Raw genomic sequence first — 230,686 nt, forward strand, 5'->3', positions numbered from 1 at the left:
TTTCCACAGACAAAACCAGACAACTTTACCAAACATTAAGCAACCAAACCAGCATGATTCCAAACCAAAAACACAAAGGGCGCTAAATGCGATATTTTTGAACGGCATCAAGCTCTGGTAAATTGACGAACAAGCTCTGGATCCTGCTCCAAACTATCTAGCCAGCCTGTATCGAGCTTAGGAACAGACGACAACAAGAGTCTTGAATAAGGATGGCTCGCCTCCCCGCCCATCATATCCGGGCGCAGCTGTTCCACCTTTCTGCCTCCATACATGACGATGACTTCATCACAAATTGCGCGCACGGTGGAGAGATCGTGGCTGATAAAGAGATATGAAAGGGACAGCTCCCGCTGCAACTCCTTCAAAAGTTCAATGATCGCCGCAGCAACGACCGTATCCAGAGCCGATGTGATTTCATCACATATTATCATCTTAGGATCGGCGGCCAAAGCTCGCGCCAGATTAATGCGTTGCTTCTGACCGCCTGATAACTCGCCGGGCCTTCGATAACGCATGTTGCGCGGAATACGCACCATATCGAGCAACTGGTCGATTCTGGTGTCCCGACTTTTGCTATCCATGCCGTGATAGAAAATCAGGGGGCGAGCCAGAATATCAGCGATAGATTTGGCTGGATTCAGTGCCGTATCTGCAAACTGAAAAACAATCTGCAATTCGCGTAATTGATCGCGACTGCGGCGGCGCAGATCGCTCGGCATTTCCGCGCCTTCAAACAGAATCTTACCTCGCGCGGCAGGCAGAATACCCGCGATGACACGAGCGAGCGTTGACTTACCGCAACCCGACTCGCCAATAATGCCTAGGTTTTGCCCACGCTGAAGTTCAAAACTGACATTTTCGACCGCGATCATCGCCGGTTCACCGGTCGAGCCCACGATACCATAGCCAGCAAGCACATTCTGTACCGTCAATAGTGGCGAGGGGTTCTCTTCTTCGGCAATTTTAGGGTTCGCGTGAGTGTTTGGCTCGAAAGCTGCAAGAAGCTCTTTTGTGTATGAGTGCTGCGGATTATGCAGAATCTCCTCAGTGGTGCCGACCTCCTGTATCTCGCCACCTTTCAGCACCACAATGCGATCCGCGATTTGGGCTACAACAGCAAGATCGTGAGAAACATAAACGCCTGCTATGCGATTCTTCTTCATTACCGATTTGAAAGCCCGCAAAACTTCAATCTGTGTCGTGACATCGAGTGCGGTCGTTGGCTCATCGAAGATTACCAGCTTCGGATCACTAATAAGGGCCATTGCAGCAGAAAGCCGCTGCAATTGCCCGCCCGACACCTGATGCGGATAACGATCTCCGATTGTTTCGGGATTTGGCAAGGCAAGCGCTTTGAACAGCTCTACAGCCTTTTTGCGCGCCTCCTCCTTCGACATCAGTTTGTGGATCTTGGTCACCTCTATGACCTGATCCATGATACGGTGCGCGGGATTAAAAGATGCCGCCGCACTTTGCGGTACGTAGGAAACGTCCGTACCGCGCTTCTTCGAACGTTTACGCTCCGATAGGGTGACAATATCCTGGCCGGCAACAGCAATGCTGCCATCCACGATCCGGCAGCCCGGACGCGTATAGCCCATCAAAGTTAGCGCTATCGTCGTCTTACCTGAACCACTCTCGCCGATAAGAGCGACTATCTCACCTTCTGCAATCTGAAAATTGACACCACGGATGATCTCAACGGTGCGACCAGAGTCGGTCTTTGCATTCACGCGAAGATTTTTGATCTCAACAAGATTGCTCATTCATTCGCTCCTGTCTCGGATCTTCTGCGGGAGATTATCAATCAGCAGATTAACGCTGATGGTCAGGCTGGCAATGGCAATCGAAGGAAACACCACTGCGGGAGCAGCAAACGAAAGTCCGCCGATGTTTTCTTTAACCAGCGCGCCCCAATCGGCGAATGGTGGCTGAACACCGAGGCCAAGAAAGGACATGCTCGACAAAAGCAAAACGATAAAGACAAAACGCAACCCGAAATCAGCGAGAACCGGTCCGATAATGCCCGGCAAAATCTCAGACCGAATGAGGTAGCCGATCTTTTCGCCCCGAGCTCGAGCAACAGTGACGTAATCCATAGTGTTGATGTTGATTGCCAGTGCACGCGCAAAACGATAGCTGCCCGGCGTGTAAATGACGGCCATGATGATGATCAGGATCGGGATAGAAGAGCCAACACCTGCAACGATAACCAGCGCAAGAATTTTGCTTGGAATAGATGTAAGCGCGTCAAGAAAGCGGCTCAGTGCGGAATCAAACCATCCGCCAATAACCGCAGCACTCATTCCCAGCGTGACACCAAAGAAACAAGCCAAAAAGACAGCTGCGAGTGAAATGCCGACTGTAAACCGTGCACCATACAATATCCGCGAGAGCATATCGCGACCCAGATAATCCGTACCGAGAGGAAACTGCGCACTCATCGGTCCGAAAAAATCGAAATCAACGATTTCTCCTACCGGATGCGGTGCAATCCAAGGTGCCAGAATGGCTATGAGCGCCCAGCAAAGAATAATCAGGAACGAAATCACGCCAAGCAGATTGAACCGATAACCGAAGCGTGGAGACTTTGTTTTTCGCTGACTTGGAACGGAAACGGTCATAATTATCGCAGCCTCGGGTTTGAAATGATCGCAATAAGGTCCGCTATCGTAATGAGCAGAAGATAGCCAAAACAGAAGATCATCGCGCAGGTCTGAATAAGCGGCAGATCACGCGTTGCCACTGCATCAAGCATGAGCTTGGCAACGCCGGGATAATTGAAGATGGTTTCAACTATGATCACACCGCCAAGTAAGTAAGATAGCGAGAGCGCGACTGCATTGACGATTGGGCCCAGCGCATTTGGCAAGGCGTGGACGACCACCATACGAGTACGAGATGCACCTTTCAGTAGTGCCATCTCGACATAAGAAGTGTTGAGCGTCTCAAGAACAGCGGCACGCGTCATACGGATCATTTGCGCCGAAATGACAAAACTGAGCGTTATCACGGGCATTGCAAAGACTTTGAGAAGGCCGACGAAGGAAGTGACTTCGTTTGCCATCGACAATGCTGGCAGCCAACCCAAATAAACCGCAAATATGATTACGGCGATTGTTGCGACCATGAATTCCGGTACAGAGATGACTGAGATCGTGATGATCGAAACAATACGATCATAAATCGTGCCACGCATAATCGCAGCAGTAATACCGAGAAAGAGTGCAACAGGTACAGAAATCGCGGCCGTGACACCGGCAAGCTTCAGCGAATTGACCAGTCTGTTGCCGATCAGATCGGCTATCGGCACATTGTTGACATATGAGACACCAAGATCACCACGCAAGAGGTTTCCCAACCAGTAGATAAAGCGCAGAAACGCGGGCTGGTCCAAATTCATGGCATGGCGAAGCCCTGCAACCGCCTCAGGCGTTGCAGCCTGGCCGAGAAGAATTTCTGCTACATCGCCTGGGAGCATTGCCGTCGCAAAAAAGATCGTAAACGCAACGATGAGAAGCGTGACGACTGCAACAACAAGACGTTTGGCAATCAGATTCAGCAAAGGCGACTTCATGGTCATGCGCGGCCCCATTCTCGGGTGAAACAGTCGGTTCGGACAAAATCAATGTTTTGCCCGAACCGAACAAGCGAAATAACCTGATAAGGTATCAGGCTTCCAGCCAAGCATGTTCGGCGAAGGTGTAACCCATCATGCCACCAAGCGGATTTGGCTCAAGGCCATTCAACTTCGGCGAAATCGCATCGACGTTAGACATGAAGACCGGAATGACTGTTCCGGCTTCGTTGGAAATCATGGCCTGCATCTGACCATAAATCTCCTTACGCTTGGCTTCATCAAGAAGGCCGCGCGCTTCGAGCAACATGGAATCGAACTTTTCCGATTTGTACTGGCTTTCGTTCCACGGTGCGTCCGACTTATAGAGCAGCGAAAACAGGATATCCGGCGTAGGTCGGGCATTGATATTGCCGTAATGGACAGCATCCTTGAGCCAATGGTTCGACCAGTAGCCGTCCGAAGGAACGCGATCGATTGTGATCTTCTGGCCGATTGTCGATGCCGCCTGCTGCAGAACCATCGCATAATCAAGAGATGATGATGCTGCCTCGGCTGCAGTAATATGAATTTCCTGACCGAGAACGCCAGCCTTCTCAAGCAATGACTTTGCGCGCTCAGGATCGAACTCACGCTGCTTGAGTTCGGCATTAAAGTATTTGCTGGTATCCGGCACGGGATGGTCGTTTGCAATTTCAGCCAGTCCACGCAGAACTGACTTCTGAATGACCTCACGATTGGTGAGATATTTGAAAGCTTCTGCGACACCGGCCTTATCGCCAGGCGTCATGTCAAGACGAACATTGAGGTTGGTGTAGGTTCCGAGCTTCGAGATAAACAGCTTTGCAGCCGGATTGTTCTCAAGCACACGCAACGAACGTGGGTTAAGATTGGCACCAAGATGAATGTCGCCTGACAGAACCGCATTCATGCGGGCGCTTTCATCGGAGATCGCAAAGAATTCGAATGAGTCGAGATGTGGACCGCTATTCTTCCAATAGCTCTCATTGCGAGCAGCGATTGAACGCACACCGGGCTGAAATTCTTTGCAGACAAATGGACCTGTACCGTTCCCCTTGGAAAAGTCGGTCGTGCCGTTTGCCACGATCATGAAATGATGCATAGCAAGAATTGTAGGCAAATCAGCATTTGCGCTTTCCAGCACTATCTCTGCCGTGGTGTCGTCAACCTTTTTCACGCTAGTAATCTGCTTGGCAAGCGCATTCACTTTTGAGCCAACAGCCGGATCAAGATGACGTTGAAGCGAGAAAACGACGTCATCAGCGGTCAGTGACTTGCCGTCATGGAAAGTCACGCCTTTGCGAAGCTTGACGGTCCAAACCTTGGCGTCCGCACTTTCAACACTCTCGGCAAGTTCCATCTGTGTCTGACCGCTGCCATCAAGGAAGGTCAAGCGATTATAGAATGCGCAGCAGCGAACATAATCCGTTGCATTGGAAGCCTTGGCAGGATCGAGTGTATCGGTGGTTGAAGCGCTGAAGCCTGCAGCTTTGATGAAACCTCCTTTTACAGGGGTAGCAGCTACTGCAGAGGTCGCGCGGCCCAGGATAGTCGTTCCAGCAACAGCTGCCACACCACCCATCAACATCATCTGCAACAATTCACGCCGGGTTGCCCCGCGACGAATAGCATTCTCAATCATCCGGTCGTCGGAAGAAGTCCAGTTGGTAATCTTCTCGCTCATGGCAGTTCCCCTTGTTAATCGTTGCATCTGGTGCGCCGGTTTGTTTTCACCGGGTTCACCGCGTTTTCAGAATGTCAGTCGTTTCAAAACCTCATTGCAGTCTCAGCCGAACAATTCGTGGGCTCGAAGAATGGCTCCATGCACACCCGGTATCGGTTCAAAAATTTCAACTCGCCCCGATAGTTCGGCTTTTCATCTAGCCTTTGGTAGCTATGCCAGTGTGTTATGAAGATGTGGATCGATTGCACTGAATTGACGAAGAGCGGCAGCATAAAATTGCGAATCTTGTGCATATACGAAATTCCAGCCCATTCACTCAGGCTGCCATCCACAAAACCTATCCCCTCATCGCAGCTCTGACTTCTTCGTCAGCCAGCGTCTGGTCCAGCGTTTTGCGGGTACGCTCGATGATCGCATCAATGTCGTCGTCCGTGCAGCAAAGCGGCGGTGCGTAGCCCAGCACGCCGTTGGCAAAGGCGCGGATGACCAACCCATTATCCCATGCCCGATCAAATATGCGACGTGCAGGATCAGCCGCGGCTGGAAGCGGGGTTTTGTTTTCCTTGTCCACCACGAGTTCGATGGCAGCCAACATCCCCCGGCCACGCACATCACCGACCAGCGGATGATCGGCCAAAGACTGCAGACCTGCCATCAGGCGTTTGCCTGCCTTACGGCCGTTTTCAAGCAATCCATTCTCATAAAGACGTAGGCATTCTAGCCCAACGGCAGCGCTGACCGGATGTGCAGAATAGGTATAGCCATGACCAACTGCTGATTTACCAGCACCATCGGCAATCGTGTTGTAGACATGCTCAGACATGAAGACCGCACCCATCGGCACATAGCCTGAGGTCAATCCTTTGGCTGTTGTGATGAAATCCGGCACAACGTCATCTTCTGAACAGGCAAAAAGCGGACCCGTGCGGCCAAAACCCGTAATGACCTCGTCCGCGATGAACAGAACATCATACTGCTTGCAAAGTGCGTGCATAGCTTTGAGCCAGCCATTCGGCGGCACCAGAACGCCGCCCGAACCCTGAATGGGTTCGACATAAAATGCTGCCACCCGCTCAGCTCCAAGTTCCTCGATTTTTGCTCGAAGCGCCGCAACAGATGCATCGATGATTGCCTGTGGATCTGCACCGACCGGATTGCGATAAGCATAATGCGAAGGAATTTTGTGCTGCCAATCATAAGGCACGCCAAAACCTGCATGAAATGCCGGCAAAGCAGTCAGGCCTGAACCGGCAGTCGATGAGCCGTGATACCCATATTCGACAGATATGAACTGATCTTTCTGCGGCGTACCTTTCGCATGATAGTAATAACGCACGAAGCGGATTGTACTGTCGATGGCGTCCGAACCACCCAGTGTAAAATAAACATGATTGAGATCGCCCGGCGCGCGGTCGGCCAGTTCAGCAGCAAGGCGGATCGCCGGTTCAGAGCCAAGCCCAAAATAGCCAGTCGCATAGGGCAACTCTCGCAGCTGCTTCGTAGCGGCTTCTACAATACTATCCTGCCCATAGCCAACATTCACACACCAGAGCCCGGCAAAGCCATCAAGCAAAGTATGGCCAGACGCATCGGTAACTGTCGCACCTTTGCCAGACTTCAGAACGCGCACGCCAGATGCTTCATGACTGCGGTAAGATGAAACCGGATGCACCAAATGGGCGCGATCAAGTTCGATCAAGGAATTGCTCAGCATGATATTCTCCAAATCAACCGAAAGCCTGGTTCACAAGCGCATAAGTGCGGTATTCAGAACCGCTGTTTTCTTTCAAAGCCCGCACAGAGCGGCGCATGGCTATTCCGCCGCCTACGTGGACCAGTCCGCGTTCAGTCAGCCAGCCGCCAAGATTGGTTGCGATATTGGTGTCGACACGGACGAACTGATCCGCGTGCTGCGACAGCAGGAACTCGATGAGCTTCTTGGCCTCGCCATCAGTTTTAGCGACAACAGGACCGATAACCTGCCCACGACCAAAAGGGCGAATTGCAGCAAAGGCTAATATCTCTCTATCGAGGCGAATGACTGCGAACTTCGCCTTGTCTCGCAAAAGCTGCATAAGTGCTGTGCGATCATGACCAAACGCCTGATGGTCCAAGGTCACAATATGTGGAAATTCATCGTTCTTAGCCCAGGAAACATCGCTCGGGGCATCCACCTGTCGGGCTGCGCCCTGATGCTGGATTATCTCGCCTCTCGCAACAAACCCCAGCTTTTCATAAAGGGGGAGTCCATCCTGCGTCGCGATGAGAAGACAGTTGCGCCCTTGAGTAGCGTCAAGTGCTGCCTCCATTAGCTTGCGACCAAGCCCACGCCCGCGCATCGTCTCATCAACTATCACCATGTTGATGGTTGCAATGTCTTCATTCAAAGGTGTGGCCATCGCAGTGCCGACTACATATTCGCCCTCAAGGGCGACCACGCCGTTGCTCAGTGCAAGCACCATCGCCCAATCTTCAAGACGATGTGGCCAACCTGCCTGTTGGGACAGGACAACGGCACCATCTAGATGATCTGGCGTCATCGTTTTGAGAGTGATTTGAGATGCTGTCATTGTCACTTCCAGATAAAGTTCTTGATTGACCAAAGTTAGAACGCTGCACGCAGCAGTTCATCCCGACGAACATCCCAATGCCACGCGTTTCGACTTTCCTTTCATGCTCTCACCGCATCTTATGCCGCGGTGGGAGTTAATGGGGGAGCAGAACGCATTCTCATGGCATGTCGGAAACCTATCCAGCACAACTCTCTGCCAAAGCGCACGTCACATACGAAACAATCTGCTTTGCATGAGTGCGAATGCAGTGATTAGTCCATGCGTCGCTCATTATTATGTATGAGAACGGCACAGCAGTGCCCGCGAGGCTCGGAAGGATCAAACATGGCCCAGTTTAGACCAAAATACATAACCTTCGATTGCTACGGAACACTGACCAATTTCCAGATGGCTGAAGCTGCGCACGATCTTTATGGCGAACAGCTGAAAACAGAGCAAATGCAGCAATTTATCAAAAACTTTGCAGCTTATCGGCTTGATGAAATACTTGGCGACTGGAAGCCTTATAACGAAGTCGTTCACAACGCTGTTGAGCGCACTTGCAAAAAGAACAATGTCACCTTCAAAGCGGAAGACGCGCGCAAGATCTACGAGCGTGTTCCAACCTGGGGCCCGCATCCAGACGTTCCAGCCGGTCTCTCCAAGGTCGCCAAGGAAATTCCACTCGTCATTCTTTCAAACGCTATGAACGAGCAGATCTATAACAATGTCGAAAAGTTGGGGGCGCCATTCCACGCCGTCTACACAGCCCAACAGGCGCAGGCTTACAAGCCTCGTTTCAAGGCGTTCGAATACATGCTCGATCAGCTTAATGCGAACCCGGAAGACATTCTGCATGTCTCGTCATCGTTCCGCTACGACCTGATGTCTGCACATGATCTCGGCATTAAAAACAAGGTCTGGGTCAATCGCGGTCATGAACCTGCAAATCCTTATTACGGCTATACCGAAATCAAGGATATTTCCGGCCTTGCTGGCGTCGTGGGGCTTTAATCAGGAAAAGCAAGATGCAATTCAAACCCTACTGGCACGACACGACGCCGCCTTTTACAGCTGCGGAAAAGACCCCACCGGAAGGGCACTTTGATGTTGTCATCATCGGCGGGGGCTTTACTGGACTGTCGGCTGCATTGCATCTTGCCAAAGCAGGCAGCCGCGTGGCTGTCTTCGAGACAGGCCTCGTTGGCTCCGGCGCATCGGGGCGCAATGGGGGACACCTCAATAACGGTCTTGCACACAGCTTCATCGCTGCAAAACAACACCTTGGCGCAGAACGTGCCAAAGCTCTCTATAAAGCCTTTGACGATTCCGTTGATACGATTGAACGGATAGTGACAGAGGAAAATATCGACTGCGCGTTCCGCCGTGCGGGCAAACTGAAACTGGCTTCAAAACCATCTCATTTCGATGGCCTTGCCCGCAATTTTGAAGCCATCCATGCAGAAATCGACACTGACACCGCCTTGCTGCATCGCGACCAGTTATCGGGAGAAGTCGGCTCTCATGATTTTCATGGTGCCATGCTCTCCAAGAAAAGCGCCATGATGCATATGGGACGTTACGTGACCGGTTTGGCGACGGCAGCAACGCGTCACGGTGCGGTTGTCTATGAAAACACTGCTGTTACCGAGCACAAAAAAATCGGTACGAAACACCAGATCGTTACATCGCGCGGCACGGTGACTACCGACAATATTATTCTGGCAACCGGAGCCTATACACCGAACAGCTTCTCCTATTTCCGCAAGCGTATAATCCCGGTAGGTAGCTTCATCATTGCAACCCGGCCGCTGACAGAGAGCGAAATTGCCGCGACCATGCCCGGCAACCGCACCTATGTGACTTCCATGAACATCGGCAATTATTTCCGTCTTGCACCGGACAATCGTATGATCTTTGGTGGTCGCGCACGCTTCTCAACTACTTCCGATCAGCGCTCAGACAGCAAAAGCGGTGCAATTTTGCGCGAAAGTCTCGTCAAGATTTTCCCGCATCTCGCCAGTGTGGAAATTGATTATTGCTGGGGCGGACTTGTCGATATGACACAGGATCGCTACCCGCGGGCAGGTTTTGCAGATGGTGTCTGGTATGCGATGGGCTATTCCGGCCACGGCGCACAGATGTCTACCCAGATGGGTATTTATTTGGCCGATGCAATCCTTGGACGGGGTGACAAGAACCCTATTTCCGACCTCGAATGGCCAACCATTCCAGGCTACTCCGGCAAGCCATGGTTTCTACCATTGGTCGGCTTTTATTATAAAATGCTCGATAAGTTTCAGTAACTTGAGGAGCAAAAAGGGCGGTTAAACCGCCCTTTTTGCTTGTTCAAAGTCCACCGACATGCAGCGTTTTAACTTCCAGATATTCCTCGATACCGAGCCTTGATCCTTCACGGCCCAGTCCAGATTGTTTAACACCGCCAAACGGCGCAACTTCAGTCGAAATCAGGCCCGTGTTCAAGCCAACCATGCCGAACTCCAGCGCTTCCGCGACACGCCATGAGCGTTTTAGGTTCTCTGTAAAGAAATAAGCTGCCAGCCCAAATGGCGTTCCATTGGCAATTTCAATCGCTTCGTCTTCCGTCTCAAAACGGAAAAGCGGCGCTACAGGCCCGAAGGTTTCTTCCGATGCAAGCAGCATATCTGTAGTCGCGTCACCCAGCACAATCGGACGTGCATATTGACGACCTTCCGGTATGCTTTCGCTTTGTCCAAGAATTTTTGCACCGCGTCCAAGAGCATCACTCACATGGCGTTCAATCTTTTCAATCGCCGCGTGATTGATCATCGGCCCAATCGCAACACCATCTTCCGTGCCAACACCAACTTTCATTTTGGCAACGCGAGCAGAGAGCTTGGCAGCGAACGCTTCATAAATGCCAGCCTGTACCAGAATACGGTTGGAACAGACGCATGTTTGACCTCCGTTGCGGAATTTGGAAGCAATCGCACCTTCTACTGCTTGGTCAAGATCAGCATCGTCAAACACAATGAACGGTGCATTGCCGCCCAGTTCAAGACTCAACCGCTTGATGCTGTCAGCAGCCCCCTTCATCAGCAGCGAACCAACACGCGTGGAACCGGTAAAAGAAATCTTGCGTACAGTTTCATTGGCCATCAGCTCATTGCCAATTTCTGTCGGCATACCAGTGACAATATTGATAACGCCAGCAGGTATCCCTGCCCTTTCGGCCAAGACGCCGAGTGCAAGGGCCGAAAACGGCGTAAACTCCGACGGCTTGATGACAACTGTGCAACCGGCAGCCAGTGCCGGAGCAACCTTGCGGGTGATCATTGCATTGGGGAAATTCCACGGTGTAATGATCGCGCAAACGCCGACAGCTTCTTTCAGCACCAGAATACGTCGGCCTGCCGTTGGTGAAGGAATGCTACCACCATCAATACGACGCGCTTCTTCGGCGAACCATTTGACGAAAGATGCGCCGTAGCGAATTTCGCCGAGTGCTTCGTTAAGCGGCTTGCCCTGCTCCAGTGTCAGCAAAAGAGCTAGATCCTGCTCGTGCTCGATCATCAGCGCAAACCAGCGTTCGAGCAGTGCTGCACGTTCGGCGTGAGTTTTCTTTTTCCAAAGTTTGAAAGCTTCCGCCGCAGCATCAATCGCCGCGCGGGTTTCCTTGCCGCTCATGTCGGGGATCGTGCCCAGGGTGCTGAGGCTTGCAGGATTGGTCACATCGACCGTCGCGCCAGAGGCTGCATCTTGCCAGACGCCACCAATAAGAGCTTGTTGGCGGAAAAGCGCCTGATCGTTCAACGTGTGCATGACTACCTCTTTATGCCAGAGCTGTGAGCACGGCCTGCGTGATCGCATCCGTCTTGTCTTTACCCGCAACGGTTCCGACACCCTGAGCCGTTGCCGTTTCAATTGCCGTCATCACATCCTTCGCAGCCTGATGCTCGCCAAGATGCTCCAGCATCATCGCTCCAGACCAGATGGCGGCAATCGGATTGGCAATGCCAAGATGTGCAATGTCAGGTGCAGAACCATGAACCGGCTCAAACATTGAAGGTGCGGTGCGATCAGGATTAATGTTTGCAGACGCCGCGTAACCAAGACCGCCTTGAATTGCAGCTCCCAGATCGGTCAGGATATCGCCGAAAAGATTTGAAGCCACGATCACATCGAGGCTTTCCGGCGCCATCACCATACGAGCAGCCATCGCGTCAATATGATAATGCGAGACTTCGACATCCGGATATTCTTTGGCAACATCCTTTGTCACTTCATCCCAGAAAACCATCGAATATTTCTGAGCATTGGACTTTGTCACTGACGCCAGCTTCTTGCGGCGGAGACGTGCCTGCTCAAAGCCAAAGCGGATAATGCGCTCAACGCCTGTGCGTGTGAAAATTGCAGTTTCGACTGCCACTTCATCTTTCGTACCCGAATGCACACGTCCACCAGCGCCCGAATATTCGCCTTCCGTGTTTTCACGAATGCAAAGAATGTCAAAGCCTTCAGAACGCAGTGGGCCTGTCACTCCCGGCAACAAGCGGTGTGGACGAATATTGGCATATTGCACAAATGCTTTACGGATCGGCAGCAGCAGTCCGTGCAGCGAAACAGAATCCGGCACTTCCGCAGGCCAGCCAACGGCACCGAGATAAATCGCATCAAACTTACGCAGCATCTCGATACCATCTGCTGGCATCATTACGCCGGTTTCACGATAATATTCGCAAGACCAAGGGAAACTTGTGCCTTCAAGCGTAAAATCATAGCGCTTGGCAGCAAGCTGTATGACCCGCCATGCAGCATCGGTCACGCTTTTGCCGATACCATCGCCAGGAATTAGCGCAATCGAATAAGTTTTCACTGATAGCTCCCTCAAAGATCAAAAGCCGGGCAGGCTCTGGGCTGCACTTTACTGCCCGACGCCTAAAGCGTCGGGCATGTATTCGGACCGGAACAACTTATTCGTAAACGCACAAGTAAATTTTGCGAACGGTTTCAATTGTGCGCCACACACCCACAAAGCCTGGTTTCATCACGAAGCTGTCGCCAGCGCGATAGGTTTTAGTCTCGCCGTCCTTTTCTTCAATTTCAACGAGACCAGACAGGATGTGGCAGAACTCTAACGTCGTGCCCTTGATCGAATGCGTTTCACCCGGCGTGGCTTCCCAAATGCCGGTCAGAACCTTGTCATCCTTTGATGCGTCCTGCGCCCAGGTTTTAAAAGAAGGATCGCCGGAAATCAGACGATCTGATGTAGGCAGTGCTTCTTTTGGTGCGAAATCTGGGTTTGGATCAATGGTTATCAGAAGCGACATGTCATTCCCTTTGAAGTTAATAGCCGAGAGTTTGATCGATCAGGCCGATCATGTTTTCTCCGGCACGATGACGCCGGATATTTTCGATTACGGATCTTGCGGCCGTCTCGGGTTGAGTAACTGAAGCGATATGCGGAGTGATAAGCACTTTGGGATGCGACCAGAGGGGGTGTCCGATCGGAAGAGGCTCAGGATCGGTCACGTCCATCATGGCGGCTGAGAGCTGCCCACTATCGAGCGCATCAATAAGCGCTTGCGAGTCCAGCTGTGGACCGCGACCAGTATGAAGCAGGCGAGCACCCTTGGGTAAAAGGGCGAAGAGATCGGCGTTCAGAATACCCTGCGTTTCATTGGTCAGTGGCAAAAGGCAAATCAGAATATCGGTCTGACGGAGAAAACGCGCAAACTGATCCTCGCCGTGAAAGCACTCGACACCCTCGATTTCCTTTCTGCTGCGGCTCCAGCCCGCGAGAGGAAATTGAAATGGCTTCAGACGCTCAATGGCTGCTTGTGCCAACATACCAAGCCCCAAGAACCCGACCCTGCGTTCCTGCACCTGCGGCACTGCGAGCGCACGCCATAGATGGCGTTCCTGTTGTTCGCGATATGCGATGATGTCCCGATGCAAGGTCAGCACACCAAGTGCAACATATTCCTGCATCATGCGAACAATGCCCTCCTCGACCATGCGGACAAGCTTCACATGGTCGGGGACGCTGCCGGGTTTGAATTGATCGACCCCAGCGCCAATTGAAAAGAGAACTTCAAGATTGGAATAACAAGCGATATCGTCCGGGGCCACCCAACTAATCAAGTACCTTACGGTGTCAGGGTCCACGTCATCGCCCGCCTGATAGAACGACACATCGGGTAAGGCGCGTGCAAAAGCCTCTCGAAACACGACACCGCGCGCAGCATCTGAATTAAAGAGAAATGCCATGAAACTCTGCCGCCAATTCGTGTTTAGATAGTTGGGACGCGCCGAGGGAGGTCATCGACAACACATCATGACCATCTCCCCGGCGCGCGTAGGTTCTACGCAGCCTTTGGGATTGCTATCAGCATAAATATCGCGGGCAGCGTTCCGTGCCGAATAAGCCCCAGCTTCAAACAAAGATTGCGAATTCGGATAGCCAGGAAGCAAATCATGCCGACCGCTCTGTGAGATCATGCGGCAAAATACGCCTGCCAAACCAATTGCTTTCATTGGCAGGATCAAAAACACTGCATGATTGCAGGCTTGGGTCGTAGGGTAGGAAGCGGATTAGCTGATATGCAGAACTCAGTGCAACTGAAATCATTCGAATTGAGCGCACGCGATATTCAAGAAGTCGACATCAGTCTGCTCCACGGCCTGTCGATGGGCGTTCGATGGCCCCATCGGCCAAATGACTGGGAACTGCTTTTGAAATCCGGTGAAGGTCTCGTGGCCGTCGATGGGATCGGACGTGTATTTGGTAGTGCCATGTGGTTTCCGTATGGCGATAATTTTGCCACGGTCGGCATGGTTATCACCTCTCCCCGTACTCAGGCTCAGGGCAACGGACGTTGGTTGATGGAGCAAATCTTAGAACGCTGCAGTGGCCGCAATCTGAGCCTTAATGCCACCCATGCGGCTTACAGTCTCTATATCTCTATGGGCTTTATGAACGAAGCGACTGTCTATCAATGTCAGGGTGAAGTCGCGCTGGTGCTTCCACCATTACCGCCCCTTGAAGGAGAGCTCCTTTCGCTTTCAGCTTCGGAGCTGCAAGCAATCGCCCGGCTGGATGCAAATGCATTTGGCACTGATCGCACTCACCTGCTTCAATTGATCTCTGAAAAAGCAGAAATCTATGGGTTGAAGCGCAATGGCCAACTCGTTGGTTATTCCTTCTGTCGGGAATTCGGACGCGGTAAAGTTATCGGACCTATCGTGGCAAGCAACGACCAGGATGCAATTCAACTGGCCGCGATCCACCTTCGAGAGCTTAAAGGTGAGTTTGCCCGCATCGACACTCGGGAGAAAGATGGCGCTTTTGCCGAGTATGTCGCCCAGTGTAGGCTTGGTGTATTCAGCACAGTCACGACAATGTCGAAGGGACAGCCATTCCTAAACAAGAAAGCTGATGCGCCTTGGATCTACGGCTTGTCTGCGCATGGATGGGGCTGAGCGGGTTCCCGATCAGCTTCAATAGACCCAAGATGCCAAGCGAGATCGGCAACATGGAACGCTCTGTCCGACTTCGAGCCTCCTGCGTTGGGTTTCCAAAACCTCTGAGGCGAGTACGGATAACACCAACAATAAATTTTCGCCTTTTACTCCAAATGAGATTATCGCCCAAATCCTCAGCAAAAAGCCGGTAAAGAACTCACTTGATTAAATACCAACTGGTTGGTATATTAACTCCGAGGAGAATGAGAATGGCGAGAACGCAGAACCCTTCAACGAAGCCGAGCCTGCTGGAAGCAGCACTCACCGTCATCCGGATGAAGGGCTATGCCGCTACGACAGTTGACGATATCTGCGCGGAGGCCGGTTTGTCGAAAGGTGCTTTCTTCCACCACTTTACCAGCAAGGAAGATTTGGCCGTCGCTGCAGCAAATTACTGGTCGGAGACGACCAGCGCTTTTTTTGCCGAAGCCCCCTATCACACGCCTACGGAACCATTGGACCGGGTTCTGGCTTATGTCGCGTTTCGCAAAGAACTGATCCAAGGCGAATTGCAAGAGTTTACCTGTCTTGTGGGCACAATGGCGCAAGAAACTTATGGTACAAACCCTGCCATCCAAAAAGCTTGCTGGGACAGCATCTCGGGTCATGCCGACACATTGATCGCAGATATAGAAGCCGCGATGACCCAACACGGTTTTAGTCACGGCTTCACTGCAGAAAGCCTGGCGCTTCATACACAGGGCGTCATTCAAGGTGCTTTCATTCTAGCGAAGGCGAGCGGCGATCCGCAGCGTGCCATCGAAAGCATCGACCACCTCTACCGATATCTGGAATTGTTGTTCAACCGAAAGACGGCCTGACAGGTCGTTCAGAAAAGGCCATGGGAGGAAACTATGCCTAGCACTATTCGTCTGCACCGCGTTATCGCCACCAAGCCCGAAAAGGTCTATCGCGCATTCGTCGAGCCGGACGCAATTGCGAGCTGGATACCGCCATACGGCTTTCTTTGCACCGTGCATGAAATGAACGCGAAGGTCGGTGGAGGCCATAAAATGTCGTTCCGCAACTTCACGACTGGCGAGTCGCATTCCTTCGGCGGAACTTATGTCGAGCTCGTACCGGGAGAACGCCTCGTCTACACCGACAGGTTCGACGATCCCAACCTGCCCGGTGAAATGAAGGTGACGATTGAGCTGAAAGCTGTGTCGGTCGGCACGGAAATCAATATTACGCAGGAAGGCGTTCCAGACATCATTCCGGCTGAGGCTTGCTATCTCGGCTGGCAGGATTCGCTCGATAAGCTGAGAAGACTGGTCGAACCCGAGATCAACCAGTAGCTCTTATTTTCAAGGGCCGAAAAGCACTGTGCCGCCGCATCCTTATCAAGATGCGACGGCACAGATATGTGAGCTAAGCTCCGATTATTCCCACTCGATCGTGCCTGGAGGCTTCGAGGTCACGTCATAGACCACGCGGTTGATGCCGCGTACTTCGTTGATGATGCGAGTTGCCGCATTGCCAAGGAAGTTCATGTCATAGTGGTAGAAATCGGCAGTCATGCCATCGACCGAAGTCACTGCGCGCAGCGCGCAGACGAATTCATAGGTGCGGCCATCGCCCATAACGCCTACGGTCTGGACCGGAAGCAGAACGGCGAATGCCTGCCAGATGGCATCGTAAAGACCAGCTTTGCGGATTTCATCAAGGTAAATCGCATCGGCTTCACGCAGGATTTCAAGTTTCTCGCGCGTGATGCCGCCTGGGCAGCGGATCGCGAGACCCGGACCCGGGAATGGATGACGGCCGATGAAGCTGTCCGGCAGGCCGAGTTCCTTGCCGAGCATACGCACTTCGTCCTTGAACAATTCGCGAAGCGGCTCGACCAGCTGCATTTTCATGCGCTCTGGAAGACCACCGACATTGTGGTGCGACTTGATCGTAACCGAAGGTCCGCCGGTAAAGGAAACGCTTTCGATGACGTCGGGATAGAGCGTACCCTGCACGAGGAAATCCGCGCCGCCGAGCTTCTTGGCTTCTTCTTCAAACACTTCAATGAAGAGACGGCCAATTGTCTTGCGCTTCTTTTCAGGATCGGTTTCGCCTTCCAGCTCGCCGATGAAACGATCAGCAGCATCAACGAGGATGAGCGGCAGATTGTAATGTTCGCGGAACATTTCAACGACCTGCGCAGCTTCGTTTTTGCGCATCAGACCGTGATCGACCAGAATACAGGTCAGCTGATCGCCAATGGCTTCATGCGCCAGAAGGGCCGCAACGGAGGAATCGACGCCGCCGGAAAGCGCGCAGATAACCTTGCCGCTACCAACCTGCTTGCGGATCGCTTCGACAGCCTGTTCGCGGTAAGCGCCCATCGTCCAGCCTGGCTTTACGCCGACAATGCGATGAACGAAGTTTTGAAGAAGCTTTGCGCCATCTGGTGTGTGTACGACTTCCGGATGGAACTGCACGCCGTAATATTTGCGCTTTTCATCAGCGATCGCTGCAAATGGTGCGTTTGGCGAGGTCCCAATGATAGTGAAACCATCTGGCAGCGACGTTACGCGGTCGCCGTGGCTCATCCAAACCTGATGGCGTGTGCCCTTGGCCCAGATACCGTCAAACAGTGGGCTGTCCGACTGCACGTCGAGGAACGCACGACCGAACTCGCGATCATGGCCGCTTTCGACCTTGCCACCCAGCTGGGCGCACATGGTCTGTTCGCCGTAGCAGATACCGAGAACAGGAATGCCTGCGTCAAATACAGACTGTGGAGCACGCGGCGATCCGATATCGGTCGTCGAGTGCGGGCTACCCGAAAGGATAACGCCCTTCGGTGCAAGCCTTTTGAAAGCCTCTTCCGCTGACTGGAAAGGGACGATTTCACAATAGACATTGGCTTCGCGCACGCGACGCGCAATCAGCTGCGTGACCTGGCTGCCAAAGTCGATGATAAGAATAGTGTCAGGATGTGCCGTGGTGCTCATGCGCAGCATCTAGATAAAAAGTGCCGGAAATGCAATGGACGAAGTGCCATGTTTCAACAATCGCGCATCGAAACAGCACCTATACTGACATATCCTTGTCAGGAAGTGTCAGCTCTCCTTCCAAAAGAGCCGCCTCCAATTGCTCAACGACACCAGCTATTTTTTCGTCAATGACATGGAGATACTCGGTCCAGTCACCGACATGGCGCAATTCGCGCGCACCATCGGATATGCCACGCAGGCCGATAAGCCCTACGCCGAATGTCTGGCAGACGCGCAAGCAGGCAAATGTTTCCATATCGACCATGTCAGCATCGATATCGTCATAGGCTTTGCCGGAAACGATATTCGCACCTGTTGAAAGCGTAGCTGTTGGCAAATTCGGCATCAGGCAAGGCAGCGCAATCGATTTTGGCAGATCAAGAAATGGCGTGCGACCTTTCTCAAATCCCAGTGGTGAAGCATCCATGTCACGATAGGCAACTGATGAGACCTGATAAACTTCTGTCTGTTCAAGCTTTGCTGATCCGGCAGAGCCGATAGAAATCACGAGATCAGGCAATTCGCCCTGCTGTTCCAGCACCGCCAGAACGCGCGTCAGATTGATCGAGGCTTCCACCGGCCCGACACCAATCATCAACGGCAAAAAAAGAGAACTTAAATACGGACCATATTCGGCTTCTGTAGCCATCACATACAGAAGACGTTTATCTGCAATCGTTCTGATCATCCCTGTAGCCCCTTGCGATCTTGAACAACCATCATTGTGCCTGTCATGGTCGCGATGAGACGCACTTCCGTGTCTGTGACAGCGAAAGCCTGTCCATCACTGACCATAATCGTTCGTCCGGGCTTGGTGACTTCGCCTCGGAACAGAAACCGATCACCTCTGCCTGGGGCGAGCAGATTGACCTTAAACTCGATTGTAAGCACCGCAGCCTCGGAAGGCATAAGGCTGAGTGCCGCATAACCGCAGGCCGAGTCCAGCGCTGCGGAAATGATACCTGCATGGAGAATGCCGTGCTGTTGTGTCAGCTCTTCCCGAAACGGCATCTCAACTTCTACAATACCGGGCTCGCAGCGGGTAAGCTCTGCACCGATCAACTTCATGGCTGCCTGTCGACCGAAACTTTCTTCGACACGCTCCTTAAAATCAGGCTCCGCAATTCTGTGCCCTGGCATAAAGCTCCCTGAAGTCAACCTCGTTTATGTAGAACACTCACATAAAACCCATCTGTGCCCGTTGACAATGGGGAAAATACACTACCTCGAGCCGGGAAAACAGGGGCAATGTCGCCAGCATCAGGAACAACGGCATTCCAGAGTTCGCGAGGTGAAGCTTCTTCGAAATTGCTGTTTTCAGCGAGGAAGCGCTCGACCTGCCTCGTATTCTCTTCCGCAAACAGTGAACAGGTTACATAGACCAGCCTTCCACCCGGCTTTACATAGTGTTTTGCGGCTTCCAGCACTTCATGCTGATCCTGCATACGACGTTCGAGCTGTTGATCGTTGAGACGCCATTTTGCGTCCGGCCTGCGCCGCCATGTACCTGAACCCGTGCACGGCGCATCGGTCAGCACGAGGTCCATGCGCTCGATCAGTGGTGCCAGCGCATCAAGATTGCCATGTATCTGCGTGTTGCGAACACCTGCACGCTGCAAGCGGTCGTTCATTGGCGAGAGGCGGACGCGCTCAGCATCGTAAGCATGGACCTGCCCGCTGTTCTGCATGGCTGCTGCCAGCGCCAGTGTCTTGCCACCAGCGCCCGCGCAATAATCCAGCACCTGTTCGCCGGGTTTCGCACCCGCAAACAAAGCAGCGAGCTGCGACCCCAGATCCTGCACTTCAAACCAGCCATCAAGGAATGACTGATCCGTCTGGACATTGGGATGACGGCCAAGCGCTTCGATGGGCGGAATACGCAACGCCTGATTAATCAGCGGAGCCTTCGCAACGCCTGCTTTTTCCAATGCTTCGATGACGGCTTCTGGTTTGGCCTTGAGCAGATTGACGCGCAGATCAACCGGCGGGCGTGTGGAAAGAGCCGCAGCTTCTTCCACCCAGCGCTCACCAAACAGCTCTTCAAACGAAGGCACGCACCATTCAGGCACATCTGCACGAACATAGGCAGGCGCATCTGCAACATCGCGGCTTTCCCAAGCCTCGCGGCGGGCTGCTTCAATCACTTCCGGCGCAAATTTATCGCCGTCAAGCGCAGCATCAATTGCAGCGAAATCCATGCCGCCTTCGGAGACCAGCGCGCCAAAGGCCAGCGCGCGTGCATCATCTGCATCCATGCGCCAGGCGATGGATAGTTTTCGACGCAACGCATCATAAACAATATTGCCTATGACGGCACGATCACCCGCACCGGCAAAGCGGTGCGATGCACCCCAATCCTTCAGTGCATCGGAAGCCGGGCGCTTGCCCGCTTCAATATCGTTCAAAATCTCGATTGCCGCCTGAAGGCGTCCGCCAAGCCGCATTGCTGCTCCTTCATATTTGTTAAGTCGGGCATAGCCTTCATTGATGGGAAAAGGCAATCGGCAATTAGACCGTGTAGCGTTTTAACTGACCTTTAAATCAGAATGTGATTCCTTAAACTGATCCAGTTTTAAGGATGATGTTCTGAATGCAAAAGCAAAAAGCCGGAACAACTGTCCCGGCTTTTTAGATTGAACACTCTAGCGCTTACTCGGCTGCGGCGGTTGACTCTTCTTCAAGAGCGATCGTATTGGCTTCATAGCCATGCGCCTTTTTGAGCGCCGCCCGTACACCCGCTTCATAATCCGGATGGATGAGCTTGAAGTGGCCCAGCTGACGTTCAACGATGAAGCCCGGAACACCCGTCATTGCAGCGGCAATGTTGGAGAACAGGCGCAGCTTCTGGCCATCATCGAACAGGTTGAACAAAGCACGCGGCTGCGAATAGTCATCATTACCAATGCGATGATTATAACGATCTGCATTGCCGGTAATGCGCAGCGGTGGTTCCTTGGCTGATGGCTGCTCAACCGGACCGTTGAACGAGTTCGGCTCGTAATACGCATCCGGGTTACCCGTTGCGATGCCGCCAAAAGTATTCATCTGACCATCGCGGTGATAGTGATGCACAGGGCATTTCGGCTGGTTTACCGGCATATTTTCATAATGCGTGCCGAGACGATGACGATGTGCATCAGCATAGGAGAACAGGCGAGCCTGCAACATCTTGTCCGGCGAATAGCTTATGCCCGGCACGATGTTCGACGGCGAGAATGCAGCGTTTTCGATCTCGGTGAAGTAGTTTTCCGCATTGCGGTTGAGTTCCATCACGCCAATATCGATTGGCGGATAGTCAGCATGTGGCCAGACCTTGGTGAGATCGAACGGATTGTAAGGCGTCTTGTCGGCGTCCAGTTCCGGCATAATTTGCACCTGAACCTTCCACTTCGGGAATTCGCCCTTATCGATGGACGTGAACAGATCTTCCTGCGTGGACTCACGCGTACGGCCGATCACATGCTCGGCTTCTTCATTCGTCCAATGCTTATGGCCCTGCAGGGTCTTGAAGTGGAACTTGACCCAGTAGCGCTCGCCCGCATCATTCCAGAAGGAATAGGTGTGCGAACCATAACCGTTGATGTGACGCACATCGGTTGGCAAACCGCGATCAGACATCAGGATTGTCACCTGATGCAGACTTTCTGGCGAAAGCGACCAGAAATCCCACATAGCCGTAGAAGAACGCAGATTAGTCTTGGGATGACGCTTCTGGGTGTGGATGAAATCCGGGAACTTCAGCGGATCTCGCACGAAGAAGACCGGCGTGTTGTTGCCGACCAGATCCCAGTTGCCTTCTTCGGTGTAGAATTTAAGCGCAAAGCCGCGAACATCGCGCTCGGCGTCAGCAGCACCCTGCTCACCAGCAACAGTTGAGAAGCGCGCCAGCATTGGCGTCTTCGCACCCGGCTGCAATGCCTTGGCTTTGGTATATTTCGAAATATCGCCAGTGATGGTCAGCGTGCCGAATGCACCCCAACCCTTGGCATGAACAACACGTTCCGGAATGCGTTCACGGTTCTGATGCGTCAGTTTTTCGATCAGCTGATAATCCTGCAGCAACACAGGACCGCGCTCACCGGCGGTAAGGGAATTCTGGTTATCCGGAATAGGCGCACCAGCGCTTGTGGTCAAAATCGGACGGTCTGCCATGGGAATTTCCCTCCTAAAATAAATTGGTCGATCCAGCATTCAGCCTGGCTTTTGGCATGAGCAGCCCCGCTGCATCACGCCCTAACTGGGTAACGAAGGCAGTTTAGACTTGTTCCAATAATAATCTCCAATTGCTTTTTGTGTTATTATTGATAGGATTTTCTTATCATGTTTACGATCAGACAAATGCGCTATTTCGATGCGCTCGCAAGCACCCTGCATTTTAGGAAAGCGGCTGAGCTGGCACATATTTCGCAACCTGCTCTCTCGGCACAGATTGCCGAAATGGAGGCTGTGGCGGGCGCGTCCCTATTTGAGCGCTCGCAACGTAAAGTCATTATGACGGAGCTTGGCCGCGAGTTGCTGCCCGGCATTCGGACCATTTTAAAAGAGCTTCATGCGCTTGAGGAAATTTCAGCGCAGAGCAAAGGGCTGCTGCAAACGCAATTGCGGCTGGGCATCATCCCGACAGTAGCGCCCTATCTGGTGCCGCATCTCATCCCACTATTGCGAGACCGCCACCCGTCATTTCGCCTGCAATTGCGTGAAAGCGTGACAGCCAAGCTTCTCGACGAGCTTCACGCGGGCGAGATTGACGCCATCGTCGCAGCCCTTCCGATCGTCGATGATCGCCTTGCACATCAGAAGCTTTTTGATGATCGCTTTCTGATTGCCACCTCCAGCAATGACCAGACGATCCTATCCTCGCCCATGACACAGGATAATGTGGCGCTCGACCGCTTGCTATTGCTTGAAGAAGGCCATTGTATGCGTGATCAGGCGCTGGCGGTTTGCTCGCTGCCACCACAGCGCCAGCTGGTCAAATACGGCGCGACCAGCATGACGACGCTTTTGCAAATGGTCAGCCATGGCATGGGTCTGACGCTGATCCCCGAAATTGCAGTGCGTGCTGAAGCGCGCAGCAACCATATGCGGATTGTGCCATTTGATGGTGAGCAGCCAAAACGCGAGATCGCCCTGTTCTGGCGTAGACAAAGCAAACGCCGCAAGGATTTTCAGGCGCTTGCTGATTGCATCATTGAAAGTGCGGACCATCTGCTCATTGACGATGCTGAACTTGCCACACTGGCATAAAAAGGCGGCCGTAAAGGCCGCCTTGATAAACCATTACATCCGGTATGATATTACATGCCGCCCGGATAGTTCGGGCTTTCACGTGTGATCGCTACACCATGCGAATGGCTTTCGCGCAGACCAGCATTGGAAATACGCACGAAGGTTGCCTTATCGCGGAATTCTTCCAGTGTCTTGGCACCAACATAGCCCATGGAAGCACGCAGGCCACCAGCGAGCTGGTGCAGAACTGCCGAGATCGGCCCCTTATAAGCGACCTGACCTTCGATGCCTTCAGGAACGAGCTTCAGCTCATCACGGACTTCAGCCTGGAAGTAACGGTCTGCCGAACCGCGTGCCATGGCGCCAACCGAGCCCATACCACGGTAGGATTTGAACGAACGACCCTGATGCAGATAAACTTCGCCCGGGCTTTCTTCCGTACCGGCCAGCAATGAGCCAGCCATTGCAGCAACTGCGCCAGCGGCCAGTGCCTTGGCGAAATCGCCGGAGAACTTGATACCACCATCTGCGATCACAGGAATGTTGTGCTTGTGTGCAGCTTCGACAGCCGACATGATCGCCGAGAGCTGTGGCACGCCAACGCCTGCAACAATGCGCGTCGTGCAGATCGAACCCGGTCCGATACCAACCTTGACCGCATCTGCACCGGCATCGATCAGCGCCTGCGTGCCGCCAGCGGTGGCAACATTGCCTGCCAGGATCGCGACATTTGGGTAAGCTTTCTTGATACGAGCAACGGCATCAAGAACACGCTGCGAATGACCATGAGCGGTATCGACCACGAGAAGATCAACGCCAGCATCGATCAGGCGTTCAGCACGTTCATAACCATCTTCGCCAACGCTCGTTGCAGCAGCAGCGCGCAAACGGCCCTGCGCGTCCTTCGCAGCATTTGGATTGAGCTGCGACTTTTCCATGTCCTTGACGGTAATCAGACCAACACAACGGCCCTTATCGTCAACGACCAGCAGCTTTTCGATGCGATGCGCATGAAGAAGACGCTTGGCTTCGTCCTGATTGACGTTTTCGCGAACCGTGATGAGATTCTCACGGGTCATCAATTCATAAATCTTCTGCGCCGGATCAGATGCGAAGCGCACATCGCGGTTGGTCAAAATACCAACGAGACGGCCCGGACCCTTGGTGGCGTTTTCAACGACAGGAATGCCGGAAATGCGATGCGCCTTCATAAGCGCCTGTGCATCGGCAAGCGTTGCGTCCGGTCCGATGGTGACAGGGTTCACAACCATACCGGATTCAAACTTCTTCACCTGACGGACTTCTTCAGCCTGACGTTCAGGGGTGAGATTGCGGTGAATAACACCAATACCGCCAGCCTGTGCCATTGCGATAGCAAGGCGCGATTCCGTGACCGTATCCATAGCGGCGGAAAGGAGTGGCAGGTTGAGTTCGATGTCTGCAGCAATGCGGGTGCGCAGATCAACCTGACCTGGCATCACTTCGGAATGGCCCGGCTGCAACAACACATCATCGAATGTGAGAGCGAGAGCGCCGGTGGGCGATTCCACGATTTTAGCCATTGCCAATTCCTTTGAATAAGAAAAGCCGCCTCTCCGGAATATGTTCGGGAGCAGCGACGTGTCTGGGTTACTAGGTTGAATTGGCACCGGCTGGTAACATGCTTATGACCAAATGGAAAGTCTTTTACTTACAAGTTTCAGTTACTGATAACGATTTCCATGATAAATCCTTCCCATAATTAAAGCGATTAGCCCGAAAGGGGCATTATGCGTAAATCGTATAGACGTGTTCCGCTCATTCGCCGGTCACGAGCCATGTGGTTGTCGTCACGCTTGTGGAAGCCAAGACTGGTATTCTGGTGCGGCGCAATTGCTATCGGATTGATCAGCGTTGGCTTTGCCCAGGCGGCAGATATTGCTCAGGACTGGTTCAAAGCAATCACCCACAGCAGCGAGAGTGGCTGGCGTAACTGGCTGCCACTCATCATCACGCCGCTTGGTTTCATGCTCTGTTCGTGGATCGCATTGCGTTATTTTCCCGGCTCCGGCGGCAGCGGTATTCCGCAAGCAATAGCGGCACGCCATCTGACCGACCCCGAAGACCGTTCATTATTGCTTTCCATCAAAGTGGCTTTTGGAAAAATCCTGCTGACAATTATGGGGCTTTTTTGCGGAGCATCTATCGGGCGTGAAGGCCCCACCGTCCAGATCGGCGCATCGATCATGTTACAATCCGCCCGCTTTGGCGGCATGGAACAAGCCCGCGGCCTGATCCTTGCGGGCTCAGCAGCAGGCATCGCGGCAGCTTTTAACACGCCGCTTGCGGGCATCGTCTTTGCCATTGAAGAAATGGGGCGTGCCTATGCTGCACGGACCAACGGGCTGGTTCTTTCAGCTGTGATCCTTGCTGGCCTCGCATCACTTGGACTGGTTGGAAACTATAATTATTTCGGCCTGACAACCGTCACCGTTACCACACACATTGAATGGGTCTTGGTGATCGCCTGTGGCGTTATTGGCGGTGCCTTGGGTGCAATTTTCAGTGCACTGGCGCTGAGTATTGCCAAGCAAACACGTCGGTTGATGCAGAAAGCACCATTGCGTAATAGCATCCTTTTTGCTGGCACATGCGGCTTTATCATTGCAATTATCGGCATAACATCAGGTGGAGCCACCTTTGGCACCGGCTATGATCAGGCTCGCAGTGCAGTTGAAGGCCTTTCACTGCCGCCCTTCTACTTTATAGAAAAGTTTCTTGCGGGACTGCTTTCCATGGCCTCCGGCATTCCCGGCGGCATCTTTGCGCCTTCGCTTTCAGTCGGCGCTGGCCTCGGTAGCACAATCGGTCTCGTGCTGGGAACGAGTGCCAGCCTTGCCGCGGTTTTAGGTATGGCCGGATACTTCGCCGGTGTCGTTCAAGCCCCGATGACAGCCTTTGTCATCATTCTGGAAATGACCGGTAACCATAATAATGTCATCCCGCTTATGTGCGCTTCCATGCTTGGCTATGGTACGGCACGGCTCATTTCGCATGAACCGCTATATCATGCATTGTCGCGCACTTTTGTGGCCGACGTGCTTCGTCAGCGTCGCGCAAAAGATAGAGCCTAGCGGCCTTTTTAATTCCAACATTTGCTCAGCACACGAACCGAGGGAAGCAAATGTTGGAATCAGGCCAGTAAATTTTTGAATCTGGTGAGGTTTGCGGATTTGAAGTTCTTAACCGTAAGTGCGACACAAATGATGGGAGCTTCAAATCTATAGTACTTGAGCGTCGAGCGCCCTCCTGGGCGCACAAAGGTCGCTCCAACACTCTATATTTACAGCATAATTTTACTTACGACTGATTCAATTTTAAGGAATTATGCTGTAATTATCGACTGATTATTCATTTCAGGGGGAGAAAAAATGGACAGACGTACATTCGCAAAAACGCTTGCAGGGCTTGGAACAATGCCCTTCATAGTCGGTCAGGCATCAGCGGCAGGTAGGGGAGACCAAGATATGCTGGAACTTATGGGCGGAAGCATCAGTGATGTACCGGGAATCAAACTCGGCCATCACACACTGACAAAGCGCCCGACCGGCTGCACGGTTCTGCTCTGCGAAGAAGGTGCAACTGCTGGCGTCGATGTGCGCGGCTCAGCCCCCGGAACCCGCGAAACCGACCTTCTTGACCCCATCAATTATGTTCAACAGGTACAGGCCATTCTGCTGTCTGGTGGCAGTGCCTATGGCTTGAGTGCCGCGACTGGCGTTATGCGCTATCTTGAAGAGAATAATCTCGGTTTCAAGATTGGCAAAGGCGTTGTGCCAATTGTACCAGCAGCGATCCTCATGGATCTCGGCGTCGGTGATTTTTCTATCCGCCCGGATGAAGAGGCGGGCTATCTTGCCTGTAAGGCCGCTAAAGCAGAAGCATCCGGCGAAGGCAATATCGGTGCAGGTGCAGGTGCCACCGTCGGCAAAATGTTCGGCATGGACTACGCCATGAAAGGCGGCCTCGGCACGGCAAGCTACAAGGTGCCGGGCACCGAAGTCGTGGTCGGTGCGATTGTTGCGGTCAATGCTGTTGGCGATGTCTATGCGCCCAATTCGCAGCAAATTCTGGCGGGCGCGCGTAATGAAGACGGCAAGGGCTTCCGCAATATCATGGATTCGATCATGCAGGGTCGCAATGTCGTCAAGTCTGGCGGCGCCAACACCACCATTGGTGCAATTGCAACCAACGTCCCTTTCAACAAGGCAGAACTTAAGAAAATCGCCGGTATGGCGCATGATGGCTTTGCGCGAACGATTAACCCGATCCACACAATGTGGGATGGCGATACCATCTTTGCGCTCTCGACAGGCAAGGCAACTGGTGTTGAAGCTGATGTAACGGCTATTGGTGCGATTGCCGCAACCGTGATGGCACAGGCCGTTGCCCGTGCGGTGACGCAGGCTGAAAGTCTGCCAGACCTAAACCTGCCCGCCCATCGGGATTATGTTTAGAGCGCATCCCGAAAAGTGCGAAGCGGTTTTCGGAAAAAGATGCGCGTAAAAATAAATGGATAGAGCATTTCCAATGACTCAATCAAAACAGGAAATGCTCTAGAGCGCCGATCTGATCCAATCAGATCAAAGCCCGCTCTCAAGCATAAGTACTATTGGATTGAAACGAGGATCGACCTGATGCAACGGGATCGATCCTCCAAACGGAAAGTTCTCGATAACCACATCAACACGCAGCAATTGAAACAGTCTGCAATATACGCGATAGGAGAAGTCGCAGTAGATTGATTTTCATCTGAAAAACGGGGTCGGGCACGGTATGACAGGTAATTCCCTCAAATTCGGCACAAGCGGCCTTCGAGGCCTAGCAACCGAGCTCAACGGATTGCCTGCCTATGCCTATTCGCTTGCCTTCGTTAACATGCTGGCAGCAAAAGGCAGCCTGCATCCGGGCGATAAGGTTTTCGTCGGCCAGGACTTGCGGCCCTCCAGCCCCGACATTGCAGCCCTCACAATGGGCGCCATCGAAGATGCCGGTTTCAAGCCTGTCGATTGCGGCGTGCTACCCACCCCTGCTCTCAGCTATTTCGCGATTTCGCAGAACGCGCCCTGCATTATGATCACTGGCAGTCATATTCCGGATGATCGCAACGGGCTTAAATTCTATCGTCGCGATGGCGAGATCGATAAGGATGATGAAGCCGCAATCAGCGTGGCCTACGCAAAGCTTCCGGCAGACCTTGCACCACGCAAAGCAACAAATCTTCCCGTAAGCGCAGAAGCGCTCGACGCGTATGCAAAACGCTATACCAAGCTTCTTGGAGCAAACAGCCTTTCCGGTTTGAAAGTCGGTGTTTATCAGCATTCGTCGGTTGCACGCGATCTTCTGATGAAAGTCCTCCGTGAGCTTGGCGCAGATGCAGTCGCTCTCGGCCGTTCGGATGTTTTTGTGCCTGTCGATACGGAAGCGCTGCGCCCTGAAGATATTCAGCTCCTTGCGAACTGGGCCAAGCAGGATCGTTTTGACGCTATTGTCTCGACTGACGGTGATGCGGATCGTCCACTGATCGCCGATGAGCACGGTGACTTTGTGCGAGGCGATCTTGTCGGCGCGATTACAGCTGCATGGGCTGGCGCTGATACAATCGTCACACCCGTAACGTCGAATGCAGCACTGGAAGAATGCGGAAAATTTGCCCGCGTGCTGCGTACCCGCGTCGGCTCGCCCTATGTCATTTCAGGCATGGAACAAGCTTTGAGCGAAAAAGCCAATGCAGTCGTCGGCTTTGAAGCCAATGGTGGCGTGCTTCTCGGCAGCACGGTTGAAAAATCAGGCCATGCACTTTCAGCGCTGCCGACACGCGATGCGCTTCTGCCTATTCTGGCCTGCCTTTGCACGATGAAAGAAACGCAGAAACCTCTTTCTGAAATCGCGAAAAGCTATGGGTTCCGTGTGGCCTTGAGCGATCGGCTGCAGGACGTACCGCAGGAAAAAAGCGCGGCCTTTCTTTCCGTCATTACGCAGGAAGACGCGCGCATTCATCTTTTCCCGACCAGCGATAACGTTATACGGCTTGAAACAATCGACGGCGTGAAGCTGTTTTTTGCGTCAGGCAATGCGGTGCATTATCGTGCATCAGGCAATGCGCCGGAACTTCGCTGTTATGTCGAAGCCTCTGATGCAGAACAGGCCGCAAAACTATTGACCATGGGACTTGAAATCGCCCGCAACGCAACGAAGGATGCAAACAGCAAATGAGCTTTATTCCGGTTATAATTAGCGGTGGCTCAGGCTCCAGACTTTGGCCGCTTTCGCGTGACGCACATCCCAAGCCATTTATCGAACTGCCTGATGGCGGTACGCTGATCGGCAAAACCTATGCTCGCGCGTCGCATCTTGATGATGTGGATCAGATTCTCACTGTCACCAACCGCGATTTTCTGTTCCTGACGCTCGACGCCTATGCTGCTGCGGGCGCACGCAAAATCGAAAATACGTTTCTGCTTGAACCGCTTGGGCGCGACACGGCACCGGCTGTGGCACTCGCTGCCCTTCAGGCCGCAGCTGCTTATGGCGAAAACACCGTCCTTCTGGTCATGCCTGCAGATCATCTGATCGAAGATGAAGCCGCATTTGCTGAAGCCGTCAGCAAGGCCCGCTCCATTGCCGAAACAGGCCGTATCGTCACCTTCGGCATCGTACCTGATCATCCGGAAACAGGCTTTGGCTATATCGAAGTTGACGGTACCGATGTTCTTCGTTTTGTCGAAAAGCCCGATGAAATAACCGCTCAGTCCTATGTGGACGGTGGTCGCCATTACTGGAACTCCGGCATGTTCTGCTTCCAGGCAGCCACAATGATTGCCGCCATGCAGGTTCATGCACCAGAAGTCCTTGCTGGTGCAAAGACAGCGCTTGAAGCAGCCCGTCGCGGAAGCAACGGCGAAACCAAGACACTTGAGATTGCCAAAGATCAGTTTGCAGCCACACCTGCTATTTCCATCGACTATGCCGTCATGGAAAAGGCGCAGAATATCGCCTGTATCCCGGTTTCCTGTGGCTGGTCAGACATTGGTTCATGGGCCGCAATGGCCGACCTCGTGACACCGGATGCTGAAGGCAACCGCCTGCGTGGCGAAACAGTGCTCGAAGATACAACCGGCAGCTTTGTTCTTTCGGAAACACGTCTCGTCAGCCTCGTCGGCGTTCACGACCTGTTGGTTGTTGATACGCCGGACGCGCTGCTGGTCGCCCATCGCGACAAAGCACAGGACGTCCGCAAAGTGTTCAACAAGCTTCGTGCGAAGGGCCATGAGGCTGCGAAACTGCATCGCACCGCGCATCGTCCTTGGGGAACCTATACCGTTCTCGAAGAAGGCGATGGCTTCAAGATCAAGCGCATCGAGGTGAAATCCGGCAGCCGCCTCAGCCTTCAGGCGCATCATCACCGTTCCGAACACTGGATCGTTGTTTCAGGCACAGCCAAAGTCACCAATGGCGACCGGGAAATCCTGCTGACGACCAACCAGTCAACCTATATTCCGTGCGGCTTCAAACACCGTCTGGAAAACCCCGGCATTCTGCCGCTGGTACTGATTGAAGTGCAGAGCGGAGAATATCTCGGCGAAGACGACATCGTTCGTTTTGACGATGTTTACGGCCGCACCTGATCCAAAAGCGTGTTACGCGAATTGTGATCTGGATCATTAGAGCGCCGTGCGCCCTTCCGGGCGCACAAATGGTGGTTCTTCGCGCTCGCGAATCCGCTATAGTCGCTGCATGACGATCCAGCATTTAAGCGAAACCATTATCAACCAGATTGCCGCTGGCGAGGTGATTGAACGCCCTGCCAGCGTAATCAAAGAGCTAGTCGAAAACGCCATCGATGCGGGAGCAACCCGTATTGAAGTCGTAACGGCTGGTGGCGGCAAGACACTGCTGCGTGTCACGGATAATGGTTCAGGCATTCCGTCAAATGAGTTGCCACTGGCGGTTTCACGGCATTGCACGTCGAAGCTGACCGATGATGTGCATGATATTCGCGCGCTCGGTTTCCGTGGCGAGGCCCTGCCCTCAATCGGCTCTGTGTCGAAACTGACACTGAAATCCCGCCCACAGGATGCGGAATCAGGATTTGAGGTTGCAGTCAATGGCGGGCATCTGGACGGCCCTCGCCCGTCAGCACTGAACCGCGGCACCATCGCAGAAGTGCGCGATCTCTTTTATGCGACGCCTGCACGTCTCAAATTCATGAAGACGGACCGCGCCGAAGCGACAGCCATTACCGATGTCGTAAAGCGCATTGCCATCGCTTTCCCGCATGTCCGGTTTTCGCTGGCCGGCACTGACCGGACGCCGCTTGAACTTCCGGCAACCGGCACCGGCGCTGAAGCCACGCTTGAGCGTATCGGGCAGATTCTCGGTAAGGAGTTTTCCGAGAATGCACTACATATCGATGCCGAACGCGATGGCATCCGACTGGCCGGATTTGCCGGTATTCCCTCATTCAATCGCGGCAATGCATTGCATCAGTTTGCCTATGTGAATGGCCGCCCTGTTCGCGATAAGCAGATTTTCGGGGCGCTGCGCGGTGCTTATTCCGATGTCATCGCACGCGACCGCCATCCGGTGGCAGTTCTCTTCCTCACCCTTGATCCTGCCCTTGTCGATGTCAATGTGCATCCCGCCAAAGCAGACGTGCGATTCCGCGATCCGGGTCTGGTGCGCGGCCTTATCGTAGGCGCGATCAAGCAGGCGCTTTCACAATCCGGCATCCGCCCGGCAACCAGCGGCGCAGAAGCCATGTTGCAGGCGTTCCGTGCAGAGGGGTTTCAACCGCGTCCTGCAACCAACAATTATGCAGCGCCAGCGTGGCGTCCAACGACAACGGCCACTCCGAGATCCGAGTGGTCGCCGCAGACGGCCCATCCGGCACATAAGCCGCTTGAATTTGACAGCCCGCTTGCGTTTCATGAGGACGAGCAGGCTACGATTGCAACGATAACAATGCCTGCTGCCGATGCACGCGCGACAATCGCTGAAGCACCGGTCGAGCAGATGCAGAAGCCACTGGGTGCAGCACGCGCTCAGATTCACGAAAATTATATCGTCTCTCAGACCGAAGACAGTCTTGTGATCGTTGATCAGCACGCGGCACACGAACGGCTTGTCTATGAAGCCTTGAAGAACGCGCTGCATTCGCGTCCGATCGCCGGGCAAATGCTGCTTATTCCCGAAATCGTTGATCTTCCTGAAGAGGATGCCGAACGGCTCGCCGCGCATTCCGAAACGCTGGCAAAATTCGGGCTTGGCATAGAACAATTTGGCCCCGGTGCTATCGCGGTCCGTGAAACGCCCGCCATGCTGGGCGAAATGAACGTGCAGCAGCTCATCCGCGATCTGGCCGATGAAGTTGCCGAACATGATACGTCCGATGGTCTCAAAGCTATGCTCAACCATGTTGCGGCGACTATGGCCTGCCATGGTTCCGTGCGCTCGGGTCGTCGTTTAAAGCCTGAAGAAATGAACGCGCTTCTGCGCGATATGGAGGCGACGCCCGGCTCCGGCACATGCAATCACGGACGCCCAACCTATATTGAGCTGAAGCTCACCGATATTGAACGATTGTTCGGAAGGCGCTAGAACATTTCTGAGATTAGAGCGCCTTTCGATCTGTCTCAATCAGATCGGCGCTCTAAAACCTATTTACATGAAGCATAATCTTATCGATCCTCATTTCACTCCGATAGGACACATGCTCTGAGGAACAACAAAATGAACAGATTTGAATCCCCGCGCTCGTCAGAAGCAGTGCTGCGTTATCTCGACGGCGATTTTGAAATCGTAAAGCACGGCTCTTATGTTGTCTGCGCGGTTACAAGCACACAAATTCCGCTCGACGAGCTGAAATATTGGAGCGTTGCTCGTCAGGAAGCCTATGCAACGGGGCTTATTTCGTATGAGCGTGAGCTTGAACTCAATCCCGAATTGCGCAGCCGCAAGAAAGCTTAGAGCATTTCCGGCTTTCATTGAATCGTTGAGAATGCGCTATCGAACTATTTTTGCGCACATTTTGTTCCGCAAACCGCTTCGCACTTTTCGGGATGCGCTCTAAATCGAGCGGACCTTGAAACGCTCGATTGCCGTATCAAGAATACGGCCAATTGCGTCTTTGCGTTCAAATGCCAGATCAACATCCAGCACGGCAAGATTTCGAATAAACGCATTCGGAACGTCGCTCATTGTTACAAGGCGCACATGATCCTTGGCTGTCGTGATCAGACCGACGCCAAGCTTTTCTGCCGTTTCAATCAGCTTGGCGATATCGTCCGGTTGATAGCTATAGTGATCAGGGAAGGTTTTCCCTTCCGCAACTTCGCCACCTGCCTGCTGCACACTTGCGAAAAACTTGGACGGATTGCCGATTCCCGCAAAAGCCAGCCAGCGATTGCCTGCAACGTCAGCCGATGATGAAGGCTGCAACTGCGCCTCATAGACGGCACGCCCGGCACGCGAAGCCTGTCGAACAACAAAATCGGCTTCTGCACCCTTGCCGATTCGCAGAACAGCGTCTGTCTTGCGCATCTGATCCGTCAAAGGAGCACGCAATGGACCAGCCGGAATGACTTTGCCATTTCCAATACCGCGTGTTGAATCCACCACCAGCAGAGAAAAATCGGTATGCAGGCGCGCGCTCTGAAACCCATCATCCATGATGATGAAATCGCAGCCGCGCTGATGCAACTCCAATGCCGATTTCAGCCGATCCGGGCAAAGCGCCACTGGAGCATGTCGTGCAAGCAGTAGCGGTTCGTCACCGACATGGCGCGCGCTATCCGCAGACGGGTCAACGATATGCAGGCCCTTGTAATTGCCTCCATAACCGCGCGAAACGATGCCGGGATGCAGACCGCGTTCCTTTGCAGCTTTTGCAAAGGCAATAGCGGTCGGTGTTTTACCAGCACCGCCGACCGTGAAATTACCGATACAAAGAACAGGTGCAGGGACTTTGGGTGGCTCGGCTTTAAGAAGCCTGCGAACCGCAACGGCTCCGTAAATCCAGGATAGCGGCGCCAGACCATAAGCACGCCAGTTAGGCTTATCCCACCAGAAGGGTGGTGCCTCGCTCGCCATGCTCAGATGCCGCCATTGATGAACGGCACTTCACTGCGATTGCCCGGTAACTGCGCCTGCAGGATCAGCGGCTGAATGAAGGGTTCTAGCGAGCTCAGAGTACGATCGAGCGCACCGCGCATATCCTTCACCGTATTCGCACCGGCGGTGATCATGCTGCGCAGATGCTGCGGATTGTTGAAAAGGAAATTGATCGCGCCAGCGAGCATGTTGCGATCCTTCACCACGCGCGCGCCACCGTTTTTGATGAGACGCTGGAAAGATTCGCGGAAGTTCTGAACATTCTTGCCTGTGAGTACGGCTGTCCCCATCATGGCGGGCTCTAGCGGATTGTGCCCACCTTCCTTGGTCAGCGAATTGCCGATAAAGGCGATTTCGGTGAGCTGCAGATAAAGGCCCATTTCACCAATCGTATCGCCGAGCAGAATATCCGTATCCGCTTCAATCACATCGCCACGGCTGCGTGCTGCAACTTTCAGCCCCTTTGCGCCAAGCATGGCTTCGATTTCCGGTGCCCGATTTGGATGGCGAGGGACAATGATTGTAACAAGACGCGGATAGCGCACTTTCAACATTTGATGCACTTCGGCAGCGATTTCTTCTTCACCATCGTGCGTGGAGATCGCAGCCCAGGTCCGCCGTCCGGCAATCTGGCGCTGCAATGTTGCGAGCGCTGCCGGATCAGCAGGTGCGGGCGCCGTATCAACCTTTAGATTACCCGAAACGCTTACGGGTCTTGCGCCAAGCGCGCGGAAGCGATCACCGTCAAGCTCGGACTGCGCAATCACATGCGCGAAATTTTCAAACAGTGCCTCGGCAAGTTCCGGTCGTTTCTGCCATGCGGCAAAGGATCGATCCGACAGGCGACCGTTAACGAGTACCTGTGGGATATGGCGCGCGCCAAGCGAAAGAACCGTTGCGGGCCAGATTTCCGACTCACAGCCGATTGCGAGATCTGGCTTCCAGTGATTGAGGAAATTGTTGACGGCGGGTTGCAGATCAAGCGGTGCATATTGATGGATGACCTGATTGCCCAGCTGATCGGCAACGAGCTTGGCGGACGTGACCGTCCCCGTCGTCATGACGATATGAATGCCGGTTGCAGCAATGCTTTCGATCAGCGGCGTCATCGCCACCGACTCACCCACACTTGCAGCATGAGCCCAAATGACCGGGCCTTGCGGTCTTGCAATGGAAGTCTTGCCGTAGCGCTCGCCGCGCCGCACACGCTCTTCCTTGCCCCGCGAGGCACGATAGGAAATGTAAGTTCCGATGAATGGATAGGCGGCAGAGCCGAGCATACGATAGGCCGACAGCATGTTTCGTGCCCAACGTTCACTCATTTGCTCGTCTCCAATGCGCCATAGGCCTTGGTCGTCGCGTCATTAAGCTGGCGCGTCAGTTCCATGCGCTTTTCTTCCAGTTCTGCCTCATCGGCATTTGCATCCACCCAGACCGGCTCTCCGTAGACTATTGTCGAACGTCCAAATGGCAATGGAATTGTGGTCTTGTCCCACGTCTTCTGAAGGACATGATTGCGAGAAAAAGCATAAGCGCAAGGCATAATTGGCCGACCTGACAATTTGGCCAGCAAAATAATTCCTTCGCCCGCTTCACGCGCTTTGCCATGGGCAATATCGGCAATCATCGAAACCGATTGCCCTTTTTTTAATGCGTTTTTAAGTGTGAGCAGTGCGCGCGCGCCACCCTTTTTGGCGGAGTTTCCTTCGCCACGGCCACCGGAACCGCGCACAGTGATGAATCCGAATTTTTCGGCAACACGCGCATTCAGCTCAGCATCCGCACTCCGCGAGAACATTGCTACAACTTCAAGATTGTGCGGGCGCACGGCAGCCGCCATAATGTGCTGGCCATGCCAAAAGGTAACGATTGAAGGGCTGTTCTCGATCAAAAAGACTTTGGGGTCAGCGGAACCCTTAATAAGTGGGTTCGTCAACTTCACGAATTTCATATAGCTGGAAATCAATTGTACCAATGCCGTGCGGACAAAGGCTGAGCGAGCGAGTGGGCCGCGAATGCGACGCCACAACCGCTTGCCAGCACTGTCTGAACGGGTACGTGCACCGGTCTTCACCGGGGCATCTTTTTCCTGTGCCATATGATCTTCGCGCGGTGCAGACAAAAGGCGCTTATTCCGCCTTCAGGTCTACGCCTTCCGGGTCCAGCAAGCGGTGCAGATGCACAATGAAATAACGCATATGAGCGTTGTCTACTGTCTGCTGCGCCTTGGACTTCCAGGCCGTCTTTGCAGATTCGTAATCTGGATAAATCCCAACGACATCGAGATTGTCGAGATCGCGGAACTGGACGGTTCCGAGCTTGGTCAGCTCACCGCCAAATACCAGATGAAGAAGCTGCTTTTTGTCGCCTTCGGCACTCATGACAATATCCCTTGAAACAAACTTATTCGCCGCATGATTAGCTCAATGGCCAGTCCGCGACAACACTCAACATTTCCTGCAAAAGGTTTCCGCTGGAGGCTACCAGCGCACCATGCTGCAGCGTCGGCCCACCATAGATGAGAGGCTCAGCACCATCGGTCAAGAGTGCCCCGCCCGACTCACTCAGAATGAGATCAGCTGCGGCCAAGTCCCAATCATGTGAATTTGGCCGAATGAAGGTACCGGCAATATCACCCCGTGCAACCATCGCAATGCGATATGCAAGAGAAGGCACATATGGGTGCAAAATCACGCGATCACGCCACGCTTCTGGCAGAATTTCCACCATTCTTTTTGCCGAAGCCATGGCAATTTTATGGCCATCTTGTGGCAAACGGGTACTTATCGGCAAACCGTTCTGCGATGCACCGAACCCTTTGCCCGCTTCAATGACCTCATTTAGCACCGGACATTGCAAGACACCGGCAATCGGCTTGCCGTCTTCCACAATCGCCACACTCACGCACCATTGGGACTGGCCACCGATATAAGCGCGCGTGCCGTCGATGGGATCGATCACAAATGCGCGTCGTCGTTTCGCAGCCACCCGGTCATCCGCGGTTTCTTCAGAAATCCAGCCATAATCGGGACGCGCTTCAAGCAGCACTTCCTTGAGATAGCGATCAACCGCGAGATCGGCTTCACTGACCGGCGACTGCCCGTCTTTCAGCCAGACCTCCGGCGATTGCCCGAAATAGCGCATGGCAATACGGCCTGCCTCTCGCGCCGCATGGCGCAGAAGTTCAAGCTCGTTCTGGATATCTTTTCGTTTCTCAATTTCCGGCAAGGGTCATGCCTTCGATCACAAGGGTGGGTGCAGTCATCCCGAAATTCCGGTCAATGTCGGATGCAGGCGTCATATTGAGGAACATATCCTTGAGATTAGAAGCAATTGTGACTTCACTCACAGGATAAGCAAGTTCGCCATTCTCAATCCAGAAGCCCGATGCACCGCGACTATATTGGCCGGTAATCATGTCGACGCCCTGCCCGAAAACTTCCGTCACATAGAAACCTGTTCTCAAAGACCGGATCAGGTCTTCCGGCGTTTCCGAGCCCGGCTCGATCGCAAAATTGGTTGAGGCAGGCGACACGCCGGAGCCCGAACGCACGCCACGACCATTGCCGACAAGGCCCAGCTCGCGGGCACTCGAACCGGAGAGCAGCCAATGATTAAGCACACCGTCCTCGACCATCGTAAGCGGCTGGCCTTCAATACCTTCGCCATCGAACGGACGCGACGAAGAACCACGAACCCGCAACGGGTTATCCGTAACGCTGATACCTGATTTCAAAATCTGCTTGCCTAAACTGTCACGCAGAAAACTGGTCTTGCGGGCAACCGATGCACCATTGATAGCGCTGGCAAGATGGGCTGCAATACCGCGCGCCAGACGTGGATCGAAAACCACATTGACCGGACCGGTTTTGGCCTGCCGTGCGCCCAGACGACGAACTGCGCGTTCACCCGCGCGTCGGCCAATATTTTCAGGCGTATCAAGATCAGCGAAATGAAGGCGGGAGCTGAAATCATAATCCCTCTCCATCTTGGTGCCTTCGCCTGCAATCGCGGATACCGAACGACCAAAACGCGTGGCAGCATATTCGCCTGCGAAACCCGAGGACGTGACCAGCACAAGGCCGCCCATGCTGCTCGAAGCGCCTGCACCGCCGGAATTGGTGACACCTGCAACCGCGCGCGCCGCCTCTTCTGTGGCAAGTGCATCAGCCGTCAGGCGTGCTGTGTCGATCTGTGTCGCGTCAAAAAGATCGAGATCGCGCGGCTGCGTAACCAGAAGCGAAGGATCGGCCAATTGCTCAAAGGGGTCTTCCGGCGCGACCTTCGCCATAGCAACGGCACGCTCAGCCAATCTGTCGGGATCGCTGCCCGCATTTGCAGAAACACTGGCAATTCGGCGACCGACGAAAACGCGCAATGAAAAATCGTCGCTTTCCGACGATTCGGTTCCCTCTACCTTGCCAAGACGAACCGACACGCTGACCGAACGGGCACGGATCACAACTGCGTCAGCATGATCGGCACCGGCACGCTTTGCAGCGGCAACAAGCTGCGCTGCACGGTCGACAAGTTTACCCGGCGAATTATCTGAAATCATTATATAATCCAAGACTGAGAGGCTAAGAAGGCGCCAGAATGGAGCCACGCTATGTAAACAGCCGTAATCGGAATTTGCAAAAACTTATGTCAAATTATTCGACATCGGACTGATTAGAGCCATATCGTACTCCTATATTGCCGAAATGCTGGGGCTTCAAGGCAAGCCCTCACATTCTTCGAATTCCAAAGCATAACCCAAGAGCATAAAATGGTCGCAACTGGCGGAAGTCTCTACTTACAGGCTCTGATGATTCTGGGTGGTGCAATTATTGCGGCGCCCCTCTTCAAGCGGCTTGGGCTCGGCACAGTTCTGGGCTACCTCGCAGCCGGCATCGTGATCGGTCCAGTTGCCCGCCTGATCTCAGACGGCGAAGAACTGCTGCATTTTTCGGAACTCGGCGTCGTCTTTCTTCTGTTCATCATCGGCCTTGAACTGAAGCCTTCGCGCCTATGGGCTTTGCGACATTCAATTTTTGGATTGGGCGCTGCACAGGTTCTGCTGACTGGATCAGCCCTTGCAGCCTTGGGCGTCTATCTGGCGGGATTAAGCACAGAAGCAGCCATCATCATCGGATTTGGCTTGGCGCTTTCTTCAACAGCCTTTGCCATGCAGGTGCTGGAAGATCGTGCAGAAACGAACCAGAAGCATGGACAGCGCGCTTTCGCGATCCTGTTGTTTCAGGATCTCGCAATCGTCCCGATTCTTGCGATCATTCCTGCATTGTCGCCCAACGAACCCTCGCAAATGACTGCAGGGTTTCATTTGGCAACAGCCATTGCAGCGATTGCAGCCCTTGTCATCGCGGGTCGCTATCTGATCAATCCGATGTTCCGGATCATTGCCAATACGGGTGCGCGCGAAGTCATGATCGCAGCAGCGCTGTTTGTTGTGCTTGGGTCGGCAAGCCTGCTGGAATCAGCAGGTCTCTCCATGGCCATGGGTGCATTCATTGCGGGCGTTCTGCTCGCAGAATCATCCTATCGTCATGAACTGGAAGCAGACATCGAACCATTTCGCGGTATTTTCCTCGGCCTGTTCTTTGTCGCTGTCGGCTTGTCGCTCAATCTGAGCGTTATCCTGCAATACTGGCAGACAATCCTGATCGCGGTTCCAATTTTCATGATTGTGAAAGCGGCGATTACCTATGTGCTGTGCCGCATCTTCCGTTCAAACCACAATGATGCGATCCGCGTGGCATTCCTGCTGCCGCAGGGCGGCGAGTTTGCCTTCGTGCTGTTTTCAGCCGCTGCCGCGGCTGCGGTGATTTCCAATGCACTGAGTTCAGAACTGGTTGCAGCTGTCACTGTTTCGATGGCGCTGACCCCGCTTTCAGTTGCCATTGGCTCAAAACTGCTGATTAAGGACAAGACGGAAGATGTTATCGAAGAGAACTTCGAAGGCGCTGGCTCTGACGTTCTGATGATCGGCTTTTCGCGTTACGGACAGATTTCCGCGCAGATATTGCTCGCTGGTGGCATCGACGTGACTGTTATCGACAACTCGCCCAATCGTGTGAGGGCTGCGGGCAAATTCGGCTTCCGCATTTATTTCGGCGACGGCACCCGCAAGGACGTGCTTGAAGCCGCCGGTATCCGCCATGCCAAGATTGTCGCTGTCTGCACGCATAAAAAGGAAATCACCAACCGGATCGTCAATCTGATCCAGTCGGAATATCCAGATGTACGTCTGTTTGTTCGCTCTTATGACCGCGAACATACGCTGCAGCTGCGTGCTCAGGGCGTGGAATATGAACTGCGTGAAACCTTTGAATCAGGTCTGCTTTTTGGTCAGCGCACGCTGGAAGGGCTTGGTCTGTCTGAGGCCAATGCCTATGCTATTCGCGAAGATGTGAGGCAGCGTGACGAAGACCGGCTGCATGTTCAGGCTTCGGAAGGCATCATGGCCGGCCGTCACCTGCTGTTCAACAAGCCGGTAACGCCTGAACCTCTGGTGAAGCCAACCCGCGAAGGCCAGCGCATCGATAAGGCTGGCGACAATATCGATGCGGTTGCAAATGTTGATGAGGGTACGCCGTCAGCGGCAGTTGCGGCTGAATAATGCACTTCCGGCAAAAGTGCGAAGCGGTTCCAATGATTCAGTATTCGCTGAAACCGCTCTGAGCTCAGGAAGCGGCGGCTTTAGGCTTGCCGCTTAAAACCGTATCGAGTGCGATCTTCAGTTCTTCGCGGATATCGACGCTTTGCGACAGAATCTGCTCGAATTTCAGGAAGTCGAGCAGGCCAATCCGTTCAACATTCGGACGCAGGAAAATATGCGGCGGACGATTGCGGAACTTGTTCTCGATTATCGAGCACATGGTTAGCTGGTTTGCACCCATCACCGCTTCAATCGTTGTCGGCATGTAGTCATCAGGGCCAACAGGCGCACCCACGACGTCGATGCCAATAACAATATCGGCTTTATCGAACAGGAGATCGAACGGAACCGGATTAAGCAATCCGCCATCAACCAGAATGCGTCCACCACGGCGCACGGGCCGGAAGACAGGCGGAATGGCGCAGGAAGCAGCAATCGCCGAGCGCAGATCACCCTGCTCGATATTCAGCTCAAGTGCTGCGTGAAAATCCGAGGCCGTGATGCTCATCGGGATTTTCAGCTCTTCCACGTTCTCCGGCAGAGAAGCAGGAAGGAAAACTTCCAGAATCTTTTCAATGTTGAACTGGCTAACGCGGAAACCGCCTTTCAGCAGCTCCACCCAGCGTTCAGGCCGCGCCTGCCACATGCGGCGCGCAACTTCCGAACGGCGATTAAAAATCGCCGCCATATATTCGTGAATTTCCTGGCCGCTCATTCCGTTTGCCATTCCGGCACCGACAATCGAGCCGATGGATGAACCGGCAATGGCCACCGGCTTGATGCCGAGTTCATCCAGCACTTCGATAATATGGATATGCGCGATACCGCGAGCACCGCCGCCGCCAAATGCGACCGCGATACGCGGAGATGTGGGTATGCTTATATCCATGAAGCTTTCCTCACGGCGTATTGGAGCGCTTCCATGGCGCGCTCCAATATTTGTTTTACCTAAGTGTTAGGACTGCGCAGGCCCGAAAATCAGAATTGCAGGTTCTGCTTCCAGAAGCTTTTTGGCAATAGCCTTCACCTGATCGAGCGTCACCGCATCGATCAATTCAGCGCGCTTGTCGATATATTCACGATCAAGACCAGCTTCCTGAAGACCAACAAGCGTGTCGGCAATCGACACAGAAGAATCGAGATTGTTCACCGCATAAGAGCCTTTGAGATAGCTCTTGGCAGCTTGAAGCTCCGCTTCAGTCGGGCCGTCATTTGCCATGGCTGCGACCTGTTCACGGATGATCTTCAGCGATTCCTGTGCCTTTTCAGGGCGGGTTGCTGTTGAAATCGTCAGCGCCGATACATGGTCGCGCAGCGCCATCGATGACGAGACCGAATAGGCCAGCCCGCGCTTTTCACGCACTTCCGCATAAAGACGCGAGGTGAAGCCGCCGCCAAGAATGTGGTTCATCAGGTAAGCTGCAAAGAACTCAGGATCTTTGCGCGGGATTGCCGGATAGACGAAGCTGATCGATGTCTGCGGCATATCAAAGCTTAGGCTCGTTGTCGTACCAAGCGCGAGTTTCGCATCCGGCACCGGCACCAGTTCTGCATTTGCAGGCAGATCGCCAAACACCTTGTCCAACATCTCACCCAGATCTTTGGCATTGATCGAACCCACAACACCGACGGTCAGGCGATCACGAGCGAAGTTCTTGCGATGGAATGTGGCGAGGTCTTCGCGGCTGATCGACTGCAGCGACTTGACCGTACCTTCATCCGGGCGACCATAAGGATGGTTGCCGTACAGAACTTCCGAGAATTTGCGCGAAGCAATGGTCGAAGGGTTGCGCTGCGAAGCCTCAAGGCTCGCAACAACCTGCTGGCGAATACGGTCAACGGCATCCTGATCAAAGCGCGGCTTATTGACAGCCAGCGCCAGAAGATCGCTGACCGCGTCGCGGTTCTCAGCCAGCATACGGATACTACCCGAAACGGAATCAGGAGAAGCTGTAAAGCTCATCTCGCCGCCGAGATTATCGATGCGTTCCTGAAAGCTGTCAGAATCGAGATCGCCTGCACCTTCGTCAAAAAGGCCGGTCATCAGATTGGCAAGACCTTCCTTGCCACCCGGGTCCTGCGATGTGCCGCCCTTGAACGAGAAGCGCATCGAAACGAGCGGGACAGAATTGTCCTCAACCAGCCAGGCTTTAATGCCCTTTGGTGAGACAACTTCCTGAATTTCGATAGCATTTGCAGGCAGGTTCAAAATAATGAGCAACATCATCGATGTTGCAAGTGCCATCATCGCGGTCTTTGCACGATTAACGTTCAACGCAATAGCTTTGCTCACTGGATTGCTCCTCCCGCGCCATTCTCGTCATTGCCAGCGGCAGCATTTGGATTTTCGCGTGCATTTTCAGGTTCGGTATCAGGCGGCAGCAAATAGCTCGTCACCGACTGGTCCTTGACCAGATAGCGGCTTGCCGCATCCTTGATCTGCTCGACGGTGACACCTTTGATCACATCCGGCCATTTCTGAATATCTTCGATACTCATGCCGATGGACAGCGTGGAACCATAAATTCGGGCCATGCCGGACTGGCTGTCACGCGCAAATGTCACGGCCTTGAGGAAGCGATTGCGTGCCTGATCAAGTTCGGTCTGTGTCACACCGTCCTTAATGATGCGGGCAACTTCGGCATCGACAGCCTTTTCAACATCGGCCAGTGTCTTGCCGTTTTGCGGAGAACCGTAAACCGAGAATGTACCGTCATCGAGCGGGTCGCCATCATAGCTGGCACCGGTATTGGATGCGATGCCCTGCTTGACGATCAGTTCTTGATAAAGACGCGAGCGGAGCGAGCCACCAAGAATTTCGCTCAGCAGATCAAGCGCCGGGGCGTCCCCTGCTTTCACATCAGGGAAGCGCTTCTCATTGGAGTAAGACGGCACCAGCCATGACATGCGGAACGACGGTGTGCTCACGCGATCATCATGCAACGTCACAACGCGCGCTGCGTGCTTTTCCGGCTCCTGCGGACGCTCACGCGGCAGAACATCGGCACGCTTCGGGATCTTGGCCCAGGTCTTCATGACGAGATCACGGACGCGTTCCGGCGTTACGTCACCGGCAATAACCAGTGTCGCATTATTCGGCGTGTAATATTGCTGGTAGAAATCAACCGCATCTTTCAGGCTGAGCTTCTCCATTTCCTGCCGCCAGCCGATAACCGGCACGCGGTAAGGATGGTTGTAGAACAGCACAGCGTCGGTGTTTTCCATCAACATCGCTGCGGGATTTGAATCCACCCGCATACGACGCTCTTCAAGGATCACCTCGCGCTCAGTCGTGACAGCTTCCTCATCAAGAACCAGATTGGCCATACGATCCGATTCATAGCCCATCACCATTTCGAGCGCATCCGGTGCAACGCGCTGGAAATAGGCCGTATAATCATACGAGGTGAACGCGTTTTCCTGACCGCCGATCGCTGCGATCTTCGCGGAGAACTCACCAGCCGGATAGGTCTTGGTGCCCTTGAACATCAGATGTTCAAGAAAATGCGCAATGCCGGATTCGCCGGGCGCCTCATCAGCTGAACCGACATGATACCAGATCATCTGCGTAACCACCGGCGCGCGGTGATCCGGAATAACGACGACCTTGAGGCCGTTTTCCAGCGTGAAGCTGCTGATATCTTCGGATTTCGTGATTTCTGGCAGATTTGCTTGTTCTGCAGGCTGAGCAGCCTCGGTTGCTACAGCCGGTGCAGGCGTCTGCGCCCGAACCGAACCTGTTGCAAGTGGCAGAGCCAGCGCCAAACCAAGGGCGGTGGACAACAAATAGTGCCGGAGTGAGGGGTTATGCACCAAACGACATCTCCAATCAGTTTCATTCCGCCCTGACAGCTTTGAGATGTCTGGCGAGCGGCAAGACCTGTATTTACAGCGGTTCCAGTGAAGAATGAATTGTTGGAGCCGTTGTAACTGTTTGTTTTTACGCATTATCCGACGCAAAATCGCTTCGCACTTTTGCTGAAAATGCTATCGAATTTAACGCAATTCCGAAACCGGTCGCCCGGGTCCGGATAAATCTTTAGCCCTATCAAAGCGCCTTTTGATCTCACTTCGTCAGATCAGCGCCCTGATTATCTGCTTCCGCGCACATCTTATCCGAAAACAGTTTCACACTTTTTCGGGATGCGCTTTCAACTGAATGAGACGAATAATGGTGCCACCATAATTCCGCTCTTCATGAACGACGAATCGTTCATCCAGTTCCAGCGATGCTTCTGCTTCCTCTTCAAGCACGATAAGTGCGTCAGGATTAAGCCAACTACCTTCCAATGCTGATAAAAGAGCCTTTTCCCCCATGCGGCGACCATAGGGTGGATCAGCAAATATCAGATCGAAGGGCTCCATCGTGCCCGCTTCACCAAGCTTGCAGGCATCGCGGCGCAGAACCTTGGTTTGACCCTGAAGACCGAAAGCTTCGATATTCTGGCGAAGAATGCCGCGACCTTCCGCAGATTCTTCAACGAAGACCGCATAGCGGGCACCGCGAGAAAGCGCTTCAAGCCCGAGCGCGCCGGTCCCCGCGAAGAGATCCAGCACGCGACCGCCATCCACCTTATCGGGAAAGCTGTGCGCAAGAATATTGAAAAGGCTTTCGCGCGTGCGATCCGTCGTTGGACGGATCGCATTTGTTGCAGGAGTTACGAGCGCGCGTCCGCGGAATTTACCGCCGACGATCCGCACCACTGCCCCCTGGCTTGCCACCGCGTGGCTTTCCATCGCCGGATCGACCGTTGCTCGGCTTACCGCCTGAACCGCCGCGATCCGGACCCTTGCCAAAGCCACCCGGACCCTTCGATGGGCCGCGACCTTCGCCAGAACGCGGTCCGCTGCTGCGTGGGCCACGATCAGCGTTTCCACCACCAAAACGGCCTTCACCGCGCGGAGCTGAAGGCTTGCCGAAGCTGCGACCTTCATAGCCACCCGATGATCTTTCACCGCCTTCAGCTTTCAACTCGGCGCGTTCGCGCTTGCCCGGACGGCGTTCCTGCTTCCGATCATCGCGACCTTCCGGACGTGGGCCGCGACCCTCTGGCCGGCCCTCGGAACGACCTTCATAACGGCGCGGACGATCCTCGCGACCTTCTTCGCGGCGCTGATCACCATCGCCGAAACGGCGTGGACGCGGCTGGAAATCACCTTCACCACGCGGGGAACGGTTTGCCGGACGTCCTTCCGAACGACCAGCTGGCCTGTCGGAACGTCCTTCTGAACGGCCCTCAAAGCGGCGCGGACGATCTTCACGGCCTTCATCACGACGCTGATCACCATCCTCGAACCGACGTGGACGAGACTTGAAATCGCCTTCAGACCGGCTTGCGCGTTCGCCGCGCGCCGTAGCACGCGCAGCTTTTTCTGCCGCAGCTTTTTCGCCTTGCGGACGTGCGCCGGATGCCATCCAGACATTCACACCACCACGACGACGCGGTTCAACCTTGTCTTCTTTCTTTTCCGGACGCTTGCGACGCTCCGGCTGGCTCGAAATCCATTCACGCTCGCGTGGCTGACGGCGATATTCGCCTTCCTGCTCACGCGGCTCGCGCTGCTCCATTTCGCGCGCAGTGCGGCCCTGAACAACGGTGTTGGAAAATTCATTCAGAACTGGCGCATCGAAATCTGCGCCGGATTCTTCCACAAGCTTTTCACCAAGCTGATCACGCAGAATGCGGCCGCGAATTTCACGCACACCACCTTCTTCAAGATCGCCAAGCTGGAAAGGACCAAATGAAACACGGATCAGGCGTCCAACGGTAAGGCCCAATGCGCCGAGAATGTTCTTAACTTCGCGGTTCTTGCCTTCGCGCAGACCAATCGAAATCCAGACATTCGCGCCCTGCTCACGCTCAAGCGTCGCTTCAATGCTGCCATAGAAGACGCCATCGACGGCGATGCCGTTTTTCAGCTCGTCAAGCTGCGCCTGCGTGACCTTGCCATGAGCGCGGACGCGATAGCGACGCAGCCAGCCGGTCGACGGCAGTTCCAGAACGCGCGACAGACCACCATCATTGGTGAGCAGAAGCAGACCTTCCGTATTGATATCGAGACGACCGACGGAAAGCACACGCGGCATTTCGGCAGGCAGCGCTTCAAATACGGTCGGGCGGCCTTCAGGGTCACGATTGGTGGTCACAAGGCCAGCAGGCTTGTGATAAAGCCACAGACGCGTCCGCTCGGCCTGCTTCAGCTGCTTGCCATCGACTGTGATGACATCCGTGCGCTTTACGTTGATCGCAGGCGTATCGAGAACCTTGCCGTTCACCGAGATACGGCCTGCCGCAATCATGGTTTCGGCTTCGCGGCGTGAAGCAATACCGGCACGCGCCAAGCGCTTGGCGATGCGCTCACCGCTATCTTCACCATCCTGCGTGTCGCGCGATCCAAATTTGCGCGGCGCACCGCGTTCATCGTCACGGCGAGGCCGATCATCGCGGGACTTGCCATCGCGAAAATTATCGTCGCGGGGGCCGGAGCGTCGCTCGCCGCGTTCGCCACGCGTACCGTTTGGGCGGTCACCGCGGGGGCGATCACCGCGGCCTTCGCCACGTCCATGCGGGGGACGTCGACCGCCCTTGTTGTCGTCTTCTGTGCTCATCTGGTATTGGCCTTTCAGCAGCGCCGCCGTGTCGTCTTTCGCCCCTTTGAAACTGGGAAAGAGCTGTCCGGTCAAAAACGCCGTATAAATCCGTTCGTAAATCGGTTTTGATTTCGTGACTTATGCAGTAACAAATCGCTCATAAGCTTGCGAGCGAAATTTCCCTGTCTTGGCCATGAAATGAGGTTGGCTTGAAAAAGGTTGCAGATATTTCACCCCCAATTATGGCAAATCCAATGCAGATCGCACTGGAAGAGGCCAAATCTGCAGCTCTGCGCGGAGAGGTGCCGATTGGCGCGGTCATCGTGCATGACGGAGAAATTATCGCCCGCGCGGGCAACCGAACCCGCGAATTGAACGACGTCACTGCCCATGCGGAAGTGCTTGCAATCCGACATGCGGGCGAATTTCTCAAATCCGAACGCCTGCCCGATTGCGATCTTTACGTAACGCTTGAGCCTTGCGCGATGTGCGCGGCAGCAATTTCCTTCGCTCGCATTCGACGGCTTTATTACGGTGCGGCCGATCCGAAGGGCGGCGGCGTTGAATATGGACCACGCTTTTACACGCAGCCCACATGCCATCATGTACCTGATGTTTATGCGGGATTTTCCGAAGAAGAATCCCAGAAACTGCTCAGGGCGTTTTTTCGCGAGAAGCGATAGCCCGGCTCAGTTATAGCATTTCCAGCAAAAGTGCGAAGCGGTTTTGCGTCGGATAATGCGTAAAAACAAACAGTTACAGTGGTTCCAACGATTCATTTCTAACTGGAACCGCTGTAACAGCCCGGTGGCCAGTCATATGACGCAGCGTATTATCGCGCAGCGCAAAATGATGCACCAGTGCCATGAACACATGGCCAACAATTACAGCGAGCAATACCCAACCCAAAAGACCGTGCGCCGCATTGCCCGGAGCGGTTAGTGCCGCATTCTGCACACCTGTCTGCTCGAATATCTGAATGCCGAATGCAGAAAAGCCGCGGCCACTTCCGTAACTGCGCAATAGTGCAAGCGCCGGAACGGCGAACATAAGCACATAGATCGCCAAATGCCCCAAACCCGCAAGCTTACCCATTACACCTGCTTTATGCGGGCGCCTTGAGAAATTCAGCAATCCCCATACACCGCGCAACAACACCAGTATCAGCAGTGAGAAGCCAATTGTGTAATGCGCAGACCAGAAGAAACTATAGGGCGCACTGTCCTTCACAAGAATACGCAGTATGGCAGATATGAACTGCCACAGGAAAAGGACGGCCATGAGCCAGTGAAACATACGACTGATGACGCCGTAACCATTGGGACCATCCCAAATCTGATTTGTGTTGTGCATTACTGTACCTTACATCCCGAAAAGTAGTAGGATACGCTCTGCCAGAATGGTTTCGTTGATTGAAATCAAATATTGTTTAGAATAGCCAACATTAAAAATATTTAATATTTGGAATTGAACATAACAAAACAAAGTCATTTTGATGACAAACCCCAAAGCAAACAACAAAAAGAAAGCCGGAAGATTTTCTCTTCCGGCTTTCTAATTTTTGAAAAATTATACTATAATATTAATTCCAAGGGAGCAGATCGCGCCAGCTTTTGCCACCACCACCAGCAGCTTTCTTACGCTCGCGTTCTTTCTGCGACTCATCCTGGCCCATTTCACCTACAGCTGCGGTCGAAGCTGGCTGGCGATAAGCAAGCGGCGGCTCGCTCAGATAGCGGCGTGTCGTTGACGAGCCTTGCGTCTGCGCTTCTCGCTGCTTCTTCAGCTCAGCAACCCTTGCTGGATCAAAAGTGGGCGTACGGGATTCATAATCTTCACGACGGCTGTTACCGCTTGGAAGCGAAGCGCGAAGATTATTGGCAACCGCTACGTCCTGCTCAACAGGCGAAACGAAGTTCGGGTTGTCACGATTTGCGGTGATTTCATCACGCAGACGCTTACGGCGCTGCTCTGGTGATTCTGGCCACGAAGGATCGCCTGCGCTTGCAACGCTTTCCTGCGGAGCAGGCAGTGCACCCTTTTCACCCTGTGCAGGACGCACAAGATCAGGACGCGGCTTGTAATCGATCCTATCTTTTTTCTTGCCCTGACCGAAGCTAGCCATGTTCGACACGTCGTCGAGAAGCTGCGCACTCGCCGTTTTGTCGGTTCCGTAGGTCGGCGACGATACACATCCAGACAGTGCGAGACCCGCAACCGCCGTCATCAATACCAGAACTCGTCCTTCAATCTTCATTAGCGCCACTTCTTTTACGCCTGTCGATTTTCTTTTCGTCAAAGGCTTCTATTTCACCCTTGCCGCAAGAAACCGGCAACTCCAAGGCAGATTGCAAGTTTATCTCAAGGACAGCCTTGTACATGAGAGCATCTCTACGGGCAATCGCGATATTAACCGCTATTTCACCATGCTCTCACTTATCAAGGCAAGCCCCGCAGTGAAAAAAGCCCGGGCGCGCGATGCGTCCGGGCTTTGATTATTATGCTGAAAGCCGTCCAAGCGCCTTCAATTCATGCAGTGCAGCCGCATCACGGGCCGAGACTTCCGGGAATTCCGCGTCCGAACCGACATCGGTGGTGTAACGCCAAGAACGAGCGCACTTCTCACCTTCCGCACGAACAGGAACAACCGCAACACCCTTCACATCATCAAGCGTGAAAGCTTCAGCGGGTGCTGCAGCATCCGTAAGCGCGATGCCGCTGGTGATGCAGATTTCAGCAAAATCCAGACCTTCAAGCGAATCGGCAAGGCTCTTGTCAGTGATGTGGACGACCGGCGCTGCTTCCAGCGAAGAACCGATGCGCTTGTCTGCGCGTTCCAGTTCCAGCGCGCCCGTAACAACGCGGCGAACGTTGCGAACCTTGCGCCACTTTTCAGCAAGCACATCATCGCGCCATTCAGCAGGCGTCTTGCGGAACTGCTCCAGATGCACCGAAGCCGATTCCGGATAGCGATCAAGCCAGGCTTCTTCCGTGGTGAAAGGTAGCATTGGCGCAAGCCAGGTGGTTACGCGAACGAAGATTTCACGCACTGTCTGAAGGGCGGCCTTGCGGCGAACACTCGACGGCGCATCACAGTAGAGCGCATCCTTGCGGATATCGAAGTAGAAGGCCGAGAGTTCGACATTCATGAAGTCGATCAATGCGCGGGCAATGCGCTTGAAGTCAAACGCGTCGTAACCCGAGCGCACAACCTCATCGAGTTCGGCCAGACGATGCAGCATCAGGCGTTCGAGTTCCGGCAGATCGGCATGAGGCAGCGTTTCGCCTTCATCATGGGCGAGCGTGCCAAGCATCCAGCGGATCGTGTTACGCAGCTTTCGATAAGCGTCGATATTAGTCTGGATGATGTTTTTGCCCAGACGCTGATCTTCCCAATAGTCCGTGGTCATGACCCAGAGACGCAGAATATCGGCGCCCGAATCTTTGATCACATCCTGTGGTGTGACAGTGTTGCCGAGCGATTTCGACATCTTCTTGCCGTTCTCATCCATGGTGAAACCATGAGTAACGACGGCATTATAAGGCGCGCGGCCACGCGTTCCGCAGCTTTCCAGCAGTGACGAGTGGAACCAGCCCCGATGCTGGTCAGAGCCTTCGAGATAAACATCGGCAGGCCACTTCATGTCCGGACGATCTTCCAGCGTGAAAGTATGCGTCGAACCAGAATCGAACCAGACGTCGAGAATGTCGCGAACCTGCGTCCAACCCTCGTTTGCGCGGCTACCGAGGAAGCGTTCACGCGCACCATCAGCAAACCATGCATCAGCGCCTTCTGCCTCGAAAGCTTCGAGAATGCGCTTGTTGACGGCATCGTCCTGCAGGATGTTGCCTTCTTCATCAGCAAACACGCAGATCGGCACGCCCCAGGCGCGCTGACGCGAAAGCACCCAGTCCGGGCGGCCTTCGATCATCGAACGCAGACGGGTCTGACCGGCAGCTGGGACGAAGCGGGTTTCCTCAATGGCCTTGAGCGAGCGCGAGCGCAGCGTGGTGCCATCGCCGAGGTTTTTGTCCATATAGACAAACCACTGCGGCGTGTTGCGGAAGATAACCGGCTTCTTCGAGCGCCATGAATGCGGATAGGAATGCTTCAGACGACCGCGTGCAAAAAGCTTGTCATGCGCGATGAGCTGCTTGATGACAGCCTCGTTTGCATCACCCTTCTTGCCGTTATCATCGATAACACGCGCTGCACCGCCGTCGCGATCCGGACCGAAGCCCGGCGCATCCTTGGTGTAGTAACCGTCATCGCCAACCGGGAAAGGAATGCTCGGATCAATTCCGCGCGCTTCCAGCTCGCGGGCATTGTCCATCCACGCTTCAAAGTCTTCGCGACCATGGCTAGGTGCTGTGTGCACAAAGCCCGTACCGGCATCGTCAGTGACGTGATCGCCGGAAACCAGCGGCACGACAAACTCATATCCGCCGCCGAAACCCTTGAGCGGGTGGGAAAGCACGTTCTTTGCAAGTTCTTCGCCCGACACGTCGCGCAGACGCTTGAACTCAAGCTTTGCCTTCTTGGCGCATTCTTCAGAAAGCTTGTCAGCAAAGACGAGCTTTTCGCCAGGCTGAGGACCAAAATCGTTCTCGGCAACGACAACTTCGTACAGACCATAAGAAACGCGCGAGGAATAAGCCACCGCACGGTTGCCCGGAATGGTCCAAGGGGTTGTCGTCCAGATAACAACAGAAGCACCGGCAAGATCGCCTGCACCAGCTACCGGGAATTTCACCCAGATCATATCCGACTCAATGTCGTGATATTCGACTTCGGCTTCAGCCAATGCCGTACGTTCGACAACCGACCACATGACCGGCTTCGAGCCGCGATAAAGCTGGCCGCTTGCAGCAAACTTCAGGAGTTCGCCCGCGATCCGCGCTTCCGCATGGAAGTTCATGGTCGTGTATGGGTTTTCAAAATCGCCGCAGATAGCAAGACGCTTGAACTCTTCCGACTGAACCTTGATCCAGCCAGCCGCAAACTCACGGCATTCCTTGCGGAATTCGTTGATTGCGACTTCGTCCTTGTTCTTGCCCTGTGCGCGGTATTTTTCTTCGATCTTCCACTCGATCGGCAGGCCGTGGCAATCCCAGCCCGGAACATAGTTCGAGTTGAAACCACGCATCTGGAACGAACGGGTGATGACGTCCTTGAGGATCTTGTTCAGCGCATGGCCGATATGGATATTGCCGTTTGCGTATGGCGGGCCGTCATGCAGCACGTAAAGCGGGCGGTCCTTTGCGTCTTCGCGCAGCTTTTTATAGAGGTTCATTTCCTCCCAGCGCTGCACAAAAAGCGGCTCGCGTTGCGGCAGGCCTGCGCGCATCGGGAATTCGGTCTGCGGTAGATTGAGGGTTTTGGAATAATCGATCTTGTCGGTCATTTTACGCTTGCCTGTCATTCCCGCATGTTTTGATACGAGGGGAATATGCTTTGAACGTTCAGGAGGCTGCCAAACGCAGCCGGGAAAACTCAGGAGGCTGCGAGGCACAGCCGGTCGCTCCCGGACCTTCCTGCCATGCGCCGCTTAAAAGCAGCGCCATCAAGGCTTAGAGGAAGGCCGGGCCAATAATTCGTATAGCCGTGCCGATGTGCCGAAAATCCGTCATCATGGGCACGCTTTTAGCAATGACCTTCACAGGAATAAAGAGGCAGGGCGCAATAAACTTGCAGCCCTGCCTCCGAAAACTTTACAGATTGACCGGATTTTATCAGTCGAGCGAGAAATCGAAACGATAGGTCGCGGATACGCCAACCATACCATAAACTGGTTCGGCGAACCGTGCTGCTTCACGATGCTCGAATCCTTTGCCGGACCCTGAAGACGGCTATATTCGCCAAACAGGCTTGTATCGATCTTGTCGGTTGCCTTCCAGGTGATGGCACCGCCAACACCGACCGATTCCCAACCGCCGCCCGGACGATATTCCTTCACACCCGATGCAACAGCTTCTTCAGCCGTTACGCCATAATAGGTCTTGAAGTAATCCTTGGAAGCGAAGGTCGCACGCGGACCAGCCGAAACGCGGACCACAGGCGTCACGTCATAGAACGCATCGGCAGCAACATCAGCCACAACGCCCTTATGTGCGCGGATACCATGGCGCACTTCACCACGGACACGCAGCCAGTCAGTCGGATAGACATCAACAAAACCACCGGCTTCACCGCCGAATTTGGTTTCATGAAGACCATCAATCTTGGTGTCGCGCTCAAACATCAGCTTGCCGACAGCACCAACGCGGAAGCGATCCTGATCTATGAATGCAAAAGAGACATTGTCATTGCGCGACGAAAAACGCTCTGCCTCGCCCTGACGGCCAAGCGAAATCAGCGGCTGTGCTGAAAACTTATACTTGTTGGAACCTTCGAACTTCGGAGCAACCAGACCAGCGGCACCCACCTTGAGATACCAGTCGCCGGACCAGAAATACTTGCGAGCCGGCTTGGCTGGTTCTGCAGCATAAACGTCTGTCTGCTGCATATCCGCAGCAACGGCCGAGAACGAACCCACGAACAATGCGGCGCCTGTAATAAAGGCAAGGGAGATACGCGTCACATGAAACTCCGATAAACAGCGCCCCGGAAACTTTGGGGGTATTTAACACTGTTTGAACGGAATATGTAAAATTAAACTTAAATCTTAAGTAGAAATCACTACAGGTTTTTCGCAACATGACTCTCAGAAGTGGAAATCCACTGTGAGGGAGCTCCGTCCGAATGGCTAAGCTGGAAAGGACAGAAGACGATCCAGTGCGGATATCGGTTGTGCTCCCACCAGAATCGCACGCGCTTCTTCTTCATCCCGTTTCATCTGAACGATCAGCGGATCGAGACCGTCGAACTTAATTTCACCGCGCAGATACCCAAAGAAAGAAACTTCAGCGACTTCGCCATAAAGGTCGCCGGAAAAATCAAAGACAAAGGTTTCAAGCAATGGCTTGCCATCACTGTCGACAGTGGGGCGACGGCCAAAACTTGCGACACCGTCATGCAAACTGCCATCCGCCCTGCGGAAGCGCACAGCATAAATGCCGTGTTTCATGCTCACATGGTCATCGATTGTCATATTGGCGGTTGGAAAGCCAAGTGTACGACCAAGCTTCTTGCCGTGAATGACCTCACCGCTGACACGATAGCGATAGCCGAGAAGACCTGCGGCTTCAGCAACTTCGCCCTCGCACAGCAGCGCTCGAATGCGCGTGGAGGAAACAACATTGCCTCCCTCGTCGCTGAATGCATCCACCAGAGAAACACTGAAGCCCGATGACTTTCCGGCCTCCACAAGGAATTCCGGTGTACCACGGCGGCCCTTGCCAAAATGGAAGTCATACCCCGTGACAACGCAATTGGCGTGCAATCGCTCGACCAGGATATTGCGCACGAAATCTTCAGCCGATTGCGCAGAAAAATCTGCCGTGAACGGCTGCTCGACCACAGCGTCGAAACCCATAAGCCGAAGAATCTCGGCCTTTTCTACGGCATCGGTCAGGCGCTCAACAGGCTCGTTCGGCTTGAAGAAGCTGCGCGGATGCGGCTCAAAAGTCAGAACAACCGCAGGCAACCCATCCCGCTCGGCAATTTCCAGCGCGCGCTCCAGCACGGCCTGATGGCCACGATGGACACCATCAAAATTGCCGATCGCTACAACGCAATTACGCAATGTGAGCGGCAATGCATCCGTTCCGGAAAGGCGCTGAAAAGCAGGTTTTGTCATGGTCGAAGCAGATTCTCGAAGCGGATGTTAGACGAGTGCGTAAAGCGAGGCGATTGGCGCATGGCCATGCTTTTGCAGGAATGCATTCATTCTGTCGAAGTCAACATTCCCGTCAGCAGCGTAATCCGCTGCATGGACACCACCGGAAATATAGAGCACATCGAGGCCGTAATCAGCGGCCCCCTTCACGTCGGTCAACACGCCGTCGCCGATACCGAGAATACGGGACTTTTCAACAGGTGCGCCACGAATTTCTTCAACCGCCTTTGAAGCAGCTTCATAGATCGGACGATGCGGTTTGCCTGCAATCAGCGTGCGACCGCCAAGCTGACCGTAATCACGCGCCAGCGCGCCAGCACACCAGATCAGGCGCGGACCGCGCTCAACCATGATATCCGGGTTTGCACAGATGAAAGGCAGATTGCGCGAACGAAGGCGTTGCAGCAGTTCAACGTAATTTTCTGGCGTCTCGGTTTCATCGTCATAAAGACCAGTACAGACAACACCCGAAGCTTCGAACTCTTCAACCAGCTCGACATCCAGACCTTCATAAATCGCCAGCTCACGTTCGCTGCCGATATGAAAGACCTTGCGCGGACCTTCAATAATGAGATCACGGGTCACATCACCCGAGGTGACAACACGGTCATAGGCATCTTCCGGAACACCGAGCAACGTCATCTGTGCAATAACGCTGCCGAACGGACGTGGCGCATTGGTTACGAGAATAACCGTTATGCCCTTGGCGCGTGCGCGCTTCAAAGCCTCGACGGCAGGCGCAAATGCAACTTCGCCATTGTGCAATACACCCCAGACATCACAGAAGATCGCATCATATCCGTCCGTCAGATCGTCTAGGCGCTCAGGCAGTTTCATCACTATCCTCTAGTATGCTGGTCCGGCCGATACCGGTAAAATAAGGAGCCCGACCGTGCCATTATCAAGCAAATGGTCGACTTTGGTGAAGATGCGTCTCAGGCATCCTGCGGTTTCCTCTACAAGAATGAGCCTGATCTGTCACCACGCTTGAGCCAGTCTGCGTCCAAATGGACGCCCGGATGAACGCATTGTGTTCCAACGATTAGGTCTTTCTGCCGATCAGACGCCGTTAACCAAGCCCGCCATTTCCTGAACATAACCAGCCTAAGGTGCTTATTTTCCTGCCCGCCTTGCCAGGCACCTGTATAGTCCCCACATTCCGGGCAACAGCACGCCCATGCCTTTGGCAGCCTTATATGCAGAATTTATTTTCTGCTCTGTCAAAAAACGGCAACGATCCTTGACAAAGAATAGGGCCAGTTCTATCTCTTTGGCACGTTAGCACTCGGACAGACGGAGTGCTAACAAGCGCGGATCGGCTCGATCCGTTAACAGGGTTCAACGTCTATAACACCAAGGGTTATACCATGGCTGATATCAAGTTCCGCCCGCTTCATGACCGCGTCGTCGTTCGTCGCGTTGAATCGGAAGCTAAGACCGCTGGCGGGATCATCATCCCTGACACCGCTAAAGAAAAGCCACAGGAAGGCGAAATCGTCGCTGTTGGCGCTGGCGCTCGTGACGAAGCAGGCAAGCTGATCGCTCTCGAAGTTAAGGCTGGCGACAAGGTTCTGTTCGGCAAGTGGTCGGGCACAGAAGTCAAGATCGGTGGCGAAGACCTGCTGATCATGAAAGAATCCGACATTCTGGGCATCGTTGGCTAATTTTTCGGGCTCGCGCCGGTATCGGCGAAGCCAGAGATTAGTTACCGCCTGAATTTCAATTCACCATAATCTGACCGGGACATTTCCCAGGAGAGTAAAATGGCTGCAAAAGACGTAAAGTTCGGTCGCACTGCGCGCGAAAAGATGCTGCGCGGCGTCGATATCCTCGCTGACGCTGTTAAGGTAACGCTCGGCCCAAAGGGTCGTAACGTCGTTATCGACAAGTCCTTCGGCGCTCCGCGCATCACCAAGGACGGCGTATCGGTCGCCAAGGAAATCGAACTCGAAGACAAGTTCGAAAACATGGGCGCACAGATGTTGCGCGAAGTTGCTTCCAAGACCAACGACACTGCTGGTGACGGCACGACCACTGCGACCGTTCTCGGTCAGGCTATCGTTCAGGAAGGCGCAAAAGCTGTTGCTGCCGGCATGAACCCGATGGACCTGAAGCGCGGTATCGACTTGGCTGTGACTGAAGTTGTTGCAAACCTTCTCGGCAAGGCCAAGAAGATCAACACTTCGGAAGAAGTTGCTCAGGTTGGCACCATCTCCGCTAACGGCGAAGCCGAAATCGGCAAGATGATCGCTGAAGCGATGCAGAAAGTCGGCAACGAAGGCGTGATCACGGTTGAAGAAGCCAAGACCGCTGAAACCGAACTCGAAGTCGTTGAAGGCATGCAGTTCGACCGCGGCTACCTGTCGCCATACTTCGTCACCAACCCAGACAAGATGGTTGCTGATCTCGAAGACGCATACATCCTTCTGCACGAAAAGAAGCTTTCGAACCTGCAGGCTCTTCTGCCAGTGCTCGAAGCTGTTGTTCAGACCTCAAAGCCACTCGTCATCATCGCTGAAGACGTTGAAGGCGAAGCTCTCGCAACGCTCGTTGTCAACAAGCTGCGTGGCGGTCTGAAGATTGCTGCTGTTAAGGCTCCTGGCTTCGGCGATCGCCGCAAGGCAATGCTCGAAGACATCGCGATCCTCACCGGCGGTCAGGTTATCTCCGAAGATCTCGGCATCAAGCTTGAAACCGTTACGCTCGACATGCTCGGCCGTGCGAAGAAAGTTTCGATCACCAAGGAAAACACCACGATCGTTGACGGTGCAGGCCAGAAGGCTGAAATCGACGCGCGCGTTTCGCAGATCAAGCAGCAGGTTGAAGAAACCACTTCTGACTACGACCGCGAAAAGCTTCAGGAACGCCTTGCCAAGCTCGCTGGCGGCGTTGCAGTTATCCGCGTTGGCGGTGCAACTGAAATCGAAGTTAAGGAAAAGAAGGACCGCGTTGACGACGCCCTGAACGCAACCCGCGCTGCGGTTGAAGAAGGTATCGTTGCTGGTGGTGGTACCGCTCTGCTCCGCGCTTCGTCGCAGATCGTTGCAAAGGGTGCAAACCCTGACCAGGAAGCTGGCATCAACATCGTTCGTCGCGCTCTGCAGGCTCCTGCTCGCCAGATCACGACCAATGCTGGTGAAGAAGCTTCGGTTATCGTTGGCAAGATCCTTGAAAACGGCTCGGACACCTATGGCTACAACACTGCCAATGGCGAATTCGGCGACCTGATCAAGGCTGGCGTTGTTGATCCGGTTAAGGTGGTTCGTACCGCTCTGCAGAACGCAGCATCGGTTGCTGGTCTCCTGATCACCACCGAAGCCATGATCGCTGAACTGCCTAAGAAGGATGCAGCTCCTGCTGGCATGCCTGGTGGTATGGGCGGCATGGGCGGCATGGATTTCTAAGAAATCCATCCGAGTATTGCGCAGCACAGGCGACTTCGCCTGTGCGACCGCGACAATACGGCTTGTAAAAGAAAAACCTCCGGTCTTGGCCGGAGGTTTTTTTATGCCTGTTTTAAAATTCAGCACTTCTTCACACAGCATGTGATGAACAAGATTTAAGGTATAAAATTGGGAGAAAAGCAGTATTCGATTGCTTTTCTTACATTGTGTAACTCTTTGTGATTTATAGAAAATTTACCTATCGCGGGCTTTACTAAGGAAGCTGCGGTTATTTTAGCATTTTCTGATTTACATTCTGCAGTTTTCATGGTCAATCGCTATCGATACGAGATGGACTTCCTGTTTGCCCCCGCACTTTGGAAGTCCTGTCTCAGGCAACAGGAAAGGCAGGCGCGAGCCTGCCTTTCCACTTTTGCACTATAGGCTTATCGACCGCTCATTCTGCAGCTTCAGCCTGACTATAGTCGCGGCCCGACGCACGCGCGTCATAACGCGCCCGCGCCATCATGACCTGCGTCTCATTGGCAATTGCCCACTCCCCCAAACCTCGGACCGGCTTGAGAAGATCGCGCCCCATTTCCGTCAGTTCATATTCCACCTTCGGCGGAATAGTCGGAAAAACAGTTCTGGATACAAACCCGTCGCGCTCGAGATTTCGTAGCGTTGTCGTCAGCATTTTCTGTGAAATACCATCAACTGTGCGGCGGATTTCATTAAATCGCATTGGACCATTGCCAAGATAACTCACAACCAAAACCGTCCACTTATCGCCAACGCGCGACAAAATATCGGTCACAGCCCTGCAAGCACTGGTTTCCTTGAAGTCACCGGGTTTCATAAAAGTGCCTCCTTGCGCCTTATCCAGTCACCGGTATAGCGTTAGTCTCCATTGGTTACCACTAAAAAGGATATATCTATGAGCAAGCTAAAAGTTGCAGTGATCGTCGGCAGCACCCGTGAACAGCGTTTCTCACCAGTATCGGCGGAATGGATTGCGAAGGTCGCAGCCGCACGCCCTGAATTCACTGTCGAAATCCTCGATCTGGCCGATTATCCAATGGGCTTTTATGGCGACACAGCAACCACCACCGCACAGGCGGAGACCGCCGACAAGTGGAAAACCAAGCTTCGCGAGTTTGACGCCTATATCCTGACTGCTGCCGAATATAACCATGCGCCAACAGCGGTTCTGAAAAACGCTATCGATTATGGTGACTGGATTCAGAAGCCAATCGGCTTCGTCGGCCATGGCGGCGTTGGCGGTGCTCGCGCTGTCGAACAGCTGCGGATGATCGCAGTTGAGATGTCATCCATGTCGGTCAAGACTGGCGTCCATATTCTGTTCCCGGACTACCTTGCAGTGGTCAAGAAAGAGAACACGCTGGATGATTTCCCGCATCTGGCGGAAGCCGCCAAGAACATGCTGGACCAGCTGGTATGGTGGGGCCATGCCTTGAAAGCCGCACGCCTCGGCTAATCGTTCGCGACGAGCCGCGGAACTTCGCAAACGCTGGGAACCGCGGCTTGTCGCACCGCTTTTCCGCCCTATGATTATCTGAACTGATAATGGGATGGATAATCATATGCGCAAAGAACTGCCGATAGCCACTGCGCCGAAAGACGGACGCAAAGTCACTGTGGTCTGGATCGATGATGACGATCAGCGCAATGAATCGGTTGGCCAATATCGTTCGCTCGATAAGCTGAAAGCCGGTGGTGGTGATTGGGATGAAACTGACACCGGCTGGTGGATATTCACCGACAGCAAAACCCAGCAAAAGGTTGAGCCGACCGGATGGATTTCAGAAACCGACGACGGCGATGACGACAACGAGGATAACTAAACCTGGAACGCTTATTGCGCTCGATAAAATTTGACTTTTATATTCATATTTTATCAAATGATTGAGAGCTAGGGCTTTGCTGTGCAAGCATTCCATAGCCAATAATCCAGCAATGCTGTTATTCTCGATTCTACGGGCGGGCATTTCTCCCGCCTGAAACAAGCCGGAGACTGAAGATGACTGCCACGCGTACCGAAACAGATACTTTCGGACCGATTGATGTTGCCGCCGACCGTTACTGGGGCGCGCAAACACAGCGTTCTTTGCAAAACTTCAAGATCGGCGGGGAGCGTATGCCCTTGCCTCTGGTTCATGCATTGGGCGTCGTCAAGCGCGCAGCAGCTGAAACCAATATTGCTCTCGGCAAGCTTGATCCGGTTCTGGGACAGGTCATCGCCGTTGCTGCATCCGAGGTGATTGAAGGCAAGCTCGACGATCATTTCCCGCTTGTTGTCTGGCAGACGGGCTCTGGTACGCAGTCAAACATGAATGCCAACGAGGTTATTTCCAACCGCGCGATTGAGCTTCTGGGCGGCGAACTTGGCTCGAAAAAGCCAGTGCATCCGAATGACCACGTCAATATGGCCCAGTCGTCGAATGACACTTTTCCGACTGCAATCCATATCGCAACGGCAGTTGAAACTGTTCAACGCCTCTATCCTGCTCTGGCACACCTCACCAAAGCGCTCAAGGATAAGGAAGTAGCGTTCGAGCACATTATCAAGATTGGCCGCACGCATACGCAGGATGCGACGCCGGTTACGCTTGGGCAGGAATTCTCCGGCTATCGCGCAGCGCTGGAATATGCGCGCCATCGCATTGAACAGTCGCTTGCTGACGTGTTCCTGCTGGCACAGGGCGGCACGGCGGTTGGTACGGGTCTCAACGCGCCAAAAGGCTTCGATACCGGCTTTGCCGATGCCGTGAGCGAAATCACTGGCCTCAGCTTCAAAACCGCGCCAAACAAGTTTGAGGCGCTTGCAAGTCACGGTGCGCTTGCAAACTTCCATGGCAGCCTCAACGCGCTCGCCGCTGATCTTTTCAAAATCGCCAACGACATTCGCTTCCTTGGCTCGGGTCCACGTTCTGGTCTTGGCGAGTTGTCGCTGCCGGAAAATGAACCCGGCTCGTCGATCATGCCGGGCAAGGTTAATCCGACGCAGGCTGAAGCTCTGACCATGGTGGCAACACAGGTCTTCGGCAATCAGACCACGGTAACCGTTGCTGCAAGCCAGGGACATTTTGAGCTTAATGTCTTCAAGCCGGTCATTGCCTATAATGTACTGCAGTCGATCCGCATCCTAAGCGATGCCATGGTCTCATTTGCAGACAATTGCGTGGAAGGCATTGAGGCCAATGAAGACCGCATCAAGGACCTTCTCGAGCGTTCACTGATGCTCGTAACCGCTTTGGCGCCCGCTATCGGCTACGACAATGCTGCCAAGATCGCAAAGACCGCACATAAGAACGGCACGACCTTGCGCGAAGAAGCATTGAAGAGCGGCCATGTCTCTGAGGAAGATTATGACCGGCTTGTGCGTGCAGAAAAAATGATCGCTCCAGATTGATTGTGCGCAATTAGTGAACAAACTGTCGAGCAATATCTATCTTTTCTTGACAGTGTAGAGTAGGTATTGGGTTGCTCAGTTTAATTGGAGATTCCCCTGATGTCGTCTATCACTCCTCAGAGCAACGGCCTGGCCACGCTCGTCGCACGCGTCTTTCTTTCGATCCTGTTCATTCTCGCTGGCTTCGCCAAGCTGACAGCAATTTCCGGTACTGCCGGCTACTTCGCTGGTCTCGGCCTCCCGGTTCCAACTGTAACCGCCGTTCTGGTTGGTCTGGTTGAGTTCGTCGGCGGCCTCGCCATTCTCGTTGGCTTCCAGACCCGTATTGCTGCTGCAATCGTGGCCCTGTTCACCATCGGCGCAACGCTTGTCGCGCACATGAACTTCGCTGAAGGCATGAACGCACTGATGGCACAGAAGAACCTCGCAATTGCTGGCGGTCTGATCCTTCTCGCCCTGCAGGGTGCAGGTTCGATCTCAATCGATGCAAAGCGCGGCTAATTCCCGCTCTAATGCCTGACTTTGAAAAGCCGTGCTTTATCAGCACGGCTTTTTTAGTATCCGCTTTATCCAGACACAGAACTGTTACTTAGAGCTCGCAAAGATTGCACCGCACGATCTTGTAAGATATTGCAACCGCCTATTTTAATTTTGGAAAGACATATCGTCCTCCCAGACGTGTCTCATAACTTAGCTTGTAGAGAAAAAATGGCCGTTTCACCCGCAACGAACAGTCAGCCTCGAGCTGATGCCCATACGGGCAACAATTACAGCTTTGCACTTGCCAGCCTCACCATGCTCTTCTTCATGTGGGGCTTCATCACTTGTCTCAACGACATCCTGATCCCGCATCTTAAAGGCGTCTTTCAGCTCAACTACTTCCAGTCGATGCTGATCCAGTTCTGCTTCTTTGGTGCTTACTTCATCGTCTCGCTACCTGCTGGCGCACTTGTCAAACGCATCTCCTATAAATGGGGCATCGTAACGGGTCTGGTGATTGCAGCCATCGGCTGTGCGCTGTTCATTCCGGCAGCATCCTATCGCGTTTACGAACTGTTTCTCGGTGCGCTTTTCGTGCTGGCTTCGGGCGTCACCATTCTTCAGGTGGCTGCAAATCCCTATGTCACCATTCTGGGCGCACCTGAAACAGCCGCCAGCCGTTTGACACTGACACAGGCTTTCAATTCACTCGGCACAACCGTCGCGCCGTCCTTTGGTGCACTCCTGATCCTGTCCGCAGCAACCAGTGATGCTGCAAGCTCTGCGCAAGCGGATGCGGTTCAGTTTCCTTATCTTCTTCTTGCGCTGGCTTTCGCGGTTCTCGCAATCGTTTTTGCAATCCTGAAACTCCCGGATGTTCAGGAAGAAGAAACCGCGGCTCTCACAAAGGAAGATGGTTCCGCCTGGCAGTATCGCCATCTGGTCTTGGGCTCTATCGGCCTGTTCGTTTATGTCGGCGCTGAGGTCAGTGTCGGCAGCTTCCTCGTCAACTTCCTCAACGATCCAAATGTTGCGGGTTTGGCGGAGTCTGAGGCTGCGCACTACGTTTCCTATTTCTGGGGCGGCGCCATGCTCGGACGCTTCATCGGTGCAGCTGCCATGCGTTATATCGATGACGGTAAGGCGCTGGCTTTCAATGCGCTCATGGCTATTATTTTACTGCTCATCACCGTTGCCACCACAGGCCATGTTGCCATGTGGTCGGTTCTGGCAATCGGTCTCTTCAACTCGATCATGTTCCCGACGATCTTCAGTCTGGCTCTGCATGGTCTTGGCAAGCATACCAGTCAGGGTTCGGGTATTCTGTGTCTGGCCATTGTGGGTGGTGCGATCATCCCGCTTATTCAGGGTGCTCTCGCAGATAAAGTGGGCATTCATCTGGCATTTCTGATGCCGATCATCTGCTACATCTACATCGCCTATTACGGCTTGATTGGCAGCAAGCCTAAAATCTAGAGCGCATCCCGAAAAGTGCGAAGCGGTTTTCGGGACAAGATGCGCGTAAAACAAATATTTAGAGCGTTTTCTACGATTCAATCAAAACTGAAACGCTCTAAACACAAAAAAGCCGGTCTGAAATTCAGACCGGCTTTTTAAATTCAATATTATATTGTTAGCCTGCAAGACCCTTACGGATACGGGCAATCACATCCTGAACGCGGTTATTCTGATCGCTGCGACGAGCTGAAACGAGACAAGCCTGCGAGCGCAGGATAATCCCATCTTCAAGCACTTTGAGCTGATTGGCTTTGAGCGTCGAACCGGTCGATGTAATATCAACGATCATATCTGCCGATCCCGCCGCAGGCGCGCCTTCGGTCGCGCCCAGACTTTCAACGATGCGATAGACTTGAATACCGTGCTTCTGCGAGAAGAACTGCTGCGTCAGACGCCAGTATTTCGTGGCAATACGCAGACGGCGACCATGACGCTGGCGGAAATCGGCAGCGACATCATCAAGGTCGGCCATGGTCGTCACATCGCGCCAGACTTCAGGCACAGCAACCACAACGTCAGCATGGCCAAAGCCAAGCTCTGCTTCAATCGCCACGCGCTCATCGGCATGAGCAAGCGTTTCACGGATCAGGTCTTCTCCGGTAACGCCCAGATCAACGCTACCATAGCCAAGTTCGCGCGCGATTTCGGACGCCGACAAAAACAGAATGTCGAGATCGTTCTCGCCTTCAACCCGCGCACGGTAATTGCGTGAGTCATCAGGCAGAATAACCTTGTATCCGGCCTTTTCCAGCACGGCGAGCGTCTGCTCTTTCAGCCGTCCTTTGGACGGAAGTGCGAGCGTTACAGTCATGATTGTTCTCCGCTCAGCGCCTCAAGCCGGTCGAGCCAGATTGAAAAACCAACGCCCGGAATGTTTTCGGATGCACCGAGCATAGTCAACAGCCGGTCGTAACGACCGCCACCGGCCAGCACCATATCCTTGTCGCCGCCTGCCTGCCGGATTTCATAAACGAGCCCCGTATAGTAATCGAGCGGACGTCCGAAAGACGCATCGTAGACAATATCTTCGGCATGAATACCGGCGGCGATAATCGCATCCGTGCGCGCTTCAAACTTTTGCAGAACAACGCTCAGATCAAGCGCATTGTCAGCCGCAAAAGCCCGCAGCGTAATGGTGGCAGCTTCAAGCGAAACGCGGGTAGAAAGAAAACGCTTCAACACATCAAGCGCAGATGAAGGGAAACGGGCCGCAGCCAGATCTTCTTTTTCAATGAGGCGACGGGCGATTTCCGCAGGCGTACGTCCCGCGCCCGGCGACATGCCAGCTTCGAGCATTTCTGCTTCCAGCATACGTGCCAGCCCTGCCTCGTCACCTTCGGCAACCAATCCAGCCAGATGTTCCGGCAACGGGTCAGTGCGCTGCTCGCCAGTCAGCTCGGCAAAAGCTGCTTCCATCGTATGGGCATCGCCAAAGGCACGCAGCAGCTTCTTGCGCCACCCTTGCGGAAGACCCAGGGCCTTCAACATACCTGCAAAAACGGACTGATCGCCCAGCACGATTTCAAGCTTGGCATTGGGAGCCGCGGCATGAACACAGCCCAGCGCATCGGCAATCGAACGCGCGTCCGATGCCGCTTCGTCGGTTGCACCCAAATCCTCGATGCCTGCCTGAAGAAACTCAGCCGCGCCATCGCGACGCTGGCGGAACACTTCACCGAGATAGGCATAACGCTTCGGTGTTGCAGCATTCAGCGCAATATGATTGCGGCAGACCGGAATGGTAAATTCCGGACGCAGGCAAAGGCTGTCGCCATTTTCATTTTCAGTGAGAAAGATACGGCGGCGCAAATCTTCGCCCGCCATATCCAGAAACGGATCGGCAGGTTGGATCAGCGGAATATCGACAAGCTCAGCCTCGCTGGCACCAAGCTGCCCGCGAAGCGTCGTGAAGACTAAAGATGTGCGTTGACCTGCCATGTTATCCGTCACTTCGCCTGCTGTGCGCGATCGCGAGCTTGCGCTTCAAGGATTTCGCGCACTGCCGCAACGATACCCTCTTCCTTGACCGTGACCTGCGCCGGGCGGCTTTCGCGCCAGGTCGCATTGTCTTCGATCTCGGCAGAAATGCGCTTGCCTTCAATCAGATCCTTGATCTGAACTTCGCCAGCCTCACGCTCCTGCGAACCCTGAATGATCACGCATGGCGCATCGCGACGGTCAGCATATTTCATCTGCGCTTTCATGCCGGAACCGCCGACATACATTTCAGCGCGGATGCCTGCCTGACGCAGCTGAGAAACCATCTTCTGATAGCCACCCAGGCTCTGCGCATCCTTGTCCATGACCAGCACGACGACCGGGCCAACCACGTCGGACACATCAAGCTTGCCGAGGTTTTTCAGCGCTGTCATCAGGCGCGAAACGCCGATGGAGAAGCCCGTTGCCGGAACCGGCTCGCCACGGAAGCGCGAAACCAGACCGTCATAACGACCGCCGCCGCCAACCGAACCGAACACAACCTTCTGGCCATCTTCATTAGTGACATCGAAAAGAAGCTCGGCTTCAAATACAGGGCCGGTGTAATATTCGAGACCACGCACGACCGAAGGATCGATCTTCACGCGACCTTCATAGCCACCAGCGTCAAACAGAGCTTCCATATCGGCAAGCTCTTTCACGCCTTCTTCGCCCTTGGCGTTGCCAGCAACAACGGCCTGCAGATTGGCAATGGTTTCAGCACCGGTTGCACCACCCGCAGCGGTGAAGGCCAGAACCTTTTCCACGGCCGCATCGGACAGTTCAGCGCCCTTGGTGAAATCACCGCTTTCGTCAAGACGGCCTTTGCCCAGCAGAAGACGAACGCCGTCAGCGCCAAACTTGTCGAGCTTGTCGATGGCACGAAGAACATTGAGCCGCTTGCCAGCATTCGCATCGCCTTCAAGGCCAATGGCTTCGAGCACGCCGTCGAGAACCTTGCGGTTGTTGACGCGGATCACATAATCGCCGCGCGCAATGCCAAGGCGTTCAACCGTGTCGGCCATCATCATGCACATTTCAGCATCAGCCGAGACATTTGGCGCGCCAACCGTATCGGCATCGAACTGCATAAACTGGCGGAAACGACCTGGACCCGGCTTTTCGTTACGGAAAACCCAACCGTTGCGATAGCTGCGATAAGGTTTTGGCAGGCTTTCGTAGTTTTCAGCCACGAACCGCGCCAGCGGCGCAGTCAGATCGTAGCGAAGCGACAGCCACTGCTCGTCGTCGTCCTGAAACGAGAACACACCTTCATTCGGGCGATCCTGATCCGGCAGGAACTTTCCGAGCGCATCGGTATATTCGATGAGCGGCGTTTCCACCGGCTCAAAACCATAGAGGTCGTAGACTTCGCGGATGGTCGCCGTCATCTTTTCGGTGGCGCGCAGATCATCCGGCACCCGATCGACAAATCCGCGCGGCAACCGCGCCTTCATCTTGTCCGCTTTATCGGCCATTTTTCCTGCCTGATCGCTGATTTTGTTCATGTTGCGCCGGAAAATCCGGCAAATCCGTTGCCGGTTTCCTAACGCATCAAACCGGGTGCGGCAAGTGCAGGAAGAGCTTTAAAAAGCGCGATCAGCGCGTGGCGATGGCAACGGCCACGCCAGCCATCATTCCGGCGCATGTGCGATTGGCGATCTTGACCATGCGCGGGGTGCGCAAAAAGCGGCGTGCCTGCACGGCCAGCAGCACCCAAGCATTATAGACAACGGCCAGAACCATGAACATAACCAGCAGCAATTCGCCCCAGCCAAGGATCGAAACGCCGGTGAGATCAATCACGGTCGGCAGGATGGCAACATAGAAAACCATGATCTTCGGATTGCCGAGCGTGATTGCCAGCGCGCTCAGGAAAAGACCACCAGCCTCATTGCGGCGCGGGATGATTTCTTCATTGATAAGATCGCTGACAGGCGCAAACCACATTTTCCAGGCGAGATAGGCCAGATAGACGAGGCCACCATATTTAAGCACGAGAAAGACCGTGTGGAAATTCTGCGCCAGGGTTGAAAGCCCCCAGACAGCGAGCGACAACCAGACGGCATCGCCAATCCAGAGACCGAGCATGAATGGAAAAACGCCCTTATGGCCGCGGCTGATCACACGGGCTACCAGCGCACCAATGTTTGGACCCGACGTGCCAGCTGCAACCATCAAAATTCCGGCAAAGACTGCAAGCGACGTCAGATCCATCTTCCTCACTCCTGAAACAAGGCTCAGAACGAAACCCGGTGGTTGTGACAGAAAACCGAATCCGGCGCAATCAGCGCGATAATTCTTAGTTTTATCGCGCATCTTATCCGAAAACCGATTCACACTTTTCGGAATGCACTGTTTATTGCGGCCGCTTCAAATCCTGACGAAGTTTTTCAATGTTCGGGCGGCAATGACAGCCTTCAATATGATCGTTGACCAGCCCCATGGCCTGCATGAAGGCATAAACAGTCGTTGGCCCGACAAAAGACCAGCCGCGTTTTTTGAGATCTTTGGAAATACGCGTTGAGGTCGCTGTGGTCGGATTAGCGGACAAGGTCGGATAATCCACAACCTGCGGACGATCCTCTGCACCCGGTTCAAACGACCAGAAATAAGCAGCCAGTGAACCTTTTTCTTTCACAAGCTCGATGGCACGTTTGGCATTGTTGATGGTGGAAACGATTTTGCCCCGGTGACGGACGATGCCCTTATCAGCGAGCAGACGTTCAATATCCTTGTCGTCATAAAGCGCGACACGATGAAAATCGAAACCGTCAAAAGCCGCACGGAAATTTTCACGCTTGCGCAAAATCGTCAGCCAGGACAGACCCGACTGGAAACCTTCAAGGCAAATTTTCTCAAACAGGCGATGATCGTTTGTAACCGGAACGCCCCATTCATTGTCGTGATAGGCAATATAATCCGGGAGTTCGCCCGGCCAGAAACAGCGCATTTTGCCGTCTGCATTGACGATCAAGCCAGTCTTTTCCTGCACCGTATCGCTCATTTCTGGTCTCCAGACTTTTATCGATTTTTAATCATGTCGCGCAACTTGCTGCTAACCACAACTTTAATTTGCGATGAGTCAGAGCCCGACACGCAGCAAAATTTACCTTTATGATTCCATTGCCCGGCACAATGGGCCCATGAAATTCGGGGCCGTTCTCCTGACAGGAGCTGTCAGGAGTGCGATGGGTAACAGCGTCAGCGTGAATGCAGGACGCAAAACAGACGGATTTGGCTTATGCAACCACGTCATCTGCTTTTGATCGGTTCACTTGCGGCAATCGCCGTTTCCATTGTGACCACCAGCATGGCTTTTGCCAATGATCGTTACGCGACTCAACCACCGGTTCGCGTCGACAATCAAACATCGCAGCGCTGGATCGCCCAGCTCAATGGACCGGCGGTCCGTGTCTTGCCAACACTTGATGCAGCACAACCGCAAAAGCGCACCATTGTCCGGCAAAAGCAGCCACCGAAGGCACGTTATCAGAGCGTGAGCCAGCAGCGCCCTGCTGACAATCCGGCAAAAGTGGTCCGCAAGAAGCAGCAGCTCGACCCAATGTTCCTGCCGCAAGTCGTATCGTATAGCGGCGGTGAAAAGCCGGGAACTCTGGTCATCGATACAAACAAGCGCTTTCTTTATCTCGTTGAAGGCAACGGTCAGGCCCGCCGCTATGGCATTGGCGTCGGCAAGCAGGGGTTTGGCTGGAAGGGCACACAGCGCGTGAGCCGCAAAGCGGAATGGCCGACCTGGACACCGCCAAAGGAAATGATCGCGCGCGAACGCAAAAAGGGCCGCATCCTGCCAGCGCAGATGAAGGGTGGCATCAACAATCCTCTTGGCGCTCGCGCACTTTATCTCGGTTCCACGCTGTACCGCATTCACGGCACCAATCAGCCCTGGACCATCGGTAAAGCCATGTCTTCCGGCTGTTTCCGTATGCGTAACGAAGATGTGACCGACCTCTATGGTCGTGTTCCTGTGGGCACCCACGTCGTCGTTCGCTGACGGGTGCCACCGCAAACCCTTCATTCGAGGTCAGTTCAGGCCGCCGTTGCAAACAAGCGACGGCGGCTTTTTGTCATCGAATTGAAACTTTTGACGTTTTTATAGGAAAAGCGTCCGCCTTAACGCACAAAGGCAGACGAAAGGTCTTTCACTTTTCATGCGAACACCCATATGCTGTGGAAGCAAAATGACGAGAATATATGTAAGAGGGAAGGACTTAACATGACCGTACCGGCGGTAAAACTGAACGACGGCAATCACATTCCGCAGCTCGGTTATGGTGTCTGGCAGGTGGGCAATGATGAAGCCATCTCAGCCGTCAGCGAAGCGCTGAAGGTGGGCTACCGGCATATCGATACGGCTGCCATTTATGGCAACGAAGAAGGCACCGGCAAGGCAATCAACGAGTCCGGCATCGCGCGTGGCGATATTTACCTGACGACCAAGCTCTGGAACAAAGAACAGGGTTATGAGTCAACTCTCAAAGCTTTTGACGAAAGCCTTAAGAAGCTCGGCACGGACTATGTTGATCTTTATCTGATCCATTGGCCGCTCCCATCCAAAGACCTTTTCATGGAAACATGGCGCGCTTTCATCAAGATCAAGGAAGAAGGACGTGCGAAATCGATCGGCGTGTCGAACTTCCGCACCGCTGATCTTGAACGCATTCTCAAGGAAAGCGACGTTGTTCCGGTTCTCAACCAGATCGAACTGCACCCGCAATTCCAGCAGGATGAACTGCGCCTGTTCCACAGCAAGCACAACATCGCAACCGAGGCCTGGAGTCCGCTTGGACAGGGCACTATTCTTGAAAACCCGACGCTGAAAACGATTGCTGAAAAGCACGGTAAGTCAGTCGCTCAGGTTATCCTGCGCTGGCATATCGAAACCGGCAATATCGTTATTCCAAAGTCGGTTACGCCAGCACGCATCAAGGAAAACTTCGAAGTATTCGACTTCAGCCTCAATGGCACCGACCATGATGCAATCACCAAGCTGGACAAGACAGACGGTCGCATCGGACCGAACCCTGCGACGTTCTCGGTGGTTTAATGGAATTGAAAAGCCCGGAGTTTTTCTCCGGGCTTTTTTTACAGCATGTCTCCCAAAAGTGGGAGCCGGTTTTGGGGCAAAGACATGCGCACAAACAAAAGATAGAGCATTTCGCATTAAAGCTGAAACGTTCGAAATGCTCTATCGCAGCAGTTTCAAGCTGCCCGTTAGCGAGCGCACCCATTTTGATGGGCCTGCAATTCCCAGCCCGTCAATCACCTCGGTAGCAAGTTCCCTTTCAGGAAACGCCGCTTCATATTCCGCATAAACATGCAGCGAACGCGCAAAGGAAGGGAAGGCCACAACAGCCTGCCGCTCTTCAAAGCCTGCTGCTTTTAATGCGATGGCCCGAATAGTTTCCGCATCAGCCTGAAGGATTGGCACCGGACGATCCGAGCTGATGTCGATTGCGACGCCCGTTTTATCGACCAGCTGTCGGGCGGCAATGAAGGGCAGCTTCGCACCCAGCCCAATCGAAATCGCGCCAACTGTATTGGCGAGCAGTCCCAGCGGCAGTTCTGGATTAACAATAATGGCGAGACGCAGATCTTCGTGCATGACGGCTCCTGAAACAGAAATCTCTTACCGAGAAATACACCGCATCACGAGGTTAATCCTGCCTATCTGTCCCGCCTTACATAGATTTATGGTAGATATTACCAGAAATAGTCGATTCTGAGGTAAATCTATATGAACACACTCGATACATCTGACATCAGGATTCTCGAAGCCTTGCAGGATGACGGTCGCCTCACAAATCAGGCTCTCGCGGATCAGGCCGGCATGTCCACTTCTCCAAGTTGGCGCAAAGTTCGCAAACTGGAGGAAGATGGCGTGATACAGGGTTATCGCGCCACGCTGGATCGCAAGGCAATTGGACTTGGCGTTCTGGCTTTCGTCCGCATCAAAATCGATAGTCACAGTGAAGCGGAAGCCGAGCAATTTGCGGCTGAACTGATGAGCCTTGATGAAGTCATCACCTGTTACAGCATCGCCGGTGACGCCGACTTTCTGCTGCAAGTCGTATCGCACGATCTCGATACCTATGCGGATTTTGCAATGTCCACGCTGCGCCGCCTGCCCCGCATCAAGGAAATGCAGACAACTTTCGTGCTGAAAGAAACGAAAAGCTTCAAGGGCTTTCCGCTCAAACATGCCCGGTCAGTGAAGGCTGGAACCTGAAAGCACAACGGGCTTTGGCCCGCCATAGGCCCAGTCCAGCAATTCAATCGTGTGCACAATCGGCAGCTTACTGCCTGTTGCGATCTGCGTCATACAACCAATATTGCCGGTCGCAATCAGATCGGCTCCGGTCGCCTCAATATTCCTGACCTTGCGATCGCGAAGTTTGGCCGCGATCTCCGGCTGCATAATATTATAGGTGCCCGCCGAACCGCAGCAGAGATGTCCTTCCAGTGGCTCTTTCACCGTGAAACCCGCTTTTGAAAGCAGGTCTTTCGGTTGACGCACAATCTTCTGGCCATGCTGCATGGAGCAAGCCGAATGATAGGCAACCGTCAGCACGTTCGGTTCTTCGGCTTGCGGCAGTTCGATGGTCGTCAGATATTCGGTAATATCCTTGGCAAGCGATGATACGAGCGCAGCTTTATCCTTATAGGCTGGGTCGAGCCGCAGCATGTAACCGTAATCCTTGATCGTCGTTCCGCAGCCCGACGCTGTCACGATAATCGCATCGAGACCGCCCGTCTCAATCTCCCGCGTCCAGACATCGACATTGTGCCGGGCCTGATCGAGCGCCTGCTCTTCGCGCCCCATGTGGTGAACCAGCGAACCACAGCAGCCTTCATCCTTTGGTGCCACCACTTCAATGCCAAACCGATTGAGCAATCTCAGTGTCGCGGCATTGATGCCGGGGTTAAGCACAGGTTGCGCGCAGCCATTCAGGATCGCAACACGCCCGCGCTTTTCGCCCTTGGCCACACTTATTGGTAGAGGATCAGCTTTGGCGGGAAGACTTTGCGGTGCGAGTTCCAGCATGGCTGCGATAGGCTTCAGGCTCGCGTTTTTCCGCATAAGCGGAGCAAATGGTCGCCCGAGTTTGGCGAGCTTGAGTGCCATCCGAAACCGGCCCGGATAGGGCAGAACCTGCGCCAGCACCCCGCGCAGTAAGCGGTTCATGAATGGACGCTTGTAGGTCTTTTCGATATGCGCGCGCGCATGATCGACCAGATGCATATAATTGACGCCCGATGGACAGGTCGTCATGCAGGAAAGGCACGATAGACAGCGATCAACGTGGCGCACGACTTCTTCATCCGCCGGACGTCCGTTTTCGAGCATATCCTTGATAAGATAAATGCGTCCGCGTGGACTATCGAGTTCATTACCAAGCGTCACATAGGTCGGGCAGGTCGCCGTGCAGAAACCGCAATGCACGCATTTACGCAGGATTTTATCTGCTTCGCTCACACCCGGATCGAGCAATTGTTCGGGGCTGAAATGGGTCTGCATGGCTCACGCTCCCGCCTGCTCAGGATACATACGTCCCGGATTAAGAATGTTATCCGGATCAAACTGATGTTTCAGCCTCTGTGAAAGTGCTGCAAGCGCTGTCGGTTGCGGCTCAAATACGTCCATGTTGGCTCGCACAAATTCCGGTGCGCGTATCAGCGTTGCATGACCGCCGCCATATTTAGCGATTAGCTTCCGCAGCGTGCCTGCTTCCGGCTCGGCTTCCATCCGCATCCAGATCAAACCACCTTGCCAATCATAATAGGCATCGACGCCTGCATGGCGGCGAAACTCATCAATCATACGCCAGCCTTGCAACGGTGCCATTGAAACACGCCAGACCACACGAGTATCACCAGCCTGCGCATAGGGCAGCACATCGCGAACTTCTGTCCAGAGCTGTGTCGATTGAGGCTCATCAATCACGTCGATTGCGCCTGCCCGGTTAAGTAGAGCCTGTAATTGCCCGCTTCGATGTGCGACAGACGGCGCAAAACCTTCCAGCCTCAGAATGGTTGCGGCTTCCCAGCCGAGCTTGCCGTCGAGAAAGCGATTGGCGACAGTGGGCGGCAAATGAGCGCTCGATGCCACTTCCTCGCGCGATCCCATCGCCATAGCCATGACGCGAGCAGCCTGCTCGTCATCCAGCCCGCGAACAGCAAGCGTCACAGAAGTCTCAGGCTTGGGCAGAACCTTGAATGTAACTTCGGTTGCCACACCCAGCGTACCCCAGGAGTTGGCCATGCCTTTGGAAAGATCGTAACCGGTGACATTCTTGACGACACGCCCACCGGATTTAAACAATTCACCCCGACCCGAAACCACCCGCACGCCCAGGGTATGATCGCGCGCAGCGCCCGCCTTCAACCGACGCGGCCCCGACAGATTGGCAGCCAACACACCCCCAATTGTGCCGCGACCTGCTTCACCGCCAAGCAGCGGACCATAATCCATCGGTTCAAAATGAAAGCATTGGTGGCTTGCCGCCAGCAGTTTTTCAATTTCAGAAACGGGTGTGCCAGCCTTCGCTGACAGCACCAGCTCATCTGGCTCATAGAGTGTTATGCCTGAAAGCTGCGACACATCCAGAACATGCCCAGCCTGCACTGGGCGACCTATTCCACGCTTTGACCCGTTGCCGATAATCTCCAGCGGCGTTGACGTGCCGAGTGCCCACTGGACCGCTTCGACGACGTCCGATTCATCCTGCGGTATTAAGGTTTTAGCATCAGTCATTTTCATAACCACAGATCAGAAACGCGGAAGGTCGGGGAAGGCCAGCTCGCCGCGATGCACATGCATACGACCAAGCTCGGCACAGCGGCGCAATTGCGGAAAGACCTTGCCGGGATTGAGCAGGTGCTTGGCATCAAACGCACATTTCACACGCATCTGCTGGTCGAGATCTATTTCGTTGAACATCTCCGGCATAAGATCGCGCTTTTCGATACCCACGCCATGCTCGCCCGTCAGCACGCCGCCAACCTTCACGCAAAGACGTAAGATATCGGCGCCGAAATCTTCAGCAGCCTCCAGCTCTCCGGGAATATTTGCATCATAGAGGATGAGCGGATGCAGATTGCCATCACCCGCATGAAACACATTGGCGACCCGAAGCCCGTATTTTTCGGATAACTCGCGCATTCCGGACAAAACACGCGGCAGTTCTTTGCGTGGAATGGTCCCATCCATACAGAGATAGTCCGGCGAAATACGCCCCACCGCCGGGAAAGCAGCTTTACGGCCCGCCCAGAAAGCCAGCCGCTGTTCTTCCGACTGCGAAAGAATGCAGGTGGTCGAACCATTCTTAAGCGCAATGCTCTCGACCGCTCCGATCAAATGGTCAACTTCAATCGGCGGCCCATCGAGTTCGACGATCAGCAGTGCCTCTACATCGAGCGGATAGCCAACACGAACAAAGTCTTCAGCTGCACGAATGGCAGGCCTATCCATCATTTCCATGCCACCCGGAATGATCCCAGCGCCGATAATATCGGCGACGCATTGCCCCGCCTGCTCACTCGATGGAAAGCCGACCATGACAGCACGCGCGGTTTCGGGCTTCTGCAGAATACGAACGGTGATTTCCGTCACCACTCCAAGCAGACCTTCCGAGCCGGTCATCAGCCCCAGCAGATCATAACCTTCGCTATCAAGATGCTTGCCGCCAAGGCGCAGGACTTCACCAGTTATCAGCACCATTTCGATGCCAAGCACGTTATTGGCGGTGAGCCCATATTTCAGGCAATGCACGCCACCAGCATTCTCCGCAACATTTCCGCCTATCGAGCAGGCAATCTGCGAGGATGGATCAGGCGCATAGTAAAAACCTTCATGCTCAACAGCCTTTGTAATGCCGAGATTCGTTACCCCCGGCTGTACGACTGCAACGCGATTGGGATAATCGATTTCGAGAATACGATTGAAGCGGGACATGCCGAGAAGCACAGCATCAGCCAGCGGCATCGAACCGCCGGACAGCGATGTGCCAGCTCCGCGCGGCACCACGCGAATACCATTGTCATGACAATAGCGCAGAACGTCTGAGACTTGATCGACGGTTTCGGGCAGGACAACGACCAGCGGCAGAGAACGATGTGCTGTCAGCCCATCGCTTTCAAACACACGCATCGCATTAACAGTATCGACAACGCCTTCACCCGGCACGATATTGCGCAAGTCGGCAACGATGCTAGCCCGTCTTTGCAAGACGCCCGCATCCGGCTCCGGCATGACCAATCCGCTCATATATTCCTCCGCCTCCCAGCGACTTCACATAACTGGTAAACTAATTTTACCAATCATGCCTATGGCGAAACAGTTTTGACACTGCGGCATAATCGCCTTGCGATCCCGACGAGGCCTCGGCTAGATGGGGTCAGCACATAAAGCTGTCGGGGAGGGTTTGAAACTATCATGATGAGCAGTCTGGCCGATATGGAGATTTTCGCACGCGTTGTCGCAACCGGCAGCATGTCTGCAGCAGCGCGCGATCTCGGCCTGTCGCCTGCTGTGGTTTCCAAGCGGCTCGGTCGGCTTGAAGAGCGGCTTGGCACCCGCTTGCTCCAGCGCACGACGCGTCAGATTGCACTCACCGAAGCAGGTCAAGGCTATCATGAGCGCGTTCTTGGCATTCTCGGCAATATCGAAGAGGCGGAAGCCTTTGTCGCCCGCCGGTCAGCGGATGCGCGCGGGACGCTGAAAATCTCCGCTCCCACCACTTTCGGACGTATGCATATCGCGCCTTATCTGGTGCCATTCATGCGCGCCAATTCCGACCTCACCGTCAATATGCAGCTTTCAGACGAAATGGTCGATATTGTCGGTGACGGTTATGATCTCGCTATTCGCATTGGCGAATTATCCGACTCAACGCTTGTGGCCCGCCGCCTCGCACCTGTGCGCAGAATTCTTGCGGCATCCCCGCATTATATTGCAGAACGTGGGACACCGCAGACGATCGAAGATCTCGCCGATCATATCTGCCTCGCACCGCACAATAACGATCCATGGCGGCTTGAAGGTCCAAAGGGACCAATAACAATCCGCCCCGTCGGTCCGCTCCAGACCAATTCAAGCGAAATGGTGCGCGAGGCAGTGCTGGCCGGTCTTGGAATTGCACAGCGTTCAACCTGGGACATTGGCCCTGAGCTCGCAGAAGGCAGGCTGGTGCAGGTTCTGCCGGAATACGCCGCATCGCGAAATGTCGCCATCCACGCGGTTTACCCCTCCAAACAGTTCCTGCCCGCTAAAGTGCGACTTTTCATAGACTATCTGGCAGATCTTTATGGACCAGTGCCTTACTGGGAGAGCGGCAGTTCTCCACAAGGCATGTCTAAATAATAGACGGGAACGGCATGATTGCGTAGTAAAGCGCCCGTCGCGTGATCGCGACAGCGTTTGCCGTTCGCCAAACAATATTAAGGAATAACAATGAACACAGTACCCCGCCTGATTTTCGCACTCGTCGTGGCCGTTATCGTCGGTTGCGGCTTCATGTATTATGACAAGTCGCGCGGCGCTGAATGGGTTGTTTCCCCGCAGCAGATCGAACAAGCAAAATCCGAAGGCAAAACTGGCTTTGAAAGCCGCCCCGGAACCGTCACGGTTCTTCCGATCCGTAGCGAAACCGCAGATGTCCTGCCCTTCAAATGGGCGATGTACGGCCTCGTTGCCGGTATTGTTGTTTTCGTTTCTGGCCGCAAGCGCAAGAAGACCTGATAACAGGTTCCAACCCTTTAAAACCCCCGGAAGTTAGTTTCCGGGGTTTTTACTTATCAGCTGTAGAGACCCGTTGCCCGTCTGACGGCTTAGGGCTAATTTGCAGCCATGACGGAGGCAGCAGACGGCATGGCCGAGACAATTTTTTCCCGCATTCATGCAAGCCGCACGGCAGATGATGTTGTGCACCAGATCGAGAGCCTGATTCTTGAAGGTGTGTTGCGCGGCGGCGACCGGCTTCCAGGCGAACGGGAGCTTGCACGCCAGTTCGATATTTCCCGTCCTATTCTACGCGATGCCCTGAAGCAGCTCGAAAATGCTGGCCTTCTCACATCGCGACACGGTGGCGGCACATTTGTGGCAGATGTCATTGGGCAGGTTTTCAGTGCGCCCGTGGTGAAGCTTTTTACTGACCATCGCAAAGCCAAAGCCGATTATCTGGAATACCGTCGCGAGATAGAAGGCATTGCAGCTGAATTTGCTGCGCTGCGCGCGACGCCTGCCGACAAGGCGCTCTTGAAGGAAATTATCTTAGCAATGGAAACGGCGCACGGTGCCGGTGATTTTGATACGGAAGCACGGCTTGATGTCGATTTTCACAATGCGATCGGCGAAGCCGCACACAATATTGTGCTACTGCACACATTGCGCTCCTGTTATCAGCTGCTGAAAGACGGGGTTTTTTACAATCGTAGCTTGATTTACAGTTACCCCGGTGTCGCTGACATGTTCCTGTCACAGCACCGCGCCATTTACGACGCTGTTGTTGCTGGTAACCCGCAAGCGGCGCGCGAAGCGGTGCAGAAGCATATCCGCTTTGTCGAACAAGCCACCAACGACCGTGAGCTCAATGATGAGCGCGAGCGCGTATCGCGACTGCGCTACCGTCAGCGAGCAGGAAAAGAAGTCAAAGAAGGCCGTGATCTATGAGTGGCGTTACACTAAAGGACGCGAAAGGGCCGGAAGGCATCCGGCTTTATGCCATTGGCGATGTGCATGGTCGCCTTGATCTCTTGCAGGATATACATGGTCTGATCCATGCAGATATTGATCGCAACCCAACGCATGACTGGCGCATCATTCACCTTGGCGACTATATCGACCGGGGACCGGGTTCCAAAGGCGTGCTGGATTTTCTGATCCATGCATCAACACACGATCCCCGCATTCTCTCGCTGATAGGCAATCATGACGACGGCTTTCTGCGCTATCTGGCGACCGGCGATACGAACGGCATTTTTGCGCTTCATGGCGGCAGCGATACCGCCCGATCATACGGCGTTGAAGTCGATTATATGGATCCGGCGTCGGCTGCGGCAGGATACAGGCAGCTCGTAGACAACGTTCCGCAAGCGCATGTCGACTACATACGCTCAATGCCATCTTCAGTGAGCTTTGGTGATTTCTTCTTCTGCCATGCTGGTGTGAACCCGGCAGTTTCTCTCGACACGCAGGATCGTGACGATCTGATGTGGATCAGGACACTGTTTCTGAAATGGACTGATCCGCTGGAAAAGGTCATCATCCACGGACATACGCCGCAGAGCGCAATCGATGTTCAACCCAACCGGGTCAACCTCGATACTTATGCCTGGAAAAGCGGAAAGCTGTCAGCCATCGTGATCGATGGCCTTGAAAAGCGCTTTCTGGAAGCGACTGGTCCCGCCGCTAAATCTGTAATTTAACGCGCGCTGGAAATGCCGTAGCCGTCGGTGGAGGTCATGCTGTTACCGGCATCGACGGTGAAAATGCCAACTGCCATGAACACGATCGCAGAAATCATCAGGACGGTGAGGAGTGCGGCATGCTTAGCGGTCATGGTCGAAAACTCTTTCGAGGTTATCGGGGGAAACGATGAACCGAGCTTTCCTAATAGCCAAGGCTTGCACCTTGCCTGATCACTGACCGCCCGGAAGTTGGCTTCAGTTACACCTGAAAAAAGTTACCCGCAACTGAACGAACGAACTACAATTGTCGCTTTCCGAGGGAAAAACCTAAATGGTTTTGCCCTGTGGCAAAGTCGCAACGCCTTATCAGCTCAGAGTGTTGTTTGCAGGCAACTTTTTAGCGATTGCTATCGATAAGATCGGTCCAGGCGCGCGCCAAAGCAGCCCCGGCCTTGTCTGCTACAACGCCCGATTGCCGGAGATTAACCGGAAGCTCTGTCGCCCACTTAGAATCAAATTCGGCGATCATATCGCTGAGCGTTTCACTCCATTCAACGACCAGTTTGGTGTCGGCCTCAAAATGAAACTGCGTGCCGTAAGTTGCACGCCCGATGCGATAGGCCTGATGAGCAGTCATGTCGCTGACCGCCATATGAATGGCACCCTCTGGCAAGGAAAACGTATCCCGGTGCCAGTGGAAAATAGGGAAAGCTGAACCTGCCGCAGACAGGACAGGATCGCTCTGCCCCTGCTCCGTCAGCCGTACCTCATGCCAGCCAAATTCCATCGGGCGGTCGAGGATATTTTCGCCACCATAGGCGCGTGCAACGAGCTGACTGCCAAGACAGATGCCAAGCACAGCCTTGTCTTTATCGCCAAAGGCCCGAATAAGATCGAGCAGATCAGGGAAATAAGGATAATCGCCATCGGCAAGCGCGTTCTGCTCGCCACCCAGCACGATCAGGGCCTCGTGCCCACTGTCATCCGCGGGAAGCGTATCGCCATTATAGGCGTGCCTGACATCGATTGTATGCCCCGCTTCAATCAGGATCGGCTCAATCTGCCCCAGTCCTGAATCGGGATAATTCTGAACGACCAACACGCTCATTTCTCAGACCCCAAGCTTTTGCTTATAGCATTTCCAGCAAAAGTGCGAAGCGGCTTTGCGTCGGATAATGCGTAAAAACAAACAGTTACAGCGGTTCCAACGATTCATTCTTAACTGGAACCGCTGTAAAAAGAGCTACCATGAAAAAAGCCCGGACAACAAGCCGGGCTTTCACTTGATTGGTTTGTTCGATTGATCAATTGACCACAGACACGCTGACGGTGCGGCCTGCAACAAGATGAACACCCTGCGGCACATCTTCGAGTTTCACGCGCACAGGAACGCGCTGCGCCAGGCGCACCCAGTTAAATGTCGGTGAAACATTGGCCAGGAGGCTTGTTGAATCGCTGCGTTCACGATCTTCGATACCGCCAGCGATACCCTCGACCTGTCCCTTAAGCTTCAGTTTGCTGCCCATCACGTCGATCACAACCGGATCGCCGATATTGATGCGTTCAAGCTTGTTTTCCTCAAAATAGCCCGAGACGTAGAACGAGTCCGTATCAACCAGCGCCGTGACTGCGGAACCGGTAGTTACATAATCGCCAGGCTGAAGCGAGAAGTTGGTGATGACACCATTTACAGGCGCCTTGACAGACGAACGTTCCAGATTGAGCGATGCGAGATCATGGTCGAGTTCGGCCTGACGATAGGTGGCCTCGGCCTGCATCGTCGTGGTCTCGATCTGCTCCATCTTCTGCTGCGTAACCGTGGTATCATTCAGCTTGCGATAGCGGGTAAGATCACGATTGGCCATATCGAGTGCAGCCTTGCTGCTGGCAAGCTTTGCTTCTGCCTGCTGCAATGCAAGCTTGTAGCGTGCCTGATCGATGCGGAAAATCACGTCACCCTGTTTGATGTCCTGATTGTCGTGCACCAGAACCTCGCTCACCAGACCCGAAACATCGGGAGCAAGACGCACCACATCGGCGCGGATCTTGCCATCGCGTGTCCACGGCGCGTTCATATAATAATCCCAGAGATGCCAGCCGAGAAGCCCTGCCATTGTGACCATGACGAGGGTTAGGAAGACCCGGCCCGAATGTGCAAAAAGCTTCTTCATAGTGGTATTCCATTTACGATGACGGCGCTTGCGCCAAGAATGCAGAAGTACATGGCGGCATCAAAAAGAGGCCTGTGCCATACAAAACGGTAAAAACGGGCGCGTGCGAGCAATCGCTGCATCAGTGAGTTCGCGAAATAGGCGCCCAGTGCCAGAACCGCGAGGCTCGGCAGATAGATTCCATAGATGTCGAATTCCGGTCTCATGACTCTAAAATTTCCATTCTCTGAACGTATCTCAGGCAGCCTGCGGCAGTTCCAGTTGCGGCTGTGGCGGCAACTGAAAAGGCGGCGCCTTCGGGAAGAGGTTGAAGCGCAGGGCGACCAGCGCCAGACGTGGTCTTTTGGCGATTGCTGGCGATCCATGATCAATGATCACCGCGATAGCGTGATCGATGGCCGCAAGAAGCCGCTCGTCAATATCGATACGCGTTTCAGCCTTCTTGTTGCGCAGAAGCGCGCGATAGTGAGCACCAATGCCGTCGAGCACCCTATCGACCGCTTCACGGCAAGGTTCAGGCAGCTTCGTCCGATATTGCTGAAGATCGATCGTATTCATGCCGTTGCGCAGATCACGCAGCAGATCTACCTTGGCGATATCCGCTGACGGGATCAGAGCCAGTCGCGGCGTCATCATGCCGATGCGATCAATCATTCTGAGCAGCAAGCGGTTCATGCGCTGACGACGATGGCGACCCGGCTTGCGTTCAGTTGCAAGAGCAAGATCATTCCAGCCTGCTTTAACCAGACGCTGCACTGTCCATTCAGCACCCACCGAACGAACAATCGACGTTACGACCGCTGCAATCACAATACCCAGAACAGTCGCCAGATTGGCATTGGCAAAGCTTACAAAATCATGCGTGAGATGGCCTTGCAGCATCAGCATGTTTGGCAAGTTCACGCAAAGCACCATGCCAAGCAGGAATTGCGATGGGATTGCCAAGAGCAATCCTGCGGGGACGAGAAACAGGCCCAGGACCAGCACCAGCGGGAAGAAGCCATCAACCAGCGGCAGAAGTGCAAACTCAAAAACGAAGGCTGCAACAATTACGATCAGCAACAACCAGCCGAACTTGCGCATGACCGGAACCGGATCATCCATCGCTGCAAAGATACAGCAGAAGATACCAGCCATCATCGCAGCCGCACTGCCCTGCGACCAACCGGTTGCAATCCAGAATGCAGTTGCAACACCGGTCGATACGAATGCGCCAAAGCCCGAAAGAATGGCCATGCCATAATCTCTGTGCTGCGGGCGGCTTTTCAGATGGGCATCATAACGACGCCAGCGAAGCGAATGACGGGAACCGGAAACGATGTCCTGACGCAGCGTAATACAATCGCTCCAGATCTGCACCAGATCTCTCACGCGTGCTGCAACATTGAATGGAAGCAGCTCGCCCCAAGTGTGGGCGTCTTTGCCAAACCGGTCGATCTCATCGATATAGCTCAGCAAAACTGCACGGCGCTGCTCGGTGAGGTTCTCCCCGCTTTCAATCCAGTCGCAGGCTTCATCCAGCAATTTCTGCACCGCCGGATGCCATGGCTTTTGCCCTTCACCGGGCTTGAGCACCAAGACGTCATGCAGGCTCGAAATGATCGGCAAAACAGCCACCATGCGCTGCTGTAGAACATGCAGAAGTGTTCCGACATTGCGGATCGATGACGTATCATAAGCCACATGCGTCGTCAGATTGCGCAGCTCCAACGCGTCGGCTGCAAGCCGCTGGCGGTCACGGCGAAATTCCGGGCTATCGCCCTCTCCGCGTAATGTCTCAAGTGCAAGCTTGGAACCATCGCGCAACCAATTGTCGATACGAGCCATAAGGACCGGACCGCTATGGCGTGGGAATACCAGTCGGTTGACCACCGCCGCACAGATGATGCCGATCGCAATTTCTTCGACGCGGCCCACCGCATAATCAAATGTGGTTTCAGGAACTGAAACCACGGCAAAGCTCGCAATAGCTACGGTATAACCAGCCAGCATGAAAAGATAACTACGCGGTGTACCGTCGAGCAGGCTGATCGCCAGACAAAGACCCATCCACAGACCGATGGCCAATGTCAGAATCTCAGGCGAATTGACCAGATGCGGGACGAATAAAATCGTAACAGCGCCACCAATGATCGTGCCGATCAGCCGATAAAAGCCTTTGGAAGTTGTGGCACCAGAAAGCGGATGCGCCACAATATAGACAGCCGCAACCGACCAATAAGGATTGGGCAGGTTAGCCATCAGGGCGATCCACAATGCAAGCATTGCTGCCGCAAAGGTCTTCAGCGAGAAGACCACGTCCCAAAAGCGCGGCGATGTTTCAACGGGCTTTATCATCGGTGTTACAAGTTACAAATATCAGTCAGATTTCATGCAAAGCCTTCCCGGTCAGGAAGACTGGTTCTGGAATTTTTCGCTGAGACGGCGCAACACATCGATTGCTACATCGACAGCTTCTGGATCGAGATCACCCAAAAATGCAGCGCGCAGGCGAGCTGCAGTCTTGTCGACTTTTGACGCAAGCGTCCGCCCTTCGTCCGTCAGCTGAATGAGCTTCACCCGGCGGTCCGTATCATCGGCGATGCGGCGGATCAGGTTTTCCTTCTCCAGCTCGTCTACGACACGGACAATCGTTGCGCCTTCAATGCCAACTCTTTCCGCCAGCACACCCTGCGGAATGCAGTCACCGTGCCGCAGGAGCGTCATGAGCGGTATGGCTTTAGCATCAGAAAGACTATGCTCCGCCATTGCTGCATCAAAAGCTTTACGCCACCCTCGCGCATTAGCGGAGAGCAGCGGTGCAAATTCGACCCAAGCCTGTTTCATCACTTAAATTCCATTCAAATAGATAGCTTCATATCTATATGGATACAATCTAGTTCATTGCAACTTGTATCTTCATCCCATCAAAAAAACGTGTGAGCACATACGCGGTTTGTACAATACAACCAAAAAGCTTGACCATTGGCCTGCGCCTCTGCCATCGATGCGATCATGCGCGCAAATTATAAAATGCAACGAATTTATATCGAGACGGGCCTTGGCGACGGCGTAAGTGTGGAAGCGCCGACGCAGGCCGCCCATTATCTTACGCATGTGCTTCGTTTGAAGGAAGGCGATGAAGTTCTCGCCTTTAACGGACAGGATGGCGAATGGAAGGTCAGACTGCGCCCCGAAGGCAAGAAGCGGCTCTTTCTGGAAGCCGTCGAGCAAACCCGCGCGCAGCCAGCCCCCTGTGATCTGATTTATTGCTTTGCGCCACTGAAACAGGGTCGGCTTGATTATATGGTGCAAAAAGCCGTGGAAATGGGTGCTGGCGTTCTGCAGCCCGTGGTCACACAGCATACGCAAGTGCCCAAGCTTGGCACGGACCGCATCAAAGCCAATGCGATTGAAGCCGCTGAACAATGCGGCGTGCTTGCCATCCCTGAATGCCGCGATGCAATACGTTTTGATCGCTTTCTTGAGCAATGGGATCAGTCGCGACGCCTCATCTTCTGTGATGAAGGCCATGAGACTGATGATCCACTGACCATTTTAAGCAATCTTAAACCCGGCCCATATGCGGTGCTGATCGGGCCAGAAGGCGGGTTTTCGGAAGGCGAGCGCCAGCAATTGCGCGGCCTGCCTTTCGTCACAGCGATACCACTCGGCCCGCGCATTCTGCGCGCTGATACGGCAGCCGTTGCGGCGCTTACGCTCGTGCAAGCAATATTGGGCGACTGGAGGGTATGAGCATGATTTTAAGAAAATCCAATCATCAATGAAATTGACTTGCGTGATTTGACAAATTTGTCCAATCACGCTGACAAAGACAAATTCGACTAGGGACACTATACATGGCGCGCGACACGACCGATGAAACAGCACTGACCGGTGTTGAAGAACTCGCAGCCTATCTTGCCGAAGGTAGCAAGCCGAAGGATGCGTGGCGCATCGGCACCGAACACGAGAAATTTCCTTTCTACGTCGCGGATAACAGCCCTGTTCCCTATGAAGGCCCGCGCGGAATCAAGGCCATTCTCGAAGGCATGAAGGCCAAGCTCGGCTGGGAGCCGATCATCGATGAAGGCAATATTATTGGCCTCGTTGAGCCAACCGGACAGGGTGCCATTTCGCTTGAACCGGGTGGTCAGTTCGAACTATCCGGCGCTCCGCTTTCCTCTATTCACCAGACGTGCCGCGAAGTGAATGCGCATCTCTCGCAGGTACGCGAGATCGCGGAACCGCTCGGCATTCGTTTCCTTGGCCTTGGCGGCAGCCCTAAATGGACGCTGGCTGAGACGCCGGTCATGCCGAAATCGCGTTACAAGATCATGAGCAACTACATGCCGAAAGTCGGGCATGAAGGTCTCGACATGATGTACCGCACCTCGACCGTTCAGGTTAATCTCGACTTTAGCTCCGAAACCGATATGCGCCGCAAGATGCAGGTCTCGATGAAGCTCCAGTCGATTGCGACAGCGCTCTTCGCCAGCTCGCCTTTCACCGAAGGCAAGCCGAACAATCTTCTGTCCTGGCGCTCCAATATCTGGCGCGACACCGACAACCAGCGCTCGGGCGTTTTGCCTTTCGTCTTTTCGGAAAACTTCGGCTTCATCGATTATGTCGAATGGGCGCTCGACGTTCCGATGTACTTTATCCTGCGCGACGGTCGTTATCACGACTGCACGCATGTCACCTTCCGTCAGTTCATGAATGGCGCATTGAAGGGCGAAGTCAGCGATCCGGTTCCAAATATGGGCGATTGGACCAATCATCTTTCTACGCTGTTCCCGGAAGTGCGTCTCAAGCGCTTCCTGGAAATGCGTGGTGCTGATGGTGGTCCATGGCGTCGCATCTGCGCTCTGCCCGCTTACTGGGTTGGCCTGCTATATGATGATGAAGCACTCAGTGCGGCAGAAGATCTGACCAAAGACTGGACCTATGAAGAGGTTCTGGCGCTACGCAACGATGTGCCTGCAAAAGCTCTGAATGCATCATTCCGCGGCAAGCCGGTGGCGCAGATTGCACGCAAGACGCTGGAGATTTCCCGTCTTGGTCTTCTGAACCGCAAGCAGCTCAATGGCGACGGCTTTGACGAAACCCATTTCTTAGCACCGCTCGAAGAAATCGTCGCAGCAGGTATCACCGATGCCGAACGTATGCTCAAAGCCTATAACAGCGTTTGGGCAGGCTCGGTCGAACCGATCTTCCTTGAATACGCTTACTAAGCCTTCAAATCAGTCGAGCTAATCTTCGACCGTAACCAGCGGTGCGCCGGGTCACTTTCCCGGCGCTTATGCCATATCTGCACAAAAGGTATAGGTGGCAGGGCCACAGGCGCAGGCAGGACAACCAGATTATCATCCGGCAGCAGGTTCTTGAGCCCGCCCCGCGCGATGGTCAAGATGAGGTCTGTGTCGGCAATCAGCTGTGGTGCCACACCCCAATGCGGAACCACCACGGCAATGTGCCGTGTATGCCCTGCAAGCCTCAAGCTTTCATCGATCTCCGTTGTTGCATCTCCACGCACCGCCACCAATGCATGAGGGCGTGCGAAATAAGTCTCGATGTCAAATTTGCGACCTTTAAGACTTCGGCGATCAAGCAGACAGACATATTTGTCCTGCATGATGATATCTGCTGCAATTTGCGCTGGCAGATACGGAAAGACACCAAAGCCCAGATCAATCTCGCCATCCAGAATGCGCGCGATCATGCCTTCGCGACTGAATTGACTGACCGCAAGATCTATCCCCGGTGCGTCCTTCCGCAATTCGCGCACCAACCCCGGCAGCAGGATACTGCCGCCATAATCCGACATGGAAAGATGAAAGCGATACTGTGTTGTTGCCGGGTCAAATCCCTGCGGCCCAAGTACCGCGCGAACCCCCGTCAGAACCTCTGTCAGCGGCTTTGCAATTTCCATTGCCTTGAGCGTTGGCACCAGCCCCGCGCCTTCGCGCACAAGTAGTGGATCATCAAACAGATCACGCAGACGCGCCAGCGCGTGGCTGACTGCTGGCTGGCTCATATTGAGCCGTATAGCCGCACGGGAGACGTGCCGCTCCGTCAGAAGCACATCCAGAATGACGAGCAAATTTAGATCAACATTTCTTAGATTATTCGTCTGATGCATATATGTCTCGATAATCTGAATTTCACATTCACCAAACATATAACTAGATCGGAGCTAAAGGAATAGACGAAAGGACCTTCCATGCAGGCTCAGGGATCACTTACATTTCTCGTCGCTGCCCTCATCGCCGGTGCGGTGGTGCCATTTCAGGCCGGTGCCAATGCGGCTCTTGGCCGAGCGCTTGGCCACCCACTTTGGGCAACTATCGTTTCGCTGATTGTCAGCATCATCTGCGTGCTGCCGGTTTTGCTGGCTATGAAAGTGTCCCTACCCACTTTCACCGGTCTTTCGGGACAGCCTAAATGGATATGGATCGGCGGGGTTGCGGGCGTGCTTTATATCACCGCCGCCATTCTGCTTGCACCAAAGCTTGGCGCAGCCGGTTTCATGACTGCGGTGATTGCCGGGCAACTGATCGCCTCTGTGCTGATCGATTATTTCGGCATCATGGGATTTGTATCAAAAGAAATCACGCCATCCCGGATGATCGGCGTCCTGCTCGTCGCCATTGGCGTCATCGTCATGCAGGGGCCATCCCTATGGCGCGGAATGCAGGCACTGGCCGCATCCGGACAGCACTAAAACCAAAGGAACGCGAAATGAATACTCAATCAACCCAACAATCATTCACTCTTGGCGAAGGGGCTGTCCCTGTGCAAATCCGCTTTGCCCGACCAACGGATAAATTCAATGAAGTGGTCGCTTTCTATCGTGATGGTCTTGGGCTGCCGCAACTTGGTGCCTTTGAAGCACACGCCGGATATAATGGTATCATGCTGGGCCTACCCGGAAAGAGTGTGCATCTTGAATTCACCGAACATGAAGCAGGCAGTCCTTGCCGGGCTCCGTCGGAGGATAATCTGCTGGTGATTTATATAACCGACGAGGCGGCTTATGATCGTTTGAACAAACGGATGCAGGATGGAGGCTATGCGCCTGTGGAGCCAGAAAATCCATATTGGCTCAACCGCAGTTTCACCTATGAGGACCCGGACGGCTGGCGTGTGGTGGTCTGCAAAGAAACAGGTATTTAACGCGCATTCCGAAAAGTGCGAAGCGGTTTTCGGAATGCGCTAGACTCACTTCAAATAAGCAAAAGGCGCGGAAATCCGCGCCTTTTGTTCGTTAAGCAGAAACCTGCGTTCCCTTGCTCGGATCAGGGATAACGACAATCGTACTGCCATCGCGCACGTTGTTGTAAAGGTCGATGACATCCTGATTGAGCAGTCGGATACAGCCCGACGATACCGCCTTGCCGATGCTCCATTCTTCCGACGAGCCGTGAAGACGATAGATCGTGTCTCGCCCATCCTTGTGGATATATAGCGCGCGGGCACCAAGCGGATTCTTCAGGCCCGGAGGCATACCGCCATTGGCAATGCTATAAGGTTGAAGCGCAGGCTGGCGCGCAACCATTTCATCCGGCGGCGTCCAGCGTGGCCACTGACGCTTATAAGCAATAATCGCTCGCCCTGCCCACGAGAAACCATCGCGCCCTACACCGATGCCGTAACGCATGGCGCGGCCATTGCTGCGCACATGATAGAGATATTTGTTCGGCGTATCGACTATGACGGTGCCGACCTTCTCACTGGTCGGATAATCGACTTCCTGCCGCCAGAATTTCGGATCGACTTTGGCAACATTCACCGCAGGGAGCGGAAACTGCTCATAGGGCATTGCCTCATACATTGGCGGCACGGCGCGCACCGGTGCAGGCGCGGCAGCAACTTTAGCAGGCGTGGCCTGCTGGGCCGTTGAAACGCAACCCGAAAGTGCGACAGCACTCGCACCGATCAGAAATGCACGGCGACTTGTGACACCCTTGGGCAGCAGCGGCACACCACTGCCTTCAGAAAATTTACGCGACATCCAAAAACTCTTTCATTTGCACGACTTGAAGCCACATGCCTTCCCACTACGAATGCATGTCAGCGAATGTGTGCCGAGAAAGAAGAGACCAAACTTAAGTGAGCCTTAAGAAAACAACGTAATCTGCAACTTACGCGTTATCTTGAGTGATGATGAAGCGATCAAAGGGCATGTGTTGCTAAAATAGCGATCCCTGCCCGCCTGGACCAGACGATGGCGCCTTGCGCGTCGCGCCTTTCGGTGATGCTGTCTCGGGACCATGTCCCGCCGTTGCCGAAACATCTCCATCACGGAAGCGGATCGATAAAGCGTCGCCTTCAGAAACGCTTGCGGCTAGTTTGATCGGCTTGCCATCGGCATCAAAAACAACCGCAAAGCCGCGATCAAGAACACTTTCATAAGACAGTGTCCGCATCAGGCGTTCCAATTCCTGACCACGCCTTTTTGTGCGCTCAAACAGGATATTAATCGCCTGATCACGACGCCGATCAAGCTGTTCGATTGCGCTTTTCGCAAGTGTCGTACGCCGCAATAAAGGCTCTGGCGTCAGCCGGTCGGAACGTCTTGCAAGCAACGTACGGCGTTCGCGCAAAAACGCTTCAAGCGCACGCGGCAGGCGTTGTCCGAGCAGCTTCATGTGACGCTTCTGTTCCTCGAACCCACGTTGCAGCAAGCGCGGCGACAACTGACGTGCGCGACCCTCAAAATGAACACGCTTCTTTTGTGTATTCACAAACAAGGCCCGCGTTAGCCGCGAAGCGGCTTCATCAAAACGGCGCCGTGGCAATGCCAGCAACTGATCGGCCGAAGGCAATGCCCGGCTCGCCGCACGATGCGCCTGACGCTTCAGGTCAATAAACCGCGACATGGCAGACGCCAGACGCGCCGATTGCGTTGCAACAGTTGCAACCAGATCGGCTTTGACCGGCACAGCCATTTCAGCCGCACCAGTCGGCGTTGGCGCGCGCACATCGGCAGCCAGATCAATCAGCGTCCAATCCGTTTCATGGCCGACAGCCGAAATCACCGGAATATGCGAAGCCGCAACAGCCCGCACGACAATCTCATCATTGAAGCCCCAGAGGTCTTCAAGACTGCCCCCGCCACGCGCCACAATCAACACATCGGGACGAGTAATTGCACCGTCTTCGGCCAGCGCGTTGAAACCTTCCACCGCTGCAGCCACTTCCGCTCCGCTTGTCTCGCCCTGCACACGCACCGGCCAGACAATCACATGCAGCGGATAACGATCCGAAATGCGGTGAATAATATCGCGGATTACCGCCCCTGTTGGCGATGTGACAACACCAATAACCCGCGGCATGAAAGGCAATAGTTGCTTGGCCGCCGGATCAAACAGGCCTTCGGCGGCCAGCCTGCGCTTGCGCTCTTCAAGCAGTGCCATCAGCGCGCCAGCGCCCGCAGGCTCCATCTGTTCGATGACGATTTGATATTTGGAAGAGCCCGGATAAGTCGTCAGTTTGCCCGTAGCAATGACTTCCATCCCCTCTTCAGGGCGGAAGCGTAAACGCCCCATCGATCCACGCCAAATCACAGCCTCAAGCCGCGACCGGTCATCCTTCAATGCAAAATAGGCATGCCCCGACGAATGCGGACCACGATAGCCGGAAATCTCGCCGCGCACGCGCACATGCGAAAACGTATCCTCGACCGTACGCTTCAAAGCGCCGGAAATCTCGGAAACGCTGTATTCCGCTACATTTGAAGCGGTACCGCTTGGTATAGAATCGGAACCCATGCTCATCCCATCATAGGCACCCAGCGACCCCCTCCGGTCAACTGGTCAAGACGTCACCCTGTATCTTATGCACCGTCACCAGCCAGGCAACAATTCGTTGCTGCGCACGCGCCGCGTCCGAATGGACGGAAAGGCTGAAATTTCAGCCGAAGCAAGTGCAGCCGGTGCCGGCGATGAAATATTATCAAGGCTTTCAATGATATGCTGCGCCAGCGCGTCAACAATCGCGTTCTGCTTGGTATGTCCACGCATGATGCCAATGCCAAACTCCGGTAGGGCGCCAAAACCATCCGCTTCACCCAAAACGCGCATTCCAGGCCGTAGCGCGCACTCCGGCAACACCGAAACCGCAAGCCCCGAAAGAACGGCTGCTGCCAAAACAGTCGCAGACCAGCTCGTAATAATAATCCTATAATCGCGTTCTACCTGTTCCAGAACATCGATCGCTGCATGGCGCCAGATGCAAGTCGGTCGTCCGACAGCGAGCGGAAGCACCGCTTCTTCATGTACCGCGTGATTGGCCGACGTCACCCACAAAAGCGGCTCGGTGCGCACAACTTCAGACCGGCGCTTATCATCGCACTGCGTCACAAGAGCGATGTCGAGCGTTCCACGACGGATCATTTCATCGAGATTAACTGTCGGCTCGCAAACAACCGAAAGTTCGACACGCGGGTTAGACCGCGCAAAACGTGCCATGATTTCAGGCAGAAACCGATCTGCATAATCGTCGGGCGTGCCGATACGCACATGGCCTTCCAGTTGCGTATCATCAAAGGCCGCGATGGTTTCGCCATTCAGCAACAACATGCGGCGCGCATAAAGCAGCAGCCTTTCGCCGTCTTCGGTCAGGCGGTTGATGCGTCCATCACGTTCAAAGAGTGACTTTCCGATACGTTCCTCAAGGCGGCGCATCTGCATGGAAACCGCAGACTGTGTTTTAAAAACAGCGTCCGCCGCTTTGGTAAAACTACCTGTATCGGCAATGGCAATGAAGGTCTGCAACTGGTCCAGATCCAAAGGCGCACTCATCAAAACCATCCATCACTATTATTGAACTGTTACATTAAAAACATTCGTTGGAACAATCAATTCCATTATTGGATAAAGCCGGTGTCGCAGAGAATGGAGACGCGAAAGCGAATGACCTGACGATAGAAACAATTTGACGAAGCGCGCTTAAAGGAGAGCGGCAATGACAGCGATAAGCAAGACCACCATGACACATTTACCGGCTTCGAGCACACTGACCTCCGTGCTCAAGCAAGTGGTAAAATCCGTGTTTACGTCGGTTATGCGTCGCTGGACGCTATTCCGAAACCGGCGTCATGTACTTCATCTCAATGAACTCGATAGCTACTTGCTCAAGGATATCGGGCTTCAGAGTGGAGACCTCTACACGGCTGTTCACAAACGCAGCGCGGAAGATCCGACGCGCGTTCTGGCCGCCCTTGCAGATGCACGCTTGCGCGTGGAGGCGACCCGCCACATCTGTTGATTGACATCTGGCAGGCGCCACCTTCACAGGCCGGGTCCCCTCTCGGCCAGCCTGCTCCTTGCCCGGCCGCACCTCTGCTGCCGGGCTTTTTTTATGCGCGCACTTGGCAATTTGCGATGCAAAGCCAATACTTTCCGGGCGCAACAAAGAAATAGCAGAATTTGCCACATTTTTTAAAAGAAGGGCTTGCGCTCATCGTTTGAGTTCGCTAGATGGTGGCCACCGACGAACGAAGCAACAGCTTCCGTCGAAATCACGCCTCAGAAACAACACTGATACGTGACCCTGCTGGGGAATAGGTTAACGGTAGACCCACGGACTCTGACTCCGTTAGTCCTGGTTCGAATCCAGGTTCCCCAGCCATTCGATTTCATTAGGTTTTTCCAGATTTTAGACTAGATCTTGAGCTGTTTCGGTTTGTAAAATGTGCAAACCACAATTTTTTATCCGTATAACTCACTGTTTTTGTTATCGTGTTATCTCAGAACAACGGTACATTTTCCAAACCTTTTGGCATCAGTTGCTTGCCACCGCTTTTGCGCAGCATTATTGGATTGATCTGCTCGTGACTGAAAATTGGTGGAAAGCGGACAAAGGCTCCCAGACTTAACCTTATCTCTCAATCATTTTAGGTGACCTGCATCCCAGGCACATTCAGCGATGTACGGTAGGCCGTCGGCGAGATGCCGATGATACGCTTGAAGGCATTGCTGAACGCACTTTCGGATGTGTAGCCAAGCGACCGGGCAACGCTTGCTACGGGCGTCTTTTCTTCGCGAAGCGCGCGTTCGGCCAGCCGCATGCGCCATTCGGCCAGATACGTAAGCGGGGCGACGCCAGCGACGTTGCGGAAATGGAGTGCGAAAGACGTCCGCGACATCGCGCATGAGCGGGCGAGCTCCTCCAAATGCCATGCGCGATCTGGGTGGCCATGCATAAGGCGCAACGCCGGCGCGACACGCGGATCGGCCAGCGCCCGCAGCCAGCCTGGGGGCATGTGGCTCGATGAGTTCAAATGCGAGCGTAATATCTGAATGAATAGCAGTTGCGTGAGCTGCGCCGAGGCAAGCTGCGAACCATGCAGCGCTGTATCCTTTTCGACCACCAGTCTGTCAATCAGCCAACGGAAGGTCGCCGTCTCCGGCGCCGCTGCGCGTGAATGGATCCACACGGGCAGGATTTCTGACAGCAGCCGGCCGCGCGTTGGATCAACCGTCACATGGCCGCCGATATAGGAAAATGCATCGCCTTTACCGAGCTTGACTGTCGTACAATCCGGCGCGGAAAACAGGCTCATTGCATCGATAGGTCCAACGCCGGGACGGTTCGTCACCACAAAAGACCGCCGCGCCGCAAGCAGACCAACATCGCCTGTCTCGAACAAGATCGGTTCCGGTTCTCCTTCGAGAAGCAACCAACAACTTCCCGTCACAATGGCAAAGAACTTGATCTTGTCCTTGGCGGGAAAGCTGATTGCCCAGTCGTCGCAGCCGGCGCTGAACCCGCCAGTCATGACCGCCTCGGCGCTGGTCAGCCGCAGAATATCGGAAAAGGGATCAATGCTCATTTCCGTACTATCGCGCAAGCAATACGGACTTTCAAGCATTTACAGTCCAGGGGCGCGGCCGTACCCTCTCATCAACCAATTAATCAGAAGGAAGACAACATAGCTGGCGAAACTGTACTCGTGACCGGCGGCACTGGCTTCATCGCGCAATATTGCATGATTGCGCTACTCAACGCCGGATACAAAGTGCGTACGACCGTGCGTTCGCTCGGGCGCGAAGCCGAGGTTCGCGAGCACCTCAAAGTTGGCGGCGTCGATGCTGGCGATCGCCTGAGTTTCGTGGTAGCCGACCTCTCCAGCGACATTGGCTGGGCCGAAGCTGCCGATGGTTGTAGCTACGCCATGCATGGCGCATCGCCGACGCCGTCGGGCGACCAAGTCAAATTGGAGGATTGGGTGCAGCCTGCCGTAAACGGCAATCTGCGAGTGTTGCGCGCGGCCCGCGATGCCGGCATGAAGCGCGTCGTGCTGACATCTGCCTTCGGTGCCATTGGCGTCGGCCACGGGCCAGACCATCGCCGTCCTTTCGACGAAACCGACTGGAGCAATCTGGATGGCAATGTCGCGCCGTACCAAATCTCGAAAACGCTGGCCGAGCTTGCTTCGTGGGATTTCATCGAGAAGGAAGGCAGCGGGCTGGAATTGGCGGCAGTGAACCCGACCGCTGTCTATGGCCCGGCGCTGGGAGCAGACTATTCGCACTCAATTCGGCTCATCACCAACATGTTGGAAGGTCAGCCCGGTTGCCTCAATGTCAATTCCTGCTGTGTCGATGTCCGAGACGTTGCCGACCTGCATTTGCGTGCCATGAGAGACCCGGCCGCCAAGGGCCAGAGATTCCTTGCTACCGTGGGCGAAGCGATGCTGATGGTCGAGATAGCACAATTGTTGAAGGATCGCCTCGGCAAGGCCGCCGACAAGGTATCGACCACGGTTTTGCCTGACAACCAGGTGCGCAAAATGGCAGAGACGAACCCCGCGCTTAAAATGCCGGCATCCCTGCTCGGCTACGACATGAACGCGAGCGGCAAGAAGGCCGAGCGGCTGCTGGGCTGGAAGCCACGCTCACGCGAAGAAGCAATCATCGCCTCCGCTCAGAGCCTGATCGATCTCGGGCTCCTGAAGTCCTGAAGTCCTGAAGTCCGACGAGCTCGAATGTCCACTTAGAAGTCGTTAGTTGAGGTTCAATCAACCCGAGTTAAACAAGCATTTAGACATTAACCAATCGGATGAAACTGCTGTAAATTGGTTTGCATTTCGCAGCTAAACCATTGATTCACAAAGGGCGTGGAATGCTTCATTTTAGAAAATGATTATATATAATCAATAGACTGGCTGGGGCCCTGACTCCGTTAGTCCTAGTTCGAATCCAGGTTCCCCGGCCAAAACTTTCTTCAATAAGATCAACGATTTAGATAAATTAAACACTCTGTGAAGAGCCGTTTTCATGCCACGTTTTGCCGCAAATGGATTCCCTGTAATTACAAATACTTACAAAAAACCCCGGCAAATCCATACAACATGCTCATCTCTCCCAGTAATATGCATAAGAAGCATCGCCAATAATTTGCGGCGATCTCCGTAAATGAGCAGAGCTTCAGATAAGGCTTTAACAAGGAAGCGTTTAAGGTTTTATACTTGGACATAACCGTTACAAATTTAGCTTCACCATTCTTTGGAACTCCTGCAACTGGCGCTTTAGTTAGCAATGGCCAAACAGGAATGAACTTTTATTAAAAATTGTTGTGAGACATTCCCGCTACTTGGTTCAGTGAAAGCCCTGGTGCCTTGATATGCCGTGCCATTGATTTTCCTGTCGACAAAAAGGTCACCTCAAATGACGGTCGAATCTTTGGTACCCATCGCATTTGAAAGACGCATATCCGGTTCATTGAATGGTTACTTTGAATGTCTGTGGCAAGGGTGGCACATAGTTCACGAGATATTTTGCGTGTTAGCTGAGTTGACCGCAACATCCGGAACCACCTGCAGTTGAATGTGTTCAGTTCAATGGCGGGCGCGAAACCAAGATTGGATATGTGCCATGTACAAGTTTGCAGCAATCGCAGCGGTGGCTATTTCGGCTTTCGCCTTCACAGTTTCAGCAAATGCGCAAAGTATCGAGCTGGGTCCAAACGGTATCCGAGTAAATCCTGATGGGAACCGCCAAATGGAACGTGATCGCCGTTCTGATCGCGACGAAATAAGTGAGCGTCGCGCAACGCGAATTGCTCGCGACGAAGGAATGGATGAAGTAGAAAGCGTGTCTCGTCGTCGAGGCGTTTATGTTATCCGCGGCATTGATCGCCGCGACAACGATATGCGCGTAGTCATCGACAGGCGGAGCGGCGAGGTTCTTGAAGTGCGATAACCGCTTTCTCAAAAAGCTACCATCTCAAAGCTTTGAATGGAAAGAACCTTGCCGTCGAAACAGAATGTGAGATGATGCTTGGGCGTCGGTGAGGTGTGACAATCGATCAGGCGTAGCCTCGGAACGGCCACCGGCTGCCCCGGGGCTTTTCTTTTGGCAAGAAAGTCCCGCGACTGTGGCTGCATTATAGGTTCAACAAAATTTGAAGCTGTTGAATCAGCAATTTTGAGGTAATACCCCTCATAATAGATAGCAGCCTGGAAATATTCAGATGGATTGGTTCATTGTAGTCTTCGTTACATTCAAGGTTCTCGTGTTAGGCACGGGTATGTTCTTCGCCATCAAATGGCATTATGATCAAGGTAAGAAAGAGAAATAGCCAAGCTATCAGACCGTGAAGGTCCGCTCTGCGGATGTGTGAAGTTGAGAACAGACGGGCCAGTTGCACCCAAGCCTGAAGGGCCGGGCATATCGTCGACAGTTTGGAAAATGTACCGCACCGGGATCGTATCCTAAACACCTTAAGACCAACCAGTCCCGCAACGTGCCCGCGGCTCATTATGTCGTATCTTTAAAAAAGCCAGCCGAAGGCAGGTGCTTAAAATTAATTCGTTCCAAGAAGGTGCGAAACTAAACCTTGAACATAATAACCGTGCGCTTAATTTTACGAGATATGCGGATGCCCCAAAAGGTGTGTATCCGACGACGTGTTTTGCGCACGAAACGAAGCGTCTCACGTTTTACTACCGCAAAAAATCCAACTTTTTTACTTTTGGAAGTTAACGCATCCTTGCGCCCGTCTTCAATTTCGCTCGCCAAATAGCTTATCTCTGGTGTGGCACCATTTATGAGAATGATATCCTGTACGGCAATTGCGGGACACATTTGCCAAAGCTTAAAATCATTTACAGTGGGGTCAAACAGGTAGTCATCGATCGGTGTTAGCCCGGCCACATAATCTCTAAGGACTCTGCGCGCGGCATCCCTACTGATTACATAGGCCCCGGACCCCCAGTGTTTATGGGCTAGCTGTACCAGTTTTCGATCATTATCGAGACTAATAGTTTTGGTTTTTATAATCGTCGGTTCACCGACAGTTTCGAGCTTGATGAGTTCCGCTCCATGTGGAATCCAATCCGCCGAATTGAGAAAACGTCCAGCATCAGCGGACAAATGCAAATCATCTTCCATGACAACAGCATAATCGTCTTCGCGCTCTACGATCATCCTGAAAATAGCCAAGTGAGACTCAGCGCAAGCAATTTCGCCAGTCGTCATGGGCTTACCTTGCTGGCGCTGTTTCCTATAATTCTCAATGTCGGTTGGGGTAAAAGTTCGCCCATCAATTGCTGAAAATCGTTCAAATTCGATAGCTTGGGATCTTAAAATTTGCGCCATGCGTGTCATACGTTCTGGCGCACGATCAAGATTGACAATATAGCTCTTCATAAAGTTTGAACCTATTAAATGTGTGGCTACATTTGCCACGGAAAGAAATTTTGTACAATCGAGGTTTTATGTCGGTTCCCGTACTTCTCTATCATCAGATAGCAGCGCTGCCCGAAAGAAAAGCACCTTATCAAGGGCTTTTTGTGCACCCCGATAGTTTTCGAAAGCAAATGCGGGCGCTAAAATTTCTTGGTTATAAAGGTCTTTCTGTTCGCGATGCTTGGCCTTACTTGCGAGGAGAAAAGCAAGGCAAAGTGGTCGTGATAACGTTCGACGACGGTTTCTTGAACACACTCGAGAATGCAGCTCCGGTTCTCGCCGATTGCGGCTTTACAGCCACGAACTACTTTGTTTCAAACCAGATCGGTGGGAGCAACGTTTGGGACAGCAAAGAAGGCATACCCAACACAGCCTGCATGAGCGTATCCCAATTGCGCGAATGGGCAGACTTAGGTCACGAAGTCGGAGCTCATACACTCGATCATGTGCTTTTACCGGAAACGCCTGAAATCGAAGCGCGCCGTCAAATTGCAGAATCCAAACGCGCATTAGAGGATATGCTCGGTAGCGAGGTAACCAATTTTTGTTATCCGTATGGTGGGAACAAACCGATCCATCGAGAAATGGTACAAGATGCCGGATATAAGAGCGCGGTTGCGACTGTAAGCAGGAGTTCCAAGCCAGATGATGATCCCTATGGAATACCAAGGCTCTACATTCGATACAAGCATTCGATCATCGAGGCATTGCTGCGTGTAATGCTGAAATAGGGATCCTGGTTATTGGTCCTCTAACTTAGCAGCTTCTCTCCAGAAGTTATCTCACTTATTGAGTGCTCTCCATTACCAGAGTACCAATTCGGCTAGTGAACGCAGACAATTGACGTTCTGTGCGCTTGCCACAAATTTTTTGGCATTGAGCTTATCATTACTCGAAGGAAGTTGACCGCCGACAACGTGAATAGTCCAGAAGCGCTGCCTTCCCGCTGCGTCCATTGTCCATAATACGACTTAGAGAAAATTGGGATACGTCAGCTTCACGCAGCTCGCGTCAGCAGGCAAGCCAGCTCAACCTTTAATGTCATCAGCATGATAAGCTTGCAAAAAGCCCCACCATTTCCTAGAGACAGTAACTCACCGATCCATTGCGATAATTAACTCTGCCTGAGGATATGACGATCAACTTTCGAAAAATACTGCTTTTGCTTGGTGTGTCGAATGATGAGTCTGCCTTTCCTCTTATAATGGATGCCAGATCGGACGATGCCATTGGGTTGCTGCGCGTTTAATCCCGCAGCGACCCCAATCCCTTTCACAATGAATGCGAAAAGTCCTGCTGGGTGACCGGCAGCGTCAACGTTTGGGATTTATTATGTCAATCTGGACCGAGTTGGCACGCGCCAGCAATAATGCTGGCGACGAAATACTATTGCGCCGAAGAAACGATATCTACGAAATTCGTTATAACGGCATCGAGTTGATGTCGAACATTAATTTCCAATCAGAAACAATACTCGCTGAAAGGTCGTTGAGGCTACTGGGCCGCACACCGAAAAAAGTTCTCATTGGCGGGCTTGGCATGGGCTTTACACTTCGTGCTGCCCTCAACTATTTGCCCAACGATACTGAGGTGACGGTTTGCGAATTTGTACCTGAAATCGTCGACTGGAACCGTTCCGTGATTGGTTCTCTTGCAGGTTTTCCACTTCAGGATAATCGGGTGAAAATTCACATTGGCGACGTTATGGAGACATTACGGCAGCACGAGTTCACATATGATCTGATCTTAATGGATACTGATAATGGACCGGAGTTTCTGGTCAGACGTGAAAACAATGCGATCTATGACGGCTGCGGCTTGACGGCTATCAAACGCGCATTAACGCCAACAGGCATCACGAGTTTCTGGTCGGCCAATGCTTCGCTGGAGTTTGAGAAAAAGCTCAGCAAGTTAAGTTGGCATTGGAGCAGGCAAGACATTTGTTTGATCGGCGGAAGGACCGACGCTTTTCACTACATATATTTCGCCAATAAAATTTCGCCTGCGATTGATACAAATAGAAGCATCGCATCTGACAGCAATTCAATATTGCAAACTGTGAACTAAAATCGCGACTGCAGGATGGCAAATGACTTGCCATCCTGAACATTCAATACATTACTTTATTCTAAAACATACGCAATAAAATAGATAGCTAGCTAATATTTGCTATTTTTAATTATAATACAATACATTATTGAGGCCTCATTGAATACTTTATTGGGGTAACTATGAAAATTAAGACTATTATTGTATTGTCACTTCTCTCGACAGTTCCATTCTCCTCTGCTTACGCTGCCGATGTCGTCTCATCGTTCGAGCCAACACTTGTTGTAGCTCCGTTTAGCTGGGCAGGTGGTTATCTTGGCGGTCAGGTTGGTTATGGCTGGGCAAACCCAAAGAACAGCGTGTCTTCTTCTCCATTCGTGGACGAAGATGGTGAAAGCATACCGGGCGTACAGGCAACTATAACACCCAAATCAAAGGGTTTTCTGGGAGGCGTATACGGGGGCTACAACTTCGATATGGGAGGGAACGCCATACTGGGTCTTGAAGCAGACGCAGTCTATACTCGGATGAAAGGCAATCAAACTGTAACGAACGATTACGGTACGGCGAAGTTTAGTGAAACGCTCGATTGGTCAGGCTCTGTTCGTGCCCGTGCTGGCTACGCAGTTGATCGCTTTCTTCCTTTTGTAACGGGTGGCGTTGCTTTTGGATTGGTCAACCAGAGTACCAAAGCGACATTCGTAGAACCGGAAGAAGACTTCGACGGCAAATATAGCCAGAAAAGTTGGCGAGCAGGTTATACACTCGGTGCTGGCGTCGATTATGCCGCTACTGACAATGTCATATTGAGGGTTGAGTATCGCTTTACAGACTTTGGCAATCGAACAGAAAGCCTTGATTTTGGTAATGCGAAAGAGACAAATCGCCTCCGCACCAATGAAATTAGAATGGGTATTGCCTACAAGTTTTAGTTCTGATGTTGAAAAGATAAGGCCCTTGCGAATTGCAAGGGCTTTTTCTTATGTCAAAAATGACTGGTTAAAACGACTGTTCTTCCCATAAAAGCTAGCGATCATACCAGATTGCGGATAAGTCCCTCTGGATAAATCTGATCATGAGGGGTTCATGTCCTATTTCCCGAATTGGCGTCTAACCAATAACAGCACCGTGCTGCCCGATGAGCGGCTTCCAACGGCAGCAGCCGTACCAATGGGCATCCAGCATTTGCTGGCCATGTCCGGCTCCACAATCGTCGCTCCCTTGCTCATGGGCTTTGATCCGAATGTTGCGGTATTCTTCTCTGGCATTGGAACGCTTCTGTTCTTTCTGATGACCGGTGGTCGCGTGCCGAGCTATCTCGGTTCGTCCTTTGCTTTCATTGCGGTGGTGATTGCAGTCACCGGCTATTCCGGCAGCGGCCCCAATCCTAACATCGGCCTTGCACTTGGCGGCATCATCGCCTGTGGCGCGCTTTATGCGGTGATCGGGCTTATTGTTATGGCAGTGGGTACAGGCTGGGTCGAAAAACTCATGCCACCGGCTGTCACCGGCGCGATTGGCGTGGCAATCGGTTTGAACCTCGCCCCTGTAGCCGTTGGTCAACTCAAGGGCACCGGCGCGCATATGACCATTGCGATGCTGACCGTACTCTGCATGGCGATGATTTCCGCCTATGGTCCGCTTGCGACCAAACGCATTGCCGTTTTGCTGGCGCTGCTGTTCGGCTATTGCCTCGTGCTAATTTTCGGCAACGGTCTGGGTTTCGTGCCAGGCATCAACTTTGCAGCCGTAAGTGCGGCGCCTTGGTTCGGCCTGCCAACCTTCGCAAAACCCGTATTTACCTGGCCTGCAATCACACTCATTGCGCCGGTCGCCATCGTGCTTGTTGCTGAAAATCTTGGTCACATCAAAGCGCTTGGCTCCATCACCGGTCAGAACATGGACCGCTATATCGGCCGCGGCTTTCTGGGTGACGGTATCGCCACAATGATTTCCGGTTCTGGTGGTGGTACAGGCGTCACCACTTATGCTGAAAACATTGGCGTCATGGCAATGACCAAAGTTTATTCCACGCTGATCTTTGTGATCGCTGCTGTCGTGGCAATCGCGCTCGGCATGTCGCCAAAGTTTGGTGCGATCCTGCAGACAATCCCCGCCCCTGTGCTGGCAGGTCTGGCAGTATCGGTCTTCGGTCTTATTGCTTCGGCAATGGCGCGCATCTGGGTGGTCAACAAGGTAAACTTTGCAGATCCACGCAATCTCTTCACGGTTGGCGTAGCACTCATCTTTGGTGCCGGTGACTTCACCGTAAACATTGGAAGTTTCGCGCTGGGTGGAATTGGCACGTCCACTTTTGCCGCTCTGATTATCTACCAGCTGTTGAGCATTGGCCGTACAAGCGGTGACGAGAAAAACTAAGAACGTGTCGCGCAAAACCAGTGAAGGTTTTGCGCGACATCCCCCGCCCTCATCAAGCGCGCCGCGTGCCTGACGATACGATATCGAGATAGACCGCAAGCACCAGAATGCTGCCCTTGATAATTTGCTGCCAGAACGTATCGACGCCCAGCATCGACATACCATTGTCGAGGCTCGACATGATAAGTGCTCCGACCAGCGCGCCAATCACGGATCCAACGCCGCCACGCATGGATGTGCCGCCGATAAAGCACGATGCGATGGCATCGAGTTCACCGCCAAAACCTGCCGATGGTGTGCCAGCAGCAAGACGTGCAGTCGTGGTGAGGCCTGCGACAGCCGCCATCAGTCCCATCAGCGCAAATACGGCCATCTTGACGAAGTTCACATTCACGCCGGAAAAACGCGTGGCTTCAAGGTTAGAGCCGACCGCATAAATATGCCGCCCGAAAACGGTCTGACGGGAAATGACGGTGAAGACACCGAGAATGACCAGCAGCACCAGAACCGGAACCGGCACACCCTGATAGCTGTTGAGGATTAGAATAAAGCCAAGGATCAGAATACCCGTACCAAGAAGACGCGCGGTTTCCATCGCCGGCGACAGCGTTTGCAGATTGTGCTTGCGCTTGCTGGAACGGGTTCTGAGCGTGATCAGGATGAGCACTGTAAACAGCACCATGGCACAGACATTGCCGAGCCAGCCGGGCAAATAACCCTGACCGATATATTTAAACTCAGGCGAAATCGGCGCGATGGTAACACCACCCATAATGCCCAGCACGATACCGCGAAACACCAATTGTCCGCCCAGTGTGACAATGAACGACGGAATGCCGAGATAGGCGGTCAGCCAGCCGTTAAATCCGCCAAGGACTACCCCTAGCAAAAGAACCGTACTGATCGTGGCCCACAGCGGCCAGCCATAGACCACATCGAGGACCGCCGCGACCCCGCCTAGCAGGCCCAGCAAAGCGCCCACCGAAAGGTCGATTTCACCCGCCACGATGACGAACACCATGGCTGAGGCCAACATGCCGGTGATTGCCATCTGGCGCAGAAGATTGGAGAAATTGCGCGCCGTCAGAAACTGCGACCGACCCATTTCCGGATCGTAAGTCATGATGGCGAAGAATGCCCAGATCAAAGCGACGACAATCAGCAGCGCCACGATCTTATATTCTGCGAGAAATTTTCTGAGGCTTTTGCCTGTCAACGTCATGTCATGCACCAGTTAGATTAGCTGCGGATCAATGTTTAAAAACTAGGCCGCATTGGTTGCAGGCTTGCCAATCGCCGCGGCAAGAACCTTCTCCTGGGTGAGGTTTTCATTCGGGAAGTCACCGCGCAATTTGCCCTCGCCAATGACGAGCACGCGATCACTGATGCCAAGCACTTCCGGCATTTCTGACGAAACCATCAAAATCGATACGCCCTGTTTGGCGAGTGCGAAAATCAGCTTGTAAATTTCGTACTTCGCACCAACATCAACGCCGCGTGTCGGCTCATCCAGAATGAGCACTTTCGGGTCAGGCAGCATCATTTTTGAAAGCACGGCTTTCTGCTGATTGCCGCCAGATAGTGAGGCAATAGCCAACATCGGATCAGCGGTCTTGACCTTGAGCCGCAAAATCTCACGCTGGATAGTCGCGAGTTCAGATTCCTTATCGATAAGGCCGCGCAGCGAAAAGCGATCAAGCACGGAAATCGTCATATTATGGCCAACTGGCATGATAGGCAGAATGCCATCGCGCTTGCGATCCTCAGGCACCATGCAAATGCCCTGCCGCACCGCATCGCGCGGCGTTCGGATTTTGATTTCCTTGCCTTCGAGGAAAACCCGCCCCTGATGGGCGCCCGGCCAGACACCAAACAGGCTCGATACGAGTTCCGTACGCCCCGCACCAACAAGGCCCGCGATGCCCAGTATCTCGCCGCGCCTTAGCGCGAACGAAACATTGTCAACTACTTTACGATCCGGATTGGTCACATCCCAGCAACTTACATTGCGGGCTTCAAACATCACCTCGCCAATGTCGTGTGGTTCGCGCGGGAAGAGGTTTTTCATCTCCCGCCCAACCATCATCGTGATGATATCGGGCGTTGTGAGTTCAGCCATAGGGCGTGTCGCGATATGCGCGCCATCGCGAATGACCGTCACCGTGTCGGAGATCTCCGCCACTTCATCAAGCTTGTGAGAAATATAAACACAAGCCATGCCCTGCGCTTTGAAGTCCTTGATCAGGTCGAGCAGAACCCGCGTTTCTGAAGCAGTCAGCGCCGAGGTTGGCTCGTCAAGGATTAGAAGCTTGGCATTCTTGTTGATCGCCTTTGCGATCTCGATCAGCTGCTGCTTACCGCCTGAGTAATGATAAACCGGCAATGCAACATTGATATCATTTATCTTGAGACGGGCGAGCAGTTCGGTCGCCCGTGCATTCATCTGGTCGTAGTCGATGAAACCGCCAGTCGTCGGCTCAGAACCGAGAAAGATATTCTCCGCGACCGAGAGGTGCGGCACCATCATCAGCTCCTGATGGATGATGACAATACCCGCAGCTTCAGTATCACGAATGCCACTCGCCCTAAGTTCACGGCCTTCCCAGAATATTTCGCCAGTCCATGTGCCATAGGGATAAACACCCGAAAGCACTTTCATCAGGGTGGATTTTCCCGCCCCGTTTTCACCGCACAGCCCGACACATTCTCCCGCGCGCACTTTCAGGTAAATGCCATCCAGCGCCTTCACGCCGTTGAACTCTTTACCGATGTTTCGCATTTCCAAAAGATATTCGGACATCAATATCGACCTTGCAGTATTTTTCAAAATATCCGGCGTTTAAATCCGCATCCGACAGCGCTGTCAGAAAAAGATTGCCAGATTTATGTAAGGCCAGATGCAAAAGCAGAGCTTACAACACCTGGCCCCACAACCCGTTCTAAGGTTCGCGAGACGGAAGGTTTACTTCCCTTCAATCTGTTCCTTGGTGTAGAAGCCGTCGGTCACATAGACGTCGATATTGTCCTTGGTCACGGCAGTCGGCGTCAGCAGAAGCGTATCGACTTCCTTCGAACCGTTGTCGATCTTGCCGTTGAACTCCGGCTTTTCATCACGGACGAGCTGCACGGTAAGCTTTGCTGCTTCTTCAGCAATAAGCTTGAGCGGCTTGTAAACGGTCACGGTCTGCGTGCCGTCGACGAGACGCTTAACGGCTGCCAGATCGCTGTCCTGACCGGAAACCGCAGTCTTGCCTGCAAGACCCTGTGCTGCGAGCGCCTGAATTGCGCCGCCTGCGGTGCCGTCATTGGAAGCGACAACGGCATCAATCTTATTGGATGCAGCGGTCAGAGCATTTTCCATGATGGAGAGCGCTTCAGTCGGGCTCCATTCCTTGACCCACTGCGAACCAACGATCTTGACCTTACCGGAATCGACGGCTTCCTTCAGCGCCTTTTCCTGACCGGCACGCAGCAGCTTCGCGTTGTTGTCGGTTGGCGAACCGCCGAGCAGATAATAATTACCTTCTGGCTTAGCCTTCAGCACGGCTTCCGCCTGCATGAAACCAACGCGCTCATTGTCGAAGGAAATGTAAGCATCGATATCGGCATTCAGGATCAGGCGATCATAGGAAAGAACCTTAATACCCGAAGCCTTAGCGTCGGCTACGACCGCATCAAAAACCTTCGAATTCATCGGGACGATCACGATGGCATCTACGCCCTGCGAGATCAGGTTTTCGACCTGCTTGACCTGCTTCTCTTCGTTTCCGTCAGCCGACTGAACATTGACCTTGGCACCCAGCTTTTCTGCTGCTGCGATGAAATAATCGCGGTCGCGTGCCCAGCGCTCTACGCGCAGATCGTCAATAGAAAAGCCTATAACCGGATTTTCCGGCGATGCATAAGCAGGCACGGCACCCATTGAACCGATACCGAGAGCTGCTGCCACCAGCGCGCCTGTTAGAAAATTACGACGTTTCATGCACGTTTCCTCCAATCACCGCCGGCTTTGTGCCGGTTGATAAATGACCTCGCCCCGAACGAACCCGCCCCCGGAGTCTGGCACGACAAAGCCACCCCCAAAGAGGCGCTCACTCTTTATCTGGTTGATCCTCCCTGCGGTGCTTTGCACCAAGATCACTCCAGTAGAACCGCGCGCTCAGGCACACGATCCCATCCTCGGATGCAATTGATACGTGAAGAAAAATGAATAGCAAGCATTTTTTGATTTACGTACCTCATTTTAGCTCCTATGTTCCGCCCCGAGGAGAGAGAATGAAACCCACAGTGCATGACATAGCCAGAACAGCGGGCGTCAGTCTCGCCACGGTTGACCGTGTGCTGAATGACCGTCCCGGCGTCAGAGCAAAGACTCGCGACCGCGTTACAGCCGCGATGGACACGCTCGGCTATGTTCGTGATGTGGGCGCCGCCAATCTCGCCCGGGGTAGACTCTACCAGTTCGATTTTATTTTGCCGGATAATGAAAACACCTTTATGCAGAGCCTGCGCGCAGAACTTGAAGCGGCGACAGAGCGGGGGTTGTCCGAGCGTGTTCTGATCAATCTCGTGCTTGTACCGGCGTTCAATGAAGCGGCACTTATTAAGGCTTTGGATGAAAGCGCAGAGCGGAAACCTGATGGTGTCGCCTTTGTTGCAGTCGATACTGATCCGGTGCGGGAGGCCTGCGCACGGCTTACCCAATTAGGCATCCACACTGTAACACTGGTTTCCGATCTCGACCGCTCATCGCGGGCACATTATGTGGGCATTGATAATGGCGCGGCAGGGCGGACAGCGGCGCATTTGCTGGGCCTGTTTGCCAACGGCACCGGCGGCGCCATCGCAGTTATCGCCGGCTCGCTGAAAGTGCATGACCATCTGGCGCGCTTTGAGGGCTTTAAAAGCGCAATGGAATCTGGCTTTTCAGGGCGCGAGATTCTGCCGGTTCTCGAAGGCTTTGATGAAGGCGCGCGCGTTGAAAAGCTCGTGCTTGAGCTTCTTGAAAAGCACAAAGACGTGGCAGGAATTTATAGCCTGGGTGCAGGCAATAGCGGTCTTGTCCGCGCGCTCGCAGCTTCCCGAAACGACAATCGACCCCTGGTCATCGCCCACGAACGCGATGGTGTCACATCGCAGGCTCTGAAAGATGGTCTTGTTCATGCTGTATTGGCACAGGATGCGGGACATGAAATTCGCAGTGCCATACGCGTTCTCAAAGCAACAGCGGACCGCCTCGCTATTGTGCAAGGACAGGAACATATCCGCATCGAAATCTTTCTTAAAGACAACCTGCCACAGCTCGACTGAGGCACGGAACACACGATAATTCGACTGGAGCAATTATGTATCTCGGACTTGATCTTGGAACATCCGGCGTAAAAGCGCTTCTGATCGACGGCGAACAGAAGCTTATTGGCTCGGCGCATGGTGAACTTGATGTGTCCCGCCCACATCCAGGCTGGAGCGAACAGGACCCTGCACAATGGATCAAAGCTTGTGAAGCAGCCATCGATGGCCTGCGCGCAGCACATCCAAGGGAGTTTGAAGCCGTTGCAGGCATTGGTCTTTCCGGTCAGATGCACGGTGCAACGCTGCTAGATGAAAACGATCAGGTGCTTCGGCCCTGCATTCTCTGGAATGACACGCGCAGCTATAAAGAGGCTGCCGAACTCGATGCCGATCCGGCCTTTCGTGCCATAACCGGCAACATCGTTTTCCCGGGCTTTACCGCACCCAAACTCGTGTGGGTGGCGCGCAACGAACCGGATATTTTCTCGCGCACCCGCAAGGTTCTGTTGCCAAAAGATTATCTGCGCCTCTGGCTCACCGGCGAGTATGTATCCGACATGTCGGATTCCGCTGGAACAAGCTGGCTTGATACCGGCGCACGCAAATGGTCATCCGATCTGCTTTCCAAGACTGGGCTGACCGAAATCCACATGCCCAAACTTGCCGAGGGCAGCGACGCCACCGGAATTTTGCGCGCTGAACTCACCGCACGTTGGGGAATATCCAACGCTCCTGTCGTTGCCGGTGGTGCGGGTGACAACGCGGCCTCCGCCTGCGGCATGGGAACCGTTCAACCCGGCCATGCCTTCGTTTCGCTTGGCACATCAGGTGTTCTGTTTGCCGCCAATGGCGCTTATCAGCCAAAGCCAGAAAGTGCTGTCCACGCTTTCTGTCATGCGCTTCCCGGCACATGGCACCAGATGGGTGTCATTTTGTCGGCTGCGAGCGCTCTCGATTGGTTCTCGCGCATTACAGGTACCAGCCCGCACGCACTGGACGCCGAGCTTGGCGACACGCTCAAGGCACCCGGCAGCACAACATTCCTGCCATATCTTTCCGGCGAACGCACCCCATACAATGACGCCAAAATTCGTGGCAGCTTCAACGGCCTTGAGCACGAAACAGACCGCGAAGCGATGACGCAGGCAGTCCTTGAAGGTGTGGCTTTTGCTATCCGCGATAACCTTGTGGCACTGCAATCGGCAGGCACGGAGATCAAATCGCTCATCGCAGTTGGTGGTGGTTCGCGCTCTGCCTATTGGCTCAAATCTATTGCCACAGCATTGAATGTTCCAATTTCTCTTCCCGAAGAAGGCGATTTCGGTGCCGCATTTGGCGCAGCACGTCTTGGTCTGATCGCCGCCAGTAGCGCCGATCCTTTTGCAATCTGCACGCCGCCGCGCACAGCCCGCACGATTGAACCCGAACACACGCTGACCGCTTCATATGACGAAGCCTATCAGCGTTACCACGCACTTTATCCCGCGCTGCGACCTCTGGCTCAGTAAGCCCAGACGCAGCGTCATCCGCATCAACATTGGAGGAGCATGATGAGCACCGGATTTTTCGGCGACATCCAAAAAATACGTTATGAAGGTCCCGACAGCGATAATCCGCTGGCGTTCCGCCACTATAATCCGGACGAAATTGTCCTCGGCAAGCGTCTGGAAGACCACCTACGTTTTGCAGTCGCCTATTGGCACACCTTCGCATGGGAAGGTGGCGACCCTTTCGGCGGACGCACATTTGACCGCCCCTGGTATAAGGATGGTCTTGAAGCTGCCAAGCTGAAAGCTGATGTAGCCTTTGAATTCTTCTCGCTTCTCGGCGCACCTTTCTATTGCTTCCACGACGCCGACGTGCGCCCGGAAGGCAATAATTTTGCTGAAAACACGAAGAACCTCGAAGCCATTGTGGATATTTTCGAGCGTAAGCAAGCCGAAACTGGCATCAAGCTTTTGTGGGGCACGGCCAATCTTTTCTCACATCGCCGCTATATGTCAGGCGCTGCCACCAATCCCGATCCGGAAGTCTTTGCTTTTGCAGCGGCGACCGTGAAAACCTGCCTTGATGCAACCAAGCGTCTTGGCGGCGACAATTATGTGCTTTGGGGTGGCCGTGAGGGTTACGAAACCCTGCTCAACACCGACCTGACGCGCGAGCTCGACAATATGGGCCGCTTCCTCAATCTGGTGGTCGAGTACAAGCACAAGATTGGCTTTAAGGGTACAATTCTGATTGAGCCAAAGCCACAGGAACCAACCAAGCACCAGTATGATTACGATGTCGCAACGGTTTATGGCTTCCTCAAGCGCTATGGCCTCGAAAACGAGGTGAAGGTCAATATCGAACAGGGCCATGCAATTCTCGCAGGCCATTCATTTGAGCATGAGCTGGCATTGGCCCGCAGCCTTGGCATCCTCGGTTCCATCGACATGAACCGCAATGACTATCAGTCGGGCTGGGATACAGACCAGTTTCCGAACAATGTGCCGGAAATGGCGCTCGCTTATTATCAGGTGCTGCTCAACGGTGGCTTGAAGAATGGCGGCACCAATTTCGATGCCAAGCTGCGTCGTCAGTCGCTTGATCCGCAAGACTTGCTGATCGGCCATATCGGCGGCATGGATTGCTGCGCGCGCGGACTCAAGGCTGCAGCTGGTATGTTGCAGGACGGCGCACTGAGCAAGCCGCTTGATGAGCGTTATGCTGGCTGGTCTGGCGATTTCGGCAAGACACTTGCAACCGGCATGTCGCTGGAGCAGATTGCATCGGAAGTTGAAGCAAAAGACATCAATCCGCAGCCGCGATCCGGTCGTCAGGAATATCTGGAAAACGTAGTCAACCGCTACGTTTAATCTTACGCAACACAAAAACCCCGCTCATCGAGCGGGGTTTTTGTTTTAGTTCAGCGCCACGTTATGTGGTGTTCGACAGGCGGCAAAACGGTCTAACTTCTGGTCGTAAGCAGATGTCTTGACCGCCATCATGCCGAGCACAGTATGAAACAGATTATCATGCGATGACGGCTCCGCTGTCGTCTTGCGCAAGCAATCGAGATCAAGACCGGTATCGGCCGCGTATTCCGGTGCAAACCATGTGATAAACGGTATGTGTGTCTGTTGCGATGGGGCAATGAAATAGGGAGCTGCGTGAAGGTAAAGACCGTCCTCGCCAAGCGACTCGCCATGATCGGACATATAAATCATCGCAGATGCAAACTTGTCCTCATGCGCTTTGAGAAGATCGACAACCTCTGACAAAATATGGTCTGTATAGAGGATCGAGTTGTCATAGGCGTTGACAATCTCTTCCTGCGAACATTTAGCGAAATCATTTGAACGACAGTCAGGTTTAAATCCCGCAAATTCAGCCGGATATCGGCGATAATAGGCCGGACCATGGCTACCCGTCATGTGCAGAACGATGGTCGTATTGCCGGAAACTTCACTGAGTTCTTCGGACAGGCTATCCACCAATATCTGATCGAGACATTCGCCGCCTTCGCAATAGCGCTTGTCCTGCGCGTCCTGCAAATCGATCAACTTGATGCGCTCGGCTACACCCTTGCTGCCGGTATTATTCTCATACCAACTCGTCTGCACGCCTGCATGTTTGAGCACGTCCATCAGGTTTTCAGAACCGCGGAACTTCGTATTGGAATAGTCTTCACGGGTGAAAGGCGAAAACATGCAAGGCACTGAAACGGAAGTTTCTGTTCCGCAACTCGTTGTATCGGTGAAGGCAACAACATCGCGTTTTTTCAATTCGGGATTGGTTTCACGCGCATAACCATTGAGACTGAAATTCTGCGCACGCGCGGTTTCCCCCACGACAACGACCGTTACCAGCTTTTTGCCTGCCGGCAATTGCGTCAGTGTCTGTTTGGCATCAAGCCCAAGCGGCTCCATAACAATAGCGCGGTTCTTATAAACATGTGAGACATATTGGATTGTACTGGCAATGGGCGTGCTTGGCATCAGCTTCTGCATGATATCGGCACCATGCTCGCGAAACATCGATGAATACGCAGCATAATTCGCACCAAGTATGGCGACTGAAGCAATCAGACAGGTGAAGATAATGCCTGTGTTTACCATCAGCTTGCCGATAATAGGTCGATGTTTGATACGCACCCAGACAATCAATATTGACGGAACAACACCAAAAATTAGCATATGCCAGAGAAAGCTTGGCGTCAGGAGCGCACCGGATTCAGCCTGTGTGGTGGTAAGTGCGGCTTCAACGACATACTTGTCGATGATCGTTCCGAATGTATCTGTGAAATAAGAGCCGCCCGCCGCGATTAGCACAAACAGGATCAGCATCGGCTTGATAATATATTTCGCCGAAAACAGCACAAATAGCGCGACGTACAGAAGCAATAGCGCCACGGCTATGCCAGCCAGCCTTAATGGAGCATCAGCATAATAGGCGCCGATTGCACGCCAGAACGACGTGTTTGTGAATATAAGAACGTAAAGTGCCGTTAAAAGGCACAGTGGCCCGCTGGCAATCACAGGGCGGAACTTCTGCATGGAACACGCTTTCGAAAAGCTTTGAATTCGTACCCACAGAAACGTTTAATTATGTGATCGTTTTATCAGGCACGTTTCATTCAAACATAAAATCAAGATGGCTTTTCTACGGCGGCACAAAAGAAGCATTATAGATGCCGGATTGCCCAAACGAAAACGCCGCCCAGAATGGCGGCGCTTTCCAATTTTATTGCTTCAGAGGCTCACCCATCCGCCATTTTTGTTTGACGATCGGACACAGGCATCGATGAATGCAACGCCTTTGACGCCGTCGTCGACAGTTGGATAGATGATTACACTGTCAGGGTTGGTGTTGTCCCGTCTGGCCTGAATAGCATTTGCGGCTTCACTGTAGATCGTTGCAAAGGCTTCGAGATAGCCTTCCGGATGGCCGCCCGGCACACGGGTTACGCGGGTTGCCGCATCGCCAACACCTGCGCCACCACGGGTGATCAAACGCTTCTGCTCACCAAACGGTGTGAACCACAGGCGGTTCGGATCTTCCTGCGCCCATTCAATGCCGCCCTTGGTGCCAAAGACACGCAAACGCAGCGCATTTTCATTGCCCGGTGCCACCTGGCTGCACCAAAGCATACCCTTGGCACCCCCTGCAAAACGCAGCATCACATGTGCATTGTCATCCAGACGACGACCCGGAACGAAGCTATCAAGATCAGCCGCCAGACTTTCAAGCGTCAGGCCGGTGACAAAGGACGCCAAGTTAAAGGCGTGAGTGCCGATGTCACCCGTTGCACCACCAAGACCGGATTGCGCCGGATCGGTGCGCCACACAGCACCCTTGGCGCCCGTCTCTTCAACCGCTTCCGTAAGCCAGTCTTGCGCATATTCAACCTGCACTACGCGCAGATCGCCCAACGTGCCATTGGCAATCATTTCGCGCGCCTGCCGAACCATCGGATAGCCGGTATAATTATGCGTCAGCACAAACAGCGCACCGCTTTCGTCAGCTACTTTCTTGAGCTTCTTTGCATCAGCCAAGGTCGAGGTCAGCGGCTTGTCACAAATCACATGAATGCCACGGCGCAGAAACTCCTTCGCGGCGTCATAATGCACATGATTGGGCGTAACGATTGCGACCGCTTCAATACCGTTCTTGAGACGTGCTTCGCGGATCGCCATGTCCTTGTAGCTCGAATAGATGCGGTCTTCCGCCAACCCCAGCTCGCGCCCCGAGGCTTGCGCTTTATCTGGCGATGACGAGAGTGCGCCTGCCACCAGTTCAAAACGATTATCGAGGCGTGAGGCCATACGGTGCACACCACCGATAAAGGCCCCCGCACCACCGCCAACCATGCCAAGTCGAATACGTGGATTGGCTGTTTCTTTGGTTTTTGCTTCAATGGTCATTGAACTACCCTACAATCCCAGCATACGGCGATTGGCAGCGTCATCAGTGCCGCCAGCAGCGAAGTCATCGAAGGCTTTGTCGGTCACGCGGATAATATGGTGCTTTACAAACTCAGCCCCTTCACGCGCACCATCTTCCGGATGTTTCAGCGCGCATTCCCATTCGACCACGGCCCAGCCATCAAAATCATTGGCGGCCATTTTTGCAAACACTGCGCCAAAATCGACCTGACCATCGCCCAGCGAACGGAACCGGCCAGCGCGGTTCACCCAGCCCTGATAGCCGCCATAAACACCCTGACGACCCGTCGGGTTAAACTCGGCATCCTTGACGTGGAACATCTTGATGCGGTCTTTGTAGATGTCGATATTGTCGAGATAATCGAGGCATTGCAGCACGTAATGCGATGGATCATAGAGCATGTTAGCACGCGGGTGGTTCTTAACGCGTTCAAGGAGCATCTCGAACGTCACGCCATCATGCAGATCTTCACCCGGATGGATTTCATAGCAAATGTTCACGCCATGCTCATCGGCGTGGTCAAGGATTGGCAGCCAGCGGCGCGCCAGTTCATCAAAGGCCGTTTCAACCAGACCGGCAGGACGCTGTGGCCACGGATAGATAAACGGCCATGCCAAGGCGCCAGAGAATGTCGCATGGGCATCAATGCCTAGATTGCGCGAGGCACGGATTGCCATCTTCACCTGTTCAACAGCCCATGCCTGACGGGCTTTCGGATTACCGCGCACTTCAGGCACCGCAAAACCGTCAAATACCTCATCATAAGCCGGGTGAACCGCAACAAGCTGGCCCTGCAAATGCGTTGAAAGTTCGGTCACTTCGACGCCATTCTCGCGTGCGACACCTGCAAATTCGTCGCAATAATCTTTCGATTCAGAAGCCTTCTTCAGATCGATCAGCTGGCTTGCCCAGGTTGGAACCTGCACACCGGCATAACCTTTTTCTGCAGCCCATTTCGTGATGCCATCCCAGGTATTGAACGGCGCTTCATCTCCTGCAAACTGCCCGAGAAAGATCCCAGGCCCCTTGATCGTCTTCATCAAAAGTCCTCCGAATGAAATTCAAAACTGTATTGGGGTAACTCAAATACGCGCCCGACAAAGCGGGCGCGCAGAAGGATATTAAAAAGGAGAATCCGGGAAGTAGAACTGTTCGGCATTATCCTTGGTCACCAAAGTAGCATCGAGGATGTAGTTGCCGCTCACCGGAATCTGGTCGTAGAAATGACCTGCAGCCAACTGCATAGCGGTGGAAACCATTGCAGGCGGATAAAGCACATCAACCGGCATAAGCTTATCGCCATCCATGACCTTCTTGATCATGTCCTTGGAGCCAGCACCGCCGATGACATACTGGATGTCTTCACGGTTGGCCTGCTTGATCGCTTCAAGCACACCGACAGCCATATCGTCATCCTGACACCAGACAACATCGATCTTAGGGTACTTTGTCAGGAAGTCCTGCATGACGCGGAAGGCGTCGTCACGGTTCCAGTTGCCATACTGGCGATCGAGAATCTTGACGTTGGAGCCTTCGATACCTTTGTCAAAACCGTCCTGACGTTGCTGATCAATCGGGATCGGAAGGCCGCGAATAACGACGACCTGTGCATCAGGTGTGGTCTTCTTGATGTATTCGCCAGCGACCTGACCCAAGGCCGGATTGTTGCCCGCCACATAAAGATCACGGATCGAATTGTCATTGCTGCTTGGTGCGCGATCAACGAGCGCTACAAAAGTGCCCTTATCCTTGATTTCCTTGATCGCATTGACCAGCGGATCTGGATCAGTTGGCAACACGACAAGACCATCAAGCCCCTGAACAGCCAGATCCTGCAACGCATTTGCCTGGCTGGCTGCATCTGGTGATGTCTTGACGATCACGTTGAGGCCTGGATGCTCCTGCATCAGAAGCTTGGCGACGCGTTCGGCATGATAAACAACACCAGCGGTCCAACCATGGTCAGCAGCAGGTATCGATACGCCGATCGTCACCTTCTTATCCTGCGCACTTGCTACGCCGGTAAAGGCTAAAGCTCCAGCCGCCAAGGCAGCAAAAGCAACACCTAGAAATTTTCCTCGCATTATTTCCTCCCAAATGTTCAGGGGGCTTTATCCCTGAGTGACCGGACCGCCCCTTCAATCCCGTCAAACTTGTCGTCGGGGCGCGATAACGCTGTGCGTTGCGCCCCAGTTTTCATCGTCGCGAGAGCGACCGTTGCACCAGCATAGCAATGATGATGATCGCACCCTGAATCGCCCCGATCAGGTATTCGCTGATGAAATTGGAAAGCAGCATGATATTGCCGACGATTTCGAGAATGAATGCACCGCAGATTGTGCCCCAAACACGGCCCACGCCTCCCCGCAGTGCCGTACCACCGACAACGACCGCTGTGATTGCCTGAAGTTCCCACAACATGCCCGTGGTCGCAGAAGTTGAACCCAAACGCGGAACGTAGAGCAGAACGGCAACAGCGACGCACAACCCCTGCACCACATAGGCAATAGTACGAACGCGCTTAACCGAGATACCCGAATAGCGAGCCACATCTTCGCTGGAGCCCACCGCGATAACATGGCGCCCATAGCGCGTGCGATAAAGTACGAAGGCTGCAATTGCTGCTGTCACAAAAATTGCAATGACGGGAATGGGAACACCAAAAACCGAGCCAAAATAGGCAGGGCGATAAAGTGCCTGAATTTCGGGGTTACGTAGCGTAATTGCACCACCCTGAGATAGCCATGTCGTCAAACCGCGATAAATGCCCATCGTTCCAAGTGTCGCAATAAACGGCTCAATCCCCCCGAGTGTCGTAATCAACCCGTTGGTCAGCCCGCAAAGTGCGCCCACAACCACTGCCAGGAGCACCGCCGCGATCAACATCATAACTGGATCGGCGATAACACCGCTGTTCATGAACATGATCATGATACTGCCCACGAAGGCAGCCATAGCGCCAACCGAGAGATCCAATCCTCCTGACGAGATCACATAGGTCGCACCCAATGCGATAATTGCGATGAAGGCACTGCGCGTCGCAACATTCAGCAAATTGTCTATGCTGATGAAATTCGGATTGGCAATCGTACCCAGAACAAGCAGCAGAAGCAGCGCAACAAAAGGTGCTACAGCCCGCAAATCCCAGTCGCGAGACGTCTTCGGCACCCTGCTTTTGTCAGTTACAACGTCAGTCATTTACTCCCCTTTTATTTTATGCCGCTTCTTCTGTGCTGACGCCTGTTGCCAAAACAACGATGTCGTGTTCGGTCATCCGCTCGCCGGATACTTCGCCTGCCACCCTGCCCTCACGCATGACGACGATACGGTCGCATATGCCAATCAGTTCAGGCATTTCGGATGAAACAACGATAATCGATTTGCCTTCGTCCGCCAGATTGGCGATGAATTGATAAATCTGCTCTTTTGTACCCACATCGATGCCGCGCGTTGGCTCATCAATGATCACGATAGACGGATTGAGCATCATCATCTTTGCCAGCAGAAGTTTCTGCTGGTTTCCACCGGACAACTGTCCGGCGAGAATATCTTTACGGCCCGTGCGAATATCGAATTCTTTGATCGCATCATCAAGCGCTGCACGCTCTTTTCGCCGGTCTATCTGCAATCCACGCACAAACTTACTGATCGATGCAAGCGTCAGGTTGATGCCAAGGTCCTTGGCGAGCAACAAACCCTTGCCCTTACGATCTTCGCTCAAATAGGCGATCCCAGCGGAAAGACTTTCATGTGCGTTACGAAAGTTTACGGACTGCCCCCGATGACGCACTTGTCCCTTACCTGGACGAAGCCCGACAATGCCTTCCATCAGCTCTGTGCGACCTGCCCCGACCAGACCTGCAAAGCCTAGAATTTCTCCCCTGTTCAACGTAAAGCTTGCAGTCTTTACATAGCCAGGAACGCTAAAATCTTCGACTTCCAGTACATGCTCCTGGCCGCGCTGCGCTACACGATCTGGATAAAGCTTCGCAACATCACGACCAACCATAAGACGAGCCATATCGTTCGGCTGAAGCTCTGACGCCATATGAGCTGCCACCAGCGTTCCATCTCGGAGAACCGTGACGCGATCCGAAATCTCTTTCACTTCCGGAAGACGGTGGGAGATATAAAGAACGGCAACACCCTTGGCTCGAATATCGCAGATAACCTTCAGCAGCGCCTCGGTTTCAACAGGTGTCAGCGATGCAGTTGGTTCGTCAAAAATCACCACGCGATGCGGTACGAGTAGCACACGAGCGATCTGCACAAGCTGGCGCTGTGCTATAGACAGGCTACCCACGATTGCATCAGGGTTAATGTCCGCACCGAGATCACGAATGGCTTTGCGCGCCCCTTCGCGCATCGATTTATCATCAACGACAAGCCCATTAGAAAGTTCTCGTCCCAGATAAATATTTTGTGCAACGGTCAGATCGGGCGCCAGCAGAATTTCCTGATGCACAAGGACAATACCCTGTGCTTCGGCTTCCACCGGATTAGAAAATGCAATCAGCTCGCCATCGATGCGAATTTCGCCACTCGTGGGACGCTCGTTGCCAGCAAGCAGCTTCATCAATGTCGATTTGCCAGCTCCATTCTCGCCGATAATCGCGTGAACTTCGCCGCCATAAATGCTGAGATTGATGTTTTTGAGAACCTGAACCGGGCCGAAAGACTTCGACAATGACACCGCTTCAAGAAGCGGATTAGCACTCTGTTCCACAGCCAAACTCATGCGAACAGACCAAAGACAACGTTGTCGTAGCCAGACGCATTGCGACTTTTCAGCGCTAGAATATTAGATTGCATGTGAACTCCTCCCAAAGCGTCACATCACAACCTTAGCGTCCGTCCTGAGGTACGTAAAGCAAAATTCTGCCCAACTCAAAAATCATTAGCAACTTAAGCAGCCAATCATGCTCTAAGATGCAGTCCAGCTTCACAATTGAACTAAAGAGGAATTCTCAGATCACAATTTAGGCTGATATCTCGACTAGGCGGTGAAATTTGACGCCCGAATCCCGGCTGAAACATATGCTATTTCGAACGTCAAACTCGAAAAATCCACAAGATACATATACTTCTAGTGGTCCTTTTGATTCCAACATTTGCTCCACCTACGAACCAAGGAATACAAATGTTTGAATCAGACCACTAGCTGATAAGTTGCATTTAATAAGAGGCCGAATCGATGCTCACTATCAACATTCACTCCTGCGAAGTCACAAATGCGGGTGATTGACAGAGCCTCAGCTATCAAAAAATAATACAATCTTAAATTAGCACATACAGCAAGACACGCGCTTTTTTATATACTATGAAGCAGTACGTCCAAGGCGTGTTGAATTGCGGATACAGACACATGAACTCCCATTTAGCGCAGTCACAGTGGCGCATGCTCGACATGCTGCCAGCCCTCGCTCTTTTTCTTATCGGCCTTGCAGTGCTGGTCTACGCAATGCTTTCTCCGCGAGGAGAAAATGGACAATTTGCTGTCCTCATGCGCCCGTGGGCAGACCCGTCTCAAGTCGCCACACTGCTCAGTGAAGCCGATGCGCAGATCCTTTCCTTCAACGAACGAATGAACGTTGTGGTTGTCCACGCCGATCGCCCTGATGCGGTTGCTGCACTTTATGATGCGGGTGCGTGGCTCGTCTTTGAACCCGCTCAACTTTCCAGCTGTTTCGACCTTGCGGTCACCGGGGCCTAATACATGATCATTGAACTTGACGATATTCGCAGACGCTTTGCGCGCTTTCTGGTTGTTCTGTTCTGGCTGCATGTGCCACTTTTCGCGGCCATCGCCTATGGGACTGGCGCCTCGGTGATTGGGGGAGCGCTGGCGGGCGCATTCCTCGCAGTGAGTTACAACCTGATGTGGTGGCGTGCAGACATCGCACCCGCCACTCGCTTCCTTTCTGCCGTCGCCCTCGTCGCGGAACCTGCCATCCTTCTCTATCTGCTCCGCGGCCATATCTGGCAGATGGACATGCATATGTATTTCTTTGCAATGCTGGCTCTGACCATCGGCTGGTGCGACAGCAGAGCAACCATCATCGCAGCCGTTGCAGTAGCACTTCACCATCTGACGCTTGACTATGTACTGCCTTCACTCGTTTTCCCGACAGGAAGCGATATTCGTCGCGTGATGATCCACGCTGTAATAGTAGCTCTTGAAGCCGCTGTTCTCGTGTGGTTCTCAGACATGCTCGTCGCCTGCGTCAACAGCATCAGCAAGATGCGCGACGAAATCATGGCCAAGAATGCCGAGATCGAAACACGCTCAGCGCAGGTCGAGCAGGCCTATAAGGCCAAGGGCATGTTTCTTGCGAATATGAGCCACGAAATCCGCACGCCGCTCAATGCGATTCTGGGTTTCTGTCATCTGATGCTTCGCACCGACATGACCGAGCGCCAGCGCGATTACCTAACCAAAATCAACGGGGCCAGCGGTTCGCTGCTTCGCCTGATCAATGACATTCTTGATTTCTCCAAAAATGATGCTGGCAAGCTGACCCTGGAAAACCGCCCTTTCGAGTTACGCGCACTCTTTGATCGCAAGCTGCAAATCACCAGCGCTGACGCCCGCGCCAAAAACGTCACGATGAATCTGCATATTGATCAAGGCGTGCCAGAGCGGCTTGTCGGCGATGAAATGCGTCTGGGCCAAGTCTTGCTCAACCTCATGAGTAATGCCATCAAGTTTAGCGAAAATGGGTCGGTTACACTCCGTATCGGCGGTAAACCGACGGAGAATGGCGATTACCGGTTGCAGATAGCCGTTGCCGATACCGGTATTGGCATGACAGCGGATCAGCAATCCAAGCTCTTCAGCTCCTTCTCGCAGGCCGACAGTTCGACTACCCGGCGCTTTGGCGGAACAGGCCTTGGACTGGTTATTAGTAAACAGATTGCCGAACAGATGGGCGGCGACATCACAGTATTGAGCACGCCGGGCAAAGGCAGTGTCTTCACCGTGACAACGACGCTCGGCAATGTGGACCGCGCGCATTCGATCATCGAACGCCCGCAGGCACATATTCAGAAACTGCGTGTTCTTGTGGCCGACGATAATCCTGCCTCCCGCGAAATTCTGCAGAGCATTTTCGCTGACTGGTCGATGACAGCAGACCTTGTAGCGTCGGGTAATGAAGTTATCGGTGCTTTGGAAACCGCTTTCCAGCGCGGAAATCCTTATGATGTACTGCTACTGGACTGGAAAATGCCGGGCATGGACGGCATGGAAACCGTCAGCAGCTTGTACGCCAATGCGAAGCTTACAAAGCTACCGGAAATTGTACTTATCACAGCCTATGGCAGCGATGAATTCAAGGCTAAGGCTACACGCGCTGGTATCGCAGCCTATCTGCCGAAACCGATTGAATCGCAACAGGTTCTGCAAACATTGAATGCGCTCTTCCCATTATCCAGAGATGAGAGCGAAGCAGCAAGGGATTCTGAACTTATTGCAGAACCACTGCGCGGCGCTCATGTGCTGCTCGTGGAAGACAATGCGATCAATCGAGAGATTGCTTATCAGCTCCTCAGTGATGCGGGTCTCGATGTTGATATTGCTGAAAATGGACGCATTGCCTGTGAAAGTGTTGCGCGATCTGGTGCCCTCTATTCCGCGATACTCATGGACGTACAGATGCCGGAGATGGACGGTCTTGAAGCAACCCGCCATATTCGTCGCGACTGGACGGCAGAAGCGTTACCGATTATTGCACTGACCGCTCACGCCTATGAGGAAGAGCGTCGTAGATGTGCCGAAGCGGGCATGAATGATCACGTTGCAAAGCCAATTGATCCAAGTGTTCTGATCGGCACCTTAGAGCGCTGGATGAAGCCGCGGCAGGCTAACACGACATCGGAACAACCAGCGGAAAAGAAAGCTGAAGGCATTTCAACCGACTTGCCGGAACGTCTCCCACCTTTCGATCTCAAGCGCGCGCTCGTGCGTGTGAATGGAAAGCAGGCTCTTCTCCGTCGTCTCATCATCGGTTTCCATGACGACTTTGCAAATGTTATCGAGACGATAATGGATCAGATTGCCAAGGGCGATCTGACAGGCGCTCGGCGTCTTGCCCATACGCTGAAAGGCGTTGCAGCATCGCTGGAGCTTCCTGAAGTATCGCGCATTTCAGCAGAAGTCGAATTGGCGATTGCCAATGAACAGCTGGTGGGACTGGAGCCGACGCTTTCGGCGCTTAACTCGGCCATGAAGCCCGCTTTGAAGGCTGCAGCCAGCCTGAAGGAGCAGAAGGCCGCGCTCGTTCAGCATTCAGACGTGAACGCGCAGGCGGCCGATATTGCGGCCGCAGTCGCGGCACTACGGGACCACCTGACACGTCGTAGTATGCGTGCTCGCAGCAGTTTCGACGCCTTGTTGCAGCTGCTCGGCATCGTCGCAGACGAAGGACCAAGAGGCGAGGCATTGCGCGATGCGAAAACTGCGTTGGACAAGCTCGATTATGAGACGGCGTTACGCAACCTCAATTTAGCCTTCACTGAAGAAACTTCATCTATAGACGGATGAGTGATGCCGCTGGCTCAACCAGCAGCAGATTTAGAACCAGAAGCAAACTCCGGTTTGCCGTGCGCTAAAGACTCCTGGAGTAGAATTAATGCCTAATCGTGCAACCGTACTGATCGTTGATGATGAAGTATCGAACATCGAGATCATGAATGCGGTGCTGGAAGATCACTACGAAATCTGCTTCGCCACGTCAGGTGAGCAGGCGCTCGAAGTAGCACGCACGGTGCTGCCGGACATCATCTTGCTGGATGTCATGATGCCGGGCGTCGATGGTTATGAGGTCTGCGTGCGCCTGAAGAATGATCGTCTGCTAGCGGACGTGCCTGTTATTTTCACAACCGGCCTCGATGATCAGGAAGCAGAAGTTCGGGGCCTTTCGCTGGGTGCTATCGATTATGTGACAAAGCCGATCAATCCAGTGGTTCTGCGTGCGCGCGTTTCCAACCATATTGAGCTGAAGCGTTTGCGCGACCAACTCGCACAGATGGCTGTCACTGATGCTCTGACCGGGCTTAGCAACCGCCGTCAGCTTGAAGTAATCCTGACCGCCGAAATTTCGCGGCTTGCGCCTGCAGGTGCCTGGCTTTCGGTGATTATGCTGGACATCGATTTCTTCAAACTCTTTAACGATACTTACGGCCATCCCGAAGGCGACCGCTGTATAGCTATGGTTGCGGCAGCTCTTACCCGTGCAGTGCACAAGGTTTCGGGGATGACTGCACGTTACGGTGGGGAAGAGTTTGCTTGCGTGCTCCCAGGTGCTGATCCTGAAATGGCCTTGGCAACAGCACACGAAATCCAGTTCCAAATCCAGTCACTCAACATTCCGCATCCTGGCTCAGCTGTCAGCACAAAGGTCACAGTCAGCATGGGTGTTGCGTCAGCTCGCACACACCCCGATATGGGTGGCGCGCTCTGGCTGCAACATGCTGATCATCAGCTCTATACGAGCAAGAAGAGCGGTAGAAACCAGATTGCCAAAACTGAATTTTCGGCGGCTTAGAGTGCATCCCGAAAAGTGTGAAACGGTTTTCGGATAAAGATGCGCGTCCTAGTGTAAATCGAGATGTGCTTTGAGCGGCATGTCATCGTGGATGGATACAGTCTGCCGCTCAATCATACGGTGCACTAACGGGGGCGTTGCCCCTTTATGCAGCGCCAGAAGCCTTTCTGACACTTCGGCATCTGACTGCGTGCGGCGCTGATTGTGGCGCACATATTCCACCCATGTCGGAACGTGATAACTCTCCGTCCAGGTTTCAGGGTTTTCGAGATCGCGCAGCAAAGCCCATTGTCGCGCGCCGTCGCGAATGCGAATGCGTCGTCTCAATGCCATTGCAGCCAAAAATGCCGGAACGTCTTCCTGAGCGATCTTATAGTCGACCATGATCATTATCGGGCCGCTGCGTGATCGAAGATCAAGCCGCAGCTTGGGTTCACTGAAGCGATTAAGCGGATCGAGATTGAGCGATTCAAATTCCGGCTGTGGTAATAAAAACCCGACGAGCGCTCCGAACAGCAAAACTCCTGCTGCAGCCATCAAGGCACCGGGCACACCAAACTCGTCAGCCACCGCACCCCAAAGCCAGCTGCCTGCTGCCATGCCACCAAACGTAGCAGTCTGATAAAGAGCCAGTGCGCGACCAACCACCCAGCGAGGGGTCGATAGCTGAACCGTCACATTGAAAAGCGAAAGAGCTAAAACCCAGGACAGACCAGCCGGAAGTAAGAATACACAGCTCATCCATATGCTGCGGCTGACCGAAAGCAAAAGACAGCTGACCGCGAAGGCAGCAAAGGCGCTGCGGACCAGCCATTCATTACCGAGCAATTCGCGCAGACGAGCACTTGAAAGCGCGCCACCAATGGCACCAATGCCGAAAAAGCCGAGCATGATGCCATAGGTAAGTGCGGTCCCCTGAACGAGATCACGCGCCACAAGCGGCAAAAGCGCAAGAATCACAATCGCAGACAAACCGAATAGAAAGCCGCGAAACATGACTTTCAAAAGATTGGGGGACATGGAGACGTAGCGCAGCCCCGCTACCATCGCCGGGCCGAGTGCTTCACGCGGCAAGGTGGATTTTGCTATCTGTGGCTGCCAGCGCCAGAGCGCGAGGATGAGCGCGCAATAGCTGAATGCATTGAAAATAAAGGCAAAAGCCGCACCGGCGACTGCAACGATCGCACCGCCAATGGCGGGTCCGATGCTGCGCATCAAATTGAAGCTCATGGAATTGAGTGCAACAGCGGCAGGCAGGTCGGCTCGCGGGACAATATCGCCCATCGAAGCTTGCCATGAAGGATTGTGCAAAGCGCCACCGCAGCCGATGAGGAAGGTAAACCCAAGCAGCATCCATGGCGTAAGGATGCCAAGATAGGCGGACACCGCAAGCACGACAGAAACCAGAAGAAGCAAAACCTGCGCGGTCAACATGATGCGACGGCGGTCGAAATTATCGGCAAGCGCGCCAGCCGCAACCGAGAAAATCATCACAGGCAGCGTTGTAGAGGCCTGAACCAGCGCGACCATATCATCGGAGCGAGCAATGGTAGCCATCATCCAGCCCGCGCCGACTGTTTGCACGAGACCGCCAAGATTTGAAAATAGTGTCGCAGACCAGAGCGCGCGAAAAGTTCCGTATTGGAACGGCGCCAGGGGGGAATTTCTTTGCGGCATTCGGACGAACCTCCATCCTCATCCGTTACTCTAGGCGATACGCGAATCGCACCCAGGTAACAAGCGCGTTCCGCCGAGCGCGACGGGACGACACACTCAAGCGATTGAAACGGCTTGAAGATAATGAATGCGGACACTCCCACTTTCTGGTGGAATAAGGTAAGCAGGCTTATTCCTTCATAAAAAACGCGTTCAAGATGACACAGCTTTCCCGCTCTTCGCTATTTGGACTTGCCTTTGTTTGCCTCTCGGTTGGCTTCACCGGCACTTCGCTTGCGCAAAGCAAACTGCTGCAACTCACACCCGATACGGATGTCGAAGCGCATGTCGCAAAGACAGATAGAGGCTATGTGATCGTGCAACCTGATGGTTCAGAGCTTGTGATGATCGATGCCGAGTGGGCTAAAAATTTTGAAGGTGAACCCAGCTTCACTGTCGCTGACTATAATTTTGACGGCTTTCCCGATGTCGCAATTGGCGCAACAACCAGCGACAGTACGGATACTGGCTTCGGCATCTTTCTCTATGACGCTGACAGAAAATCCTACGCATCGCTTGATCTCCCGGAAGACTTCAACGATCGACTCAACTGCAGTGGATTGTGGAATGTCGAGCTGATTGAAAGCCAGAATGCCATCAAAAGCAGCTGCTATTTTGAGGGCGACGACGATAGGCGTGTCGATATCGTTCAGATTGATCCGGATGGTTCGCCTCATTTGCTGGAACAATCGCGCGCGAAAGAAGAAGCTTGGCACTGGCCTTATATCGATAAACCAGCCCGCATGATAACCTATGATCGGGAAGGCAACGTCACGCTGGAAACAATCGCTGCCCAGGATGACACCGAGAATAGCTGGACTGTTCCGGTCACCAAGCTGGAAATATATAGCAAACCCGATCCACAGACCCGCACGCCTGCTTATCTTCTGGAAGGCGAAACCGTCCGCATTTTGGCATTCAGTGGCGATTTCATGAAATTTGCTCGTGATGGCAGCGCCGGCATGTCTCAAGGCTGGATCTCGCTCACGCAAGCCTATGATCTTGTTGCCCGATACGATACCGACGGCACCAAGCCACAAATGGCCTCTCTTGCCCTTTCCGACTATAAAGACACTGCGGAAAACCCTGACTACTATCGCAACCTATTCACGCTGACCGTGAAAAACACCGGCGATACGGATATGGAACTCACCAACGCAGAACTGTTTCTTGTGTTCAATGGCGACAATGGCACACGCGTCGCGCACAAACTCTATGACATTTCAGGCCCAACGCTTAAGCCTGGCGAAAGCCATATGATCGACGATAATCCGATTGAGCAACGAGACGGAAAATATGTGATTTACCATAGTGAAGACGGTCAGGATTCCTATCCGCTGTTTTTCCCGGCAGATCTGCCCGATGGCAAATACCGAGTCATCCCAATCATAACAGATCCGGCCCTCAGCGGTTTTATCTATGGTGAGAACGAAATCGAACTTGAATATCCGCCGAAGCTCGATGCAAGTCTGATCAAGAATTAAGCGACCTGCCCAGCACTCCAGCCGGACGACCATGCCCATTGGAAATTGTAGCCGCCAAGCCAGCCGGTGACATCGACCACTTCGCCTATGAAATAGAGGCCGGGAACGTTCTTTGCTTCCATCGTCTTGGAATCGAGATCACGCGTATCAACGCCGCCCAACGTGACCTCAGCCGTGCGGTAGCCTTCTGATCCAGCCGGTTTCACACGCCAGTCATTGACCGCAGCAGCGGCGCGGCGCAACGCGGCATCTGACAGGTCAGCGAGATTGCTCGCTGGAAAATCGGCGGCAATAAGCTGGGCCAACTTTTTGGGTATGAAATAGGAAAGTGCGGTTTGTAGAGCCTGCTTACCATTTTTGGACCGCTGTTCGCGCAGCGCTTCAAACAGATCGGTCTGCGGCAGCATGGAAATGACGATTTCATCCCCTTCCCGCCAGTAAGAGGAGATCTGCAGAATAGACGGGCCACTGATGCCGCGATGTGTGAACAGCATTGCCTCTGCAAAATTTGTCTTTTTGCATGAAACAACTGCATCAACGGCAACACCCGCAAGCGGCTTTAGCCGTTCGAGGAGATGCGGCTCAAATGTCAGAGGCACCAGACCGGGACGTGTCTCGACCATACGAAGACCAAAGCGCGTGGCAATCTCATAGCCAAAGCCGGTCGCCCCCATCTTTGGGATCGACTTGCCACCGCTAGCAATGACCAGCGATTTCGCTGAAACTGTGCCGCCCGAATGGCGAATAACAAAACCGCGCTCGGTCTTCTCGACATTCTCAACTGCTGTTTCCAGCTGCAAACGCGCACCGTAGCGATGCATCTCATCAAGCAACATATCAATAATCTGTGTTGCCGAACCATCGCAGAAAAGCTGCCCAAGCGTCTTTTCGTGATAGGCAATCCGATAGCGCTCAACGAGTTTGATGAAGTCGCGCTGGGTATAGCGGCTCAGTGCGGAAATACAGAAGTGTTTGTTCTGCGATAGAAAATTCTTTGGGCTTGCATGGATATTGGTGAAGTTGCAGCGACCCCCACCCGAAATACGGATTTTATCACCCGGCTTTTTCGCGTGATCCAGCACCAGCACTGAACGCCCGCGCTTCGCGGCTTCAATCGCGCACATCATGCCAGCAGCGCCAGCGCCTATTACCAAAACATCGACGCTCTGCAACATTCAACTCCGGGTCAATTCTTCGCGGCACCATATTGTTGTATATCGCAAGCGCAAGACGTGTTTTGGAGTTTTTAAACGTCTGGGAGTTAGAAAGAGTATAAAGTTGGACCATTTTCAAGGAAGCGGGGGCAGAATTTGAAAGCTTCGGTCTCTTCAATACCGGATAACCAATCTGGAAGATCCCGTTTTATAAGCGGCCCGATCTTCTGGATGGTGCTCATTCTTGCCTTGCTTGTCGTCCTTTTGGTCCTGCCGCTAGTTGTGCCAATCGGCCCAATGTATTGGGACACCTATATCTATCTCGATGCAGCGCAGCGGATAGACACCGGACAAATACCGTCGGTTGATTTCTTCACCCCTGCAGGGCCACTCGGGTACTATCTGTTCGCCTGGGGACTGAACGTGTTTTCCTACGCGCAGCCAATGCTGCTCGCGCAATGGTCGACACTCATAGTCGCAGCACCATTAATGGCTGTCGTTCTTGCCGATGTTGACCGTCAAAGCCGATCCACCGCTTTCGCATTGCTGATCCCGTTTCTGATTTTCGCCATCTCTCCGGCAAACGCTCAGTTTGAAACATCTTTTCCCGGTCTCGACGGTTTCGGCATTTATAATCGACAAGTGTGTCTGCTGCTTTATGTGCTGGTCGCCGGGCTTATTTTCATCCCCAACGGCAGAAAGCTTGCACTGTTATGTGCCGCGACGATGCTTTGTCTTTTCCTGACAAAGATCACTGGTTTTCTCGTTGGAGGGCTCTTCGGATTTACAGCTCTGCTTGCCGGGCGGATCTCAGTAATTAATGCTCTGATCGCCATTGTTGCAGCCCTCGTGGTGCTCGCCGGACTGGAACTCAATGGCCATATGATATCCGCCTATCTCGCAGATATCGGCCAATTGCTTGTGCTAAACGAAGCAGCGTTGCTGCCACGCTTTCTCACAGTCATATCCGGCAAGCTTGATGTTATTCTGCCAGCAGGCGTTCTGGTTCTTGTGCTGTTCTTGCTCGAAACACGCCACAACATTACGCAAACCCGCTTGTTTGATCGCGGCTCAGTTTGGCTCGCAATCACAATTACCGGCGGGGTTTTTGTCGAAACACAAAACACGGGCAGTCAGGAATTCATTTTTCTGTGGCCAGTTCTGCTGATGATCTGGCAACGCATCAAGCCGTTGAGCGACAATAAAATCAAGATGACTGTGCTGATCCTTACAGCCTTCATCGCGGTCCCCACGGTAAGCAAGGTTGGGCATAAGGTGTTGCGCGCAATTGCTGTCGCTCCAACCTATGTTCAGCCGCCCGTTACCGAGCTGAAAAACATGGCTCAGGTTTCAACCAGAGCCGATATGATGGAGCGGGCGAAACTCCTGCCGCAGCATTATGCGGATTATTCTGCACCTTATGAGGCACTGGCACAGCAAGGACAACTGCCAAGCTGGCGGCTTTATTCCGAGCTCGACTATCAGATTTACTGGCTTATCTCGGTTGATGAAGCGGTCAAGGCGCTCAAAAAATTCGAGAAAGAAAACAGCATCCAGTTAAAAGCGCTGATGACACTCGACTTCACCGATCCGTTTCCGTGGCTCCTCAACCGAGAAGCCACCCGGAAAATCCAGATCGGTGCCGACCCTTTCCGCACTGTCGGGGCAATGACACCGGAGACAAAGGTCGCAGTTGAAGCAACGGATGGCATCTTGCAGCCTAAGTGCCCAATGACAACATCCCGTCTAGCCTTGCAGAAAATCTATGCCGATGCACTCAAAGATCGCGATGTGGTTGCGCTCGACCCTTGCTGGGATTTACTGCTACGCCCCGGCATTCTTAAATAATAAAATAGCCGGGATTTACCCGGCTTTTTTCTTTACTTGATCTGCGCTTTTACGAAGTCCTTGACGATGCCAACAATGCCGCGTCCAAGAATTTCATCAAGCGCTGTGATGAACTCATCCACATGCGCGCGTCCACAAATCAGTGGTGGCTCAAGGCGGATCACGTTGCGATTATACTCGGTGAAAGCCACCAGTACGCCGTGATCACGCAGCAGATGACTGCCGATAAAGCCCGGCAACGAGCCTTTCAGCTTGTCATCAAGCATAGCCAGCACAGGGCGAAGTACCATTGGCATTGCGTTGGAGAAGTCATGGAACTCCAGCCCAACCATCATGCCCTTGCCGCGCACTTCCTTGATGAGTTTAGGATAACGTGTGTGCAGCTCATTCAGACGCTCCAGCAGATAATCGCCGGTTTCCGCCGAGTTATCGATGAGATGCTCGTCGTAAAGCACGTTGATCGTCTCGATCGAGGTGATGCAGGCTTCACCAATGCCGCCGAAAGTCGCCATTGCATGGATCATCGCCGTCTTCGGCGTACCATAGGCTTTCATATAGACGTCGCGCTTGGCAATCATCGCGGCCATAGCCGTCTTGCCGCCACCGAGCGACTTGGCAAGGGCAGTAACATCCGGAATGACGCCGTAATGCTCAAAGGCATAGAACTTTCCGGTACGGCCAAAGCCGCACTGCACTTCGTCAGCGACCCAAATCACACCATACTGATCACAGAGCTGGCGCAGCTTTTGCCAGAATGCGGTATCGGCCTGAATGATGCCGCCGCCGCCCTGAACGGTTTCAAGCACGATGACGCCAATTTCAGGGTCCGAGCGGAACGCATTTTCGATTGACTCAATATCGCCGAACGGTACGCGCACCGTATTGTCGACCAGCTTGAACTCACCACGATAAAGCCCGCCATCGGTGATCGACAGCACACCCTTGGTTTTGCCGTGGAAAGAATTTTCGGCATAGACGATCTTCGGCTTCTTCGGCCCTGCAGCACGTTCTGCGACCTTGATCGCAGCTTCCATAGCTTCCGAGCCGGACGAGCCCAAGAACACCATATCAAGATCGCCCGGCGAGCAGGCTGCAATGTCATAGGCAAGGGCCGCCGCATATTGCGACATGAAAGCGATGGCGATTTCGTGCCGCATTTCTTCCTGAAACTTGCGGCGGGCTTCCAGAATACGCGGATGATTGTGCCCCAGTGCCAGAGACCCGAAGCCACCGAAGAAATCGAGAATCTTGCGACCATTCTGATCGTAATAATACATGCCTTCGGCACGCTCGATTTTAACCTTGTGAAAGCCAAGCAGCTTCATGAAATGAAGCTGTCCCGGATTAAGGTGTCCAGTGAAAAGCTCCGTCATGCGTGGCAGGTCAAGCGCCTTGGCGTCTTCAACCGTCAGAAGCTTCGGCTTAGGCGTGGTATTCGTTATAACTTTATTGGTCATGGCCTGTCCTCACGCTGCCTTCGATGCAAGCTTTTTGTGATATTCGCTATAGGCTGCAATCAGCATGTCTTCATCGCGATATTGCGGCACCCAGCCCAGTTCCCGCTCGCCTTTCGACACATCGAGAACGCACATTTCGTCAGCAATCAGATATTGCTCCGGGTCCATCAAAGGCTTGTTGAGCCAGTCGAGGAAATCCAGCGTGCGCTTGACCGCCCAGGCTGGTGTCGGCACCAGAATGGATTTCGAGCCTGCGTGCTTGACCAGATCGCCGAGCAATTTGCGCACCGGCGGCGGATTGAGCGAGCCTAGATTATAAACCTCGTTCGGCACGCCTGCCTTGAAAGCGGCATAGCAAGCAGACGCACAGTCGAACACGGAAATGAACTGATAAGGATTTTTGCCAGAGCCGATCATCGGCACCGGCAGGTTGTTATCGATCAGCTTGAACAGCTTTTCCAGAATGCCAAGGCGTCCGGGTCCGATAATCAGGCGCGGACGGAACAGCGAAATGTTCATCCCTTTCTTGCGCCATTCTGCTGCCAATTCCTCGGTCTTTAGCTTCGACAGGCCATATTCGCCCAGCGGATTGCATGGGTGGTCTTCCTTCTGCGGCCAGACATAGGTGTGGCCATAAACCATGTCGGTGGTGAAATGCACGAGACGCTTTGCACCAGCCTCGTCCATCGCCTTGATAATGTTTTCCGTACCGTAATAGTTGACCGGAAAGAAGAAATCGTGACGCTTGGCCCGCACTTGAAGCGGAGAAAGCATTTTGGCCGAGAGATTATAGACCATATCGTCGGCGCGAAGCCCAAGCTTGCGGATTGCTTCCGGGTCGGTCACATCCGTATGCACGAAAGTCGCTTGCGCATAATGCGCGAGATCGCTTTTCACGATGTCTGCGACGATCACTTCATGCCCGTCAGCGAGAAGCATGGGAGCCAGATAACGCCCCACAAAGCCATCGCCACCGAAAATAATATGTCTCATAATCCTGCCCCAACCTTAAATTTATGATGCTGAACGGTCTTGAACCGCCACGTTCTGTTCGGCATCCGGCGTCTTGCCGCTCTGCGCGATCAGCACTGTTCCAATGCAAATGAAGGCGATGCCCGCAATCTTATAGGCGCCCAGTTCTTCCTTGAACAAAAGCCACGCAAAGACTGCGACGGCGACATAGGCAAGGCTCAGAAAAGGATAAGCAAAAGACAAATCGACTTTTGAGAGCACATACATGTGTGATGCCATGGAAATCACGAACATGGTCAAACCAGCGAAAACCCACGGATTAAAGACAATCTGAAAGATCCGGTAAATCAACGTATCCGCTGTATAGCTGGCATTACTGAACGTCATCATGCCATATTTGAGCAGCAGCTGTGCTGCTGCATTGGTCATGACCGTGAAGAGAATGAATGGGATATATTTCATCGTCTGTCCCGTGGTTTAATTTTTTAATGCGGTACGCCGCCAGAAATCGGAGCAGAACCGCGCATCGCGCATGTCTTCAAGCTGCTGCCACTCTGGAAAGCCTGCCTTGAATGTTTCAGCACTCATGCGCTGATCCTTGTATGGATTAACGCGCCCGCCTGCCTCAACGGTCATTTTGTCAAGCTGGTCCAGTAGATCAAGCGTCTTGCGCCCGCGATTGGGAAAATCCATCGTAAGCGTATAACCGGGCTTTGGAAATGACAGCAGCCCCGGAGAATGCAGATCGCCGAAGCGCTTGAGAACTGTCAGGAAAGAGGACTGTCCGGCATCACGACTTGCTGCCAGCATTGCCGGGATTGTCTTCTCAGCCGCCTCAAAAGGTATGACGCTCTGATGCTGATATAGCCCGGCTGGGCCGTAAAAGCGGTTCCAATTGCGCAAACCATCCAGCGGATAGAAGAAGCCCGCAAAGCCTGTCAGATGCGGCTCCTGCTTGCGGCGTTTTGCATGAAAATAGAGTTCGTTGAATGCCGTCAGGCTCAGCTTATTGAGCATCGAAAATGGCAGATCGAACGGGACACCGAGCCGCGCTTCACCACTGTTCACGCTACGGTTGCCATTAATCGCGTGATGCCCGGTCATCAAGACACCGCGCCCTTCCGAGCGACCAGTTGCCAGTTGATCCACCCAGGCCACTGCATATTCATTGTCGCGGTCGGCTTCTTCCGCAATCGCGAAATACTCAGACAGGCTTTTAAACGGCGTGATGCGTTCTTCTACATCCAGCGACCCAACCGGCATCAGACGGATACGAGCATTGAGGATAAGCCCTGTCAGACCCATACCACCAATCGTTGCCGCGAAGAGCTCGGCGTTTTCAGCGCTTGAGCAAATGTAATGCACACCATCAGAACGAAGTAGCTCCAGGCTCTCAACGTGGCTTCCAAATGTTCCGCGCAAGTGGTGGTTTTTGCCGTGCACGTCATTGGCGATTGCGCCGCCAAGCGTCACAAAACGCGTACCGGGCGTTACCGGCAGAAAATAGCCGTATTTGGCAACGGTCTGGATAATGTCACTTAACAGCACGCCGGATTCTGCCTCCAGAATTCCGGTATGCGGGTCAAAACTGACAATGCGATTGTGCGTGCGCATCGGCACAAGCAAACCCGCGCCATTATGGCAGCTGTCGCCATAAGACCGTCCATTGCCAAAAGCGAGCAGACTTTCTGGACCTTCCAGTTTGGAGAACACATCGTCAAACGCAATCGCGTTGCGCTTGTCGCGATAGATGCGTCCAAAGCTGTCGAAAGACTGTTCCATTACCGCATCCCGGCTACAAACAGCAGGACTGCGCCAATGGCGATCACTACCTGACTGCGCCAGTCATTGGCGAGAAATACAACAGGATCGTCGTCCATTTCCTTGCGATGCGCCAAAATCCACACGCGGATGATGATATAGAGCACGATCGGAACAAGCGGCCAGATAAGCCATGGATAAGTGTATAGCTGCTGGACTGCGGAACTGTTGATATAAAGCGCCAAAACCACGACGGCCGTAAAGCCGGAGGCCACGCCACTTTGCCCGACAATATCAATATCCTCAGGGCGATAACCGCGGCCAGCAATGCGGTCTTTTTCCGTCGCCGTTGAGTTTTGTAGCTCGACATAGCGTTTGACCAGCGCAAGTGAAAGAAAGAAGAACATGGCGAATGCCATCAGCCAAAATGACTGAGGAATATCTGTCGCCGTTGTCCCCCCCAATAGTCGCAGCGTATAAAGCGCAGCAAGGCAGATTACATCGACCAGCAACATCCGCTTGAGCGCTAATGAGTAAGCAGTCGTTGCGATCAGGTAAAGGCCTATGACCAGTGCAAACTCAGGCGGCAAGAAAAAGCATGTCGCAGCTGCTATCAACAGCAGCAAAGCCGAAACCTTAAGCCCAAACGGGATACTGAGCGTCCCGCTAGCAAAGGGGCGTAATTTCTTACGAGCGTGCTGACGGTCTAGCGGCAGATCAATGATATCATTGAGAATATAGATCGCAGAGGCCGCAGCGGAAAATGCGGTGAAAGCCAGAATCGACGACAGCAATACATCTGGGTAAAAGATTGTATGGGCAAGGATTGCGGGCACAAACACCAGCAGGTTCTTTAGCCACTGATGAACACGCAACATTTTCAGATAGGGTTTGATACCCCTGGAATTATTTTCAAACAGCCGGCTGCCATTGGCTTTCTGAAAGCGCGAGGCTGCGCGGTCGGGAGCCACGACAACCGCCTCACGCGCTGCCGCAAAGACTGCGAGATCCGCGCGGTCGTTGCCGGCGTAGTCAAAGCCTTTCGGACCATAGTTCTCGTTCAGCGCCTTTGCCTTACGATGCGATGACAGGTTGGTCTTCCCGCTCGTCGCAAGCACTGCTTCGAAAATGCCGAGTTCCACCGCCACCGCTTGGGCAAGAGGTTCTGCTGCAGCTGTCGCCAGAACGAGCCTGCGGCCACGCATATGCTCCTGACGTAGATAATCCAGAAAATCCTGACGATAAGGCAGTAACCCCGCATCCATGGAAATGCGGCTCGCAATCTGCTGCTTCAAGTTGGCCTTGCCAGACAGCAACCAGATTGGAAACAAAAACAGAAACAAAGGGTTCCGCTTCAAAAGAATGAAAGCGCTTTCCCATAGAAGATCTGTCGCGACCAGTGTTCCGTCGAGGTCTACGGCCAAAGGCACTTCCTGGCTTTTTAGCCGCTCATCCATTTTTAGTCATTATCCTCAAACCCGCCCCGGCAACTCTCGTCAGCCAAGCCCCCTTGGCAACGAATAAAACGAGAGCACAAATGAACAATGATTAGTCTTCGCTACAATCGATAATTGTTATTCATGGGCTTGTCTCTACCAAACTGCCCTTTAAGCAATCGCTACGAGTTTTGGTTAATAAACACGTCATCCTACATAATTGCTGGTCTAACTTGTCATCGCGTAATATAAGGCATCGATTAATTTCCGTTATGATCTGCGCTCATTGCACGGACGCCTCAGGTTTAGAGCCGACTATGAATATTGAATCTGCCTTGAATGACGGTGCCAGTGTCTTTGAGTTGGCGCCAATTTCCCTGTGGCTTGAGGACTATAGCGGATTGCGAGCGCAGTTCGAGCAATGGCGCAAACTCGGCGTTACAGATTTCAGAGCGTTTCTTTACGAAGACACGACCCGCTTGCGCATCTGCACAAGTCTCATCCGTGTTCTAAAGGTCAATCGAAAAACCCTGTCGCTTTACGAAGCACGCGATGTCAATCACCTGATCGGAAATCTGGAGCGTGTTTTCCGTGACGATATGCTCGATCCGCATATCGAAGAAATGGTTCAGCTCTGGAATGGCGACAATGCCTTCACCAGCGATACAGTGAATTATTCACTCAGCGGTAAACGTCTCGACATCCAGCTGAAAGGCGTGGTTCTGCCGGGCCATGAGGATAGCTGGGACCGGGTACTGCTTTCGATAGAAGATGTAACGGCACGCGAAGAAGCACGACGCGAGCAATATAAACACAAGCAACACGCTGAAGGTCTGTTCGAACATTCACCCGTCTCGCTTTGGGTTGAGGATTTCAGCCGTATCAAACAGCTGATGAACGACATTCGCGAACGCGGTATTGTCGATTTCCGCGTTTTCACCGATGTCCATCCGGAGTTTGTGCGTCAATGCATGAGTGAAATCCGGGTTCTGGATATTAATAGGGAAACACTGGATCTGTTTCTCGCACCCGACAAACAAACCCTGCTCAAAAATCTGCCTAACGTCTTCAAAGACGATATGGAGACAAATTTCCGCGAGCAGCTGATCGATCTCTGGAATGGCGTATATTTTCAGCGCCGCGAAGTGGTCAACTATGCGCTTGATGGCACCGAGCGCCACCTCTTGCTGCAGTTCTCGGTGCTACCCGGCCACGAAGACGATTGGTCGCTGGTTCAGGTTGCGCTCGCCGATATTACGGCGCGCAAAAAGGCCGAAGCCTATCTCGAATATCTCGGCAAGCATGATGTGCTGACCAAGCTGCATAACCGCGCATTCTATGTTGATGAATTGAACCGACTTGAGCGCAAGGGCCATACGCCCGTTTCCATCATCATTATCGATCTCAACGGTTTGAAAGCAGCCAATGATCAGTTGGGCCATGCCAGCGGCGACGGCTTGCTTCGGCGCATCGGAGAAGTGCTTAATGAAGCTGTGAACCTGCCCGGCCATGCTGCCCGTATCGGCGGCGACGAATTCGCAGTTGTGCTGCCTTATGTGGATGAGCGCGGTGCAGATGCGGTCATGGAAGACATCCGCCGGCTGGTCGACATCAACAATCAGTATTATTCGCAGCTCAAAATTGAGCTTTCGATGGGCGCCGCTACCAGTATGCAAGGCGAAAAACTGGAAACTGTTGCGAAGCGGGCTGACCTGCTGATGTATGAAGACAAGCGCAAGCACTATTCGGCAGAAGCACTTCGGAAGTCACAGCTCTCTTAGAGCGCATCGCGCTCGAATTTTTACTTTGCGCGCATCTTTGCCCGAAAACCGTTTCACACTTTTCGAGATGCGCCCTGATCAATCGTCAAATTTGATGATTGTCTTGCCGCGCGTAAGATCGGTGGCAAGCTGCGCCAGCTCACTTTGAACTGCGAGCGGCATAGTGCCGGTGATTTCGACGCCTGTTGCCGTGAAATTTTCATGCACAATCGTCACATGCTCGGCGGCTGTAAGTCGCGCTTTCAAAAGCGCATGGTCGGAAAAATCGCAGGCAAGCGAAAAGCCGATTAACGGGATCACTTCGGTCTTTTCCGCCTGACGCAGACACATGGCAGCCGTGCCGCCATATGCACGCATCAATCCGCCACTGCCGAGCAGAATGCCTCCAAACCAGCGCGTGACCACAACCACGATATTATCGAGCTGCTGCCCGTCTATTGCCTGCAGAATGGGCTTGCCTGCCGTGCCGCTCGGTTCGCCATCGTCGCTGAAGCGATAGTTCTGTCCGATGCGCCATGCCCAGCAATTGTGATTGGCAGCGGGATCGGAGTGCTCAGCCAGAAAATCTTTTGCTGCCTGTTCATTGGCCACAGGAGCGGCCACACCCAAAAAGCGGCTCTTTTTTATCTCCTGCGTGACGGTTTCAATGCGGCTGATGGTGAACATGGCTACCCTGTAAGCAATATTCTGGGGGCCTAGCATTTTACGCTGCGGATGACGACCCCTTATGGCTCCGTTAGCATTGCGCACGCTCAACGTTGGGTATAAGGCAATGAAATATGAGCCTGCGCCCCACCCGCCGCTCACCCTGCTAAAACATGAAAGGTCCGCCGATGTTCGATTTGATTGTGAGAAACGCCAATCTTCCCGACGGACGTGAAAAGCAGGACATTCTGGTCAAGGATGGCAAGATTGCTGATATTGTGCCATCCAAGGGTGAACATCAGGCCGCCAAGGAAATCGACGCTTCTGATCGTCTCGTCACACCGCCTTTCGTCGACCCTCATTTCCATATGGACGCGACTTTGTCGCTCGGCCTGCCGCGCTTAAACCGCTCGGGCACGCTACTGGAAGGCATCGCGCTTTGGGGCGAATTAAAGCCAATGCTGACGGTTGAAGCCATGGTCGAGCGCGCCTTGCGTTATTGCGATCTGGCAGTAAGCCAGGGCCTGCTTGCCATTCGCAGCCATGTCGATGTCAGCGATCCACGTCTGCTCACGGCTGAGGCTATGATCGAAGTCCGCGAAAAGGTGAAGCCATATATCGACCTCCAGCTCGTGGCGTTTCCGCAGGATGGCTACTATCGTTCGCCCGGCGCTGTCGATCTCGTCAACCGTTCGCTCGATATGGGCCTTGATGTCGTCGGCGGCATTCCGCATTTCGAACGCACCATGTCGGATGGTGCGGCCTCGCTTGAAGAACTCTGCCGCATTGCCGCGGAGCGTGGACTGCCGGTTGATATCCACTGCGACGAGACAGACGATCCAATGTCGCGCCATGTTGAGACATTGGCTGCACAGACGGTGCGTTTTGGTCTGCAGGGCCGTGTATCCGGCTCGCATCTCACTTCCATGCACTCAATGGATAATTATTACGTTTCCAAGCTCATTCCGCTCATTGCGGAAGCTCAGATGAACGCAATTCCAAATCCGCTGATCAACATCACCCTGCAGGGCCGTGCCGACACCTACCCGAAGCGTCGCGGCATGACCCGCGTGCCTGAACTGATGGCGGCTGGTGTCAACGTGGCCTTTGGCCATGACTGCGTGATGGACCCTTGGTATTCGATGGGTTCGGGCGACATGCTCGAAGTCGGTCATATGGCCGTTCATGTCGCACAGATGACATCGATTGAAGGGAAGAAGCAGGTCTTCAACTCTCTCACTGTTAATTCGGCAAAGGCGCTTGGCCTTGAAGGCTATGGCCTTGAAAAAGGTTGCAACGCAGATTTCGTGGTGTTGCAGGCACGCGACCCGCTGGAAGCTCTGCGTCTCAAGGCAAACCGTCTGACAGTTGTGAAACGCGGCAAGATCATCGCCGAAACTCCGCAGCGTGTCAGCGCACTCAACCTTGAAGGTCGCCCTTCATCAGTCGACGGTTCCGACTATGCACCACAAGGATGATATACCCACAAAGATACGACGAAAAACCAGTGCCTCTTTTTCAATCGCCTGATAAAAGCGCTTGAATTAACGGCAGATTCGTCTGAAATACGTGACGTTGCTCATAAGCCTCGAGAAAAGAGGCAAAGCAATCAGTCGCGCATAATTGCACGTCTACACATCACCCAAGAGGGGTTCCCATGACCACAACGTCCAAACTCACACGCCGCAGCGTTCTCGCAATGTCTGCGGCATTCGGCGTAACAGCAATTTCAACCCGCGTTTTTGCAGCAGATGAGAAATTGAAAGTCGCAGGCATTCACGCGTCACCAGTTGAGAACGCATGGAATTCGCGCCTTCATGAAGCACTCAAGCAGGCACATGACGAAGGCGTCATCGAATATGTCTTCTCAGAAGGCGTTTCTGCCAGCGATTATCCACGCGCCATGCGCGAATATGCCGAACAAGGCATCAAGCTGATCGTCGGCGAATCCTATGCTGTTGAACGTGAAGCACGCCAGGTTGCAGGCGACTATCCGCAGACGACATTCATAATGGGCTCTTCCGGCAAGCCACAGGGCGACAATTTCGGCGTGTTCGGCACCTGGAATTTTGAAGCCGCATATCTTGCAGGTATGCTCGCAGGCGGCATGAGCAAGTCGGGCACTTTTGGCTCGGTTGGCGCTGTGCCAATTCCGGAAGTCAACATGCTCATCAATGCTTTCCAGGATGGCGTTAAAGAAACCCGCCCGGATGCAAAGTTCAATGCTTCGTTCATCGGCACATTCTTTGATCCTCCAAAGGCCCGTGAAGCTGGTCTTGCCCAGATCGACGCCGGTGCAGATATCCTGTTTGGCGAACGTATCGGTACAGCAGATGCCGCCAAGGAACGCGGCATCAAGGCAATCGGTTCGCTGATCGATTACACGCCACGCTACCCGGACACCGTCTTCGCCAATGCGATGTGGTATTTCCGCCCGATCCTCAATGCAGCCATTGCTGACGTTAAGGCAGGAACGCCGACCGGCAAGGATTACACGCCATTCAGCCTGATGAAGGAAGGCGGCAACGACATCGTTTATGTCAAGGGCTCAGCACCAGCAGAAGTCGAAGCCAAGATGGAAGCACGTCGCGCCGAGATCAAGGCTGGCACTTTCAAAATCGAGCCAAATCCGGCTGAACCTAAGTAAACGATTTCAGGACAGCAGACGTGGCACTCGATATCAAGCAACAGGATGCAACAGCGCTCGCGGAAGCGATTGCGAAAGGCGTTTTGACCGCACGAGAGGCTATGGATGCCGCGATTGAAGCCGCAGAAAAATGGCGCCCTCTGGGCGCCATTGCATATCTCGACGAAGAGTTGGGGCGCAGAAATGCGATCGCTTTTGATCACAACGCTCCATTTGCCGGAGTGCCGTCGCTTTTCAAAGATCTTGGCGGCCCCTGCGCTGGCCTGCCGATCCGGCTTGGCTCACGCGCCTGCGCAGATGCGCCGCGCGAACTTGATTCAGAACTCGCTGCCCGTTTGCGCAAAGCCGGGCTTAATTTCTTCGGGACAACAACCGTTCCCGAATTCGGTATGGCGCTTGCAAGCGAGCCGACAGAAGGCCCCCTCGCTCGCCACCCTATCGATGAAAAACTTTCGCCTGCCGGCTCATCCGGCGGTGCTGCCGCAGCCGTGGCAGCTGGTATCGTGTCAATAGCCCATGCAACCGATGCTGGAGGCTCGATCCGCGTTCCAGCGGCAACCTGCGGGCTGATTGGTTTCAAGCCGAGCCGTGGTGCTATGCCAGCTGGTCCGCATTTCGGTAATTACCTCGCAGGTATCGCAAGCGAATTTGCACTTTGTCGTTCAATCCGCGATACAAAAGCGCTATTCCCACTGGTCGCTGGAAATACCGAAAGCTTTCTTCCCGATGTCGCCTTCGCATCGGGCACGAACCTTTCGAAGTTGCGCATAGGCGTTGTTTCGGGCGATTTGACCAAATACCCCGTGACAGAAGAACGCCAGCAAGTTGTTGCCGATGCGGCGCGTTTTCTGGAAACGCAGGGCCATACAATCCGCACGATCGATGCAGACGCGCTTTCATCACCTGTCGATGCCAGCGCGACGGCTTTTGACCGGATTATTTCGGCCAATCTGGCATTTGCGATTGATGCATTTTCCATTGATGAAGCAAAGCTCGAAAGACTAACACAGGCCGTGGCATCACGCGGGCGCAAGATGAGCGCAGTCGAACTCTACAACGCTATGAATGGTGGCGTTACGACCGCCTATCAGCTCTGGCAGATTTTCCATGATATCGATGTGCTGATTACGCCGATGCTGGCGCGTGGTCCGCAGCCCATCGGCTCATACGCGATGGATCATGACGATGTGGACGCACATTGGCATAAGATGAATGCATTTGCCCCTTATGCGGCATTGGCTAATATTTCCGGCTTCCCGGCGCTTTCCATGCCTTTTGGCGAGGATGCAAACGGTATGCCGCTTGCAATTCAGTTGATTGCTCCGATGGGAGCGGACAATCTTCTCTTGAACCTTGGCGAGCTGATGGAAGAGGACCATCGTTGGCAGCACAAATTTCCCGTTGCGGGGTTGAACACATGACCACCACAGTTCTTGAACTGCAAAACATCACCAAGCGGTTCGGCGCGCTGACCGCCAATGACGATATTTCGTTAAAGCTTGAGCGTGGCGAGATCCTCGCTTTCCTGGGCGAAAACGGCGCTGGCAAAACGACGCTGATGAATATCCTCTTTGGCCATTATGTTCCCGATAAAGGCCGCGTCTTCGTCAAGGGCGCCGAAATCCCGCAAGGTAAGCCACGTGCCGCAATCGATGCGGGCGTTGGTATGGTGCATCAGCATTTTACGCTGGCTCCCAATCTCACGGTTCTGGAAAACATCATCACCGGCACCGAAAGCCTCTGGAAGCTGAAGTCAGCGCATGGCGCTGCTCATGCCAAGATCGCAGAAATCGCCAAGCGCTTTGGCTTGCAGGTCGATCCCGATGCGCGGCTTGGTGATCTTTCGGTCGGCGAGCAGCAGCGCGTGGAAATTCTCAAAGCGCTATATAACGACGCGGACATTCTCATCCTCGACGAGCCGACTGCCGTTCTGACCACCCAGGAAGCCGAAAACCTGTTTGCGACATTGAAAGAAATGGCACGTCAGGGCCTGTCGTTGATTTTCATTTCGCATAAGCTGCATGAAGTCATGTCTGCCGCTGACCGCGTTGTGGTCTTGCGTGGCGGCACGCTTGTGGCTGAGCGCAAAGCGTCCGAAACATCCAAGGAAGAATTGGCTGAACTTATGGTCGGTCGCCGTGTTTCGCGCCCTTCGCGCGCAGCCGCTACTCCCGGTGAGACTTTGCTCGAGGCAAAGAACGTAACCGTGATAGAGGATGGCGCGACACGCTTGACCGATCTCGATTTTCATCTGCGTGCAGGCGAGACGTTGGGCATCATCGGCGTTTCCGGAAATGGTCAGGCAGCGCTGGGTCGTCTTGTTTCGGGACTTAGCCAGCCTGCCAATGGTTCACTCGCTCTATTCGGACAAGCGGTGACAAAGTTTGACCCCCGTCAATTTGTGGCAGACGGTGTTGGCCGCATCCCTGAAGATCGCAATGCAGAAGGTGCAATCGGTGACCTGACGCTTTGGGAAAATGCCGTACTTGAACGCGTGCGTGATCCGCAGTTTTCCAATGGCATTCTGGTCAATCGAGCGGCAGCGCGTGAATTTACGGATCGCATCATCAAGGACTTCGACGTGCGTGGCGGCACGCCTGATAGTCGTATTCGCCTGCTCTCGGGCGGCAACATGCAGAAGCTTATCCTGGGTCGCAATCTTGAAACAGCTCCGCGCATTCTGATTGCAGCGCAGCCGACACGCGGTCTCGATGAAGGTGCCGTAGCTGCCATTCATGCCCGCATTCTGGAAGCGCGTGACAAGGAGGCTGCCGTGTTGCTTATCTCGGAAGACCTTGACGAAATCATCGGCCTTGCCGACCGCGTGCAGGCCATCGTCAAGGGCAAGCTGTCACCACCGATTGATGCAGCCGAGGCCAATGCGCAAAGACTGGGCCTGATGATGGCTGGGGAGTGGCAGACACATACCTCGAAGGGGCTGAACTGATGCGTATTGAACGACGCGAAACACGGCCCATGGCTTTGGTGGCAACCGCGCCGGTTATCGCTGTTCTCGCTGCCTTTGTGCTCGCTGGCCTGCTGATTGCAGCTGCCGGTGCGCCGGTGCTTGAATCTTTCCGCCAGATCGCAATTGGTGCATTTGGCACAAAGCTTTCGATCACCGAAACACTGACGCGCGCGGCCCCTCTGATGCTGACGGGTCTTGCTGCCGCTGTCGCCTTCCGTTCCAAGCTCTGGAATATCGGCGCTGAAGGTCAGTTCTATATGGGCGCCCTTGCAGTTGTTGCCTGCGGTACGCAATTAGCGCTCCCTGCGCCCTTGCTTATTCCGCTGCTGCTGATTGTTGGCGCGATCGCAGGCATGATATTTCTGCTTATCCCACTCGGTCTGCGCCTGCGCTTTGGCGTCGATGAAGTGGTGACAACCCTGCTTCTAAACTTTGTCGCAGTGCTCTTTGTGTCGATGATGATCGAAGGGCCAATGAAAGACCCTCTGGCTTTCGGCTGGCCGCAGTCAGAACCTGTACCGGACGCAGCCGTGCTGCCAAAAATCATGTCAGGTATGCGGCTCCATATCGGCATTCTGATTGCCATCGCCCTTGCTCTCGTCATCGCCTATGTGCAGAAGCGCACTGTCTTTGGCCTTGAAACCAAAGCAGCTGGACTTAATCCACAGGCCGCTCGTTTCGCTGGTGTACCGCTCGGCAAAACGCTGGTCAAAGTTGCTTGCATTTCCGGTGGTCTGGCTGGTCTTGCCGGTGCAATACAGGTCATGGGTGTTAAAGGCTATGTCACGACCGACCTGTCGCCGGGCTTTGGTTATTCCGGCATCATTGTTGCCATGCTGGCCAATTTGAACCCCATCGGAGCTATTTTCTCAGCACTCTTTGCTGCCGCAATGTTCGTAGGAGCAGATGGAATGAGCCGCGCCATTGGCATTCCAAGCTTCATCGCCGATGTCACCGTCGCACTTTCGCTGCTCGCCATGCTGGTTGCACTCTTCTTCACCCAATACAGGATCGCCCGATGAACGAGTTGATGGATATCCTGCTTTCTGCCGGCCTTTGGGTCTCGGTCCTGCGCATCGCAACACCACTGATTTTCGGCACGCTCGGCGCGCTTTATTGCGAACGCGCGGGCGTTCTTAATCTGGGCATCGAAGGTATCATGACCTTTGGCGCGATGATCGGCTGGCTGACAGTCTTTAATGGGGCTGACCTTTGGATAGGCGTGCTTGCTGCTGCCGCATCGGGTGCGGTGTTCGGTCTGCTGCACGCAGCCCTCACCGTGCCGCTCGGCCTGTCGCAGCATGTGGTGGGCCTGGGCATCACGCTGTTTGCTTCGAGCCTCAGCTACTTCCTGTTCCGTCTTCTGGTGCCATTGTCTTCGACCCCGCCTACGATCACGCCATTCCAGCCGGTCAATCCGTCATGGCTTGCGGATATTCCGTTTATCGGACAAGTGCTTGGTACCCAGACCGCACTCACATGGCTTGCTATTCCACTGGCGCTCCTGCTCGGTTATGTGCTCTTCCGCACTCCCATTGGTCTTGCAATTCGCATGACGGGCGAAAATCCACATGCCGCCGAAGCGCAAGGCATCAACCCGATCCGCGTTCGTATATTCACGATCATGTTCGGCAGCGCATTGATGGCCGTTGGCGGCGCGTTCCTCACGCTCTCCGCGTTCAACTCGTTTTTCCCAACCATGATGCAGGGGCGCGGCTGGGTGTGTATTGCACTCGTCGTATTTGCCTCGTGGAAGCCCGCACGCGCGCTTTTAGGCGCTCTGCTCTTCGCGCTGTTTGACGCGTTCCAGCTGCGCCTACAGACGGTTTACGGCAAGATCGTTCCTTATCAGCTTTTCCTGATGATCCCGTATATCATGTCGATTGTAGCGCTGATCGTCATGGCGCGCCGCGCACGCGTTCCACAGGCACTGATGCAGCCCTATCGCCGCGGCGAGCGTTAAACAAAAAAGGCGGCTGCACATTGCAGCCGCCTTTTTTGTTTCAGACGTCAAGCTCAGGCGCTGTAACGCTTCTGACCATCCATCCAGGTTTCGCTGACCTTAATCTTGCTGATCTTGGTCGGCTCAACTTTTGTCGGATCTTCTTCCAGAATTGCAAAATCCGCGCATTTACCTTCATCCAGGCTACCGACGATATCATCCATCTTGCAGTGATAGGCAGCATCGATGGTAACGGCACGAAGTGCAGCCTCGGCCGGAATACGCTCATCCGGGAAAAACACTTCACCGCCGTCATTCATGACACGAGCAACAGCATCTTCGACATAGCGCAGCGGCTCAATCGGCGTGACGTTCCAATCGGAGTGGAAAGAAATTCGCAGACCTTGTGCCAGTGCCGTCGCGCATGGATCGTAGAACTTTGCGCGGTCCGGTCCGAGAATCTCATCACGGAATGCCTTGCCCCACCAGCGCACATGCCCAATAAGGAATGACGGCTGCAGCCCCAGCGTTTTAGCTTTCTGCATTTGCTCCTCATGGAAAATGCTGCAATGCTCAATACGATGGCGATGATCGTCGCGCGGGGTTTCCTTCAACACAGTTTCGTAGGCTTCAATGGTCGCGTCGATTGCAGCATCGCCATTGGCGTGAACACCAACCTGCCAGCCACCCTGATGCGCACGACGGATCGCAGCCGTCAGCTGCTCCGGCGTATAGTTCATCGCACCACGGTCATTCGTGCCAAGATAGTTTTCGCGCTGATAACCCGTGCGGGCCTGATTGGAACCATCGGCCCAGGCTTTTATGCCATCATAGCGATAGAGATCCGTGCCGCGACCCGGCTTAATGTTCATTTTTTCCCACTGATCCATGGCCGTCGAAACCAGCATGCCGCGATAACGGATCGGTGGGTTCTGCGACATGACCTGATCGAGCAAGGCCAGATGTTCTGCTGGTGCCATCATACCAACGCCGCAATCATGCAATGACGTGCAGCCAACCGAGGCCGCCTTATCCAGCATACGGCGAATACTGGTTGAAACTTCTGCTGCTGTCGGCAGAGGCATCTTTTCGAGAAATGCGTTGAATGCCGGCGGCTCTTCCAAACGTCCGCTCAGTTTACCATCGGGTGTTTTGGCATAGCGCGCTTCAGCCGGGTTAGGAGTCGTATCTGTGATCCCGACCAGCGCAAAGGCTTTGCTATTGGCATAAGCAATATGGCCGTTGCTCTCCATCATGAAAAACGGATTGTTCGGCGCCAGTTCATCCAGTTCCGCAAGGGTCGGGATGTGCGAACCCTTGGTGATGCTCGGATCGAACTGCTTTGCCCGAACCCATTCCCCTTCCCGAGCCTTGCTAATGCCGTTGCGCAGCATGCTCCAGACTTGTTCGAAAGTCGGTGTCGTGATCGGGCCCACATCGATCCAGTCGTCCATCACAACGAAGACCGAATGCATATGCGGATCGATCAAACCCGGCATCAATGTTCTGCCGTCTAAGTCGATCGTACGCGTGGTGCTACCGCGAAACTTATCGACATGCTCTGCGGTGCCGACGGCCAGAATACGGTTGCCACGAATAGCAATTGCCTCAGCTCGCGGAGTTTCAGCATTCATTGTCAGAACGGTTCCACGACGGAAAATGACATCGGCCGGTGCATTAGCAGACGCGCGGTTGCCCATCGCTGCAGCTGGTTCGACCGCCGTTGCCGCAAAAGCGGATACCGCCGCACCGCCCATGTACTTGAGGAAATCACGCCTTGACGTTGCGTGTTTGAATACAGCTATCAGTCCGGGATTGCAGGCTAAACACATTGTTCGCAGTTCCTATAAACCGGGAATACTTTGCCTTACTCACAGTAAGGAAACAGCAAAAACTGATAACAATCAATTAAAAATAGAAAATCCTTATTATATTACATTTTACTAATTAAAAGACTTTGTCAAACTACCAACTTTTACTTGAATGATAAAATAAAAACGGCGCCGAATGGCGCCGTTTCTCTTATCAGATCGTCAGAAGCAATCAGGCAGCGCCCTTGCCGCTCTTTTCAAAACGCTTGCGCTCGTTTGGATCGAGGTAAAGCTTGCGCAGACGGATCGACTTTGGCGTCACTTCAACCAGCTCATCGTCCTGAATCCAAGACAGAGCGCGCTCCAGCGTCATACGGATCGGAGGCGTCAGCTTCACGGCTTCATCCTTACCGGCGGCGCGGATGTTGGTGAGCTTCTTGCCCTTGAGCACGTTGACTTCAAGATCGTTGTCGCGGCTGTGAATGCCGATCAACATGCCCTGATAAACCTTGACGCCAGCGTCGATAATCATCGGACCACGATCTTCGAGGTTGAAGAGAGCGTAAGCAACAGCTTCACCCTGATCGTTGGAAATCAGAACGCCGTTGTTACGGCCCGAGATTTCGCCCTTGTATGGCTGATAATCATGGAACAGACGGTTCATGATCGCCGTACCGCGTGTATCGGTCAGAAGTTCCGACTGATAGCCGATCAGACCACGAGTCGGTGCGTAGAACACCATACGAACGCGATTGCCGCCCGAAGGACGCAGCTCGACCATTTCGGCCTTACGTTCAGACATCTTCTGAACAACAGTGCCCGAATATTCTTCATCGACGTCGATGACAACTTCTTCAACAGGCTCAAGCTTCTCGCCGTTTTCGCCGTCTTTCATGACAACGCGTGGACGCGAAACGCCAAGCTCAAAACCTTCACGGCGCATGTTTTCAATGAGAACTGCGAGCTGCAATTCGCCACGACCGGAAACGAAGAATGAATCCTTTTCGTTGGATTCTTCGATCTTGAGCGCAACGTTGCCTTCCGCTTCTTTCAGCAGACGGTCACGAATAACGCGGCTCGTAACCTTGTCGCCTTCAGTGCCAGCATAAGGGCTGTCATTGACGATGAAGGACATGGTAACAGTTGGCGGATCGATTGGCTGAGCTGCGAGAGGCTCGCTGACCGAAGGATCGCAGAATGTGTCAGCAACGGTGCCCTTGGAGAGACCGGCGATAGCAACGATGTCGCCTGCCTGTGCTTCTTCAATCGGCTGACGCTCGATGCCGCGGAATGCAAGGATCTTCGAGATACGACCATTTTCGAGCAGTGAACCATCCTGACCAAGAACCTTGACGGCCTGGTTGGACTTGATCGAACCCGAATGGATGCGACCGGTGATGATGCGGCCAAGGAACGGATCAGCTTCAAGGATCGTACCGATCATGCGGAACGGGCCTTCGGCAACCTTTGGCGCTGGAACGTGCTTGAGAACCAGATCGAACAGTGGTGCCAGACCTTCGTCCTGCGGGCCTTCTGGGTTCAGCGCCATCCAGCCGTTACGGCCTGAACCGTAAAGAACCGGGAAGTCGAGCTGTTCGTCAGTTGCGTCGAGATTGGCGAAGAGGTCGAAAACTTCGTTGATGACTTCTTCATGACGGCCATCCGGACGGTCGATCTTGTTGATCGCAACGATCGGACGCAGGCCAACCTTCAGTGCCTTGCCAACAACGAACTTCGTCTGTGGCATTGGGCCTTCAGCAGCATCGACGAGAACGATAGCGCCGTCCACCATCGAAAGAATACGCTCAACTTCGCCGCCGAAGTCGGCGTGGCCTGGCGTGTCGACGATGTTGATGCGGGTGTTCTTCCAGACAACCGAAGTGGCTTTCGCGAGAATGGTGATCCCACGTTCCTTTTCGATGTCGTTCGAATCCATCATGCGTTCTGCAACGCGCTGATTGTCGCGGAACGAGCCCGACTGCTTCAGCAGTTCATCGACCAATGTGGTTTTGCCATGATCGACGTGTGCGATAATAGCGATATTACGCAATTCCATATGGAGATCACTTCTATATGAGTTGGGAGCCGCGCCAAGATGGATGCACGGAAAATCAATGGGGCGCTCTTACAGGTTTTTTTGCGTTTTAGAAAGGGGCAGCGCGAAACTGCCCCTTAATTAACCCGAAAAGCCCGGATTTAATTGCGTTTTTACACTGTATTTCTAACAGTTTTTTGTCGCCAGAGCCTATAAAAGCGTTCCCGACAAAATAACCAGCGCCACGCTGAAATAGATCACAAGCCCCGTCACATCGACCAATGTGGCAACAAAAGGTGCCGATGCACTGGCCGGATCAAAGCCCAGCCGTTTGAGAATAAACGGCAGCATTGATCCCGTTACCGAGCCAAAAGTCACGATACAGACGAGTGCCATGCCAACGGTAGCACCGACCAGAATCCAATGCTCGCCATAATCGTAAATGCCGAGCTTCTGCCACAGGGCGATACGAACCATGCCGATGAGGCCAAGGAAACTGCCTAGCGCTAGCCCGGTTGGCACTTCGCGGATGGCAACGCGCCACCAATCTTTCAGTTTGACTTCCTGCAGCGCAAGCGCACGAATAATCAAAGATGTTGCCTGCGAGCCGGAATTGCCACCGGAAGACATGATGAGCGGAATAAACAGCGTCAGAACGAGTGCTTTTTCAAGTTCCAACTCGAAATGCTGCATCGCACTTGCAGTCAGCATTTCGCCCAGAAACAGAATGCCCAGCCAGCCAGCGCGCTTCTTCAGCATCTCGCCAAAACCGATACGCATGTAAGGCTTGTCGAGTGCCTCCATACCACCGAAACGATAGGCGTCTTCGCTCGCCTCTTCTGTCATGGCATCCAGCACATCATCGACAGTTACAATGCCGATGATGTGGCGGCTGTCATCAACGACAGGAACGGCCAGAAGATCATGCTTACGAAACAGACGGGCTACGTCTTCACGATCTTCATGCGGCGAAATCGTAATTGGATCATCGTCGCGTGCAAGCGAGAGAATCGGCTCATCAAGTTCACGAATAATAAGGCGACGCAGGCTGACCACGCCAAGAAGAACGCGGGTCTGCGGATCAACCACATAGATTGCGTAAACCGTTTCGCGCGTGCGCTCAACCTTACGAATATGGTCAAGTGTTTGCCCGACATTCCAATCGGAAGGCACCGCGATGAACTCAATGGTCATCAGACTACCAGCCGTGTTTGGCGGATAGCCCATCAGCTTCTTCAGCGCGGCCTTTGTTTCTGGTGCCAGAATTGGGAATAAGCGCGCACGATCGGCATCTTCCAGTTCCTGAAAGACGTCGGTTGCACGGTCAGCAGACATGCCATCCAACAATTGGCTGGCAATGTTTGGCGGAAGAATAGCCAAAATTTCTTTGGCACGTTCCAGCTCCGGCTGATCAAGCAGGCGGATGGCATCTTCGTGCGAAAGCTGGGCGACAACGGCGACTGCGTCATCTGCATCAAGTTCATTGACGATCTCTACCGCGTCGCCCGTACGAATATCGGCGATGCGGCTGGCAATTGCTGCAGCAGGGAGGTCGGCAACATTGAGTACTTCTGGGGCGAAGTTGTTGTCGGTCATAGGCTTGCCTTTCTGTCGATCCGCCGTCGAAGACAGACCGTGCAAGCTGACCCCAAACGATCAGATCACGAACTGCCTTGACGGCTGAAACAATCGACTGTGACTGTCGCTTGGCATAAGAGAATAAGACTCCGGTTGAAATGCAGCCAAAGAAAATGCGGCTGCGTGGGTCATGTGCGCCCGGCGGCAATCAAAGTCAAGCCCCGGCGGATAATCATGAAAGCTTTTTCATACGAGTTTGAAATTGTGATTTTCAGGCCGTCTGCGGCAGACGCAGCCAGAGTAGAAAAGCAATCGCAGCGATGAAGCCGAGCGCCGGGATAAGCGTTGCAAGGGCGATGACCGGATCACCCATCAGCGCCGCAATTGCGCCGCCAATCAGCCCGCCACCCATCTGAAAGAAACCCATCATGGCCGAAGCCGCACCGGCCATCTTGGGAAAGGGTGCCATGCCAGCGGATGTCATCACCGGCATGACCAGCGCAACTCCAAATGCAAAGAGCCCCATGGGCAGCATCACCAGCAGATACACCGGCTCGAACACCCGGAGCAGCGTCGCAATCAGTATGCTTGCCGCAACCATTGCAACATAACCGGCAGCGGCCAGCTGTCGCGGGCGATAGATCGTCATCAGCCGCCTGAACAACAGGCTCCCGACGAAATAGCAACTCGTCTGCAAAAGCAGGCCAATACCGAATTGCGTTGCCGTCATACCCACCCGCCCCATCAGCACAAACGGCAAAATGGTAGCTGCCGTATAAAGGCCTCCGGTCGTACCGCCGACGCCCAGACTTGCGTAGACAAACTGGCGACTTGTCAGCAACGTGCAGTAGGAACGCAGCAATTCCTTTGGTCGAATACGGCTGAGATCGCGACTGACGGTTTCCCTGATAATGAAGATTGCCATCAGGACAACCAAAATTCCCAGACAGACCATGACGACAAAAATCGCCTGCCAGCCAAACAGCTCCATCGTCACCCCGCCAAGTGTGGGCGCGACAGCAGGGCCGACCGCAATAACGATGCCGATAAGGTTCATCACCCGCGCGGATGCGTCATGGGTGAAAAGATCGCGAACGATTGCGCGTGAAATCGTGACGCCGACAGCCGCACCAACGCCTTGCAGGAACCGCGCAACCAAAAGCGTGTCGATGGTCGTTGCGAACAACGCGAGGATGCTGGCAGCGAGATAAATCACCATGAAGGCGATTGTGATGGGTCTTCGCCCGAAGCCGTCCGACAACGGCCCGCAGATAAGCTGTGAGACGCAGAAGCCAGCGAGATAGACTGATATGGTGAGCTTCACCATCGCTTCAGTCGTGCCAAAGGCATGAACGATCTCGGTCATAGCCGGCGTATAAAGCGCCATCGACATGAGACCCAGCGCTGCGAGAAGACCGCCGATGACGCCGACCCGCAATTCGCTCATTACGGGTTGCGCATCCTGGGCATTACGATGGTCAGGCGCGACATTCATAGACTGCAACAATCGCTCTCCGCGTGACCACGAAAAAGAAAACCCGTAATCAGAAAGCCTAAATTGGAGGAACCTGTAAGAACTCCCATTTGTATGGGAGCAAGACCGTCTTTCATCCCTATTATCTGTGGGAGACAGGGTCAAGCCACGCTATCCGGCAATGCGAAACAACAGCAAATGCCCTTGCCCGAAAGGAGATGAACTCCTAAATCTGGTGCATATGGAATTCAATTGATGTGGAGTTTTCTGATGTCCGAAAAGCCAGCTTACAATCACGCGCTTATCGAATGGAACGGACCGCTTGGCCTGCCGGACTTCAACGCATTTAAGGACAACGATTTCGCCGCCACGTTTGATGCAGCTCTGGTTGATGACCTTGCGGAAGTGGAAGCAATTTCTCATGAGACCGCTGAAGCCACGATTGAAAACACGCTGAAAGCTTTACAGCTGACGGGCAAGTCCCTTGATCGCGTTTCCTCCATTTTCTGGCTGCGTGCCGGTGCTCACACCAACGAGACTATTCAGACACTGGAGCGCGAAATCGCACCCAAAATGTCGCGCCACTATTCGCGCATCATGATGGACCCGAAGCTGTTTGCACGCATCGATGCACTTTATGAGAATCGCGACCATCTTGATCTGGATTTCGAAACCAAACGCGTTTTGGAGAAGACCTGGAAAGGCTTTGTTCGCTCCGGTGCCAAGCTTGATGAAGCCGGCAAAAAAGAACTCGCAGGCATCAATGAAAAGCTGGCGGGCCTCGGCGCGCGCTTCGGTCAGAATGTTCTGAAGGATGAATCAAGCTGGGCTTTGTTCATCACCAATGAGGCCGATCTCGCGGGGCTTCCTGATTTCCTCAAAAACGCCATGCAAAGTGCCGCAGCCGAGCGTGGTCAGCCGGACGCATGGGCAGTCACGCTATCACGCTCGATTGTTGAACCATTCCTGACCTTCTCGGAAAATCGTGAACTGCGCGAGCAGGCTTTCAACGCCTGGGGCAAGCGCGGCGAAAATGGCGGCGAGACCGACAACCGTGAGATCGTGCGCGAAATGGTGGAACTGCGCGAACGCAAGGCCCATCTGCTCGGCTATGCCAACTTTGCCGCATACAAGCTCGATGACACCATGGCCAAGACGCCAAAGGCCGTCATGGACCTGCTGGAACCAGTCTGGGACAAGGCGCGTGCCAAGGCTCATGAAGAAGAAACCGAACTTGAACGTCTGATCGCGGCCGACGGCCATAACCACAAAGTAGCGCCGTGGGACTGGCGTTTTTACGCCGAAAAGCTCCGTGCCGAACGCTTTGCCTTTGATGAGGCGGAACTCAAGCCATATCTGCAACTCGAAAAGATCATCGAAGCAAGCTTTGATGTTGCAACCCGCTTGTTCGGTATCCGTTTCGAGGAAAAGAAGGGCATCACCGCCTGGCATCCGGATGTAAGGGTGTTCCAGGTATTGAACGCTGACGGCAGCGAACGCGGCCTGTTTTTAGGCGACTATTTTGCCCGCACCTCCAAGCGCTCTGGCGCATGGATGAGTTCGCTGCAATCGAGCCACAAGCTCAATGCCGGGCAGAAGCCTTTCATCTACAATGTGATGAATTTTGCAAAGCCGAAGGCCGGTGAGCCCGCGCTTCTTTCGCTTGACGATGCCCGCACACTGTTCCACGAATTTGGTCATGCGTTGCATGGGCTTTTGTCGGATGTGACATGGCCCGCCGTTTCTGGCACCGCCGTTTCGCGTGACTTTGTCGAACTGCCATCCCAGCTCTACGAGCATTGGCTGACAGTCCCTGCTGTGCTTGAAAAATATGCCGTGCACTATCGCACTGGAGAAGCAATGCCAAAGGCACTGCTCGATAAGGTGCGTGCAGCGCGCTCTTTCAATGCAGGCTTCAATACGGTGGAATTCACCTCATCCGCGCTAGTTGATATGGCTTTCCATACAGGTACTGAAAAGATCAGCGATCCGCTGGCCTTTGAGGCGGCGACGCTGAAAAAACTGTCGATGCCTGATGCGATTATCATGCGTCACCGCACGCCACATTTCACCCATGTCTTCTCCGGCGACGGCTACTCCGCCGGGTACTATTCCTACATGTGGTCAGAAGTGCTGGATGCCGATGCATTCTCGGCATTTGAGGAGACGGGCGATGCGTTTAATCCGGAACTGGCCGCAAAGCTCAAGCAATATATCTATTCAGCCGGTGGCAGCCGTGATCCGGAAGAGCTTTACAAAGCCTTCCGCGGCAAGATGCCAACGCCGGATGCGATGATTGAAAAGCGTGGGTTGAACTAAAAAATGAAAAGGCCGGGAAACCGGCCTTTTTTCATTGCTTATGACTGAGAATATTCACAAGCCGTCCGTAGGGATCACGCACAAAGAAGCGCCGCACACCCCATTCCTCGTCGCTCGGCCCATATTCAATTTTAAAGCCGGCGGCAATCATCCGCCCAAGCACCGCATCGGTATCATCTACTTCTATGGAGAGATCGGGCACCGGAGTGCCCGAACCTCCTTCGGTGGCAAAACTGATCTGCACCCTTGCGTCCGCATCTGTGGCATAGGTGACAATCCAGCCATGGTCCATCACCACATCAAGTTCCAATACGTCTCCGTAGAAGCGTTTCGCGGCCGCGAGATCATCGGCCGCTATGTTGGATACGATGCGGCGGACAGCCATCAATATTCGCCAAGCTTGATGTCTGGTGTGTAATCGACGCCGTCGACTTCCTTCACCACAGGCTGACCGCAATGCAGAACACCAGTTGCCGCATTGAACGCATAGGTCGGCGAGCCATAAAGCTGCCAACCTTTGTTAAGCGCTGCGGTAACACGGTGACAGAACGCGGAATCGTCTGGGCCAGTGATGAAACGATAGAGCTTCATAGTCATTCTTCCTCGGTTATGATGACGAATTTGATTTTGCGAGAACGCGCTCGGCCATTTCGAGATGCAGACGCTCAACCATCTGCCCATCGAGCGACACGACGCCCTTCTCAGCATTTTCGGGCTGCGCAAACACTGAAATCACCGCGCGGGCATGGGCCACATCTTCATCCGACGGGGAGAAGGCGCGATTGGCCACCTCAATTTGTGAGGGGTGAATGAGCGTCTTGCCATCAAAGCCCATGAGAGCTGCCTGCAAGCATTCCGCTTCAAAGCCCACACTATCCCGAAAGTCATTGAAAACGCCGTCCAGCACATCAATGCCGCCAGCGCGCGCAGTCAGAATGATTTGCATCAGCCATGGGATCAGATAAGGCCGTCCAGCTTGCGGACGAACGCCGGTGGCGCGCGCAATATCATTTGGGCCCACCACAAAGCAGCCAAGCCTTGCCGCCGAACGATGGCCAAGTACGGCAATCTCATCCGCATTGAGGATGCCGCGCGGCGTTTCAATCATCGCCCAGACACGCATATCAGGGTCCGCATCGTGGCGGTCTAGCCGATTGGCGGCGTCAATCACATCCTGCGGACGCTCAACCTTGGGCAGCAACACAGCGTCTGCACCCATATTGGCTGCGGCAGCAACATCGCCTTTGCCCCATTGCGTATCGGCGGTATTCACCCGCACGACCCGCTCGAATTCAACCTTTGCATGCTCGGAAAAATGTGCGGACAGCGCGTCTCGCGCCGCAATTTTGGTCTCGGGCACTACGGAATCTTCCAGATCGTAGATCACGCAATCGGCTGCAAGCGTCAGCGACTTTTCAAGCGCACGACTATTGGATGCCGGTACGAACAAGACGGAACGACGTGGGCGAGCAATTATTTTCATGCGCAATTTGTGCACTGATCTGCATCAGCAGACAAGCGCTCGCCCGACAAAGTTTTTTAAATTCCGCTCGCTTCGTGTTCGAGCGTTCCGGTGAACTCACATGATGCGCCATGGTAATAGGTGCATCCACCGACCTCTTCGATCTCAAGCTTATATTCACCAACGAAATTCATCTTGATCTCGCAATAGCGCGGGTTTCGGGCGGACTCTGCTTCTTTCGGATCAAAACCTTCGCTCTGGATTTTGAATACCGCCTTTTTGTCTTTAATGGTGACATCACCGGAGACGCCACCACCGCAGCCTGGCTGATTATCGACCATTGGAACGTTTGTCGACAGAGATACGGCATATTGATCGCCACTTTTGTGCGTCACATCAGCCTTAAGTTCCATGCCTTCATTGCTTGTAAAAAGTCCTTCATGCGGATTGAAGCCAGGCTTGTTTTCCGCAGAAGCTGGCAAACTCATCACTGCAACTGTTAATCCCAAGAGAAAAAAACGAAGCATATTCCACCCATCACTGCTAATCATAAGACATAAAAACGTAGATAAGACTTTGATTATTTGGGCGATCCGGTCAAGCACATATAATATTTCCGTGCTGTCAGCATAATTGATCTTTCGGGAGCGAAAGTTGATAGAAGTGAGGTGTTGCAATACCTCCCATTCAGAAGACTTGAAATCCGCCTTAGGCCTGCTTATTTTCCAGCCTACGGTTGGAATGCACCCGCCGCTCGCAGCCTCACGGCCTTGGTAAAGCATTCTGAATTCACGTTCCTGTTCCGGTGACGGCAGAAACGGCAATGCGAGCGCCCGTTTACGAAAATGCTGCTCACATTCAGGAGCGAAACCATGACCACAGCTATCCTTGCTGGGCACAATACAACTGATTTCAAACATCAGGCTCGCCGTTTGCGGCAGGCTCTGGGTGAAGAAGGCATTCATATCAGCCACGGAAAGGCACTAGACCTCGTTGCTCGCCAGTCCGGCACGCGTGATTGGAACACCCTTGCAGCCCATGGCGTGAAAGCTGAAGCAGCTCTCATCGAAGAAAGTGCTGCCCCTTATCGTGTCAGCCAACGCGTTTCAGGCATGTTCCATTCAACCGCCTTTGAAGCCCGCATTATCGGTGTTGAAGAAACGATCAAGCCTGATCTATGGCGGATAACCCTGCAGTTTGATCCAGCGATTGATGTCGCAGTTTCACCAAACCTCTCGATGCTGCGCAGACGCTTTACGGTCGTTGTTGGTGCAGACGGGAAATCTCGCAGGTTGACCGGCAGCGAGACCGGCGGCATTGCACTTAACGTGCAATAATTTCGTCTAACTTCGCCTCGGCGCATGATTCTGATTATTTAATTCGATTTTCAGACATATTCATGCGCCGAACACGCTAACTGTTTCCGGCTTGCCTCAAAACAGGCCGGAAGCGCTGCTAATCTGCCCCAGGGTTGCGACCTATTAGGCAGTTATGGCCTGAAACATTGACTCTGTGCGGTGCTGATGTAAATCAGACTGCAAATTTAAAATACCCAACCGACAGGTCAGGAACATGGATAAGTTCACCAAGCTCACGGGCGTCGCGGCCCCCCTGCCGATCGTCAATATCGATACGGACATGATTATCCCAAAGGATTATCTGAAGACGATCAAGCGCACGGGTCTGAGCAAGGGGCTTTTTGCCGAAATGCGCTTTAACGAAGACGGAACCGAAAATGCGGATTTCGTGCTCAACAAGCCCGGCTATCGCAACGCCCAGATTCTGGTTGCTGGCGACAATTTTGGTTGCGGCTCCTCGCGTGAACATGCGCCTTGGGCTCTGCTCGATTTCGGCATTCGTTGCGTAATCTCGACCTCGTTCGCCGACATCTTCTACAATAACTGCTTCAAGAACGGCATTCTGCCGATCAAGGTTAGCCAGGAAGAACTCGACAAGCTGATGGACGATGCATCGCGCGGTGCGAATGCTACGCTCACCATTGATCTGGAAGCCAAGGAAATCCATGGCCCGGATGGCGGTTCAATTTCCTTTGACCTCGATGATTTCAAGCGTCACTGCCTGCTCAATGGTCTCGATGACATCGGCCTGACCATGGAAAAAGTAACGAACATTGATACATTTGAAGCAAAGAACGCCCAACAGCGTCCTTGGGCATAATGGTCATTGCAGTAAACGCCTCTGGTCGATGCGTGGTGGCCTGAACAAGTGAATAGGACACGATTGGCTGAAATGGCCCGAGAAGATCAAAGCGGTGACTGGGCGGCACGTTTGTCGCCCTCGCTAGACGAAATCGAATCCATCGCGATTGAAGCTCTTGCGCATCTGCCGCAAGAGTTCAGGACGCTGTGCGGCGATATCATTATCCAGATCTCTGACTTTCCCGAAGAACAGATCGTCGAGGACATGGGATTGGAAACGCCTTTCGACCTGTTAGGTCTGTTCGAGGGCACCGGTATTGGTGAACGCTTCAGCCTACAAACCGGCGAAGGCCCCAATCGCATCACGCTCTTCCGCCGTGCAATTCTGGATTACTGGTCCGAACACGAAGAAACGCTTGGCGATATCATCACTCATGTTCTCATCCATGAAATCGGCCACCATTTTGGCCTGTCGGATGACGATATGGAAGCGCTGGAAGCTCAGGCGGAATAGAATTACGGATTTGCGATGAACGGCACTGTTTTGCTATTTCTGACCAAAACAGTGACAATTTCGGTATTTTTCCAGTAGATTTCGATACAATCGCATACAGATATTGCATACGGAGAATGCTATTGATTGCCTCAGTTCAAACTGAGTGACGATCATGAGCCCTTCTCCGGCGGCCTACCAGCTTCTCCTCGTTTACACGACCTATGTTATTGCTGCCGGAAGTCCCGGCCCCAGCAATATGCGCATCATGAGCGTTGCCATGAACCAAGGCCGAAAAGCAGGACTGATGTTTGCCGCGGGCGTCGTGACAGGCTCCATCTTGTGGGGTTTGATGGCTGCGACCGGAGTTTCAGCGATCCTCACACGTTTTGCTGAGGCACTGATTGTTCTCAAGATTTTCGGCGGGCTTTACCTCCTGTATCTGGCCTTCAAAGCGGCACGCGCTGCTATGACATCGGATGAGAAAATCGCTGCCCGCGCAACGAGCGGTGATGCTTTCCTATCAGGCGGAGAGCTTTATCGACGCGGCTTGCTGCTGCATCTTTCCAATCCCAAGTCTATCCTGTCATGGATCGCGCTGGTAACGCTTGGCCTTGGCACAAACTCGTCTTGGCCGCAGCTGACGGCATTTCTCGGCGGCTGTATAGCGCTGAGCATCACTATCTTCTGCGGCTACGCCATTGTGTTCTCTACCGCGCCCATGGTGCGCATGTATCGGCGTGCTCGCCGCTGGATCGAAGGCGTTCTTGCAGCCGTCTTTGCTGTCGCTGGCATTCGCCTGCTTCTGTCACGCTGAACCTGTCTGAGAAATGAGTATCGCAATGAAGATTTTCAAAGGCCTCTCCGCTTTCCCCCTCACCCCAATCGATGCAGCAGGCAATCTTATCGAGGACGCGCTCAACGCATTTCTCACCCTCATCCATGACGCAGGCGCGGACTCGATTGGGCTGCTGGGAAGCACTGGCGGCTATGCCTTCCTCACACGAGAACAACGTCGACATACGGTCAGGACTGCAGTGAAATACATCGGCGGCAAGACGCCACTGATCGTGGGCGTCGGCGCATTGCGCACCGATGAAGCGCAAGCGCTTGCCCGCGATGCGGCAGATGCCGGGGCTGATGCGCTTTTGCTCGCGCCAGTGTCCTATACGCCGCTCACACAGGAAGAAGGCTTTCAGCATTTCAAAGCTGTTGCCGAGACGACGGATCTACCTTTGTGTATCTACAACAATCCCGGCACCACCCGTTTCATTTTCACCGATGAACTGATTGCTCGCTTGGCAGATCTCAAAAACATCAAGGCAATCAAAATGCCACTACCTGCCGATAATGACTACGCGGGAGAGGTCGCGAAGTTGCGCGCTACAACGCCCGATGATTTTGCCATCGGTTATAGCGGCGATTGGGGAGCAAAAGACGCTCTGCTCGCAGGCGCTGATGCTTTCTACAGTGTCGCTGCGGGCCTTCTACCAAAGCAGTTTGCAGCACTGGTGCGTGCTGCGCAAAGTGGCAAACAGGAAGAATCTGAGAATATCAACGCTGCATTTGAGCCGCTCTGGAACCTGTTCAAAGCCCATGGCAGTTTCCGCGTCATGTATCTGATCGCCGATCTGCTTGGTCTTGCAAAGATCGAACCACCGCGACCCATTCTGCCATTGGGCGGAGAAACGCGTGCACAGGTTGAGGCGGCATTGAAAGCGTTGAATGACCTGCCTCAATAAATGAAACAAAGGCGCCCATTTGGGCGCCTTTTGCTTCACTCGTTTGACCACGCATCCTATTCCGAAAGCCGGTACCCACTTTTCGGGATGCGCTTTATGCCACGCTCAAGCGGACATCGATATTACCGCGTGTTGCATGTGAATAAGGGCAAACGATGTGCGCGGCATTGACCAGTTCTTCCGCCTTGGCTTTTTCAACACCCGGCAGAGCAACTGCCAGAGCCACATCCAGACCAAACCCTGTACCATCTTCACGCGGACCGATACCCACGGTGGCAGTCACTGTGCTTTCAGCGGAAATGGAAACCTTTTCTTTCGCTGCGACAAATTTCAATGCGCCGAGGAAACAAGCTGCATAGCCGGATGCAAACAGCTGCTCAGGATTGGTACCTTCGCCACCCGAACCGCCGAGCTCCTTCGGTGTGTCGAGAACAACACTTAAACGACCATCAGCGGTCTTGGCGCTGCCTGTGCGGCCGCCAGTTGCTGTTGACTGGGTCGTGTAAAGAATAGCCATTGAAAATCTCCATTGATGGGTGTTCGTTTATCTTCGCAACCAAAATCGCAGAATAATGAATTGTGCACAATCTAATTTTGCAAAATATATTATCACAAATATGTGACGCGCAATTCAATTGCACCTCATGTAAAGTTCTGCCATGGAGCTTGCGCTATGAAAGAAGACCCAAAAGAATCCCATCTCAATCTGTCGGATATGGTCTGTTTCGCGATCTATTTGACCGCGAATGCGCTAACCCGCGCTTATCAACCGATCCTCAGCAAACTGGAACTGACCTATCCGCAGTTTCTGGTCATGATTGTTTTGTGGGAACAGGATAACCGCACGGTTTCTGAAATCGGCGCGAAACTCGGTCTCGATTCCGGCACCCTCACCCCGCTTTTGAAGCGGCTGGAAGCAGCAGGGCATATCGCGCGTCGCAGAGACAGCCAGGATGAGCGGCAGGTCCGCATTACGCTGAGCGATGGAGGCAGGGCTTTGCGCCTAGAGGCCGAAAGCATTCCTGAGCAGGTCTTCTGTGCACTCGGTCAGCCCATCAGTGACTTGCAGGATCTTCGAGCACAGCTGCTTGATGTCCGCAACAATCTCAAAGGCAGTATCTCGGGTTAGATTCCGAACGCACATCCCGAAAACCATTCCACACTTTTCAGAACGCACTATTAAAAAAAGCGCCGGTTTCCCGGCGCTTTTGTTTTGTCAAACTGCAATCTCGATTAAGCAGCAAGTGCCTTTGGCGTAATCAGGCCACGAGCAACAAGCAGTTCTGCGATCTGGATCGTGTTAAGAGCAGCGCCCTTGCGCAGATTGTCGGAAACAACCCAAAGTGCCAGACCGTTTTCAACCGTGATGTCTTCACGGATACGGCTGATGTAGGTTGCATCTTCGCCAGCCGATTCATACGGCGTGATATAGCCGCCGTCTTCGTGCTTATCGACAACCTGACAGCCAGGCGCTTCGCGCAGAATTTCGCGCGCTTCTTCAGCCGAAATCGGATTTTCAAACTCGATGTTGACTGCTTCCGAGTGACCGATGAACACAGGTACACGAACAGCCGTTGCCGTAAGCTTGATCTTTGGATCGAGCATCTTCTTGGTTTCGGCCACCATCTTCCATTCTTCCTTGGTGTAGCCGTCTTCCATGAAGACATCGATATGCGGGATCACGTTGAACGCGATGCGCTTGGTGAACTTCTGAGCGGTGACAGGATCAGCAACAAATACTGCACGCGACTGCTGGAACAATTCGTCCATGCCTTCCTTGCCAGCACCCGAAACGGACTGGTAGGTCGAAACAACAACGCGCTTGATCTTGGCTGCATCGTGCAGAGGCTTCAGAGCCACGACGAGCTGCGCAGTCGAGCAGTTCGGGTTAGCAATGATGTTCTTCTTGCGGAAACCTTCAATCGCATCAGGGTTCACTTCAGGAACAATGAGCGGCACATTGGCGTCATAGCGCCATGCGGACGAGTTATCGATAACAACGCAGCCCTGCGCACCGATCTTTGGCGACCATTCCTTGGAAATGTTGCCGCCAGCGGACATGAGGCAGATGTCGGTATCTGAGAAATCATACTGGTCGAGCGGCTTAACCTTCAGCGTCTTGTCGCCATAGGATACTTCCGTGCCTTGGCTGCGACGCGAAGCAAGCGCTACGACTTCATCAGCCGGAAAGCCACGTTCTTCGAGGATATTGAGCATTTCGCGCCCGACATTACCGGTGGCGCCGACGACTGCAATCTTGAAACCCATTTACCTTCTCCTGTCCTCTCCGCTTCCATAAAAACCCGCGACCAGCGGGCCTTATCCCTGGGCCGGACCCGGGGAGAGAGGGCGAGCAGGCCAAGGGGTCAGACCGTTTTGGTGGTCGTTTTAATGCAAGTGGCCGTGGTAGTTTTGGAAACGGACGCCATAGGGCTGTCAATGGCGATGAGGCCATTCAGTCCACACAGGCTATGTGATGCGCGAGAAGCGTTCACGGGATTGTCTCCTTTTCCGATTGCGCTTTTAAGCCCTTTGAAAAAAGAGTCAATGTGTTTGCAGCGATGAGCGCAACAAAACTGCTCAAATATGCAGGAACGATCCCGCTTATTACGCAGAGACCACGAAATGACAAAGGCCCGCGCAGCGAATGCTGCGCGGGCCTTTCAAAAATGATGCTCTAATTAGTAAAGCAGACGCGTGCGAACCGTACCCGGAATTTCGCGCATTGCCTGAAGCACATCTTCGGCATGTTCTTCCATCGCATCGCCTTCGATAACCACATAGCCGACTTCACCATCGGTCTGCAGAAACTGACTGACGATGTTGATATTGTGCGATGAGAAGATGTTGACGAGGCTGTTGAGGATGCCCGGACGGTTCTCATGCACATGCATGAAGCGCGTGCCGCTTGGACGTGCAGGCAGCTGAACCTGCGGGAAGTTAACCGCACCCAGCGTAGAACCGACATCGGAATACTCAACCAGCTTGCGGCTGACTTCCATACCGATGCGCTCCTGCGCTTCTTCGGTGGAACCGCCGATATGCGGGGTCAGGATAACGTTTTCCAGTCCCTGCAATGGCGAAACAAACGGGTCCTTGTTCGAAGCCGGTTCAACCGGGAAGACGTCAATTGCCGCACCGGCAAGATGACCTTCTTTGAGCACTGTAGCCAATGCTTCCAGATCGACCACAGTTCCGCGTGCATTGTTGATGAGGAAGGCACCCTTCTTCATCTTGCGCAGCTTCGCTTCGGTAATCATCTTGGCCGTCGACTTGTTCGATGGCACATGGAGGCTGATTACGTCCGAAATTTCGAGCAATTCATCAAGCGTGTCCGTCGGGATCACGTTGCCATATTGCAGCTTGTCGGTCATGTCGAAATAGCGGACCGTCATGCCGAGGCTTTCAGCAAGATTACCAACCTGCGAACCGATATTGCCGTAGCCAACGATACCCAGCGTCTTGCCACGGACTTCGCGGCTGCCAGTCGCGCTCTTGTCCCAGCCGCCGACATGGGCTGCATTGGAGCGTGGGAAAATACGACGCATCAGCATGATGATTTCGCCAATCACCAGTTCAGCAACCGAGCGGGTGTTGGAGAAAGGTGCGTTGAATACCGGAATACCACGCTTGCGGGCGGCTTTCAGATCAACCTGATTGGTGCCGACCGAGAAACAACCGACTGCGATCAGACGCTGCGCCGCTTCAAACACTTCGTCGGTGAGCTGCGTGCGAGAACGAATGCCAACGATATGCGCGGATGAAATCGCCTCGATCAGCTCAGCCTTGTCGAGTGCCTTGGGCAGATGAACGACGTTGGTGTAACCGGACGATTTGAAATAATCGACAGCAGACTGGTTAATGCCTTCGAGAAGAAGAACGTTGATACGCTCGCGCGCGAATGAAAGACGTGCAGTCATGTTTGGGGCTTTCAGGCTCTGGGCTCGATGTTCGCTCAGCGACATAAATCAATCTGCAAATGTCGTCACTGCGATATTTTAGGGCATGCGGATGAATTTAACTCTGGGAATTTGTCGGCATTTATCGCGAGAGCGACTTAACACCCAATGCGTGAGAAAAAAACCAAATTCGACGAAAAATGGCTGTTAGAGGTCGTATTTGGATAATCATTCCTATTTCATCGTCACAGCGTACGCGGTCACGCCTAAAATAAAGGCATTCCAACGCCAAACGGACAGGAATAGCGCGCACATTACCATCTATCAGCGTTGCCTGATCTAGTCTTCGCTGCGAGTCGTGCCATCGCGGTCACGTTCATAGTGTCTTTTGAGTGGAAATGGCGGCAACCAGGATTCACGCCGGATAGTCCAGAGCTCATAGGTTGGCTTGAACTGATCTGGGGAATCTAGAGACCCCAGATTGATTTCAACCTCATCTTCCGATCTTGAAAAGACCGAGGAGCCACAACGCGGACAGAAATATCGTCCCGCATAATCCTTTGTTTCACCGTCAATTGTTACCGCACTGTCTGGAAAAATCGCCGATGCGTGAAACAAAGCGCCGTGATGCTTACGACAATCAAGACAATGGCAAATTCCTACGCGGTAGGGTGAACCGGAAACAACAAACCGCACATTGCCGCAAAGGCAGCCCCCTTCAAAACGCTTCATGTATGATCTCCTCAAGAAAAGAGCTGCCAGATTTTCAGTTCTGACAATATTGCGACCACGCTCGTCTTCGGCTCGCAGCCTGTCAACTTTCACGGGGCAACAAGCCGAGCGGTTCTCATACTAAAAGATAATAAACGGATTAAACGATTCAGTTCATCATGCTTGCGTGGAAAAAGTGCGTGGAAGTTGGAGGAGAACGTCCGCGCACATCAGCAAAAATGCTGTTGGGAGGAATTAATGTCAGTTCAATCGAGCGCCAAGGCCGGCGCACCTAAAATGACGCGTGAAGAAAAGAAGGTGATCTTCGCTTCTTCGCTCGGCACTGTATTTGAATGGTACGATTTTTATCTCTACGGAACACTTGCTGCCTTTATCGGCGCTGCGTTCTTCAATGAATATCCTGAAACAACCCGTAATATTTTCGTGCTGCTCGCTTTCGCAGCAGGCTTTCTCGTACGCCCGTTTGGCGCACTCGTCTTCGGACGTATCGGCGATCTCGTTGGTCGTAAATATACGTTCCTCGTTACCATCGTCATCATGGGCGCATCGACGTTCCTCGTCGGCATTCTGCCCGGATCGGCAACGCTCGGTATTGTTGCACCTGCGATCCTGATCATTCTGCGCATGTTGCAGGGTCTGGCGCTTGGCGGCGAATATGGTGGCGCTGCTACCTATGTTGCCGAACACGCCCCGAACGGTCGTCGCGGCTTCTACACATCCTGGATTCAGACAACCGCAACACTGGGCCTGTTCCTTTCATTGATGGTTATTCTGAGCATTCAGAACGTGATGACGACTGAGTCCTTTGCTGCCTGGGGCTGGCGTATTCCGTTCTTGGTGTCGATCATTCTTTTGGGTATCTCGGTCTGGATTCGTATGCAGATGAGTGAATCCCCAGCCTTCAAGAAAATGAAGGAAGAAGGAAAGACATCCAAGGCACCGCTTTCTGAAGCTTTCGGTCAGTGGAAAAATGCAAAGATCGCCCTCATCGCGCTGTTCGGCCTTACCATGGGTCAGGCTGTCGTCTGGTATTGCGGTCAGTTCTACGCTCTGTTCTTCTTGCAGAACGTGCTGAAGGTTGAAAACCAGACCGCAAACATCATGGTGGCTGCAGCCCTTCTGCTCGGCACCAGCTTCTTCGTTATCTTTGGCTGGCTGTCCGATAAAATCGGCCGTAAGCCAATCATCATGGCAGGCCTGCTGCTTGCAGCAGTAACTTACTTCCCGCTGTTCAAAGCTCTCACGCAGGCCGCAAACCCGGCGCTGGCACAGGCCGAGCAGACAATCCGTGCAACCGTTACGGCAGCTCCTGGCGACTGTAACTTCCAGTTCAACGCAACAGGCACTTCAAAATTCACCAGCTCCTGCGATATCGCAACGAGCTTCCTGTCGCGCAGTGCTGTGCCTTATGATGTTGTAATCGGCCCTGCCGGACAGCCTGCAACGGTCAAGATCGGTGAATCCACTGTAACTTCGTTTGATGCGAATGCAGCTGGTGCAGAAGCAACTGCAAAGCAGGCTGCTTTGACCCATGACATCAACCTCGCCCTGCAAAAGGCTGGTTGGCCGCTCGTACGCAGCCCTGCCAAAGTTGCAGATTCCAAGCTCGATGCCTTCATCGCAGCCAATCCGGAACTGGAACTGAATGCGGAAGCTGTACGTGCCGGTGAAAAGGCAACCATGTCGAGCGCTGATCTGGTCAAGAACAAGATCATCACGCAGGCGGAAGCCGATGCTGCAGCTCAGCCCGAACAGGCTGTCTACACCATCCCGAATGCAGGCGCGTTCAAGATGGTCGCCGATCCTTCGCAGATCAACTGGGTTATGACGATCGCCATTCTCACCATTCTCGTGATTTACGTCACGATGGTTTATGGCCCAATCGCCGCTATCCTGGTTGAAATGTTCCCGACCCGCATTCGTTACACCGGTATGTCGCTGCCATATCACATCGGTAACGGCTGGTTCGGTGGCCTGCTGCCAGCAACCGTCTTCGCGATGAGTGCTGCTAAGGGCGACATATACTACGGACTTTGGTATCCGATTGTGCTTGCAACAATCACGCTCGTAATCGGCCTCCTCTTCGTCAAGGAAACCAAGAATGTCGATCTCAATAAGATTGATTAGTTGAGCTCAAATAAACTGAAAACGCCGCCTCATCGGGCGGCGTTTTTTAATTGCGTCCACTCAACGATATTGTGCCTCGATCTCGATAAGCTTCTGCTTTCGCCAAAGGCCTCCGCCATAACCGATCAATGAGCCATCCGCACCAATCACTCGATGACACGGAATGATGATGGCAATCTGATTGGCACCGTTCGCCCGCGCCACGGCACGAACCGCAAGCGGCTTTTCTACTGCCCTTGCAATCTCGCTATAGCTTCGTGTCTGGCCTGCTCCGATATTCTGCAATTCTCGCCAGACGTCGCGTGTAAATGCGCTCCCATGCAGCACCAGCGGAATATTGAAATTGGCGGATCGTCCTGCAAAAAATGCATCGAGCTCCCGTTCCAGCACATCATGCGACGGATATCGTCCGATACCGATTGCACCATAACAGGCCTTATGCAGCTTTTTCAGCTCTTGCGGCAACGCCTTGCGATCAGCAAATTCCAGCAAATGCAGGGATGACTGATCACACACGGCAATCATTGTACCGAGCGGCGTCTTAATCCAATCTGCGCGGAGCAAGCCATCCTTTTGTAACTGCGCCGGGGCCAGACCTAGAATTCGGGCGAAAGCATTGCGGAACGCATCGGGTGATTCAAAACCCGCATCGACTTGGGCATCGATGACACGCTCACCCTGCGCAAGTGTCTGGAAACCCTGTCGCAACCGTTCCTGCCGAGCCATTTCAAGAAAGGTAATACCAAAATGCCGCCTGAAACTACGTCGCACGGTCGATGGATCAAAGCCCATGCCAGCGACATCACCCTCGCTCCAGCGCCGTTGCGGCTGTGCTTCCAACGCCTTCAGCAGACGATCGACAGAAACATCCGCTTCCGCTGCGGGCTGCAACGGGTGGCATCTTTTGCAAGCACGAAAACCGTCGGCAATGCATTCAGGTATTGAAGCAAAAAACCGGCAATTCTCTTTCAACGGCTTTCGTGCAGGACAGGTCAGCCGGCAGAAAATGCCCGTCGAAAGCACGCCAACATAGGCTTTGCCTTCATACGCAGTGTTGCGGGCAAGCAAGGCGTCATACAAGGTGTTCATATCGGGAAGTGTGTTCAACATGACCACTATTCTTAGCGTCCTGGCGATAAATTGCAGCCGGAAATCGGGCGTTTATTTTCCAGCTATCCACTTTCTGCAGAGCGGCGAAACAACTTTACTATAACAAAACAATTCTATTCATTCTTAGTCAAACACACGCTATTTATTCTGAATATCATAGCATTTCCAGCAAAAGTGCGAAGCGATTTTGCGTCGGATATTGCGCAAGAACAAACAGTTACAGCGGTTCCAACGATTCATTCTGAACTGGAACCGCTGTAAGACAGCCGTGCATCCTTAACAAACTGAACAAGCAGGTGAAGAATTGCCTTCAGGAGTCGACACAGCAATCAGTGCTGCTGATGCTTTCTCTCATATGAGAATTATCAATGGCATGGGTATCAGTCTGTGCATGTCACGGCTGCTCATCTTTGCTTCGCGTTTCGTCCAGCATCCGAACAAGCATAAAATATCTTATATGCATATCGGATGGGTTATTGTTGTTTTCCTCTGGATCATTCAGTTCTGGTGGGACTATCTTTTTGAAAGCAGCACAAAGACATACAATGTCTATACCTATGTCTCAGACCTTCTTTATGTTTTCGGCCTGTTTTTCATGTGCGTTACTTTAACGCCGGACGACATTAAGGAATATGGCGACTATGAACGCTATTTTATGTCGCGAAAAACATGGCTGCTGTCACTATTGATATTGCTCAATCTGATGGAACTTGTGCGCAGTGCTGGCCCCAGCATTTCAATCAATAATGAAGAATCTCCGCTCGGCGATTTCATTTTCTTTGCGATCGAAACTGCCGTGATATTGTTTGCAATGCGGATCAAAAGGAAGGGATTTCAATATTTCTTCATCGCCTTGCTGATAGCTGCGGTGTTCGCAAACTTCACAATACAGCTCGACTGAAAATAATAAAAAAGCCGCTGCGCGATCTCTGCACAGCGGCCGTTTCTAAAAGGTATTATCAGCGATTAAGCCGAAAGCGCCTTGAACTTTGCAAGAATTGCATCGCCCATTTCGGTGGTGCCAACCTTGTTGGTGCCTTCCGACCAGATGTCGGCAGTGCGCAGACCATCATCGAGAACACCGGCAATCGCAGCTTCCAGACGATCAGCTTCATCGATCAGGTTGAACGAGTAGCGCAGGCACATGGCAAGCGAGGCGATCATGGCAATCGGATTGGCAACACCCTGGCCAGCAATGTCTGGTGCCGAACCATGTACTGGCTCGTAAAGCGCCTTGCGCTTGCCGGTAACACCATCAGCAGCACCGAGCGAAGCCGACGGCAACATGCCGAGCGAACCGGTCAGCATAGCAGCAACGTCGGAAAGCATATCGCCAAACAGGTTGTCGGTCACGATCACGTCGAACTGCTTCGGCCAGCGAACGAGCTGCATACCGCCAGCATCAGCCAGCATATGCTCAAGTTCAACATCCGAATGCTTTTCCTTGTGACGAGCGGTAACGACCTGATTCCACAGGACGCCCGACTTCATCACATTGCGCTTTTCCATCGACGTAACTTTGTTGCCGCGGGTGCGCGCAAGTTCAAAAGCCACATCGGCAATGCGTTCGATTTCGTAGGTGTCGTAAATCTGCGTATCGATACCGCGCTTCTGGCCATTGCCCAGGTCGATGATTTCCTTAGGCTCGCCGAAGTAAACACCACCGGTAAGCTCGCGCAGGATCAGAATGTCGAGGCCTTCGATCACTTCCGGCTTCAGCGACGATGAATGTGCGAGGGCCGGATAGCAGATTGCCGGACGCAAGTTCGCATAAAGTGCGAGATCCTTGCGCAGACGCAAGAGACCTGCTTCGGGACGTACTTCATAAGGAACGCTATCCCACTTAGGACCGCCAACCGCACCGAAAAGCACAGCATCAGCAGCAAGCGCCTTTTCCATATCCGCATCAGAAATCGCCTGACCGTGCGCATCATATGCCGATCCGCCAACCAGGCCTTCATCGGTTTCAAAACCGAGATTCAGACCCGAATTGAGGAAAGCGATAATTTTGCGGACCTCAGCCATTGCTTCGGGACCGATGCCATCGCCGGGCAGGAGAAGGAGTTTTCTGGATGCCATAATGCCAAGCCTCTGTTTTTTCTCACACAATAGCGGCAGGGAAATCAATTTCCGATATCGCGCTTTCAAGTTCCGCGAGGGTTATAGAACCCCCTCGCGCGGCAAGCAACAACCCGCGATGCGAAATTTATGAAAAAGAACAGAGGACATGCAGAAATTATATAACGGCTTTATCGGGCAGATTCGTTTAAACTTCAAATCTGCCCGAAGCTGGATACCCTCTATTCCAGAGGACGCGCTTCCGATGGCAGCATGATCGGAATACCGCCGCGAACCGGATAGGCAAGTCTCGCCTTTTGCGAGATCAACTCATTATTTTCCGCATCATATTGGAGCGGCCCCTTGGTTAGCGGACAAACAAGCAGCTCAAGCAGTTTCACGTCGAGGTTGCCGGTATTTTCATCTATTGCCATTATTGTTTCCCCAGCAGTCATTGCAGACGCGAACCATAATCGTCTTTGGCCTTCGCCAGAACCATTTCGGTAATCGCGATGAGGGTCGCGGCCCGTGTTTTTAAATCTGCAGCTTCCAGAAGCGCCTGCTTTTCAGCAGGACCGAAGGGAGACATCATCGAAAGCGCATTGACCAGTGTGTCGTTGGCAGCCCGCGAAATACTATCCCAGTCCGCTTCCAGATTATGCACTTCAAGATAGTCCTTGAAAGCACGCAACAACGCTTCTCGATCAATCTCACCGATATCGCGCGCCGCTTCAAGATCGGTCAGGAACGGTGCAATTTTGCATTGGCGATAAGGCCTGCGGCAGTTCACTTCTTCCAGAACCCGGAACCGGCAGATGCCCTGCAATGTAATAAGCACACGGCCGTCGCCAGTCTCGGAATAAGTGGTGATCCGTCCAAGACATCCAACCTGACTCAATTGCGGTCGAGCAGTCTCGTCGAACGTCTCGCCTTCGTCGTCGTCATCTGCATCTTCAATACGAGGCTGGATCATCGCGATAATCCGCTTACCAGCGAGCGCGTCTTCGACCATTTCGAGATAGCGTGGCTCAAAAATGTTCAGTGGCAGCTGGCCACCGGGCAAAAGAAGGGCTCCCTTGAGCGGAAATACCGGAACAAGCTCCGGAATATCCGAAGCTGTCCGATATCGGGCATTGCCCACTTGCATGACTTTCTCCTTCTGAGCATTTCCAGTAAAAGTGCGAAGCGGCTTTGCATATGAAAATGCATAAAAATAAAGAGATAAAGTGGCTTCAATGGTTCCGTATTATGAAGCCGCTTAAGAAAACAGGAGCGATGAAAGCTTGCGGCGCGCGCCCAGTGTCGCCGGATCTGCGTTGCCCCATGCCTCAAAGAATTGAAGAAGTTGCTTGCGCGCACCATCATCGTTCCAGCTGCGATCAGCCTTCATGACAGCCAGCAACTCATCAGCCGCTTCAACACGTCGTCCCTGCGCATTGCGCACTTGCGCAAGATCGTAACGCGCCTGAAAATCGTTCGGATCAGCCTGAACACGACGCTCCAGCTCTACCGGATCACCGATCAGCTTCACCTGATCAGCAAGTGCAAGCCGCGCTTCAAGCGCACGAACCGGCGCTGCATCCTGCTTGTCAGCAGGCAGGCTTGCCAGAATTTCGCGCGCCTTCTCAGCATCACCTGATTCAAGCAGGCAAGTCGCCAGACCGACAACAGCATCGACATTATCAGGCGCAACCTGCAGGATTGACGAGAAAATCTGCGCCGATTGCACGAAATCACCAGCTTCAACCAGTTCCTTGGCCGCGGCCACGGCTTCGGCAATTGCCGCTTCCTGATCGCTTGGGCCACCTATTTTCGCGATGAATTCCTTCACCTTGGATTCAGGCAGCGCTCCCATAAAGCCATCAGCAGGCTGTCCGTTCACAAAGGCAATGACAGCTGGGATGGACTGGATGCCGAGCTGACCCGCGATCGACGGATGGTCGTCGATATTCATCTTAACGAGCTTGACTGCACCGCCTGCTTCACGAACCGCGTTTTCGATAATTGGCGTGAGCTGTTTGCAAGGGCCGCACCATGGCGCCCAGAAATCAACGAGGACGGGCTGATTTCGCGATTCCGCGATGACATCGGCCTGAAAGGCTGCAGTCGTTGTGTCCTTGATAAGATCATTGCCGCCCAGAGACGCGCCACCGGCGGTTGGAGCCGAGGTGCCAAAAGACACATTGCCGGTCATTTGCGCACCTGAGTTCGAATAGGGATTGTTCTGGCTCGTCATCGGATATTCCTTATGTCTTCCAGCTTGCATATAGGGCAGCGGCAGGCCGGTTTCGATATGTCAGTTTGTATCTGCAGCAACCAATTGCAAGCCGCCATCGCACGGCAAGCGTCACTTACCAGTCTATACCTATGAAGACGCCTTCGCATCCTCTGAAACAGCAAGAATGCGCACGTCATGTCCTGTCGCAGCAAGAAAGCGCATCAGGTCGTCCCGCTTGATCGATGTCGTGGCTTCGTTCGTCAGAGGATGCCCATTAATGATGTCGTTTTCCATCAGACTTGCGTCGAGGACGATCTGAACATTATGCCCTGTATCGTTTACCGCGCCAAAGACCGTAACACCGCCAGGCACCACGCCGAGGTATTCCATCAGCTTCTCTGGCTTGCCAAAGGAAACGCGGCTGGAAGCACCAATAATCTGATGGATCGACTTGAGATCAACCACTGCTTCTTCATCCACTGTCACCAGAAAGAAATTGTCTTTCTTGTCCTTCAGAAACAGATTCTTGGTGTGACCTCCGGCGATTTCGCCACGCAGGCTTTGTGAATCGGCGACTGTGAACAATGGTGGATGCTCCACCGTCTTCACCTCGATATCGAGGTTTTTCAAATATTCATGCAGCTCGGCCGATGTCATGGGCATAAGATTCTGTTCCCTGAATGCGCGGTCTTTTCAAAAGACCATTATAGAAGCGTTGTTATACACTTAATCACGCAGGCCAAAGACGCAATAGCCGTATTTTGCCATCGCAGAGCGATTGCTTCCGAACAGGCCCGAAGCACCGTGATGAATCGTAAAAGCAAAAATATATGCATTCGAATGCAGCTGATTCACACTGATTTGGCGAGGCTGAGCCTAAGTTGCAAAGGCAAAGCATCTTATTCACAACGGGGCGAGGAATAATTTTTACTATTAATATCAATAGCTTATGTTATTTCAGCTTTTTCTTTTCAGGAAAGAACATTTTCCCTGTTGCAATATCAAAAGCGTTGGGCCATATAGCGCCTGCCTGACGGAAACGACTGGCGCGAGCGGGTGTAGCTCAGGGGTAGAGCACAACCTTGCCAAGGTTGGGGTCGAGGGTTCGAATCCCTTCGCCCGCTCCAGTTTTCCGTTGAGTATAGGCAACAAAGTCCCGGTTTCGTCCGGGATTTTTGCTTTTTGTACTCCAAAAACCGTTTCACACTTTTCGGAATGCGCTCTAAAGCGTACGACGATTGCTTGCCAGCAGCCACAAGAGATAGACGCCACCGAGCAGACCTGTCGTCAAACCTATTGGCATTTTTACATTGAGCGGAAAATGCTGGCTGACGAGATCAGCCCCTATCAGCAATGTCGCGCCCATAAGCGCGCTTGCAACAAGCGGCACACCGGCTGCACGCGTCAGCCGCCGCACCAGTTGCGGGGCAGCAAGCGCGATAAAGGCTATCGGCCCAGCCGCAGCCGTTGCAATTGATGTCAGGCCAACAGCGGCTAAAACCATGATTAGCCGCGTCGATTCAGTTGCGACACCCAGCTGGCGTGCAGCATCGTCCCCCATTTCGATCAGATCAATCCGCTGGGCATGATAAATCGCAACCGGCAGGATCGCCGCGAAGCCGATGACGGCAGGCAACGCATGAGACCAGGTTCGGGTGTTCAGTGAGCCGGCAAGCCAGAGCTGTGCCGATGCCGCCTGATCAAGATCACCTGCGACAAGCATCACCGTATTTAAACCGGACAGAACCGCCCCCACACCAATGCCAACCAGGATAAGCCGATAACCACCCGTCGTTCGGCCTTTCATCGCGAGCAGAAACACAATCAGCGCTGTGCCGATACCGGATAAAACAGCAGCCAATGCAGTTTCAAATGGCCCGGAATTGAAGAGGATTATCTGGACGATAGCGCCCGTTGCCGCGCCCGTCGTAAACCCTATGATGTCGGGCGATCCAAGCGCATTGCGTGAGATGGATTGAAAGATCGATCCCGCCATACCCAGTGAAGCACCAACGAAAAGTGCGGTTATCAAGCGAGGAAGGCGCACGCGAAAAATTATTCGGTCGGTCGTTGGATTAAGACCATGGCCCGTGACGCTTTTGAGAATATCATTGGGGGTAAAACCCATGCTGCCTGTACCCAGATGCATGACGCCCATAGCGCAGGCGAGCACAATCAGCAGAATACAAAAAAGCAATGTTCTCATTCGCCATTGAATGGAAAATGAACCGAAACGCAGGACAGATCGACGTTGAGCACTCATAGTTTTGACAGCCGGAATCTGCGAACAACGAAAATGAAGAATGGTCCACCGAGCAGCATCGAAACGATGCCCGCCGCAACCTCTGAAGGTGCTGCGATCACGCGCCCGATAATATCTGCGCCGAGCAATAGAATGGCTGCGAACAGCGCTGAATACGGTAAAATCCAGCGATAGTTCGGCCCAACCACAATCCGGGCGAGATGTGGAGCCACCAATCCCACAAATCCTATCGGCCCGGCACCCGCTGTTGCAGCGCCAGCAAGAAGCATGACAGACAGGCAGGAAAGGAACCAGGTGCGATAGACATCCACGCCCAGTGCAGCAGCCAGTTCTTTGCCCAGTGCAAGCGCGTTCAATCGTCCGGCAATCGAAAATGCTGCAATCAATCCGGCAGCGATCGAAACAACAAGTACCGCAATGACATCATATCCCCTGCCTTCGACGGAGCCCGCCGACCAGTGACGAAATTGATCCAAAACAGATGTTGGCGCATTGATGATGAGAATGCCCGCAACAGAAGCCAGAACGACGGATATTCCCGCACCTGCCAGCACCAGACGAACGGGATTGGTCCCAGCGCGCCTTTCCTGTCCCAGAAAGAAAACCGCGACCCCGGCAAGGCCCGCACCAGCAAAGGCAAACCAGACATATTGTGAAACACTTGTCAGGTTAAACGCCACGATCCCAAGGATGACCGCAACCGCAGCCCCTGCATTGATGCCCAGCAATCCCGGCTCAGCCAGTGGATTGCGGGTCACAGCCTGCATCACGGCACCTGCGACGCCCAGCGCCAACCCGACCATAATGGCAATAATGGTACGCGGAACCCGCAATTCGCGGATGATCAGATGCTCATTACTTTGAAGATCTGGCATCCAGAGCGCCTGCACGGTATCGGCAAGCGAGATCGAACGCGAACCGAGCACCAGGCTTGCGAAGACGGCAAGCAACAGCACCACAAGCCCCGCAATCAGCCCCCAAAAGCGGCGTTGCCTCTCCGATACGCGAGAGAACCCACAAATTCTCTTTTGTTGAAACAAGCCGGCGATCATTTACGGAAATGCGGGACGACCATATCGATCATCTGAATGCCCGAATAATAGTCGATGCGAAAGGATGTCGGCCCAAGCGAATAGACCTGGTTGCCTTTCACGGCATCCAGATTGGCAAGCACCGGGTCACTCAGAAATGAGTGTACATCGCCTTCCAGGCCGCGCAGGAGAAACACACTCTTACCGGTTACAGCAGCGGAAAGGTTCTCGTGCGAAATGAAATCAAAATCCGAACTGCGTGTGACTTGCTTTGTGAGAGCATCCGGCAAACCCGCGACTTTAAACCCAAGCGCTTCCAACAATTGTGCCTGTGCACTTGTTTGTTTGCCAATCGAGTAGCTGTTTCCGATATTATAACCGACAATCGTTACCGGATCGACAGGCGCTGTGATCTCCGCTGCAGCCTTGGCAGCATAATCATCAAAGCGCGCAACGCTTGCGACAACCTCATCCTCAAGACCTGCGGCCTTGCCGAGTTGCTTCGCAATATCCTGCCAGCTCTGATTGGAATAATTGACCACCATGGTCGGGATGCCTTGCGCGACAAGCTCTGCATATTGGGGCAGAACGCTGTCCGCACCTGTCGCTGAAACAACAACCAGATCAGGCTCGGCTGCGATAATTGCCTCAATATCGAATTCCAGATTGGAGTAGAGAACCTCGACGCCACGCTCATCCGCCACCTTGGCCCATTGTGAAAAGAAGCCCTTTTCATCGGTCAAAGGACTTGGCGTGGTTGCCGCACTGGCGACCAGCGGCGCATTGATGGCCAACAGAATACCCGTCAGGCTCGGCGCAGTCGAAACAATCCGCAAGGGTTTGGATTTCAGCGTCAGCGTGCCCGAATGATGTTCGATGGTTCGGGGCCATGCTGCATCTTCCGCAAGCGCCAATTTGAAGGGCAAAACCAGCAACGCAAGCATTACCAGAAACTTGAGAACATTCTTACTAAGTGCCATAGCTGATACTTCGTTGCCGCGTTATGCAATGGGATGAGAAGGCGCATCATAAAACATGATCGCGCCACTCCATATTGCAGAACGCATTCTACAATGCAATACGAGGCAATGCAGAGTGACACGCATACCCTGCCGACGATCCATCGAGGAGCCGCAATGACACACCGCCTTCACGCTGAAGCCGTGACCCTGAAATACGACGAGAGAACGGTTGCAACCGATCTGTCGGTATCTATTCCGGATGCGTCATTCACCGTGATTGTCGGCCCGAATGCCTGTGGAAAATCTACCCTGCTCAGAGCATTGTCGCGATTGCTCAAGCCAAGTCAGGGGAAGATCATTCTCGACGGCGGCGATATCGCGAGTTTGCCTGCAAAAGAGACCGCCCGACGGCTGGGGTTGCTGCCGCAAAGCTCGACTGCACCGGAAGGTATCACTGTTGCAGACCTGGTAGCTCGCGGCCGTTACCCGCATCAGTCATTTTTGAGGCAATGGTCAGAAGCTGATGAACTGGCCGTGGCGCAAGCGATGGACGCCACCCGCATCACCGAATTGGCGGGAAGGCTTGTCGATGAACTCTCCGGTGGCCAGCGCCAGCGCGTATGGATTGCGCTCGTTCTGGCACAGGAAACACCAATCCTGCTTCTGGATGAGCCAACAACCTATCTCGACATCGCACACCAGATTGAGCTGCTTGATCTGCTTGCGCAGCTTAATAGACAAGGGCGAACAGTCGTCGCCGTACTCCATGAACTGAACCACGCCTGTCGTTATGCGACCCACCTGATTGCCATGCGGGAAGGTGCTATTATAGCGCAGGGCAAGCCGTCTGAAATCGTCACCGAACAACTGGTTAAAGACGCATTCGGGCTGTCTTCGATCATCATTCCGGACCCGGTTTCGGGGACGCCGCTGATCGTTCCGAAAAGCAGCGCCGCCCATATCGAGCCTGCGGAATAGCACGTATTCCACTCTGAAAACCGGACCCGGTTTTCGGGATGCGCTCTAGCTGTTCGGCATTTCCAGTTTGGTATCGACGATAAGGCCACCTGTCGATTCATTGACGATGCAAGCTTCATGGAAAAGCGCACGGCGCTCCTCATCCGTGCGCAACTGGCCGAGATCAGCAACCGTAGTCATCACACAGACAATCTCTCCCTGGGCATCGAGCACAGGCGAAGCCTGACCCGTTACATTCGACAAAAGATGGCTGGTCATCTCGGACCAGCGGTCTTCACGCACCTTTTCAAGCAGGGCTTTGGACGGCGGCGTTCCGCGAAAATGCGCGGGCTGCACCTTGCGCGCTGCATCGACCGTGGCCTTTGGAAGATAGGACTGAAAAATATGGCCGCAGGCTGTATTGTCGATCGGCAAGGTATCTCCAAGCGCCAGCGGGTTCACGGAAAAATAGGCGCTGCGATACCAGCGAACCAGCGTTGGCCCTCGGTCAGTCCAGATCGCCACCCCCCCACTCATCGCATGACTTTGCGATAGAGCTTTCATGTGTTGTGCAGCAATTTCCACCGCATCGACCCGCCGAAGCGCGCCGATGCCAATGCTCAGTGCCGTTGGACCAAGATCATAAAAGCCACTGACCGGATCCTGCTTGGCAAGCCCCTCTTTTACAAGGCTTTGCAAATAGCGATGCGCTGTCGAGCCGCCGGTTCCAGCTCGTTTTGCGACCTCCCCCAAAGGCAGCTCATTCTCGGCATTGGCAAGAATTTTCAGAAATCGGGCAGCAATTGAAACAGACTGAATCGTGCCGGAACGTTTGTCGCTAACGACTTCCATCTCCTCACTCACGGATTGATCCTGATCTTCCAATTGTCATGCCTCCCATAGATTCACCCCTTTCTTTAGCCCGATGGGCAAGTAAAGTCATGCCTTTCCAGATAGCTAAGCCGACAAAGTCCTCGTCGCACGATACCGCGCAAGCCATCCCACCCCAGAACATGTTGCGATTTGGCAACATACTCAACAAGCTTGCATTCATACTGTATTGCGGTATGCATTCCTTATTGCGGAATCTCTTTAGTCAGCATAACAGAACATGACTTACACACTCATGTTTTGAGGCGACTTATGATTACCCGCTCCTCCCGCAGCTTTTTCTACGGCGTCAGCGCATTGACGCTGGCAGCGATTTCAAGCTCATCAGCCTTCGCGCAAGATGCGGACGCATCAGGAAGCTCCAAAGGACTGGTGCTCGACACACTCGTCATCACCGGCGAAAAAGTTGCGCGTGATATCAAGAACACCGCCTCATCCGTGACCGTGATTACGGCAAAGGAAATCGACAAGGAAAAAACTGGCGACACTTCCGTATCCGAAGCGGTTCGCGGAACACCCAATGTTGTTTATACCGACACTGTTGGTGCACCGGTCATTCGTGGTCAGGACACGCAGGGACCAAACAATGGTGCGACGGCCTTCTTCTCGGGCACCGTCCCCCGCGCAACGATCAATCTTGATGGTCATTACTTGAACTATAACGAGTTCATCTTTGGCTCCACCTCGATCTGGGATCTCGACAGCATCGAGGTTTTCCGCGGGCCGCAGACCACATCGCAGGGCGCAAACGCGATTGCCGGTGCAATCGTGGTCAATACCAAAGACCCGACTTTTGAGCAGGAAGGCGCATATCAGGTCGAGATCGGCAGCTATAAATCCAAGCGCACTTCTATCATGCTGAATAGCCCGCTCTACAAGGATGAGCTCGCTGGCCGTCTGGCAATTGATTATTCGGGTCGCGACACCTTCATCGATTATGTCAATCCGGGTTTCTACTCTTCCGGCACCGATCAGGATTTCCAGTCGCTGAACATTCGTTCGAAGCTGCTCTGGCAGCCTGCGGAAATCCCCGGCCTTGAGGCAAAGCTCACCTACTCTTTCAACAAAAGCAATCGCCCAACCTATGAAGCGGCCACGCCGTTTTACTATGATCTCGATTACAGTGGCGCCACCTTGCCGTCGTGGGATCAGCGTACCAATACCGGCATCCTGGATGTCAGCTACGAATTTGATAACGGCTTCAAACTCCACAACCAGACACAGTTCTCAGATTCATCGGTCGAGCGCAGAGTAGGTATCGCGCATAATGGTGATGCCAATATTGAGCAAACCAATATTTCGAATGAAACACGCCTCACTTTTGGAGATCAGGAGGATGTCCTGAGCGGTGTCGCCGGTGTTTATTTCGCCCATACGAAGACCGACGAGCTACTCGATATGGTGAACGCGGCCAATAAGGTCGCCGTCAACAACTATATCTCGACGTTTGACGATAAGAAAACGAATGTTGGCCTGTTTGGTGAACTAAGCTGGCGTATTAATGAGCAATGGACATTGACTGGAGGCGCACGCTTCCAGCACGACAAAATTCAACGCGATGGCGTCTCGGTCTATGCGCTCGACGCGATTAATTTCGATGAATCCTTCTCGGCTTTCTTGCCTAAAGTATCGCTGGCCTATGCTATCACCCCTGACCTTACAGTCGGTGGTCTTATCAGTCGCGGTTATAATCCCGGCGGTGTTTCGCTTTATATGAACACAGCCAACCCTGCGACGAGCAAATGGAACAAGTTCGATGAGGAAACTCTGTGGAACTACGAATTGTTCACCCGCGCGGAGTTCCTGGACAACAAGCTCGTTATAAACGGCAACGTGTTCTACATGGACTTCAAGAATGCCCAGTATAATATTCCGGTTGTCATTTCTCCCGGCATCACCCAGTCATATACGATCAACGCGGAAAAGGCACATGCCTATGGGCTTGAACTCGGCGCCGATTATCAGATCCTCGATAATCTGACCCTCAAGGCAGGGGCTGGCATCATGCGCACGAAAATCGATGAGATCTCGAGCAACCCTGATTATGCAGATAACGAGTTCGCCAAATCGCCGGGCTATATGCTGAACTTCGGCGCAAGTTGGAATGTAACCGAAAAACTCAATGTTTCCGGTGATGTGCGCTACATAGACAGCTACTATTCCGATGTCGCGAACACCCCATCCTATTGGATTGACGCTTACACAATCGCCAACGCACGCGTGAGTTACGACTTTAACGAAAAATTCCAGCTCTACGGATTTGTGAAGAATATCTTCAACGAACGTGTACCAACATCCAAGCAAGCAACGCGCGGTCTAAGCGGAGCAACGACACAGGCCAGCATGACAATGCCACGCACTTTCGGCATCGGCATCAAGGGCAGCTTCTGACCACTTGCATCAATCAATCAAACCGCGAGCTTTCGGCTCGCGGTTCTGCTGAAAAACTGACCGGATTTTGTCATGACACCTCGCAAAACGCTCCACATCGGCATGTCGCTCGCTCCCACCTGGCTTAGCAATGATGGCTGGCGCCACGACAATAGCGATATTGAAGGTGTCTTCGGCTCAGACTTTTACGTCGACATCGCGCGGCGCGCGGAGGCTGCAAAACTCGACTTCGTGTTTCGTCCCGACAATCTGTTTCTCAACAGCCAGATCATGGAAACCACGCCCGGGTTTGCCAGTCTGGATGCGACTTTGCTGATGGCAACACTTGCGCGCGAAACGTCCAAAATCGGTCTACTCACGACGATTTCGACCACCTTCATGCCGCCCTATGCCGTCGCACGGCAGGTTCTGTCATTGCACCACTTAAGCAACGGGCGTGCGGGGTGGAACATCGTCACCGCCCTTGATGGCAATGTGAACTTTGGTCTCGATGAAATGCCGACATCTGACGAACGCTATGCACGGGCAGCAGAGTTTACCGATGTCGTGCAAGCGCTCTGGCAAAGCTTCCCCGGCTCTGCTCTCAAGCGTGACCGGGCCAGCGGTAACTATGCCGACCCAGCACGTATCCAGCCAATCAATCATGAGGGCGCTTCGTTTAAAGTCAAAGGCCCGCTCAATATTCCTTCACTGGAGAATGTTCCGATCCCGCTCGTTCAGGCGGGTGCTTCACCAGCCGGGCGCAATTTTGCAGCGTCAGTCGCCGATGCGATTTTCTCGGCAACGCCCGACATCGATGCGGCGATTAATCTTCGCAATGACCTGCGTTCTCTCGCACAATCTCACGGCCGGAATGCCGACGACGTGCGTCTGCTTCCGGGTCTCAGCCTCTATCTCGCATCAACGCGCAAAGAGGCGGAAGAGCTTTTTTCCTATACCCACGCGCGCGGCGACCGCACGCGCAAGATTGCCTATATTCGGGATATGACAGGCCTTGATCTTACCGACTGGCCCGAAGATCGCCTGATCAGCCCCTCGGACCTGCCTCCGCCACCAGAAAAAGTACGCAGTAAAACCCATGCGGGATTGCTGCAGCGCCTTTTGCAGAAAGAGACGCTCAGCCTTGAAGACCTGCTACGCAGGCCGGAAGTGATCAGTGCTGCCCATTGGCAGATCATCGGCACGGTCGATGACGCTGCCGAGGCAATCCAGAAATGGTCTGATGCCGGTGCTATCGATGGTTTCATCACCGCACCCGGCGGTTCAACGTCATCCATGCATCTCGCACTTGACGAGCTGATGCCAAGGTTGAGTGAAGCGGGCCTTCTGCGCACCGACTATTCCGGCGACACATTTGCCCATCACTTGAGCGAATAGGCGTCACCGCTCACGCGAAGCTGAAATCAAGACCAATATCAAGGTTAGGCGCGCTATGCGTCGTCCAGCCTATTGAGATCAGATCGACACCGCTTGCAGCAACGGCTGCAACGGTTTCAGGCGTAATCCCACCTGAAGCCTCGGCAATCGCCCGGCCATCGATAATGCCCACTGCTTCGCGCAATTGCGCGGGCGACATATTGTCGAGCAATACCGCATCGACGCCGATCGCCATTGCTTCAAGCAACTGCTCCAGTGTGTCGACTTCCACTTCAATCTTGACCATATGGCCTGCATTGGCCTTGGCGCGGGAGATTGCTTCGCTCACACCACCCGCAACTGCAATATGATTATCCTTGATGAGCACGGCATCATAAAGCGCAAACCGGTGGTTCATGCCCCCGCCTGCCCGCACGGCATATTTTTGGAAAGCACGCAGCCCCGGCATGGTCTTGCGCGTGCAGACGATTGCAGCTTTTGTCCCCGCAACAGCCTTGACCAGATTGGCTGTTGCTGTGGCTACACCTGAAAGATGCCCCAGAAAATTGAGCGCCGTGCGTTCGGCAGCAAGGATACTGCGCGACGAACCCGATACGCGAGCGATCTCCGTACCGGGCTGATGCGAGGTGCCATCGCTGCTCAACCGATCAAAGACAATCGCGGGATCAACCAGCCGGAATGCAGTTTCCGCTACGTCCAAACCAGCGACCACGCCCGGCTGCCGCAGGCTGAAAACCATTGTAGAGCGATGATCAGCAGGTACCACTGCGTTGCTCGTGATATCGCCTGCCAGTCCCAGATCTTCTAGAAGGGTCGCACGTACCAGCGGTTCGACAAGCAAGGGGGAAAGGCGCGGGAGGTCCATCATGCGATCCTCGACAAAGGTTGATCTATGACAATTTCGCGTGCGAGTGCAAAAGCCTGTTCAAACGTATAGAAACTGCGCTGAGCCTGCTCATTTTTGCTGCGATAATCCGTGCGTGCGTGGCTACCACGAGACTCCTGCCGCTTGAATGCAGCAACACTCATGACAAGTGCCACAGCTGCCGCATCATTGGCTTTCACAAGCGGAAGCAGCGCCGCAATTGCGGCGCGCAGTTCATCTTCATTGCGCAGCAAGCCAAGTGAACGTGAGACAATTGGGCGAACGACGGAGGGATCGCTTGATAGCGGTGCATTGGTGGCTGCAAGCAAGGGTACTGACACCTTCGGCTCTTGCGCGATGGCACGGCCTGCCCGCAAACCCATGACAGCCGCTTCAAGAAGCGAATTGCTCGCCAGACGGTTTGCCCCATGAAGCCCGGTACAGGCAGCTTCCCCCACAGCCCACAATCCCTGCAGGCTGGTGCGACCATCACAATCAGTCGCCACCCCGCCCATATGATAATGGGTGGCAGGCTTCACCGGGATCAGATCGCTGGATGGATCAATACCATGCCGCTTCAGGAGCGCATCAATAGCCGGAAACCGTGTTGCAAAACGCTCACCGAGACAAGCCCGTGCATCAAGAAAAACGTTCCGACCAAGTGCAAGCTGCTCTCCAATCGCACGCGCAACAACGTCGCGCGGAGCAAGTTCCTGTCCATGGACATGCTGCATGAAACGCTCACCGCGATCATCGACAAGGATTGCCCCCTCGCCGCGTACAGCCTCGCTGATCAGCGGCAATCGCTGCGCTGAAACGGCCAGAGCGGTCGGATGAAACTGCACAAATTCCATATCTGCTAGAACGGCACCCGCACGACCGGCCAGCGCCGCTCCCTGACCAAGATTTCCAGGCGGCGTGGTCGTCGCCTCATACAAGCCGCCCGTTCCACCCGTGGCCAGGACGATAGCACAGCCTGCGACTGGCCCGACGCCTTCAAGCTCCACCCCGCAAACCCGCTTTTCATGCGTGATAAGGCGCAGTGCTTTTGTATTCTCCCGCACCGTGATTGATGGCGTGGCGAGAACTCTGGCAATAAGCGCGCGCATGATACCTGCGCCTGTCGCATCCCCATCAACATGCGCAATGCGATGCCGGGCATGGGCGGCCTCAAGCCCCAGAGAATAGGTGCCATCCGGCTTGCGGTCGAAGCACACCCCATATTCTTCAAGCGTTGCAATCGCTTGAGGAGCGGCCTCGATAATATGCGCTGTTACCGTCCGATCGCAAAGACCCTCACCTGCCGCCAGCGTATCCGCAATATGCAAAGCTGCGCTATCATCGGTGCCAAGAGCTCCGGCAATACCACCCTGAGCCAACGGGCTGGAGCCCGCCAGGCCAAGGGTTCCGGCAGTCACCAGCAAGACGGGATGGGAGGCAAGTGAAAGTGCGCTCATCAAGCCTGCAAGGCCGCTGCCTATAACGATGACAGGGGCCGTCGTCATACCGCAAGCATCCGCTCGACAGCACGGCGTGCAGGTTCCGCAATCGCCGGATCGACGGTGACTTCATGCCTGCTGTTTTCCAACGCATCACGAATATTGCCAAGCGTGATCCGCTTCATATGAGGACAAAGATTGCAGGGCCGGATAAATTCAACATCCGGATGATCGACAGCCACATTGTCACTCATTGAGCATTCGGTCAGAAGCACCACGCGTTGCGGCTTCTTTTCACCGACAAAGTCCGACATCACAGCCGTCGAACCGGCAAAATCAGCTGCCTCCACCACTTCAGGCGGGCATTCTGGATGTGCCAAAACCATGACACCGGGATGGCTTTCGCGCAGTTCGCGAATGTCGTCAGGCGTGAAGCGTTCATGCACTTCACAATGACCATGCCAGGCTAAAATTTCGACATTGGTTTCACGCGCAATGTTCTGTGCAAGATATTCATCAGGGATCATCAGCACGCGCGGCACGCCAAGCGACTCGACGACCTTTTTCGCATTCCCCGACGTGCAGCAAATATCGGATGCGGCCTTCACAGCAGCCGATGTGTTGACATAGGTGATGATCGGCACGCCCGGATGCGCCTCACGCAAAAGCGCTACATCCTGCGGCGTAATCGAATCCGCGAGTGAGCAGCCAGCGCCCATATCCGGGATCAGCACAGTCTTTTTGGGATTGAGCAGCTTGGCTGTCTCTGCCATGAAATGCACGCCCGCCAGCACGATCACATCGGCTTCGACATCAATCGCCTTGCGGGCAAGTGCGAGACTGTCGCCGACAATATCCGCCACGCAATGGAAGATTTCCGGTGTCTGATAATTATGCGCGAGAATAACTGCATTGCGTTGGCGCTTGAGTTCAAGAATGGCCGCAACATCGTCTTCAAAGCGCATCCACTCAACCCGAGGCAGGACAGACGCCACGCGATCATAAAGCTTTGAAACAGAAACAAACTCATTCATGGCAGCCTCCCGAGCAGCGCATACAGCGGTTCCATTTGAGAACGAACGATGGAGCCTCTGTAACTGTTTGTTTTTACGCATTATCCGATGCAAAACCGCTTCGCACTTTTGCTGGAAATGCTTTCAATTCCGCAATAGCGGAAAAATCTATTATACTCATTATGAGTATTTCATAGATGTGGCGTTATACTCGATTCGAGCATATTGTCAATCGCGAGAGAGAGGGAGCTTTGTTCCTGCAACATGGCGCTCGGAAAGTGCGCGTTCTTCGACAATCGAATAGCGGAAACGGAAGAGCTTGGCCGGGCGGCCACCGGTTTCGCTATCGCTTTCGCCCGTCTCTTCAACAAGGTCCTGCTGTTCGATCAGGCGGCGGAAATTCTGCTTATGCAGCCGCAATCCGGCCAGAGCTTCGACGGTGCGTTGAAGCTGCAAAAGTGTGAAACTGTCGGGCATCAGTTCGAATACGACAGGGCGATATTTGATCTTCGCACGCAACCGCGCGATGGCGGTTGCAAGAATCCGCCTGTGATCGGCAAACATATGCCTGCCGTTCTCCTCATCGCCTTTTCCGGCTTCACTGACGAGGCCCGCCTCATAGAGAAGCTCATAGCGTTGAAGCACCAGATCTTCGTTCCAGCGCTCACCATTCAGCCCGAACGAAAAACCTATGCGCCGCAGGCGCTGTGCCGTCAGTTCCGCACAAACGGCCTGATGCGCCCAGACGCGAAGACCATTGCTCAGGTGCCCGACAATCTCAGGCACACCCTGCCTATGATCTTCCCATGGCAGATAGTCATACCAGCCACGCCAACTGGCCTGACCGGACGCCGCATCGCCTTCACGCACCAACCCGAGATAGCTGATTGAAATTGTCCGCTCGCCGAGCTTGTGACGGTCACGATCGGCAAAAGTATAGAGCTGCTCAAGATAGCCAACAGGATGAGCGGTTTCGGCCTGCACCCAGGCGCGCAGGCCCGATTGCAGCGAACGATGCTCGGTCTCAAATGGCCCGGATGGCAAAGCCTGCCCTTGGCGCACTGTCATAACGCGTGGCTGCTCACCCGTAACGGCAGTTAAAACGGCAATCAGCTCAGTATGGGCAATGTCGTCAGTCAACGCGGCAGCTTCTTTCTTCACTCAACACCCGAAGGCATGCAGAACCGTATGAAATGGTTGTGCGTTGGATAATACATAAAATCAATTCAAAAGCTTGCCGCACACAAAGGCTATCCGCCATAAAAAACGCCGCCCGGTGGGCGGCGTTTCAATCGGACTAATCGTCCCGATTATGGGGTTACGTCGAAGCCGAACCACTTTTCGGAAAGCTTCTTGATCGTACCATCGGCCTTGGCTGCTTCAATGGCTTCATTGAACATCTTCTGCAGTTCAGGTTCATTCTTGCGGATACCAACTGCAACGCCGCGACCCAGAATGCCACCCTTGAAGTAAGGACCGGTCATGACGATGTCTTCATTGCCCGGCTTCTTGGCTGCATCGGAGAGGTAAGCCAGCGAGGCAACAACCAAATCGACGCGGCCCGACTTGAGATCGAGGTCATGCTGATCAGTGGTCTTGTATTCACGGATATCGGTTGAATCCTTGAAGTACTTATCCAGCAGCGAGAGGCCGAGCGAAGCGGTCTGAACGCCAACGGTACGACCCTTGATTTCAGCAGCGATCTCGTCGATTGCCTTCTGGTTCGCTTCTTCATCCTTGGCGAGATAAAGCGTTTCGCCAGTGTGTGGCAGCTTGGCAAACGGGCTGTCCTTCAGCGTTGCGAAGGTCTGTGGCGTCAGGCCGTAGGAAACGGTGAAGTCGATGGTTTCTTCGCGCTTTGGCGTAGCGGTCAGGCCAGCCATGATGGCGTCGAACTTACCAGCATTGAGTGCAGGAATGATGCCATCAAAAGGCTGCGCAACCATCGTGCATTCAACCTTCATGCGTGCGCAGAGATCCTTGTAGAGATCAACTTCGTAACCATCCAGCGTGCCATCTGGCTTGGTGAAGTTATACGGACGGAAAGCGCCTTCCGTAGCGATCGTGATCTTGTCCCACTTTTTCCCTTCTGCATGTGCAGAAGCGGTTGTGAGAACCAGTGCCGAAACGAACAGGGCTTTGAACAATCCTGTGGTCTTCATTTGACTTAACCTTACGCAGTTATTTGCTGACGTGCCTTTTGGCATAAATCAGCGTTGTTTGAAATAATCAGGCTGCATTTTCGTGGCTGATAAACTTGCGGAAACGCTCAGATTTGGAATTTCCGAACACCTCTTCAGGCGCACCGTCTTCTTCGACCAGGCCCTGGTGAACGAAGACCACGCGATTGGATACATCGCGGGCAAAACCCATTTCGTGCGTGACAACCAGCATGGTGCGGCCTTCTTCCGCCAGACCCCGCATAACGCGCAGCACTTCGCCAACCAGCTCTGGATCGAGTGCCGATGTCGGCTCGTCGAACAGCATGACCTTTGGCTTCATGGCGAGCGCACGCGCAATGGCTGCACGCTGCTGCTGGCCACCGGAAAGATGTGCCGGATAGAAATCACGCTTGTCGGCAATGCCAACCTTGGCGAGCAGTGCTTCTGCCTCTTCCACGCATTCAGCGCGTGAACGGCCCTGAACATAGATCGGCGCTTCAATGATGTTCTCAAGAATGGTCTTGTGAGACCAGAGATTGAAGCTCTGGAAAACCATGCCAAGCTCGGAGCGGATGCGCGAGACCTGCTTCTTGTCAGCCGGATAGGCGTCGCCCTTCGAGTTCTTCGCCATGCGAATGGTCTCACCGGAAACTGTGACCGTACCCGAGGTGGGGATTTCCAGCAGATTGATGCAGCGCAGGAAGGTTGACTTGCCGGAGCCCGAAGAGCCGAGGATCGAAATCACTTCGCCTTCGCGCGCTTCCATCGAGATGCCCTTGAGCACTTCATTGGCGCCAAAGCTCTTGCGCAGGTTTTCAACTTTCAACGCCACCGGGGCCGTTTGAGACACAACTTTACTCACGATGTTTTTCCTTCGGTGGTGATCTTGACGACGGGCTGGCGCAGATAAGGCGTAAGCTTGTATTCAGCAAACATGAGCACGCGTGTCAGAACGAAGTTGATGGCAAGATAGATAGCGCCCGCAATAACGAACACTTCAATTGCGCGATAGGATTCAGCGATCAGCTTGGCGGCGATGCCTGTCACTTCCATCAAAGTGATGATGGAGGCCAGCGACGTCGCCTTGACCATAGAGATCATTTCATTGCCATAGCCGGGCAGTGCCTGGCGGATTGCCAGCGGCATGACAACACGGCGGAAGCAGGTGAAGCGTGACATGCCGCAAGCCTTTGCAGCTTCAATCTGCCCACTTGGCACCGACAGAAGGCCGCCACGGATGATTTCACTGGCATAGGCGGCGTTGTTCAAAGTCAGAGCAATGATCGCGCACCAGTACGGTTCACGCAGGATTGGCCACAGAAATGAGTAGCGGATGACCGGAAACTGGCTCAGGCCGTAATAGATAATGAAGATTTGCACCAGAAGCGGCGTGCCGCGAAATACGAAAACGTAAAGTCGGGCAATCCAATCAAGAACAGCGACACCTGACAGGCGCATCATGGCAAAAAGCAGGGCCAGAATCGCGCCAAAGACAATCGAGCTTGCAGCAAGCTGAAGGGTCAGCGGCACGCCGCTCATCATCTGAAAGAAGGCTTCAGAGTAGAATTGAAGGTTCATTTTGCCCTCCGGACGCCACGCGAGAAGTGGCGTTCAGCTGCTTGCAGTATGGTGCCCGAAACCGACGAGATCAGAAGGTACAGCGCACCAGCAATGAGGAAGAAGTTGAATGGCAAGCCAGTCGAGCCAGCGCCGATCTGTGCCTGACGCAAAATGTCGACAACGCCAACAACTGAGATCAGAGCGGATTCTTTAAGTGCTACCTGCCAGACATTGCCAAGGCCCGGCAACGCATGACGGAGTGCCAGCGGCGCAATGATGCGACGGAACTTGAGCGTCTGTCGCATGCCACAGGCGGAGGCTGCTTCAAGCTCGCCCTTGGATACCGCACGGAATGCACCACGGAGAACTTCCGTGTGATGCGCCCCGCAGGAAATGCCTATTGCGAGCACGCCAGCTAGGAATGCCGGAAAGCCGATAAAGCCCTCTGCACCAAAGAAGCGACCGATCGCCGTTACCGCAGCACTGCCGCCGAAATAGAACAGATAGATCACCAGAAGGTCGGGAATACCGCGAATGATGGTCGTGTAACCATCGGCAATTCCGCGCAGCGCAAGACCGCCAGAAATTTTCGCCCAGGCAGCAAACACGCCAATGATTGCGCCAAGAAGAAAGCCGAGCACAGCGAGCGAAACACTCACCAAAGCAGCCATCACCAGCACATAGCCCCAGCCGTCAGGCCCGAAGCTCAGAATATCGAGAAACGCCTTCATGATGCATCAGGCCATGTGGGGGATTGCGAAATCAACGTCATATTGCTTTCCGGGTATTTCTTTAGAGCGCTATACGTCCAACTGGACGTACAAAGGTCGATCTAGACTATTGAATCTAAGCATCGTGCTTCGGGCTTACGGCTTCACTTATCAGACGCAGGCAAAGCTGGTTGAACACTATCCGGGATCGGATTCACAAAAACCGCCCCATTGAGCTTCTTCTCATGATCTTCTTTGGCTTTAACAATCTGCTCCGGGTTGCGGAACAGCTCTATAGCCGTACTTCCCATAATCTTCGCCGCATGGGCCATGCCTTTATGTGCTGCAGGCAACTTACCTTGTGCAACCATCTGCCATGAATGAAGCGGCGTGCCGATTGCGCAGGTTGCACCGCGCATCTGCACAGTTGGAACAACCCAGCTTACGCTGCCAACATCCGTGGAGCCAACGAGCGAGTTATCGCCCTTATAAGGCTCATAGATGCCCTCGCAAAGCGCAATTTCAGCGTTTGGTTGAACACCGAAGCGGCGGAACGCATCGGAGATATCTTCTTTGGTCAGTGTTGCCTGAAAACGCTTTGCGGTTTCGCGATCCTGCTCATCAAAAACCGGCGGGCCAAGGCGATCAAGCTCACGCTGCATCAGCTGTTCCAGCGCCGGATTGCCAATAAGATTGGCATCACCGCTGACGATGTCGCTCTTGACCGTTGTTTCGGTCATCAGAGCCGCACCATCGGCGATCTTTTTGACGCGTTCCAGTAGAACCTGCATTTGCGGCAAATCGAGCGCGCGGATCAGATAGCGCACGCTTGCTTTTGCTTGCACGACATTGGGGGCAAAACCACCTGTATCAGTGACAGCATAGTGAATGCGTGCTGATGACGGCATATGCTCGCGCATATAATTCACGCCGACATTCATCAGCTCAACGGCATCAAGCGCGCTGCGCCCTAGATGCGGAGCGGATGCCGCATGGGCTGCACGACCGGTGAAGTTGAAAGTGATTTCGTTGCAGGCCAGTGAAACCGGATCGTTTACGCCCGCAAAAGGCGCCGGGTGCCAGCAGAACGCAATATCGACGTCGTCGAACAAGCCTTCGCGCACCATAAAGCCCTTGGCTGAACCGCCCTCTTCGGCAGGACAACCATAGTAGCGTACGCGTCCTTTGATGCCGTTTGCCTCAAGATATTCCTTCACTGCGGCTGCAGCCAGAAGTGAACCGGAACCAAGCAGGTTATGGCCACAGCCATGTCCGTTGCCGCCCGCTTCAATCGGCTGCTCTTCCGCTATACCGGCGAGCTGGCTCAAGCCTGGAAGTGCATCGAACTCGCCCAGAATGGCGATGACCGGACCTTCTTCACCCGCCTCGCCCATCACAGCGGTTGGCAGGCCTGCAATACCACGCTGCACGCGGAAGCCTTCGGCCTCCAGCTGAGCCGCATGAGCGTCGCTCGACTTGTATTCTTCGTAATTGGTTTCCGGGTTATCCCAAACCGTATCGCTCAGTTCGAAATAGGCGGCGCTCTTTGCGTCGACGATATCCCAGATGTCGTGATGGTTCTTCAACTTGAGGTCCACGCTCTCGGCTCAATTTTCAACATTTCAGTCGGAAGAAGCAGGTCTAGGACAATCGAGAAGACCAAAATTTCGGCTTCTGTTTTATCGGCTTTTATGGCTGAAACAGTTCGATCTGACTGCTGCCACAGAAGAGAACGCTCCTCCCGAGCGGTACCTAGAGGTACTCTAAACTTGTGGCAACAGATATAAGTGAAATTGCTCAAAAGACATATCAGAAGTGACATTATGGCCAGCAAGAGTTTCCGGTTTGATAAGCCATTATGCGGATAGGTAACGATACGCTCCGAAAGACGAAGGCTACTCACTCGGCAGCGGAGGCTGCATCGGTTAAGGCCGATGCAGCCTCGGACTGCGTTATGAGCTTTTAAGCTCATCTTCATCCATGTCTCTTGCACGGCACGTCAAACATTGAATTGAAAGCCATCGACTGTGAAAGCCTGCCCCGTAATGAAGCAGGGCTCCGATGTCGCAAGGAAAGTTACCATGCGTGCCACATCGTCGGCACAACCTAGCCGTCCCAATGCAATTCCCTTGATAACTTCATCTGCGCGTTCGGTGACGTTCGTGTCGATCTCCGTACGAATGACACCAGGACAGATGGCGTTGACCGCAATGTTTGGCCCCAGTTCCTTGGCAAGCGAACGAGTCATGCCAAGGATACCGGCTTTTGCTGCCGCATAAGCGAACTTGCTAACCGCTGCCGTTACACCGCCCGAATAGGCGTTGAGCGACGACATTGAAACAATCCGGCCGCCGCCCTGCTTCAGCATATGTGGTGCAGTATGCTGAATATAATTGAAGCAGCTTTTCAGATTGATCGCGATTGCACGGTCGAACTCGTCTTCTGTAATATCAAGAATGCCGACAGGAGCGGAACGCCCGGCATTGTTGAGCAGGAAGTCGACGCGCCCGAAGGTTTCAATTGTCTGGGCGACAATCTCACCTGCCCGCTTATGGCTAGAGACATCAGCAACACATTGAAGGGCACGCACGCCCAGAGCTTCGATCTCGGCTGCCGTATCAGCGAGCTCCGCCTCGAGCAGATCGACCAGCGTCACATGATAACCAGCTCGCGCCAGATCAAGAGCACAAGCCTTACCGATGCCTCGCGCGCCGCCCGTGACGATGGCAACTTTGTTTTCAGTCTTCATTTCAAAACGTGCTCCTTTTGTGTTGCCTTGTGATCGTATGTCTGCCACATTATTCCACAACAGGAATTTGGTTCACATATATGAACATTGAAAACAACGGCGAAGTTAAATCGGCAGTCAGGGTTCTTGAAATTCTCGAATTTCTTGCTCGCGCTCACAAACCGGTAACATTGAAGGCGATTGTTGCCGAACTGGGCTATCCAAAGAGCAGCACCTTCAATCTGCTCGCGACCTTAGTTGCGCGTGCCTACGTGGTCCGTGACGACACCGAGTCCTATAAGATTCATGATGCTTTCCGGAACGGCCCCGGCTGGTGCAGTGGTAGCGACGCCTATCTGATAGCAACAGCACAGCCGATCATGGATGCCATGCGCGACAACGAAGGCGAGACCGTATTTCTCGGCGCGCGACGCAAGGATGGCCGCGTCAAGCTTCTGGCCAAGAGTGCGAGCCATCAGGTGGTGCGCTTCGATTCTGACCTCACAGGCTCGGACCCCGCTTACTGCACTGCTATGGGCCGCATCCTTCTCGCACATTGGCAGCCTGAAAAGACAGCAAGCTATCTCGCCAAAGAACGCATCATACCGCTCACCGACAAGACAGTAATTGACCGCGTGCAGATCCGCCGCATTATCGATGCCGCCCGAGAAAACGGCTACGCAATTTGTGACGAAGAAGCTGTCATCGGCGGCTCAGGCGTTGCTGCACCGGTTTTTGATGCCAGCGGAGAGGTGATTGCCACGCTGAATATGGCAACGATTTCATCGCGCTTCACTGCTTGCCGGCAACGTATGATCGACGCCGTGATCAAACACGCCGCCGAGCTGAGCGCTCGCCTCGGACATAAACCATCCACAACAGACAAGCAGTAAAATGGATATACATTTCAAAGAGAAAAGAGTCCTGGTCACTGGGGCCGCGAGGGGAATTGGCCGTGCCATATGTGAGGCGTTCGCCGCATATGGCGCATCGGTTACTGCAACGGATGTTCTTGATGATGAACTGGCGAAACTCGTTAATGAAGCACGTCCGGCACGCGGCGGGTCAATCCGTGCGGCCCATCTTGACGTAACCGATGAAGCCGCGATTGCAGAATTGATTGCGGACGCTGACAAAGACGGTGGCTTTGATATTTTCGTGCATGTGGCAGGTGGGGTTCTTGGGCAGAAAAAGCGTCCCCTTGAAGAAGTCCCGGCTGCCGACTGGGATCGTATCTACGACATTAATGTGCGTGGCGCATTTCTTGTCGGCAAAGCCGTCGTTCCCGCTATGAAAAACCGTGGCGCGGGCAAGATGGTATTCATTTCAAGCGGTGCGGGGCTTGGCGTCAGCCTGACCGGTATCCAAGCCTATGCCAGCGCAAAAGCCGCCCTTATCAGTCTCGCGCGCCAGCTTGGCCATGAACTCGGCCCATTTGGGATCAATGTCAATGCCGTAGCTCCCGGCTTCCTGCGAACAAGCCCCGACTATGAGCGTCAGTGGGCGTCTTATGGCGACGATGGTCAGGCTGCCATGATCAATGAAATTCCGCTGCGTCGTATCGGACTACCGGAAGATATTTCCAATGCGGTGCTCTTTCTCGCTTCGCCCTATGCAAGCTGGATCACAGGCCAGACCTTATCGGTTAGTGGAGGACCAACAACATGACAACTGATACACCCGTTCCAACATGGACGTGGCCAGAAGAGCGGCTGCAGACCATCATGAACCGTGCACGCGCTGGCCGCAGCTTCAAGCCATCGGCTTGGGAAAATGGTGCAAAATGTGCAGTTGGACTATCGTTCGACTCCGACCACGACACATTCGAATTGCGTGATGGCGGCAAATCGATTTCTGCTCTTTCACAAGGACAATTCGGCCCGAGGCAAGGCATTCCGCGCATTCGTGAATTGCTGCGGAACAACAGCATCCCCGCAACATTCTTTGTGCCTGCAGTTTCGGCGATCCATTATCCTGACGAGCAGCGCGCTTTAATTGATGAGGGGCATGAAATCGCCCTTCATGGCTGGATTCATGAGCGCAATACTTTGCTTGATGGCGATACCGAGCGCGATCTTCAACATCGTTCTGCTGATGCGCTGGAGAAGATCACCGGTATTAGACCCGTAGGCATCCGGACGCCATCGTGGGATTTCAGCGACAATACTCTCCAGATTACCGCCGAAATGGGCCTGCTCTACGATTCTTCGCTGATGGCAGACGTCGATTGTTATGAGCTTTTGCTTAATGGCGAGCCGACCGGTGTGACCGAACTGCCAGTCGAATGGATTCGTGATGATGCTGCCTATCTCGTCATGGATCGTTGGGGCGGTTTGCGCCCACAGATTGCACCGCACGATATTCTCCAGATTTTCATTCGCGAGTTTGATGCCGCTTATGAAGAAGGGGGGATTTTCCAGCTGACGATGCATCCGGATATCATCGGCCATCGGTCCCGCATTTGGATCTTGAAGGAACTGATCGGCCACATTCGGCAACATAAGGATATCTGGTTCGCCACGCATGCGGACATCGCACGTTATGCCAAGCTAAACGGCTGATAATACTATAATTCTATCGCTAACGCTTAAAGCCCGACCTGAGTTTCAGGTCAGGGTTTTCTGCTTGTTGATCAGCGTATACTGCTTTTCATTATACAGAACTAAATTCATATACATGAACCACATTCCGCTTTTCATCACTCGTCAGTGGGTACACACTTGATGTTGAAGAAAGGCGTGGAAATTCACACCAGACAAAACTCCACCCCGAAACAATCATAAGAACGAGGGAACTATGTTCAAGAAAATCGCCGCTATCAGTCTATGCACTCTCTCCGTCCTTTACAGTGGAAGCGTGCTCGCGAAAGAATGGAAGACCGTTACTGTTGGCGTAGAAGGTGCCTTTCCGCCATTCAACCTGACCACCCCTGGCGGAGAGCTTCAGGGGCTTGATCTGGATGTTATCAAGGAAGTCTGCAAGCGAGCTGAACTTGATTGTAAGATCGTAGCGCAGGATTGGGACAGCCAGATTCCGTCGCTTCTCGCTGGCAAGTTTGATGTGGTCCTGACCATGGGACCAAACCCTGAGCGCCGCAAAGCCATCGATTTCTCCGACCCATATGTAATCACGCCGAATACGTTCCTTGTTCCGGCTGACGGACCATTAGCCAACCTGCCTCACACAGGTGAAAGCCTCTCCACGGATACGGAAGAAGGTAAAAAAGCACTCGCTGATCTTAAAGAAGCGCTGAAAGGCAAGACAATCGGCGCTTCACTTTCGACCAGCCAGCTGCAGTTTGTAGAAGAAAATTTCGGCGATGCCGTTCAAGTCCGCACCTATAAGGGATCGGAACAGGTCAAGCTTGATCTGCAATCAGGCCGCGTCGATGGTCAGTATGACAATGTCGTTTTCGCTCGCGACCGTGCCGAAAAAAGCAATGGTGCGCTTAAGATCACCGGGCCACTTCTGGTCGGCGGCATTCAGGCAACAAATGTCTGCATCGGATTGCGTAAAGACGAGCCTGAGTTAAAAGCCAAGCTCGATAAAGCCATCGGCGAAATGCGGGCAGATGGAACACTATCGAAAATGTCTGAGAAGTGGTTCTCGATGGATTTGAGCCCGAAGAGCTAAACGAGTCCCAATAGCAAAACAAAAGCGCGCTGTTCTCACAGCGCGCTTTTTTTAATCAAAAATCCCAGTCATCATCTTCTGTCGCAACAGCCTTGCCGATCACATAGGAAGAACCCGAACCGGAGAAGAAGTCGTGGTTTTCGTCGGCATTCGGCGAAAGCGCTGAGAGGATCGCCGGGTTGACCTTGCAGGCTTCCGCCGGAAACAGGGCTTCGTAACCAAGGTTCATCAGCGCCTTGTTTGCATTGTAATGCAGGAATTTTTTGACATCTTCGGTCAGACCAACGCCATCATATAGCGCTTCGGTATAACGCACTTCATTGTCGTAAAGCTCCAGCAACAGATCGAAGGCAAAGTCCTTGATCTCCTGTTTTTTGGCTTCATCAAGCTTCTCAAGAGCGCGCTGATACTTATAGCCGATGTAATAGCCATGAACGGCTTCATCGCGGATGATAAGGCGAATAAGGTCAGCCGTATTGGTGAGCTTGGCACGGCTCGACCAGTACATCGGCAGATAGAAGCCCGAATAGAACAGGAAGCTTTCCAGAAACACGCTGGCAATCTTCTTCTTAAGCGGATCTTCATCATTGTAATTTTCAAGGATCAGCTGTGACTTCCTTTGCAGGAATTCGTTTTCTTCCGACCAGCGATAGGCATCGTCTACGTCAGGCGTCAGGCACAGCGTCGAGAAGATCGACGAATAAGACCGTGCATGAACCGCCTCCATAAAGGAAATGTTCGACAGAACAGCTTCTTCATGCGGCGTGGAGGCGTCATCCATCAGTGTCACAGCACCGACGGCGTTCTGGATCGTATCCAGAAGCGTCAGGCCTGTGAACACGCGGATGGTGAGCTGCTTTTCTTCCGCTTTCAGCGTTTCCCATGATTGAATATCATTGGAAAGCGGCACCTTTTCCGGCAGCCAGAAATTGCCGGTCAGACGGTTCCAGACTTCAAGGTCTTTGTCGTCTTCGATGCGGTTCCAGTTGATGGCCCGCACAACCGCCGGCTTTTTCGCATTATTGTTTTTGAACTGCATGTTCATAGATTTCACCTTGGTCATAGGGCGCAGGAAACGCAGCCTTCAACCTGCGTACCTTCGAGCGCCATCTGGCGCAGGCGGATGTAATAAATCGTCTTGATGCCCTTCTTCCAAGCGTAGATCTGCGCCTTGTTGATATCGCGCGTGGTGGCGGTATCACGGAAGAAAAGTGTCAGCGACAGACCCTGATCGACATGCTGCGTTGCCGCTGCATAGGTGTCGATGATCTTTTCCGGGCCAATCTCATAGGCATCCTGATAATATTCGAGATTATCATTCGTCATGAAAGCAGCCGGGTAATAAACGCGGCCAATCTTGCCCTCTTTACGGATTTCGATCTTGGAAACAATCGGGTGGATCGAGGAGGTCGAATGGTTGATGTAGGAGATCGAGCCTGTTGGCGGCACGGCCTGCAGGTTCTGATTATAAAGTCCGCCTTCCATGACGGCCTTTTTCAGTTCCTGCCAGTCTTCCTGCGTCGGGATCGCAATACCGGCATTCTCGAAAATCTCGCGAACCTTCTCAGTTGCAGGCTCCCAGACCTGATCGGTATATTTGTCGAAATATTCGCCTGTCGCATATTTCGATTTCTCAAAGCCCTTGAACGAACTTTTCTGTTCAACAGCGATCAGATTGGATGCGCGAACTGCGTGATAGGCCACCGTGTAGAAATAGATATTGGTGAAATCGACGCCTTCTTCCGAACCATAGAAAATGCGCTCGCGAGCGAGATAGCCGTGCAGGTTCATCTGACCGAGGCCGATAGCATGGCTTTCATCATTACCGCGCGCAACCGAAGGGACAGAGCCGATATGGCTCATATCTGCAACCGCCGTCAGGGCACGGATGGAGGTCTCGATGGTCTTGCCGAAATCCGGGCTATCCATGGCTGCTGCAATATTGAGCGAGCCGAGGTTGCAGGAAATGTCCTTGCCGAGATGCTCATAAGACAGATCATCATTGAAGATGCTGGCTTCGCTGACCTGAAGAATTTCCGAGCAGAGATTGCTCATGGTGATGCGGCCATCAATCGGATTGGCGCGGTTCACCGTGTCTTCGAACATGATGTAAGGATAGCCGGATTCAAACTGGATTTCCGCTAGCACCTGGAAGAAATCACGCGCGTTGATCTTCTTCTTCCGGATACGGCCGTCATCAACCATTTCACGGTATTTTTCGGTGATCGAAATCTCGGTCATCGGTACGCCATAGACGCGTTCAACGTCATAAGGCGAGAAGAGGTACATGTCCTCGTCGTTTTTGGCGAGTTCGAACGTGATGTCCGGGATCACAACGCCAAGCGACAGCGTCTTGATGCGGATTTTTTCGTCTGCATTTTCGCGCTTGGTATCGAGGAAGCGCATGATGTCGGGGTGATGGGCGTGCAGATAAACCGCGCCCGCGCCCTGACGCGCACCGAGCTGGTTGGCGTAGGAGAATGAATCCTCAAGCAGCTTCATCACCGGAATGATGCCGGAAGACTGGTTCTGGATCTGTTTGATCGGTGCGCCGGATTCACGAATATTGGTCAGGCTCAGTGCCACACCGCCACCGCGCTTTGAAAGCTGCAGGGCGGAATTGATGGAGCGGCCAATCGATTCCATGTTGTCTTCAACACGTAACAGGAAGCACGAGACCAGTTCGCCGCGCTGCTTTTTGCCTGCATTGAGGAAGGTCGGTGTTGCCGGCTGATAACGGCCCGCAATGATTTCATCGACCATTTCGCGTGCGTGCTGTTCATTACCACGCGCAAGCGCAAGCGCCACCATGCAAACGCGGTCTTCGTAGCGCTCAAGATAGCGCTTACCGTCGAAGGTTTTCAGCGTATAGCTGGTGTAGTATTTGAACGCGCCGAGGAAGGTCGGGAAGCGGAACTTCTTGTCATAGGCATGATCGAAAAGATCGCGCACGAAATTAAACGAATACTGATCCAGCACTTCCCTCTCGTAGTAGCCTTCATCGACCAGATAGCCGAGCTTTTCACGCAGATTGTGAAAGAACACCGTGTTCTGATTGACGTGCTGAAGGAAGTATTGCTGCGCAGCCTGCCGGTCACGATACAGCTGAATTTTGCCGTCATCGTCATACAGGTTCAGCATGGCGTTTAGCGCATGATAATCCAGCGATGTCTCAGCAAGCTTCTGCGGCTTGCCGCCCGATGCAGCCCCCGATGCTGGGGATGACTCTTGCTTTTCCGAAGCGGCGACCGTCTCGCGCTCACGGGTCAGGGTTGTGTCTGCCGTGTCCAAAATCGTTCCATCCCGTCTTTAACATTGCCAATGTCTTCATCCGTTCCCAAAAGCTCAAAGCGATAGAGGTAGGGAACCTGACATTTTTCCGAAATTATTTTACCTGCAAGGCCAAAGCCTTCACCGAAATTACTGTTCCCGGCGGCGATAACACCGCGAATGAGGGATCGGTTATCCGCATCATTGAGAAAACGGATGACCGGTTTGGGAACAGCGCCTTTCGCACCGCCGCCGCCATAGGTTGGCGTTACGAGCACAAAAGGCTCGTTCACCCGCAACAGACCAGTATTGTCTTCATAGCTTTCCAGCGGAATACGCTTTGAGCGCATCCCCAGACGCATCACAAAGCGATGCGTGTTTTCCGAACGGCTGGAAAAGTAGACGATCTGGCCCATAACAAACCTCGGCAGCAGACCGGCGTTACGCCAGCGAGCTGATCATATCCGGGCGGAAACCGGCCCAATGGGATTCACCAGCAACAACAACCGGCACCTGGCGGTATCCGAGGCCCTGAACGAGATCGTACGCATCGGCATCGGCGGAAATGTCGATGACAGCATATTCAATGCCCTGACGGTCGAGCGCGCGAGTGGTTGCGGTGCACTGGACGCAGGCGGGCTTGCTATAGACGGTAACGTTCATTTTTTCCTCACTGGGGATGGAGCATTTCCAGCACTGTCGCAGAAGCATTTGGCGTTGGAGAATGCGTATAGACAGATGTTTTGATCCACTACGCCTCATACGAATGAAGGCGCAAACGGCATTCGCGCATGATGAAATGCGCGTGAAAAGCAACGAAAACTGAGAGGTACAACGCGCTTTAACAGCGCGAATCCTTCAAACTAGCCCGTAAATGGCGGACCGGAACTGTTTGGTCTTGAATTACTCGACATGCTTGTCACCCCGAAGCTTATGAGAGGGATATACGGGGCACCAAAAGACATGGCAGTACAATGCCATAACTTATCGCGCGCCAACCGGACACCCCGCCCGTGGACGTTCTCGTTCAAGGCAGGTCTCCTGGCTCACGGCTCATCGCTCGCATCCGTCTTCCCGGCCTGTGCCAGTGACATCTGGATTTGAGCTCGCCGCTTACAGTTGCGGGGGCAGCTATGGCTTAACAACATCCATCATGGATACCGCGCACCGTATTCCCATCTTCGCTTTTGATCCTCACGAATCGTAAGAACCTTGAACACAAGATATAGTATCTGAAGTTAAAAAGTCGTCAATGGATAGACGGATCAAAAAAACTAAATCTAGCCTTTGTTTCGTCCAGCCTGTGAATAGCAGGGATATGTAGCCGACTATTCCACAGGCTTGATCGGTTTGGGCCGGAACTCGGGCTTTATAGCCTTCAAAGCCATGCGATCCACTATATGTGGTGCCAGAAGTTTCAGCCAGCGCCCCAAACGCATTTGACGTGTCATCAACACTTCGCGTTTGCGATTGGTGATTCCATCCAGCATCAGCTCGACCGCCCGCTGAACAGACATCATATCGTCTTCGCGCACACCGCTCATACCAAGAGCACCACCGCTGGCACCATAACCCGTCTTACGAATATCCGTTTTGACAACACCCGGATAAACGATCGTCACCGAAATACCGCTCGGCTCAAGCTCCGATCGCAGCGCCTCGCAAAACCCTGAGAGCGCAAATTTGGTGCCACTATAGGCGGAGCGTCCCGGCACACCTATCAGCCCGGCAACAGACGACACCGCAACAATGCGTCCTTTGGTTTTGGCCAGATACGGGAGTGCTGCATGGATCGGCCAGACGCTGCCCCAATAGTTAAGCTCCATCAGATCATGCATCCATTGCAAGTCTTCCGGTTTGATCTCGGCAAAATTGGCATGGGCCGACATGCCCGCATTAACAATCAGCGTATCGATCCGCCCAAACGCAGCGGCCGTCTTTTCGATAAGCGCAATACAGGCATTGTGATCCGTGACATCCGTTGGAACGACCAATACCTGACTGCCCGATTGTTCAAGCTCGGCAGCAAGTGCCTGCAACTTCTCGGCATTGCGCGAAGCAAGAACCAGTGCCGCCCTCGCACCGTCCCGCGTACCGAGCTGTCGCGCGGTTTCAGCACCAATACCATCGGATGCACCTGTTATGATCGTTACTTCCATGAAGCCCTCCCTTGCTCGCATGAATAAGCGCATTCCGAGCTTACATTCCAGCTTGTCAGGCCGTCCAGTACAAGGATTTTGGGCATAGCCGCATCCGAGTGGTCTGATTCCAACATTTGCTTCCCTCGGTTCATGTGCTGAGCAAATATTGGAAATGCCCTATCCGTTTGTTTTAAGCGCATCTTGTTCCGAAAAACCGCTTAGCACTTTTCAGGATGCGCTCCAGGTTCACAAAGCCGTGTGGCCTGCACGACAAAGAATTTAACGAAATCAATGGCCTGCTGAACGTGCTCGTCAAGGCAACTATTGAATCGATTAAAATCCTTCGTCTTGGTCGAAGGGATAATTTGACAGCCGGGCTTTATATCCTGTATCGATCTATTAAATCCTGAACATTGTTCAATATATTGAACAATTAAGAAGAGGTCCTCCCAAGCATCTCTTCAGACGACCGATGCACCGGCTGCATCGGAAAACTGTCGGTCTGGCTTTCCTATACGTGAAAGCCGGACCGCTTGAAACCCAGCGCCTTTGTGCCGGCGAGGAATGAGAGACCTCGGCGCTGGGGAAATATGAATAAGGGTGGAAATTATGACTGTAGGTATCAAGCCATTTTCGTTCGACACGGTCGGCTCAATGCTTGTCGAGTGGGGGGCTGCAAAGCGTCTCGGCGAAATTCTGGGCGAGCGTTTCTCAGAACGCAAAATCCTCATCGTAACCGACAAGGGCCTGCACAAGGCTGGCGTTCTTAACGAAGCACTTGCTTCGCTTGAAAAGGCTGGCTTCGGCATCAGCATTTTTGATGCCGTCGTTGCTGATCCGCCGGAATCGGTTCTGTTTGAATGTGTCGATCAGGCTAAGGCAGCCGGTTGCGATATCGTGCTGGGCCTCGGCGGCGGCTCTTCGATGGATATTGCAAAGCTTGCTGCGGTGCTTATCGTCTCCGAGCAGGAACTGTCCGAGCTTTACGGCATTGGCAAAGTGCAGGGCACGCGCCTGCCGCTGATCCAGATCCCAACCACTGCTGGCACCGGATCGGAAGTGACAAACATCACGATCCTGACCACCGGCGAAACCACCAAGATGGGTGTCGTTTCCCGCCAGCTATATGCAGATTTCGTCATTCTGGATGCAGAATTGACCTGCGGTCTGCCAGCGCTTCACACAGCAGCCACCGGCATCGATGCCATGGTTCACGCGATTGAAGCTTATACCAGCCGCATCAAGAAAAATCCGCTTTCTGACGCTTTCGCGCGTGAAGCGCTGAAGCTCCTGTCAGCCAATCTGGTTGCAGCCTGCGAAAACGGCGAAGATCGCCATGCCCGCGAAGCCATGCTGCTTGGCGCAAACTATGCCGGTCAGGCCTTCTCGAACTCGCCGGTCGGCGCCGTTCACGCGTTGGCTTACCCACTCGGCGGTCACTATCATGTACCCCATGGCCTCTCCAACGCCCTGATGCTCGGACCAGTTCTGCGCTTCAACATGGCGGGCGCCGCTGAACTTTATGCAGAGCTTGCAGACCTGCTGCTCGGCAAATCGGAAGGCACGACAGAACAACGTTCAGCAGCTTTCGTTGATTATATGGAAGACCTGATGAACCGCTCTGGCGCACCACGCCGCCTGCGTGACGTCGACGTCACCGAAGAAAGCCTCGAAACGCTTGCCCGTGATGCAATGCTTCAAACACGTCTTCTGGGTAACAACCCTGTTGATGTGACGGAAGCTGACGCGCTGGCGCTTTATCGCGAAGCATTCTGATCCAAACATATAATTTAACGAGCATCCCGGAAGAGCGCGCCTGATAGCTGTTCTTCCGGAGCTTTGTTTCGTCCTTTCGGAGTAAAATCTTGAGCACTGAACGCATCGATGGTCAGGAGCAGCCATATTGGCCTGCCGGACCGTTCAAAATCCGTCTGCCTTTCGTTCATTATAAATTCGAGTGGCCTGATTACTGTCAGGGCCTTCTGATGTGTGCGGTCGACCTCTCGGCCATTCCACTGATGGCGGAACTGCTGGGAATGCCATTTGAAGTGGCGCTGGCCGTCGTGGTTCTCAACGGCCTGTTCTACCTCACACATCACCTGCTCGGCGACCCGGTCGTTCCGGGCTGGATCACTCCTGCCGTGCCACTCATCATGGCATATTGCGCTACCTTCCCCGAAGGTCCGGAACGCATTCATGCCCTTGTCTCCTTCCAGATGACATTGGGGCTACTGTCGATATTCATCGGTGCGACAGGCATCGCAAACCGCGTCATTGCCGCTATTCCGCAGGCGATTAAATCCGGCATCATCATCGGTGCTGGCTTTGCAGCTGTCATTTCCGTGTTCAAGGTCGGCGGCAACTTCGACATTTTCCCGTTCACCATCGCGATCTCGATCGGCCTGTGCTTCTATTTGATGTTCTCGCCGCAGTTCGCACGCCTTTCGCGCAATGGCGGCTTTTTCGGCCTGATCGGAAAGCTCGGCGTTCTGCCGTGCATCCTGCTTGCCGTTATTGTTGCTCCATTGTTTGGCGAAGCAAAATGGCCTGAATTCCAGTGGACGATCTCGTCGCCGGATTTCACCACGCTCTGGCGCGAATACACGATCTTTGGTCTCGGCATGCCACCGCTCTCGATGTTCCTGACGGCTCTGCCGACGGTTCTCGCAACCTATATCGTTCTCTTCGGTGACGTGCTGAAAACCAAATCGATCCTCGGCGAAGCACAGCTTCAGCGCCCGGATGAAAAGATCGATTACAGCGCCGACCGCGCCCACCTCGTTTTCGGTATGCGCAACACCGGCATGTCGGTGCTCGGCCCGGATGTGACCATGTGCGGACCTGTATGGGCTGCGATGCAGGTCGTCATCTGCGAACGCTTCTCCAAAGGCAAGAAGTCCATGCACTCGATCTTCGGCGGTGCAGGCTCATTCCGCTGGGGCACCAATACCGGCCTGTTCCTGATGCCAATCGTAACACTCGTGCAGCCGATCCTCGGCGTAGCGCTAACCCTGACGCTGCTCATTCAGGGCTATGTTTCGGTGCGTATCGGCGTGATGGAAGCCCGCTCGCAGCGTGATCTCGGCATCGCCGGTGTCACGGGTGCCGTTCTGGCGACACGCGGTGCTGGCTGGGCTTTTGCCACCGGCGTTGTGCTCTGCCTGATTATCTATGGCCGTGACTTCTTCAAAGGCGAGACCGATCGCACCTTCGTCAAGGACCAGCAATCGCAGTAATCTGACCAAAAAGTCTCCCGGAGGAACACCGGGAGACTTTCACTTCGAATAAGTTACCCAAAGGCAGATTTGCCTCTTCAAGAAGATTCCTATAGATTTCAGCCGCAGTCCGGCAATCGCATTTCTCCTCCCAACGTCTATTGCCGCGCGCTGCGTGTCAATTCGGAGTAAAAATTGCGTAGTGAACAATCTATTCTTCAAATATCCATAGCAGTTACTATTTTTGTTGCAGGCTTTGGTATCGTTTTCGGCCTTTTGTCTGGCTCATTTTCTATTGTCTTTGATGGTGTTTACATGTTTGCCGACGCTGCAATGAGCGGGCTTGCACTTGTTGTTGCCCGGCTAATTGCACTCTCTGCGCTACCAGAGCCTCCAAGCGGAAAATTACGTGATCGCTTCACCATGGGTTTCTGGCATCTTGAGCCGATGGTTCTGGGCCTCAATGGCATCATGCTGACCGGCGTTGCCATCTACGCACTCATCAACGCCATCGGCAGTCTGATGCATGGTGGCCGCGATCTCGAATTCAGTTACGCGATCTTCTACGCAGTTGTTGCCCTGATTGCCTGCCTCGGCATGGCATGGCTCGAAACCCGCGCGAACCGCAAATTGAAATCCGACTTCATTGCGCTTGATGCCAAGGCGTGGATCATGTCAGGCGGCATTACCGCTGCACTCCTGATCGCCTTTCTGGTCGGCTATTTCATTCAGGGAACCCGGCTCGACTGGGTAACGCCTTATATCGATCCCGCTGTTCTGGCCCTTGTCTGTATCGCCATCATTCCGATACCGATTGGAACCATCAAACAGGCGCTTGCAGACATGCTGCTTGTGACACCTCTCGATCTCAAACAGCATGTGGATCAGGTTGCAAAAGAAGTCGTTGAGCGCAATGGCTTCAAGTCTTATCGCGCCTATGTCGCCAAGGTTGGGCGCGGCAAGCAGATCGAACTCTACTTCATCGTGCCGCCCGATCAGCCCGCGCGAAAGCTCGAAGAATGGGATGCTTTGCGCGATGAAATCGGCGATGCGCTTGGCGGTGAAGGCCCAGACCGCTGGCTGACGATTGCCTTCACCACGGATGTTGAATGGGCCGTATAACGGCCCATTTTCACCAGCCATTATTCAGTACGCTGTCGCCGTTTCGTCATAAGCATGGGTGCATATTCGAGAACATACAGCCCAAAGGCCAGCATCCAGAGAAGCGCCGATGCCGCAAGGAATGTATGAAAGAAATTTGGCATCATTTCCGCGAATGGGCGGATCAGCGCTGACAATATCAGGCACAGATAGGCAATTTGGGTTGTGGGCGAAGCGACAAGTTCGCGTCCCGTATGCCCCCGGGTGGCACGGGTCATCACTGCCAACATCATACAGCCAATGACACCCACAGTCATAACGTGAAGAGCCGAAAATGGATTAAGCTGTTCGAGTGCTGCCAGCGCTATGGCAACAAAACCGGCAGGCACAAAGAAATATGCAACGTGCAGGACAAGAACGAGCTTGTCTTTTACCACGCTCCATCCGCGCCAGCGATAAAGCCGTACAAGATGCAGACCAGCGGCGATGATTGCGATGACAGCTGTCAACGAATGCTCTGGAACCACAATCCAGCTCACACAGGCGATGGCACCGACAAGAATAGCAAGACCATCATAGCGATTGAACGGCACCGGAAAGCGCTTGGCACCCATACGATTAAGCCAATTGCGCGTAAAGCTTGGGATGATCCGTCCACCGATTAACATAACCAGAAGCACATAAGCACTAACTCCGGCACGATTGGCAGTGGCTATGTCGCCATTCGTTATCGCCAGATAATGGAAGCAGAAATTGGCAAGCATAACGATTGCCACGCCGATCAGAACCTTGAGGTTTTTCCACTGATGGCCGGCAATGATTTCGCGCGACGCGATAAATAGAAGCAACGGCAGAAAGAGGCTTTCAATGCCGATTGCGATATAGAGATTAACAAGATCGGGAACCAGAAAAACCAATCGCCCTATGAGCCAGACACTGAACAGCAGGGCAAGCGATGTTCCCGAAACGGGCAAGCGGCCTGTCCAGTTCGGAACAGCCGTCAAAAGAAATCCAGCAAGAATGGCAGACGAAAAGCCGAACACCATCTCATGGGCGTGCCAGTTGAGCGCGCCATAGGCGCCGCCAACCGTCAGACCGAATGTGAGGGAGAGTATCCAGAGCAGCATGGCCAGAACGGCCCATATTGCACCGCCCAGAAAAAACGGGCGAAACCCATAGCTGAAGATCGCCGGGCCTGTCTTTTTATAGCCGCGCGCAATCGCACCACGACGTTCGGAGGGCATTCCTATGGGGGCTGTTTGGGCAGTTGAGGCTGCGGGGGTGGCCAGCAGGCCTTCCTTTATTGTCATGACGTCCTCATCATGTAACCGCAGCCAGAGCGCATCGTATCTGTCTCGAGTTTACCAGCGCTCCAGCATTATAGAGTTATGCAGCACGGCTGCATATTTGAAACCCATTATTTCGCGCTGGCAATTGCCTTTTCGAGACGCGCTTGAACAGGTTTGGGCTTCTTGGCAGCAACGATTTCGTCAAGATTGGCTGGATTGTCACCGACAACGATCAGAGCAACCATGCCCATCGCATAGTGCGGCGTGCATTTGACAAAATATGCGCCGGGTTCGGAGACGGACAGAACGTAATTCTCGTTAATCTTGCTTTTGAATTTTTCCGCAGCTGCTGGGATCATATCCTTGATCGACTCGACATTGTGTCCCTTGTCGACCGGAATAAATGTAATCGTATCGCCGGGATTTGCCTTGATGTAGGAAGGCTCAAAAACCATTGCACCTTCAGCACCCTTATTGAGCATGTGAACCTCAATATTTTCGGCCAAAGCGGGAGCAGCCATCGCAAAGCAAAGTCCGAATGCTGCGAATGGGATTGCAAACTTACGCATCTAATTTCATCTCCATGGGCCGGCCTCTGCAGCATCACGATGGTGCCCGAAGAACCGCGCTGTTGGAGATTTAGACTGACTCCGTTTCAATCTCTTTGATTGGGATCAAACACATTCAATATTGTTGATTATGACAGTCAAATATCCCGAATGGTCTGACGCGGCGACCCTAGATCGATCACGAAACAAAGGTGATTTGCATCAATTCTCGAAGCGCTGCTTCAGCAAACAATCGAGATTGCATGCCAAAACGAGCGTGACTTGCACGCCACACCCCGCGCTAAACACAGATTTCACGTAAATTGAAAGTTGTCATTAACGCAATGATTTCAGCTCCTTGCAGTGTGTTTCAAAATGCACCCGCAAATGTGATCGCTGTTTGTGTTGACTATTAACACTTCGTTAACCACAGTTTGTTGCAATCTGTTACATAGCGTTACAATCGCATTGGCAGGCCATATCGATACGAGGTGCATATTGGAAAAAATACGGCAGATAGAACAGCAGTCCTTTCAGGTAAGGAATAGCTCTGCCGTGTCCCAGATGACATCGTTTTGGGGCCTTATGCGCGCCTATTGGGTATCCGACCGCTGGAAAGAAGCCTGGGCCCTTACAATCGCGATCTTCATTTTCACCGCCTTCATCAGCAAAACCACTGTCTGGGTCGCCGAGGCTTCGGGGCTTCTGATGAACTCTATCGTTAATGTCAAAAGCGCCCCAGTTCAGAACCCGCTTATGGCAATTGCCATGAATGCTGGCGTGCTGATCCTGTTGATGTTGGCCAAGGACGTGCTTCTGGTCGGCTTCCGGCATCTTTTGTCTACGACATTGCACCGCAAATGGCGCAAATGGCTGAACGACAGCTTCTCTGATGCGATGCTGGATCGTAATCATACCCATTTCCATCTGCAGCAGGGCAAGGGTTCAAACCTTCCCGACAACGTTGACCAGCGCCTGCAGGAATCCATCAAGGGTATGACGGGCGGCGCAATCGGTCTTGTGATGGGTGTTGTTGGCGTCGTGCTTTCGGCCTTCTTCGTCGGCCAGAAGCTATTGGAGATTTCGACCGAAGTAACCGGTCTTGAGTTCCTCGGCTCTTACGGTGGTGCAATTCTGGCTTTCACAGCGATCATTATCTATGTGCCAATTGGCACACTGATTGCGATCAAGATTGGTCGCCAGCTGGAGCGTCTTAATCTCGGTATGCAGAAAGCTGAAGGTTCCTATCGTGGAGAGTGGACCACGCTTCTGCGCCGCAGTTTCCAGATATCAGCCTCTGAAGGCGAATCCGTCCAGCGGTCGGTGAACAAGCGTCTTTACAAAGACGTTGATGGCACCTGGAACAAGCTCAATCGCTTCGATGCTGCCTATCTCGCCTTCTCGCAAGCCTATGGGTTCATGTCGAACCGCATCATTGCTTATATTCCGGGCCTTGTTCCCTATATGAGTGGCGCTGTCAGCTTCCGTAATTATGTGACTGGCGCGGAACTTGTTGCAGCCATGATCAATGATTGCTCGTGGTTTATTCAGGTCATGCCAGCCATTGCCAATCTTCGGGCGAATGCCGGTCGTGTGACGGGTCTTGCACAGGCAATCGACAGTGTTCAGGAGCCAGCTGCATTCTATGCAACGTCCGGCGTCAACCGCTTCAAATTCTCCACCCAGCATTCACGCTTTGGTCTTTCCGTGCGCGATCTCACGCTTATGCAGGGGCCAGACAGTGAAGCACCTTTCCTACGTTCCGGCGTGATAAACATCCGCAGTGGTGACTGGGTTTACATGCGTGGAGAGTCCGGCTCAGGGAAAACCTCGTTCATCAAGGCACTGAACGGCCTTTGGCCCTATGGCACCGGCGACATCATCTATCCGCAAAATGCGAAGTCAATTTATGCAACACAGGAAGCAAAATTTCCTTCGGTCTCACTGAAGCAACTCGTCTGCCTTCCTGATGATGAAGCAGAATTCAACGATCTCTCTATTGCTGTTGTGCTGCATGAAGCTGGTCTTGGCGAATTTATCGAACGTATGAACGACGCGGATGCCGACGGCTCGCCATGGGATATGGTGCTTTCCGGTGGACAAAAGCAGAAGCTGGTGCTGGCACGCATTCTGCTGCACAAGCCTGCTGTCATCTTCCTTGACGAAGCTACAGGCGCACTCGATCCTGCATCGAAGCTTCGGTTCCACACAGCACTCAAGACGCGCTGCCCTGACGCTATTGTCATCAGCATCATGCATGAAGAGAAACTTCCAACGCTGGAAAACGGTGAAAGCGTCTATTCGCATGTTCTTGAAATTCGCAACGGATATGTCTCGCTGCGCCCAACCCACTACACAATCGATACGGGTGTAGCCATGGTGGCCGCGGAATAGAGAAAAGAAAGCTAAGAACGATCCGCCTTTGAGAAGGGGATTTCTTGTTCATCTATATAAGCCAAGTCATCATGGTCGAATGGATTACACAAGCTATGTCTATATCGCGATAGCCTTGCTGCCCTTCGTTGCCTGGGGATCAATCATCATCGCTCTGTCCAAAAAAGGCGAAACTAAACAGCAAAGCCTATCCAGAGCGAACAGATCCGCAGAGCACGAGCCAGCGGTTGAAGTATCCATCATTCCTTACGGATTGATTTTCCCACTTCATTACAGCTATCCATCAGACCGCCGTAATCTGGGCTGAAAGCCGATCTGGCCAAATGCTGGCATTTGACCGGACGCTTATTTTCAGGCCGCAGCCAGATCTGAAAAATCACCCTGGCGCGTAAACGCAATGCCCTTGCTGTCGAACAAATGGCAGGACTGCGGATCGATACCAATCCTGATTGCGGCATCACCGCTGATCGGTGCTGTGCCCGGCGTGATGATACAAAAGGTTTCGCTCATGCCTTCCGGCACGCTGTAAACAATAGTCTGCTGTCCAAGGCGCTCAACCACGGAAGAGCGCACGGTGATCGTGGTCGGGCCTTCGCCAATCGTCACATGCTCGGGACGAATGCCCAGTGTGAGCGTCTGGCCAACTTCCGGACGAGCCGCTTCTTCACAAAGAACCGGCAGAACCAGTTCATTGTCTGCAAGCTTCACACGGGCATAACCATTGCTCTCAAAACCAGCAAACGTAACCGGCAGCATATTCATGCGCGGGTTGCCGATGAAGCCGGCAACGAAGCTGTTGCGTGGGCGATGATACAGTTCAAGCGGCGTACCAACCTGCGAGATGTTGCCACCTTCAAGCACAACGATACGATCAGCCATGGTCATGGCTTCAACCTGATCATGCGTCACATAGATCATTGTTGCGCCAAGCTGCTTGTGCAGCTTTGTCAGTTCGATACGCATATCGGCGCGAAGCGCTGCATCAAGGTTTGAAAGCGGCTCATCGAACAGGAAAATCTTAGGTTCACGCACAATCGCACGGCCGATGGCCACACGCTGGCGCTGGCCGCCCGACAACATGCCAGGCTTCTGCTCAAGACGCTGATCCAGATGCAGGATCGAGGCCGCATGTTCCACCTTGCGCTTGATGGTGGCGTTGTCGGCACCTTCGACACGCAGTGGGAATGCGATATTTTCGTAAACGCTCATATGCGGATAGAGCGCATAGCTCTGGAACACCATCGCGATGCCGCGCTTGACCGGAGGCAGGTCGTTGACGCGCTTTTCATCGATGACGATATCGCCCGATGTCGTATCCTCAAGGCCCGCGATCATACGCAGAAGTGTGGACTTGCCGCAGCCCGATGGTCCGACAAAGACCATGAACTCGCCTTCGTTCACTTCAAGGGATACGTTCTTGACGACGTCAAACTGGCCGAAGCTCTTGACAATATTCTTGAGGGATAATTTTCCCACGCTGCTCTCCTGCGGCCGCAAATTCGTGTCCGATACACCGCCCTGACGCTAATCGCGGCAGGGCGGATCATTTATCGATTTAGTTCAGCTTCTTCAGCTCTTCATCTGCCTTCTTCAGTGCATCTTCAGGCTTTGCATCACCTGTAATGACGGACTGAACCATGGCAATCATGACGTTCTGGAAACCGCGCCAGTCGGTGAAGAGTGGCTCTGCACCACCGTACTGAATGCCTTCGATCAGAGGGCGCCAGTAAGGAATGTCCACCATCACTTTATCAACTGCAGGCGACGGACGCATTGGCGTCAGACCTTCGTCGGTTGCCAGTTCATACTCTTCCTGAACGGCAGGCGAAGTGATGTACTTGGCGAACTCGGCAGCCTTTTCTTCAACGCCCGAATCCTTGAAGATTGCGAGAGAGTCGGTCACGACCAGCGTACCCGGACCCTTGGCATCTGGACCAAGCGGAAGCGTTGCGATACCCCAGTTGAACTTCACGTCCTGAAGGCGAACAGCAGCACCCGATCCGCCCTGGATCATGCCAACCTTGCCGTCGAGGAAGATGGCGCGAACTTCATTCTGTTCGTAGGCCGTCGGGCCTTCCTGCGCATATGCCTTGATGTCGTTATAGGCATTGAGTGCAGCAAGAACCTGCGGGTTGTTGATGACGACTTCACCCTTGTCGTTCACGATCTTGCCGTCATTGGTGTAAACCCAATGCAGGAACTGGTGAACGGTGTTGTCAAAGGTCTTAGCCGACAGACCGTAGCCCGGAATGCCGGTCTTTTCCTTGATGATCTTGGCGAATTCGATTTCTTCAGCCCAGGTCCGTGGTGGCTTTTCAGGATCGAGACCAGCCTGCTTGAACAGGTCCTTGTTCCAGTAAAGAACCTTGGTCGAAAGCGCGATCGGAACGCCCCACTGGGTGCCGTCATAGGTGACAGTTTCAACGACGTGTGGGAAATAGGTTGCCTTTTCCTCATCCGTCATCGGGACAGACACGATCATGTCGTTGTCAGCAAATTCCTTGAGCGTGCGCGAACCGACATAAGCGATTGCTGGCGGCGTGCCTGCAGCAGCAAGTGTGGTTGCCTTGTCCTGGCACTGTGCCCAGCCGACTACTTCAACAGCGATCTTCCAATCCGGGTTCTTTTCTTCCCAAGCCTTGATGTATTTGTCATGCGTCTTGTCGAGCTTGTCGCCGCAATAGATCCAAGAGATCTCCTGCGCTGCTGCTGATGCACCAAGCGTGCCCAGCATCGTGCTGCCTGCGAGAACAAGCGCCGCAGCCCCCATTTTGAATATCGTCGTCACCTCTGGAAACTCCCTTATGTTGGTAGATTGTGTAGACGGATTGTTATTGCTTCACAGCACCCGCAGTCAGACCCCCGACCAGATAACGCTGTAAAACGAAGATAATGATCATCGCCGGTGCGATACCCACAAAGGACGCCGCCATCAGCTCATTCCACACGACTTCCTGCTTGCCGAAGAAGGCAAAGAGGCCAACCGGCAGCGGCATGTATTCCGCCTTGGAATTAAACGTCAGCGCGAAGATGAACTGCTGCGCATAGGCACCGATGAAGGTGGTGATCGCCACAACGATGATACCCGGCATGGCGATCGGCAGAATGACACGGCGCAGCGTATAGAACTGGCTCGCGCCATCCATATAGGCAGCTTCATTCAGCTCACGCGGAATACGCATCATGTACGTGCGCAGCAGCCAGATCGCCGCCGGAATGAGGAATGCCACACCCGGCACGATCATCGCTGCATAGGTGTTGAGCAGCTGGAAGCTGCGCATCAGGCGGAACAGCGGGATCAGCAGAACCGCGCCCGAGAACATGTTGATCGCCAGAAAGCCACCGAGGATCAGACCTGCGCCGCGAAACTCAAAACGCGAGAATGCGTAAGCGGCAGGAACCACCAGAATAAGCACGATGATCGTGACCACCGACGAAATAAAGAACGAATTGAAGATATAGCGTCCAAACTCGGGCACGCTCTTCCACATCGAGAAATAGGCATTGAAACTGCCATTCTCGGGCCAAAACGTATAAGGCGACGAGAACAGCTGATTGAGCGGCTTCAGCGAAACCAGAAAGCCCTCGATGAACGGCGCCAGCAGGAAAAACAGGAAGACTGCAATTCCCACATAGGCAGCGATCTTTTCATACCATGTATAGCGGTCGATAAGCGGCGTATTTTGCGGTTGGCTCATTATGTTTCCCCTTAAGCAAGTTTTTCGGGGCTGATGCGCCGCGTGACACGGAAATAGGCCAGGCAGAACAGCGAGAGGAATATGCAGATGGTGACGGCACGCGCCGCACCTTCACCGTAACGCTTCGAGCCAATAGCCGTCTGATAGGTGTCGATAATCATCGTGGTGGTCGAGCCGTTCGGGCCGCCCTGCGTCAGAATCCAGATGATGTCGAATGAGTTGAATGTCGCAATGGTCGAAAGCATCGACATCGTGATGATGGCAGGAAGCATCAGCGGCAACGTCACCCGGCGGAAACGGTACATGCGGCCTGCGCCATCAGTCCAGGCGGCTTCATAGAGATCCTTCGGGATCGCCTGAAGGGCCGCAAGGAAATAGAGCGTCACCATGGGCACGCCGATCCAGACGTCAGTGACAATCGTTGCCCAGAAAGCCGTGCTGCCATAAGCGAGGAACGCAACCGGTCCATCGACCAGTCCCGCGCGCTGGAGCATACCGGAAATCATGCCGAACTGTCCGTTATACATCCAGCTCCACATGAAAATGCCAATCGCCATAGGCACGATCCACGGCGGCATAATCATCAGACGGAACAATGCACGTCCCGGCAAAGCCATGTTGAGAAGCACCGCTCCAAACATGCCGATCGTGATCTTCATCATCACCGAAAAGAACGTCCAGATGAATGTCCGGCCAATGACGGCCAGAAACTGCGCATTGGCGATCTTTTCATAATTGGCCCAGCCAACCCAATTGGTTGTGCGACGCAGCGATGCATCGGTGAAGGACAAGATGAAGGTGTCGATCAGCGGATAGGCCACGATGGCCAGCACATAGATGAGTGCCGGCGCAAGCATGACCCACGCAAAGATGACTTTGGAGCGTTGCATTCCCATTTATCAGATCAAACTTTCTGAAGAGCTGCGTCAAAGCGGTCCCAGACGGGACGCAGATCGATGACCGTGCGCTTTTCGCGCGCTTCATCCATTGCCATGGCAAGAATGCCGGCTTCCATCGCATCAAGCGGCGAAACAGGAAGCGGTCCGGCATTCATGACATGCGCGATCACTTCTTCCGCCATCTTTTCGTCAGCGCCGTAATGCTGCGAAAGCTCGGTGCGTGTCGCATATTCCTTGTGAATGGTGCGCTTTTCGTTCAGCACTTCATGCACATCGAAATAGCCACGAATGAAGTCGCCCTCAGCCTGACCACGCGTTCCAAAAATCGCAAAGCGGCGGAACTGGTCCGGCGCATTCAGATTTGTGTGGAAGTTCATGCCGACGCCATTGGCATATTCAATGATTGCGACCTGATAATCGATGATGTCGCCATCGGAATCGAAAACCTTGTCCGAACCTTCCCAGCCCGTCGGCTTGCGGTGGAACAGCGACATGTCGTTGATGCCTTCACGACGCGGATCATTTTCCGGAATGAAGGTCTTGCGGCCACCAAAGCTTGCAACCCGCTCAGGGCGCGAACCGATCACGCTGTTGTAGAGATCGAGATCGTGACAGCATTTTTCGAGAAGGAAGCTGCCCGACCACTTCGAATAGCGGCGCCAGTCGCGCATGAAGAATGCGCCGTGATATGGATAGATATGCTCTGCGGCTTCGACCGAAACGATATTGCCGAGCAGACCGTCATTCTTGGCCTGCATCAGATCGCGATACATCGGCGCGTAGCGCAGCACGAGACCAACCAGCAAACGCTCCTGACCGTGCTTGGCAAGAAGCTCAGCCAGCGCATAGGTCTGCTCAATAGACGACACAATCGGCTTTTCGGTGAAAACGGTAAGACCCGCTTCAAGACCCACACGAATATGATCGAGATGCATGTGGTTTGGCGAGCCGATCATCAGAAGATCGAACGTCTCACTGGCGATCAACTCTTCCGGCGTTGCATATTGCTTGCCAGCCGAAATGCCATGCTCATCCAGTTCTGCCATGCCCGCAGGGGCAGGATCGACATAGCCGACAATCTGAAAATCGGGATCGAGCGCATTGAAGACAAAACCCAAATAACCCAGACGATAGCCTAGTCCTACAATGCCGACTTTCACGATAAACTCCCATGCGGTTTTTAGTAAGATGAAAATCTACACCACAAAATGTCAAGAAAAAACACACAGAATTTAGCTAAACAAAAACTTTTCACACAGACTTGAAGCGGTTCAGAAACAGCATTCCTGCACACCTGCCTTAAAAGAAATCATATTGCTCGAAATCGGATCAATATGTTCAAACTGCAATCAACGCGCGCATAAATTGTAATTTTTATTAATTAAAACAATTGATTAAATCAGGAAGTCCCTCGTTGTCCACCTGTCAAAACACGCTGAACCGCGATTTTTCCGCCATAGATTCTCATTGCATGAGGCGCATGAAGTCATGCTAAATCCGCAACAAAAGAATTTAATAACCATTAAATCATAAGCGCGTGAATTTTAGGATGGACAAAATTCATTGAAGGCGCTGATATAGTTACTAACAAAACCAAACCCTCAATACCGCATGATTTGAAGCCTACGCGACCGAGACTCAGCGGGATTGCACATATCTGGAACGCGCATTTGTCGAAAGCGGCTTTAGCCCTTCGCAATGCGTTTAAATTTGCTGGTGGAGAATTGCATGCCTAGCCTATTCCGACTTGAAAATTCGTGGATCGCAAATCCCGCACCAGCCGGAACTATGACAATCGAAGTGTTTAACCTGTCGGATGAAACCCTGACCGATTTCTCGCTTTGCTACACCAGCATCACCCGCATTGTTGGAGAGCCGCATATCACGAATGGACACTTTGTCCTGCATGATGGCAGCTTCAACGAAATAGCTGCGCCCAAAGGCTTCGCATTGAAGCCGGGTGGAACATGGACGGTGAGCGTCGCACCACTTAATCGCTCACCGTTCCATGTTAATGACGGAGCGAAGACGGCTTATCTCAAATGTGCCGATGGCCGTTTGATCCACATTGAGACCGGCGAACTCGCACTTTCGGGACAGAACCTCCCTCTGCCCGGCCCGCGTCTGCCGGAAGGCCGTCTTACGCTTCCGTTTGCCCTGCTGCCATGGCCCGTGAAATTCGAAGCTGAAGCAGGCAGCACACCAATTGCTCTGCATCCCGCAGAGGGCACAGATCTTGCAGGTCTGCGTGCGCTTTCGCTGGTGGAATCACTCCATGCGCGGTTGTTCCCACAGGCACGTCAGGTCTTTTCGCTCAAGACCGTGGAAGGCGGCCGCGCAGTTTCTATCAAAACCGATACGGGTATCAAAAAGAGCGGCTTTACCATCGATTTCACCGCTGATCTGATCACGGTTACGAGCGCCGATGCCGACGGCACGCGCCATGGTCTTGTCGCTCTCGCACACATTCTTGATGGCGCAAAGCAGGATGCAGAACGCTTTAAATTCCCGGTTTCTGGCCGCATTGAAGATGCTCCACGCCATGACTGGCGTGGCTGCCTTCTGGATGTTTCGCGTCATTTCTGGACGCATGATGAAGTCACGCGATTCCTCGACATTATGGCCTGGTATCGCCTCAACACTTTCCATTGGCATCTGACCGACGATGAAGCATGGCGCATTGAAATTCCGGAACTGCCGGAACTGACAGGGATTGGCGCAACCCGCGCTCCGAACAGTGTAATGCTGCCGCAGCTTGGCGATACGACTGAACCGTCGCACGGTTTCTATACGCAGGCACAAATTCGCTCGGTTGTCGAACACGCGCAATCACTCGGCATTGAAGTGGTGCCGGAAGTCGACATGCCCGGCCATTGCAAGGCGGTACTGACCGCTCTGCCGTATCTTCAGGATCGCAATGAAGCCAATGAGTCCTACAAAACTGTTCAGGGCTTCACGAACAATGCGCTCAACCCCGCCATGCCAGCGACATGGGAATTTGTGAAGACAATCCTTGACAATATCGTCGCTCTCTTCCCGGGTCGCTATATCCATATCGGCGGCGACGAAGTGGCCGATAATTCATGGATCGGCTCGCCGCTTGCACGCGAGTTGATGGAACGCGAAGGGCTTGAAGGCACATTTGAACTGCAATCATGGTTCATGCGCAAGCTCAAGATCATGCTGGAACAGCGCGGCCGTGTTCTCGCTGGCTGGAACGAAGTCGCGCATGGCGGCGGCGTGCAGCCGGAAGGCACTTTGCTGATGGCATGGCAGGCACCGGAAATCGGCATTGAGCTTGCAAAGCAGGGCTATGACGTCGTCATGACGCCGGGTCAGGCCTATTATCTTGATATGGCGCAGTCGCATAACTGGTGGGAGCCAGGCGCTGGCTGGGCGGGCGCTTCCACGCCGGAAGAAAGCTACGCTTACGAAGCTGCTGGCGATTTCCCGCCAGAACTGGCGCAGCATCTCAAGGGTGTTCAGGCATGTATCTGGTGTGAACATTTTACCACGCACGCCTATTTCAACGACCTCACCTTCCCGCGCCTGCTGGCGGTGGCCGAAGCGGCATGGACACCAGCATCGGAAAAGGATTGGCTGCGCTTTGCTGTGCAGGCACGCCGTCATCCGCTATTCTGATCCTCATGTCCTGTGCGGTTTCAGCCGTGCAGGACAAAGCCTATTGTGAAAATAGTGGCGCACTGAATGTCGACCTCGAGCCTCGATCTTGTCCGGCAATATCCGATCGTGCGAGCCAGCACGATCGCGATCCTGTTTTTTGGCTTCGCGGGGGCGGCCACAACGCCATATCAGCCGATTGTCGGCATCCGCGTCATCGGCTTAAGCGACTTCACCTATTCTGTTGTGGCCTTCTGTGCCGTCGTCGCCAATCTCGCGGCAAGCATTGCCATCGGACTGGTTTCTGACCGCATCGGGCGTTATCGCGCGCCGATGGTTATCGTTACAGCCCTTGGTATTGCAGGTTTCGGCCTGATCTGGCTGTTCCCATCGCCATGGGTCTTTGCGCTGGCAACCATCGGCCCGATTGCCCTTTTCAACGTCATCAGCACATTGCTTTTTGCCAATATCCGCAATCACTCGGCTGGAATGGCACCGATTGAACTCAGCGATTCGATCACCATTGTTCGCATGGCGATTTCGATCGCGTGGATTCTCGTTCCCGGCCTTGTCGGTGCCGTGCTGGCCGGAACCGGCTCGCCTCTGACCGCCTATTCCTTTGCAACGCTGCTTTCGCTCGGTTGCTTTCTGTCGATCATAACGCTTATGCCCCATGATCATAAGCCAGACAAAAACGCGCAAAGCACAAAGCCATCAAGCCTTGCAGATCTTCAGCGCGTGATTTCACCCGGCGTTTTCATCCGGTTAATCGGAACCGCGCTCATAACCTCGGTTTTGCATGTGAATGCTATTGCACTTCCGCTGATCATTACCGGGCGCGGCGGTGGCACGGTTGAAGATGTCGGCATGGTCATGGGCTTCGTGGCAGGGCTTGAAGCAATTCTCATGCTGGTCTGGGCGCGCATTGGCCGTCGCAAAAGCCAGATCAGCATCTTCTTTGTCGCATCATTGCTTTATGCAATCTATCTGGTCTGGCTTGCATTCCTCACCACACGATGGGAGATTTACGCCGCATCAGCGATTGGGGGGATCGGCGCTGCTGCAATCGTGAGCCAGCCAATAAGCTATCTGCTTGGTATCATTCACGATCGGCCCGGCCTGTCGGCCTCCCTGATCGCAATCAACATGTTTGTCGGCGGTGGCATCGGCACAGCGCTTTTTGCGATTGGAACAAGCTTTGCTGGCTATGGAACTGTCACCATCATGGGGGCTATCGCAGGATTGGCCGGTGTCGCGATACTGGCAAAGGTAGAATACAAGAAAAACTGAGGGGATTGCTTTGAGCCGGATACTACTGGAAGTCTGCGTCGATGATGCTGAAGGACTGAACGCCGCAATCAAAGGCGGTGCAGATCGGATTGAACTTTGCGCAGCACTCGCAATCGGCGGGCTGACGCCTTCCATCGGTCTCATGCAGCTTTCAGCCAAAGCGCCAATTCCGATCATGGTGATGATACGGCCGCGCGCTGGCAGCTTCGTCTGGACCGAAGATGAATTGCAGATCATGGAAGCCGAAATTGCAACAACACGTGCCCTCGGCCTCGCGGGCGTTGTAATTGGCGCCAATCTGCCCGATGGCAGGCTTGATAAGCCTGCATTGCAGCGACTGGTCAATGCAGCCGATGGTCTTGAGATCGCACTGCATCGCTCAATCGATCTTACCCCGGTCGCGGCAGAAGCCGTGCAAATAGCTATCGAGCTTGGCATCAACCGGATTTTGAGTTCAGGCGGCGCCTTGAAAGCCGTATCCGGCCTCGAACGCCTTGCGCAAATGCAGAGTGCTGCCAAAAACAAAATCACCATCATGCCGGGTTCGAGCGTGAATATGGGAACACTTGCCGAAATCGCTGCGGCATTGCCTGATCTCATTGAAATTCACGCATCCTGCAGTGCGCCTGTCAATGCGGATGAGATTTTGCAGAATTTCGGCTTCGCCATGCCGGGTGCAACAAGAACTACAGCAGCCAAAGTTGCCGAACTGCGCGCGGCCCTCAAGGCGATTGCCGATGGCAGGCAGCCGCCTTCCTGATTTAAGCAGCCATCCGTGCTCAGGAATGGCTGACATGCAAACGGAGCAAAACAAAATTTGTGTTAAAATAAACAACTGACATTAGAAATTTGTGTTGAAGTAAAATTCTCTTTTCAATAGAAAATTACAACACAAGGAAAGGGCCGGAGTTGCAACCGACAGAAGACCTCTATCAGACTGTGCAAGCAGCAGTGCCGGAGCTTACTCCGAAGCTGCGTGGCATATGCCTGTTGATCGAAAACGATCCGGTAGGCTTCATTCGCTCAACAGCACGCGAATTGTGCAACCAGCTTGGTACTTCAGAACCAACTCTCATCCGCTTCTGCCAGCGTTTTGGCTATGCGGGCCTTGCCGATTTCCGCATCGATCTCGCTTTGTCGCTTGCCCAGCGCCCTGGCCTCGTGCCCGCTGGTGTGGAAGCTAATCCGGTTGATCGTCGCGCCGTCAATTTCGACGCCAAGGATGCAATCGGACGCAAGGCAGTCAGTCTCCTTGAAGGCGACACCGCGGTACTGTTCGATAACGGCTCCAGCACCGAAAGACTGGCAGCACATCTGGGCGATCTTGCACCGCTTATCGTCATGACCCGCAGTCTCGACGTTGCGCAGACCGTCCTTCGCCACAAGCAGCATCAGGTGATGCTGACCGGCGGCAACATCCGCCGCGAAACCATGTCGGTCTCCGGACGACTGGTCGATACGGCACTTTCGGAAATGCGCTTCGACACCTTTGTCATGGGTGCAGACAGCATTGAGCCAGAAACGGGCGTCAGCACTTTTCTGGAAGACGAAGCCCATGAAAACCGCGCGATGATCGAGGCTTCTGGCCGTGTCATCGTTCTGGCCGACAAGACCAAATTCAGCAAACCACGGCTGCATCGTATCTGCGCAATGGATCGGATTACGGCGATCATAACCGATCTTGAACCCAATCACGAAATAGCCAACCGCATCCGCGAACGCGGTGTGCGTGTCATCAGTACTCAAGAGGACGGCGTTAATGACTAAACTGGAAACGAGCCACACCTGGCAGGAAATTCATGCACAGCCGGGCATCTGGCAGGCATGGGCAGCACCTCTTGCCACTCAGTCGGCTGAAATCCGTGAATGGATCGCCGCCAAGGGTATCAAGCGTATCGTTTTCAGCGGCGCAGGCACCTCGGCTTTCATCGGTCAGGCTCTTGCATCGGTCAAGGCTGGCGCGATTTCGCTCACTGCCATTCCAACCACCGACATTGTTTCCAATCCGTCCGAAACACTTTCTGATGATGGCGAACTGCTCGTTGTGCAGTTTGGCCGTAGCGGCAACAGCTCGGAAACCATTGCAACGCTCGACCTGCTGGATGAGCATTTCCCGAAGGCTCATCGCCTCAACATCACCTGCAATGGCGAAAGCGCACTGGCCGTTCGCGCAGCGAAAGGCCCGGGCGAACAGCGCGTGATCGTTCTGCCAGCAGCAACGCACGATCAGGCTTTTGCAATGACGTCGAGCTATACGACAATGCTTTTGTCGGCACTCGCCTGCATTGATGGCAATGTTGATGTCGCCGACAAGCTTAACAAGCTCTCGGCTGCGGGTACTAAGGCACTTGCACAGCTCGACGCAACGCCTGCCCCGCATCCAGACCGCGCAATCTTCTTGGGCTCCGGCGCACTGACCGGCGTTTCCCGCGAAAGCGCACTCAAGGTTCTGGAGCTGACCGCAGGTCAGGTCATGACAAACTGGGACAGCACGCTCGGCTTCCGTCATGGTCCAAAAGCTTCGGTTGTCGGCAACACCCGCGTTGTGGTCTTCATTCACCCGGATCAGCATACCGCGCGTTATGATCGCGACATCGCAGTTGAAATTGCTCAGCAGTTCCCGACAGCGACCGTTACGACTGTTGGTGGCGAAGGCTGTGATCTTGCGCTTGATCTTACCGGCGACAGCCGCTGGGATGCCGTACTCTACGTGCTTCTTGCGCAGATCTGGTCCGCCCGCTGGTCGGCAGAACTCGATCTCAACATCGACAATCCATTTATTGATCAGGGCAACCTGACACGCGTTGTTTCCGGGGTTAAGATTTACCCCTTTGCAGCATGAAACACGAGGTCAGCATGATCTGCGGCGCCATTGATCTGGGCGGCACCAAAATTGAGGGCCGCCTGTTCGACGCAAATATGGAAACGGTTCTGACACGGCGCATTCCAACGCCTGTCAGCGACTTTGAGGCCTTTATCGATGGGCTTTCGGCGCAGATTGAATGGCTGACCGAGACGGCGGGCAATCCAAATCTGCCCGTCGGCATCAGCCTGCCGGGCTGGATTGATCCAGCCACCGGACACGGCTTTGCATCCAATATTCCCATCACCGGTCGCGATGTGGGCACAGCACTGGTCAAACGTTTCGGGCGCAGCTTTCCGCTCATGAACGACTGCATGGCTTTCGCCTATTCGGAAGCGCATGGCGGTGCAGCCGAAGGCAGCGAAGCGATGATTGGCCTGATTGTCGGCACCGGCATGGGCGCTGGTGTGGTCATCAATGGCGAGATTCCGCCGCGCTATAATGGTCTTGCGCTGGAAATCGGTCACACGGGTATGCCTGCACGCGTTCTGAGCGAGCAGAACCTGCCATTGATCCCTTGCGGCTGCGGCAAGACGGGTTGCATGGAACGCTATGTTTCAGGCACGGGCCTTGCCGATATTTCCAAGATCAAGCTCAATGAGACCATCTCTAATCAGGAACTGACATTGCGCGCATCCAATGGCGATGCGAACGCAGAAAAAGTGCTCGATGACTGGGCTGATCTGATGGCGGAATCGCTTCTGACCATGCAGCTCGTCATCGATCCGGATTGTTTCGTTCTTGGCGGCGGTCTTTCCAATATGGATGGTGTTGCCGAACGCGTCTCAAAGGCATTTGAAAAGCGTAAGCTTGGACCCACACGCATACCCGCCATCAGAACTGCACGTTTCGGTGATAGTTCAGGTGCACGCGGCGTTGCGCTCTACGCACTTAATCATTCTGGAGAAAGCCAATGACCCGTCTTGTCGCCCCCGATTATGTCTTTCTGAATGGGCGACTTCAGACTGGTCTGGTGGCCGAGATCGGCCAGCAAGGCATTACCCGTCTTCGTCCACGCAAGTCGGATGAAACGCCGGACCTCACGCCGCATGTGCTGATGCCAGCCTGCATCGACCTGCAGGTCAATGGTGCGGGCGGCGTCATGCTGAACTCGGAAACCAGTGCAAAGGGCATCGCGCATATCATCTCGACATTGCGCAAACTCGGCACTGCTTGGGTTCTGCCAACGCTCATTACCTGCGAGCCGGATCGCATCATTCAGGCAGCCCATGCAGCAGTTGAATGCAAGGGCATGGATGGCTTCTTCGGCCTGCACATTGAAGGCCCGCATCTCAACCCTGCCCGTAAGGGCACGCATCGCGTTGAATTCATCCGCCCGATGGATGCATCCACGCTTGAAGCGCTGAAAATTCTGCGTAAGGCGGATGTGCCTGTCATGCTGACGCTGGCACCGGAAATGGTGCCGGGCGACACGATCCGCGAGATCGCTGATATGGGTGTCGTGGTTTCCGCCGGTCACACCAACGGCACGACGGAACAGGCCCGCGCCGGGCTTGAAGCTGGCATCAGCTGCTTCACCCATGTTTACAACGCCATGCCGCCAATGACATCGCGTGAGCCGGGCGTGGTCGGCACTGCAATTGGCAGCGATGCTTTCGTCGGCATCATTGTTGATGGGCATCATGTGACATGGGAAATGGTCGGCGTCGCATGGCGTGCGCGCCCAAAGCGCGATCGCATGTTCCTTGTATCAGACGCCATGTCGACCATTGGCGGCCCGGATCATTTCGAGCTTTATGGCGAACGCATCGAAGTGCGCGATGGTGCACTCGTTAACGCCGCCGGTTCCTTAGCTGGCGCCCATATCGATATGGTCGGCTGCCTTGCCAATCTCGTTCAGCATGTCGGCGTGTCGCTTGAAGAAGCCATTCGCGCCGCCTGTGTTGTGCCTGCCGATGTGATGGGCGTAGCTTCACCGAACCTTGGTGCCGGAACCCCACTACCAGAGGTTCTTGCTCTGGATAACAATCTTCAGCGCATTTCTCTTTGAAATTAAAACGCATCCCGAAAGCCGCTAAACAGCTTTTTACCTATGGAGTCCCGTTATGAGCAGCACTCAGACCTTGAGCAAACTTCCCGCCCGCTACGCGAGCGGTGCGCGCGGAGGCATCACCTCGATCTGCTCGGCACATCCTCTGGTTATCGAAGCAGCCCTTCTTGAAGGCATTGCAACCAAGACCGACGTTCTGATCGAAGCCACCTGCAATCAGGTCAATCAGGATGGCGGCTATACCGGCATGACACCGGCCGATTTCCGCCGTTTTGTCGAAGACATCGCAGCCCGTCTCGGCTTTGACACCAAGCACCTTATTCTGGGCGGTGATCACCTCGGCCCAAATCCTTGGAAGCACTTGTCGGCTGAAGAAGCCATGGCCAAGTCCGAAGTGATGATGGATGGCTTTGTGCGTGCAGGCTTCACCAAAATCCATCTCGACACGTCGATGGGCTGCGCTGGTGAACCGGTTGCGCTCCCCGATGCCGTGACCGCTGAACGCGCAGCACGTCTCGCCAAAGTTGCAGAAAAAGCAGCCGCTGAGTCCGGCTTTGATCTGCCTGTCTATATTGTCGGCACGGAAGTTCCGATCCCGGGCGGCGCGATGGAAGAAATCGAAGATCTGGAACTGACAAAGCCAGATGCGGCCCTTGAAACCATCGCCATTCACCGTAAGGCTTTTGCAGCCCTTGGCTTAGAGGATGCATTCTCGCGCGCCATCGGCGTTGTCGTGCAGCCGGGCGTGGAATTCGGCAATGAAAACGTTGTCTATTACGATAGCAACAAAGCGACCGCTTTAAGCGGCGTTCTCAACCAGACACCGCAATTCGTCTTTGAAGCCCATTCGACCGACTATCAGCCGGTTGAGGCGCTGTCGGCGCTGGTTCATGATGGCTTTGCCATTCTGAAAGTCGGACCCGGCCTGACGTTCGCGCTGCGTGAAGCGCTCTACGGCCTTGATCAGATTGCAGCTTTCCTGGACAAGCTGCCGGAAGAAGAGACCGTTCGTGGCAAGCTTGAGAAGTTGCTGCTCAACGAGCCCAAGAACTGGGAGAAATATTATCATGGCGATGCGGAAGAGCTGCGTCTTCAACGCCATTTCTCCTATAGCGACCGCATTCGCTATTACTGGCCACATCCGGAAGCCACAGCAGCCGTCAATTCGCTGCTCAAGCGTCTTGAAGGTCGCAAAATTCCAGAAACGCTGATCAGCCAGTATCTCGGAACACTTTATCCAGCTGTTGCAGCGGGCAAGGTTGAAGCCACGCCCCATGCGCTGATGGTCGAAGCCGTCAGAAACGTTATCCGCGTCTATGGAAAAGCCGTCGGAACGCATTGAATATCGAATGAAAGAGGCGCGTGAAACTCCGCGCCTCTCACCGAACAACTCAAACCTTAAGGCTGTCCTTAGCCAGATTATGGAAAAAGGACACTCCGCGCTCCAATATTTCATCATTGAAATTATAGGTCGCCGTGTGCAGACCAGAGCTGTCGCCATTTCCGATCAGGAGATACGCGCCAGCCGACTTTTCCAGCATGAAGGAAAAGTCTTCGCTACCCATAAATGGTCGGTCGAGTTCTTCAAAAGCATCTTCGCCATAATGCTGCGTCACTGTCGCCTTCGCCTGCTCGAATGCCGCCGCATCGTTGATGGTTGCCGGATAGCCGGTCATCCAGTCAAAGCTCACATCCGCGCCGTAGCTCGCTGCCTGCATCTTTGCGACTTGTTCGACCTTATCACGCAGTATCTTGCGAATGACCGGGTCGGTGGCACGCATCGAGATTTCAAGCTTGGCCGTATCAGGAATGACATTACAAACCGCACCCGAATTAAACGCACCGACGGTAATCACGCTGGCCTGATGTGGCGAGACAGTGCGAGAGACGATGGTCTGCAGGGCCATGACAATGCTTGACGCGACCACGATTGGATCAACCGTCTTTTCAGGCTCTGCACCATGTCCGCCACTGCCCTTAACCATCAGTGTCAGTGCATCAATGGAAGCAGCAATCGGGCCTGCCTTGGAAGCAAATTTGCCGGCTTCCAAACCCGGCCAGTTATGGAGCGCAAACACCTGATCGCAAGGGAAGCGTTCAAAGAGCCCCTCCTCGATCATGATCTGAGCACCGCCATAATTTTCCTCAGCGGGCTGGAAAATGAAATGAACTGTTCCCGAAAAATCTTCGTCCGCTGCGAGCGACCAAGCAGCGCCCAGCAGCATTGCGGTATGACCGTCATGGCCACAGGCATGCATCTTGCCGGCATTCTTACTTGCATAAGTCAGACCAGTTTCTTCCAAGATTGGTAGAGCGTCAAAATCAGCACGGAAGCCTATGGAGCGGTTTGAATTGCCCCGGCGCAGAGAGGCAACAATGCCAGTCTTGGCAAGCCCGCGGCTCAGTTCATAGCCCCATTCCTGCAAGCGGGATGCAATATAGTCGGAAGTCTCAACTTCCTCTAATCCCAGCTCGGGAATGCTATGCAGATGCCTGCGGATAGCTTTAAGTTCATCCTCAAATGCACCCAATTTTTTATCGGTCATGATTTCCCCCCTTAATTCATGTGCAAGAATTGACGCAGGCGCTGCGACTGAGGATTGCGCATCACGATATCAGGCGAACCGCGCTCTTCAACCAGCCCCTTGTGCAGGAAGATGACTTCGCTCGAAATTTCGCGTGCAAGCGCCATTTCATGTGTCACCATCACCATTGTCCGGCCTTCTTCGGCGAGTTTTTTGATAACCTGCAGCACTTCCGTCACCAGCTCTGGATCAAGCGCAGAAGTCGGCTCATCAAACAGCATGACTTCAGGTTTCATAGCGAGTGCACGAGCAATTGCAGCGCGCTGCTGCTGTCCGCCGGAAAGCTGGGTAGGGTACTGATCACGTTTGGGTGCGATCCCCACCTTCTTCATCAGAACTTCTGCTTCTGCCAAAGCTTCCGCCTTCGACATGCCCAGAACATGGATCGGTCCTTCGATGATGTTCTCAAGGATCGTTCGATGCGACCAAAGATTAAAGCTCTGAAACACCATTCCCAGACGCGTGCGGACATGTTCAAGCTGACGCGGATCGGCAGCATGGGATTTTCCGTCGCGTCCGGCGTTGGTGCGGATGACTTCACCCGCAACTGCGATCTCGCCTTCATCTGGAGTCTCCAGATAGTTGATGCAGCGCAGCAAAGTGCTTTTGCCAGAACCACTGCTGCCAATCAGCGATATGACATCGCCTTTCTTGGCTTCAAAGGAGATGCCTTTTAGAACCTCGACACCAGCGAAGCTCTTGTGAATGTTTTTGACGGTCAGTGCCATGGACGTCATTTAAATTGCTCCTGAAACAGATCAGACCATCGACGCGCGTGAGCTGCTCATGCGCCGTTCGACCCAGTTCATGATCCGGGTAAGGATGAACACAACGGTGAAATAGAGGATGCCTGCCGCAATCAACGGCTCGAATATCGACAATGAACTGCGTTGCAACGCGCGTGCGGTTCCCATCACTTCCATGATCGTAATTGTGGAAGCAAGCGAAGTGGATTTGAGCAGGATGATAAGATCACTGGTCAGAACCGGCATACAATGACGGAAGGCCAGCGGAAGGGTGACGCGGCGCAGAATCTTGAACCGGCTCATACCGATAGAAAGTGCTGCTTCGATCTGTCCGCGTGGGATTGACTTGATAGCGCCGCGAATAACCTCGGCATTGTATGCCCCCTGATTGAGGCTCAGCGCAAACACTGCATACCACAGGCCATCACGCATATATGGCCAAAGGAAGCTGTGTCTGACCCATGTGCCTGGCAGGATCTGCCCGAGCCCGTAATAGATCAGATAAAGCTGCACCAGAAGCGGCGTGCCCCGGAAAATGAAGGTGTAGACAAATGCCGGCCATTTCAGAATACGGCTCTTTGAAAGCAACGCCAGTGCACTCAGCGTACCAAAGATCAGGCCGATAACGCCTGCTGTTGCCGTCAAAAGCAATGTCAGCGGCATCGCCTTAATCAACGGCGGCAGGAACTCAACGATTTTAGTGATCGATTCCATTATCCGTGCCCCCGGCTCAGGCGTTTTTCAAGCCGTGCAATTATCAGAACTGAAACCAGTGTGATGCCCAGGAACAGGAGTGCCGTCAGGCCATAAAAGAACACATATTGCTTGGTGGATGCAGCAGCGCGGTAGCCCGTATAAAGCAACTCATGGAAGGAACCGAGAACCGAAATGATCGCGCTTTCCTTGGTTATCGAAAGCCAGAGATTGCCAATGCCGGGAACAGCATGACGCATCATTTGCGGGAAGGTAACGCGGGTAAATATCTGACGACGACGCATCCCGATGGAAAGTGCCGCTTCGATCTGCCCTCGCGGAATTGCCAGATAAGATGCACGCAACACTTCAGTCATGAATGCGCCGTTGACGAAAGCCAGCGCAATGATTGCAGCCCAAAAGGCGCTAAACTGGAAATCACTGCCGACAAGGCCCGTCGCCTTGAGAAGCCGTTCCGCACCTGTCGCAACAGAGAAATAGAGCAGCAGAATAACAAGCAGTTCCGGCAGAGCGCGAACCACCGTTGTATAAAGATCAGCAATCGCTTTCGTGAAACGGTTTCGCGAAAGCTTCCCTGATGCGGCGGTGAGCCCAAAGAGGAATGAGACTGCAAATGCCACGGCCGAGACCTGCAAGGTCATCAGAAGTCCGTGTGCGAACTCGTCTCCCCAGCCCTCGCTTCCCCAGGTTAACAGTTGCCAATAAGAATCCATGCAGATTAATCCGATCAAAAAGCCAGACGCTTCGCACGGAGCGCCACGCATCTCTATGGACGCAAGAGGGGCGCTCCAGCTTATTAAGTTTACGCATCCGTCATTCCAAAGTCGATTTGGACCTTGGGTCGATGCCGTAAGCGAAGGCCGAACGCCGCTACCGGCGTTCGTTTCCTTAAAGGATTACTTCTTTTCGAAAATCCACTTGTCGACTAGCGCCTTCAGAGCGCCTTCCTTGTCGAGTTCTGCAAGTGCTGCATCGACCTTTTCAAGCGTTGCTGTATCGCCCTTGCGGACGGCATAGGCAACGCCTTCACCCAGCACTACGCTCTTTGGCGCAACGAGCTTGACTTCGTAATCTTCGCCCTGCGGGGTCTTCAGGAAATTCTGGACAAACAGATCCGGTGCAAGAACATAGTCAACGCGACCGGCAACAAGATCAGCAACCGAGTTGTCAGCCGTGTCGTAGCTCTTGATCGAGACATCCGGCAGATACTTGGTCATGTAAGCCGACTGAACGCTCGAAGTCTGGACGCCGACGATCTTACCCGACAGAGCTGCCTGATCAACGACTTCACCCG

Annotated in this window: 203 protein-coding genes, 2 tRNA genes, 1 pseudogene and 1 riboswitch (1 of these 207 cut by a window edge); of the genes and pseudogenes, 84 read left to right on the forward strand and 122 right to left on the reverse strand. The window is 53.6% G+C overall.

Annotated elements, in window-relative coordinates:
- Positions 1–107: 107 nt before the first annotated feature.
- From CEV34_RS17850 to CEV34_RS17875, 6 genes are all read right to left on the reverse strand, one after another.
- Positions 108–1,769 (reverse strand): ABC transporter ATP-binding protein, encoded by a 1,662-nt coding sequence (locus CEV34_RS17850; protein WP_094544204.1) that lies wholly within the window; start codon positions 1,767–1,769, stop codon positions 108–110.
- Positions 1,770–2,627, reverse strand: a complete 858-nt coding sequence (locus CEV34_RS17855) for an ABC transporter permease (protein WP_007878146.1) — start codon at positions 2,625–2,627, stop codon at positions 1,770–1,772.
- Between the two features lie 2 nt (positions 2,628–2,629).
- Positions 2,630–3,580 (reverse strand): ABC transporter permease, encoded by a 951-nt coding sequence (locus CEV34_RS17860; protein ID WP_007878144.1) that lies wholly within the window; start codon positions 3,578–3,580, stop codon positions 2,630–2,632.
- 94 nt (positions 3,581–3,674) lie between these two features.
- Positions 3,675–5,285: an ABC transporter substrate-binding protein gene (locus CEV34_RS17865; RefSeq protein WP_094544205.1), complete on the reverse strand. Its 1,611-nt coding sequence runs from the start codon at positions 5,283–5,285 to the stop codon at positions 3,675–3,677.
- A 337-nt stretch (positions 5,286–5,622) separates the two neighbouring features.
- Positions 5,623–6,999: an aspartate aminotransferase family protein gene (locus tag CEV34_RS17870; protein ID WP_064321131.1), complete on the reverse strand. Its 1,377-nt coding sequence runs from the start codon at positions 6,997–6,999 to the stop codon at positions 5,623–5,625.
- A 13-nt stretch (positions 7,000–7,012) separates the two neighbouring features.
- Positions 7,013–7,855: a GNAT family N-acetyltransferase gene (locus CEV34_RS17875; RefSeq protein ID WP_039860521.1), complete on the reverse strand. Its 843-nt coding sequence runs from the start codon at positions 7,853–7,855 to the stop codon at positions 7,013–7,015.
- 327 nt (positions 7,856–8,182) lie between these two features.
- Between CEV34_RS17875 and CEV34_RS17880 the strand changes: the two genes are divergently transcribed.
- Both CEV34_RS17880 and CEV34_RS17885 read left to right on the forward strand, forming a co-directional pair.
- Positions 8,183–8,851, forward strand: coding sequence for a haloacid dehalogenase type II (locus CEV34_RS17880; RefSeq protein WP_007878135.1), 669 nt, complete (start codon positions 8,183–8,185; stop codon positions 8,849–8,851).
- Positions 8,852–8,865: 14 nt separating this feature from the next.
- Entirely contained in the window at positions 8,866–10,143 is a 1,278-nt protein-coding gene (locus tag CEV34_RS17885) for an NAD(P)/FAD-dependent oxidoreductase (protein WP_007878133.1), read from the forward strand.
- 43 nt (positions 10,144–10,186) lie between these two features.
- On the opposite strand, the gene CEV34_RS17890 is transcribed toward CEV34_RS17885, so the two are convergent.
- The 4 genes from CEV34_RS17890 to CEV34_RS17905 all read right to left on the reverse strand — a co-directional run bounded on the left by CEV34_RS17890 (position 10,187) and on the right by CEV34_RS17905 (position 14,089).
- Positions 10,187–11,641, reverse strand: a complete 1,455-nt coding sequence (locus CEV34_RS17890; RefSeq protein WP_007878131.1) for an NAD-dependent succinate-semialdehyde dehydrogenase — start codon at positions 11,639–11,641, stop codon at positions 10,187–10,189.
- Between the two features lie 10 nt (positions 11,642–11,651).
- The gene (locus CEV34_RS17895) at positions 11,652–12,695 is read right to left on the reverse strand and encodes a tartrate dehydrogenase (RefSeq protein ID WP_007878130.1); all 1,044 of its coding nucleotides are present in this window, start codon (positions 12,693–12,695) and stop codon (positions 11,652–11,654) included.
- Between the two features lie 97 nt (positions 12,696–12,792).
- Entirely contained in the window at positions 12,793–13,149 is a 357-nt protein-coding gene (locus CEV34_RS17900) for a cupin domain-containing protein (RefSeq protein WP_007878129.1), read from the reverse strand.
- A 16-nt stretch (positions 13,150–13,165) separates the two neighbouring features.
- A complete protein-coding gene (locus CEV34_RS17905; RefSeq protein WP_007878128.1) occupies positions 13,166–14,089 on the reverse strand; it encodes a 2-hydroxyacid dehydrogenase in 924 nt (307 codons plus the stop codon).
- A gap of 333 nt (positions 14,090–14,422) precedes the next feature.
- Here CEV34_RS17905 and CEV34_RS17910 point away from each other — a divergent pair, with 333 nt between their 5' ends.
- The 3 genes from CEV34_RS17910 to CEV34_RS17920 all read left to right on the forward strand — a co-directional run bounded on the left by CEV34_RS17910 (position 14,423) and on the right by CEV34_RS17920 (position 16,641).
- The gene (locus tag CEV34_RS17910; RefSeq protein WP_007878127.1) at positions 14,423–15,301 is read left to right on the forward strand and encodes a GNAT family N-acetyltransferase; all 879 of its coding nucleotides are present in this window, start codon (positions 14,423–14,425) and stop codon (positions 15,299–15,301) included.
- 251 nt (positions 15,302–15,552) lie between these two features.
- Positions 15,553–16,164: a TetR/AcrR family transcriptional regulator gene (locus tag CEV34_RS17915; RefSeq protein ID WP_007878124.1), complete on the forward strand. Its 612-nt coding sequence runs from the start codon at positions 15,553–15,555 to the stop codon at positions 16,162–16,164.
- Between the two features lie 33 nt (positions 16,165–16,197).
- Entirely contained in the window at positions 16,198–16,641 is a 444-nt protein-coding gene (locus CEV34_RS17920; protein WP_007878121.1) for an SRPBCC family protein, read from the forward strand.
- 84 nt (positions 16,642–16,725) lie between these two features.
- On the opposite strand, the gene guaA is transcribed toward CEV34_RS17920, so the two are convergent.
- From guaA to katA, 5 genes are all read right to left on the reverse strand, one after another.
- On the reverse strand, positions 16,726–18,288 hold the full coding sequence (gene guaA, locus CEV34_RS17925; protein ID WP_007878120.1) for a glutamine-hydrolyzing GMP synthase: 1,563 nt from the start codon (positions 18,286–18,288) through the stop codon (positions 16,726–16,728).
- A 79-nt stretch (positions 18,289–18,367) separates the two neighbouring features.
- On the reverse strand, positions 18,368–19,018 hold the full coding sequence (locus tag CEV34_RS17930; RefSeq protein ID WP_007878118.1) for a 5'-methylthioadenosine/S-adenosylhomocysteine nucleosidase: 651 nt from the start codon (positions 19,016–19,018) through the stop codon (positions 18,368–18,370).
- Positions 19,015–19,470, reverse strand: coding sequence for a PaaI family thioesterase (locus CEV34_RS17935; protein ID WP_007878116.1), 456 nt, complete (start codon positions 19,468–19,470; stop codon positions 19,015–19,017). Before CEV34_RS17935 ends, CEV34_RS17930 begins: the two co-directional genes overlap by 4 nt.
- Before the next feature lie 14 nt (positions 19,471–19,484).
- Entirely contained in the window at positions 19,485–20,774 is a 1,290-nt protein-coding gene (locus CEV34_RS17940; RefSeq protein WP_094544206.1) for an RsmB/NOP family class I SAM-dependent RNA methyltransferase, read from the reverse strand.
- Positions 20,775–20,979: 205 nt separating this feature from the next.
- Positions 20,980–22,482, reverse strand: coding sequence for a catalase KatA (gene katA, locus CEV34_RS17945; RefSeq protein WP_007878112.1), 1,503 nt, complete (start codon positions 22,480–22,482; stop codon positions 20,980–20,982).
- Between the two features lie 168 nt (positions 22,483–22,650).
- On the opposite strand from katA, the gene CEV34_RS17950 reads away from it, so the two are divergent.
- Positions 22,651–23,577 carry a hydrogen peroxide-inducible genes activator gene (locus CEV34_RS17950; protein ID WP_094544207.1) on the forward strand — a complete coding sequence of 309 codons (927 nt, stop codon included), beginning with the start codon at positions 22,651–22,653 and terminating at the stop codon, positions 23,575–23,577.
- Between the two features lie 50 nt (positions 23,578–23,627).
- On the opposite strand, the gene guaB is transcribed toward CEV34_RS17950, so the two are convergent.
- Positions 23,628–25,121: an IMP dehydrogenase gene (gene guaB / locus CEV34_RS17955; protein WP_007878106.1), complete on the reverse strand. Its 1,494-nt coding sequence runs from the start codon at positions 25,119–25,121 to the stop codon at positions 23,628–23,630.
- Positions 25,122–25,328: 207 nt separating this feature from the next.
- Here guaB and CEV34_RS17960 point away from each other — a divergent pair, with 207 nt between their 5' ends.
- The 6 genes from CEV34_RS17960 (at position 25,329) to CEV34_RS17985 (ending at position 33,567) form a co-directional block, all read left to right on the forward strand.
- Entirely contained in the window at positions 25,329–26,672 is a 1,344-nt protein-coding gene (locus CEV34_RS17960) for a chloride channel protein (RefSeq protein WP_039860511.1), read from the forward strand.
- A 297-nt stretch (positions 26,673–26,969) separates the two neighbouring features.
- On the forward strand, positions 26,970–28,055 hold the full coding sequence (locus CEV34_RS17965) for a P1 family peptidase (RefSeq protein ID WP_007878102.1): 1,086 nt from the start codon (positions 26,970–26,972) through the stop codon (positions 28,053–28,055).
- A 319-nt stretch (positions 28,056–28,374) separates the two neighbouring features.
- Positions 28,375–29,814 carry a phosphomannomutase gene (locus tag CEV34_RS17970; RefSeq protein ID WP_007878100.1) on the forward strand — a complete coding sequence of 480 codons (1,440 nt, stop codon included), beginning with the start codon at positions 28,375–28,377 and terminating at the stop codon, positions 29,812–29,814.
- Positions 29,811–31,226, forward strand: coding sequence for a mannose-1-phosphate guanylyltransferase/mannose-6-phosphate isomerase (locus CEV34_RS17975; protein ID WP_007878098.1), 1,416 nt, complete (start codon positions 29,811–29,813; stop codon positions 31,224–31,226). The genes CEV34_RS17970 and CEV34_RS17975 overlap by 4 nt, the downstream gene beginning before the upstream one ends.
- A 109-nt stretch (positions 31,227–31,335) precedes the next feature.
- Entirely contained in the window at positions 31,336–33,198 is a 1,863-nt protein-coding gene (mutL, locus tag CEV34_RS17980) for a DNA mismatch repair endonuclease MutL (protein ID WP_007878096.1), read from the forward strand.
- 132 nt (positions 33,199–33,330) lie between these two features.
- Positions 33,331–33,567 carry a DUF2093 domain-containing protein gene (locus CEV34_RS17985; RefSeq protein ID WP_007878094.1) on the forward strand — a complete coding sequence of 79 codons (237 nt, stop codon included), beginning with the start codon at positions 33,331–33,333 and terminating at the stop codon, positions 33,565–33,567.
- A gap of 99 nt (positions 33,568–33,666) precedes the next feature.
- On the opposite strand, the gene lpxK is transcribed toward CEV34_RS17985, so the two are convergent.
- Genes lpxK through CEV34_RS18015 form a run of 6 tightly spaced genes read right to left on the reverse strand, consistent with a single transcriptional unit; the run spans position 33,667 to position 39,268 of the window.
- Complete coding sequence (gene lpxK, locus CEV34_RS17990; protein ID WP_007878092.1) at positions 33,667–34,689, reverse strand: tetraacyldisaccharide 4'-kinase; 1,023 nt, start codon at positions 34,687–34,689, stop codon at positions 33,667–33,669.
- Positions 34,690–34,691: 2 nt separating this feature from the next.
- Entirely contained in the window at positions 34,692–36,032 is a 1,341-nt protein-coding gene (waaA, locus tag CEV34_RS17995) for a lipid IV(A) 3-deoxy-D-manno-octulosonic acid transferase (RefSeq protein ID WP_007878090.1), read from the reverse strand.
- Positions 36,029–36,808, reverse strand: coding sequence for a lysophospholipid acyltransferase family protein (locus CEV34_RS18000; protein WP_039860520.1), 780 nt, complete (start codon positions 36,806–36,808; stop codon positions 36,029–36,031). Before CEV34_RS18000 ends, waaA begins: the two co-directional genes overlap by 4 nt.
- A 31-nt stretch (positions 36,809–36,839) precedes the next feature.
- Entirely contained in the window at positions 36,840–37,091 is a 252-nt protein-coding gene (locus CEV34_RS18005) for a DUF4170 domain-containing protein (RefSeq protein ID WP_007878087.1), read from the reverse strand.
- 37 nt (positions 37,092–37,128) lie between these two features.
- Positions 37,129–37,938, reverse strand: a complete 810-nt coding sequence (locus tag CEV34_RS18010) for a 3'(2'),5'-bisphosphate nucleotidase CysQ (protein ID WP_007878085.1) — start codon at positions 37,936–37,938, stop codon at positions 37,129–37,131.
- Complete coding sequence (locus CEV34_RS18015) at positions 37,925–39,268, reverse strand: TldD/PmbA family protein (RefSeq protein WP_007878084.1); 1,344 nt, start codon at positions 39,266–39,268, stop codon at positions 37,925–37,927. Before CEV34_RS18015 ends, CEV34_RS18010 begins: the two co-directional genes overlap by 14 nt.
- Before the next feature lie 210 nt (positions 39,269–39,478).
- Between CEV34_RS18015 and CEV34_RS18020 the strand changes: the two genes are divergently transcribed.
- On the forward strand, positions 39,479–41,329 hold the full coding sequence (locus tag CEV34_RS18020) for a monovalent cation:proton antiporter-2 (CPA2) family protein (protein ID WP_039860509.1): 1,851 nt from the start codon (positions 39,479–39,481) through the stop codon (positions 41,327–41,329).
- Between the two features lie 64 nt (positions 41,330–41,393).
- Here CEV34_RS18020 and CEV34_RS18025 read toward each other — a convergent pair whose 3' ends face one another.
- From CEV34_RS18025 to CEV34_RS18045, 5 genes are all read right to left on the reverse strand, one after another.
- Positions 41,394–42,257, reverse strand: a complete 864-nt coding sequence (locus CEV34_RS18025; RefSeq protein WP_094544208.1) for a patatin-like phospholipase family protein — start codon at positions 42,255–42,257, stop codon at positions 41,394–41,396.
- A gap of 66 nt (positions 42,258–42,323) precedes the next feature.
- Entirely contained in the window at positions 42,324–43,616 is a 1,293-nt protein-coding gene (locus CEV34_RS18030; protein WP_083898655.1) for a M16 family metallopeptidase, read from the reverse strand.
- A gap of 41 nt (positions 43,617–43,657) precedes the next feature.
- On the reverse strand, positions 43,658–45,181 hold the full coding sequence (locus CEV34_RS18035; RefSeq protein WP_039860518.1) for a M16 family metallopeptidase: 1,524 nt from the start codon (positions 45,179–45,181) through the stop codon (positions 43,658–43,660).
- 315 nt (positions 45,182–45,496) lie between these two features.
- Positions 45,497–46,069, reverse strand: a complete 573-nt coding sequence (gene rsmD / locus CEV34_RS18040) for a 16S rRNA (guanine(966)-N(2))-methyltransferase RsmD (RefSeq protein WP_039860516.1) — start codon at positions 46,067–46,069, stop codon at positions 45,497–45,499.
- A complete protein-coding gene (locus CEV34_RS18045; RefSeq protein WP_094544245.1) occupies positions 46,050–47,978 on the reverse strand; it encodes a pseudouridine synthase in 1,929 nt (642 codons plus the stop codon). The genes rsmD and CEV34_RS18045 overlap by 20 nt, the downstream gene beginning before the upstream one ends.
- 224 nt (positions 47,979–48,202) lie before the next feature.
- On the opposite strand from CEV34_RS18045, the gene CEV34_RS18050 reads away from it, so the two are divergent.
- Complete coding sequence (locus CEV34_RS18050) at positions 48,203–48,643, forward strand: nucleoside deaminase (protein ID WP_007878069.1); 441 nt, start codon at positions 48,203–48,205, stop codon at positions 48,641–48,643.
- Positions 48,644–48,716: 73 nt separating this feature from the next.
- On the opposite strand, the gene CEV34_RS18055 is transcribed toward CEV34_RS18050, so the two are convergent.
- The 7 genes and pseudogenes from CEV34_RS18055 to CEV34_RS18080 all read right to left on the reverse strand — a co-directional run bounded on the left by CEV34_RS18055 (position 48,717) and on the right by CEV34_RS18080 (position 56,575).
- Entirely contained in the window at positions 48,717–49,313 is a 597-nt protein-coding gene (locus CEV34_RS18055; RefSeq protein WP_007878068.1) for a cytochrome b, read from the reverse strand.
- 229 nt (positions 49,314–49,542) lie between these two features.
- On the reverse strand, positions 49,543–50,217 hold the full coding sequence (locus CEV34_RS18060) for a hypothetical protein (RefSeq protein ID WP_007878067.1): 675 nt from the start codon (positions 50,215–50,217) through the stop codon (positions 49,543–49,545).
- Complete coding sequence (locus CEV34_RS27580; protein WP_268877856.1) at positions 50,207–50,341, reverse strand: hypothetical protein; 135 nt, start codon at positions 50,339–50,341, stop codon at positions 50,207–50,209. Before CEV34_RS27580 ends, CEV34_RS18060 begins: the two co-directional genes overlap by 11 nt.
- Positions 50,342–50,458: 117 nt before the next feature.
- Positions 50,459–53,365 carry an isoleucine--tRNA ligase gene (ileS, locus tag CEV34_RS18065; RefSeq protein ID WP_039860502.1) on the reverse strand — a complete coding sequence of 969 codons (2,907 nt, stop codon included), beginning with the start codon at positions 53,363–53,365 and terminating at the stop codon, positions 50,459–50,461.
- 328 nt (positions 53,366–53,693) lie between these two features.
- Positions 53,694–54,466: pseudogene (locus CEV34_RS18070) on the reverse strand (MipA/OmpV family protein).
- Positions 54,467–54,706: 240 nt separating this feature from the next.
- Positions 54,707–55,699, reverse strand: a complete 993-nt coding sequence (locus CEV34_RS18075) for a bifunctional riboflavin kinase/FAD synthetase (protein WP_039860499.1) — start codon at positions 55,697–55,699, stop codon at positions 54,707–54,709.
- 27 nt (positions 55,700–55,726) lie between these two features.
- Positions 55,727–56,575, reverse strand: a complete 849-nt coding sequence (locus CEV34_RS18080) for a TIGR01459 family HAD-type hydrolase (protein ID WP_039860498.1) — start codon at positions 56,573–56,575, stop codon at positions 55,727–55,729.
- 530 nt (positions 56,576–57,105) lie between these two features.
- Between CEV34_RS18080 and groES the strand changes: the two genes are divergently transcribed.
- Positions 57,106–57,402, forward strand: coding sequence for a co-chaperone GroES (gene groES, locus CEV34_RS18085; protein ID WP_006472506.1), 297 nt, complete (start codon positions 57,106–57,108; stop codon positions 57,400–57,402).
- A 99-nt stretch (positions 57,403–57,501) separates the two neighbouring features.
- Positions 57,502–59,142 (forward strand): chaperonin GroEL, encoded by a 1,641-nt coding sequence (groL, locus tag CEV34_RS18090; RefSeq protein ID WP_007878053.1) that lies wholly within the window; start codon positions 57,502–57,504, stop codon positions 59,140–59,142.
- 436 nt (positions 59,143–59,578) lie between these two features.
- Here groL and CEV34_RS18095 read toward each other — a convergent pair whose 3' ends face one another.
- Positions 59,579–59,980: a winged helix-turn-helix transcriptional regulator gene (locus CEV34_RS18095; protein WP_007878050.1), complete on the reverse strand. Its 402-nt coding sequence runs from the start codon at positions 59,978–59,980 to the stop codon at positions 59,579–59,581.
- A 78-nt stretch (positions 59,981–60,058) separates the two neighbouring features.
- On the opposite strand from CEV34_RS18095, the gene CEV34_RS18100 reads away from it, so the two are divergent.
- The 5 genes from CEV34_RS18100 to CEV34_RS18120 all read left to right on the forward strand — a co-directional run bounded on the left by CEV34_RS18100 (position 60,059) and on the right by CEV34_RS18120 (position 64,510).
- Positions 60,059–60,619 (forward strand): NADPH-dependent FMN reductase, encoded by a 561-nt coding sequence (locus CEV34_RS18100; RefSeq protein ID WP_007878049.1) that lies wholly within the window; start codon positions 60,059–60,061, stop codon positions 60,617–60,619.
- Between the two features lie 106 nt (positions 60,620–60,725).
- Entirely contained in the window at positions 60,726–60,986 is a 261-nt protein-coding gene (locus CEV34_RS18105; protein ID WP_007878045.1) for a hypothetical protein, read from the forward strand.
- A 176-nt stretch (positions 60,987–61,162) separates the two neighbouring features.
- The gene (fumC, locus tag CEV34_RS18110) at positions 61,163–62,554 is read left to right on the forward strand and encodes a class II fumarate hydratase (protein ID WP_007878044.1); all 1,392 of its coding nucleotides are present in this window, start codon (positions 61,163–61,165) and stop codon (positions 62,552–62,554) included.
- Between the two features lie 99 nt (positions 62,555–62,653).
- Positions 62,654–63,055, forward strand: a complete 402-nt coding sequence (locus tag CEV34_RS18115; protein WP_007878043.1) for a DoxX family protein — start codon at positions 62,654–62,656, stop codon at positions 63,053–63,055.
- Between the two features lie 207 nt (positions 63,056–63,262).
- Positions 63,263–64,510: a sugar MFS transporter gene (locus tag CEV34_RS18120; RefSeq protein ID WP_007878042.1), complete on the forward strand. Its 1,248-nt coding sequence runs from the start codon at positions 63,263–63,265 to the stop codon at positions 64,508–64,510.
- A 157-nt stretch (positions 64,511–64,667) separates the two neighbouring features.
- Here the strand turns inward: CEV34_RS18120 and hisG are convergent, their stop codons facing one another.
- The 5 genes from hisG to CEV34_RS18145 all read right to left on the reverse strand — a co-directional run bounded on the left by hisG (position 64,668) and on the right by CEV34_RS18145 (position 69,536).
- A complete protein-coding gene (hisG, locus tag CEV34_RS18125; RefSeq protein WP_007878033.1) occupies positions 64,668–65,363 on the reverse strand; it encodes an ATP phosphoribosyltransferase in 696 nt (231 codons plus the stop codon).
- On the reverse strand, positions 65,360–66,490 hold the full coding sequence (locus CEV34_RS18130) for an ATP phosphoribosyltransferase regulatory subunit (RefSeq protein WP_094544209.1): 1,131 nt from the start codon (positions 66,488–66,490) through the stop codon (positions 65,360–65,362). Before CEV34_RS18130 ends, hisG begins: the two co-directional genes overlap by 4 nt.
- Positions 66,491–66,498: 8 nt before the next feature.
- Positions 66,499–68,007, reverse strand: coding sequence for a histidine--tRNA ligase (gene hisS, locus CEV34_RS18135; protein WP_007878031.1), 1,509 nt, complete (start codon positions 68,005–68,007; stop codon positions 66,499–66,501).
- Positions 68,008–68,128: 121 nt separating this feature from the next.
- Complete coding sequence (locus CEV34_RS18140; RefSeq protein ID WP_039860490.1) at positions 68,129–68,746, reverse strand: LysE family translocator; 618 nt, start codon at positions 68,744–68,746, stop codon at positions 68,129–68,131.
- Between the two features lie 142 nt (positions 68,747–68,888).
- Positions 68,889–69,536, reverse strand: coding sequence for a DNA-3-methyladenine glycosylase I (locus tag CEV34_RS18145; protein WP_007878029.1), 648 nt, complete (start codon positions 69,534–69,536; stop codon positions 68,889–68,891).
- A 237-nt stretch (positions 69,537–69,773) separates the two neighbouring features.
- Here CEV34_RS18145 and CEV34_RS18150 point away from each other — a divergent pair, with 237 nt between their 5' ends.
- Complete coding sequence (locus CEV34_RS18150; protein ID WP_007878028.1) at positions 69,774–70,544, forward strand: L,D-transpeptidase; 771 nt, start codon at positions 69,774–69,776, stop codon at positions 70,542–70,544.
- A gap of 222 nt (positions 70,545–70,766) precedes the next feature.
- On the forward strand, positions 70,767–71,597 hold the full coding sequence (locus CEV34_RS18155; protein ID WP_007878026.1) for an aldo/keto reductase: 831 nt from the start codon (positions 70,767–70,769) through the stop codon (positions 71,595–71,597).
- A gap of 141 nt (positions 71,598–71,738) precedes the next feature.
- Here CEV34_RS18155 and CEV34_RS18160 read toward each other — a convergent pair whose 3' ends face one another.
- The gene (locus CEV34_RS18160) at positions 71,739–72,155 is read right to left on the reverse strand and encodes a DUF2000 domain-containing protein (protein ID WP_007878020.1); all 417 of its coding nucleotides are present in this window, start codon (positions 72,153–72,155) and stop codon (positions 71,739–71,741) included.
- A gap of 132 nt (positions 72,156–72,287) precedes the next feature.
- Here CEV34_RS18160 and CEV34_RS18165 point away from each other — a divergent pair, with 132 nt between their 5' ends.
- Positions 72,288–72,779 carry an Lrp/AsnC family transcriptional regulator gene (locus CEV34_RS18165; protein ID WP_007878019.1) on the forward strand — a complete coding sequence of 164 codons (492 nt, stop codon included), beginning with the start codon at positions 72,288–72,290 and terminating at the stop codon, positions 72,777–72,779.
- On the opposite strand, the gene glcF is transcribed toward CEV34_RS18165, so the two are convergent.
- The 3 genes from glcF to CEV34_RS18180 are packed head-to-tail and all read right to left on the reverse strand — an operon-like array spanning position 72,759 to position 76,817.
- Entirely contained in the window at positions 72,759–74,069 is a 1,311-nt protein-coding gene (gene glcF / locus CEV34_RS18170; protein ID WP_007878017.1) for a glycolate oxidase subunit GlcF, read from the reverse strand. The two genes, CEV34_RS18165 and glcF, sit on opposite strands and share 21 nt — an antisense overlap.
- 3 nt (positions 74,070–74,072) lie before the next feature.
- On the reverse strand, positions 74,073–75,305 hold the full coding sequence (gene glcE, locus CEV34_RS18175) for a glycolate oxidase subunit GlcE (protein WP_007878012.1): 1,233 nt from the start codon (positions 75,303–75,305) through the stop codon (positions 74,073–74,075).
- A gap of 15 nt (positions 75,306–75,320) precedes the next feature.
- Entirely contained in the window at positions 75,321–76,817 is a 1,497-nt protein-coding gene (locus CEV34_RS18180) for an FAD-linked oxidase C-terminal domain-containing protein (RefSeq protein ID WP_007878006.1), read from the reverse strand.
- A 168-nt stretch (positions 76,818–76,985) separates the two neighbouring features.
- Between CEV34_RS18180 and CEV34_RS18185 the strand changes: the two genes are divergently transcribed.
- From CEV34_RS18185 to CEV34_RS18200, 4 genes are all read left to right on the forward strand, one after another.
- Positions 76,986–77,912: a LysR family transcriptional regulator gene (locus CEV34_RS18185; protein ID WP_007878004.1), complete on the forward strand. Its 927-nt coding sequence runs from the start codon at positions 76,986–76,988 to the stop codon at positions 77,910–77,912.
- A 90-nt stretch (positions 77,913–78,002) separates the two neighbouring features.
- Entirely contained in the window at positions 78,003–78,290 is a 288-nt protein-coding gene (locus CEV34_RS18190; protein ID WP_007878002.1) for a hypothetical protein, read from the forward strand.
- Between the two features lie 129 nt (positions 78,291–78,419).
- Positions 78,420–79,220: an FCD domain-containing protein gene (locus CEV34_RS18195; protein WP_007878000.1), complete on the forward strand. Its 801-nt coding sequence runs from the start codon at positions 78,420–78,422 to the stop codon at positions 79,218–79,220.
- Positions 79,217–79,975: a metallophosphoesterase gene (locus CEV34_RS18200; RefSeq protein ID WP_007877998.1), complete on the forward strand. Its 759-nt coding sequence runs from the start codon at positions 79,217–79,219 to the stop codon at positions 79,973–79,975. Before CEV34_RS18195 ends, CEV34_RS18200 begins: the two co-directional genes overlap by 4 nt.
- On the opposite strand, the gene CEV34_RS27105 is transcribed toward CEV34_RS18200, so the two are convergent.
- The 6 genes from CEV34_RS27105 to CEV34_RS18225 form a co-directional block, all read right to left on the reverse strand.
- Complete coding sequence (locus CEV34_RS27105) at positions 79,972–80,109, reverse strand: hypothetical protein (RefSeq protein ID WP_007877997.1); 138 nt, start codon at positions 80,107–80,109, stop codon at positions 79,972–79,974. The genes CEV34_RS18200 and CEV34_RS27105 overlap by 4 nt on opposite strands.
- A 245-nt stretch (positions 80,110–80,354) precedes the next feature.
- Positions 80,355–81,065, reverse strand: coding sequence for a type 1 glutamine amidotransferase (locus CEV34_RS18205; RefSeq protein ID WP_007877996.1), 711 nt, complete (start codon positions 81,063–81,065; stop codon positions 80,355–80,357).
- A gap of 196 nt (positions 81,066–81,261) precedes the next feature.
- Positions 81,262–82,128, reverse strand: a complete 867-nt coding sequence (locus CEV34_RS18210) for an efflux RND transporter periplasmic adaptor subunit (protein WP_007877995.1) — start codon at positions 82,126–82,128, stop codon at positions 81,262–81,264.
- On the reverse strand, positions 82,125–82,334 hold the full coding sequence (locus CEV34_RS18215) for a DUF1656 domain-containing protein (RefSeq protein ID WP_007877994.1): 210 nt from the start codon (positions 82,332–82,334) through the stop codon (positions 82,125–82,127). The genes CEV34_RS18210 and CEV34_RS18215 overlap by 4 nt, the downstream gene beginning before the upstream one ends.
- 31 nt (positions 82,335–82,365) lie before the next feature.
- On the reverse strand, positions 82,366–84,465 hold the full coding sequence (locus CEV34_RS18220; protein WP_007877993.1) for an FUSC family protein: 2,100 nt from the start codon (positions 84,463–84,465) through the stop codon (positions 82,366–82,368).
- 51 nt (positions 84,466–84,516) lie between these two features.
- Positions 84,517–84,954, reverse strand: coding sequence for a MarR family winged helix-turn-helix transcriptional regulator (locus tag CEV34_RS18225; RefSeq protein ID WP_007877992.1), 438 nt, complete (start codon positions 84,952–84,954; stop codon positions 84,517–84,519).
- 168 nt (positions 84,955–85,122) lie between these two features.
- On the opposite strand from CEV34_RS18225, the gene CEV34_RS18230 reads away from it, so the two are divergent.
- Positions 85,123–85,863: a 16S rRNA (uracil(1498)-N(3))-methyltransferase gene (locus CEV34_RS18230; RefSeq protein ID WP_007877990.1), complete on the forward strand. Its 741-nt coding sequence runs from the start codon at positions 85,123–85,125 to the stop codon at positions 85,861–85,863.
- Positions 85,864–85,967: 104 nt separating this feature from the next.
- Positions 85,968–87,341 (forward strand): glutamate--cysteine ligase, encoded by a 1,374-nt coding sequence (locus CEV34_RS18235; protein WP_007877988.1) that lies wholly within the window; start codon positions 85,968–85,970, stop codon positions 87,339–87,341.
- On the opposite strand, the gene CEV34_RS18240 is transcribed toward CEV34_RS18235, so the two are convergent.
- Positions 87,338–88,249 (reverse strand): LysR family transcriptional regulator, encoded by a 912-nt coding sequence (locus CEV34_RS18240; protein ID WP_039860487.1) that lies wholly within the window; start codon positions 88,247–88,249, stop codon positions 87,338–87,340. The two genes, CEV34_RS18235 and CEV34_RS18240, sit on opposite strands and share 4 nt — an antisense overlap.
- A gap of 81 nt (positions 88,250–88,330) precedes the next feature.
- Between CEV34_RS18240 and CEV34_RS18245 the strand changes: the two genes are divergently transcribed.
- Together CEV34_RS18245 and CEV34_RS18250 are read left to right on the forward strand one after the other, a co-directional pair.
- The gene (locus CEV34_RS18245; RefSeq protein WP_007877984.1) at positions 88,331–88,831 is read left to right on the forward strand and encodes a DMT family transporter; all 501 of its coding nucleotides are present in this window, start codon (positions 88,331–88,333) and stop codon (positions 88,829–88,831) included.
- Positions 88,832–88,848: 17 nt separating this feature from the next.
- Positions 88,849–89,283, forward strand: coding sequence for a VOC family protein (locus CEV34_RS18250; protein WP_051063966.1), 435 nt, complete (start codon positions 88,849–88,851; stop codon positions 89,281–89,283).
- Between the two features lie 91 nt (positions 89,284–89,374).
- Here the strand turns inward: CEV34_RS18250 and CEV34_RS18255 are convergent, their stop codons facing one another.
- The 3 genes from CEV34_RS18255 to CEV34_RS18265 all read right to left on the reverse strand — a co-directional run bounded on the left by CEV34_RS18255 (position 89,375) and on the right by CEV34_RS18265 (position 92,912).
- Complete coding sequence (locus tag CEV34_RS18255) at positions 89,375–90,121, reverse strand: L,D-transpeptidase (RefSeq protein WP_007877982.1); 747 nt, start codon at positions 90,119–90,121, stop codon at positions 89,375–89,377.
- A gap of 178 nt (positions 90,122–90,299) precedes the next feature.
- Positions 90,300–91,880: an exodeoxyribonuclease VII large subunit gene (xseA, locus tag CEV34_RS18260; protein WP_007877981.1), complete on the reverse strand. Its 1,581-nt coding sequence runs from the start codon at positions 91,878–91,880 to the stop codon at positions 90,300–90,302.
- Between the two features lie 75 nt (positions 91,881–91,955).
- Positions 91,956–92,912 (reverse strand): LysR substrate-binding domain-containing protein, encoded by a 957-nt coding sequence (locus CEV34_RS18265; RefSeq protein WP_007877980.1) that lies wholly within the window; start codon positions 92,910–92,912, stop codon positions 91,956–91,958.
- 163 nt (positions 92,913–93,075) lie between these two features.
- On the opposite strand from CEV34_RS18265, the gene CEV34_RS18270 reads away from it, so the two are divergent.
- Together CEV34_RS18270 and CEV34_RS18275 are read left to right on the forward strand one after the other, a co-directional pair.
- Positions 93,076–93,378, forward strand: a complete 303-nt coding sequence (locus CEV34_RS18270; RefSeq protein ID WP_007877979.1) for a DUF1127 domain-containing protein — start codon at positions 93,076–93,078, stop codon at positions 93,376–93,378.
- Between the two features lie 289 nt (positions 93,379–93,667).
- Positions 93,668–93,741: transfer RNA gene (locus tag CEV34_RS18275), tRNA-Gln, on the forward strand.
- Between the two features lie 265 nt (positions 93,742–94,006).
- Here the strand turns inward: CEV34_RS18275 and CEV34_RS18280 are convergent.
- On the reverse strand, positions 94,007–94,984 hold the full coding sequence (locus CEV34_RS18280) for an AraC family transcriptional regulator (protein WP_039860416.1): 978 nt from the start codon (positions 94,982–94,984) through the stop codon (positions 94,007–94,009).
- 60 nt (positions 94,985–95,044) lie between these two features.
- On the opposite strand from CEV34_RS18280, the gene CEV34_RS18285 reads away from it, so the two are divergent.
- Both CEV34_RS18285 and CEV34_RS18290 read left to right on the forward strand, forming a co-directional pair.
- On the forward strand, positions 95,045–96,076 hold the full coding sequence (locus tag CEV34_RS18285; RefSeq protein ID WP_039860474.1) for an SDR family oxidoreductase: 1,032 nt from the start codon (positions 95,045–95,047) through the stop codon (positions 96,074–96,076).
- A 913-nt stretch (positions 96,077–96,989) separates the two neighbouring features.
- Positions 96,990–97,316: a hypothetical protein gene (locus CEV34_RS18290; protein ID WP_007877844.1), complete on the forward strand. Its 327-nt coding sequence runs from the start codon at positions 96,990–96,992 to the stop codon at positions 97,314–97,316.
- 630 nt (positions 97,317–97,946) lie between these two features.
- Here the strand turns inward: CEV34_RS18290 and CEV34_RS18300 are convergent.
- A complete protein-coding gene (locus tag CEV34_RS18300; protein ID WP_051063961.1) occupies positions 97,947–98,765 on the reverse strand; it encodes a glycosyltransferase family 25 protein in 819 nt (272 codons plus the stop codon).
- 68 nt (positions 98,766–98,833) lie between these two features.
- Between CEV34_RS18300 and CEV34_RS18305 the strand changes: the two genes are divergently transcribed.
- From CEV34_RS18305 to CEV34_RS18320, 4 genes are all read left to right on the forward strand, one after another.
- Positions 98,834–99,535 (forward strand): polysaccharide deacetylase family protein, encoded by a 702-nt coding sequence (locus CEV34_RS18305; protein ID WP_007877832.1) that lies wholly within the window; start codon positions 98,834–98,836, stop codon positions 99,533–99,535.
- 601 nt (positions 99,536–100,136) lie between these two features.
- Positions 100,137–100,871: a spermidine synthase gene (locus CEV34_RS18310; RefSeq protein WP_007877831.1), complete on the forward strand. Its 735-nt coding sequence runs from the start codon at positions 100,137–100,139 to the stop codon at positions 100,869–100,871.
- Between the two features lie 164 nt (positions 100,872–101,035).
- The gene (locus tag CEV34_RS18315; protein WP_094544210.1) at positions 101,036–101,785 is read left to right on the forward strand and encodes an outer membrane protein; all 750 of its coding nucleotides are present in this window, start codon (positions 101,036–101,038) and stop codon (positions 101,783–101,785) included.
- A gap of 154 nt (positions 101,786–101,939) precedes the next feature.
- On the forward strand, positions 101,940–103,232 hold the full coding sequence (locus CEV34_RS18320) for a solute carrier family 23 protein (RefSeq protein ID WP_007877829.1): 1,293 nt from the start codon (positions 101,940–101,942) through the stop codon (positions 103,230–103,232).
- Positions 103,233–103,284: 52 nt separating this feature from the next.
- On the opposite strand, the gene CEV34_RS18325 is transcribed toward CEV34_RS18320, so the two are convergent.
- The 3 genes from CEV34_RS18325 to xylF form a co-directional block, all read right to left on the reverse strand.
- A complete protein-coding gene (locus CEV34_RS18325) occupies positions 103,285–104,454 on the reverse strand; it encodes a sugar ABC transporter permease (protein WP_007877828.1) in 1,170 nt (389 codons plus the stop codon).
- Between the two features lie 42 nt (positions 104,455–104,496).
- The gene (locus CEV34_RS18330) at positions 104,497–106,032 is read right to left on the reverse strand and encodes a xylose ABC transporter ATP-binding protein (RefSeq protein ID WP_094544211.1); all 1,536 of its coding nucleotides are present in this window, start codon (positions 106,030–106,032) and stop codon (positions 104,497–104,499) included.
- 162 nt (positions 106,033–106,194) lie between these two features.
- On the reverse strand, positions 106,195–107,214 hold the full coding sequence (gene xylF, locus CEV34_RS18335) for a D-xylose ABC transporter substrate-binding protein (RefSeq protein ID WP_007877826.1): 1,020 nt from the start codon (positions 107,212–107,214) through the stop codon (positions 106,195–106,197).
- Between the two features lie 293 nt (positions 107,215–107,507).
- On the opposite strand from xylF, the gene CEV34_RS18340 reads away from it, so the two are divergent.
- Genes CEV34_RS18340 through xylA form a run of 3 tightly spaced genes read left to right on the forward strand, consistent with a single transcriptional unit; the run spans position 107,508 to position 111,382 of the window.
- Entirely contained in the window at positions 107,508–108,542 is a 1,035-nt protein-coding gene (locus CEV34_RS18340; RefSeq protein WP_007877825.1) for a LacI family DNA-binding transcriptional regulator, read from the forward strand.
- Between the two features lie 35 nt (positions 108,543–108,577).
- The gene (gene xylB, locus CEV34_RS18345) at positions 108,578–110,032 is read left to right on the forward strand and encodes a xylulokinase (RefSeq protein WP_007877824.1); all 1,455 of its coding nucleotides are present in this window, start codon (positions 108,578–108,580) and stop codon (positions 110,030–110,032) included.
- A gap of 42 nt (positions 110,033–110,074) precedes the next feature.
- On the forward strand, positions 110,075–111,382 hold the full coding sequence (xylA, locus tag CEV34_RS18350) for a xylose isomerase (RefSeq protein WP_007877823.1): 1,308 nt from the start codon (positions 110,075–110,077) through the stop codon (positions 111,380–111,382).
- Positions 111,383–111,427: 45 nt separating this feature from the next.
- Here xylA and CEV34_RS18355 read toward each other — a convergent pair whose 3' ends face one another.
- The 6 genes from CEV34_RS18355 to CEV34_RS18380 form a co-directional block, all read right to left on the reverse strand.
- A complete protein-coding gene (locus CEV34_RS18355; RefSeq protein ID WP_094544212.1) occupies positions 111,428–113,062 on the reverse strand; it encodes a phosphoethanolamine transferase in 1,635 nt (544 codons plus the stop codon).
- Between the two features lie 195 nt (positions 113,063–113,257).
- Complete coding sequence (locus CEV34_RS18360; RefSeq protein ID WP_094544213.1) at positions 113,258–114,430, reverse strand: Gfo/Idh/MocA family protein; 1,173 nt, start codon at positions 114,428–114,430, stop codon at positions 113,258–113,260.
- A gap of 9 nt (positions 114,431–114,439) precedes the next feature.
- Positions 114,440–115,492, reverse strand: coding sequence for a sugar phosphate isomerase/epimerase family protein (locus CEV34_RS18365; RefSeq protein ID WP_094544214.1), 1,053 nt, complete (start codon positions 115,490–115,492; stop codon positions 114,440–114,442).
- An 81-nt stretch (positions 115,493–115,573) separates the two neighbouring features.
- Positions 115,574–116,536, reverse strand: a complete 963-nt coding sequence (locus CEV34_RS18370) for a substrate-binding domain-containing protein (RefSeq protein ID WP_007877819.1) — start codon at positions 116,534–116,536, stop codon at positions 115,574–115,576.
- A 112-nt stretch (positions 116,537–116,648) separates the two neighbouring features.
- Positions 116,649–117,650, reverse strand: a complete 1,002-nt coding sequence (locus tag CEV34_RS18375) for an ABC transporter permease (protein WP_007877818.1) — start codon at positions 117,648–117,650, stop codon at positions 116,649–116,651.
- Between the two features lie 16 nt (positions 117,651–117,666).
- Positions 117,667–119,190: a sugar ABC transporter ATP-binding protein gene (locus CEV34_RS18380; protein WP_007877816.1), complete on the reverse strand. Its 1,524-nt coding sequence runs from the start codon at positions 119,188–119,190 to the stop codon at positions 117,667–117,669.
- 627 nt (positions 119,191–119,817) lie between these two features.
- Here CEV34_RS18380 and CEV34_RS18385 point away from each other — a divergent pair.
- The 3 genes from CEV34_RS18385 to CEV34_RS18395 all read left to right on the forward strand — a co-directional run bounded on the left by CEV34_RS18385 (position 119,818) and on the right by CEV34_RS18395 (position 123,997).
- On the forward strand, positions 119,818–120,165 hold the full coding sequence (locus tag CEV34_RS18385; protein WP_007877815.1) for a hypothetical protein: 348 nt from the start codon (positions 119,818–119,820) through the stop codon (positions 120,163–120,165).
- A 3-nt stretch (positions 120,166–120,168) separates the two neighbouring features.
- Positions 120,169–122,994: a response regulator gene (locus CEV34_RS18390; RefSeq protein ID WP_007877814.1), complete on the forward strand. Its 2,826-nt coding sequence runs from the start codon at positions 120,169–120,171 to the stop codon at positions 122,992–122,994.
- 88 nt (positions 122,995–123,082) lie between these two features.
- Entirely contained in the window at positions 123,083–123,997 is a 915-nt protein-coding gene (locus tag CEV34_RS18395; RefSeq protein ID WP_007877812.1) for a diguanylate cyclase, read from the forward strand.
- Between the two features lie 48 nt (positions 123,998–124,045).
- On the opposite strand, the gene CEV34_RS18400 is transcribed toward CEV34_RS18395, so the two are convergent.
- A complete protein-coding gene (locus CEV34_RS18400) occupies positions 124,046–125,674 on the reverse strand; it encodes an MFS transporter (protein ID WP_007877810.1) in 1,629 nt (542 codons plus the stop codon).
- A 197-nt stretch (positions 125,675–125,871) separates the two neighbouring features.
- Between CEV34_RS18400 and CEV34_RS18405 the strand changes: the two genes are divergently transcribed.
- Positions 125,872–127,197: an FG-GAP repeat protein gene (locus CEV34_RS18405; RefSeq protein WP_007877809.1), complete on the forward strand. Its 1,326-nt coding sequence runs from the start codon at positions 125,872–125,874 to the stop codon at positions 127,195–127,197.
- Here CEV34_RS18405 and CEV34_RS18410 read toward each other — a convergent pair.
- Positions 127,194–128,369, reverse strand: coding sequence for a BaiN/RdsA family NAD(P)/FAD-dependent oxidoreductase (locus CEV34_RS18410; RefSeq protein ID WP_007877807.1), 1,176 nt, complete (start codon positions 128,367–128,369; stop codon positions 127,194–127,196). The two genes, CEV34_RS18405 and CEV34_RS18410, sit on opposite strands and share 4 nt — an antisense overlap.
- A 213-nt stretch (positions 128,370–128,582) precedes the next feature.
- Between CEV34_RS18410 and CEV34_RS18415 the strand changes: the two genes are divergently transcribed.
- Positions 128,583–130,199, forward strand: coding sequence for a hypothetical protein (locus tag CEV34_RS18415; protein WP_007877804.1), 1,617 nt, complete (start codon positions 128,583–128,585; stop codon positions 130,197–130,199).
- Between the two features lie 32 nt (positions 130,200–130,231).
- Here CEV34_RS18415 and CEV34_RS18420 read toward each other — a convergent pair whose 3' ends face one another.
- Genes CEV34_RS18420 through CEV34_RS18440 form a run of 5 tightly spaced genes read right to left on the reverse strand, consistent with a single transcriptional unit; the run spans position 130,232 to position 135,846 of the window.
- Positions 130,232–131,656 (reverse strand): aspartate aminotransferase family protein, encoded by a 1,425-nt coding sequence (locus CEV34_RS18420; RefSeq protein ID WP_007877802.1) that lies wholly within the window; start codon positions 131,654–131,656, stop codon positions 130,232–130,234.
- A 9-nt stretch (positions 131,657–131,665) separates the two neighbouring features.
- On the reverse strand, positions 131,666–132,649 hold the full coding sequence (locus CEV34_RS18425; RefSeq protein ID WP_007877800.1) for an NAD-dependent epimerase/dehydratase family protein: 984 nt from the start codon (positions 132,647–132,649) through the stop codon (positions 131,666–131,668).
- Between the two features lie 21 nt (positions 132,650–132,670).
- Entirely contained in the window at positions 132,671–133,090 is a 420-nt protein-coding gene (locus CEV34_RS18430) for an EamA family transporter (RefSeq protein WP_007877799.1), read from the reverse strand.
- A 15-nt stretch (positions 133,091–133,105) separates the two neighbouring features.
- Positions 133,106–134,410 carry an FAD-binding oxidoreductase gene (locus CEV34_RS18435; RefSeq protein WP_007877798.1) on the reverse strand — a complete coding sequence of 435 codons (1,305 nt, stop codon included), beginning with the start codon at positions 134,408–134,410 and terminating at the stop codon, positions 133,106–133,108.
- Positions 134,410–135,846: a UbiA family prenyltransferase gene (locus CEV34_RS18440; RefSeq protein ID WP_007877796.1), complete on the reverse strand. Its 1,437-nt coding sequence runs from the start codon at positions 135,844–135,846 to the stop codon at positions 134,410–134,412. The genes CEV34_RS18435 and CEV34_RS18440 overlap by 1 nt, the downstream gene beginning before the upstream one ends.
- A 296-nt stretch (positions 135,847–136,142) precedes the next feature.
- Between CEV34_RS18440 and CEV34_RS18445 the strand changes: the two genes are divergently transcribed.
- Positions 136,143–137,606 carry a sensor domain-containing diguanylate cyclase gene (locus tag CEV34_RS18445; protein ID WP_007877795.1) on the forward strand — a complete coding sequence of 488 codons (1,464 nt, stop codon included), beginning with the start codon at positions 136,143–136,145 and terminating at the stop codon, positions 137,604–137,606.
- A 78-nt stretch (positions 137,607–137,684) separates the two neighbouring features.
- On the opposite strand, the gene CEV34_RS18450 is transcribed toward CEV34_RS18445, so the two are convergent.
- Positions 137,685–138,272: an IMPACT family protein gene (locus tag CEV34_RS18450; protein ID WP_007877794.1), complete on the reverse strand. Its 588-nt coding sequence runs from the start codon at positions 138,270–138,272 to the stop codon at positions 137,685–137,687.
- A 167-nt stretch (positions 138,273–138,439) separates the two neighbouring features.
- Here CEV34_RS18450 and CEV34_RS18455 point away from each other — a divergent pair, with 167 nt between their 5' ends.
- The 6 genes from CEV34_RS18455 to CEV34_RS18480 all read left to right on the forward strand — a co-directional run bounded on the left by CEV34_RS18455 (position 138,440) and on the right by CEV34_RS18480 (position 145,829).
- Positions 138,440–139,729 (forward strand): amidohydrolase family protein, encoded by a 1,290-nt coding sequence (locus tag CEV34_RS18455; protein ID WP_007877793.1) that lies wholly within the window; start codon positions 138,440–138,442, stop codon positions 139,727–139,729.
- 179 nt (positions 139,730–139,908) lie between these two features.
- Complete coding sequence (locus tag CEV34_RS18460) at positions 139,909–140,898, forward strand: BMP family protein (RefSeq protein ID WP_007877792.1); 990 nt, start codon at positions 139,909–139,911, stop codon at positions 140,896–140,898.
- Between the two features lie 20 nt (positions 140,899–140,918).
- Positions 140,919–142,319, forward strand: a complete 1,401-nt coding sequence (locus CEV34_RS18465; protein ID WP_007877791.1) for an amidase — start codon at positions 140,919–140,921, stop codon at positions 142,317–142,319.
- Positions 142,316–143,845 (forward strand): ABC transporter ATP-binding protein, encoded by a 1,530-nt coding sequence (locus CEV34_RS18470; protein WP_094544215.1) that lies wholly within the window; start codon positions 142,316–142,318, stop codon positions 143,843–143,845. Before CEV34_RS18465 ends, CEV34_RS18470 begins: the two co-directional genes overlap by 4 nt.
- Positions 143,845–144,888 carry an ABC transporter permease gene (locus CEV34_RS18475; RefSeq protein WP_007877789.1) on the forward strand — a complete coding sequence of 348 codons (1,044 nt, stop codon included), beginning with the start codon at positions 143,845–143,847 and terminating at the stop codon, positions 144,886–144,888. The genes CEV34_RS18470 and CEV34_RS18475 overlap by 1 nt, the downstream gene beginning before the upstream one ends.
- A complete protein-coding gene (locus CEV34_RS18480; protein WP_007877788.1) occupies positions 144,885–145,829 on the forward strand; it encodes an ABC transporter permease in 945 nt (314 codons plus the stop codon). Before CEV34_RS18475 ends, CEV34_RS18480 begins: the two co-directional genes overlap by 4 nt.
- A 53-nt stretch (positions 145,830–145,882) precedes the next feature.
- Here the strand turns inward: CEV34_RS18480 and CEV34_RS18485 are convergent, their stop codons facing one another.
- The 4 genes from CEV34_RS18485 to CEV34_RS18505 form a co-directional block, all read right to left on the reverse strand.
- Positions 145,883–147,640 carry an amidohydrolase gene (locus CEV34_RS18485; RefSeq protein WP_039860409.1) on the reverse strand — a complete coding sequence of 586 codons (1,758 nt, stop codon included), beginning with the start codon at positions 147,638–147,640 and terminating at the stop codon, positions 145,883–145,885.
- A gap of 211 nt (positions 147,641–147,851) precedes the next feature.
- Complete coding sequence (typA, locus tag CEV34_RS18490; protein ID WP_007877786.1) at positions 147,852–149,675, reverse strand: translational GTPase TypA; 1,824 nt, start codon at positions 149,673–149,675, stop codon at positions 147,852–147,854.
- A 189-nt stretch (positions 149,676–149,864) separates the two neighbouring features.
- Positions 149,865–151,250 carry a magnesium transporter gene (gene mgtE, locus CEV34_RS18495; protein ID WP_007877785.1) on the reverse strand — a complete coding sequence of 462 codons (1,386 nt, stop codon included), beginning with the start codon at positions 151,248–151,250 and terminating at the stop codon, positions 149,865–149,867.
- A gap of 253 nt (positions 151,251–151,503) precedes the next feature.
- Positions 151,504–152,727, reverse strand: coding sequence for a multidrug effflux MFS transporter (locus CEV34_RS18505; RefSeq protein WP_007877780.1), 1,224 nt, complete (start codon positions 152,725–152,727; stop codon positions 151,504–151,506).
- 249 nt (positions 152,728–152,976) lie between these two features.
- Between CEV34_RS18505 and CEV34_RS18510 the strand changes: the two genes are divergently transcribed.
- Positions 152,977–155,025, forward strand: coding sequence for a M3 family metallopeptidase (locus CEV34_RS18510; RefSeq protein ID WP_007877779.1), 2,049 nt, complete (start codon positions 152,977–152,979; stop codon positions 155,023–155,025).
- A 31-nt stretch (positions 155,026–155,056) separates the two neighbouring features.
- Here CEV34_RS18510 and CEV34_RS18515 read toward each other — a convergent pair whose 3' ends face one another.
- From CEV34_RS18515 to CEV34_RS26805, 4 genes are read right to left on the reverse strand one after another with little or no spacing between them, the layout of a single operon-like run.
- The gene (locus CEV34_RS18515; protein ID WP_007877778.1) at positions 155,057–155,410 is read right to left on the reverse strand and encodes a VOC family protein; all 354 of its coding nucleotides are present in this window, start codon (positions 155,408–155,410) and stop codon (positions 155,057–155,059) included.
- Positions 155,410–155,616, reverse strand: a complete 207-nt coding sequence (locus CEV34_RS18520) for a DUF1737 domain-containing protein (RefSeq protein WP_007877777.1) — start codon at positions 155,614–155,616, stop codon at positions 155,410–155,412. The genes CEV34_RS18515 and CEV34_RS18520 overlap by 1 nt, the downstream gene beginning before the upstream one ends.
- Before the next feature lie 16 nt (positions 155,617–155,632).
- The gene (locus CEV34_RS18525) at positions 155,633–156,523 is read right to left on the reverse strand and encodes an HpcH/HpaI aldolase/citrate lyase family protein (RefSeq protein ID WP_235819105.1); all 891 of its coding nucleotides are present in this window, start codon (positions 156,521–156,523) and stop codon (positions 155,633–155,635) included.
- A gap of 41 nt (positions 156,524–156,564) precedes the next feature.
- Positions 156,565–157,407, reverse strand: a complete 843-nt coding sequence (locus tag CEV34_RS26805; protein ID WP_143853438.1) for a hypothetical protein — start codon at positions 157,405–157,407, stop codon at positions 156,565–156,567.
- Between CEV34_RS26805 and CEV34_RS18535 the strand changes: the two genes are divergently transcribed.
- The 5 genes from CEV34_RS18535 to CEV34_RS18555 all read left to right on the forward strand — a co-directional run bounded on the left by CEV34_RS18535 (position 157,360) and on the right by CEV34_RS18555 (position 160,881).
- Complete coding sequence (locus tag CEV34_RS18535) at positions 157,360–157,824, forward strand: glyoxalase superfamily protein (protein ID WP_007877774.1); 465 nt, start codon at positions 157,360–157,362, stop codon at positions 157,822–157,824. The two genes, CEV34_RS26805 and CEV34_RS18535, sit on opposite strands and share 48 nt — an antisense overlap.
- Before the next feature lie 235 nt (positions 157,825–158,059).
- Positions 158,060–158,665 (forward strand): 3-isopropylmalate dehydratase small subunit, encoded by a 606-nt coding sequence (gene leuD / locus CEV34_RS18540; protein ID WP_007877773.1) that lies wholly within the window; start codon positions 158,060–158,062, stop codon positions 158,663–158,665.
- Between the two features lie 72 nt (positions 158,666–158,737).
- Positions 158,738–159,160 carry a metallopeptidase family protein gene (locus CEV34_RS18545; protein WP_007877771.1) on the forward strand — a complete coding sequence of 141 codons (423 nt, stop codon included), beginning with the start codon at positions 158,738–158,740 and terminating at the stop codon, positions 159,158–159,160.
- 154 nt (positions 159,161–159,314) lie between these two features.
- On the forward strand, positions 159,315–159,956 hold the full coding sequence (locus CEV34_RS18550) for a LysE family translocator (protein ID WP_007877770.1): 642 nt from the start codon (positions 159,315–159,317) through the stop codon (positions 159,954–159,956).
- A gap of 25 nt (positions 159,957–159,981) precedes the next feature.
- Positions 159,982–160,881, forward strand: coding sequence for a dihydrodipicolinate synthase family protein (locus tag CEV34_RS18555; RefSeq protein WP_007877769.1), 900 nt, complete (start codon positions 159,982–159,984; stop codon positions 160,879–160,881).
- Positions 160,882–160,975: 94 nt separating this feature from the next.
- Here CEV34_RS18555 and CEV34_RS18560 read toward each other — a convergent pair whose 3' ends face one another.
- Positions 160,976–161,398 carry an organic hydroperoxide resistance protein gene (locus CEV34_RS18560; protein WP_007877768.1) on the reverse strand — a complete coding sequence of 141 codons (423 nt, stop codon included), beginning with the start codon at positions 161,396–161,398 and terminating at the stop codon, positions 160,976–160,978.
- A gap of 156 nt (positions 161,399–161,554) precedes the next feature.
- Here CEV34_RS18560 and CEV34_RS18565 point away from each other — a divergent pair, with 156 nt between their 5' ends.
- On the forward strand, positions 161,555–162,010 hold the full coding sequence (locus CEV34_RS18565) for a MarR family winged helix-turn-helix transcriptional regulator (protein WP_007877767.1): 456 nt from the start codon (positions 161,555–161,557) through the stop codon (positions 162,008–162,010).
- A gap of 104 nt (positions 162,011–162,114) precedes the next feature.
- Here the strand turns inward: CEV34_RS18565 and CEV34_RS18570 are convergent, their stop codons facing one another.
- The 3 genes from CEV34_RS18570 to CEV34_RS18580 all read right to left on the reverse strand — a co-directional run bounded on the left by CEV34_RS18570 (position 162,115) and on the right by CEV34_RS18580 (position 165,512).
- Positions 162,115–163,149, reverse strand: a complete 1,035-nt coding sequence (locus tag CEV34_RS18570; protein ID WP_007877766.1) for an aspartate-semialdehyde dehydrogenase — start codon at positions 163,147–163,149, stop codon at positions 162,115–162,117.
- Positions 163,150–163,562: 413 nt separating this feature from the next.
- Complete coding sequence (serA, locus tag CEV34_RS18575) at positions 163,563–164,801, reverse strand: phosphoglycerate dehydrogenase (RefSeq protein ID WP_007877765.1); 1,239 nt, start codon at positions 164,799–164,801, stop codon at positions 163,563–163,565.
- Positions 164,802–165,119: 318 nt separating this feature from the next.
- A complete protein-coding gene (locus CEV34_RS18580; RefSeq protein ID WP_007877757.1) occupies positions 165,120–165,512 on the reverse strand; it encodes a GFA family protein in 393 nt (130 codons plus the stop codon).
- Between the two features lie 237 nt (positions 165,513–165,749).
- Between CEV34_RS18580 and CEV34_RS18585 the strand changes: the two genes are divergently transcribed.
- Positions 165,750–167,639 (forward strand): MFS transporter, encoded by a 1,890-nt coding sequence (locus CEV34_RS18585; RefSeq protein WP_007877756.1) that lies wholly within the window; start codon positions 165,750–165,752, stop codon positions 167,637–167,639.
- 60 nt (positions 167,640–167,699) lie between these two features.
- Here the strand turns inward: CEV34_RS18585 and CEV34_RS18590 are convergent, their stop codons facing one another.
- Positions 167,700–168,749, reverse strand: a complete 1,050-nt coding sequence (locus tag CEV34_RS18590; RefSeq protein WP_007877755.1) for a bifunctional transcriptional activator/DNA repair enzyme AdaA — start codon at positions 168,747–168,749, stop codon at positions 167,700–167,702.
- A gap of 304 nt (positions 168,750–169,053) precedes the next feature.
- Here CEV34_RS18590 and CEV34_RS18595 point away from each other — a divergent pair, with 304 nt between their 5' ends.
- Positions 169,054–169,650, forward strand: a complete 597-nt coding sequence (locus tag CEV34_RS18595; protein ID WP_143853440.1) for a hypothetical protein — start codon at positions 169,054–169,056, stop codon at positions 169,648–169,650.
- A gap of 65 nt (positions 169,651–169,715) precedes the next feature.
- Here CEV34_RS18595 and leuB read toward each other — a convergent pair whose 3' ends face one another.
- The 5 genes from leuB to CEV34_RS18620 form a co-directional block, all read right to left on the reverse strand.
- Positions 169,716–170,828 carry a 3-isopropylmalate dehydrogenase gene (gene leuB / locus CEV34_RS18600; RefSeq protein ID WP_007877752.1) on the reverse strand — a complete coding sequence of 371 codons (1,113 nt, stop codon included), beginning with the start codon at positions 170,826–170,828 and terminating at the stop codon, positions 169,716–169,718.
- A 221-nt stretch (positions 170,829–171,049) separates the two neighbouring features.
- Positions 171,050–171,241, reverse strand: a complete 192-nt coding sequence (locus CEV34_RS18605; protein WP_007877751.1) for a Trm112 family protein — start codon at positions 171,239–171,241, stop codon at positions 171,050–171,052.
- A gap of 17 nt (positions 171,242–171,258) precedes the next feature.
- Positions 171,259–171,954, reverse strand: coding sequence for an LON peptidase substrate-binding domain-containing protein (locus tag CEV34_RS18610; RefSeq protein ID WP_007877750.1), 696 nt, complete (start codon positions 171,952–171,954; stop codon positions 171,259–171,261).
- Between the two features lie 111 nt (positions 171,955–172,065).
- Positions 172,066–173,043, reverse strand: a complete 978-nt coding sequence (gene trxA, locus CEV34_RS18615) for a thioredoxin (RefSeq protein WP_007877749.1) — start codon at positions 173,041–173,043, stop codon at positions 172,066–172,068.
- Between the two features lie 129 nt (positions 173,044–173,172).
- Entirely contained in the window at positions 173,173–173,688 is a 516-nt protein-coding gene (locus tag CEV34_RS18620; RefSeq protein WP_007877747.1) for a prolyl-tRNA synthetase associated domain-containing protein, read from the reverse strand.
- Between the two features lie 389 nt (positions 173,689–174,077).
- Between CEV34_RS18620 and CEV34_RS18625 the strand changes: the two genes are divergently transcribed.
- A tRNA-Gly gene (locus CEV34_RS18625) sits at positions 174,078–174,152 on the forward strand.
- 95 nt (positions 174,153–174,247) lie between these two features.
- Here the strand turns inward: CEV34_RS18625 and CEV34_RS18630 are convergent.
- The 3 genes from CEV34_RS18630 to fepB form a co-directional block, all read right to left on the reverse strand.
- Positions 174,248–175,231, reverse strand: a complete 984-nt coding sequence (locus CEV34_RS18630; protein ID WP_235819106.1) for a FecCD family ABC transporter permease — start codon at positions 175,229–175,231, stop codon at positions 174,248–174,250.
- 53 nt (positions 175,232–175,284) lie between these two features.
- Positions 175,285–176,247 (reverse strand): FecCD family ABC transporter permease, encoded by a 963-nt coding sequence (locus CEV34_RS18635; protein WP_007877737.1) that lies wholly within the window; start codon positions 176,245–176,247, stop codon positions 175,285–175,287.
- A gap of 89 nt (positions 176,248–176,336) precedes the next feature.
- Complete coding sequence (gene fepB, locus CEV34_RS18640) at positions 176,337–177,299, reverse strand: Fe2+-enterobactin ABC transporter substrate-binding protein (RefSeq protein WP_007877736.1); 963 nt, start codon at positions 177,297–177,299, stop codon at positions 176,337–176,339.
- 156 nt (positions 177,300–177,455) lie between these two features.
- On the opposite strand from fepB, the gene CEV34_RS18645 reads away from it, so the two are divergent.
- Entirely contained in the window at positions 177,456–178,259 is an 804-nt protein-coding gene (locus CEV34_RS18645) for an ABC transporter ATP-binding protein (protein WP_007877735.1), read from the forward strand.
- Positions 178,260–178,304: 45 nt separating this feature from the next.
- On the opposite strand, the gene CEV34_RS18650 is transcribed toward CEV34_RS18645, so the two are convergent.
- Positions 178,305–179,090 carry an IclR family transcriptional regulator gene (locus CEV34_RS18650; protein ID WP_039860395.1) on the reverse strand — a complete coding sequence of 262 codons (786 nt, stop codon included), beginning with the start codon at positions 179,088–179,090 and terminating at the stop codon, positions 178,305–178,307.
- A 291-nt stretch (positions 179,091–179,381) separates the two neighbouring features.
- On the opposite strand from CEV34_RS18650, the gene CEV34_RS18655 reads away from it, so the two are divergent.
- Both CEV34_RS18655 and CEV34_RS18660 read left to right on the forward strand, forming a co-directional pair.
- The gene (locus CEV34_RS18655; protein ID WP_007877731.1) at positions 179,382–181,520 is read left to right on the forward strand and encodes a TonB-dependent receptor; all 2,139 of its coding nucleotides are present in this window, start codon (positions 179,382–179,384) and stop codon (positions 181,518–181,520) included.
- Between the two features lie 72 nt (positions 181,521–181,592).
- The gene (locus CEV34_RS18660) at positions 181,593–182,897 is read left to right on the forward strand and encodes an NtaA/DmoA family FMN-dependent monooxygenase (RefSeq protein WP_007877729.1); all 1,305 of its coding nucleotides are present in this window, start codon (positions 181,593–181,595) and stop codon (positions 182,895–182,897) included.
- A 10-nt stretch (positions 182,898–182,907) separates the two neighbouring features.
- Here the strand turns inward: CEV34_RS18660 and nadC are convergent, their stop codons facing one another.
- The 10 genes from nadC to CEV34_RS18710 all read right to left on the reverse strand — a co-directional run bounded on the left by nadC (position 182,908) and on the right by CEV34_RS18710 (position 193,395).
- Positions 182,908–183,762 carry a carboxylating nicotinate-nucleotide diphosphorylase gene (nadC, locus tag CEV34_RS18665; RefSeq protein WP_007877727.1) on the reverse strand — a complete coding sequence of 285 codons (855 nt, stop codon included), beginning with the start codon at positions 183,760–183,762 and terminating at the stop codon, positions 182,908–182,910.
- Entirely contained in the window at positions 183,762–185,267 is a 1,506-nt protein-coding gene (locus CEV34_RS18670) for an L-aspartate oxidase (RefSeq protein WP_007877725.1), read from the reverse strand. Before CEV34_RS18670 ends, nadC begins: the two co-directional genes overlap by 1 nt.
- Positions 185,264–186,235, reverse strand: coding sequence for a quinolinate synthase NadA (gene nadA / locus CEV34_RS18675; protein WP_007877722.1), 972 nt, complete (start codon positions 186,233–186,235; stop codon positions 185,264–185,266). The genes CEV34_RS18670 and nadA overlap by 4 nt, the downstream gene beginning before the upstream one ends.
- Positions 186,236–186,442: 207 nt before the next feature.
- Positions 186,443–187,354 (reverse strand): NUDIX hydrolase, encoded by a 912-nt coding sequence (locus CEV34_RS18680; RefSeq protein WP_039860451.1) that lies wholly within the window; start codon positions 187,352–187,354, stop codon positions 186,443–186,445.
- A 170-nt stretch (positions 187,355–187,524) separates the two neighbouring features.
- Positions 187,525–188,376: a transporter substrate-binding domain-containing protein gene (locus CEV34_RS18685; protein WP_007877714.1), complete on the reverse strand. Its 852-nt coding sequence runs from the start codon at positions 188,374–188,376 to the stop codon at positions 187,525–187,527.
- A gap of 67 nt (positions 188,377–188,443) precedes the next feature.
- Positions 188,444–189,238 carry an ABC transporter ATP-binding protein gene (locus CEV34_RS18690; protein ID WP_083898647.1) on the reverse strand — a complete coding sequence of 265 codons (795 nt, stop codon included), beginning with the start codon at positions 189,236–189,238 and terminating at the stop codon, positions 188,444–188,446.
- Positions 189,235–189,954: an ABC transporter permease gene (locus CEV34_RS18695; protein ID WP_007877709.1), complete on the reverse strand. Its 720-nt coding sequence runs from the start codon at positions 189,952–189,954 to the stop codon at positions 189,235–189,237. The genes CEV34_RS18690 and CEV34_RS18695 overlap by 4 nt, the downstream gene beginning before the upstream one ends.
- Positions 189,951–190,667: an ABC transporter permease gene (locus tag CEV34_RS18700; protein ID WP_007877707.1), complete on the reverse strand. Its 717-nt coding sequence runs from the start codon at positions 190,665–190,667 to the stop codon at positions 189,951–189,953. The genes CEV34_RS18695 and CEV34_RS18700 overlap by 4 nt, the downstream gene beginning before the upstream one ends.
- A gap of 143 nt (positions 190,668–190,810) precedes the next feature.
- Positions 190,811–192,244 carry a M20 family metallopeptidase gene (locus tag CEV34_RS18705; protein WP_007877705.1) on the reverse strand — a complete coding sequence of 478 codons (1,434 nt, stop codon included), beginning with the start codon at positions 192,242–192,244 and terminating at the stop codon, positions 190,811–190,813.
- Positions 192,245–192,645: 401 nt separating this feature from the next.
- Positions 192,646–193,395, reverse strand: a complete 750-nt coding sequence (locus CEV34_RS18710; protein ID WP_007877703.1) for an SDR family NAD(P)-dependent oxidoreductase — start codon at positions 193,393–193,395, stop codon at positions 192,646–192,648.
- Between the two features lie 80 nt (positions 193,396–193,475).
- Here CEV34_RS18710 and CEV34_RS18715 point away from each other — a divergent pair, with 80 nt between their 5' ends.
- The 4 genes from CEV34_RS18715 (at position 193,476) to CEV34_RS18730 (ending at position 197,007) form a co-directional block, all read left to right on the forward strand.
- Positions 193,476–194,267 (forward strand): IclR family transcriptional regulator, encoded by a 792-nt coding sequence (locus CEV34_RS18715; protein WP_007877701.1) that lies wholly within the window; start codon positions 193,476–193,478, stop codon positions 194,265–194,267.
- Position 194,268: 1 nt separating this feature from the next.
- Positions 194,269–195,042: an SDR family NAD(P)-dependent oxidoreductase gene (locus tag CEV34_RS18720; protein ID WP_007877700.1), complete on the forward strand. Its 774-nt coding sequence runs from the start codon at positions 194,269–194,271 to the stop codon at positions 195,040–195,042.
- Entirely contained in the window at positions 195,039–195,935 is an 897-nt protein-coding gene (locus CEV34_RS18725; protein WP_007877699.1) for a polysaccharide deacetylase family protein, read from the forward strand. The genes CEV34_RS18720 and CEV34_RS18725 overlap by 4 nt, the downstream gene beginning before the upstream one ends.
- A 235-nt stretch (positions 195,936–196,170) precedes the next feature.
- Positions 196,171–197,007 (forward strand): transporter substrate-binding domain-containing protein, encoded by an 837-nt coding sequence (locus CEV34_RS18730; RefSeq protein ID WP_007877698.1) that lies wholly within the window; start codon positions 196,171–196,173, stop codon positions 197,005–197,007.
- 55 nt (positions 197,008–197,062) lie between these two features.
- Here the strand turns inward: CEV34_RS18730 and nrdF are convergent, their stop codons facing one another.
- The 5 genes from nrdF to CEV34_RS18755 all read right to left on the reverse strand — a co-directional run bounded on the left by nrdF (position 197,063) and on the right by CEV34_RS18755 (position 202,436).
- Positions 197,063–198,052 carry a class 1b ribonucleoside-diphosphate reductase subunit beta gene (gene nrdF, locus CEV34_RS18735; protein WP_007877697.1) on the reverse strand — a complete coding sequence of 330 codons (990 nt, stop codon included), beginning with the start codon at positions 198,050–198,052 and terminating at the stop codon, positions 197,063–197,065.
- A 14-nt stretch (positions 198,053–198,066) separates the two neighbouring features.
- Positions 198,067–200,298: a class 1b ribonucleoside-diphosphate reductase subunit alpha gene (gene nrdE, locus CEV34_RS18740; protein WP_039860391.1), complete on the reverse strand. Its 2,232-nt coding sequence runs from the start codon at positions 200,296–200,298 to the stop codon at positions 198,067–198,069.
- Complete coding sequence (gene nrdI / locus CEV34_RS18745; protein ID WP_007877695.1) at positions 200,274–200,693, reverse strand: class Ib ribonucleoside-diphosphate reductase assembly flavoprotein NrdI; 420 nt, start codon at positions 200,691–200,693, stop codon at positions 200,274–200,276. Before nrdI ends, nrdE begins: the two co-directional genes overlap by 25 nt.
- A 25-nt stretch (positions 200,694–200,718) precedes the next feature.
- A complete protein-coding gene (gene nrdH, locus CEV34_RS18750; RefSeq protein WP_007877694.1) occupies positions 200,719–200,940 on the reverse strand; it encodes a glutaredoxin-like protein NrdH in 222 nt (73 codons plus the stop codon).
- A gap of 351 nt (positions 200,941–201,291) precedes the next feature.
- A riboswitch (cobalamin riboswitch) is annotated at positions 201,292–201,507 on the reverse strand.
- Positions 201,508–201,605: 98 nt separating this feature from the next.
- A complete protein-coding gene (locus CEV34_RS18755; RefSeq protein WP_007877693.1) occupies positions 201,606–202,436 on the reverse strand; it encodes an SDR family oxidoreductase in 831 nt (276 codons plus the stop codon).
- Between the two features lie 591 nt (positions 202,437–203,027).
- Between CEV34_RS18755 and CEV34_RS18760 the strand changes: the two genes are divergently transcribed.
- The 3 genes from CEV34_RS18760 (at position 203,028) to CEV34_RS18770 (ending at position 206,755) form a co-directional block, all read left to right on the forward strand.
- Positions 203,028–204,194 carry an iron-containing alcohol dehydrogenase gene (locus CEV34_RS18760; RefSeq protein ID WP_007877692.1) on the forward strand — a complete coding sequence of 389 codons (1,167 nt, stop codon included), beginning with the start codon at positions 203,028–203,030 and terminating at the stop codon, positions 204,192–204,194.
- Between the two features lie 89 nt (positions 204,195–204,283).
- Entirely contained in the window at positions 204,284–205,654 is a 1,371-nt protein-coding gene (locus CEV34_RS18765) for a hypothetical protein (RefSeq protein ID WP_007877691.1), read from the forward strand.
- Positions 205,655–205,828: 174 nt separating this feature from the next.
- A complete protein-coding gene (locus CEV34_RS18770) occupies positions 205,829–206,755 on the forward strand; it encodes a cation diffusion facilitator family transporter (protein ID WP_007877690.1) in 927 nt (308 codons plus the stop codon).
- Positions 206,756–206,775: 20 nt separating this feature from the next.
- Here CEV34_RS18770 and CEV34_RS18775 read toward each other — a convergent pair whose 3' ends face one another.
- Entirely contained in the window at positions 206,776–208,044 is a 1,269-nt protein-coding gene (locus CEV34_RS18775) for an NnrS family protein (protein ID WP_007877688.1), read from the reverse strand.
- Positions 208,045–208,151: 107 nt separating this feature from the next.
- Entirely contained in the window at positions 208,152–208,592 is a 441-nt protein-coding gene (locus CEV34_RS18780; protein WP_007877676.1) for a pseudoazurin, read from the reverse strand.
- A gap of 534 nt (positions 208,593–209,126) precedes the next feature.
- Here CEV34_RS18780 and CEV34_RS18785 point away from each other — a divergent pair.
- Positions 209,127–210,965 (forward strand): ABC transporter ATP-binding protein/permease, encoded by a 1,839-nt coding sequence (locus CEV34_RS18785; RefSeq protein ID WP_039860387.1) that lies wholly within the window; start codon positions 209,127–209,129, stop codon positions 210,963–210,965.
- Between the two features lie 351 nt (positions 210,966–211,316).
- On the opposite strand, the gene CEV34_RS18795 is transcribed toward CEV34_RS18785, so the two are convergent.
- The 5 genes from CEV34_RS18795 to CEV34_RS18815 form a co-directional block, all read right to left on the reverse strand.
- Positions 211,317–212,441 (reverse strand): ABC transporter ATP-binding protein, encoded by a 1,125-nt coding sequence (locus CEV34_RS18795; protein WP_064321264.1) that lies wholly within the window; start codon positions 212,439–212,441, stop codon positions 211,317–211,319.
- 79 nt (positions 212,442–212,520) lie between these two features.
- The gene (locus tag CEV34_RS18800; protein WP_039860362.1) at positions 212,521–213,735 is read right to left on the reverse strand and encodes an ABC transporter substrate-binding protein; all 1,215 of its coding nucleotides are present in this window, start codon (positions 213,733–213,735) and stop codon (positions 212,521–212,523) included.
- Positions 213,736–213,796: 61 nt separating this feature from the next.
- Complete coding sequence (locus tag CEV34_RS18805; RefSeq protein ID WP_007877662.1) at positions 213,797–214,663, reverse strand: carbohydrate ABC transporter permease; 867 nt, start codon at positions 214,661–214,663, stop codon at positions 213,797–213,799.
- An 11-nt stretch (positions 214,664–214,674) separates the two neighbouring features.
- Positions 214,675–215,559, reverse strand: coding sequence for a carbohydrate ABC transporter permease (locus tag CEV34_RS18810; RefSeq protein ID WP_007877661.1), 885 nt, complete (start codon positions 215,557–215,559; stop codon positions 214,675–214,677).
- An 8-nt stretch (positions 215,560–215,567) separates the two neighbouring features.
- Entirely contained in the window at positions 215,568–216,722 is a 1,155-nt protein-coding gene (locus CEV34_RS18815; protein WP_007877660.1) for a Gfo/Idh/MocA family protein, read from the reverse strand.
- A 568-nt stretch (positions 216,723–217,290) separates the two neighbouring features.
- Here CEV34_RS18815 and CEV34_RS18820 point away from each other — a divergent pair.
- The 8 genes from CEV34_RS18820 (at position 217,291) to CEV34_RS18855 (ending at position 226,689) form a co-directional block, all read left to right on the forward strand.
- Positions 217,291–219,204 (forward strand): beta-N-acetylhexosaminidase, encoded by a 1,914-nt coding sequence (locus tag CEV34_RS18820; RefSeq protein ID WP_007877658.1) that lies wholly within the window; start codon positions 217,291–217,293, stop codon positions 219,202–219,204.
- A 66-nt stretch (positions 219,205–219,270) separates the two neighbouring features.
- Positions 219,271–220,473 carry an MFS transporter gene (locus CEV34_RS18825; RefSeq protein WP_007877656.1) on the forward strand — a complete coding sequence of 401 codons (1,203 nt, stop codon included), beginning with the start codon at positions 219,271–219,273 and terminating at the stop codon, positions 220,471–220,473.
- 10 nt (positions 220,474–220,483) lie between these two features.
- Positions 220,484–221,233: a copper homeostasis protein CutC gene (locus tag CEV34_RS18830; protein WP_094544216.1), complete on the forward strand. Its 750-nt coding sequence runs from the start codon at positions 220,484–220,486 to the stop codon at positions 221,231–221,233.
- A gap of 149 nt (positions 221,234–221,382) precedes the next feature.
- Positions 221,383–222,240 carry a DeoR/GlpR family DNA-binding transcription regulator gene (locus CEV34_RS18835; RefSeq protein WP_094544217.1) on the forward strand — a complete coding sequence of 286 codons (858 nt, stop codon included), beginning with the start codon at positions 221,383–221,385 and terminating at the stop codon, positions 222,238–222,240.
- On the forward strand, positions 222,233–223,315 hold the full coding sequence (locus tag CEV34_RS18840) for an SIS domain-containing protein (RefSeq protein ID WP_094544218.1): 1,083 nt from the start codon (positions 222,233–222,235) through the stop codon (positions 223,313–223,315). Before CEV34_RS18835 ends, CEV34_RS18840 begins: the two co-directional genes overlap by 8 nt.
- A gap of 14 nt (positions 223,316–223,329) precedes the next feature.
- The gene (locus CEV34_RS18845) at positions 223,330–224,253 is read left to right on the forward strand and encodes an ROK family protein (protein ID WP_039860359.1); all 924 of its coding nucleotides are present in this window, start codon (positions 223,330–223,332) and stop codon (positions 224,251–224,253) included.
- Complete coding sequence (gene nagA, locus CEV34_RS18850; protein WP_094544219.1) at positions 224,250–225,347, forward strand: N-acetylglucosamine-6-phosphate deacetylase; 1,098 nt, start codon at positions 224,250–224,252, stop codon at positions 225,345–225,347. Before CEV34_RS18845 ends, nagA begins: the two co-directional genes overlap by 4 nt.
- A gap of 55 nt (positions 225,348–225,402) precedes the next feature.
- Positions 225,403–226,689, forward strand: coding sequence for a D-tagatose-bisphosphate aldolase, class II, non-catalytic subunit (locus tag CEV34_RS18855; protein ID WP_007881143.1), 1,287 nt, complete (start codon positions 225,403–225,405; stop codon positions 226,687–226,689).
- A 49-nt stretch (positions 226,690–226,738) separates the two neighbouring features.
- Here the strand turns inward: CEV34_RS18855 and CEV34_RS18860 are convergent, their stop codons facing one another.
- From CEV34_RS18860 to CEV34_RS18880, 5 genes are all read right to left on the reverse strand, one after another.
- Positions 226,739–227,893: a M20 aminoacylase family protein gene (locus CEV34_RS18860; RefSeq protein WP_094544220.1), complete on the reverse strand. Its 1,155-nt coding sequence runs from the start codon at positions 227,891–227,893 to the stop codon at positions 226,739–226,741.
- 11 nt (positions 227,894–227,904) lie between these two features.
- Positions 227,905–228,669: an ABC transporter ATP-binding protein gene (locus CEV34_RS18865; RefSeq protein WP_094544221.1), complete on the reverse strand. Its 765-nt coding sequence runs from the start codon at positions 228,667–228,669 to the stop codon at positions 227,905–227,907.
- Positions 228,670–228,690: 21 nt separating this feature from the next.
- A complete protein-coding gene (locus CEV34_RS18870; RefSeq protein ID WP_007877641.1) occupies positions 228,691–229,392 on the reverse strand; it encodes an ABC transporter permease in 702 nt (233 codons plus the stop codon).
- Positions 229,392–230,105, reverse strand: a complete 714-nt coding sequence (locus CEV34_RS18875; protein ID WP_094544246.1) for an ABC transporter permease — start codon at positions 230,103–230,105, stop codon at positions 229,392–229,394. The genes CEV34_RS18870 and CEV34_RS18875 overlap by 1 nt, the downstream gene beginning before the upstream one ends.
- 183 nt (positions 230,106–230,288) lie before the next feature.
- Positions 230,289–230,686, reverse strand: partial view of a transporter substrate-binding domain-containing protein gene (locus CEV34_RS18880; protein ID WP_064321274.1) — the 3' end only. Its footprint extends 406 nt past the window's final position; the window shows 398 of its 804 coding nt (coding positions 407–804); its start codon lies off the right edge, out of view — the gene reads right to left on this strand; its stop codon occupies positions 230,289–230,291.

This window comes from Brucella pseudogrignonensis (genome assembly GCF_002252525.1).
GTDB classification, from domain to species: domain Bacteria; phylum Pseudomonadota; class Alphaproteobacteria; order Rhizobiales; family Rhizobiaceae; genus Brucella; species Brucella pseudogrignonensis.

What these genes read in the sequence shown, in the direction of transcription:
- CEV34_RS17850 (WP_094544204.1), bottom strand. Translation starts at nt 1,769, where the DNA reads ATGAGCAATCTTGTTGAGATCAAAAATCTTCGCGTGAATGCAAAGACC.
- CEV34_RS17855 (WP_007878146.1), bottom strand. Translation starts at nt 2,627, where the DNA reads ATGACCGTTTCCGTTCCAAGTCAGCGAAAAACAAAGTCTCCACGCTTC.
- CEV34_RS17860 (WP_007878144.1), bottom strand. Translation starts at nt 3,580, where the DNA reads ATGAAGTCGCCTTTGCTGAATCTGATTGCCAAACGTCTTGTTGTTGCA.
- CEV34_RS17865 (WP_094544205.1), bottom strand. Translation starts at nt 5,285, where the DNA reads ATGAGCGAGAAGATTACCAACTGGACTTCTTCCGACGACCGGATGATT.
- CEV34_RS17870 (WP_064321131.1), bottom strand. Translation starts at nt 6,999, where the DNA reads ATGCTGAGCAATTCCTTGATCGAACTTGATCGCGCCCATTTGGTGCAT.
- CEV34_RS17875 (WP_039860521.1), bottom strand. Translation starts at nt 7,855, where the DNA reads ATGACAGCATCTCAAATCACTCTCAAAACGATGACGCCAGATCATCTA.
- CEV34_RS17880 (WP_007878135.1), top strand. Translation starts at nt 8,183, where the DNA reads ATGGCCCAGTTTAGACCAAAATACATAACCTTCGATTGCTACGGAACA.
- CEV34_RS17885 (WP_007878133.1), top strand. Translation starts at nt 8,866, where the DNA reads ATGCAATTCAAACCCTACTGGCACGACACGACGCCGCCTTTTACAGCT.
- CEV34_RS17890 (WP_007878131.1), bottom strand. Translation starts at nt 11,641, where the DNA reads ATGCACACGTTGAACGATCAGGCGCTTTTCCGCCAACAAGCTCTTATT.
- CEV34_RS17900 (WP_007878129.1), bottom strand. Translation starts at nt 13,149, where the DNA reads ATGTCGCTTCTGATAACCATTGATCCAAACCCAGATTTCGCACCAAAA.
- CEV34_RS17905 (WP_007878128.1), bottom strand. Translation starts at nt 14,089, where the DNA reads ATGGCATTTCTCTTTAATTCAGATGCTGCGCGCGGTGTCGTGTTTCGA.
- CEV34_RS17910 (WP_007878127.1), top strand. Translation starts at nt 14,423, where the DNA reads ATGCAGAACTCAGTGCAACTGAAATCATTCGAATTGAGCGCACGCGAT.
- CEV34_RS17915 (WP_007878124.1), top strand. Translation starts at nt 15,553, where the DNA reads ATGGCGAGAACGCAGAACCCTTCAACGAAGCCGAGCCTGCTGGAAGCA.
- CEV34_RS17920 (WP_007878121.1), top strand. Translation starts at nt 16,198, where the DNA reads ATGCCTAGCACTATTCGTCTGCACCGCGTTATCGCCACCAAGCCCGAA.
- guaA (WP_007878120.1), bottom strand. Translation starts at nt 18,288, where the DNA reads ATGAGCACCACGGCACATCCTGACACTATTCTTATCATCGACTTTGGC.
- CEV34_RS17930 (WP_007878118.1), bottom strand. Translation starts at nt 19,018, where the DNA reads ATGATCAGAACGATTGCAGATAAACGTCTTCTGTATGTGATGGCTACA.
- CEV34_RS17935 (WP_007878116.1), bottom strand. Translation starts at nt 19,470, where the DNA reads ATGCCAGGGCACAGAATTGCGGAGCCTGATTTTAAGGAGCGTGTCGAA.
- CEV34_RS17940 (WP_094544206.1), bottom strand. Translation starts at nt 20,774, where the DNA reads ATGCGGCTTGGCGGACGCCTTCAGGCGGCAATCGAGATTTTGAACGAT.
- katA (WP_007878112.1), bottom strand. Translation starts at nt 22,482, where the DNA reads ATGGCAGACCGTCCGATTTTGACCACAAGCGCTGGTGCGCCTATTCCG.
- CEV34_RS17950 (WP_094544207.1), top strand. Translation starts at nt 22,651, where the DNA reads ATGTTTACGATCAGACAAATGCGCTATTTCGATGCGCTCGCAAGCACC.
- guaB (WP_007878106.1), bottom strand. Translation starts at nt 25,121, where the DNA reads ATGGCTAAAATCGTGGAATCGCCCACCGGCGCTCTCGCTCTCACATTC.
- CEV34_RS17960 (WP_039860511.1), top strand. Translation starts at nt 25,329, where the DNA reads ATGCGTAAATCGTATAGACGTGTTCCGCTCATTCGCCGGTCACGAGCC.
- CEV34_RS17965 (WP_007878102.1), top strand. Translation starts at nt 26,970, where the DNA reads ATGGACAGACGTACATTCGCAAAAACGCTTGCAGGGCTTGGAACAATG.
- CEV34_RS17970 (WP_007878100.1), top strand. Translation starts at nt 28,375, where the DNA reads ATGACAGGTAATTCCCTCAAATTCGGCACAAGCGGCCTTCGAGGCCTA.
- CEV34_RS17975 (WP_007878098.1), top strand. Translation starts at nt 29,811, where the DNA reads ATGAGCTTTATTCCGGTTATAATTAGCGGTGGCTCAGGCTCCAGACTT.
- mutL (WP_007878096.1), top strand. Translation starts at nt 31,336, where the DNA reads ATGACGATCCAGCATTTAAGCGAAACCATTATCAACCAGATTGCCGCT.
- CEV34_RS17985 (WP_007878094.1), top strand. Translation starts at nt 33,331, where the DNA reads ATGAACAGATTTGAATCCCCGCGCTCGTCAGAAGCAGTGCTGCGTTAT.
- lpxK (WP_007878092.1), bottom strand. Translation starts at nt 34,689, where the DNA reads ATGGCGAGCGAGGCACCACCCTTCTGGTGGGATAAGCCTAACTGGCGT.
- waaA (WP_007878090.1), bottom strand. Translation starts at nt 36,032, where the DNA reads ATGAGTGAACGTTGGGCACGAAACATGCTGTCGGCCTATCGTATGCTC.
- CEV34_RS18000 (WP_039860520.1), bottom strand. Translation starts at nt 36,808, where the DNA reads ATGGCACAGGAAAAAGATGCCCCGGTGAAGACCGGTGCACGTACCCGT.
- CEV34_RS18005 (WP_007878087.1), bottom strand. Translation starts at nt 37,091, where the DNA reads ATGAGTGCCGAAGGCGACAAAAAGCAGCTTCTTCATCTGGTATTTGGC.
- CEV34_RS18015 (WP_007878084.1), bottom strand. Translation starts at nt 39,268, where the DNA reads ATGATTTCAGATAATTCGCCGGGTAAACTTGTCGACCGTGCAGCGCAG.
- CEV34_RS18020 (WP_039860509.1), top strand. Translation starts at nt 39,479, where the DNA reads ATGGTCGCAACTGGCGGAAGTCTCTACTTACAGGCTCTGATGATTCTG.
- CEV34_RS18025 (WP_094544208.1), bottom strand. Translation starts at nt 42,257, where the DNA reads ATGGATATAAGCATACCCACATCTCCGCGTATCGCGGTCGCATTTGGC.
- CEV34_RS18030 (WP_083898655.1), bottom strand. Translation starts at nt 43,616, where the DNA reads ATGATGGCACTTGCAACATCGATGATGTTGCTCATTATTTTGAACCTG.
- CEV34_RS18045 (WP_094544245.1), bottom strand. Translation starts at nt 47,978, where the DNA reads ATGAGCACAGAAGACGACAACAAGGGCGGTCGACGTCCCCCGCATGGA.
- CEV34_RS18050 (WP_007878069.1), top strand. Translation starts at nt 48,203, where the DNA reads ATGGCAAATCCAATGCAGATCGCACTGGAAGAGGCCAAATCTGCAGCT.
- CEV34_RS18055 (WP_007878068.1), bottom strand. Translation starts at nt 49,313, where the DNA reads ATGCACAACACAAATCAGATTTGGGATGGTCCCAATGGTTACGGCGTC.
- CEV34_RS18060 (WP_007878067.1), bottom strand. Translation starts at nt 50,217, where the DNA reads ATGAAGATTGAAGGACGAGTTCTGGTATTGATGACGGCGGTTGCGGGT.
- CEV34_RS27580 (WP_268877856.1), bottom strand. Translation starts at nt 50,341, where the DNA reads ATGTACAAGGCTGTCCTTGAGATAAACTTGCAATCTGCCTTGGAGTTG.
- ileS (WP_039860502.1), bottom strand. Translation starts at nt 53,365, where the DNA reads ATGACCGACAAGATCGATTATTCCAAAACCCTCAATCTACCGCAGACC.
- CEV34_RS18075 (WP_039860499.1), bottom strand. Translation starts at nt 55,699, where the DNA reads ATGACAAAACCTGCTTTTCAGCGCCTTTCCGGAACGGATGCATTGCCG.
- CEV34_RS18080 (WP_039860498.1), bottom strand. Translation starts at nt 56,575, where the DNA reads ATGAAACTGCCTGAGCGCCTAGACGATCTGACGGACGGATATGATGCG.
- groES (WP_006472506.1), top strand. Translation starts at nt 57,106, where the DNA reads ATGGCTGATATCAAGTTCCGCCCGCTTCATGACCGCGTCGTCGTTCGT.
- groL (WP_007878053.1), top strand. Translation starts at nt 57,502, where the DNA reads ATGGCTGCAAAAGACGTAAAGTTCGGTCGCACTGCGCGCGAAAAGATG.
- CEV34_RS18095 (WP_007878050.1), bottom strand. Translation starts at nt 59,980, where the DNA reads ATGAAACCCGGTGACTTCAAGGAAACCAGTGCTTGCAGGGCTGTGACC.
- CEV34_RS18100 (WP_007878049.1), top strand. Translation starts at nt 60,059, where the DNA reads ATGAGCAAGCTAAAAGTTGCAGTGATCGTCGGCAGCACCCGTGAACAG.
- CEV34_RS18105 (WP_007878045.1), top strand. Translation starts at nt 60,726, where the DNA reads ATGCGCAAAGAACTGCCGATAGCCACTGCGCCGAAAGACGGACGCAAA.
- fumC (WP_007878044.1), top strand. Translation starts at nt 61,163, where the DNA reads ATGACTGCCACGCGTACCGAAACAGATACTTTCGGACCGATTGATGTT.
- CEV34_RS18115 (WP_007878043.1), top strand. Translation starts at nt 62,654, where the DNA reads ATGTCGTCTATCACTCCTCAGAGCAACGGCCTGGCCACGCTCGTCGCA.
- CEV34_RS18120 (WP_007878042.1), top strand. Translation starts at nt 63,263, where the DNA reads ATGGCCGTTTCACCCGCAACGAACAGTCAGCCTCGAGCTGATGCCCAT.
- hisG (WP_007878033.1), bottom strand. Translation starts at nt 65,363, where the DNA reads ATGACTGTAACGCTCGCACTTCCGTCCAAAGGACGGCTGAAAGAGCAG.
- CEV34_RS18130 (WP_094544209.1), bottom strand. Translation starts at nt 66,490, where the DNA reads ATGGCAGGTCAACGCACATCTTTAGTCTTCACGACGCTTCGCGGGCAG.
- hisS (WP_007878031.1), bottom strand. Translation starts at nt 68,007, where the DNA reads ATGGCCGATAAAGCGGACAAGATGAAGGCGCGGTTGCCGCGCGGATTT.
- CEV34_RS18140 (WP_039860490.1), bottom strand. Translation starts at nt 68,746, where the DNA reads ATGGATCTGACGTCGCTTGCAGTCTTTGCCGGAATTTTGATGGTTGCA.
- CEV34_RS18145 (WP_007878029.1), bottom strand. Translation starts at nt 69,536, where the DNA reads ATGAGCGATACGGTGCAGGAAAAGACTGGCTTGATCGTCAATGCAGAC.
- CEV34_RS18150 (WP_007878028.1), top strand. Translation starts at nt 69,774, where the DNA reads ATGCAACCACGTCATCTGCTTTTGATCGGTTCACTTGCGGCAATCGCC.
- CEV34_RS18155 (WP_007878026.1), top strand. Translation starts at nt 70,767, where the DNA reads ATGACCGTACCGGCGGTAAAACTGAACGACGGCAATCACATTCCGCAG.
- CEV34_RS18160 (WP_007878020.1), bottom strand. Translation starts at nt 72,155, where the DNA reads ATGCACGAAGATCTGCGTCTCGCCATTATTGTTAATCCAGAACTGCCG.
- CEV34_RS18165 (WP_007878019.1), top strand. Translation starts at nt 72,288, where the DNA reads ATGAACACACTCGATACATCTGACATCAGGATTCTCGAAGCCTTGCAG.
- glcF (WP_007878017.1), bottom strand. Translation starts at nt 74,069, where the DNA reads ATGCAGACCCATTTCAGCCCCGAACAATTGCTCGATCCGGGTGTGAGC.
- glcE (WP_007878012.1), bottom strand. Translation starts at nt 75,305, where the DNA reads ATGACTGATGCTAAAACCTTAATACCGCAGGATGAATCGGACGTCGTC.
- CEV34_RS18180 (WP_007878006.1), bottom strand. Translation starts at nt 76,817, where the DNA reads ATGAGCGGATTGGTCATGCCGGAGCCGGATGCGGGCGTCTTGCAAAGA.
- CEV34_RS18185 (WP_007878004.1), top strand. Translation starts at nt 76,986, where the DNA reads ATGATGAGCAGTCTGGCCGATATGGAGATTTTCGCACGCGTTGTCGCA.
- CEV34_RS18190 (WP_007878002.1), top strand. Translation starts at nt 78,003, where the DNA reads ATGAACACAGTACCCCGCCTGATTTTCGCACTCGTCGTGGCCGTTATC.
- CEV34_RS18195 (WP_007878000.1), top strand. Translation starts at nt 78,420, where the DNA reads ATGGCCGAGACAATTTTTTCCCGCATTCATGCAAGCCGCACGGCAGAT.
- CEV34_RS18200 (WP_007877998.1), top strand. Translation starts at nt 79,217, where the DNA reads ATGAGTGGCGTTACACTAAAGGACGCGAAAGGGCCGGAAGGCATCCGG.
- CEV34_RS27105 (WP_007877997.1), bottom strand. Translation starts at nt 80,109, where the DNA reads ATGACCGCTAAGCATGCCGCACTCCTCACCGTCCTGATGATTTCTGCG.
- CEV34_RS18205 (WP_007877996.1), bottom strand. Translation starts at nt 81,065, where the DNA reads ATGAGCGTGTTGGTCGTTCAGAATTATCCCGATTCAGGACTGGGGCAG.
- CEV34_RS18210 (WP_007877995.1), bottom strand. Translation starts at nt 82,128, where the DNA reads ATGAAGAAGCTTTTTGCACATTCGGGCCGGGTCTTCCTAACCCTCGTC.
- CEV34_RS18215 (WP_007877994.1), bottom strand. Translation starts at nt 82,334, where the DNA reads ATGAGACCGGAATTCGACATCTATGGAATCTATCTGCCGAGCCTCGCG.
- CEV34_RS18220 (WP_007877993.1), bottom strand. Translation starts at nt 84,465, where the DNA reads ATGATAAAGCCCGTTGAAACATCGCCGCGCTTTTGGGACGTGGTCTTC.
- CEV34_RS18225 (WP_007877992.1), bottom strand. Translation starts at nt 84,954, where the DNA reads ATGAAACAGGCTTGGGTCGAATTTGCACCGCTGCTCTCCGCTAATGCG.
- CEV34_RS18230 (WP_007877990.1), top strand. Translation starts at nt 85,123, where the DNA reads ATGCGCGCAAATTATAAAATGCAACGAATTTATATCGAGACGGGCCTT.
- CEV34_RS18235 (WP_007877988.1), top strand. Translation starts at nt 85,968, where the DNA reads ATGGCGCGCGACACGACCGATGAAACAGCACTGACCGGTGTTGAAGAA.
- CEV34_RS18240 (WP_039860487.1), bottom strand. Translation starts at nt 88,249, where the DNA reads ATGCATCAGACGAATAATCTAAGAAATGTTGATCTAAATTTGCTCGTC.
- CEV34_RS18245 (WP_007877984.1), top strand. Translation starts at nt 88,331, where the DNA reads ATGCAGGCTCAGGGATCACTTACATTTCTCGTCGCTGCCCTCATCGCC.
- CEV34_RS18250 (WP_051063966.1), top strand. Translation starts at nt 88,849, where the DNA reads ATGAATACTCAATCAACCCAACAATCATTCACTCTTGGCGAAGGGGCT.
- CEV34_RS18255 (WP_007877982.1), bottom strand. Translation starts at nt 90,121, where the DNA reads ATGTCGCGTAAATTTTCTGAAGGCAGTGGTGTGCCGCTGCTGCCCAAG.
- xseA (WP_007877981.1), bottom strand. Translation starts at nt 91,880, where the DNA reads ATGGGTTCCGATTCTATACCAAGCGGTACCGCTTCAAATGTAGCGGAA.
- CEV34_RS18265 (WP_007877980.1), bottom strand. Translation starts at nt 92,912, where the DNA reads ATGAGTGCGCCTTTGGATCTGGACCAGTTGCAGACCTTCATTGCCATT.
- CEV34_RS18270 (WP_007877979.1), top strand. Translation starts at nt 93,076, where the DNA reads ATGACAGCGATAAGCAAGACCACCATGACACATTTACCGGCTTCGAGC.
- CEV34_RS18280 (WP_039860416.1), bottom strand. Translation starts at nt 94,984, where the DNA reads ATGCTTGAAAGTCCGTATTGCTTGCGCGATAGTACGGAAATGAGCATT.
- CEV34_RS18290 (WP_007877844.1), top strand. Translation starts at nt 96,990, where the DNA reads ATGTACAAGTTTGCAGCAATCGCAGCGGTGGCTATTTCGGCTTTCGCC.
- CEV34_RS18300 (WP_051063961.1), bottom strand. Translation starts at nt 98,765, where the DNA reads ATGAAGAGCTATATTGTCAATCTTGATCGTGCGCCAGAACGTATGACA.
- CEV34_RS18305 (WP_007877832.1), top strand. Translation starts at nt 98,834, where the DNA reads ATGTCGGTTCCCGTACTTCTCTATCATCAGATAGCAGCGCTGCCCGAA.
- CEV34_RS18310 (WP_007877831.1), top strand. Translation starts at nt 100,137, where the DNA reads ATGTCAATCTGGACCGAGTTGGCACGCGCCAGCAATAATGCTGGCGAC.
- CEV34_RS18315 (WP_094544210.1), top strand. Translation starts at nt 101,036, where the DNA reads ATGAAAATTAAGACTATTATTGTATTGTCACTTCTCTCGACAGTTCCA.
- CEV34_RS18320 (WP_007877829.1), top strand. Translation starts at nt 101,940, where the DNA reads ATGTCCTATTTCCCGAATTGGCGTCTAACCAATAACAGCACCGTGCTG.
- CEV34_RS18325 (WP_007877828.1), bottom strand. Translation starts at nt 104,454, where the DNA reads ATGACGTTGACAGGCAAAAGCCTCAGAAAATTTCTCGCAGAATATAAG.
- CEV34_RS18330 (WP_094544211.1), bottom strand. Translation starts at nt 106,032, where the DNA reads ATGTCCGAATATCTTTTGGAAATGCGAAACATCGGTAAAGAGTTCAAC.
- xylF (WP_007877826.1), bottom strand. Translation starts at nt 107,214, where the DNA reads ATGAAACGTCGTAATTTTCTAACAGGCGCGCTGGTGGCAGCAGCTCTC.
- CEV34_RS18340 (WP_007877825.1), top strand. Translation starts at nt 107,508, where the DNA reads ATGAAACCCACAGTGCATGACATAGCCAGAACAGCGGGCGTCAGTCTC.
- xylB (WP_007877824.1), top strand. Translation starts at nt 108,578, where the DNA reads ATGTATCTCGGACTTGATCTTGGAACATCCGGCGTAAAAGCGCTTCTG.
- xylA (WP_007877823.1), top strand. Translation starts at nt 110,075, where the DNA reads ATGAGCACCGGATTTTTCGGCGACATCCAAAAAATACGTTATGAAGGT.
- CEV34_RS18355 (WP_094544212.1), bottom strand. Translation starts at nt 113,062, where the DNA reads ATGCAGAAGTTCCGCCCTGTGATTGCCAGCGGGCCACTGTGCCTTTTA.
- CEV34_RS18360 (WP_094544213.1), bottom strand. Translation starts at nt 114,430, where the DNA reads ATGACCATTGAAGCAAAAACCAAAGAAACAGCCAATCCACGTATTCGA.
- CEV34_RS18365 (WP_094544214.1), bottom strand. Translation starts at nt 115,492, where the DNA reads ATGAAGACGATCAAGGGGCCTGGGATCTTTCTCGGGCAGTTTGCAGGA.
- CEV34_RS18370 (WP_007877819.1), bottom strand. Translation starts at nt 116,536, where the DNA reads ATGCGAGGAAAATTTCTAGGTGTTGCTTTTGCTGCCTTGGCGGCTGGA.
- CEV34_RS18375 (WP_007877818.1), bottom strand. Translation starts at nt 117,650, where the DNA reads ATGACTGACGTTGTAACTGACAAAAGCAGGGTGCCGAAGACGTCTCGC.
- CEV34_RS18380 (WP_007877816.1), bottom strand. Translation starts at nt 119,190, where the DNA reads ATGAGTTTGGCTGTGGAACAGAGTGCTAATCCGCTTCTTGAAGCGGTG.
- CEV34_RS18385 (WP_007877815.1), top strand. Translation starts at nt 119,818, where the DNA reads ATGAACTCCCATTTAGCGCAGTCACAGTGGCGCATGCTCGACATGCTG.
- CEV34_RS18390 (WP_007877814.1), top strand. Translation starts at nt 120,169, where the DNA reads ATGATCATTGAACTTGACGATATTCGCAGACGCTTTGCGCGCTTTCTG.
- CEV34_RS18395 (WP_007877812.1), top strand. Translation starts at nt 123,083, where the DNA reads ATGCCTAATCGTGCAACCGTACTGATCGTTGATGATGAAGTATCGAAC.
- CEV34_RS18400 (WP_007877810.1), bottom strand. Translation starts at nt 125,674, where the DNA reads ATGCCGCAAAGAAATTCCCCCCTGGCGCCGTTCCAATACGGAACTTTT.
- CEV34_RS18405 (WP_007877809.1), top strand. Translation starts at nt 125,872, where the DNA reads ATGACACAGCTTTCCCGCTCTTCGCTATTTGGACTTGCCTTTGTTTGC.
- CEV34_RS18415 (WP_007877804.1), top strand. Translation starts at nt 128,583, where the DNA reads ATGGTGCTCATTCTTGCCTTGCTTGTCGTCCTTTTGGTCCTGCCGCTA.
- CEV34_RS18420 (WP_007877802.1), bottom strand. Translation starts at nt 131,656, where the DNA reads ATGACCAATAAAGTTATAACGAATACCACGCCTAAGCCGAAGCTTCTG.
- CEV34_RS18425 (WP_007877800.1), bottom strand. Translation starts at nt 132,649, where the DNA reads ATGAGACATATTATTTTCGGTGGCGATGGCTTTGTGGGGCGTTATCTG.
- CEV34_RS18430 (WP_007877799.1), bottom strand. Translation starts at nt 133,090, where the DNA reads ATGAAATATATCCCATTCATTCTCTTCACGGTCATGACCAATGCAGCA.
- CEV34_RS18435 (WP_007877798.1), bottom strand. Translation starts at nt 134,410, where the DNA reads ATGGAACAGTCTTTCGACAGCTTTGGACGCATCTATCGCGACAAGCGC.
- CEV34_RS18440 (WP_007877796.1), bottom strand. Translation starts at nt 135,846, where the DNA reads ATGGATGAGCGGCTAAAAAGCCAGGAAGTGCCTTTGGCCGTAGACCTC.
- CEV34_RS18445 (WP_007877795.1), top strand. Translation starts at nt 136,143, where the DNA reads ATGAATATTGAATCTGCCTTGAATGACGGTGCCAGTGTCTTTGAGTTG.
- CEV34_RS18450 (WP_007877794.1), bottom strand. Translation starts at nt 138,272, where the DNA reads ATGTTCACCATCAGCCGCATTGAAACCGTCACGCAGGAGATAAAAAAG.
- CEV34_RS18455 (WP_007877793.1), top strand. Translation starts at nt 138,440, where the DNA reads ATGTTCGATTTGATTGTGAGAAACGCCAATCTTCCCGACGGACGTGAA.
- CEV34_RS18460 (WP_007877792.1), top strand. Translation starts at nt 139,909, where the DNA reads ATGACCACAACGTCCAAACTCACACGCCGCAGCGTTCTCGCAATGTCT.
- CEV34_RS18470 (WP_094544215.1), top strand. Translation starts at nt 142,316, where the DNA reads ATGACCACCACAGTTCTTGAACTGCAAAACATCACCAAGCGGTTCGGC.
- CEV34_RS18475 (WP_007877789.1), top strand. Translation starts at nt 143,845, where the DNA reads ATGCGTATTGAACGACGCGAAACACGGCCCATGGCTTTGGTGGCAACC.
- CEV34_RS18480 (WP_007877788.1), top strand. Translation starts at nt 144,885, where the DNA reads ATGAACGAGTTGATGGATATCCTGCTTTCTGCCGGCCTTTGGGTCTCG.
- CEV34_RS18485 (WP_039860409.1), bottom strand. Translation starts at nt 147,640, where the DNA reads ATGTGTTTAGCCTGCAATCCCGGACTGATAGCTGTATTCAAACACGCA.
- typA (WP_007877786.1), bottom strand. Translation starts at nt 149,675, where the DNA reads ATGGAATTGCGTAATATCGCTATTATCGCACACGTCGATCATGGCAAA.
- mgtE (WP_007877785.1), bottom strand. Translation starts at nt 151,250, where the DNA reads ATGACCGACAACAACTTCGCCCCAGAAGTACTCAATGTTGCCGACCTC.
- CEV34_RS18505 (WP_007877780.1), bottom strand. Translation starts at nt 152,727, where the DNA reads ATGAATGTCGCGCCTGACCATCGTAATGCCCAGGATGCGCAACCCGTA.
- CEV34_RS18510 (WP_007877779.1), top strand. Translation starts at nt 152,977, where the DNA reads ATGTCCGAAAAGCCAGCTTACAATCACGCGCTTATCGAATGGAACGGA.
- CEV34_RS18515 (WP_007877778.1), bottom strand. Translation starts at nt 155,410, where the DNA reads ATGGCTGTCCGCCGCATCGTATCCAACATAGCGGCCGATGATCTCGCG.
- CEV34_RS18520 (WP_007877777.1), bottom strand. Translation starts at nt 155,616, where the DNA reads ATGAAGCTCTATCGTTTCATCACTGGCCCAGACGATTCCGCGTTCTGT.
- CEV34_RS18535 (WP_007877774.1), top strand. Translation starts at nt 157,360, where the DNA reads ATGACCACAGCTATCCTTGCTGGGCACAATACAACTGATTTCAAACAT.
- CEV34_RS26805 (WP_143853438.1), bottom strand. Translation starts at nt 157,407, where the DNA reads ATGTTTGAAATCAGTTGTATTGTGCCCAGCAAGGATAGCTGTGGTCAT.
- leuD (WP_007877773.1), top strand. Translation starts at nt 158,060, where the DNA reads ATGGATAAGTTCACCAAGCTCACGGGCGTCGCGGCCCCCCTGCCGATC.
- CEV34_RS18545 (WP_007877771.1), top strand. Translation starts at nt 158,738, where the DNA reads ATGGCCCGAGAAGATCAAAGCGGTGACTGGGCGGCACGTTTGTCGCCC.
- CEV34_RS18550 (WP_007877770.1), top strand. Translation starts at nt 159,315, where the DNA reads ATGAGCCCTTCTCCGGCGGCCTACCAGCTTCTCCTCGTTTACACGACC.
- CEV34_RS18555 (WP_007877769.1), top strand. Translation starts at nt 159,982, where the DNA reads ATGAAGATTTTCAAAGGCCTCTCCGCTTTCCCCCTCACCCCAATCGAT.
- CEV34_RS18560 (WP_007877768.1), bottom strand. Translation starts at nt 161,398, where the DNA reads ATGGCTATTCTTTACACGACCCAGTCAACAGCAACTGGCGGCCGCACA.
- CEV34_RS18565 (WP_007877767.1), top strand. Translation starts at nt 161,555, where the DNA reads ATGAAAGAAGACCCAAAAGAATCCCATCTCAATCTGTCGGATATGGTC.
- CEV34_RS18570 (WP_007877766.1), bottom strand. Translation starts at nt 163,149, where the DNA reads ATGGGTTTCAAGATTGCAGTCGTCGGCGCCACCGGTAATGTCGGGCGC.
- serA (WP_007877765.1), bottom strand. Translation starts at nt 164,801, where the DNA reads ATGACTGCACGTCTTTCATTCGCGCGCGAGCGTATCAACGTTCTTCTT.
- CEV34_RS18580 (WP_007877757.1), bottom strand. Translation starts at nt 165,512, where the DNA reads ATGAAGCGTTTTGAAGGGGGCTGCCTTTGCGGCAATGTGCGGTTTGTT.
- CEV34_RS18585 (WP_007877756.1), top strand. Translation starts at nt 165,750, where the DNA reads ATGTCAGTTCAATCGAGCGCCAAGGCCGGCGCACCTAAAATGACGCGT.
- CEV34_RS18590 (WP_007877755.1), bottom strand. Translation starts at nt 168,749, where the DNA reads ATGTTGAACACACTTCCCGATATGAACACCTTGTATGACGCCTTGCTT.
- leuB (WP_007877752.1), bottom strand. Translation starts at nt 170,828, where the DNA reads ATGGCATCCAGAAAACTCCTTCTCCTGCCCGGCGATGGCATCGGTCCC.
- CEV34_RS18605 (WP_007877751.1), bottom strand. Translation starts at nt 171,241, where the DNA reads ATGGCAATAGATGAAAATACCGGCAACCTCGACGTGAAACTGCTTGAG.
- CEV34_RS18610 (WP_007877750.1), bottom strand. Translation starts at nt 171,954, where the DNA reads ATGCAAGTGGGCAATGCCCGATATCGGACAGCTTCGGATATTCCGGAG.
- trxA (WP_007877749.1), bottom strand. Translation starts at nt 173,043, where the DNA reads ATGACGAGCCAGAACAATCCCTATTCGAACTCAGGTGCGCAAATGACC.
- CEV34_RS18620 (WP_007877747.1), bottom strand. Translation starts at nt 173,688, where the DNA reads ATGCCCATGACATCGGCCGAGCTGCATGAATATTTGAAAAACCTCGAT.
- CEV34_RS18630 (WP_235819106.1), bottom strand. Translation starts at nt 175,231, where the DNA reads ATGAGAACATTGCTTTTTTGTATTCTGCTGATTGTGCTCGCCTGCGCT.
- fepB (WP_007877736.1), bottom strand. Translation starts at nt 177,299, where the DNA reads ATGGCACTTAGTAAGAATGTTCTCAAGTTTCTGGTAATGCTTGCGTTG.
- CEV34_RS18645 (WP_007877735.1), top strand. Translation starts at nt 177,456, where the DNA reads ATGACACACCGCCTTCACGCTGAAGCCGTGACCCTGAAATACGACGAG.
- CEV34_RS18650 (WP_039860395.1), bottom strand. Translation starts at nt 179,090, where the DNA reads ATGGAAGTCGTTAGCGACAAACGTTCCGGCACGATTCAGTCTGTTTCA.
- CEV34_RS18655 (WP_007877731.1), top strand. Translation starts at nt 179,382, where the DNA reads ATGATTACCCGCTCCTCCCGCAGCTTTTTCTACGGCGTCAGCGCATTG.
- CEV34_RS18660 (WP_007877729.1), top strand. Translation starts at nt 181,593, where the DNA reads ATGACACCTCGCAAAACGCTCCACATCGGCATGTCGCTCGCTCCCACC.
- nadC (WP_007877727.1), bottom strand. Translation starts at nt 183,762, where the DNA reads ATGGACCTCCCGCGCCTTTCCCCCTTGCTTGTCGAACCGCTGGTACGT.
- CEV34_RS18670 (WP_007877725.1), bottom strand. Translation starts at nt 185,267, where the DNA reads ATGACGACGGCCCCTGTCATCGTTATAGGCAGCGGCCTTGCAGGCTTG.
- nadA (WP_007877722.1), bottom strand. Translation starts at nt 186,235, where the DNA reads ATGAATGAGTTTGTTTCTGTTTCAAAGCTTTATGATCGCGTGGCGTCT.
- CEV34_RS18685 (WP_007877714.1), bottom strand. Translation starts at nt 188,376, where the DNA reads ATGAAGACCACAGGATTGTTCAAAGCCCTGTTCGTTTCGGCACTGGTT.
- CEV34_RS18695 (WP_007877709.1), bottom strand. Translation starts at nt 189,954, where the DNA reads ATGAACCTTCAATTCTACTCTGAAGCCTTCTTTCAGATGATGAGCGGC.
- CEV34_RS18700 (WP_007877707.1), bottom strand. Translation starts at nt 190,667, where the DNA reads ATGAAGGCGTTTCTCGATATTCTGAGCTTCGGGCCTGACGGCTGGGGC.
- CEV34_RS18710 (WP_007877703.1), bottom strand. Translation starts at nt 193,395, where the DNA reads ATGAAGACTGAAAACAAAGTTGCCATCGTCACGGGCGGCGCGCGAGGC.
- CEV34_RS18715 (WP_007877701.1), top strand. Translation starts at nt 193,476, where the DNA reads ATGAACATTGAAAACAACGGCGAAGTTAAATCGGCAGTCAGGGTTCTT.
- CEV34_RS18720 (WP_007877700.1), top strand. Translation starts at nt 194,269, where the DNA reads ATGGATATACATTTCAAAGAGAAAAGAGTCCTGGTCACTGGGGCCGCG.
- CEV34_RS18725 (WP_007877699.1), top strand. Translation starts at nt 195,039, where the DNA reads ATGACAACTGATACACCCGTTCCAACATGGACGTGGCCAGAAGAGCGG.
- CEV34_RS18730 (WP_007877698.1), top strand. Translation starts at nt 196,171, where the DNA reads ATGTTCAAGAAAATCGCCGCTATCAGTCTATGCACTCTCTCCGTCCTT.
- nrdF (WP_007877697.1), bottom strand. Translation starts at nt 198,052, where the DNA reads ATGAACATGCAGTTCAAAAACAATAATGCGAAAAAGCCGGCGGTTGTG.
- nrdI (WP_007877695.1), bottom strand. Translation starts at nt 200,693, where the DNA reads ATGGGCCAGATCGTCTACTTTTCCAGCCGTTCGGAAAACACGCATCGC.
- nrdH (WP_007877694.1), bottom strand. Translation starts at nt 200,940, where the DNA reads ATGAACGTTACCGTCTATAGCAAGCCCGCCTGCGTCCAGTGCACCGCA.
- CEV34_RS18755 (WP_007877693.1), bottom strand. Translation starts at nt 202,436, where the DNA reads ATGGAAGTAACGATCATAACAGGTGCATCCGATGGTATTGGTGCTGAA.
- CEV34_RS18760 (WP_007877692.1), top strand. Translation starts at nt 203,028, where the DNA reads ATGACTGTAGGTATCAAGCCATTTTCGTTCGACACGGTCGGCTCAATG.
- CEV34_RS18775 (WP_007877688.1), bottom strand. Translation starts at nt 208,044, where the DNA reads ATGACAATAAAGGAAGGCCTGCTGGCCACCCCCGCAGCCTCAACTGCC.
- CEV34_RS18780 (WP_007877676.1), bottom strand. Translation starts at nt 208,592, where the DNA reads ATGCGTAAGTTTGCAATCCCATTCGCAGCATTCGGACTTTGCTTTGCG.
- CEV34_RS18800 (WP_039860362.1), bottom strand. Translation starts at nt 213,735, where the DNA reads ATGGGGGCTGCGGCGCTTGTTCTCGCAGGCAGCACGATGCTGGGCACG.
- CEV34_RS18805 (WP_007877662.1), bottom strand. Translation starts at nt 214,663, where the DNA reads ATGAGCCAACCGCAAAATACGCCGCTTATCGACCGCTATACATGGTAT.
- CEV34_RS18810 (WP_007877661.1), bottom strand. Translation starts at nt 215,559, where the DNA reads ATGGGAATGCAACGCTCCAAAGTCATCTTTGCGTGGGTCATGCTTGCG.
- CEV34_RS18820 (WP_007877658.1), top strand. Translation starts at nt 217,291, where the DNA reads ATGCCTAGCCTATTCCGACTTGAAAATTCGTGGATCGCAAATCCCGCA.
- CEV34_RS18825 (WP_007877656.1), top strand. Translation starts at nt 219,271, where the DNA reads ATGTCGACCTCGAGCCTCGATCTTGTCCGGCAATATCCGATCGTGCGA.
- CEV34_RS18840 (WP_094544218.1), top strand. Translation starts at nt 222,233, where the DNA reads ATGACTAAACTGGAAACGAGCCACACCTGGCAGGAAATTCATGCACAG.
- CEV34_RS18845 (WP_039860359.1), top strand. Translation starts at nt 223,330, where the DNA reads ATGATCTGCGGCGCCATTGATCTGGGCGGCACCAAAATTGAGGGCCGC.
- nagA (WP_094544219.1), top strand. Translation starts at nt 224,250, where the DNA reads ATGACCCGTCTTGTCGCCCCCGATTATGTCTTTCTGAATGGGCGACTT.
- CEV34_RS18855 (WP_007881143.1), top strand. Translation starts at nt 225,403, where the DNA reads ATGAGCAGCACTCAGACCTTGAGCAAACTTCCCGCCCGCTACGCGAGC.
- CEV34_RS18860 (WP_094544220.1), bottom strand. Translation starts at nt 227,893, where the DNA reads ATGACCGATAAAAAATTGGGTGCATTTGAGGATGAACTTAAAGCTATC.
- CEV34_RS18865 (WP_094544221.1), bottom strand. Translation starts at nt 228,669, where the DNA reads ATGACGTCCATGGCACTGACCGTCAAAAACATTCACAAGAGCTTCGCT.
- CEV34_RS18870 (WP_007877641.1), bottom strand. Translation starts at nt 229,392, where the DNA reads ATGGAATCGATCACTAAAATCGTTGAGTTCCTGCCGCCGTTGATTAAG.
- CEV34_RS18875 (WP_094544246.1), bottom strand. Translation starts at nt 230,105, where the DNA reads ATGGATTCTTATTGGCAACTGTTAACCTGGGGAAGCGAGGGCTGGGGA.